The sequence below is a fragment of the Pseudoxanthomonas helianthi genome, from assembly GCF_017939625.1.
GTDB classification, from domain to species: Bacteria; Pseudomonadota; Gammaproteobacteria; order Xanthomonadales; family Xanthomonadaceae; genus Pseudoxanthomonas_A; species Pseudoxanthomonas_A helianthi.
Genome location: NZ_JAGKTC010000003.1, coordinates 346,030 through 569,636, shown reverse-complemented (window position 1 = coordinate 569,636; position 223,607 = coordinate 346,030). Strand labels below are relative to the sequence as shown.

Genomic DNA, 223,607 nt, shown 5'->3' with positions numbered 1-223,607 from the left:
CAGCAGTCGCTGGAAAAATACGGCCAGCGGCCGATCGCCCGGCTCGACCGGCTGGGCCTGGTCAACGATCGCCTGATCGCGGTGCACATGACCCAGCTGACCGAAGCGGAAATCCGCCTCGTCGCCGAACGCGGCGTCAGCGTGGTGCATTGCCCGGAGTCGAACCTGAAGCTGGCGTCGGGTTTCTGCCCGGCCTGCGCGTTGCAGCGTGCCGGCGTGAACCTGGCCATCGGCACCGACGGCTGCGCCAGCAACAACGATCTCGACATGTTCGGCGAGACCCGCACCGCGGCGTTCCTGGCCAAGGCCGTGGCCGAAGACGCCGCGGCGCTGGATGCCTTCGAGGCCTTGCGCGCGGCCACGCTGGGCGGCGCCAACGCGCTGGGTTTCGGCGACCGGATCGGTTCGATCGAACCGGGCAAGCAGGCCGACCTGGTCTGCGTCGACCTGGGTGCGGTGGAAACCCAACCGCTGCATCACGTCGTTTCGCAGCTGATCTACGCGACCGGCCGCCACCAGGTCAGCGACGTATGGATCGCCGGCAAGCCGAAGCTGCTGCAACGCGAGCTGGTCGACATGGACATGGCCGGCCTGATCGCCAACGCGAAGCAGTGGCGGACGCGGATCGCGGCGATCCGCACCCAGTGATCCCCGCCCGTCATTCCCGGCATGAGAGAATGACGCCATGACCCAGACCGCCTCCGCAGAAAACTTCAGCCAGGCCGAACTCGACAAGTTCGGTGCGCTGGCCAACCGCTGGTGGGACCCGGACGGCCCGCAGAAGGCGCTGCATGCGCTGAATCCGGTCCGACTCGACTACGTCGCCAAACGCGCGAAGCTGCGGGGCGCGAGCGTGCTGGACGTCGGTTGCGGCGGCGGCCTGCTCAGCGAAGCGCTGGCGAAGGCGGGCGCGCAGGTCACCGCGATCGATCTGGCGCCGGAACTGGTCAAGGTGGCCAAGCTGCATCGCCTCGAATCGCAGGTCGCGGTCGATTACCGCCTGCAGTCCGCCGAATCGCTGGCCGCAGAAATGCTTGACGAAGGCAGGCCCGGCGCCTTCGATGCGATCACCTGCATGGAAATGCTGGAGCATGTGCCGGACCCCGCCGCGATCATCGCCGCCTGCGCGGCGATGCTGAAGCCGGGCGGACGCCTGTTCCTGTCGACGCTGAATCGCACGCCGGCCGCGTTCGCGCTGGCCGTGGTTGGCGCCGAGTACGTCGCGCGCCTGCTGCCCAAAGGTACGCATCGCTACCAGGATTTCATCAAGCCGGCGGAACCCGCCGCGTGGTTGCGCGCCGCCGGCCTGCAATTGGAAGACGTCAGCGGCCTGATGTACGAGCCGTGGCGCAACGCCGCGCGGATCATCGGGCGTACCGACGTGAACTACCTCGCTTGCGCGGTGAAGCCGATCTAGGCCGCATAGGCGATGTGTCATTTCGTCACCGCCGTATTGCCTGCCGCCGCGGATCAGGCGGAACTAGATCGGCTCGCGCGTCTGCGAGGGAGACAGTTCCTGCCGCTGCACAATCCGACGGTAGAGGCCCGGCTGCGAACTGACGAACGCTACTTCCTCACTACGCTTGGCCATTGCGATTGCGGAACCCCGCTGGGCTCGCACGACCGGAAGGCGGCGCGTGCGCCGGATTGGGTCGCTGAAGAACAAAAATTGCTGAGAAGGGGCTGGAGTCAGGCAAAGGTCGCCAGAAGCCTGGAACAAAAGCGGGCGCATTGGGGCACGGGCAGGGATAACAACGCTCGGGTCGATGCCGAGGCGATGGCTTCGTGGTCAGGTTTGATCGAGACTGTCCTGGATTCAGGAGCGACACCATACCTGGGGCTACTGGTGCACTTTTACAGCGGCCATTTGGATGAGCAGATCGACTTGGTCGGGAGGGTGGATGTTCCGCGAGACGGATTGCGAGCCGAATATCTCGGTGGAATGAAGGAAGACACGTTGTATGTATTCCAGGGTTGAACAGGACGAGCATCAGTTAGCGATGGAAGAAATGACCGGATTCCCCAAGGTGGCATTGTTCGACCTCGACGGCACGCTGCTCGACAGCGCGCCGGACCTGCTGGCCGCGACCAACCGCGTACGCGAGCGCCGCGACATGCCGCCGATGCTGCTGGAAGAATTGCGTCCGCATGTGTCCAAGGGCTCGCGGGCGATGCTGGCGGCCGCGTTCCCGCATGTCGAGGCGGCGCAACGCGAAGCCTGGATTCCGGAATTCCTCGGGCTATACCAGCACGAAATCGGCAAACACAGCGTGTTGTTCGACGGCGTCGCAGAAATGCTGGCCGCGCTGGAAGCCGACGGCGCGCGCTGGGGCATCGTCACCAACAAGCCCGAATACCTGGCCCGCGACATCCTCCCGCACCTCGGCTGGACGGAACGCTGCGCGGTGCTGATCGGCGGCGACACGCTCGCGGAAAAAAAGCCGCATCCGCTGCCGTTGCAGGTGGCGGCGCGGCTGCTCGAGGCGGAAATCGCCGATTGCGTCTATGTCGGCGACGACGAGCGCGACATCCAGTCCGCGCGCGCGGCCGGGATGCGTTCCATCGCCGCGCTGTGGGGCTACCGTCCGCTGGAAGACGAGCCCAGCCTGTGGCAGGCCGACACGATGGTTGCAACCGCGCGCGAACTGGTCGATCCAACCGTCTGGCCCTGACGATGACGGCCTCGACCGCACTCGACAGCTTCCTCGATAAATGGCGCGAACGCTGGCCGGAATGGCCGGTCGCCGAGACCTTCGTGCCGCCCGCGCGACGCCAGCTCGCCGTCGCCTGGTTCGCCTTGCTGCAGGAATTCGAGGACGCGATGAACATCGCCGGCGATCCGTTGCCGGCCAACGCCAAGCTGGGCTGGTGGAGCGAGGAGTTGCGCGACTGGTCGCGGCGGCGTTCGCGCCATCCGCTCGGCCGCTTGCTGGAACCGCACGCCGCGCCCTGGGCCGAGCTGGCCGATGCCTTGCCGGTGCTGGGCATGTTGCGCGAACCGTGGCCGGACCTCGATGCCGCGTTCGTGCGCGTGCAGCCGTTGGCCAAAGCCATTGCCGCGGTCGAAGCGGCGCTGTTCGGGGGCCGCGCCGACGAAGCCGTTGCACAAGCCATCGGCGCGCAATGGCTGGCGGCGCGGATGTCGGGCGCGGGGCAGGGCGGCGACCTGCCGGGCTTGCTCGAACGCTGGCCGCCGCGGTTCGCGGCTTCTCTGCCGCGCCGCCTGTGGGCCCTGCTGGCCCGCGACCGCGTGCAGGCACGGGTGAGGTCGGGCGACGAACCTCGGCGGATTTCGCGCCTGCGCCTGCTGTGGCGGGCGTGGAACGCCGCGCGCGGCTGAGCTTCCGTCTGGCGAAAAGCCTTCGCGACTTACAGGCTGCGGCATGCGCAGCCACTCCCACGTCGGTAGAGAGATGCGATGTGGGAGCGATGTAAGTCGCGAACAGGCCGTTGCGCCGCCGGGAAACGCACCGTTCCGGCGACGTTCCCTCGTGCCGGGCTACAATGGCCCCAGTTTCACCGCGTTCCCCATCGCGTCCCTCTGCCATGTCTTCCGCCCCGCGCCCCGACCTGCCCGATGTCGCCCACCAGTCCGTGCCCCTGGCGCGCCCGCTGGATTGGGTCGGCATGGACAACATCGCCCTGCCGGTGCGGATTTCCGACGGTGCGGGCGGGCAGCTGCAGGTTGCGGCCAGTATTGACCTGGCGGTGAACCTGGGTCGTGCCGACGCGCGCGGCATCCACATGTCGCGCCTGTACCTGCAGTTGCAGGAAGGCCTGGCGCGCGAGGCGATCACCCCGGCCGGCCTGCGCCATCTGCTGCAGGACAGCGTCGAATCGCAGCAGGGGCTGGCCACCCAGGCACGCCTGCGCATCCGCTACGAGGCATTGCTGCAACGGCGTGCCTTGCAGAGCGGCTTCAGCGGCTGGAAGCGCTATCCAGTCGAAATCGAAGCCACGCTGCACGAAGGCCACCTGCACCTGGCGCTGGGTTTCGAAGTCGAATATTCCAGCACCTGTCCCGCATCGGCGGCGTTGTCGCGGCAGGCCAACGCCGAACGCTTCGCCGACGATTTCGCCGCCGCGCGCCCGCTGTCGGTGGGCGTGGTGCGCGACTGGCTGGCTTCCGAGCGCGGCATGGCGGCGACGCCGCATGCGCAGCGCAGCCGCGCGCAAGTGCGGGTCGAATTGAAGCCGCAGTTCGACGAGCTGCCGCTGGTCGCCCTGATCGATGCGCTGGAAGCGGCGCTGGCCACGCCGGTGCAGACCGCGGTGAAGCGCGAGGACGAACAGGCCTTCGCCCGCCTCAATGCCGAAAACCTGATGTTTTGCGAGGACGCTGCGCGCCGCGTGGCCTCGGTCCTCGCCGGCGACCCGCGCGTCGAACGCTACGATGCCACCGTCTCCCACTTCGAAAGCCTGCATCCGCACGACGCGGTGGCGCGGGTCAGCGGAACGAACCCATAACCGGGTAGGGCGGGTCATGACCCGCCCCGCGAAGTTCCGCGAGCCCGCCATGGCGGGTCGTGACCCGCCCTACCGGTTCCTATTTTCCTCGTTCCAGCACCAACAGCGGATCGATCCGCACGTCGAACCAGTTCATGCCCCAATGCAGGTGCGGTCCGGTCGCTCGGCCGGTGGCGCCGACCGCGCCGATGACCTGGCCTTGGGCGATGCGATCGCCGACCTTCACGTCGATGCGCGACAGGTGCAGGAAATTCGAGCTGACGCCGAAGCCGTGATCCAGCAACACGGTTCCGCCCGTCAGGTACAGATCCGGCGACGCGAACGTCACCACGCCTGCCGCCGGCGCCTTCACCGGCGTGCCATTCGGCGCGGCGATGTCCATGCCCGAGTGCCCCGCGCCGGGCTGGCCGTTGTACACGCGTGCGTTGCCGAAGCGGCCGCTGATGCGCCCTTGCACCGGCCAGATGAAGGGTTGGGCGAAATCGGGACGGTCGTCGTCGCGTTCGCGCGCGGCAGTGACCAGTGCCTGTTCGCGCTTGATCCGTTCGGCGATGTCCGGCGGCGGGTTCACCGTCTTCGGCGGCACGCCGTTGACGTTCTCCACCGGCCAATCGCGCGGGGTCACGGCGATGCTCGCGGATTCCGCGCTGCCGTCGGGACGCACGATTTCGACTTTCAACGGGCCTTGCTCGTCTCGGCCGACGCCGAATACCACGCTGCCATAACCGCTGACCCGCAGCGTGCGGTTGGCGTAGGTCACCTTGCTGCCGGGCGGCACCTTGCCGATGACCAGGGCGCCTTGCGAGACGCTGGCGGGGAAGACGATGCGGGTGTCGGTCGGGGTTTGCGCTGGCGCGGGCGTCGCGGTTGTTGCGGGAACGCTCGTTTGCGTCTGCGGAGAGGCGGCGGTCGCGCAGGCGGTCAGCGCGAACAGGAGGGTCGTCATCCCGGCGAAAGCCGGGATCCAATTTGCTGTTGCCTTTTCCTCAGAAAAGCAACGGCAAAGGCAAAATGGGTTCCAGCTTGCGCTGGAATGACGGCAACAGCTGGGTTCCGGCTTTCGCCGGGGTGACGAGCGGGGGCGAAGGCCGAAGCCCCTCACCGATCGAATTCCAGCCTCTGCCCGTTCGGCGTGCCCAGCAACTGCTCGCCGTTCCAGACCATGCGGCCATTGACCCAGGTCGCGGCGACGCGCGAGCGGAAGGTGGTGCCTTCGAACGGCGACCAGCCGCACTTCGACAGCACGTCCTCGCGACGCACGGTGAACGGCTCGTCTTCGACCAGCACCAGGTCGGCCCAATAGCCTTCGCGCAGGAAACCGCGCTGGCTGACGTCGAACAACTGTGCCGGCGCGTGGGCGAACTTCTTCACCACCTGCGCCCGCGACAGCTTGCCTTCGTGGACCAGCTCCAGTGCCGCGACCAGCGCGTACTGCACCAGCGGCAGGCCCGACGGCGCCTGCGCGTACGGCTTCATCTTTTCTTCCAGCGTATGCGGGGCGTGGTCGGTGGCGAGCACGTCGATGGTGCCGCCCTCGGCCAGCGCCTTGATCAGCGCTTCGCGGTCGCTGGCGTCCTTGATCGCCGGGTTGCACTTGATGAAGTTGCCCAGCCGCGCGTAGTCGCCACGATCGAAGCGCAGGAAATGGACGCAGGTTTCCGCGGTGATCCGCTTGCGCCGGCCATCGGCCTGGAACAGCGGGCCCGGATCGAACAGGGCCAGCTCGTCGGCGGTGGAGATGTGCAGCACGTGCAGGCGGGTGCCGTGCTTGCGCGCCAGGGAAATCGCCAGCCTGGTCGACTTGATGCAGGCCTCGCGCGAACGGATGTCCGGGTGCATCTCCGCGGTCAGCGCGTCGCCGTATTTGGCCTGGAACGCGGCGAGGTTGGCGTCGATGGTCGGCGTATCTTCGCAATGGGTGATGATCGGCGTCGGGGCCTCGCGGAAGATCGCGTCCAGGGTTTCCGGGTTGTCGACCAGCATGTTGCCGGTGGACGCGCCCATGAACACCTTGATGCCCGGCGCGGCCTTCGGGTCCAGCGCGCGGATAGCCTCGAGGTTGTCGTTGCTGGCGCCGTGGTAGAACCCGTAATTGCCCCATGCGCGACCCTTGGCCAGCGCGTACTTGGCTTCCAGCGCGGCCGAATCCAGCGTCGGCGGATTGGTGTTGGGCATGTCCATGAAGCTGGTCAGGCCGCCGGCCACCGCCGCGGCCGATTCGCTGGCGATGTCGCCCTTGTGAGTCAGGCCGGGCTCGCGGAAGTGCACCTGGTCGTCGATCATCCCCGGCAGCAGCCAGCGCCCGCCGGCTTCGATCACCCGGTCCTCGGGCCGGGCGGCGATCTGCGAGTCGATTTTGGCGATGCGACCGTCCTCGATGCGCAGGTCGGCGTCGAATTCGCGGCCTTCGTTGACCAGGCGGGCGTTGACGATCAGGGTCGAGGGCATCAGTGGGGTGTTCCTGTGTGGGAGTGGGAACGGGGCGGTACCGGGTCGTAACCGCCCGGATGCAGCGGGTGGCAGCGCCCGACCCGGCGCGCGGCCAGCCAACTGCCCCGCAACGGGCCGAAACGGGCGATGGCTTCCATCGCGTATTCCGAGCAACTGGGCGTGAACCGGCAGCGCGGCCCGAGCATCGGGCTGAGGAATCGCTTGTAAACCCGCAGCAGGGCTATCAGAACGCGGCCAACCATGCGCGGCATCATAACGAATGCCTGAATCTGTGGTTGCCGCCCCTGTCCCGGTAGGCTATAAAGTCGCGCTTTCCCGGGCCCCGGGAAGATAAAGGAAGCGCTGTTCGTGGCTGTGAAAAAACCTGCTAAGAAGGCCGCCAAGCCGGCCCCCAAGAAGGCTCCCGCCAAGAAGCCTGTGGCCAAGAAGGCCGCCCCGGCGAAAAAGCCGGCCGCAAAGAAACCGGTCGCCAAAAAGGCCGCCGCGCCGGCCAAGAAGCCTGCCCCGGCGAAAAAGCCGGCCGCCAAGCCCGCTGCCGTGGCAAAGAAGGCGCCGGCCAAGCCGGTTGCGGCCGCGAAGAAGCCGGTCGCCAAGCCCGCTCCCAGCAAGCCCGTGGCCAAGGCCGCCAGCCGGCCCGCGACCAAGCAGGCCGCTCCGGCCAAGCCGGCTGCGGTCCCCGCCGCGCCGGCGCCTGCGGCGCCCAAGCCGGCTGCCGCGAAGCCCGCGGCACCTGCGGCCGCGAAGCCCGCCCAGGCCAAACCGGCTCCCGCCAAGTCCGTTCCGGCAGTCGCGCCCGCGGCACCGGCGGTCAGCGCGCCGAAGCCGCGCCCGACCGGCAAGGTCGCCGTGGCGGTCGCTGCCCGGCCGGCCGCGCCCGCGCCGAAGGGCAAGGTCCGGGTGGTCGAATACAAGACCGACGAAGCCACCGGCCGTCCGATCCTGCCGCCCGGTTACAAGCCGGCCGCGGACGAGGAATACATGAGCGCATTGCAGCTCGAGTATTTCCGCCAGCGCCTGCTGCAGTGGCGCGCCGACCTGGTCGAGGAATCCAAGCAGACCATCGAGAACCTGAAGGACGAGGTCCGCGACATCGGCGACGAAGCCGAACGCGCCACCCGCGAAACCGAGAACTCGCTGGAACTGCGCACCCGCGACCGCTACCGCAAGCTGATCGGCAAGATCGACAGCACGCTGAAGCGGCTGGAAGCCGGCGACTACGGCTACTGCGTCGACACCGGCGAGGAAATCGGCCTGGAGCGCCTGGAAGCGCGCCTCACCGCCGAGCGCACGCTGGACGCGCAGGAGCGCTGGGAGCACCTGCAGAAGCAGCAGGGCGACTGAATCCGGCTGCCCGGAACGCAACCGCGAAACCCCGCCTTGGCGGGGTTTCGCATTTCGGAGGAATGGAAATGCAGGCAGAACGGTTCATGCGCCGCGCGGTCGAGCTGGCGCGCGGCAACATCGGGCAGGGCGGGCGCCCGTTCGGCGCCGTGCTGGTCCGCGACGGCCAGGTGCTGGCCGAGGCCGCCAACGGCATCCATCTCGACCACGACCCCTCCGCACACGCCGAGATGCTGGCGATCCGTCGCGCCAGCGCCGTGCTCGGCACGCCCCGGCTGGATGGCTGCACGATCTACGCCAGCGGCCACCCATGCCCGATGTGCCTGGCCGCGATGTACATCAGCGGCGTCGGCGAGGCGTGGTATGCCTATTCCAACGAAGACGGCGCGCCGTACGGCCTGTCCACCACAGCGGTGTACGAACGCTTGATGGCCGGCCCGGCCAGCCCCGGATCCGGTTTGCGGCAGCTGCGTCCCGAGGGCGAGGACGGCCTGTACCGGGAATGGGCGCAACGCTGCGGTTGATTCGCCGGGCGGTGGGAGCCAAAGGTCCGGCTTCAGGCGCCATCGGCCTGGAAACCGGCCTTGCGGTGCGAACCATCGCAGAACGGCTTGTTGGCGGAATGCCCGCAGCGGCACAGCCAGGTCCGGGTCACCCGATCGACGGTATGGCCGGTGCCGGTGACGATCTCGAGGTTGCCGTCGACCTGCAGCGGACCGTTCTTCTGCGGATCGATCGCCAACGCGCCGTCGCGCGCCGCCAGCGGCTGCGATTCGTTCGGCGCGCGTTCGCCGCTGGCGATGAAGCCGGCTTCGGCATGGCTGCCGTCGCAGAAGGGTTTGTTGTTCGACAGGCCGCAACGGCACAGCGTCGCCCGATAGCCTTCCTCGACACCGGCGATCCGCAGCGGCGCGTTGAACGCCAGTGGGCCGTTTTCGCGGGTCCGCACGGTGTTGACCACCGGCGCCGGTTCCACCTGGGTGCCGTCCACCGCTTCGTAGCGGATCGCGCCGGAGGGGCAGGCGCGCGCGGTCAGCGCGACTTCTTCCGGGGAAACGGCATCGGGATGGATCCATTCGCCGTCGACGTTGGGCACGAACACGTCGGGATGGGTCAGCACGCAGTTGCGCGAGTGTATGCAGCGCCGGCCGTCGAAGCGGACGACCACGCGCTTGCCGCGCACGGTTTCGATGGCCATCGGCGATCTCCGGCGGGACGGGCGTCCGAGTCTACGCCCGTCGCCACGGCGGTCAATGCAGGTCGCGCAGGTCCAGCTTGCGCAACTTCGGCGCCTTCCACGAAGTGACGCCGACCACGCCCAAGGTGACGAAGCCGCCCAGCACCACCGACGGCACCAGGCCGAGCAGGCGCGCCATCGCACCGGAATAGAACGCGCCGAGTTCATTCGACGAGCTGATGAAGATGCTGTTGACCGAGGACACGCGTCCGCGCATCTCGTCCGGCGTAGCCAGCTGCAGCACGGTCGAGCGCAGCACCACCGAAACTCCGTCGAACATGCCGGACAGCAGCAGGAAGAACGCCGACAGCCAGAACGCGGTGCTCAGGCCGAAACCGATCATGCACGCGCCGAAACCGGCGACCGCGCCGAGCATGATCCGCCCCGCGTTGGCCTGCAGCGGATGGCGCGACAGCCACAGTGCCACCGCCACCGAGCCCAGCGCCGGCGCACCGCGCAGGATGCCCAGCGCTTCCGGGCCGGCGTGCAGCACGTCCTTGATGAAGGCGGGCGCCAGCGAAATCGCGCCGCCGAACAGCACCGCGAACATGTCCAGCGCCAGCGCGCCCAGCAGGATCTGGTGGCCGAACACGAAGCGCAGGCCTTCGCCGATGCTGGCGAACACCGGGCCACGCTGTTGCTGCTGCGCCGGCTCGGTCACCGGCATGGTCAGCAGGGCCAGCGCCGCGGCCACGGCGAAAACCGCGGCCACCGCATAGGTCGTCGATTTGCCGACCGCGCCGATCAATACGCCGCCCACCGCGGGACCCAGCACCAGGCCGGTCTGGAACACCACGCTGCCCATGCTGGCGCCGCGCGCGAACTGTTCGCGCTTCAGCGCACGGGCGAACAGCGCGTTGTAGACCGGACCGAGGAACGAGCGGCCGATGCCGCCGACCGCGATGGCCAGGTAGATCGGCCACAGGCCATGCAGCGGCAGCAGGCCGGCGGCCAGCAGGGCCAGCAGGCCGGCGTTGATCGCCAGGCCGAGGCAGGCCGCCGCGCCCAGCTTGCGTCGCGGCAGGTGATCGACCAGGTAGCCGGAGAACGGCGCCACGCAGAAGAACGGAATCACCTCGGCCAGGCCGATCAAACCCAGCGACCACGGGTCGCGGGTGATCTCGTACACGTGCCAGCCGACCGCCACCGCCACGATCTGGTACGAGAACAGGGTGCAGATGCGGTACAGCATCAGCCAGCGGAAGCCGGCACCGCTCAGTGGGGAGGCGGGGACTTCGCTCATGCCGCGGCGCGCTGCGCGGTTTCGCGGATGAAGGCCAGCAACGAGGCCAGCCCGTTGCTGCGGGTCGGCGACAGGTGCTTGGCCAGGCCGATGTCGGCGATGTAATCCGGCGTGGTGGCGAGGATCTCCCGCGCACTGCGACCCGAATAGACGCGCAGGGCCAGGTAGATCAGGCCGGAGACGATGGTCGAGTCGCTGATCGCATGGAAATCGAGCTTCGTGGCGTCGCCTTCCGGCACGATCCAGACCATCGACTGGCAGCCGAGCAGGCGATGTTCCTCGGTCTTCCACTCATCCGGAAACGCCGGCAGCTTGCGGCCGAGGTCGATCAGGTACTGGTAACGCTCGGACCAGTCGCCGAAGAAGGCGAATTCGTCGCGGATGACCTGCTGCGCTTCGGCGGCGGTGGGTTCGAGGGGGAAGGGGGTTTCGGTCATCGGAAAAGTTTGCGGTTTCTGATCCTTCTCCCACCGGGAGAAGGTGGCGCGAAGCGCCGGATGAGGGCGGGAGAACGATGGGTCGAGGAACGTTCCATCCGCCTTCGGCACCCTCGACTAAAGCATTCGAGGGCAGGCTCTTCTCCCGGAGGGAGAAGGAAAAGCATCACGCCCGTTTCCACCTTACTCCCTGCGGTGTGTCTTCCAGCAAAACGCCTTCCGTCGCCAGCTGGTCGCGGATCGCGTCGGCACGGGCGAAATCGCGCGCCTTCTTCGCCGCATTGCGTTCGTCCACCAAGGCTTGTATGCGCGCATCGTCATCGGACGAGACGCCGCGCGCGAACCACGCAGCGGGATCCTGCTGCAGCAGGCCGAGCACCGAGCCCGCGCCAAGCAACTCCGCCTTCAGCCGCGATTTCTCTTCCGCCGATTCGGCCTTGCGCGCCTCCGCAGCGATGCGCGCGACTTCGGCCAGCGCCTGCGGCGTGTTGAGGTCGTCGTCGAGCACGTCCTCGATCACCGCCGGGATCGCCGCATCGGCTTCGATGTCGGCCAGGTCGCGCAGCGTGCCGTACAGCCGATCCAGCGTGCGCACGCTCTGTTCGATAAGCGCATCCGACCATTCCAGCGGCTGCCGGTAATGCGCGGAGAGCAGGGCGTAGCGCAGCGCTTCGGGCGGGTATTCGCGGACCAGGTCATGCACGCGCTGGATGTTGCCGACCGACTTGGCCATCTTGGCGCCGCCGAAGTTCAGCATGCCGTTGTGCAGCCACCAGCGGGCGAACACGCGGCCGCCATGCGCGCATTCGCTCTGCGCGACTTCGTTCTCGTGGTGCGGAAACTGCAGGTCGATGCCGCCGGCATGGATGTCGATGGTCTGGCCCAGGTGGGCCTCGGCCATCGCCGAGCATTCGATGTGCCAGCCGGGGCGGCCGCGGCCCCATGGCGAATCCCAGCCCGGCAGATCGTCCGAGGACGGCTTCCACAGCACGAAATCGCCGGGATCGCGCTTGTACGGCGCCACGTCGACGCGCGCGCCGGCCAGCATTTCCTCGGGGTCGCGGCGCGACAGCTTGCCGTAATCGGGGAAGCTGGCCACCGAGAACAGCACGTGGCCTTCGGCGGCGTAGGCGTGGCCGTCGGCGATCAGGCGTTCGCACATCGCGATCATCTGCGCGATGTGGCCGGTGGCGGTCGGCTCGATGTCGGGGGCGAAGTCGCCGGACACGCCGAGCGCGGCCATGTCTTCGCGGTAGGCGGCGGCGAAGCGGTCGGTGATCGCCGAAATCGGCACGCCCTGTTCCTTGGCCGCGGCGTTGATCTTGTCGTCCACGTCGGTGATGTTGCGCGCGTAGCGCAGGCCACCGTAGCGGCGGCGCAACAACGCGGCCAGCACGCCGAACACCACCGGCCCGCGGGCGTTGCCGATGTGCACGTAGTTGTAGACGGTGGGGCCGCAGACGTACATGGTCGGCCCGGCGGGATCGAGCGGCGCGAACGGCTCTACCTGCCGCGTGAGGGTGTTGTACAGGCGCAGGGGCATGGGCGAAGGGGAGGGGAAGGCCCTGCAATTCTAGCGGGTGAGGCCCCGGGTGGCCTGGTGTTCAGCCCCACGCCAGCCGCGCTGCCTACACTGGCAACGGTCGCCATCGCCCATCCGCCGCATGATTCGTGCCCTTTCGCTCCAGTCGTCCGCCTGCCTGCTGGCCTTGGCCATGCTGTCGGTGACGGGTGCTGGCAGGGCGCAAAGCGCGCCGGTGGCGCCGATGGCGGAGAACGTCCGCGTCGACTATGCGCGGGTGCTCAACGTCGAGCCGGTGTACGAAACCCTGCGCGCCACCCGCGCCGAGAAGGTCTGCGACCAGCCGGCGCCCCCGAAGCCGCAGCCCAAGGACGAAGAAGGCCGGCTCGCGCGGATGTGGGACTCGGTCAAGGGCGTGTTCACCGACAACGACAAGCCGAAGCAGGCTGCGCCCGCCGCACCGCGCTGCCGTACCGTGCCGGTGGCCAAGGAGTTCCAGCGGCCCATCGCCTACGACGTGGACTACATGTACAAGGGCATGAAATACCGCTCGCGCCTGCTCGAGGACCCCGGCACCCGCCTGCGCATCCGCATCTCGGTGATGCCTTACGAAGCCGCGCCGGTCGCGGTTCCCTAGCGCTTGTTGCACCGCGGCGACGGCCGTGCGACCATTCCGCGGATGAAAGCGAACGACCATGCCTACGCAAGCTCCGCCCGGATGGCCTCCGGGATGACCTCGCGTGCCCGCCGACCGGAACCCTGCGTTGCTGGGTAAGCGGAGACGTGCGTGTTCGTTCCGAAACCCAGCGTGAAGCTGGGTTTTTTCGTTTCTGGCCCGGCAAAAAGTTTCATCCGCAAGAAACCATCTTCCTGTAGAGCCCCGTCCCGAAGGACCCTCCGATGCCGCTGAAACACTTCTTGAACACCCAGGACTGGAGCCGCGCCGAACTCGATGCGCTGCTGGCGCAGGCCGCCGAATTCAAGCGCAGCAAGCTGGGCGACCAGCTCAAGGGCAAATCGATCGCCCTGGTGTTCTTCAACCCGTCGATGCGCACCCGCACCAGCTTCGAGCTGGGCGCGTTCCAGCTGGGCGGCCATGCCGTGGTGCTGCAGCCGGGCAAGGACGCGTGGCCGATCGAGTTCAACCTGGGCACGGTGATGGACGGCGACACCGAGGAGCACATCGCCGAGGTGGCCAGGGTGCTGGGCCGTTACGTCGACCTGATCGGCGTGCGCGCGTTCCCGAAGTTCGTCGACTGGCAGTACGACCGCGAGGACATCGTGCTGAAGTCGTTCGCCAGGTACTCGCCGGTGCCGGTGATCAACATGGAGACGATCACCCATCCGTGCCAGGAACTGGCCCACGCGCTGGCCCTGCAGGAACACTTCGGCACCACCGACCTGCGCGGCAAGAAGTACGTGCTGACCTGGACCTACCATCCGAAGCCGCTGAACACCGCCGTGGCCAACTCGGCGCTGACCATCGCCACCCGCCTGGGCATGGACGTGACCTTGTTGTGCCCGACCCCGGAATACGTCCTCGACGAGCGCTACATCGGCTGGGCCGAGCAGAACGTCGCCGAAAGCGGCGGCTCGTTCGCGGTCAGCCACGACATCGAAAGCGCCTATCGCGGCGCCGACGTGGTCTACGCCAAGAGCTGGGGCGCGCTGCCGTATTTCGGCCAGTGGGAGCCGGAGAAGCCGATCCGCGACCGCTTCAAGCACTTCATCGTCGACGAAGCGAAGATGGCGCTGACCAACAACGGCGTGTTCAGCCACTGCCTGCCGCTGCGCCGCAACGTCAAGGCCACCGACGCGGTGATGGATTCGCCGCAGTGCATCGCCATCGACGAGGCCGAGAACCGCCTGCACGTGCAGAAGGCCGTCATGGCCGCCTTGATCCGGTAGGGCGGGCTCAAGCCCGCCGACGACAACCAACCATGCAACGGTGGGCCAGGGCCCACCCCACGAGATCCTGAAATGACCACCCCCAACGAATCCCGCGACATCGTCCTCGCCTTTTCCGGCGGCCTCGACACCAGCTTCTGCGTGCCCTACCTGAAGGAGCGCGGCTGGAACGTGCACACCGTGTTCGCCGACACCGGCGGCGTCGATGCCGAAGAGCGTGCCTACATCGAGCAGCGCGCCGCGGAACTCGGCGTCGCGTCGCACGTCACCGTCGATGGCGGGCCGGCGATCTGGGAAGGCTTCGTCAAGCCGTTCGTGTGGGCGGGCGAGGGCTACCAGGGCCAGTATCCGCTGCTGGTGTCCGACCGCTACCTGATCGTCGACGCTTCGCTGAAGCGCGCCGCCGAACTGGGCACGAATGCCATCGCCCACGGCTGCACCGGCATGGGCAACGACCAGGTGCGCTTCGACCTGGCGGTGAAGGCCTCCGGCGACTACCGCATCATCGCGCCGATCCGCGAAATCCAGAAGGAACACACCCAGACCCGTGCCTACGAGCAGGCCTACCTGGAAGAGCGCGGCTTCGGCGTGCGTGCCAAGCAGAAGAGCTACACCATCAACGAAAACCTGCTGGGCGTGACCCTGTCCGGCGGCGAGATCGACAAGTGGGAAGCGCCGGGCGAAGGCGCGCGCGGCTGGTGCGCGCCGCGCAGCGAATGGCCGGAAGCGCCGCTGCGCGTGGCCATCGGCTTCAAGAACGGCGAAGCGGTGACGCTGGACGGCGAAGCGATGCAGGGCGCCAAGCTGCTGGCGAAATTGAATGCGCTGTTCGCGCCGTACGGCGTGGGCCGCGGCATGTATACCGGCGACACCACCATCGGCCTGAAGGGCCGCATCGTCTACGAAGCGCCGGGCCTGGTCTCGTTGCTGGCCGCGCACCGCGCGCTGGAGGAAGCGGTGCTGAGCAAGCAGCAGAACCGCTTCAAGCCGGAAGTGGCGCGCAAGTGGGTCGAAGTCGTGTACGAAGGCTTCTACCATGACCCGGTCAAGACCGACCTGGAGGCGTTCCTGAAGTCCTCGCAGGCCACGGTCAACGGCGAAGTGTTGCTGGAAACCCGCGGCGGTCGCGTCGATGCGGTGGCGGTGAAGTCGCCGCACATCCTCAATGCCAAGGGCGCGACCTATGCGCAGTCGGCGGACTGGGGCGTCGAGGAAGCCGAGGGCTTCATCAAGCTGTTCGGCATGAGCTCGACCCTGTGGGCCGAGATCAACCGTTGATGCGGACGCATCGATGAGCGAACTTCGCATCAGCACGGACAAGGCGGAACTGGACCTGCCGCTGATCCACCGCTTCCTCTCCGCCGAGGCCTACTGGAGCCAGGGCATCCCGGAGGAAACGGTGGCGCGTGCAATCGCCGGCTCGCTGTGCTTCGGCGGCTATGTCAAAGGCGCGGGGCAGGTGGCGTTCGCGCGGGTCGTTTCCGACTTCGCGACCTTCGCCTACCTGGCCGACGTGTTCGTGCTGCCGGAACATCGCGGTCGTGGCTACAGCAAGCAGCTGGTCGCCGAAATCATGGCGCACCCGCAGTTGCAGGGGCTGCGCCGGTTCATGCTGGCCACGTCCGATGCGCACGGGCTGTATGCGCAGTACGGCTTCGACGCGCCGGCCAGGCCGCAAACGCTGATGGAAGTGTTGCGTCCCGACATCTACGTGCAGGCACGAACCGCATGACCACGCTCGCAACCACGCTCAAGCACCTCGAAGCGCTGGTGTCCTTCGACACCCGCAACCCGCCGCGCGCGATCACCACCGGCGGCATCTTCGACTACATCCGCGCGCAGTTGCCGGACTTTAGGGTCGAAGTGACCGACCACGGCGCCGGCGCGGTGTCGCTGTTCGCCGTGCGCGGGCAGCCGAAGCGCGTGTTCAACGTGCACCTGGACACGGTGCCGTCATCGCCGGCATGGACCGCCGATCCGCTGAGGCTGCGCGTCACCGAAGACCGCGCCATCGGACTCGGCGCCTGCGACATCAAGGGCGCGGCGGCCGCGCTGATCGCCGCGGTACAGGCGCAACCGGGCGATGCCGCGCTGTTGTTCAGCAGCGACGAGGAAGCCAACGATCCGCGCTGCATCGCCGCGTTCCTAACTCGCGACCATGGCTTCGGCGAAGCGATCATCGCCGAGCCGACCTGCGGCGAAGCGGTGCTGGCCCATCGCGGCATCAGCGCGGTGCGCATGGCGTTCAAGGGCCAGGCCGGCCACGCCTCGGCCGAGAACGCCATGTCGCTGAGCGCGTTGCACCAGGCGATGCGCTGGGGCGCGTCGGCGCTGGACTACGTGGAAGCGCAGAAACACCTGCGCTTCGGCGGGCTGACCGGACTGCGCTTCAACGTCGGCAAGGTCGAAGGCGGGATCAAGGCGAACATCATCGCCCCGTCCGCCGAAGTGCGCTTCGGCTTCCGGCCGCTGCCCTCGCAGGATTTCGCCGAGCTGCACGCGACCTTCCGCGGCTTCGCCGACGCGGATGCGCTGGCCGAGTACGAAGAGACGTTCCGCGGCCCCTCGCTGCCGTCTGGCGACGTGGCCCGCGCGGAAGAACGCCGCCTCGCCGCGCGCGACCTGGCCGATGAACTCGGCCTGCCGGTCGGCAACGCGGTCGATTTCTGGACCGAAGCCTCGCTGTTCTCGCAAGCCGGTTTGACCGCGCTGGTCTACGGACCCGGCGACATCGCCCAGGCGCACACCGCCGACGAATGGGTTTCCCTCGAACAACTGCGGCATTACGCCGACACCGTGCAACAGATCTTCGCCAAATGAACATCGAATCGAACAAGCAGACCCGGCAGACCATCGTCAAGCTGCTGTCGAACCTGGGCAGCGCCAAGGAAATCGACCAATACCTGAAGCGGTTCTCGCAGATCGACGCCAAGCGTTTCGCTGTGGTCAAGGTCGGCGGCGCGGTGCTGCGCGAAGACATGGACGCGCTGGTGTCGTCGTTGGCGTTCCTGCAGCAGGTCGGCCTGACCCCGATCGTCATCCACGGCGCCGGTCCGCAGCTGGACGAAGAACTGACCGCCGCCGGCATTCCCAAGCAGGTCGTCGATGGCCTGCGGTTCACCGGCGATGAAGCGTTGGGCGTGGTGCGCAAGGTGATGCGCCGCGAAAACATGAACCTGGTCGACGAACTGCACGCGCAGGGCGTGCACGCCACCTCGCTGACCACCGGCGTGTTCGAGGCCGAATTCCTCGATCGGGAAAAGTACGGGCTGGTCGGCCGGGTCAGCCGGGTCGAGGTCGAAGGCATCGAAGCGGCGATCCGCCTCGGCGCGATCCCGGTGATCGCCAGCCTCGGCGTCACCGCCGGCGGCCAGTACCTCAACATCAACGCCGACTGGGCCGCGAACGAACTGGTCAAGACCCTGCAGCCGTACAAGATCGTGTTCCTGACCGGCACCGGCGGCCTGCTCGACGCCAACGGCAAGGTCATCGACTCGATCAACCTGTCGACCGAGTACGACGAGCTGATGCGGCAGCCGTGGATCAACGGCGGCATGAAGGTGAAGATCGAACAGATCAAGGACCTGCTCGACGTGTTGCCGCTGACTTCGTCGGTGTCGATCACCCGGCCGGACGAGCTGACCAAGGAACTGTTCACCCACAAGGGTTCGGGCACGTTGGTGCGCATGGGCGAGCGCGTGCTGCGCTTCGACTCGTGGCAGGGGGTGGACGTGGACCGGATGCGGGAACTGATCGAGTCCAGCTTCGGCCGCACGCTGCAGCCGGACTATTTCGAAAAGACCGTGCCGTTCCGGATCTACGTCAGCGAGAACTACCGCGCGGCGATGATCCTGACCCGGGAAGAAGGTTTCGCCTACCTCGACAAATTCGCCGTGCTCGACGAAGCGCAGGGCGAGGGCCTGGGCCGCGCGGTCTGGCACGTGGCCCGCGAGGAGAACCCGAAGATGTTCTGGCGCTCGCGCCACAACAACCAGGTCAACATCTTCTACTACGCCGAGTCCGACGGCTGCATCAAGCAGGAGAAGTGGAAGCTGTTCTGGTACGGCATCGACGACCTCGCCGACATCGCCCGCTGCGCGCAGCACACCGCGACGCGGCCGGCGAGCTGGATCGACTGATGGCCGCCGCGACGCCGACGCAGGCCTGGCGCGAAGTGCCCACCCTGAAGGGCCGGCACGTTTCGCTCGTGCCGCTTTCCGCGGATCACGTCGCCGGCTTGCGCCGGGCGCGCGACCATGAAGGCCTGGAGAACCTGTGGTTCACCAACACGCCGTCGGTCGAGGGCGTGGAAGGCTACGTCGCGGCCGCGCTGCAAGCGCAGGCAGAAGGCAAGGTGTTGCCGTTCGCGGCGCTCGATGCCGACGGTGAAGTGGTCGGGACCACCCGATTCTACGGTTTCGAGCCCGAGGTGCCGCGGCTCAGCATCGGCTACACCTGGTACGCGCCGCGCGTGCAGCGCAGCGGCGTGAACACCGAGGCCAAGCTGCTGTTGCTGCGGCATGCCTTCGAGACGCTCGGGTGCATCTGCGTCACGTTCGAGACCAGCTCGCACAACGCGCGTTCGCGCGCCGCCATCGCCCGGCTCGGCGCGAAGCAGGACGGCATCCTGCGCCACCACAAGCGCCACGCCGACGGCAGTCCGCGCGACACGGTGGTGTTTTCGATCATCGACAGCGAGTGGCCCGAGGTGCAACGCGGCCTGCTGGCGAAACTGCAATCGCACGAGGTTCCGGCATGAGCAAGACCACTATCGGCATCGTCGGCGCGCGCGGCCACACTGGCAGCGAGCTGATCAGGCTGATCGCCAACCATCCGCAATTCGCGCTGGCCTTCGTCTCGTCGCGCGAACTGGATGGCCAGCCAGTTCGCGAACACAATGCCGCCTATGCCGGCGAGCTGCGTTACGAGAACCTGTCGCCCGAAGCCGTCGCGGCGAAGGGCGTCGACGCCATCGTGCTGGCGCTGCCGAATGGCAAGGCCGCCGAATACGTGGCGGCGATCGACGCGGCGAAGGCGAATCCTGTCATCGTTGACCTGTCCGCCGACTATCGTTTCGATGATGGTTGGTACTACGGCCTGCCGGAACTGACCCGCGGCAAATACGCCGGGCAGAAGCGCGTCAGCAATCCGGGCTGCTACGCCACGGCGATGCAGCTGGCCATCGCCCCGTTGCTCGACCGGCTGGCCGGTCCGCCGCAATGCTTCGGCGTGTCCGGCTATTCCGGCGCCGGCACCACGCCGTCGGACAAGAACAATCCCGAGCTGCTGCGCGACAACCTGATGCCGTATGCGCTGGCCGACCACATGCACGAGCGCGAGGTCTCGCGCCAGCTCGGCGTGCCGGTCGAGTTCATGCCGCATGTCGCCCCGCATTTTCGCGGCATCACCATGACCGTGAACCTGTGGCTGCAGCAGCCGGTGAAGGTGGAGGAAGTGCGCGAGCTGTATCGCCAGCGCTACGCCGGCGAGCCGCTGGTGCGCGTGACCGACGACGCGCCCTGGGTCAGCCGCATCGCCGGCAAGCACGGCGTCGAGATCGGCGGCTTCACCGTGGCGCCGGGCGGCAAGCGCCTGGTCGTGGTCGCCACGCTGGACAACCTGCTGAAGGGCGCCGCGACGCAGGCGATGCAGAATTTGAACCTCGCGTTCGGTTTCGACGAATTGGCCAGCATTCCGCCGCAGGATTTCTTTTCAGCGTAGGGCGGGGCCCTGGCCCGCCGTTCGCGGATCGCGAAAAATTCCAAGGTGGGTCGCGGCCCACCCAACGAGGAAACCAAGATGTCTGACTTGTTGTGGCAAAAACCCGGCGTGGCGGTCGATGCGCAGATCCAGAAGTTCCTGGCCGGCGACGACGTGCTGCTGGACCGCGAGTTCTTCCTGCACGACATCGCCGCGAGCACCGCGCACGCGGAAGGCCTGCAGCGCATCGGCATCCTGACGGCCGACGAGCTGGCAGGGCTCAAGCGTGAACTCGCGACCTTGACCGAGGATTTCCGCAACGGCGATTTCGTCCTCGACGAACGCTACGAGGACGGCCATTCCGCCATCGAGTTCCGCCTGACCGAGCGCCTCGGCGACGCCGGCCGCAAGATCCACACCGGGCGCAGCCGCAACGACCAGATCCTGGTGGCGACGCGGCTGTGGCTCAAGGAAAAGCTGGCGCGTGTCGCCGGACTCTCGCGCGAGATCGCCAGGGTCGCGCTCGACCGCGCACAGGCCGAGAAGGACCTGCCGATCCCGGGTTACACCCATATCCAGCGCGCCGTGGTGTCGTCCGCCGGCATGTGGTGGGCCGGCTGGGCCGAGGCCTTCATCGACAATGCGATCCGCGCCGCCGATACCCTGGAACTGGTCGACGCCAATCCGCTGGGCACCGCCGCCGGCTACGGCGTCAACCTGAAGCTCGACCGCGCACACACCACCGAGGCGCTCGGCTTCGCGCGGATGCAGGTATCGCCGATCTACGCGCAGCTCTCGCGCGGCAAGTTCGAGCTGGCCGCGCTGGAAGCGCTCGGCAGCGCCACGCTCGACCTGCGCCGCATCGCCTGGGACCTGTCGCTGTTCACCAGCGCCGAGTTCGGCTTCGTAGCGCTGCCGGCGCAGTACACCACCGGCAGTTCGATCATGCCGAACAAGCGCAACCCCGACGTGATCGAGCTGATGCGCGCCACCCACGCTAGCGTCGCCGCGGCGCGCACCGAGATCGAACAGCTGCTGTCGCTGCCGTCCGGCTACCATCGCGACCTGCAGGCGTCGAAGGGCGCGATTTTCCACGGCTTCAGCCGCGGCCTGCCCGCGCTGGAGCTGCTGCCGGCGCTGCTGGCCAACCTCGAATGGCGCGAAGACCGGCTGCGTGCGGCGATCGATTCGGGCATGTACGCCACCGACGTCGCCGTTGAAGCCGCCATCGCCGGCGTGCCGTTCCGCGAGGCCTACAAGGCCGCCGCCGCGTCGGCCGATTCGGCGGGGCAGGGCCGCACGCCCGAATCCAGCCTGGCCGCGCGCGTTTCGCCCGGCGCCGCGGCCGACCTGCGCCTGGAAGAATTGAACGCGCGTTTCGCGGCGCTCGGGGCCTGAGCCATGGATCCCGTCAGCCACGCCTGCGCCGAACACTACACCTGGGGCCAGGGCTGCGATGGCTGGCATCTGCTCAAGGGCGACGACCTGAGCGTGATCGAAGAGCGCATGCCGCCCGGAACCGAGGAGCTGCGCCATCGGCATGCCCGTTCGCGCCAGTTTTTCTACGTGCTGGCGGGCGAAGCCGAACTGGAGCTGGAAGGGCAGGAACATCGGCTCGGCGCAGGCCAGGGCCTGCACGTGCCGCCGGGGCAGGCGCACCAGATGCGCAATCGTTCCGCCGCCGATGTCCGCTTCCTGGTGGTCTCCGCGCCGCGCGCGCATGGCGACCGTGAAGCCGCTCCCGCGACCGGAGGAATGCCGGCATGACCACCCGTTACCTGGTCCTGGCGATGCGGCGGCCCGATTTCGACGAATCGGTGATTGCACCGCACCAGGTCTTCCTCGACGAATTGCGCGCGACCGGCCAGTTGGAACTGACCGGTGGCTTCAGCGACAAATCCGGCGGCGCCTATCTGTTGCGCAACGTCGGTTCGCTGGAGCAAGCGCGGGCCATCGTTGCCCGCGATCCGCTGGCGATCCGCGGATCGTCGGAATTGACCGTCCACGAATGGAACGCACGCTGATCCGATGAACGCCGCCCGCGCCAGCTTCGCCGACCAGACCCTGCCGAACTGGCGGCGCGCGGTATTGAAGGTGGGCAGCAGCCTGCTGGCCGCCGAAGGCGAGGGGCTCAGTCCGCGCCATGCGCTGAACCTGGCCCAGTTCGTCGCCGCCAGCCAGGCCGAAGGCCGCGAAGTCGTGATCGTGTCGTCCGGCGCGGTCGCGGCCGGACGGGGCCTGCTGCATCGCCAGGCCACGGCGGGCGCGGCGATGGCGGAACGCCAGGCGCTCGCCGCGCTGGGCCAAGCGCAGCTGATCGGCCTGTGGCAACGCTTCTTCTCCCATCCGGTCGCCCAGGTGCTGCTGACCCACGACGACCTGCGCAACCGCCGGCGCTACCTCAATGCGCGGGCCACGCTGATGGAGTTGCTGCAACTTGGGGCGATCCCGGTCGTCAACGAGAACGACACGGTGTCGGTCGACGAACTGAAGCTCGGCGATAACGACAACCTCGCCGCGATCGTCGCGGCGCTGGTCGATGCCGACGCGCTGTTCATCGCCACCGACATCGACGGCTTCTATTCGGCCAACCCGCGCACCGATGCGGATGCGCAACCGATCGACGAGGTCGAGGCGCTGACGCCGGCGTTCTTCGCCATGGCCGGCGGCGCCGGCAGCGGCGTCGGCACCGGCGGCATGCGCACCAAGCTGGAAGCGGCGGCGAAGGCGGGCGCGGCGGGCATCGAAACCTTTTTGTTCAACGGCACCCGTGCGGACACGCTGGCCAGGCTGGCGCGCGGCACGCTCAACGGCACGCGCTTCCGCGCCGCGCAGAACCGCCTGGCCGCGCGCAAGTACTGGCTGAGCCACGTGCCGCTGGAACCGGGGCGCATCCTGGTCGATGCCGGCGCCGCGCGGGCGATGGGCGAGAAGGGCGCTTCGCTGCTGCCCGGCGGCGTGCTCGGCGCGGAAGGCGATTTCCGTCGCGGCGACATGGTCGAGGTGGTGGCGAAGGGCGAGGGTGGCGAGCGTCGCGTCGCGCGCGGGGTCAGCCAGTATTCGGCCGCCGACATCCGCCGCATCGCCGGGCGCCATTCACGCGACATCGAGGCGGTGCTGGGCTACAACTACGGCGAGAACGTGATCCACCGCGACGATCTCGTTCTTTTGTAACTGGAATCGGTGTGGGAGCGACGTAAGTCGCGAACGGCAATTGCGGGGCGCGAGAAAGAGCATTCGCGACTTACGTCGCTCCCACACCGAAGTCTCTATCGGAATCTGTATGAGCGATATCAAATCACTTGCACTGGCCTGCCGCGACGCCGCGCAAGCCGTCGCCCAGCTCTCCACCGAAGCCAAGAACGCCCTGCTGCAGGCGATGGCGCAGGCGTTGCTGGACGACGCCGATGCGATCCTCGCCGCCAATGCGCGGGACATCGCCGCCGCGGAAACCAAGGGCATCGGCAGCGCGATGGCCGACCGGCTGCGGCTGGACCCGCAGCGCCTGGGCGGCATCGCCGACGCGTTGCGCGAAGTCGCGTCCTTGCCCGATCCGGTCGGTCTGGTCACCCGTCGCGAAACACGGCCGAACCGCATCGTGGTCGAACGCGTGCGCGTGCCGCTGGGCGTGATCGCGATGATCTACGAGGCGCGGCCCAACGTCACCGCCGATGCCGCGGCGCTGTGCCTGAAGGCCGGCAACGGCGTGATCCTGCGCGGCGGCTCCGAGGCGATCCACTCCAACACCGCCATCGCCGCCTCGCTGAAGCGCGCCCTGCGCGAAGCCGGCCTGCCCGAAGCCGCGCTGACCCTGGTCGAGGACCTGCGCCGCGAGACCATCCTGGAGCTGCTGCAACTGACCGACATCGTCGATCTGGCCATCCCGCGAGGCGGCGAAGGCCTGATCCGTTTCGTCGCCGAACACGCGCGCGTGCCGGTGATCAAGCACTACAAGGGCGTCTGCCACCAGTACGTCGATGCGGGCGCCGACGAAGTCCTCGCGCTGCGCTTGTTGGTCGACGGCAAGGTATCGCGCCCCAGCGCGTGCAATTCGCTGGAAACGTTGCTGGTCCACCGCGACATCGCCGACGGCTTCCTGCCGAAGGCCGCGCAGGCCCTGCGGGAGCGCGGCGTGGAAATCCGCGCCGACGAACGCGCGGCTGCGCTGGTGGCGGATGCGAAGCCCGCGACCGAAGACGACTACGCCGCCGAATTCCTCGACCTGATCATCGCCGTGCGCGTGGTCGATTCGCTGGACGAGGCCATCGACCACATCCGCAGGTACGGCTCCGACCATACCGAAGTGATCGTCACCCGCGACGATGCTCATGCGCGCAAGTTCGTCGAATCGCTGCGTTCGGCAGTGGTGATGGTCAACGCCTCGTCGCGTTTCAGCGACGGCGGCGAACTCGGCCTGGGCGCGGAGATCGGCATCTCGACCACGCGCCTGCATTCCTACGGTCCGATGGGGCTGGAGGCGCTGACCGTCGAGCGTTTCGTCGTGCGCGGGGAAGGGCAGACGCGCAACATCCCCTGATCCGGGTTCCAGCGGAAGCGGGCTTGGTGGGAGCGGCTTTTGCTCCCACAACCTCCCACCAAAGCGATACTCAGCCGCGGTCTTCGAACAACTCGCGCCCGATCAGCATGCGGCGGATTTCGTTGGTGCCGGCGCCGATGGCGTAGAGCTTGGCGTCGCGCAGGATGCGGCCGGTCGGGTATTCGTTGATGTAGCCGTTGCCGCCCAGCGCCTGGATCGCCTCCAGCGCGACCTGCACGGCGGAATCGCTGGCATGCAGCAGGCATGAAGCGGCGTCGACCCGGCTCTTGTGCCCGGCGTCGAAGTCGCGCGCCACCTGGTAGGCGTAGGCGCGCGAGGACTGCAGCGCGGTGTACATGTCGGCGATCTTCGCTTGCATGATGCCGAAGGTGCCGATCGCCGCGTCGAACTGCTTGCGCTCGCGCACGTAGGGCAGGGCGATGTCCAGCGCCGCCTGCATCAGGCCGAGCGGGCCGCCGCTGAGTACCAGGCGTTCGGTGTTCAGCCCGGACATCAGCACCTTGACCCCGTGGTTCACCGCGCCCAGCACGTTCTCTGCCGGGATCTCGCAGTTCTCGAACACCAGCTCGCAGGTGTTGCTGCCGCGCATGCCCAGCTTGTCCAGCTTCTGCGCGGTGGAAAAGCCCGGCATGCCCTTCTCGACGATGAACGCGGTCATGCACTTGCTGCCCGCGTCCTTGCCGGCGGTGCGCATGTACACGATCAGCACGTCGGCTTCGGGGCCGTTGGTGATCCACATCTTGTTGCCGTTGGCGACCCATGCGTCGCCCTTCGGCTCGGCGCGGCACGACATCGAACCGACCACGTCCGAACCTGCGCCCGGCTCGCTCATCGCCAGCGCGCCCTTCCACTCGCCACTGCACAGCTTCGGCAGGTACTTGTTGCGCTGCGCCTCGTTGCCGTTGGCGTACAGGTTGTTGACGCACAGGTTGGAGTGCGCGCCGTAGCTCAGGCCGACCGAGCCGGAGGCGCGCGAAATCTCTTCCATCGCCACCAGGTGGGCGAGGTAGCCCATCTCGCTGCCGCCGTATTCGCCGGGCACGGTGATGCCGAGCAGGCCCAGTTCGCCGAGCTTCGGCCACAGGTCCTGGGGGAACCAGTTGTCGTGGTCGATCTGCGCCGCGCGCGGCGCGATTTCGGCTTCGGCGAAGCGGCGCACGGCATCGCGCAGGGCGTCGAGTTCCTCGCCCAGCGGAAAAGCGTTCGGTCGCATTAGGGCCTCCCTCCTGTTTGCGGCCAGCGGTGCGCGGCGTCAGTGTTCGCCGCGCAGGTGTCCCATGAAGCGCGGTGCGGTGCGGCCCAGCGGCAGCTTCAGCTTGCCGATCGACTCGATGCGCGCCTCGGCGATGCGGTCGGCGGCGTATTGCGGGGCGATGCCTTCCTTGTCGGCCAGGTCGAAGATCTTGCCGACCGTGTGGTAGATGTTGCGCATCAGGCGCATCGCGCGTTCCCGGTTGTAGCCATCGATCTCCAGCGACACGTTCATCACGCCGCCGGCGTTGACCGCGTAGTCGGGCGCGTACAGGATGCCGCGCTTCATCGCCTCCACGCCGGTGGCGTGCGACATCTGGTTGTTGGCGGTGCCGCAGACCACCTTGGCCTTCAGCCGCGGCAGGGTCTGTTCATTGATCGCGTATTCCAGCGCGCAGGGCGAGAACACGTCGGCGGCGACGTCGTAGATCTCGTCCGGCTTGACCGCCTCGGCGCCGTATTCGTCCACCGCGCGCTCGACCAGCGCCGGGTTCAGGTCGGCGACGAACAGCTTGGCGCCGCGTTCCTTCAGCAGTTTGACGAACTCCATGCCGATGTGGCCCAGGCCCTGCACGGCGTAGCTGTACCTGCCGATTTCCTCGTTGCCGAACTTGCGGTTCAGCGCGGCCATCAGGCCCTGCAGCGCGCCGTAGGCGGTGAACGGGGCCGGGTCGCCGGAGCCACCGTGCACCTGGTGCACGCCGACCACGTACTCGGTCTCGCGGTAGACCAGTTCCATGTCGTTGACGTCGGTGCCGACGTCCTCGGCGGTGATATAGCGGCCGCCCAGCGAATCGACGTAGCGGCCGAAGCTGCGGAACAGCGCTTCGGTCTTGTCCTTCGACGGCTCGCCGATCACCACCGCCTTGCCGCCGCCGACGTTCAGGCCGGCCAACGCGTTCTTGTAGGTCATGGTGCGGCTGAGCCGCAGGGCGTCGCGCAGCGCATCCTCGGTACCGGCGTAGTGGCGCATGCGCACGCCGCCCAGCGCGGGGCCCAGCACGGTGTTGTGGATGGCGATGATCGCCTTCAGCCCGGCATCGGGGTTGTGGCAGAACAGGACCTGTTCGTGCCCGGAGGTTTCCAGCGTTTCGAAAATCATGGGGAAGGGCTCCAATCTGCGCCGGTTCGGTGCCGGTGCAAGTACTGCGGGTTACGCCTAACCTGTTGACCTTAAAACAAAAAAGCGACGGTAACGGGCAGGTCCCCCGGCGTCGCGCGGGGCCAGTCTAATCCAATCGCCAGATGGCGGCACGGAAGCGCGGCCGCGATGGCCCGCTCGACCGGTGACCGAACACCCCCGCCGACGCCGTTTCCAGAGCGAATCGCAGTAGGGTAGGCGCCGCAACATTCCCACGGGAGGTCGTATGCAACGCTGGTTGAAGTACGCCGCACGGAATCTGTTCGCATCGATGCTGGTCCTGGCCCCGTTCGCGCCGGCCATGGCCGCGGAAACGGCCTCTGCCGCCGACCAGCCATCGGCCACGCCACGGGGCACCACCTTCGTCCTGCCTGCCGGCTGGGCCCGGCAGGTGCAGGGCGAGGCGATGGTCGTCACCCCGCCGGAGGCCGACGGCTCGCGCATCGCCATCGTCGACGCGGCCGCGGACACGCCCGACCAGGCGGTCGCTGAGGCTTGGAAACTGCTCGGCCTGTCGCCCAAGTCCCTGGTCGCCACCGACGCGGCGCCGAAGGACGGCTGGGAACAGCGGCGCTTCTACGACTACGACGTACCGCAGAACGCCAAGCGCGTGGTCTATGCCGGCGCCTATCGCAAGGGCAAGGCGTGGACGGTGATGGCGGTGGACCTGGACCAGGCCATCGCCGAGAAGCGCGCTTCGCAGACCGGCAAGATCGGCCAGCGACTGCAGCCGGCCGGCTACGTGCGCGAGACTTTCGCCGGACGCACCGCGCACAAGCTGGACGCGGCGCGCCTGCAGCAGGTCGCCGATTTCGTCGAACGCATGCGCCAGGACTTCGAAGTCCCCGGCGTCGCCATCGGCATCGTCCAGGACGGCAAGGTGGTGATGTCGCGCGGCTTCGGCGTGCGACAGCTCGGCAAGCCGGAACCGGTGGATGGCGACACCCGCTTCATGATCGCCTCCAACACCAAGGCGCTGACCACGCTGATGCTGGCCAAGCTGGTCGATGCCGGCAAGCTGGACTGGAACGCGCGCGCGGTCGACGTGTATCCCGCGTTCAAGCTGGGCAATGCCGACACCACCGGCAAGGTGTTGGTCAAGCACCTGATCTGCGCCTGCACCGGCGTGCCGCGCCAGGACTACGAGTGGCTGTTCGAAGGCGAGAAACAGACGCCGGAAACGGTGATGGCCACGCTCGGCACCATGCAGCCGACCAGCGCCTTCGGCGAGCTGTTCCAGTATTCCAACCCGATGGCCGCCGCCGCCGGCTACATCGGCGGCCAGGTTGCGAACCCGGGCAGCGAACTCGGCGCGGGCTACGATCGTGCGATGCAGGCGCTGGTGTTCGATCCGCTGGGCATGGCCAACACGACCTTCGATTACGCGAAGGCGCAGAGCGGCGATTACGCCGCGCCGCACGGCTACGACATCGACCACAAGGTCCAGGTCATGGGCATGGGCCTGAACGACACCATCATCGCCTCGCGCCCGGCCGGCGCCGCCTGGAGCACGGTCAACGACCTGCTCAAGTACGTGCAGATGGAAATCGACCGCGGCACGCTGGCGGACGGCAAGCGCTACATCGGCGAAGCCGCGCTGATGCAGCGCCGCGAGCCGCAGATCGCGCTGGGCGTGGACCGCAACTACGCGATGGCGCTGATGGTGGACAAGAGCGACGGCGTGACCGTGATCGACCACGGCGGCGACATGGGCGGCTTCCACTCCAACATGATGTGGTGGCCGGCGCAGAAGGTCGGCGCGGTGATCCTGACCAATGCCGACGAGGGCGTGATGCTGCGCGGTCCGTTCAAGCGCCGGCTGATGGAGCTGATGTTCGACGGCGAGCCGCAGGCCGAGGCCACCGCCGCCGCCAATGCCAAGGCCGACCGCGAGGCCTTCGAGGCGCAGCGCAAGCTGATCCAGTGGCCGGCCGACGACCAGGCCCTGGCCGGACTGGCGACGCGCTACCGCAACGCCGCGCTGGGCGACCTGCTGGTCAGCCACAAGGACGGCAAGACCTTCTTCGACGTCGGCAGCTTCGATTCGGTGGTGGCGACCATGCCCCAGCCCGACGGCAGCCTGGCCTTCATGACGGTCGATCCGCAGGCGTTCGGTTTCCCGTTCGTGCGGACCGACAAGGACGGCGTGCGGCGCCTGGTGGTGCGCGACGGCCAGCACGAATACGTGTTCGATGAAGTGAAGTGATCGCCGGATGCCCCGTCGCCGCAACGGCGGCGGGGCGGGGGCCGTGCCCGTGAACTGGCCGGGGTCGTAGCGGGGTTACAATTGAAACCGTTACGACCGCATGGCCCGACCGCATGAGCACGCCCGCCGCAAACGTCCCCCAGGCCCAGCCCGAACCCACCCCGCTGCGCTTCGTCACCGCGGCCAGCCTGTTCGACGGCCACGACGCCGCGATCAACATCATGCGCCGGCTGATCCAGGCGCAGGGTGCCGAGGTGATCCACCTGGGCCACAACCGCAGCGTCGAGGACGTGGTCCGCGCCGCGCTGCAGGAAGACGCCGACGCCATCGCCCTGTCCAGCTACCAGGGCGGCCACGTCGAGTACTTCAAGTACATGGTCGACATGCTGAAGGAGAAGGGCGCGGCCCACGTGCGCGTATTCGGCGGCGGCGGCGGCACCATCACCCCCGAGGAAATCCGCGAGCTCGAAGCCTACGGCGTCGAGCGCATCTACCACCCCAACGACGGCATGAAGATGGGGTTGGTCGAGATGATCGAGGACGTGGTCAAGCGCGCCGGCGACGCACGCGGTGGCTCGGAACGCGGGCGCGGCGAACACGCGCCGGGCATCGACGATGAAATCGGCATCGGCCGCGTGCTGTCGTCGCTCGAGGACGGCGAATACGCCGAAGCCGAGCTGTCGCGGCTGCGCAAGGAATGGCAGCTGGCCGGCGGCAAGACCCCGGTGGTCGGCATCACCGGCACCGGCGGCGCCGGCAAGTCCAGCGTCACCGACGAACTGCTGAACCGCTTCCTGTCCAGCTTCCCGCAGATGCGCATCGCCGTGGTCTCGGTCGACCCGACCCGCCGCCGCAGCGGCGGCGCGCTGCTCGGCGACCGCATCCGCATGAACTCGCTGCGCAGCCACCGCGTGTACATGCGCTCGATGGCCACGCGCCGGCAGAACGTGGCGACCAACGCGGTGCTGAAGGACTGCATTGGCTTCCTCAAGTCGCTGGCCTACGACCTGGTGATCGTCGAGACCGCGGGCATCGGCCAGTCGGATTCGGAGATCGTCGACCTGGTCGATTTCCCGATGTACGTGATGACCAGCGACTACGGCGCGGCCAGCCAGCTCGAGAAGATCGACATGCTCGACTACGCCGAGCTGATCGTGCTGAACAAGTACGACAAGCGCGGCGCCGAGGACGCGCTGCGCGACGTGCGCAAGCAGTGGAAGCGCAACCGCAACGCGTTCCAGACCGCGGACGCCGACGTGCCGGTGTACCCGACCATCGCCTCCCAGTTCAACGACCCCGGCATCAGCTGGATGTTCGCCAACCTGTGCCGGCTGCTGCGCGACAAGCTGCACCTGCCGGCGGAGAAGTGGACCCCGGCCATCGACACCTCGCTGAAGGAACCGCGCGCCACCGTGCTGATCCCGGGCGCGCGCGTGCGCTACCTGGCCGAGATCGCGGAGCAGGGCCGGGCGATCAACGCCGGCATCGAAAAGCAGGCCGAAGCCGCCGACCGCGCGCAGGCGTTCTGGCAGGCGCTTTCGGAAATCGGCGACGCGAAGCTGCCGAAGCAGCTCGAACTTTATCCAGCCGACGCTTTGCTCCTTCCCCCGCGTGCGGGGGAAGGCCGGGATGGGGGCAAGCCGGCAGCTGACGATGCTTCCGCAGTCGCGCACCCCCACCCCAACCCTCCCCCGCAAGCGGGGGAGGGGGTCGATCGTTCGTTGCTGACCCTGCGCCAGCGCTACAACGACGCCGTGCAGGCGCTGTCGTCCGAATCGCTGCGCCTGCTGCGCGAGTGGCCGGCGCGATTGAAGTCGATCACCGACGAGGTCAACGAATACGAGGTCCGCGGCAAGGCGATCAAGGTCGAGAACTACCGCGAATCGCTGAGCCACCAGCAGATCCCGAAGATCGCCGCGCCGACCTACAAGTCGTGGGGCGAGCTGCTGACCTTCCTCGGCAAGGAAAACCTGCCCGGTTCCTATCCGTACACCGGCGGCGTGTATCCGTACCGCCGCACCGGCGAGGATCCGATCCGCATGTTCGCCGGCGAAGGCACGCCGGAGCGCACCAACCGCCGCTTCCACTACCTCAGCGTCGGCCAGCCGGCCGCGCGCCTGTCGACCGCGTTCGACAGTGTGACCCTGTACGGCGAGGACCCGGCGCCGCGCCCGGACATCTACGGCAAGATCGGCAACTCGGGGGTCAACATCCCGACCCTGGACGACATGAAGAAGCTGTATTCCGGCTTCGACCTGTGCGCGCCGACCACCAGCGTGTCGATGACCATCAACGGCCCCGCGCCGATCATCCTGGCGATGTTCATGAACACCGCCATCGACCAGCAGGTCGAGAAGTACTTGAAGGAAGACCCGGCGCGCTGGGCGGAAGCCGAAGCGAAGATCGCGAAGTTCTTCGAAGGCCGCGAACGTCCGCGTTACCACGGCGACCTGCCGCCGACCAACAACGGCCTGGGCCTGGGCCTGCTCGGCGTCACCGGGGACCAGCTGGTCGATGCGCAGACCTACGCGCGGATCAAGGCCGAGACCCTGGCCAGCGTGCGCGGCACGGTGCAGGCCGACATCCTCAAGGAAGACCAGGCGCAGAACACCTGCATCTTCAGCACCGAGTTCGCCCTGCGCATGATGGGCGACATCCAGCAGTATTTCGTCGAGCAGAAGGTGCGCAACTTCTATTCGGTGTCGATCTCTGGCTACCACATCGCCGAGGCCGGGGCGAACCCGATTTCGCAGCTGGCGTTCACCCTTTCGAACGGTTTCACCATCGTCGAGTACTACCTGGCGCGCGGGATGAAGATCGACGACTTCGCGCCGAACCTGTCGTTCTTCTTCAGCAACGGCATGGATCCGGAATACACGGTGATCGGCCGGGTCGCGCGGCGCATCTGGGCGCGGGCGATGCGCGAGCGCTACGGCGGCAACGAACGCAGCCAGATGATGAAGTACCACATCCAGACGTCAGGCCGTTCGCTGCACGCGCAGGAAATCCAGTTCAACGACATCCGCACCACGCTGCAGGCGCTATACGCGCTGTTCGACAACTGCAACAGCCTGCACACCAATGCCTACGACGAGGCGATCACCACGCCGACCGAGGAGTCGGTGCGTCGGGCGGTGGCGATCCAGATGATCATCAACAAGGAGCTGGGGCTGAACTTCTGCGAGAACCCGTGGCAGGGCAGTTTCATCGTCGACAAGCTGACCGACATCGTCGAGGAAGCCGTCTACAAGGAGTTCGAGGCGATCAGCGAGCGCGGCGGCGTGCTCGGGGCGATGGACACGATGTACCAGCGCGGCAAGATCCAGGAAGAGAGCCTGTACTACGAGCACAAGAAGCACGACGGCAGCCTGCCGCTGGTCGGGGTCAACATGTTCCTGCCGAAGGAACATGGCGGGGAGATCGCGACCGAGATCGAGCTGATCCGTTCGACGGAAGGGGAAAAGGGCCAGCAGATCGCCAACGTGCAGGCGTGGCAGAAGTCACGCAATGGGCTGGCGCCGGCCGGGGAAACCGAGCACGGGCACGTGGTCGAGGATGCGGCCGCCGAGGGCGAGGTCCACGACGGGCATGGACTGGCGTATCTTCAGCGCACGGCGCGGGAACGGCGGAACGTGTTCGCCAGCCTGATCGAGGCGGTGAAGACGCATAGCCTGGGGCAGATCAGCCATGCGTTGTACGATGTGGGCGGGGAATACCGTCGCAACATGTAATGGACCTGCCCACCTTTGCGTCCGGCTCGCCGCGTCGCGATAGGTGGGTATGATAGGGGGAGGATCACCATGAAGGATGCATGGCGCAGCGTTGCGCTTTTGGTGGTGTGCGGAGCGTTGCTTGCGGGTTGTGGTAGCGCGGAAGACCGGATTGCCAAGGCCTTCCCGGTCGGCAAGGACGTCGAGGCCGCCAAGGCCGCATTCGACACGGCCATCCAGTCGCTTCCGGCGGAGCGCAGGCAGGCACTTGAGGCCAGCTATGGCGCGCAGCTGAAGTTGCGCGCATTGGAGTGCGGAAAGGGCTACCAGCCTTCCGTTTTCGAAAGCCAGGAATCAATTAAGAAAAGCATCGGCAACGACGACTGCTTCGTACAGGCGGATGCGGAGTTGCGGCAATGGCTCGGCATGCAGCGGGTCGGCTTGTTGGCCGGCATGCCGCCGTTGCGGACCGTCCCGGTCAAGGCCGCTTCCGCGCTCGTCGCCAGCGACACCATCATCGGTGCCGCGTTCGCGGACGCCGCGGGCGTCGCACTGCTGCAGACTCGATCGAAGGACGAACTGGTCGACCTGAACGACGGCAAGGTACTGCGCGTTGGCGACCGTGTCGGCGACAGTGTTGTCTCGGAGCTTTCATCAAACGGCCGGGTGCTGGCGCGGGCTCAGCCGGGCGGCGCCCTGTTGCAGGACGTGGAAACCGGCGAAGTGTTGGCCACGGTCAGTGAGGCTCCGCGCGTCTACTTCGCGGGAAGCCACGGTCTGGTTTATTCGATCAAGGGCAAGTCGACCTTCCATGATTTCGCATCGGGCAGCGACACGGTATTGCCGCTCCAGCAGCATGCACTCGCAGCTTTGATCCCGGTTCCCGGCAAGCCCACCGACTTCGTCCTGCTTGGAAACAATCGCGTCGCCCTGCTGTCCATCGCCTGCGAAGCCAGCGACTGCACGCCACGGCTACAGATGGAGGGCCAGATGCCCGGAGTCGGTGGTTGGTCGCCGCGCGTGGCGGTGATGGGCGAGTACGCCTACTTCGGGGGACGAAATCTCGTGCAGTTGCAGCTGGCCACGCTGCAGGCCCGCACCGTGGCTTTCGAACCCATGTTCCTGATGGACGTCATGCCCACGCGGATGCCGGACACTTTGTTGCTGCGTGTTGCGACGGGGCTACCGAGCGGTGGTCCTGGGCTCTACCTCTACGTGCCGGCAGCGGCCACGCTGGCGAAGGTGGATGCAGGACAATTGCCTTCGACCCGTCTGGTGCATGCCACGCCTTTGCGCAGCATCTTGGCGTTTGATGGCGCTCGGCTGGCACCCGTCGAACCAGCCGCCGCTGCACCAGAGGCGCTGTCCTCCGTATTGCGTGCTATGCAGTTCGACACGCAGGTGGCCAAGCTGGAGTTGATGGATCGGCTGCAGGCGATGCGTGCCGTGCAAGGTCTTCCGGCGGCTGCGATGCCCGCAGCCACGCCTGCGATGCGTGCGGTGGCGCCAGCAGCCAGTCGCAGCTTCTCGCCAGGCGAAGCTGGCCTGACCGAGGCTGTGCGGGCCGGAATGTTGCGGCCGGGCAACAGTGGTGACGTTAATGCTTGGAAGAGCGCGTACACCAGCAAGACCGGTCGGTCGGTCGGTCGCGAGTTCGACGACCGCGTGCGCATGATGCAGGTCTATGTCATCACCGGTGACCTGATCATTCCGTCGGGACTAACCGGTGCCCACGCTGTGGTGTTCGTGCGCAACCGCGGTACCCCGTATCCGCGTGGTAATGCCGGTCATTCAATTATCCTGGACGTGCAATCCGGCAGTTGTAGCGGGGCCACTTGCGGCATGGTCGTCCAATGAACCTGCGTAAGGCAGGCTTGAGTCCGCCCTACAGCGCTGAGTATGGAAGCATCGAGATGACGCTATTGATCAAAGCATTGCGGCTTACCGGCATCGCTGCGTTGTCAGTTGCACTGATCAGCTGTGGCGGGGGAGGCGGAGGGGGTTCAAGCAGTGGTTCCGCTTCTATTTCACCGCCACCACCACCACCACCACCTCCGCCTCCGCCTCCGCCTCCGCCTGCCGGGTTCAGCCTGACTGGCCCGACGGTGTATGCGATGCCGGTTTGGCCCAATACATGGCCTGATGTTGTCGCCGTGGCCGATATTGATGGCGATGGGAGGGATGACGCAATTGTCGCCACTACCCGCGCGGATCAAGGAAATAACCCCGGCAATGATTGGCGGTTGTATGTTTTCCACCAAACCGCTAATGGCTCGCTAATAGCCCCGTTGGTAATTCCCTACTCATCGTTGGTGGAAGAAACTTTCGCCAGCGGCGGCGTCCGCGGCAGAACGGCGATTGCGACGGCCGATCTGAATGCCGACGGCATAGCAGACATCGTGGTCGGTCGACGTACTGGGTTGTCCATTTTGTACGGGAGCCGAGATCGGGCGTATTCGATCAAGCGTATCGAAAACGCCGCCGGAGTGATATCGGGCGATTCCTTTGTGTTCGTCGATGCAGACCGTGATGGTCATCTGGACATCGCGTCCCAGAACCAAACTAGTGAACAGACGCAATGGGGTTTAACGCTGTATTTTGGCGATCAGGCCGGAAGCTACTCACGGCAACACTTGGAGCCAACTTCGAGCGATGGGGACGTCGAACTGGCACGTGGCGATCTCAATGGCGATGGCGTGTTGGATCTCGTGCTTGCCTTTGGGCAGGGACTTTCCGCGCGGGCCGAAATCTTGTTTGGCGACGGCGCAGGTCAATTCCCTATTAAATCTATCTTCCAAAAGCCTGCAGGTCTTCAGCGTCTGACGACTATTGCCGTCGGCGATTTCAGTGGATCTGACGGTCGCGACGATCTAGTCATGGCCGGAAACGATACTTCCTTCAGTGGAGGTAAGTACTACTTGTTCCGGCAAGTAAACGGCGTGCTGACCGCCACGCCGGAATTACTGCCTTCGACAGCGCCAACCGACACCGCGGATATCCCCGATACCATGATTGCAGCCGACCTAAATGGGGATGGGAAAAAGGACCTGATATCGCTGCGTAGCGGTGGCCTAATCGGCTATTTCGAACAACTCAATATGGCCTTGAGTCAAGAGAAGCTCTCCGCCGGTCCTTACGCAACTTGGGGCGGCATGACGCCAATAGCTGTTGGTGAGTTGTCGGGCGATGGCTGCAAGGATGTGGCAACAGCGAACTACAACCAAGGGCTGGTTATTTGGCGAGGTTCCGGTTGTACCCCGTAGTCAGAAGAGGCGAACAGGGAACCAACCCACATTTGGCGGGCTTGAACCCGCGTAGGGTGGGCTTGAGCCCGCCCTACGAAAGACCGCTGTTGTAGGGCGGGCCCTGGCCCGCCACCGGTGCGCGATGCCACCGCCACGATGCGGCATTTTCCGATACCGATCCGCGCTTTTTCCCGACGCCGCCGCATGGCACGTCTCGGCACGCTGCCGGCATGTCGAACTACCGTCGCGCCTGGGTCCCGGCGGCACCTACTTCTTCACCGTCAACCTGCTCGAACGGCGGCGCCGGCTGCTGCTGGAGCACATCGAATTGCTGGGCGACGCCTTCCGCACGGCCCAGGCGGCGCGGCCGTTCATCCTGCTGGCCTGGGTGATCCTGCCGGACCACCTGCATTGCGTGTGGAGATTGCCGGACGGCGACGCCGATAACGCCAATCGTTGGGCGCAGATCAAGGCGGGATTCTCGCGGCGGCTCCCCGCGACCGAACGCCGTTCCGCCTACCGCGTGTCGCGGCGCGAACGGGCCATCTGGCAACGGCGCTATTGGGAACACCTGATCCGCGATCCGAACGACCTGCGTCGCCATGTCGATTACATCCACTACAACCCGGTGAAGCATGGGCACGTCGCTCGCGTGTCCGATTGGCCGCATTCCTCGTTCCATGGGTGGGTGGAGCGGCGTGGGTATTCGCTGGATTGGGGTGGGGTGGTGGGCGACGTCGTGCGGGTTGGCGGAAGGCGGGCTTGAGCCCGCCCTACGGTGTCGAAGCGCCGGGTTTCCATTCGTCATGAAGGCGAGGGCGGCCATCATGGCTGCGCAGCCGAGGGAAACGACATGAGCGAGTACTTCATCTACTTCAACCAGCAGTGGGTCGGCGAGCATTCCGAGGAATGGTTCGGTACGCGCGGTCCGCTGGCGAAGGCGGTCGTGGACGAGATGAAGGCGGCGGGCGTCTACGTGTTCGCCGGTGGGCTGGAAGAGGATCCCGAGGATGCCTTCTGCGCCGATGCCACCAGCGGAACGTTGACCTTCCGCGACGGGCCGTATGTGCGCACGCCGCAGTTCGTGGGCGGATTCACCGTGATCGACGTGTCCGACGAACAGGCTGCGCGGTTCTGGGCCGGCAAGGTGGCCGAAGCCTGCGGCTGGCCGCAGGAGGTGCGCAGGTTCAAGGCATGGTCACGGCGCGATGCGCGATGAGGCTGCACCCGGGCGCTAACGGGGCGGCATTCCGCTAGCGCCCGGGCAGCCGGCGTGGGGCGGGTTGAGGGGAGGCCCCACGCCTTGACGCTTAGCGCCGGGTCGGCGCCGGTTGCGCGCGGCCGCTGGCGTAGGCTTCGTCGATCAGCTTGCGCACCTGCTTGTCGGCGATGTGGGCTTCGCGTTCGATGCGCGAACCCAGCGCACCCATTTCCTTGCCGATCGAATCCATCGGCTTGCCGGCGTCTTCCATTTCGCGGCCCAGCGCTTCCATCGGCGCGCGTTGCGCTTCCATCCGCTTGCTGGCGGCGTCGAGCACCGCGGCATTCCGATCCATCTGCTGGGACAGGGCCTCTTGCTGGCGGCTCAGTTGATCCTGTTCGCGTTGCAGGCGTTCCTGTTCCGCACCCGACGCCTTGATCGACTTCATCGCCAGCAGGGCCTGGCGCTGACCGAGTTCGCCCATCTTTTCGCCCAGCGATTGCATCTGCTCGCTGGCGGCGCGCACTTCCGGCGTAGCGAAGGCGTCGTCGACGTGCAGCGCTTCCATGCGCTTGCCCAGCGCCTCCATCCGGTCGCTGTGCGGCTGCATGCGCGTGCTCAGGCCTTCCATCTGCTTGCCCAGCGCATCGGTCGACGCCCAGGCCTGGCGCGCGCGGGCCACGGTGTCGGCGTCGCTGATCACCCAGGTCCTGCCGTCGCGGCGGAACCAGATGAAATCGCTGTCCATGCCCTTGCGCGCGACCTCGATGTCGTCCGCGTCGCTGCTGTTGCCGGTCATGCTGAAACCTTCCTCGCCCTTGCGCACGAGCGCATAGCCGTCCTGCGGACCGTGGAAGGCGACCTTGACCGGCTTGGACGGCGCCTTGGGCGCGGCGGCATCGGGCGCGGGCGGGGCCAGCGGCGCGGCGGGAGCCACCGGAGGCGCCGGAGGAGTGTCCGGAGCGGCAGGCGCCAGTCGCGCGGCCTGTGCCGGCGGCGCGGCGTCCGGCTGCACCGGGCTGAGTTGGGCGTGGGCGTAGAACGCGGCGCCGGCGACAGCCAGGCCGATCAGGGGCAGGGCCACCGCACTGCCGATGGCGCGGCGTTCGGGGCGGATGAGTTGGCGGATGCGGGACATCAGGTGACCTCCGTGCGCGGCCGGCGCGTAGTGGGTTGGGGGAGCGAGCGACCGGGCACCGGCGTGGCGGTCGAGTTCGGAAAGGGCCAGGGCGAGGCGGCGCGGTTCGCCCAGCGCGGCGGCGGCGAGGTCGTCGGCGACCAGCTCGCGTTCGATGCGGATGCGGTGCGACAGCCACCACACGACCGGGTGGTAGAACAGCAGCGTTTCCACTGCGCCCTGCAGCAGGTTGACCAGGTAATCGTGGCGGCGGACGTGGGCCAGTTCGTGCGCGATCAAGGCTTCGACCAGGTCGGCCGGCATGCGCGCGACGATCGCCGCCGGCAACACCACCACCGGTCGCCACCAGCCGGCGGTCAACGGACCTTCGCCGTCGGTGCCGATGCGCAACGCGACCTTGCGGACGATGCTCATGCGCGCGGCGAGGCGCTGCACACAGGCCTGCCATTGCGCATCGGCTTCGGCCTGCGCCTGGCGGCACAGACGCCGCACCCACAACAGTCCGCCGGCCATGCGCAGCGAGAGCAGGCACACGCCGGCTGCCCACAGCACGACGATCCATGGCTGCGGATCGAACGCGGGCAGCGGCAGCGCCGCATCGATACCGGTGGCCGATCCCTGCGTGGTTTGCGTGCCGTCGAGACCGACGCGAGCCAACGTGCTCGCGGCAGCGGCATCGCCCGCTTGCATCAGCGTTTGCAGCAGAGTGATCGCGGGCCATGCCACGCAGGCCAGCAAGGCGATGCAGGCGACGGCGTAACGCGCTTGCGGCCGCGCATTGCGCAGCAAGGCCAGCGCCAGTGCGGCGAACAGGCCGAGCACCACGCCCTGCCAGAGGAAATGCAGCAAGGCGCCGGCCAGCGCCGGCATCAGCAGCGACAGCGACTCATTCATCGCGGTTCTCCTCGAGGAAGCGCTGGATCTCTTCGCGTTCTGCCTCGCTGACCCGGTCGCTGCGCAACGCGGCCAGCACCAGGTCCTTGCCGGAACCGGCAAAGGCCTTGTGGATCAGTTCGTCCAGCAAACGCGTCTGCAGCGAGCCCTGCGCCTGCGCGGCGGCGTACACGTGCGAACGCTGGCTTTCATCGCGCTTCAGCAGGCCCTTGCCGTGCATGACCTGCATCAGCCGCAGCACGTTGGCATAGGCCAGGTCGGGGCGTTCGCGCTGCTGCGCTTCGTGCACCTGGCGCACCGAGGAGGGACCGAGCTGCCACAGCGTGCGCAGCAGTTCGAGTTCGGCGGGCGTGGGCTTGGGGGTACGCGGCTTGGCCATCGGGAAAGCGGGGTTCGGGGCGATGACGGCACGCTATCGCAACTAGACAGGCTTGTCTAGACATTTTTGTCTAGTTCGGAAGTCGGGGTGACGAATGGCAGGGAGGGCTACGGGTCCGGCTGTTCGGGCCGCGGGAATCCCGCGCCGCGGACTCCCTCTCCCCGCGTGCGGGGAGAGGGTGCCGAAGGCGGGTGAGGGGCAGCTCGGAGCTGATGTCCGTTCCGACGCAACATCGCATCGAGTGCGGGGAAACCGCGGCTCTCGCACTCGAATTTCAGTCTTCATCCCGAGTGCATCACCTCCGGGCGTGCCCCTCATCCGGCCTGTCGGCCACCTTCTCCCCGCATGCGGGGAGAAGGAGATGTGCACACGATTTCGGCGACCTGAAGTTTCAGCGGTAGGTTGCGGTAACACCGCCGACCGCGCCTTTGTGGGAGCGCCTTCAGGCGCGAATGCTCTCTGGCGGGAAAATCAAAAGCATTCGCGACTTACGTCGCTCCCACGGGGAGGGGTGGTGGCTACTTGTAGACGCCGGGCCCGCGCCAGACCAGTTCGCCGCGGCGGTACACGCGCTGCACGATGACCACTTCGCGCGCATCGCCGATCCTGGCCAGACCCGGGTCGTCCGGCTCGACCATGCGGCACGGGCCGGAGCCGCGCTTCAGCACGGTGCGCAGCGGGCAGACCATGAACTGGCGGCGGCCGGGCAACGGAAAGGACAGTTCGGTCATGCCCAGGTCGCGCCAGTCGCGCAGGCGGTTTTCGTTGAGCAGTTCGTAGACGATCTGGTGACCGTCCGCGGTCTGCATGGTCGGCTGGCCGGCGACGTCGGGTCCGGCGTTCGAGTAGTACGCCATGCCCTGGTCGGCGCCGTTGTCGGTCGGCGCGGTTTCCTGCTGCAGCATGCCGGGCGGCTGCCCCCACATCGCGGACCGGCGCATGCCCGGTGCACTGGCGGGGGCCTGGCTGGGGCGCGGTTGCCCGACGGCTTCTTCGACCGGCGGTTGCGGTTTTTCGTCGGGCGGCAGCGGGTTGTCGCTCTGCACGACAAGGGCGGCCTGCACCGGCGAAGTCCTGGGCTTGGGCGGTACGGGTTTGCGCGGTTGCTTGCGTTCGACCGGCTTGGTCGCGCCCGACGGCGGCGTGGGCGGGCGCTGGCTGTCCTGCTTGGCTTCGCCGATGAAATCGACCTTGACCCGGCCGCCGCTGCTGGCGCCCTGCGGCGGGGTCAGCACGGGCTTGGAGGCGTACAGCAGCAGGAACAGGAACAGCGCATGCAGCAGCGCGCTGCCGGTCGCGGCGATCCAGCGCTGCCGGCGTTCGGTCAGGGGGTCGGCGCGGCTCGCGGCGCGCGTCGTGGTGTCGCTCATGCCGTCCCGGGCGAGCGGAAGTCGCGTGTTTTCATCGGGGAAGACAAGGGGGAAGGGCGACGATCGAGGCGCCGAATGATGACCATTGCTTCGGCGCCTGCCAACCTTTCCGACCGCCGTGCCAGGGCAAAGTTCAGCGCTTGGCCGTTCCCGCCGCCTCAGGGCGTTGGGCAGCGTGCGACCTGCCGGGCAGGGGGCGACGGGTCGTGCCGTGCGGGTGTCCGCATGGCCACGTTCACCGTGGAGGTCCCCATGAAGCGTCTGTACGCAAGTGTGTTGTCGCTGTCGTTGGCCGCCGTCGCCGCTGTCGCGGGCGCACAGGAAAGGCCGTACACCGATGGTCCGGTCGCGGTGGTCAGTGCGGTCAAGGTCGTGGATGGCCAGTTCGAGAACTACATGGCTTTCTTGAACGACACCTGGCGCAAGACGATGGAGGCGTCGAAGCAGGCGGGCATCGTCACCGAGTACCACGTGTACGGGGCGCAGGCGCACAACCCGAACGAGGCCGACCTGTACCTGGTGACGACCTATCCGAACATGGCGGCGTTCGACGGCATGGACGCGAAGATGGATCCGATCCTGGCCAAGGTGACCAAGATGAACTACAAGCAGGCCGACGAGGCTTCGGGCAAGCGCATGGTGATGCGCACGTTGCTGGGTTCGGAGATGTTGCGGGAGCTGGTGTTCAAGTAGGGCCGCAAGCGGGCGTTGTCCGGGCGGGTGGGACGCTGGCAGAGAAGTTGTGGAAGGCTCCCGGCTGGCGGGCTTGCAGTGACCCGGTGCAATTCCGATCGAATCGGTGCGAACCGAGCGAATTCAGGAACTGGGAAACGGAGGGAATGGGATTGCCTCCGTCCCTTTGTCGCCCGGAAGCGGCGTGGGTCTCGAAAAATCGTCGGGAACCGGTTTTTCCAATCAAGCTAGCGGAACAGGAAGCGCAAGCCGCGATTGTAGAACTCGGGCTTCACGCCGGCATGGCCCTCTCCCTCGACGACGCGGGCGTCCCAATGCAAGCCGTTGTAGTTGCGCGCCGAGAAGGTCCGGACAAATCCGACGGCGGGCGTCACCAGTTCCTCGGCGCCACCGACTCCCATGAAGAGTCTCACCGGCAGGTTCTTGTGTTTCGTCGCGAAGTCCGCCTCCTGCTTCGCCAGGAAGCCGTTGTCCCAGGTAAAGTCGGGACTGCCCGCGAGGTATCCCCAGAACAACGGGGGTTCCGTGAACATCGCGTAGAGCGTGAAGAGCCCGCCGAAAGAATGCCCGCCGAGAATGCGACGGGTCGGGTCGCCGCGGTAATTCCCTTCCACGAACGGAATCAGTTCGGTCTTGATGAAGCCCAGGAACTTCGGGCCGTCGCCAGACCCCTCGCGATTGCCTGGCGTCGGGGTGTAGTCCCTCGCGCGGAGCGCGTTGTAGTCCGCGTCGTCGCCGGAATAGACGATGCCGACCACCACGATGTCCGGCATCTGCCTGTCGTAGACGAGACCGCCGACAACCGAGTCCAGGAGCTTGAAATCCCATTGGCCATCGAGCAGGTAGAGCACGGGGTATTTTTTGTCTTTGTTCTTGTCGAAGTCGGCCGGCTTGTGGATGTACAAGTCGTAGCTGCGCCCCGTGGAGGCGGACTTCATCGTTCGCACTTCGGAGTCGCGCACCGTAACGGACGGATACCCGGCCGATGGCGCCGAACGAACCTGCCCAGCGAAGCCAAGCGACAGGACCAAAAGACAAAGAGCTCCCGTGAGCGAGTTCATTGCGACTGCCTTCCTTAGGAAAAACGGTGTCCGGATGATAGCGCTACCAGCCAGCGTAGCCCGGGTACGACGAAAAGTTGTTGCGGGAGTCGGCGTTCAAGTAGGGCCGCAGGCCGGCGGGGTCCGGGCGGGGCGCAAGCGGGACCTTCGTGCAAGGCGCCAGGCCCGCGGTTTTGGCCTTGCCCGGGCCGCGTCCGGGCTTGGTATGCTCCGCCCAGGGGAAAGGAATGCGCCGGCGTCAGGGGCGTTGGGGGAGAAGGGAATGCGGTTGGGGAACCGGTGTTTCTGGGTCGTGGCCTTGTGGGCCGGCACGTTGGCGGTGCAGGCGGATGTGCCTGCGGGCGCCGTTCCGGCGTCGCCGCCTGTCGGTGATGTGCTGACCGCCGATCCGGTGGAAGGCCAGAGTCTGGGGGCGTGGACGGCGCAATGGTGGCGCTGGGTATTAGCGCAGCCGATGGAACCTTATCTCGATCCGGACGGGCGTTTCTGCGACTTGGGGCAGGACGGGCCGGTGTGGTTTCTCGCGGGCACCGATGGGTCATTCAAGCCGAAACGGCGTTGCGTGGTGCCGGAAGGCAAGTATCTGCTGTTGCCGGTGATCAACATGATCTACATGCAGAGCCGCGAGCTGAGCTCCGCGAGTTGCAAGGAATTGCAGTCCGACGTGGCGGTCAACAACGATCATCTGGCCAGCGCGGTGGTGTTGCTGGATGGCAAGCCGCTGGGGGATATCGCGATGCATCGGGTGCGTAGCGATGGGTGTTTCCGACTGGATCCGGACGATGCGTCGTCAACGCTGGCGGCGGCGGATGGGTATTGGTTGATGCTGAGGCCGTTGCCGCGGGGACGGCACACGATTTCGGTGGGGGCGAATTACGCGGCGCCGGGTAGTGCACATGGCGTGATGCAGCAGAGTTTCGAGTATGAGTTGGATGTGGGTGGGGAGGCGTTGTTGAGCTACGTAGTTAATGCACGTAACTCGCGCGGCTTGAGTAATCGGAGATGGTGATTAGCTCCGTATCGTAGGAGGATTAGAAAATGGTTGGAGAAGACGCTCCGTTTCATATTCTAGCGCTAACGGGCGGTGGCTTCCGTGGGCTGTATTCGGCGCGAGTTCTCCAGGAGATCGAACAAGCCGCTGGCCGCCCGATAGGTCAGTGTTTCGATCTAATTGCTGGGACATCCATTGGTGGAATTCTTGCTTTGGCTGTTGCCTTCGAGAAGCCAATGAGTGAAGTGGTAGAAGTGTTTTCTGAGGCGGGCCGGAAAATATTTCCGCAGAGAGGGGTACTCGCGGGGCTATTTTCAAGTAAGTATGATGCTGCGCCATTGCGTGACGTCATTGGTTCTATTCTTCCGGAAAATGCAACGCTGTCCGACGCCAGGCATGCACTTGTCATTCCAGCGCTGAATCTCACTGCCGGCAAGCAGCAAATATTCAAGACAAAACATAATGCAGAATGGACGCGTGATCTTAGATATCTGGCAAGGGATGTCGCGATCGCAACTGCTGCTGCGCCAATCTACTTTCCCATCGCGTCTCTCGACAATCAATTGTTTGCAGATGGTGGCCTGTTTGCGAATGCCCCCGATCTTGTGGCGCTGCATGAGGCTGGCAAATTCTTCGGCAAGTCTGAGTCGCAAGTGCGAATGTTGAGCGTTGGGACCCTGTCTAGTACCTACGCAGTGCCTGCATCAGCAAAGCGTAAACGCGGCGTCATTGATTGGCTGCGCCCTACTGAGTTCCCATTGATTCAAGTAATTTTGTCTGCACAGCAACAATTTTCAACGCAGATTGTTGAGCATCGGCTGGGTGATAGATACATGCGGATAGATGGGCAGCCCGCAGATGCGGTAATGCGTGATGTAGGGCTAGACAAAACGGGGGAGTCGTCTCGTCAAGTGCTGCTCGGGCTTGCTGCAAAGCACGTTACCGATGTGATTGGAACCGAGCCCTTTAAGCGGCTTCTGACGCATATTCCTGGCAATTGGCTTCATAAGGGAGAATAGGGATGGGTGCGGCCAAGGATATGTTTTATTCGAATGATGCGGAGCGAGAGACGCTTAACAAGCGGGTTCGCCCTAGCGATGGGCAGATGGATTTATTGCGTCAGCGGAAGGACGACTTGGAGGCTCATCTTAAACGCGACATCCCCGTGCGTTGTGGCGTTCAAGTATCGATGTGGCTTCAGGGTTCGTACAAATTACACACATTGATTAGGCCGCTTGAAAGGCAGGACTATGATGTTGATATGGGGGTCTATTTCGAATGGGGTCGCGCGTCTGAAGTAAAGTTGTCGCAAGATGAATTGCGTAGCGTTCTGCAGGATTCTCTTCAACATTTTGCGGAAGGCGACGAGTATGTGAAAAGCGTTGAGGTGCCGCCAAAAGAACGTTGTTCACGTGCTTACTACGAAAAGCATTTGCACATCGATTTGCCTGGTTATCATTACTCAATAGATACCGAGGAAACGCGGCTAGCTACGCTTTCTGGTGGCTGGGAAATGAGTGATCCGGAAAAAATGGTCGATTGGTTTCAGGAGCGTTTGGATGGTGATGCGCGAGCTCAAGCGCGGCGCGTGGTTCGATACCTGAAGGCATGGTCTGCGCTGAGATTTAGAGAGGATCGAAGTGCGCAGCCTAGTTCATTGATGCTGACTGTGTTAGCTGTGAATGCGTTCGTTGAGGTCGCGCAAGACGAGGGGCTAGATGATGATGATGCGTTAGGTGCGGTTATTGATGAGGTGTTTGATCGGTTGTCAGCTAGCTCTGTGGTCGAGAATCCAGTCGAATCTGATCAGGATAGAAATCTAAATCGTCTAGGTGATGCTGAGTTTCGGCGTTTCATGGACGCATTGGCTGAGCTAAGAGGCATCGCACGCAGCGCTACGCAAGCCGACGAAGAGGCGGATGCTGTGGCAATTTGGACTGATGCGTTCGATTATCTGATGCCGCTTCCCGACATCGAGGGAATGGTTGAAGTGGATTCGACAAATAGTATGGTTTTGGTTACAGCTCCCATTGTGAGAGTTGATGTGTCGGCGGAGCAGGGTGGGGTGCCGAGGCGAGTATTTCAGAACGGGCAGGTCGATCTGGCTTATAAAGGTGAGTGGCTGCGCTTTCGCCTAACCAACAGGCAATATTTGCCGAGAGATGCAGTGATACGGTGGGTGGTGCGCAATCTCGGACAAGATGCCTACGACGAGAACGATCTCGGGCATAGCAATCTAGATGATGGCACGTATCACGACGAACATGCGGAATACCATGGGCGGCACTTTATGGATTGTGAGGTGCGCGTAGATGGACGAATTCATGCTCTAACGCGAATTCCGGTGGCTATCACGCGAACGGAATTGCCGCCTCGTCACCCAGCAAATCGACCGGCATATACACGGCTACGCCAACGTCGGCGTTAAGGCGCTGGGCATAGTTCCGGAAGTCTAGCTGGTTCTTGTTTGTGTTACTTACTGCTTTGAATCGAACTCGGCGATTAACAGCGCTAATTGGTCGTCTTCGGCATAGAAGTATGCGGTGGGCAAGTGAAGTACTTCCGCTAGCAATTTCAGTGTTTGATAGTTTGGTTGATGGACACCTGTTTCGTAGCGATTGATGCGGGAGCTGGCCACGAATTCATCAATTCCAGCCTCGATGCCTAGGGTGCGCTGAGATATGCCCATGGCTTCCCTGGCTTGGCGTAGTCGGCGGCTGTAAACCGGAATGTCGCGTTTGGCCGACACGTGCGCTTTTGGGGATGCCTGCCCAAAAGCTTCCGAAGCCAACTGTGTCCGCGATACTACGGAAAACGTAGTAGACGAAAGCGATGGTTCGTTGGAGTGTGTCGGTGTACGCCGATATCAAGTGATGGATACGTTGATTGCGGCGAGTATCAATCACATTTTTCGGTACAAGGGACAATGGACTTTCCAGAGACAAGGATGACCCCACTGCTGGACGCAAACAGGGCTGATCAGGTTGAAGGCGAAACGCCACTGGCCCGGGTGCTCGAACTAATACAAGGCGAAGGCATCGCCCAGACCGACGCAGCCATCGCCCGGCTGCCACCCGAACAACTCGACCAACTGGCCACCGCAGCGCAACGCAAATGCGAGGCCAACCTCGACCTGCTGTGCTGCCTCGTGGACTGCGCCGACGTCATCCTCCTGCGCGAACCCGCCGAAGCCGCCCGCGACCGCCTCCTGCGCCTCAACGGCCACCTCGCCACCCTGCTGGGCGACCACGAACGCCTCACCGAGCTGCACGAAAACGCCGTCTACTACCGCGACCATCCCCAAGTGGCCGACCGGGTGGCCAACTACTGGCGGCGTAATTGGGCCTGAGCCCCCATCCGAGGCTCGACCCCGTTTATCCTGCGATCCAGGGACAGAGCGGGGGAGTGGGGATGGAAGAGCAACTGCGTAATCAGCAAGTATTCGCCGATCTAGAAGATCGACTTGCGCGGCTCGAGCCGAAGGATGTGGCGAACCTGAAGCGTGACCGTTGGCCGTTCGGCATCATGTTGGTCGGCATGGCGATGTCGATGCTAACGACCATTGGTCTGACGGGCGAAGTGGTCGCCTGGCTTACGGTTGTCGGGGTTGTGCTCGAGTTCTGCGGAGCCGGTGTATTTTTCTATCGCCAAGCTCGCGACGCCGTTCCTGACTTCATTGATAGCAAGCGTAAATTCTCGCTCGATCTTGACTCCAAGCTTCTTGCGCATGAGGAGACACTTGCCTGGCTCAGAACATTGCCATTGCAGGAGCGCAACCGCCGAATCACATACCTTGATTATCGATTGGAGGTTTTGGCACAGCGTTACCAAATTCTATTTGGAGCCGTGGACAAGCTCGGACTTCTCCCAATGCTTGTTGCGACCTTCGTGCAGAGTTTGGCAATCAATTCCGTTTCCTTTCCGACTGCCTTGTGCGCACTCGGACTCCTTGCGCTGTATGGGATGGCGATATGGTTAGCTCGCTTTCGCTTGCAGATGCAGAGATATGCGCGGCTGCTCAGGGAGGCAGGGGCAAACGACAAGCATGAGTCCATGTTGGCTGATGCCGAGGCTGTCTGACCCAAATTCGACCCTAGTCCGATCCCTCACGCGTAGCCCGCTCACTAACCACACCATTCTCGAACACCGCCAACGTCCGCGCCGCACCCTTCGCATCGCCCTCGAACTCAAACCGCAAATCCCGCTCCTTGGCGAAAAACCGCGTCTGCGTCTCCGGGTAAAGCGTGGCCACGAAATTCCCCGCCACCAGCTTGAGATGATCGCCCTCGACCGACACCACGATGTCCCCGATCCGCGCTGACCGATAACGCCCCGCATACCCCTGCAACGTCGACGCCGGCAGCGTCAACGTCACCGGCGGCGGCGTGTAAGCCACCGGCCCATGGTCGTAGCTCAACACACGATGCATGCGCCACTGCCCATCGACGAACTTCCACACACTGGTGAACTTGGCCTCGCCATCCAGATGCTCCGGCTTGCCCGCTTCCTGCACATAGAAACGGTGCCGGCCCGACAGGATCGCGTAACCGCCCTTCAGCGCATGGAACTCCAGGCTGGCCTCCACCGCCTCCCGCCGCAGATGCATCCCGGGATTCGCACACGGCCCCTTGCGCAACGACTCGACCAGCGCCTCGCGCGACACCGTCAACCCCGTCTTGTCGTGATAGAACTCCACGTCCGGCGTGAGCAACTCGCCCATCGTGCGCATGTCGCAGGCGTTGTACGCCTGCCAGAACCGGGCATCGGCCGCGCGGACCTGCCCATCCTCGTTTTCGGCCGCAGCCGATGCCGCCGCCACGGCGAAGAAAAGCGAAGCGGCTACCGCGAGTCTGGCGATCTTCATGTTTCCGTTCCGGCTGCAGGATGAAGCCGGTTGGGAAGAATCCGGGCGGGGGTGTCGCGGGTCATTGGTCACGGCTGGGGTGGGGCGGGGAGTCGAGGCGGGGGAAGGCGGGCTTGAGCCCGCCCTACGGAGTCGGTGCGCGGCGGGGCTTGGTCACGGTAGCCATCTGGTGACGTACTGCTGGCGATGGTGGCCGCTGTGCTGTCGAAAGCGCGTGGGCATGGGTGGGTGGGCGTGCTGCGCGCCGATCGCGCCCGAAGCGAGGCTCCCGGTACCCCGCCGAGGCAGTCCACCTTGGTCGGCCGCCGATGCCGTCCCTGAGCCCGGCAACGCCGTTGACATGATTGCGCACTCGACCGCGCTATTGTGCCCGCCCCCCACGGAGCCACCACCCAACGAAGTCTGCTTGCCGTCATCTGTCCCCTTGTCCTGGAGATACCAAGCATGAAACCGATTACGCTCCTTCCCGTCACCCTGCTGGCCGTCGGCATCGCCCTGGCCGTGCATGCCGCCGACGCCCCCCTGCGGCCCACCGACCTGACCACCCGCACCCTGCACGCCGCCGCCGGCCGCGCCTACACCTCACCCTCCAAAGCCGCCCCGGTCGACGTGGTCGCCGGCTACCTGCGCACGCATGGCCGCAGCGACGCCACCGTCAAATCGCTCCGCGTCCGCGGACAAGGCGTGCAGGCGCGCAAAGGCGTGCGCTTCCTGCGCCTGGGACAGGAAGTCGGCGGCCTGGCCGTCTACGACACCTACGCCAAGGCGGCGATCGACGCGAACGGACAACTGGTCAGCCTGGTCGAGAACCTGGTGCCGGCACCGTCGAAACTTACTCCTGCCTCGATCGACGAGGTCGCCGCCCTGAACGCCGCGATCCGCGCGCTCAACATCCCCACCCAGGCCACGCGCGTCCTGCTGCGCAGCGGCGCGACGACCCGCTTCGCCCGTGGCGACGTCTTCGTCGAAAGCCCGCTGGTCACCCGCGTCGCCGTGCCGATGAACGACGGCTCCATGCGGATCGGCTTCCTGGTGCAGACTTGGCGCACGTCCGGCAACCGGCTGGAGGAAACCCTGGTCGGCGGCGACGGCCGCGTGGTCGAAACCGTGGCGCGCACCAATACCGACAACTACAACGTGTTCGCGGTGGACCCGGAGAAATCCCCGCAAGCCATCGTCTCGGGCGCCGGCAACAACTGGCTGTTCGCCGGCCCGCACACCGCCCAGGACATCGCCGGCAACAACGTCCATGCCTACCTTGACGCGGTGAACGACGGCGCGCCCGACGGTGGCGGCACCCCGGTCGCCAATGGCGATTTCCTCTCCGCCTTCGACCCCGCGGTGGAACCGTCGACCGACACCAACCGCAATGTCGCCGTGCAGAACCTGTTCTACCTCAACAACGTCATCCACGACCGCCTGTATGCCGCCGGTTTCGACGAGGTCGCCGGCAACTTCCAGGAAAACAACGGCGGGCTCGGCGGGCGCGGCAGCGATTCGGTCAATGCCGAAGCGCAGGACGGCGGCGGCACCGACAACGCCAACTTCGCCACCCCGCGCGATGGCCAGAACCCGCGCATGCAGATGTACCTGTGGAGCGGCCTGTCGCCGCACAGCCTGACCACCAATCCGGGAGGCGCGAGCTACGAGAGCGGCGTGGCCGAGTTCGGTCCCCAGCAGTTCGATCTGAACGCCGGCCTGGCGGTCGCCGCACCCAACTACGCCTGCAGCGCCCTCACCAACGGCGCGGACGTCAGCGGCAAGATCGTCGTGGTCGATCGCTCCCTCGCCGACGATCCGAATGGCTGCACCTTCGTGGTCAAGGCCCAGAACGTCCAGGCCGCCGGCGGCATCGGCATGATCGTCGCCAATCGCGAAGCCGGGACCCTCAATATGGCCGGCACCGGCGCGACCCTGCCGCCCAGCCTGCTGGTCAGCCAGGCCGACGGCGCCGCGATCAAGCAACTGATCGCCGGCGGCGCGGCCACCGCCGCCATGTTCCGTGGCGCGCCGGATGTGATGCGCGATGGCGACCTGGATTCCGACATCGTCTGGCACGAATACGGCCACGGCCTGACCTGGCGCATGATTGGCCGCATGGACGGGCCGATGTCCGGCGCCATCGGCGAAGGCATGAGCGACGTGCTGTCGGTGATCGTCAACAACGACGACGCGGTCGGCGAATACTCGGTCACCAACACCGACGGCATCCGCTCGCAGCGCTACGCCAACTACACGCGGACCTATGCCGACGTGACCGGCAGCGAGGTGCACTTCGACGGCGAGGTCTACGGCGCGATCGGCTGGCGCGTCTGGAAGAACCTGCAGGGCCTCGGCGACAGCGCCGACGACGTGCTGGCGGTGCTGGTCGACGGCATGAACTACACGCCGGCGCATCCGAAGTTCGAGGACATGCGCGACGGCATCCTCGCCGGCCTGGCCGGCGACCAGGCGCGCCAGTGCCTGGTGTGGGAAGCCTTCGCCCATTACGGCGTGGGCGTGGGCGCCAAGGGCGCGGTGCGCGGCTCGAAGGTCAGCGTCACCGAGTCGATGGCGGTGCCGGCGCAGTGCCAATGATGGCTGGCGTTCCGGCTTGATGCGGTATGCGAAACGGCGGCCTTGGGCCGCCGTTTCGTTGGACGCCAATGCGCGCGGAAGGCGGGCTTGAGCCCGCCCTACGAGAAAACGCCGTGTAGGGCGGGCCCTGGCCCGCCGTCGACATGCGATGCCCCGTCACGACGCGGCATTTTCCGATGCGGACTCGCGTAAAGCGGACTTGAACTCGCGTAAAAGGCGGACTTGAGCCCGGCCTACGAAAACCCGCGTTAGGCGGGGAAGTCAGCTACTGTCGCCCCGGACCCGTTGCACGCGCTGGCGATAGGCACTCACGTTGTCGCCGTCGATGCGGCGCTCCTGCGTGCCCTTGATCTCGTCGACCTTGTGGTCCGACCCGGTCACCGGCTTGGCCATCACGTCCGTTTCCCGCTCGAACGCATGCGACTTGTCCGTGTTGCGGTAATACCGGTACAAGGCCCAATACAGCGCCGTCGCGCCGACCGGACCCACTGCCAACAACCACAGCCCGCTGTCGTCGCTCATGACGCATGCCCCACGATCCAGAGTGCGATGCCTTCCAGGAAAGTACCGACGGTGATCGCCGTGGTCAGCAACTTCCACTGCTGCACCGGCACGCTGCCCATCGTCTCGCCCGTGCGGCCATTGACCGCGATGTAATGCAGCATGCCGCCGTTGCGGCCCGGCTGGTGGTACGAATACAGCCACACCGGCAGGTACATCGACACCCAGCGCGTGCCGTGCACCTCCAGGCGTTCCCGTTCCCAGCGCACGCCACGGTCGTAGCGTTGCACCGAATCTTCGACCTGGGCGCGGGCGATGGACAGCAGCTGGTCCTCCAGCCGCGGGCGCAACTGCTCCACGTCGCTGTCGCGCTTCTCCGAAGTGAAACCCGACAGGTACGAGGCGTTCCACTTCACCGCGTTCTTGGTGTCGAACGGCAGGATCGTGTTGATGATGTTCTGCGTATTGATCCGCGTGTCCAGGTTGCCGCGCTCGCGCGAGGACTCCAGCGGCAGGTCGTCGACGGTGAAGTCCACGTGGCGTTCCACCTGGTACACGTCGGCGTCGTAGTAGGTCTTCTTGTTCTTGTCGGTACCGCGCGTGTAACGCCGCGTTTCGATCTCGCCATGGCCGGCCACGCTGGCGCTGGCATTGCCGTCGACGATCATGTACGGCAGGTACACGCCGACTACGTTCTCTGGCGTGAACTGCTCCTTGAACGCCTTCAGCGCGAAAAAACGCCGCTTGTCCACGAACTGGCGGATCCGCGCGACCGCATCGTCCTTCCTGATGTGGAAGGGCAGCACCGCGTCGGGCACCGCGCCGTTCGCTACCTGTTCGTTGACCCCGAACACGTGGCGGCACCAGTGGCAGCGCGCGGTCATCGCGTTCTCGGTGTTGACCGTCACCTCGGCGCCGCAGCCGCTGCACTTGAAGGTCATCAGGCTGGCCGCGTCCGCGTCGATGTCGCGCGCGCCGGAAGCGATGACCGTGCCACGCAGCTGGTCGATGCCTTCGCCCAGCCCGAATTCCTCTTCGACCCGCTGCCCGTGCCACTCGTTGCGGCAGTACAGGCAGACCAGCAGGTCGCTGCCGGGCTTCTGGCGGATATCGGTGGCACCGCATTTCGGACAGCGATTCAGGCCGTCCTTCAGCTCCTCGGCGGAGGTATCGATGGCGACCGGATCGGGCGCCAGCAATTCGTCGCGGATCGGCGGGGGCAGGGTGGCCGGGTCGACGCCCAGCTCGCCGGGCAAGGGCGGCACGTCCCGCGGCGATCCGGGACCGTTCGGAGCCGCCGGCGGGAGCGGCGGCGGCGTGGTGGTGTTCGACATGTACCTGCGGACCGCGTGGCTTACAGGCCCAGCGCCTTGGCCTTGAGCGCGTCGTAGTCGGCCTGGGTGATCAGGCCCAGCTCGAGCATCTCCTTGGCCTTCTTCAACTTCGCCACCGGATCCTCGGCTCCGTTGCCGGCCGGCGCCACCGGCTGCTGCAGGCCGGCGATGCCGCCGACCATGCCGGTGGCCATGCCCAGGCCCATGACGCCCGCCGCGCCGCCGTTTTCGCCGGCGGACTGGATGCCCTGGGCGACACTGGCCTGCAGGTTGGAATTGCCGCGCGCACCGGCCAGCGCGTCGGCGCGCTGCACGGTCTTCAGCAGTTCGCGGGTGTTCGCGTCGTATTCGATCGACACGATGGCGGTCTTGACGATGGCCAAGCCGCGGTCGGAACTCCACTTGTAGCCCTGCTCGACGGCGGCCGACAGGCTCTGGGCGAAGCCCAGCGAATCCTGCTGGATCCTGGTGATGCGATTGCCTTTGGACGGATCGTTGGTGTACAGGCTGAAGGCCGGCGCCAGCGAACCCACCACTTCGTTGAACAGCTGGGTGGCGGCGGCGTTGTCCATGTCGGTGAAGTCGAACACCTTGCCCGGCTGCAGGTACGCGGCCGGCACGAAGTTCTTCACGAACAGGATCGGGTCGACGATCTTCAGGGTGTACGAACCGCGAGTGATCGCGCCGACCTGGGTGTTGAGGAAGCCGTCGTCCCAGTAGATCTCCGACTGCGTGCCGAAGCGGTTGTCCGGCAGTTCCTTCAGCGAGACGAAGAAGGCGGCCTGCTGCGAGCCCGGCTGGCCGCCGAACTTGAAGCGTTCCCAGCTCTGGGTGATGAAGGTGGAGACGAGGCCGTCGCCGGCGAAGACCGACTTGGAGTTGACGTCGTCGGAGCGCCATTCGTAACCGCCCGGTTCGGCGGCGAAGCCGGTGATCTTGCCGTCCTGCATCAGCAGCAGGCCGTAGCCTTCGGGAACGACGATCTTCGAGCCGTTGCTGATGATGTTCGAGGAACCGTGCGTGTTGGAACCGCGCCCGGCATTGGTGCCGCGCGGCACCGCGGCGAACAGCGCCGCCGTCGCCGGCAGGCCTTCAGGCACCGTGTAGAAATCCTTCCACTGGTCGCCGAGCACGCCACCGACCGCACCCGCCACCGCTTGCACAAGACCCATGACATCTCTCCGTGATTCGTGGCCGGGTACCGCACCCGCCATGCGCGACCGAGTATAGCGTTCGATATGACGGTGCCATGTGCTTCAAGTCATCGAGCGCGGCCTGCTAATCTGACCCGATCCTCCCGATCGACAGGGCGCGACATGCACCGGCGACACTTCCTCGGCAACACCGCACTCGCAGCCCTGCTGCTGCCGCTCGCCCGCGGCACCGACGCCCGGGCCGCGCCGCGCGGACGCTTGCTGCCGCCGCCGCTCAACAAGGGCGACACCGTCGCGCTGGTCAGCCCGTCGTCGGCGATGGACGAACCCTTCGACCTGCAACTCGCTACGGAAGCGATGCAGGCGCTCGGCTTCAAGGTCAAGACCGGCGCACACTACGCCAATCGTTATGGCCACCTGGCCGGCAGTGACGCCGAACGCGCGGGCGACCTCAACGCGATGTTCGCCGACAGGGAAGTCAAGGCGATCATCTGCGCCCGCGGCGGCTCCGGCGCGGCGCGCCTGCTGCCGTTGCTCGACTACGAGCTGATCCGCCGCAATCCCAAGGTGCTGCTCGGCTACTCCGACATCACCGCCTTGCACAGCGCCATCCACGCGAAGACCGGCCTGGTCACCTTCCACGGCCCCATCGGCGCCGGCAGCTGGAACAGGTTCAACGTCGACCAGTTCAACCGCATGTTCTTCAATCGCGAACTGATCGAATACCGCAACATCGCCGATGCCGGCGACGAACTGGTCCAGCGCAAGAACCGCACCATCCCCATCACCGGCGGCAAGGCCCAGGGCGAACTGATCGGCGGCAACCTGACCGTGCTGACTGCGCTGGCCGGCTCGCCGTACCTGCCGGATTTCAGCGGCAAGATCCTGTTCCTGGAGGACGTTTCCGAAGCGCCTTACCGCATCGATCGCATGTTCAGCACGCTGAAGCTGATGGGCGCGCTGGACAGGATCGCCGGGCTGATCTTCGGCGAATGCAGCGAATGCGATCCTGGCGACGGCTACGGTTCGCTGAACCTCGCGCAGATCTTCGACGACCACATCAAACCGCTGAAGATCCCCGCATATCGCGGCGCGATGATCGGGCACATCCGCCAGCAGTTCATCGTGCCGGTCGGTGGGCGGGTGGAGATGGACGCGGACGCAGGCACGTTCCGCATGTTGGAGCCGGTGTTCCAGGCATAGCAGAGCAAATCCCCTTGCCCCCTTTTTCAATGGGGGAGAAGCAGCCGGCGAATGGTGAACAGATCGGCGCTTTTGCAGTTGCCCCCTTTGCAAAAGGGGGCAGGCGGCCGCGTAGCGGGCGACGGGGGATTTGCCTGGCGCGCAAGGCAAAAGCAAATCCCCCTTGGTCCCCCTTTTCCAAAGGGGGAAATCTTGTTTGGGGATCGTGCAGAGGTTTCAGGCCGTTGCGGATGATGCAATGCCGCAGGGCAAGCTGGCTGAAATCGTTTACATTCCCCGCGTTTCTCGTTTCCGGAACCCGAGGGAATCGCCCATGCGCTGTTGTCTGCCGGCATTGTTCGCACTCGGCCTGATCAGTGCACCGGGCCACGCTGCCGAGAACGCCAACTCCGCGGACGCCTTGGTCGGGCGCTGGGACATCGACCTGCACACGCCAAGTGGCGACCAGCCCTCGTGGCTGGAAATCCGCCGCTCCGGCCACAGCACCCTGGTCGGCCAGTTCGTCGGTACCGGCGGCAGCGCACGGCCGATCTCGCGGGTCGAATTCGATGGCGACGCCATGCACTTCGCGATTCCCCCGCAATGGGAAGGCGGCAACGGCGAGCTGGACGTGCGCGGACGACTGCGCGACGGCGCGCTGGCCGGCACGATGACCTTCCCCGACGGCAAGCAATACGCGTGGAACGCCAGGCGCGCGCCGTCGCTGCGCCGCAAGGCCGCGCCGCGCTGGGGCAAGCCGCTGCAGTTGTTCAACGGCAAGAACCTGGACGGCTGGCACGCACTGGCCGGCAAGTCGCAATGGACCGTCGAGAACGGCGTACTGCGCAACCTCGCCGCCGGCGCCAATCTGGTCGGCGAGCGCAAGTTCGACGATTTCAAGCTGCACGTCGAACTGCGCCTGCCCAAGGGCAGCAACAGCGGCGTGTACCTGCGCGGCCGCCACGAAGTTCAGATTGCCGACACCTTCGGCGAACCGGCCAGCGACACGCTCGGTGCCATCTACGGCTTCCTGGCGCCGAGCGAGGATGCCTCGCTGCCGCCGGACCAGTGGCAGTCGCTCGACATCACCCTGGTCGGCCGCCGGGTCAGCGTCGCGGTCAACGGCAAGACCATCATCTGCGACCGCGAAATCCCCGGCATCACCGGCGGCGCGCTGGACAGCGACGAAGGCGCGCCCGGCCCCCTGTACCTGCAGGGCGACCATGGTCCGGTCGAATTCCGCAATCTGATCCTGACTCCGGCATTGTGAGCATGGCCAACGACGCAAACATCTACGACGCTATCGTCATTGGTTCCGGCATCTCCGGCGGCTGGGCCGCCAAGGAACTGTGCGAGAAGGGCCTGAAGACCCTGGTGCTGGAACGCGGCCGCAACGTCGAGCACATCAAGGATTACCCGACCGCGCTGAAGGCGCCATGGGAACTGCCGCATCGCGGCGCGCTGACCCGCGAATACCGCGAACAGAACCCAGTCGCCTCGCGGATCGCCGCCGAGGACGTGACCCATTTCTTCATCAAGGACGGCGACCACCCCTACGTGCAGGAAAAGCCGTTCGACTGGATCCGCGGCTACCAGGTCGGCGGCAAGTCGATCATGTGGGGCCGCGCCTGCCAGCGCTGGAGCCGCTACGACTTCGAGGCGCCGGAACGCGACGGCTACGGCATCGGCTGGCCGATCGGCTACGACGACATCGCGCCGTGGTATTCGCATGTGGAGAAGTTCATCGGCGTGTGCGGCGCGCGCGACGGGATCGATTCGATGCCGGACGGGGAATTCCTGCCGCCGTTCGATTTCAACTGCGTCGAGAAGGCCTACAGCGAACGCATCCGCAAGCACTACGGCGACCGCTACGTGGTCCAAGGCCGCTGGGCGCAGCTGACCAAGCCCGAGCCGATCCACCTGGAGCAGGGGCGCAGCGCGTGCATGTCGCGCAACCTGTGCTGGCGCGGTTGTCCGTTCGGTGCGTACTTCAGTTCGAATTCGTCCACGCTGCCGTGGGCGGCGAAGACCGGCAACCTGACCCTGCGCCCGGACTCGGTGGTGCATTCGATCCTGTACGACGAGCGCAGCAACCGCGCGACCGGGGTGCGGGTGATCGATGCGCACACCCACGAGGTCACCGAGTACCGGGCGAAGATCGTGTTCCTCAACGCGTCGGCCCTGAATTCGGTGCTGGTGCTGATGAACTCGGTGTCGTCGCGCTTCCCGCACGGGCTGGGCAACGACAACGGCCTGCTCGGCACCCATGTTGCCTTCCAGAGCTACCGCGCCAACGGCGGCGGCACCATCGACGGCTTCGAGGACGGCTATTACTACGGGCGGCGGCCGTCGGAGTGCATCATCCCGAACTTCCGCAACCTGAAGCGGCACGAGATGGATTTCGTCGGCGGCTACACCACCTTCACCGGCGCCTACCGCGAACGCGGCGCGCCATCGCCCGGGCGCGTCGGCGGCGCGTACAAGGACGCGCAGGCGCAGCCGGGCCAGTGGAAGATCTACGTGTACATGCAGGGCGAAACCATCCCGAAGCAGAGCAACCACGTGCGCCTGCACGACACGCTGAAGGACCAATGGGGCATCCCGCAGCTGGTGACCTCGGTCGAATACGACGACAACGACGAACGCATGGTCCGCGACTGGCGCGCGCAGGCCAAGGAAATGCTGGAAGTGGCCGGCTGCCGCGACATCCAGACCGCCGACACCCAGTGGTATCCGGGGCGCGACATCCACGAGATGGGCGGTTGCCGCATGGGTCGCGATCCGGAGACCTCGCTGCTCAACCAATGGAACCAGCTGCATGCGTGCCCGAACGTGTTCGTCACCGACGGCGCGTGCATGACCTCGACCGGCAACCAGTCGCCGTCGCTGCTGTACATGGCGTTGACCGCGCGCGCGGTGAACCACGCGGTCGAGGAACTGAAGAGGCGCAACCTGTGAACGGACCGATTCGATCGCCGAGCCGCCGCGAGGCGTTGAAGACCGCGGGCCTGATCGGCGGCGCGCTGCTGGTGCCGGGCCTGCTGGCCGCCTGCAAGGGTGGCCAGGGCGATGCCACGGCCGCCGCGTCGGCGCAGGACGACACGATGCTGCTCGAGGACATCGCCGATACCTTGCTGCCGACCACCGCGGCTTCGCCGGGCGCGAAGGCGGCGGGCGTCGGTGCGACGATGGCGCTGTTGCTGGCCGATTGCGAAAGCGTGGACGTGCAAAAGCGCGTCGCCGCGGGGCTGCAGGCATTGCGCGAAACCTGCCGCCAGCGCGGCGGCGCTTTCGCCACGCTGGCCCAGGCCGAACGCGAGGGGCTGTTGCGCGAGCTGGACGAGGCGGCGCAGAAGGCGGGTGACACGCACTGGTTCTCCAGCGTGCGCTCGCTGGCGCTCAACGCCTATTTCAGTTCCGAAATCGGCGCGACCCGTGCCACCCGCTACGTCGCCGTGCCCGGACGCTACGAGGGATGCGTTCCGCTGCAGCCGGGGCAACCCGCATGGTGGTGATCGTGCGAGGCTAGGATCGAACGTGCGCGTGTCGACCCCGTGATCGGCTGGCTGTCCACTTCGGTCATGAGCGGCTGCCGAGCGCAGCTTCCGCCGTCCGGAATCTCGTCCGGTGCGTCCACGCCCATCCCGCGATGGCCAGGTTGACGCCGGCCATGCACATCCAGATCACCAACTGGTGCCGGTGAGGCGCTTCGGCGTTCTCGAAGACGGGTTGCCAGAGCGAACCCGTACCCGTTCGCAGCAGGGCGTCCTGGACCAGGTTGTTGGCGATATGGAAAGCCGCAACGAACGGCAGGCTGCGCGAGGCCAGCATCAGGCTGCCGTACAACAGGCTGCCGGAGCCCACCACCAGCAGGCCGGCCAGCCAGGGCATGCCGCCGCTCAGGTGGGCCAGCACGAACACCGCGCTCGGCGCCAGCACGCTGATGGCGGCGCCATACTGGACGTGCAGGCGCTCCAGTCCATAGCTGCGATAGCCCACTTCTTCGGCGACGCCCATTGCCACCGCGGCGAGCACGCCGGTCAGCAGCGCATCGATGCGCAAGGCGGGGTTGGATTGCCAATGAAACGGAGCCCATGCCCAGACGATCAGGGTCCACGACAGCGCCAGCAAGGCGCCGCCTGCCATGCCGGCGAAGCATGCCACCGCACTCCTGGCATCCGCTGACACGCCGTAGCGGGACCAGCGCAGACCGTCGCGCCGCAGATACAGCCACGTCACGCCGACCACCAGCGCCACGACCAGCGCACATCGCGCGAGCCAGGCCTGAGCCGGATCGGCGTTGCGTCCGGTCACGATCATCGCCAGAAACGCCGCGCCGAACGCGGCTATGGATACCAGCAACAAATATCCCCAGACATACCAAGCGGATCGCGGGGGCATGGGTGTCGCTCCGGCTGATTCATGCGCCTGTCGGCCGCAAGGCCGCCAGCCTGCGGATGCCGGCAGGCCCTGTCAATCGCCCGTTTTCCTGATGTGAGATCGCGGCGTCGACGGCCCGATCGTCGAAGTTCGGGTCATCGCTTCGGTGGCCGGCGTGTGCTTGAGCGTCTGCGCCGCTTGTGGAACCATCGCGCCCCGTGACCCGCGACCCTGCCACGGACACCCGCCTGCGCGACTTCGCGCGTCTGCGCCGCGTGCGCGACCGCATCGACCGCGAATACGCCAAACCGCTCAACGTGGACGAACTCGCCCGTGGCGTGCACATGTCCGCCGGCCACCTGAGCCGAGAATTCAAGGCCGCCTTCGGCGAATCCCCGTACAGCTACCTGATGACCCGGCGCATCGAGCGCGCGATGGCGCTGCTGCGGCGCGGCGACCTCAGCGTCACCGACGTGTGCTTCACGGTCGGTTGCGCATCGTTGGGCACCTTCAGCACGCGCTTCTCCGAACTGGTCGGCATGTCGCCCAACGCCTACCGCCAGCAGTGCGGCGAAGCCACCGCCGGCATGCCGGCCTGCGTGGCCCGGCAGGTGACGCGACCGGTCAGGAATCGAGAAGCGCCGGCCCGGGGGCCTCGCTAGGCTGACGGCTCCCACCACACCGAACGGAAACCCCATGGACATCAACATCCACGCCAGTTTTCTCCCGCACACCGATCCGGACGCCTCGCTGGCATTCTATCGGGATACCCTCGGCTTCGAGGTCCGCAACGACGTCGGCTACAACGGCATGCGCTGGATCACGGTCGGCCCGGCCGGCCAGCCGGGCACGTCGATCGTGCTGTTCCCGCCGGCGGCGAGCCCCGGCGTCACCGACGAGGAGAAGCGCACCATCGCCGACATGATGGCGAAGGGCACCTACGCCAGCATGCTGCTGGCGACGAAGGACCTGGATGCCGCGTTCGAGCGGATCCAGGCCAGCGGCGCGGAAATCGTGGAGGAGCCGACGATGCAGCCGTACGGCGTGCGCGACTGCGCCGTGCGCGATCCCGCAGGCAACCTTTTGCGCGTACAGGAGCGGTCATGAGCACGACGAAGAAGAGCGCGGCCAAGTCCGCGAAAAGCGCAGCCAAACCCGCCAAGCGCGCGGCCAAGGCCAGCAAGCCGTCCGAGGGCTTCAGTGCCGACGAGCGCGCCGCGATGAAGGCGCGTGCACAGGAACTGAAGGCGGAAGCGCGCGCGAACAAGAGCCGGGCGGAAGGCGAGCGCGCCGTGCTGGCGGCCATCGCCGGGATGAAGGAACCCGATCGCGCCATGGCCAAGCGCCTGCACGCCATCGTCACCGCGGCCGCGCCGGCGCTGATGCCGAAGACCTGGTACGGCATGCCCGCGTACGCGCAGGACGAGAAGGTCGTGTGCTTCTTCCGCGATGCGGGCAAGTTCGGCGACCGCTACGCGACGTTCGGTTTCAACGACAAGGCCATGCTCGACGACGGTGCGATGTGGCCGATCGCCTTCGCGCTGAAGGAACTGAACGCGACGGTGGAAGCGAAGATCGCCGCGCTGGTGAAGCGGGCCGCCGGGGCCTGATCGGGCCGGCGTTTCGCGCCGGTCAATGCTGCATGCGCCGCAGCGCGTCCAGCTTGGTCTGGTAGCGCGCCTGCTGGTCGCCGCTGCTGAGGTCGTGGGCGCGGACCAGTTCGTTGTCGGCCAAGCGCAACCGGCCGAGGCGCATATAGGCGCGGGCCAGGCCGAAATGGAACAGCTGTTCGTCGCGGTCCAGGGCGATGGCCTGGCGGAAATGGCGGACCGCTTCGGCGTAATTGCCGGCCTGTTCGCTTTGCAGGCCCCAGCTGAATTGCTGCACCGGGTCGCGGCGCAGCACGCGGTCGGCACGCTTCTTCCAGCGTTCCGCGCGAACGGTGTCGCCGTTGCGCTGGTACAGGGCCACCAGGTTGAACAACGAAGCGTTGTGGCGCGGGTTCTGCTTCAGCGCCCGCAGGAACAGGCGTTCCGCCGCCGGGCTGTCGCCCGTGCGCAGGCTGAGCACGCCGGCGTTGTTCCACAGCATCGGGTCCGCACCCAGCTTCAGCGCGGCGTCCAGCCAGGTGCGGGCCTGCTGCGCATGGCCATCGACCATCAACTGCATGGCATTGTTGTTGTAGAAAAGGGCGAGCAGGCGTTGGTCTTCGATCCGGCGCGGCGGGGTGATCGGCAACAGTTCGTCCGAAGCCACGTCGACGACGAGGCGTTCGCCATTGATCATCACCCCGGCGTTGGTATGCGTGTTCTGCATGACCACGCTGCCGGTCAGTTGCCAGGACAGTACGCGGTCTATTTCCTGCCCGAACACGGTCAGGCCCGCCTCGCGCCCCAGGGCCACCGTCATCAGGGTGAAGGCCAGGCAATTGGCCTTGCGCGTGCGGAACGACTCGGCGACGGTGGACGAAGCGTCGTACTGGTACTGCATGCCGAGGCCGGCCGGGTCGAACATGAAGTCGAGCAACAGGTCGAGCCGGCGCCTGCGGCTGTTGCCGGAAGGCTCGATGACCTGCCGCTGCAGCATCGTGCGCAATTCGTCCGGCACCGCCATCACCTGTTCCGGCGGCGGAGGCAATTCCACCGTCGGCGTCGGCGGAAATGCATTGGCCTGTACGGCCAGTGCGGTGGCCAGGAGCCAATTCAGCATCGCGGAATCTCCGGCGAAATACTGCGACTACGACGGCAGTGTAGGCCGCGGCAAGCCTTCGGAACATCCGTTCGTCGGCGGGTTCGCGACGTTCGCGATGTGCCGAAAGGCAGGGTGGCCGGATCGCGGCGGCGCTTCGATAATCGCGGTAACTCATCCTGGAGTTCGCTCGTGGACCGACGTGCTTTCCTGCAAGGTTCCCTTGGCGCCGCGCTCGCCGCCACAGCAGCGGACGCGGCCTTCGCCCAGACCGCGACTCCGCCCGCGTCACTGCAACCGCCGGCCTTCCCGCCGATCGACGCACGCAGCGTCTGGCTGGTGGGCGACAGCGCGCCGCCGGACCCGGTCGCGATGTCGGCGCGCCTGGCCGAACTGGTGCGTGCGAATCCCGACGTGCGCGACCGTTACCAGGAGAAGGGCGCCGTCGAAGCGCTGGAACATGCGTTCGCCAAGCTGCTGGGCAAGGAGGACTGCGCGTTCTTCCCGAGCGGCACGCTGGCCAACAACGTGGCCGTGCGCCTGCTGTGCGGCGACCAGCGTCGGGCGCTGGTGCAAGAGGAAAGCCATCTGTACCGCGACGAAAGCGACGCCGCGCAGCGCCTGTCCGGCATCAACCTGCTGCCGCTCGCGCCGGGCCGTGCCAGTCCGACGCTGGACGAAGTGCGCGCCGCGATCGACGCGTCGGAAAATGGCCCGTATCCGATGAAGATCGGCGCGGTATCCCTGGAAACCCCGGTGCGCCGCGCCGATGGCGAGATGGTGCCGCTGGCCGTGGTCCGCGACATCGCCAAGCTGGCCCGCGCGCATGGGGCGCGCCTGCACCTGGACGGCGCGCGGTTGCTGCTGGCGCCGCCGGCTTTCGACCTGGCGGCGTACGTGGCGGAATTCGATACCGTCTACGTCTCGCTCTACAAATACCTGGACGCGCCGTTCGGCGCGGTGCTGGCGGGATCGAAGCAGGACGTCGCCGAAGCGCGCGATCTGCGCCACGTATACGGCGGCGCGCTCTACCAGGGCTGGATGCCGGCCGTGCTGGCGCTGGACGCGTTGCCGAAGTTCGGCCCCGACATCGCCCAGGCCCACCAGCGCACGCGCCAGCTGGTGTCCGCGCTGGTCGCCAGCGGCAAAGTACGCGAGCGCAGTTCTCCGCAGGCCTCGAACGTGTTCTGGCTGGAAATGAAGCAGGCGCTGGCCGAGGCTGCGTTCGAACGCGGCCGCCAGGCCGGTATCCGCGTCGGCCGCTGGAAGGACGGGCGCATCCCGCTGTATGCCAACACCACGCTCCTGCGGCGACCGGTCGAGGAATACGTGGCGCTGTTCCTCGGCTAAAGTGGCGCATTGCGCCCGAGGGCGAACACGGAACAGGAACGACGGCATGACCACGATCGAAGCTTTCTATCCCATCGGCACCCCCGGCCAGCCGTGGGGCGCGGCCGAAAAGGCCGAATGGCGTTCGCGCCAGCGCAAGCTGCGCAGCTATGCGGACGACGTCGTCTCGAAGATCGATGCCTTGCGTGCGAGTTTCGATGTCGCCCAGTACGGCGAACTCGACTACGGACCGGACGGACGCTATCCGCTGTTCGCCTTGCGCTCGCGCGACTGGAACGAGGCCTTGCCGGTCGCCCTGGTCACCGGCGGCGTGCACGGCTACGAAACCAGCGGCGTGCACGGTGCGCTGCGTTTCGCCGAACGCGATGCGGCCGGTTATGCCGGCAGGCTCAACCTGCTGATCGCGCCCTGCGTCAGCCCTTGGGCCTACGAGCGCATCCATCGCTGGAATCCGGATGCGCTGGATCCGAACCGCAACTTCCGCGCCGACAGTCCCGCCGGCGAATCGGCGGCCTTGTGGAAGCTGGTGCAGCCGCTGCGCGGGCGCTTCCTGGTCCACATCGACCTGCACGAAACCACCGACACCGACGAATCCGAATTCCGCCCCGCGCTGGCCGCGCGCGACGGCAAACCGGACGAGCCGGAGACGATTCCCGACGGTTTCTACCTGGTCGACGACAGCGCCAATCCGCAGCCGGCGTTCCAGCGGGCGATCATCGAGGCGGTGGCGAAGGTCACCCACATCGCCCCGGCCGACCCGGACGGCACCATCATCGGATCGCCGGTGGTCGCGCCGGGCGTGATCGAATACGCGATGGTCGCGCTGGGCCTGTGCGCGGGCATCACCGGTGCGCGCTACACCACGACCACCGAGGTCTACCCCGATTCTCCGCGCGCCACGCCCGAGCAGTGCAACGAAGCGCAGGCGGTGGCGGTGCGCGCGGCGCTGGATTTCGCCCTGGCGCAGGGCTGAGCGCCGGGTCGGGCCGGCGGGGGCGACCAATGGCACAGGCCGGCCCGGGTGGGCGCGGCTAGTCTCCCGGGTTCCGCCAATCCGGGAACGAACCGATGAAGCTTTCCCCGTCGAGCCTGGGCCTCGCCTGTGCGCTGGGCCTCGCTGCCATTTCCGCGTCCGCCGCCGACACCGCCGGCAAGCCGCAACTGGGCGACTTCGGCGTCGACCTGTCCGCGCGCGATGCGTCGGCGAAGCCGGGCGACGATTTCAACCGCTACGCCAGCGGGCACTGGATCGACACCTACGTACTCAAGGACTACGAGTCCAACTACGGTTCCTTCAACGAATTGCGCGACCGCACCGAAGAACAGGTGCATGGGCTGATCGAAGGCCTGCAGGCGCAGAAGAGCCTCGCGCCCGGCAGCAACGGCCAGAAGGTGCGCGACTACTACGCCAGCTACATGGACCGCGCCGCGCGCGACGCCGCCGGGATCAAGCCGCTGCAGCCGGTGCTGGCGCGCATCGCCGCCATCGACAGCAAGGCCAAGCTGGTCGCCGCATTCGGCAACGACGACATCGACGGCAGCGACGCGCCGCTGGGCCTGTTCGTCGGCACCGATCGCAAGGATCCCGACCAGTACCTCGTGGGCCTCGGCGTGGGCGGGCTGGGTTTGCCGGACAAGGACTACTACCTCAACGCCGATGCCCGTTTCGTCAAGATCCGCGAGGCCTACGTCGCCCATATCCAACGCATGCTGGGCTATGCCGGCGTGAACGGCGCGGATGCGAAGGCGCGCGCGGAAGCGATCCTGGCGCTGGAAACCGCGCTGGCCAAGCCGCAATGGGACCGCGCCAAGCTGCGCGATCGCGACAAGACCTACAACGTCTTCACTTTCGCCGAACTGCAGCAGCGTTTCCCCGGCTATGACTGGGCCGCGCACCTGCGCGCGCAGGAAATGCCGCAGCCCGAACGCGTCAACATCGCCACGCCGGACGCGGTGCAGCCGGTCATCGACGTGATCGATGCGACGCCGCTGGCGACCTGGCGCGATTACCTGACCTTCCACGCCATCGACGGCAACGCCGGCCTGCTCAGCCGCGAAATCGACGAAGCCTCGTTCGCCTTCAACGGCAAGGTCCTGAACGGGCAGAAGGCCCAGCGCGAGGATTGGAAACGCGCGGTGGCGATGGTCGGCGCGCGCAACGGCCTGGGCGATGCGCTGGGCGAGCTGTACGTGGCGCGTTACTTCAAGCCCGAGTCCAAGGCGGCGATGGACCAGCTGGTGGAGAACCTGCGCGCCGCGCTGCGCCAGAACATCGAAAAGCTGGACTGGATGGGCGAGGCGACCAAGAAGGAAGCCTACCGCAAGCTTTCGACCTTCCGGCCGAAGATCGGCTATCCGTCGAAGTGGATCGATTATTCCAGCGTCGCCATCGCACCGAACGACCTGTTCGGCAATGCGGTGGCGCTGCGCAAGTTCAACCGCGCCGACCAGAACCGCCGCATCGGCCAGAAGACCGACCGCGAGGAATGGGGCATGACCCCGCAGACGGTCAACGCCTACTACAACTCGACCTTCAACGAGATCGTGTTCCCGGCGGCGATCCTGCAGCCGCCGTTCTTCGACGTGCACGCCGACCCGGCGGTGAACTACGGCGGCATCGGCGCGGTGATCGGCCACGAGATGGGCCACGGCTTCGACGACCAGGGCAGCAAGTCCGACGCCGACGGCATCCAGCGCAACTGGTGGACGGACGAGGATCGCGCCCGTTTCGAACAACGCACCAAGGCGCTGGGCGCGCAGTACGACGCCTATTGCCCGCTGCAGGGCCAGTGCGTGAACGGCGCGCTGACCATGGGCGAGAACATCGGCGACCTCGGCGGCCTGTCGATGGCCCACACCGCCTACCAGTTGAGCCTGGGCGGCAAGCCCGCGCCGGTGATCGACGGCCTGAGCGGCGACCAGCGTTTCTACCTGGCCTGGGCCCAGGTGTGGAAGGGCAAGTATCGCGACGAAGCGCTGCTCAACCTGATCAAGACCAATCCGCATTCGCCGGTGATGTATCGCGCCAACGGGCCGCTGCGCAACCTCGACGCCTGGTACCAGGCGTTCGACGTGAAGCCGGGCGATGCCATGTACCTGTCGCCGGAACAGCGCGTGCGGATCTGGTGACATGGCGCCGCGCGGGCGGGGGAGTGCCTCCGTCCGCGCGCAGCCGGGCAGGGCGGGCCTTGTGCCGCGGATTCGTGATGCGTACCGTGCGATGCCTCGCATCCCACCCCACACGGAGCTCCCAATGATCCAGCGCATCGACGCCGGCCCGCGCATGTCCGAAGCCGTCGTCCACAATGGCATCGTCCACCTCGCCGGCCAGGTGCCGGAAACCCTCGATGCCGACATCGAAACCCAGACCCGCGAGGTGCTGGCGGCGATCGACGACCTGCTGGCCCAGGCCGGCAGCGACAAGACCCGCATCCTGCGGGCGCAGATCTACCTGGCCGACATCGCCGACTTCCCGGGCATGAACCGTGCGTGGGACGCATGGGTCGTGCCGGGGCAGGGCCCCGCGCGCGCCACGGTCGAGGCGAAGCTGGCCAATCCGGCGTGGAAGGTCGAGATCGTGGTCACCGCGGCGGTTTGAACGCCGCGCGTCGACGTCGAAGGTTCCGCTCTTCTTCACCCCTTTTTTAAAAAGGGGGTCACGGAGATTTGCTCTGGCTGTTGTTTCGCAGCGAAAAGCACATCCCCCTCACTCCCCCTTCTGCGAAGGGGGAGGCAATCAATTCGCCTATTTCTTCGTCTTGAGCGCCTTCACCGCGTCCAGCATCGTCTTCACGTGCTGGCCCGGGTTCAGTTCGGAATGCACCGCCGCGATCGAGCCGTCGGGCGCGATGACGTAGGACGTGCGGTTCGACCATTCGGGTTTCTTGTCGAGAACCGCGTCGTAGCTGGCGGCGATCTTCGCGCCCTGGTCGGCGGCGACCGGGAATTTACCGCCGCAATGCTCGGTTTCCTTGGAGAAATCGGCGAGTTCCCCGGTGTTGCCCGCGGTGACGCCGATCACCGTGGCGCCCTCGGCCTTGAACTTGTCGATGGCTTCGGAGAACAGGTGCGCCTCGAGGTTGCAGCCCGGGGTATGCGCGGCGGGGAAGAAATAGACCACGACCGGGCCTTTTTTCAGCGCGTCGGCCAGCTTGAAGGTGAACGGCTTGCCGGCGAGGTAGGCGGGCGCGGTGAAGTCGGGCGCGTGGGCGCCAACCCCGAGCGCGGCGAATGCCGGCGCGGCGAAGGCGGCGATGCCGGCGGCAAGGGCGAGGGAAAGAATCGGGCGAGCCATGCAAGTCTCCGCGAGCGGTCGGGACGGCATTATGACCCTGCCTGTCCACGGGCTTCACGACTGCACCGCTGTGGTGTCTGCGCAATTACATCTGGCGCGGCCCGCGACCGCCGCATGGCGCTTGCGATTTCCTCGCCAACGGCCCGACGAACGATTGGCGGATTCGTGCGGGGCGTCACGCACGATGCGATGAACGCAGCTCCCTGCCCGACGAGTGGCCCCGCTTTCTTCACTGTTTTTTCACGCGAGCCAATCCCTCGTAAATCCTTCCGAAACGGCCTCTTGCGGCTGTCGCGGCTGCGGGTTCAGCATCCACGCGCCGCCGGTTTCCGGCGTTCGTATTCCCGCAACATTCCTGCAACGAGGATCGCCATGAACACGTCTCTCCGCCGCCTGCCGCTGTGCATCGCCCTGGCCGCGCTGTTTTCCGCCGCCGTGCCCGCCTTCGCGCAGGATGCGGGCGGCGACACCGAAATCGTCGCCGAAGCCACCGTGTCGCGCGATCGCCTGGTCGACCGCTATGCCGAAGCCGCCGGTTCCGAGGATCTCGCAGCCGGCCTGATCGACGGCCTGCGCAAGGGCGGCGAATTCACCGTGCAGGAAGCGGTGACCACCACCACGACGAATGCCGATGGCACCACGACCACCACGACCACGATGGTCGACCGCACCGTGGCCAACCCCGCCGGCCCGATGGGTTGGGGCGAAGTGAACATCAGCCTGTCGCTGGCCCAGGCGCTGGTCGACGCAGGCACCTACGCGAGCCTGTCCACCGCGCTGGCCGGCGTGCCGACCACGGTCACCAACGCCGACGGCACCACGACCACCACGGTCGAAGGCGGCGTGCTGGCGATGCGCGCGGACGGCATGGGCTGGGGCGCCATCGCCAAGGAACTGGGCTTCAACCTGGGCAGCCTGATCAGCGCTTCGAACAAGAGCGAACGCGCGGTCGCCGCGGCCGACAAGAAGGCCGAGCGCACCGCCAAGGCGGAAAAAGCCGAGAAGGCCGCGAAGCCCGAGAAGGCGGAACGCACCGCCAAGGCCGAGCGCCCCGACCGCGTGGCCAAGGTCGACCGTCCCGAGCGGCCGACCCGTCCGGAACGCATCGAACGTCCGCAGCGCCCCGAGCGTCCGGAACGCGGCGGCCGCCCGTAAGGCGGGCCTGCCTGCATCGAACGACCGTGGCCGGGTGCGACAGCGCCCGGCCACTTGGCACTGAACGATCAACACTGAACGAGGTATGGGGATGAAGCGGATCGCATTGGCGCTGGCCGTGGCCGGCGCGTTGGCCATGGAACAGGCGCAGGCGGCGGACGGGCTTTCGCTCGGCGTCGGCGTCGACTACAGCAGCGGCGACTACGGCACGGACACGACGACGGACATCCTGTCGGTGCCGTTCACCGCCAAGTACGTCAGCGGCCACTGGACCTGGAAGGCGACCTTGCCGTGGTTGCGGGTGAAGGGCGACCCGAACGTGATTCCGGGCATCGGCGGGGTGGTCAACACCAACCCCAACGGACGCGGCCGTGGCAACGGCAATGGAAACGGAGGCAGCGGCGCCACCACCACCGAAGACGGCAGTGCGTCCGGCATCGGCGACCTGCGCCTGGCCGCGACCTACAGTTTCGAAACCGGCGGGCCGCTGGGCGTGGACCTGACCGCCAACTTCAAGGTCGCCACCGCCGACGAAGACAAGGGCCTGGGCACCGGCGCCAACGACTATGGCCTGGCCGTGGACCTGTATCGCGCGTTCGGCGACACCACGGTATTCGGCGGCGTCGGTTACACCCTGCTCGGCGATTCGGACTACATCGACGTGGACGGCGTGGCCGGGGCGAATTTCGGCCTCAGCCACAAGGTGAGCTCGGGCAGCGTCGGCGCGATGTACGAATGGCGCCAGGCCGCGGCCGATGGTTTCGACGACCGCAGCGAGTTGACCGGCTTCTATACCTTCGGCACCGACCCGGCGAGCAAATTCCAGATCTACGCCACCGCCGGCTTGTCCGACGGCAGTCCGGAATGGGCCGGCGGCGTGACCTACAGCCACGGTTTCTGAGCCAGGGGTTATCCTCGGCCATTGATGAGTAATCGGTGAGGCAAGCCCCATGGCCACGGGTTGGGCCGGCGACGGCGCGGTGCAGGACCAGATCGATGCGACGGTGAAGGACGCGATCAAGCGCGCCCGCAGCCAGCTGCCGAGCGGTCCCAGCCTCGAGCGTTGCGAGGAATGCGATGCGCGCATTCCCGAGGCACGGCGCAAGGCCGTGCCCGGCGTGCGCCTGTGCGTGGCCTGCCAGGAAGCGCACGACCGCGAGCAGGTCGCCGCCAGCGGCTACAACCGGCGGGGCAGCAAGGACAGCCAGCTGCGTTGAACGAAGCAGAAAAAACGCCCGGGGAGACCCGGGCGTTTTTCGTGCGCGTTCCTTCCTGCGAGGTCAGTGCAGCAGTTGCAGGCCGAGGATCGCGCTCAGCACGGTGGCGAGGATGATGTAGTCGCCGTCGTCGCCATGCCGGCCATAGCGGTAGCGGCTGTAGTAACCGTCCTCGTAGCCGCGGCGGAAGCCCTGGCGGAAGTAGTACTGGTAGGCGCCCTGGTCGAGGTAATAGCCGTTGTAGCCATAGCCGGCGTCGAGGTAGGCGTAGCTGTTGCGGTAGTCGTAGCGCCAGCCGTCCTCGCGGTCGGCACGGCCCGCGCGCAGGCCTTCCTCGTAACCGTAGTTGACCGCCTGGCGCATCAGCGCGGCGCCGTAGCGGTTGGTCTGGTACCAGTTGTTGGCGTAGTAGTAGCGATAGATCGCGGGCGTGTAGTAGTAGGGGTCGCGGTAATAGTCGTAGTTGCGCGCGTACCAGCGGCGCTGCTGGTCGCGCAGGCGCTGGTAGTACTGCTGCTGGTAGCGGTACTGGGCGTAACGGCGCTGCTGCTCCAGGCTGCGGCTGTAACGGTCCGCCGAGACGATCTGCGACTCGCGGATGCGCTGGTAGGTCTCGGCGCGGTTGCGTTCCTCGCGGATGCGGCGTTCCTGCTCGCTGCGGGCGACACGCTGCGGGACGCCGTTTTCGCGCACTTGCTGGCGACGTTCGGCGTCCTCGAAGCGACGCTGTTCGCGTTCGTCTGCCCATTGTGCCTGGCGCTGTTCGCGTTGCCCGCGCAGGCGTTCGGCGTCCTGCGCCTGGCGTTCGCGTTGCGCCTGCTGGCGCTGCGCGGCCTGTTCGCGCCAGTCCCGTTGCGCCTCGGCGCGATCGCGGTCGGCCTGGTCGCGCTGCATTTCGGCGCGACGTGCCTGCGCGGCCTGGTCGCGCTGCATGCGTTCGCGTTGCGCCTGTTCGCGGAAATCGCGCTGGCGCGCTTCGTTGTCGCGCCTCGCCTGTTGGCGGCGTTCCTGGGCCTGCTCGCGGTCGGCCTGGTCGCGGCGCATTTCGGCCTGGCGCGCCTGCATCCGCTCGCGCTGCATGGACTCGCGCTGCATGGATTCGCGTTGCTGGGCCTGTTCACGGAAATCGCGCTGGCGGGCCTCGTTGTCGCGCATGGCCTGCTGGCGCCGTTCCTGGGCCTGCTCGCGCTGCTGCGCCTGACGCTGCTCGCGCTGTTCGGATTGCTGTCGGGCCTGCTCGCGCCGGGCGTCGGCCTGGTCGTGGGCTTGCTGTCGACGCTGTTCGCGTCGCTGCTGCGGGTCGTCGCGGTTGTCCTGCACGGCGGCGGAAGCGGCGCCGCTGCCGGCCGCCACCAGCAGGCCGAGCAGGGCAGCCTGCGGCCACGTCGCGAACGGGGAGTGGGTGCGTTTCATCTTGGAACCTCGGTTCAGTAGGGCCGGTCCCATCACCGTCCCCGCGGCTAGTTGGCGGCATCGCGTCTGAATGCAATCTGAGATCGCCAAGGGCCGTTCAGCCGGCGTCGGATGTAACCGGTTGCTTGGGGTCGAGGCTGGAAATACACGGGGCGAGTGGATGGCCATCCGGCAGCACGGTCGCCGTTCCTGAAGGCATGGCCTGGATCTCATGCCGTAGCGGAATTTCGTGGCTTCTGCTGGCTTGTTTATCTGCGCCGGTGGACGCGATGCCGGCGTCGACCGGCGAGCGCGTGCCGCTGGCGGTGGTCGGCGATTCGGACAGCCATTCCTACCAGGACCGGCTGTCGTTTCCCGAGGGGACCGCGAAGCGCGGGGGACGCTACCGATGGGCAACGCTGCAATGGGACGAAGTCCTGGCCCGGCTGCGCGGACGGCAACTCGACCTGGGCCCATGGGGCGAATACGGCACCTCCGCCCGTGTTGCTGGCCTCGGTTATCGGCTCGGGCTGCACCTGCGCGCGCCACGCAAGCAGGACTACCGCAACAATTTCGCCGTGTCCGGGCAGGGCTGCGGCGGCCTGATGGCCGGCTACCGCCAGGTGCCGGCGCTGATCGCGCTGATGGACGAAGACCCCACGGCATGGCGCAACGGCATCGTGGTGATCCGCATCGGCGTCAACGACTTCGGCATGGCCGGGCAACTCGACGCCTTGGCGCGCGATCCCGCGGCGCCGCAGGTGCAGGCGCTTGTCGCTGCCTGTGTCAGGGCGATCGGTGCATCGATCGCGGCGATCCACGCGCATCACCCGAAGACGCGCATCGTGCTGGTCGGCATCTTCGACAACGCGCACTGGCCACGCTACCTGGGTCGCTGGCATTCGCCCCGGCAACTGGCCAACATCGAACGGGGTCTGGATGCGTTCGATCACGCGTTGCTGCACATGGCCCGAGCCGATCCGCGCGTGGCGTTCTTCGACGACCGCGCCTGGTTCGCTGCGCGCTGGGGCGGACGCGGGCCGGACGGGCGTCCCGCCTATCGCGCGGTCACCCTGGGCCGCCTGCGTGTCGAAAACCGGGAAGGCGACACGCCCGACTACGCGGTGCTGGCCGACGGCCACGCGGGTCTGGCGTGGAATGCGCTGTGGGCTCAATCGTTGGTGGTGCTGCTGAACGCGCGTTTCCACCTGGGCATTGCGCCTGTCCGCAACGAGGAGATCGCGGCCCTGCTGCCGCCCGCGTATCGCTGACATAAATCCTTCATCGGCCTGAAATAGCATCGCGGGCATGGATATCCTGATGCTGTCCGACGTCTATTTCCCGCGCGTCAACGGCGTCTCCACTTCGATCCGCACCTTCGCCCAAAGCCTTTCGCGGCTCGGCCATCGGGTCACCCTGGTGGCGCCGGACTACGGCGAAGGACAGGGCGGTTTCGACTCGCAGGGCGAGTTCGAGGTGATCCGCCTGCCGGCGAAGGTCATCTTCTTCGACCCGGAAGACCGCCTGCTCACCGCACGGGCGTTGCGCGAGATCGAGCCCCGGCTCGCCGCGCGCCACTGGGACGTGATCCATATCCACACGCCGTTCCGCGCGCACCGCCTCGGTGTGCGCCTGGCCAAGCGCACCGGCGTGCCGACGGTCGAGACTTATCACACCTATTTCGAGGAATACATCGCCCATTACCTGCCATGGGCGCCGGCATCGTGGCTGCGTTTCCTCGCGCGCCGCCTGTCGCGTTTCCTCTGCCATGGCGTCGACCACCTGATCGTGCCCAGCCAGCAGATGGTCGAAGTGCTGGACGGCTACGGCGTGCGCACTCCTTCCACGGTGTTGCCGACCGGCATCGACCTGGACGAATTCCGCGGCGGCGACGGTGCCCGTTTCCGCGCGAAGCACGGCATCGCGGCCGACCGGCCCACCCTGGTCACGGTCAGCCGGCTGGCGGTCGAGAAGAACATCGCCTTCCTGCTGCGCGTCGCGCAGCGGCTGGTCGGCGAATTCCCCGACCTGCTGTTCATGATCGCCGGCGAAGGTCCCGACGCACCGCGCTTGAAGCAGCTCGCATCGACGCTGGGCCTGGACCGGAACGTACGCTTCTTCGGCAACCTCGACCGGCGCACCGAGCTGCTGGATGCGTACCGCGCCGGCGATGTATTCGTGTTCGCCTCGCCGACCGAAACCCAGGGCCTGGTGCTGACCGAAGCGATGGCGCTGGGCGTGCCGGTGGTGTCGACCGCGGTAATGGGCACGGCCATGGTGCTGCGCGGTACGCGCAGCGCGGCGATCAGTGGCGAAGACGAAGCCGAATTCGCCGCGCAGGTCGCCGGACTGTTGCGTGACCCGGCGCGCCGCGCGGAACTTTCCGGGTTCGGACCGCAGGATGCGCAGGCATGGAGCACGCAGGCATTGATGCAGCGCACGGTGGACTTGTACGCGCGGCTGGCGAAACCGGCAGCGGCGGTTCCCTTCCCGGTAAACGATGTCGCCGTTCATCGCGACGAGGCATGAGCGGCGCGCGCATTGTCATGTCGCGGACTTCATCCGCTAACCGAATTTCAACGCGACGCCGGCTAAGCTGATCCTACGTCCGCATTCGTCGTCGGCAGGAACCCCATCTTCCCGCCGCGGCCTGTGCGGACGACCATTTTCGAAAGGTCAGGGCGTCGCCGGTTTCGGCTGGCGCGTCCACACCTTGTTGGCGATCTTCCATTCGCCATCGACCTTGAGCAGTACGAAGTAGTCGGTGAAGGTGCCGGTCGGATAATCGAGGGTGACGCGCGCCATCGCGGCGTTGCCGCTGACATCAACCTCGTCGATGCGGCGCTTGCGCTGCGCCTCGTCCGCCGCGGGCGTGCCCTTGAACCCGGCCGCGTATTCGTCGACCGTCCACGACACGAACTTGCCGTCGCGGATGCCTTCGATATGCGCGGTCGGCAGGAAGGCCTTGCGCATGTAGGCGCCGTCGCCGGTGGCATGGCCCTTCAGGTACGACTCCAGCGGAACGCATGCTGCGGCCGCTTCGGCGGACTCGGACGCGAAGGCTTGCGTGGACAGCAGGCCGACCGCCAGGGCAGCGGGGATCAGGAACAGTCGCATCGTCGGACTCCGGGGAGGGGAAGGCCGCAGCCTAAGCCTTCGCGCGCGCCGGGTGATGTGACGTTAGGCAGGGTCGTTCGGAGTGCCGGTATGCGAAAGTTGGCTATTGTTCATCCGGGCCCTGCCATGTCTCCGAACCGTCGCCTGCTTGTCGTCGCGCTGTTGTCCGCCATGTCTTCGCAGGCGCTAGCCGCGAAGGCCACGAAGACCGAACAACCCGCGCTGACCCCGACCACGGCCGCGACCGGCTTGCCGCGTGCGCCGGAACAGGAAGCCGTGACCTTCGAGCTGGCCGACCTGTCGTTCAAGGTCGATCCGGCGCGCAAGCGCCTCGACGGCGATGCGAAGCTGACCTTCCTCGCCAACAAAGCCGTCGACAAGCTGGTTGTCGACCTCGATCGCAACTACAAGGTCGACCTGGTCGAGGTCGACGGCAAGCCGGTCGGCGCGGCGCACTGGCGCAATCCCGAAGGCCGCATGAGCGTGGACCTGCCGCAGCCGCTGGCCGCCGGCGCGCGGGCGACGCTGCGCGTCCGTTACGGCGGGCTTCCGCACGTGGCCAAGCGCGCGCCCTGGGACGGCGGCTTCGTCTGGTCCAAGGCGCCGACCGGCGAGCCATGGGTGGCCAGTGCGGTGCAGGGCGAAGGCTGCGACCTGTTCTGGCCGTGCATCGACCATCCGCTGAGCGAGCCGCTGCGCGTCGACCAGCACATCACCGTGCCTGCTCCGCTGGTCGCGGCCGGCAACGGCATCGCCCGCGGCATGGACGAGAAGGACGGCTGGCGCACCTACCACTGGAGCGCGAAGAACCCCAATACCTATGCCATCGCCCTGAACATCGGTCCGTACGAACTGCTGCAGGCCGATTACAAGTCGCGCTACGGCAACGTGATCCCGTTGCGCTACTGGTACCTCAGGAGCGACGACAAGGCGAAGGCGCAAGGCCTGTTCGACGGGTTCGCGCCGATGCTGGATTTCTTCGAGGAGAACATCGGCCCGTATCCGTTCGCGGACGAGAAGATGGGCGTGGTCGAAACGCCGCACCTGGGCATGGAACACCAGACCATCAACGCCTACGGCAACGACTACCGCAAGGACGAGAACGGCTACGACTGGCTGCTGCAGCACGAGTTCGCCCACGAATGGTTCGGCAACCAGCTGACCAACCAGGATTGGGACGACATGTGGCTGCACGAGGGCTTCGGCACCTACATGCAGCCGCTGTACCTGCAGTGGCTGCGCGGCGACATGGAATATTTCGCGGCACTGATGAAGCAGCGGGCGACGCTGGCCAACAAGTTCCCGGTGGTGTCGGGCGGACCGAAGTCGGAGAAGGAGGTCTACGACGGCGAACGCGGGCCGGGGCTGGACATCTACTACAAGGGTTCGCTGATCCTGCATACGCTGCGCGGGCTGATCGGCGACCGCGCCTTCTTCGCCGCGACGCGCGAACTGGTCTACGGCCGGCCGGATCCCGCGCCGGGCAATTTCAAGCCGCGTTACGGCACGACGCAGGATTTCATCGACGCTGTCAACCGCAATACCCGCGGCGACTATGGCTGGTTCTTCGACGTGTACCTGCGTTCTGCCGCATTGCCGCAACTGATCGCCACGCGCAACGCCGACAAGCTCGAGTTGCGCTGGAAGACCGCCGGCGACAAGCCCTTCCCGATGCCGGTGCAGGTGCGTGTCGGCGACAAGGTGGTGGATGTGCCGATGAAGAACGGGCAGGGCGGCATCGCGTTGCCGGCAGGCGCGAGCTATACGCTGGACCCGCATTCGAAGGTGCTGCGCGACCTGCCGCAGATCGTCGCGTTCCAGGCGGACAAGAAGGCGCGCGAGGCGGCGGGCAAGAGCACCGAGAAGCGGCCCGGTCAATAAGCCAGGAAGCGCGCACCACTCCGATGTGGGAGCGACGTCAGTCGCGATGCCTTCGCTTCTTTGTTGAACAACAGAAAAGCATCGCGACTGACGTCGCTCCCACGCCGGGAGTTCAATGCGTGGGGCGGGCCCTGGCCCGCCATGGGCTAGCGCAAATCTCCGGATGGCGGGCCAAGGCCCGCCCCACGGTGGTCGAGCCAACGCAGCACGCCACGTGCAGCGCGCAGGCCGCTGGCGAAGCTGGCCGTCAGCAGGTAACCGCCGGTCGGCGCTTCCCAGTCGAGCATTTCGCCGGCGCAGAACATGCCGGCTTTCGAGCGCAACATCAGGTGTTCGTCCAGCGCCTCCAGGCGCACCCCGCCGGCACTGCTGATGGCTTCCTCGATCGGACGTGGGCGCAGTAGCGGCAGCGGCAAGCGTTTCATGGTTTGCGCCAATATCGTTGGATCTTCCAATTGCGACTTGTCGAGCGCTTCACGCAACAACGCAGCCTTGACTCCTTCGATGCCGGCCTGCCGGCGCAGGAATTCGCTGAAGCTGCGGCCATTGCGCGGCTTGGACAGGTCTTTCAGCAAGCGATCCTGCTCGCGTCCCGGCACGAGGTCGAGGTGCAACAGCGCCGAGCCGCCGCGTTCGATCGCTTCGCGCAGATCGGCCGAAAGCGCATAGACCAGGCTGCCTTCGATGCCATGCGCGCTGACCACGCATTCGCCCTGCAGCGCATGTTCCTCGCCACGCGCATCACGCCAGTGGGCGATGACCGGCTTCAACGGCGCGCCGGCGAATTTCGTCGCGAAGAACTCGCTCCAGGCCACGTCGAAACCGCAGTTGGCGGGCTTCAGCGGGGCGACATCTACACCGATGCCCCGCAATGGCGCGATCCAATCGGCATTCCCACCCAGCTCGGGCCACGATGCGCCGCCGAGCGCGAATACGCTGGCATCGGCGCTGGTTTCGAGCTCGCTGCTGGGCGTGGCGAAGCGCAGCGCACCGTCATCGCTCCAGCCGATCCAGCGATGGTGCACATGGAAGCGCACGCCGGCCTCGCGCAGGCGCCGCACCCAGCCGCGCAGCAGCGGTGCGGCTTTCAGATCGGTCGGGAACACGCGCCCGGAACTGCCGACGAACGTCTCCACGCCCAACCCGCGCGCCCACTCGCGCAGGGCATTGGCGTCGAAATCGTCGAGCCAGCGGCCGACCTGCCCGGCGCGCTCGCGATAGCGCGCATCGAAGCCGGGACGCGGCTCGGAATGGGTCAGGTTCAAGCCGCCCTTGCCGGCGATCAGGAAGCGGCGCCCGACCGATCCCTGGGCCTCGTACAGGTCGACTTCCACGCCGGCAGCGCGCAGCGTTTCGGCCGCCATCAGTCCGGCCGGGCCGCCACCGACCACGGCGACGCGCGGGTATTTCGAAAAAGATTCCTGCATCGCGGGAATTATGCCGGCAATGACCGTCGGCACGGTGCCGGGGAGCGCGGATCGGCTATCGTCTGCGCCATCCAATCCGGGGAGTTCCCATGCGCGCACTGTTCCTGGCCACGGCCTTGCTGGTTCCCGTTTTCGCACCATCGCCGGTGTTGGCGCAGGACGCGGCACCCACCGACTTCGACGCCTACGTGGAGAACGTGCGCAAGACCTTCGACGTACCCGGCATCGCCGTGGCCATCGTCAAGGACGGCAAGGTGGTGCTGGCCAAGGGTTACGGTACGCGCGACATCGCCGGCGGCCAGCCGGTCGGCGCCGACACGCTGTTCGCCATCGCCTCCAACACCAAGGCCTTCACCGCGGCTTCGCTGGAGATGCTGGTCGACGACGGCAAGCTGAAGATGGACGACCGGGTCATCGACCACCTGCCGTGGTTCCAGATGTCCGACCCGTACGTGACCCGCGAGATGCGCATCCGCGACCTGCTGGCGCATCGCAGCGGCCTGAGCCTGGGCGCGGGCGACCTGCTGTACTGGCCGACCACCAATTACAGCAACCGCGAAGTCGCCGAACGCTTGCGCTACGTGCCGATCAAGGGCGGCTTCCGCGAGCAGTACGCCTACGACAACATCCTGTTCGGCGTGGCCCAGCTGGTGATCGAGCAGGCCAGCGGCATGCCGTACGAGCAGTTCCTGCGTACGCGCATCTTCGCGCCGCTGGGCATGGACCGCACGCGCTTCAACAGCGACCGGCTGGAGTCGGGCGACGATGTCGCCACCGGCTATGCGATGGCGGACTTCAGCAAGCTGCAGCCGGCACCGCGGATGACCTGGTCGAACGTCGCCGGCGCCGGCGGCATCTATTCCAGCGTCAACGACATGGCCAAGTGGGTGCGCGTGCAACTCGATGGCGGGGTGATTTCCGGCGAAGGCGAGCAGGCCAAACGCCTGTTCACCGAGGCGCGCCAGCGTTCGATGTGGACCATGCTGACGCCGATCCCGGTGTCGAAGCCCTCGGTGCCGGAACTGGCCGCGGCCGCGCCGAATTTCGCCGGCTACGGCGAGGGCTGGAGCCTGTCCGACTATCGCGGGCGCAAGCTGGTGTGGCATACCGGTGGCTGGCCGGGCATGGTCTCGCGCGTGACCCTGGTGCCGGAACAGAAGCTGGGCGTGATCGTGTTGACCAACCAGGAGGTCGGCGCCGCGTTCAATGCGGTGACGCTGCGCGCCCTGGACATGCAACTGGGCATCGCACCGACCGACTGGACGGCGGCTTACGCCAAGTCGCTGGCGAAGTCGAAGGGCAACGCCGACGAAAGCTGGAACAAGCACCTGGCCGCGCGCGACGCCAAGTCGAAGCCTTCGCTGCCGCTGTCCGCCTACGCCGGCACCTATCGCGATGCGTGGTATGGCGACGTCGGCATCGCGATGGAGCAGGGCAAGCCGGTGATGCGCTTTTCGCGCACCGCCGAGCTGGTCGGCGATCTGCAGCACTGGCAGCACGACACCTTCATCGTGCACTGGCGCCAGCGCTGGCTGAATGCCGATGCGTTCGTGAGCTTCGACCTGGACGAAGACGGCAAGATCGTCGCGGCGACGATGAAGCCGGTTTCGCCGCTGACCGACTTCAGTTTCGATTTCCAGGACTTGGATCTGCGCAGGGTCGAGACGACGAAGGACGACGCCAAATAGTTGCGTCGTATCGGATCGTCAGGAACGAAAATCCCGTCATCCCAGCAAAAGCTGGGATCCATTTTGCTGTTGCTCTTGCGATGCCGACCCAAAGGCAAAATCAAGATGGATCCCAGCTTTCGCTGGGATGACGGGCAGAAAGAGCGAGTGGTTCCGGGTTCCCGTTATTCGACCCCCAGCAACTCCACATCGAACACCAGCGACGCATTCGGCGGGATCACGCCGCCGGCACCGTCGCTGCCATAGCCGTCGGCAGCCGGAACCAGCAGCGTGCGTTTGCCCCCTACGCGCATGCCGGCCACGCCGTCGTCCCAGCCGCGGATGACCTGGCCTGCGCCCAGCACGAAGGTGAACGGCTCGTTGCGGTCGCGCGAACTGTCGAACTTCAGTCCGTGCTTGTCGGCAGCGTCCTGCTCGTACAGCCAGCCGGTGTAGTGCACGGTGACCCGGTGTCCCGCGCTGGCGACCGGGCCCTGGCCGACGACGCCGTCGATGCGCTGCAATGCGGCCACGTCGCCCCCGGGGTACGGCGCTGCGGGGGTGCAGGCGCCAAGCGAAAGGACGAGGGCGAACAGGCAGGCCGACAAACGCATGGGGAGTCCGGAAGGAGGAGAAGGGGCGACAGGGTAGCCGAAGCCGCGGCGCGGCCGCCGACGGGTAAAATGCGAGGATGATCCTCAACATCGCCGCCTACCACTTCGCCCGAATCGACGACCCGCAGGCGCTGGTCGCGAACTTGCGCGGGCGCGCCGAAGCGCTCGCGCTGCGCGGCACCGTGCTGGTTGCGGAAGAGGGCGTGAACCTGTTCCTGGCCGGCGGCGAGGCCGCGGTGCGCGCCTTCATCGCCGGGTTGCGCGAAGACGCGCGGTTCGCCGACATCGCGGTCAAGGAAAGCTGGAGCGATGCGGTGCCGTTCGCCCGGCTCAAGGTCAGGGCCAAGCCGGAAATCATCAGCTTCCGCCGAGCAGGCAGTTCGCCGCTGGCCGGGCGCGCACCGGCGGTCGATCCGGACACGCTGGCGCGCTGGTTGCGGCAGGGCCACGACGACGCTGGCAAGCGCGTGGTGATGCTGGATACCCGCAACGCGCAGGAAGCCGAGTTCGGCAGCTTCGCCGGCGCGGAAATCCTGCCGATCGTGAAGTTCACCGACCTGCCCGCCGAGGTCGAGGCGCGCAAGGCCGACTGGTCCGACGCCACCGTGGTCAGTTTCTGCACCGGCGGCATCCGCTGCGAAAAGGCCGCGCTGTGGATGCGCAACGAAGCCGGCATGGACAATGTGCTGCAGTTGGATGGCGGCATCCTCGGCTACTTCGAACGGGTCGGCGGCGAAGGCTACGAGGGCGCCTGTTTCGTGTTCGACGACCGCATCGCCCTGGACCCGGCGCTGCGCCCGCTGGCCGACGGCGAAGCGCTGGCCTAAGCTGCGCGCAACTTCGACGGAATCTTTCGCATGAGCTGGATCGGACTTGTCCTTGCCATCCTCGGCATCTGGCTGGCGCTGAAGGTCGCCGGCTTCTTCCTCAAGCTGCTGATGTGGGCGCTGGTGCTGTTCGGCGCGTATTGGTTCCTCGCGCCGCTGCTGGACCTGCCGCGGCCGTTCTGACTCCCGTAGGAGCGCACCTGGGCGCGACCCGGGATTTCCGCTTGCGCAGTTCTTCGCGCGGTACCGTTTTTTGCGGTCGCGCCCAGGTGCGCTCCTACAAGGACATGCCGGCGGCATGGCCGCTGGCCCAGGCCCACTGGAAGTTGTAGCCACCCAGCCAGCCGGTGACGTCCAGCACCTCGCCGACGAAATACAGGCCGGGCACGTGCCGGGACTGCATCGTGCTGGAAGACACGCCGTCGGTATCGACGCCGCCCAGGGTCACCTCCGCGGTCCGGTAGCCCTCGGTACCACTGGCGACCAGCGGCCACGACGCCAGCAGCCCAGCGATGTCGCGCAATTCCGGCGCGTTGTACTGGCGCAGCGGCTTGTTGCGCAGCCAGTGCTCGCACAGGCGCTGGGCGAAGCGTTTGGGCAGCACTTCGCCGAGCAGGGTCTTCAGTTCCGCGTCGCGACGGCTGCGTTGCCATTCGGCCAACAGGGCGGGAATGTCGTGGCCGGGCAGCAGGTCCAGGCGCAGATCGTCGCCCGGTTGCCAGTAGGAGGACACCTGCAGGATCGCCGGACCGCTGACGCCCCGGTGGGTCAGCAGCATGAAGTTGCGGAAGCCGATGCCGTTGCAGGTCGCCTCGACCGGCAGGGCGACGCCGCTGAGGTCCTGCAGCCGTTCCTGGTGCTTGCCGCTGAGGGTCAGCGGCACCAGGCCGGGGCGGGTCGGCAGCACGTCGTGGCCGAACTGCCGCGCCAGCTCGTAGCCGAAATCGCTGCCGCCGAGGCTGGGGATCGACAGCCCGCCGCTGGCGACGACCAGCGAATCGGCGGAAAACGCGCCCTGCAACGTATGCAGCCGGAAGCGGCCGTTGTCGGCATGCGCGACCCGCTCGATCTGGCATTCGGTGCGCAACTGCACGCCGGCGGCCGCGCATTCGTCCAGCAGCAGCTTGACGATCTGCTTCGACGACTCGTCGCAGAACAGCTGGCCGAGTTCCTTTTCGTGGTAGGCGATGCGGTGGCGTTCGACCAGTTCGATGAAGTCGGCCGGGGTGTAGCGGGCCAGCGCCGACTTGCAGAAATGCGGGTTCGCGGAAATGAAATTGCCCGGTCCGGCACCGGTGTTGGTGAAATTGCAGCGCCCGCCGCCGGACATCAGGATCTTCTTGCCGGGCTTGTTGGCCCGTTCCAGCACCACAACGCGCAGGCCCCGCTGGCCGGCGGTCAGCGCACACATCAGCCCCGCCGCACCGGCGCCGACCACGACCACGTCGAAGTCGCGACCGGTCGTGGGAGGCGGGTGGCTGGAAGGCATCGAACGGGCTGGGGCAGGGCGGGCCAGTTTAGGGGAATGGCCCCGAAACTGAACGAGTCCCGAAAAAAAAGTCGCAATTTGGTTAAAACGTGCGTATCGTTCGCGCCACTGTGCTTGCCGGAAACCCGTGGTCCTGGGCCCCGGATGCAGTAGATCCAGACGATCAGCTACATCTTTCCGCTTCAACCAACCTGCAAACCCAGTCTCGGCCCGGAATTCCCGTGCCGCGCACCCGTAGTTACTTTGTCAATTTGTTTCAGGAGTTAGAAAGATGTCTGAGCGTCAAACCGGTACCGTCAAGTGGTTCAACGATGCCAAGGGCTTCGGTTTCATCACCCCGCAGAGCGGCCCGGACCTGTTCGTGCACTTCCGTTCGATCGTCGGCAACGGCTTCAAGTCGCTGCAGGAAGGCCAGCAGGTCAGCTTCGTCGCCGTGCAGGGCCAGAAGGGCATGCAGGCCGACCAGGTGCAGCCGCTGTAAATCCAGCGTCTCACGGTTGATCCAGAAAACGCCGGGCTCGCCCGGCGTTTTTCTTTTCTCCGCTAGGAGCGTACCCGGGCGCGACCGTAAAAACGACTTCGTGCGGCAGATTCCGCAAGCTGGCAAACGGCGTCGCGCCCAGTGCGCTCCTGCATCGACGGTAAGATCTGGCGATGAGCGAATCCCTTTCCGACTACCTGCCGCTGGTCCGCGATGTCCCCGACTTCCCCAAGCCGGGCATCGTGTTCAAGGACATCACCCCGTTGCTGGCGAACGGCGATGCGTTCGCCGTCGCGATCCGGACCATGGCCGAACCGTGGCGCGACGCGGGGCTGGACGCGGTGGTCGGCATCGAATCGCGCGGTTTCATCCTGGGCGCGGCCCTGGCGCTGGAACTGGGCGTGGGTTTCGTGCCGGTGCGCAAGCCGGGCAAGCTGCCGGCTACCGTGCTGAGCGAAAGCTATGCGCTGGAATACGGCAGCGACAGCCTGCAAGTCCACGCCGACGCCTTGCCGCCGGGCGCGCGGGTGTTGCTGGTCGACGACGTGCTGGCCACCGGCGGCACCTTGCGCGCCGCGTCGAACCTGCTGCGCCGGCAAGGCGCGGAAGTGGCGGGGGCCGCGGTGCTGATCGAACTGGCGGCGCTGGAGGGCCGCGCCGGTTGGCCGCAGGACCTGCCGCTTCGGGCCGTGCTGAACTTCTGACTTGTGCGTCGTGAGAGCGGTCGTGGGCCGCGATGCCGTTGCCCTTGCTTTTGTAGAGTCGAGCTTGCTCGACTGCTCTTCGCCCGATCGAGGCGCGTAAGCGAAAGCAGTCGAGCAAGCTCGACTCTACAAGGGCCGGGGAAGGCATTCGCGACCAAGGTTGCTCCCACAGGTCGCAGGCGGGCTAGATTTTCCTGACCCGGAAGCTGCGGCCCTTGATTCGGCCTTCGTTAAGGCGTGCCAGCGCCTTGCCGGCCAGCGCGCGTTCGATGGCCACGTAGCTGCGCGTGGCGAAGATGGCGATCTTGCCGATCGCCGACGCGGGCAGGCCGGCATCGCCGGTCAGCGCGCCGAGGATGTCGCCGGGACGCAGTTTGTCGGTCTTGCCGGCGTCGATGCGCAGGGTGACCATCCTGGCCGGCGCCGCGGCATTCGCCTTCGGCGTGGCCGTGGGCGTACGCAGCCAGCGCAACGGTTGGCCCGCGCGTTCTTCGATGATCTTTGCGCGCGGCAGTTCGCGCGAAGACACCAGGCTGATCGCCAGGCCGCTGCGCCCCGCGCGGCCGGTGCGGCCGATGCGGTGCTGGTACACGTCGGGGTCGGAGGGCAGTTCGTAGTTCGCCACCAACGCCAGGTCCTCCACGTCGAGCCCGCGTGCGGCCACGTCGCTGGCTACCAGCACCTGACAGCTGCGGTTGGCGAAGCGCAGCAGGGCTTCCTCGCGGTCGCGCTGTTCCATGTCGCCGTGCAGCGCAAGCGCGGTGAAGCCGAAATGGCGCAGCGATTCGGCCACTTCGTCGGCGTCGCGTCGGGTGTTGCAGAACACCACGCAGGATTCGGCGGACAGCTCCAGCAGCAGCGCGGCCAGCGCCGGCTGCTTGCGCGCCGGGTCGACTTCGAAGAAACGCTGCTCGATCTCCGGCGCATGGGCGACGCCTTCGACGCCGACTTCCAGCGGATCGCGCAGCATCGCGGCGGCCATCGCGCGGATCGATTCGGGCCAGGTGGCGGAGAACAGCAGGGTCTGGCGCTCTTTCGGGGTCTTGCCGACGATCTCGCGGATCGGCTCTTCGAAGCCCATGTCGAGCATGCGGTCGGCTTCGTCGAGCACCACGGTGCGCACGCCGCCCAGGTGCAGGACCTTCTTGTGCAACAACTCCTGCACGCGACCGGGCGTACCGACCACGACCTGCGGGTCGTGGGCCTGCAGGGAGGCCAGCTGCGGCGCCAGCGGCGTGCCGCCGCACAGCACCGATACCTTCAGGTTGGGAATGGCGACGGCCAGCCGGCGGATATGCGCGCCGACCTGGTCGGCCAGCTCGCGGGTCGGGCACAGCACCAGCGCCTGCGCGCGGATCAGCGCCGGATCGAGCCGCTGCAGCAGGCCCAGCGCGAACGCGGCGGTCTTGCCGCTGCCGGTGGGCGCCTGGGCCAGCACGTCGCGGCCGGCGAGGATCGCCGGCAGGCTTTGCGCCTGGATCGGCGTGGGTTGCGCATAGCCGGCCGCTTCCACGCCCTGCTTCAGGGCGGCAGACAAGGGAAGGGTGGCGAAGTCGAGCGATGCGGGGGCGTCCATGCGCCATTTTCGCAGCATCGCGGCGGTTGCGCTTATTCCTGCGCTTCCATCTCGTCGAAGTCTTCCTCGTCCAGTGCCACGAACACCCAGAACGGCACCTCATGCTCGGCCCAGAAGGCGCGGGCTTCGTCCAGGATCGACAGCAGCGTATCGAAATCGTCGCCCTCGGCGCGATGCAGGTCGCTGGCGCCGTCCAGCAGCAGCGTGTAACCGGGGGCGGGCAGCCACGACAGGTCGCGCAGGCTGTCGCTGAGCGCATCCCAATTGCGGCCGCCGCTGGCGGGGAAATCCAGCGCCACGGCGAAGCGCAGCAGCAACATCGCCTTGCTCTCGCAACCGAGCAGATCGATGCGCCTTGCCAGCAGCCCGGCGTCGCGCGCAGCGGCATCGAGCGTGTCCAGGTCGTCGGTGGCGACGAAGAACACGCCGGCGCGGCCGGCGTCGTCCAGGCCGAGGTCGAAACCGGAGTCGCTCATCGGCGGGCCTCGTCGAGTGCGCAGTCGAATTCGCGGAACGACTCGTAATGGTCGTCGGTGTAGTAGCAGGTCTCGGGCGGTTGCCCGCCGGTGATGATGCGCCGGGCACCGCGATTGCCCGCGCCGGGCGTCTCCACGGTGAATTCGTGGTAATAGCCGCGCGGCCGGTCCGGCAGGCGACCTTCGCGGTTGCCGAACACGCTGCCGTCCTGGCGGTGCGGGTAAGGCCCCTTGCTGGCGATCAGGCGCAGGGTGTCGTGCGCTTCCGCCGGCAGGAAATCGGGCATGGATCGCGATGCCGGGCCGGGGGGGGTGTGCAGGGGCGGGGCGGATGTTTCGACCGGGGGCGGCGCGAAGGCCGGCTGCGCCGGACGCGAACCCCACCACCACATGGCGGCGACCAGCAACAGCAGGGCGATGATGGAAAGCTTGCGCAAGACCGCTCCGCGGTTCGGGTCGAGCACGCATCATAATGGCCGCGGATGCGGACCGGGTGAACATCCGCCGCAACGCGACGAGGCCGATGAGGAGCGTCCCAATGCCGAAACACGACCCGCGCATCGATGCCTATATCGAACGCGCCGCGCCGTTCGCGCAGCCGATCCTGGCGCGCGTTCGCGAATGGGTGCACGAGGCCTGCCCGCAGGTCGAGGAAACCATCAAATGGGGCATGCCGACCTTCGAGTACGCGGGCGGCATCCTCTGCGGCATGGCCGCGTTCAAGCAGCACGCCTCGTTCGGCTTCTGGAAACATGCGTTGGTGCTGGGCGAGGGCGAGCCGCGCGACGGCATGGGCAGCTACGGCAAGATGGCTTCGCTGCAGGACCTGCCGCCGAAGAAGACGCTCGTCGCCCACATCAGGAAAGCGATGAAGCTCAACGAGGATGGAGTGAAGGCGCCGACTACACGCAAAACGGCGCCGAAGCCGCCGCCCGAGGCGCCCGCCGACCTCGCGGCCGCGTTGAAGAAGAACAAGGCGGCGAAGGCGTCGTTCGACGCGTTTCCGCCCGGCGCGAAGCGCGAATACATCGAATGGATCGTCGAGGCCAAGCGCGAGGACACCCGGGCCAAGCGCCTGGCCCAGGCCGTCGAATGGATGGCCGAAGGCAAGCGCCGCAACTGGAAGTACGAGAACTGCTGAAACGTCGCGAGGCGCGCCTGTCCGAGAGGCGCCGTAGGAGCGCCCCTGGGCGCGACCGCAGACTTCACGCCCTACGGAATTCGCCCGCGCTGCGCCCGTCCTTCGGTCGCGGGCAGGCCCGCTCCTACAAGGCGGTATCGGTGCGCAGTACCGGATAGCGGAAGGCGTCGCGGTCCCAGGCCGGGTGGCGGCGATAGAAGAAGTCCAGCCGTGCGCCGGGGTTCCTGGCGAAGTCGGGATCGTCCTTGAGCTTCTTTTCGAACTCCGCCTTCAGCTTCGGATCGCGGGCCAGCATTTCGCGCGCCTGTTCCTCGGCGACGTAGCCTTCCATGTATTCCTTGCGCTCGAAGGCATTGTTGAACTCGCCCCACGCAGCCATCGAATCGGGCGCGGTCGGCTCGAGGATGTTCACCAGCAGCCGGGCTTCCGCCTGCGCCATCGGCACGTATAGGGTGCCGGCGCGGATGTCGGCCTCGTCGTCGCGCCAGCTTCCCTGCAGGTTCGCGCGTTGGTGGCCTTCGACCGAGGCGCCGCCGAACTCCACCTTGTCGGCGACGAAGGACTGCACCTTCATGTGCGAAGTGGCGTTGGTCAGCACCCGGTAGCGGATGCCGTGGCGCAGCAGCCAGCGCGATACCGCTGCGGCATGCTGCGGCGGCACCAGGTAGCCGCCCTTCGGCGCGACGACGACGGCGTCGGGCACGAGGGTGTTGCGCAGAGGCACCTTCCATACCTGCGGCTTGCTTTCGTCGTAGCGGGTCATCAGCGCGCCGGAAATGTCCGACGGCGTGCGCGTGTATGCGTAGCCGAGGAAGTCGATGGTGCGCACCGCGTCGGTAGCCTTGTAGCTGAGCGGCACCGGCTTGCCGCCGAGCTGCGCGGCGCGCTGGTCGGCTTCATGGGCCAGCTGCAGCCAGTGCGGGCCGTTCGCGGCGGTCAGTTCCAGCGCGTCGAGCACGGTGTTGTAGGTCGCCTTCACCCGTTCCGGGTAAGTACGCCACGAATGCGTTTCGACCAGGATGCCGAGGCGGTTGCGCAGCGGGAAATAGCCGTGCGAGAAGCGCGGCGGACTGACCCCGTCGACGAAGCCGGACGCCGGGTCGTCGTCCCTGGCGAAGCTGGGGTAGAAATCCACCGGCAGCGAGCCTTGCGTGGCCAGCTTGTCCACGATGCCGTGCAGCAGCGCCTTGCCGGCTTCGCGCAAGGCATCATCGCCGGAGTTGGTCGGCTCGCCGGTGATCGAAATGTCGTGCTGGAACTTGGCGCCGTCGGTGACGTGCAGGTCGAGCATCGCCAGCGGGTCCCAGCGTTGCACCAAGTCGAGCATCGCCTGCATTTCCGGGCTGTCGGCCTTCACGTAGTCGCGGTTGAGGTTGTAGCGCTGCGCGGTGACGCGGAAGCCCATCTCCTTCGGTCCGCGTTGGTTGGGGCGGTTCCAGGCGCGGAAATTCTCGTGGCCGTCGGCGTTGAACACCGGCACGAACAGCAACACCTGTTTGTCGAGCAGGCTCTGGCCGACCTTGCCTTCCAGCAGGTCGCGGACCAGCTTGAAGCCGGCGTCCTTGCCATCGATCTCGCCGGCGTGGATGCCGCCCTGCGCCAGCACCACCGGCAGGCCCTTCGCCTGCGCCGCCTTCGGATCCAGCGCTCCGCTGGTGGATACCGCCAGCGCCTTCATCGGCCGGCCCTGTGGCGTGGTGCCGAAATCGAAGCAGCGCACTGCCTGCGGCCAGGCCCTGGCGTAGCGGTCGCACAGTTCGACCACTTCGGCGTAACGGCCGGTTTCGGTGTAGCCGGAGCGTTCGGCGACGGTGCTCAGGTCGGCGTCGGCGGCGAAAGCGGGAACGGCTAAGGCGAGCAGGCTGAGGCAGGTCAGTCGGTTCATGTCGTGGGCGCGCGCGGAAAAACACCATGATGCGGCATGCCTGCGCCTCGCGCAGCCATGACCTGCGGGATTCGAAGCGCCGGCCCGGATCGGTTAGGCTTGCGCACTTTCGCGTGCGTGAGCGATGCAAGGAATCCGATGCAGACCCCGTTCTTCACCTACCTGTTGATCGCCGCCACTGCGCTGGTGTCGTGGCTGGCCTTCGGCAACCGCAAGCTGGCCGACCGGCTGATCCTGTGGCCGCCGGCGATCGACAAGCGCAAGCAGTACGACCGGCTGCTGACCTACGGCTTCATCCATGCCGATTTCTGGCACCTGTTCTTCAACATGTTCACCCTGTATTTCTTCGGTCGCGAGATCGAGGTGCTGATGACCCGACTGGTCGGTCCCTGGGTGTTCCCGCTGTTCTATCTGTCGGCGCTGGTGGTGTCGATCCTGCCGACCTACCTGAAGAACCAGCACAACCCGAATTACCTGAGCCTCGGCGCCTCGGGCGCGGTGTCCGCGGTGCTGTTCGCCTTCATCGTCGTGGCGCCCTGGGCCACGATCGGCGTGTTCTTCATTCCGATGCCGGCGATCGTTTTCGCCGTGCTATACGTGGCCTACAGCATCTGGATGGACCGCCGCGGCGGCGATCGCATCAACCACAGCGCGCACCTAGCCGGCGCCGCTTACGGGGTGATGTTCATGCTGATCATGCGCCCCGAAGTCCTGGGGCATTTCCTGACGGAGCTGTCGAACCCTTCGTTCGGCGGCTGAGCCGGTTCAGGCCGCCGCCCGCTGGTCGCTGCCGGGGTAGGTGGACAGCAGGCGCTTGTAGACGATCTCGTCCAGCCGGCTGAAATCGCCGTCGGCGGTCTGCCCGCGCACGGTCCTCTGGCAGAGGTCGAGCAGCAGGGCGAATTCCTTGGCGTCTTCGTTCTTTTCGGGTTCTTGCGTCATGGCATCCACGTCTAACGATCAAGGTCGTACCGGTAATGGGCATCAAGCGTGCCAATCCGGTATTGGGATGCGTGTCACGCCATTTTGGTTCGTGAACGAGTCTTCACATAACCAGGTGACGCAATGGGGCGAAAACTGCCGTACCAGCGTTTCGGGCACAATGTGCCGGTCAGTCGTGCAGGTGCCGCCCCCATGAGTTCCGAAATCCCGCTTTCGATCGTCCACGAAGCCGCGCAGCACCGGTTCCGTACCGAACTGGAAGGCCATGAGGCCGAACTGGTCTATCGCCTGCGCGATGGGCGCCTGACCATCGAACACACCGGCGTCCCCGAGGCCATCGGCGGCCGCGGCGTGGCTGGCGAACTGGTCCGGGCGGTACTGGAATACGCCCGCGCCGAGGGGCTGCGGGTGGTGCCGGCCTGTTCGTATTCGGCCGTGTATATTCGCCGCCACCCCGAATATGCCGACCTGGTGGCGTAGCGACCGCGGCGGGCTGTCGCCCTGCTGCGTCGCGAAATAAACTGTCGTTCCCCAAGCCTGCAAGGAGCCCGGCTGTGCGATCCGCCTTCAAATTCGTGGCCTTGTCGGCGTTGGCGCTGGCCGTGCTCGCCGCCTGCCGGCAGGAGTCGCCGACCGCCACGCCCGCTGCCGCGCCGGACGCCGCCGCGCCTACGGCACCCGCGGGGGCACCGGCCCAGCTGAAGGACGTCATCGAGCACAACGATCGGTACGTGGTCGGGGTCAGCTATCCGCCGAAATTGAACGCGTACCCCGGCCTGGCCCAGGCCGTCGCCGCCTACGTCAAGGCCGAGCAAGACGAGCTGATGGAAGCGGTGGAAGCCCTGGGCAACGACAAGCCGACCGCGCCCTACGAGTTGTCGCTGAGCTTCGAACAGGTGCTGGACACCCCGGACATCGTCGCGGTGGCCGGCGATGGCAGCCGCTACACCGGCGGCGCACACGGCGAACCGCTGGTGGCGCGCTTCGTCTGGTTGCCGAAGCAGAACAAGCTGCTGACGGCCGACGAATTGATTCCCGATGCGAAGGGCTGGCTGGCGGTCAGCGGTTACGCGCGCGAGCAACTGCGCACGGCCGTGTCGGTGCGCGCCGATGCCGACGAGATGCCGCCGGAAGAACGCCAGCAGTTCGTCGCCAACGCCGACAAGATGATCGACGCCGGCACCGAGCCGGATTCGGCGAACTTCCGCCAGTTCCAGCCGCTGGCCGACGCGCAGGGCAAGGTGACCGCGTTGCGCTTCGTGTTCCCGCCGTACCAGGTCGGGCCTTACGCCGACGGCACGCAATCGGTGGACGTGCCGATCGACGTGGTGCGGCCGTACCTGGCGCCGGAATACGTGGGGCTTTTCTCCCCCTAGCGCGGCATGGCTCCGGACCGCTTCCGCCACAGGCTCGAGGCGCTTCTGGGCGAAGCCGACGTACGCGTCGACGGCGAACGCCCGTGGGACTTGCAGGTGCACGACCCGCAACTGTTCTCCCGCCTGCTGGGCGAGGGTTCGCTGGGTCTGGGCGAAAGCTACATGGACGGCTGGTGGGACGCGGTTTCCGTGGACGGTTTCCTGTACAAGCTGCTGCAGGCGCGACTGGACCAGCGCGTGCACGGTTTCGGCGAAATCCGCGACGCATTGTTCGCGCGCCTGTTCAATCCGCAGACGCGCCGGCGCAGCCGCGAAGTTGGCGAGCGCCATTACGACCTCGGCAACGACCTGTACGCGGCGATGCTGGGCAGGCGGCTGGTCTACAGCTGCGGCTACTGGCGCAATGCGGACAATCTCGATGACGCGCAGGAAGCCAAGCTCGACCTGGTCTGCCGCAAGCTGCGCCTGCAACCCGGCATGCGCGTGCTGGACATCGGCTGCGGCTGGGGCGAGGCGCTGAAATTCGCTGCCGAGCGCTACGGCGTCAGCGGCGTCGGCGTGACCATCTCGAAGGAACAGGCCGAATATGCGCGCGAGCTGTGCGCGGGCCTGCCGGTCGAGATCCGCCTGCAGGACTACCGCGACATCGACGGTCGCTTCGATGCGGTGTATTCCATCGGCATGTTCGAGCATGTCGGGGTGAAGAACTACGAAGACTATTTCCAGACCGTGCGCCGGCTATTGCCCCACGACGGGTTGAGCCTGTTGCATACCATCGGCACCAACGTCTCGGCGACCCACACCGACCCCTGGATCGCGAAATACATCTTCCCCAACTCAATGCTGCCGTCGGCGCAGCAGATCGCGCGGGCCAGCGAAGGCCTGTTCGTGATCGAGGACTGGCACAACTTCGGCGCCGATTACGACACCACGCTGCAGGCCTGGTACCGCAACATCGAGGCTGCGTGGGACCGGCTCGACGCGCGCTACGACGAGCGCTTCCGCCGCATGTGGCGCTTCTACCTGTCCGCATCGATGGCGACTTTCCGTAGCCGCCGTTCGCAGCTGTGGCAGATCGTCATGTCGCCGGAAGGCGTGCCGGGCGGATACGTCGCGCCGCGGTGAAGGCGGCGTGAAAGCGTGCGTTGCAGCGTGCGCGTCAAACGCGGGTAACTTCGGGCTTCGAACATGCGCGGGCCGATCCGCGCGGTCGGCATTCCCCCGACCACCCGAGGTTCGACGACATGGACAAGCGTTCAAACAGATTCCTTCCGGCTTTGGCCGCCGGCTTGCTGCTCGTTTCCGCAGGCGCCGCCTTCGCCCAGAATGCGCAGGTGGACTTCCATTCCCGCAATGCCGACGCGGACCATCGCGGCCTGATCGTGATCGGCCATCGCGGCGCCAGCGGCTACCGTCCCGAACATACGCTGGAATCGTACCGACTGGCGATCCGGCAAGGCGCCGATTTCATCGAGCCCGACCTGGTCGCAACCAAGGACGGCGTGCTGATCGCGCGCCACGAGAACGAGATTTCCGGCACCACCGACGTCGCCGCGCATCCGGAGTTCGCCAACCGCAAGACCACCAAGGTGGTCGATGGCGTGCGCATGACCGGCTGGTTCACCGAGGACTTCACCCTGGCCGAAATCAAGACCCTGCGGGCGAAGGAGCGCATCCCGGCCATCCGCCCGGGCAATACCCGCTACGACGGCCTGTACACGGTGCCGACCTTCGCCGAAGTGATCGAACTGGCCAAGCGCGAAAGCCGCGGTACCCGCAAGGTCGGCATCTACCCGGAAACCAAGCATCCGACCTACTTCGCCAAGGAAGGGCGCCGCCTCGACGGCAGCCTCATCGCGACTTCATTGGGGCGCAAACTGGTTGAGACGCTGGTGAGCACGGGCTTCACCGATCCGAAGCGCGTGTACATCCAGAGCTTCGAATTCGAGAACCTGATCGAGCTGAAGAAGCAGGTCATGCCGCAAGCCGGCGTGGACCTGCCGCTGGTGCAGTTGTACGACGACTTCTACGAAGCCAAGCCTTACGACGTGGCCTACAACGCCGCCCACGGCGCCGATCTTGCCGGCGTCTATGGCGGACTGGCGGGCGAAGTGCAGGGCGGCCTGAACGCCGGCACCCCCTATGGCGCCTTTGCCACCGAGCCGATGCTGAACTGGATGAAGGCCAACTACGCGTCGGGCGTGGGTCCGTGGAAGGGCAGCCTGCTGCCGCGCGTGCCACTGGCGACCAAGCTCGACGTCAACGGCGATGGCAAGGCCGAGTTGGGCAGTCGCAACACCGGCCTGGTCCACCCGATGCTGGGCTGGGCGTTGAAGGCCGGCCTGCAGGTGCATCCGTACACGCTGCGGGCCGAGGAAAGCTACCTGGCGCAGACGCCCGGCGGCGTCGCGCAATCGGTCATCGCCGAAGCCGTGCAACTGTATGGCCTGGGCGTGCAGGGGTTCTTCATCGACCAGCCCGACCAGGGTGTGGCCGCACGCGACATCTTCCTCGAGTTGAGCAAACCCTAGCCGGTTCCGCCTGCAATGCGGCGGCGGCGCCCCAGGGCGTCGCCGCCGTTCCGGCGCCAGTTGCCCCCGCCCGAAGGTGCCGTCTCACTTCCTGCGACGCTGCGCGGCCATGCTGCAGCGGTGCACGCGCAGATCCGCCTGAATTTCAGCCCTTCCGTTCATCCGGCCGGGGACGGCCGGGCGGATAATCGGCGCATGTCCTCGCGACATCCCCAGCATCCGGCGCTCGTTGCCTTCCATCCCGCCGTCGCCACCTGGTTCGCGCGCAGCTTCCCCGCGCCGACCGAGGCGCAGGTCGCCGCGTGGCCGGCCATCGCCAGCGGCCGCGACACCCTGGTCGCGGCGCCGACCGGTTCGGGCAAGACGCTCACCGCGTTCTTCACCGCCATCGACGGACTGGTGCGCGAGGGCCTGTCCTACGGCCTGCCCGACGCGACCCTGGTGCTGTACGTCTCGCCGCTGAAGGCGCTGTCCAACGACATCCACGTCAACCTGGAAGCGCCGCTGCAAGGCATCCGCGACGAACTCGCCGCGCAGGGCCTGCCCGACGTGGACATCCGCACCGCGGTACGCACCGGCGACACCCCGCAGTCCGAACGCGCGGCCCTGCGCAGGCGTCCGCCGCACATCCTGGTCACCACGCCGGAATCGTTGTACGTGCTGCTGGGTTCCGAATCCGGCCGGGCGATGCTGTCGGCCGTGCGCACGGTGATCGTCGACGAAATCCATGCGCTGGTGCAGAGCAAGCGCGGCAGCCACCTCGCGCTGTCGCTGGAACGGCTCGACGCGCTGACCGGCCGGCGCGCGACCCGGGTCGGCTTGTCGGCCACCCAGAAGCCGATCGAAACGGTAGGGAAGTTCCTGGTCGGCGCGGGTGCAGCCGATCCGGCCATCGTCGATATCGGCCACGCGCGCAAGCGCGACCTCGCGCTGGAACTGCCGCCGGTGCCGCTGGAAGCGGTGATGTCGAACGCGCAGTGGGACCTGGTCTACGAACGCATCGCGCAGCTGGTCGAACAGCACGCAACCACGCTCGTCTTCGTCAATACCCGGCGCATGGCCGAACGCGCGGCGCGCCACCTCGGCGAATTGCTGGGCAAGGAACACGTCGCCGCGCACCACGGCTCTCTGGCCAAGGAATTGCGCCTGGACGCGGAGCAGAAACTCAAGCGAGGCGAGCTGAAGGTGCTGGTCGCCACCGCCTCGCTGGAGCTGGGCATCGATATCGGCGACGTGGACCTGGTGTGCCAGATCGGTTCGCCGCGCAGCATCGCTGCGTTCCTGCAGCGCGTGGGCCGTTCCGGCCACCATGTCGGCGGCGTTCCCAAGGGTCGATTGTTCCCGAGCTCGCGCGACGAATTGCTGGAAAGCGCGGCGCTGCTGGATGCCGTGCGTCGCGGCGAACTCGACGCGCTGATCATGCCGCCGGCGCCGCTGGACGTGCTGGCGCAGCAGATCGTCGCCGAAGTGGCCTGCCGCGAATGGGACGAGGACGAACTGTTCGAGGTCGTGCGTCGCGCGTGGCCGTACGCACAGCTCGATCGTAAGGGTTTCGACGAGGTGGTGCGGATGCTGGCCGACGGATTCAGCACCCGCTATGGCCAGCGCGCGGCCTACCTCCATCGCGACGCCGTGCACCGCAAGCTGCGCGGGCGCAAGGGCGCGCGCATGACCGCCACCCTATCGGGTGGGACCATTCCCGACACCGCCGATTACCAGGTGGTGCTGGAACCGCATGCCACGATGATCGGCACGATCAACGAGGACTTCGCCATCGAGAGCATCGCCGGCGACATCTTCCAGCTCGGCAACACGAGTTATCGCATCCTCCGTGTCGAGGCCGGCCGCGTGCGCGTCGAGGATGCCGAAGGCGCGCCGCCGAGCATCCCGTTCTGGCTGGGCGAGGCGCCGGGCCGCAGCATCGAACTGTCGGCCAGCGTGTCGCGCCTGCGCGAGGCGATGCAGGACCAGCTGGAGCGGGGCGGCGAGGCGGAGCTGAAAGCGTGGCTGCTGTCGGAACTGCGGTTGGGCGAATCCGCCGCCGCGCAGATCGCGGGCTACGCGGCCGCGCAGTTCGCCGGTTTCGGCCTGCTGCCTTCGCAATCGCGGATCGCGCTGGAGCGTTTCTTCGACGAATCCGGCGGCACCCAGCTGATCATCCATTCGCCCTACGGCAGCCGCATCAACAAGGCCTGGGGGCTGGCGCTGCGCAAGCGCTTCTGCCGCAAGTTCAATTTCGAACTGCAGGCGGCGGCGACCGAGGACGCCATCGTGCTTTCGCTGTCGACCAGCCATTCGTTCCCGCTGATCGAGGTGATGTCCTACCTGCATTCGTCCAGCGCCGAGCAGGTGCTGGTGCAGGCGCTGCTGGACGCGCCGCTGTTCCCGGCGCGCTTCCGCTGGAACGCGACTACGGCGCTGGCGCTGCCGCGCTTCGTCGGCGGCACCCGGGTCGCGCCGCAGCTGCAGCGGATGAAGTCCGAAGACCTGATGGCGACGGTCTTCCCGGACCAAGTGGCGTGCCTGGAGAACATCGTCGGCGAGCGCGAGGTGCCGGACCACCCCTTGGTCGCGCAGACCTTGCACGATTGCCTGCGCGAAGCGATGGACGTGGACGGTTGGCTCGCCTTGCTGCGCGCGCTGGAAGCCGGCGAGGTGCAGGTCGTCGCCCGCGACCTGACCGGGCCATCGCCCTTCGCCGCGGAAGTGTTGAGCGCGCGGCCCTACGCCTTCCTCGACGATGCGCCGTTAGAGGAACGCCGCACCCGCGCGGTGCAGACCCGCGGCTTGGGCGCGACGCAGGCGGAAGACCTGGGCCGGCTCGACCTCGGCGCGATCGAAGGCGCGCGCGAGGATGCCTGGCCACAGCCGCGCGATCAGGACGAGATGCATGAGGCATTGATGCAGCTCGGGACGGCGACCGCCGGCGAAGCGGAAGCTTCGGGCTGGAACGGATGGCTGGAGCGACTGGCGAAAGCGCGGCGCGCAACTCGGTTGATGCCGCATGCCCTCACCCCAACCGGTCTCCCGATGGGGGAGGGGCTGTGGGTTACGGCCGAACGTCTGCCGCAACTGCTGGCGCTGCATCCGCAAGCCGCATGCGAACCCTGCCTCGAAGTTCCGGCCGATTACGCGCGCGACTGGATGCATGAGGACGCGATGCGCGAGCTCGTCCGCGCCCGTCTGGGAGGAATGGCCGTGACCACGGCTGCCGCCATCGCCGATGCCTTGGCCGTGGAGCGCCGCGACGTCGATTTCGCCTTGCTGGCGCTGGAACAGGAAGGCTACGCGATGCGCGGGCGCTTCACGCCGGGCGCGAGCAGCGACGAATGGTGCGAACGCCACCTGCTGGCCCGTATCCACCGCAACACGCTGGGCCGTTTGCGCCGCGAGATCGAACCGGTCGAGGTGCGCGATTACGTGCGTTTCCTCTGCGACTGGCAGCGCGTTTCGCCGGCCACCCGCGTACAGGGGCCGGAAGCGCTGGCCGGCGTGCTGGCGCAACTGGAAGGTTTCGAAGCCGCGGCCGGCGCCTGGGAATCCGAATTGTTGCCAACGCGGGTCAAGGACTATTCCATCGCCTGGCTGGACGACCTGTGCTCCGCGGGACGCGTCGCCTGGACGCGGTTGCGCGCGGGCGGCGAATCGCTGGTGCGCGCCGCGCCCATCGTGCTGCTGCCGCGTCGCGAGTTGCCGCTGTGGACGCGGCTGGCCGCGACCCAGCAACCGTCCGACGAATCGCCGCTGTCTTCGCGTGCACGGAAGGTCGCCGACAGCCTGCGCGAACACGGCGCGCTGTTCTTCGACGAGCTGGCCGATGCCGCGCATTTGCTTGAAACCGAACTGGAGGATGCGCTCGCGGAACTGGTGGCGCGTGGCCGCGCCAGCTGCGACAGCTTCTCCGGCCTGCGCGCCTTGTTGCTGCCTGCCGCGAAGAAGCCGGCGAGTTTCGGCCGGCGTGGGCGCCGCGCGTCGCTGATGGGCATCGCCGATGCGGGGCGCTGGAGCCTGACCCGCAGGGCGGCCGATCTCGCCGGCGACCCGGCATCCATCGAGCCGGCGTCGATCGAACACATCGCCCGCGTGCTGCTGCGCCGCTATGGCGTGGTCTGCTGGCGCTTGCTGGAACGCGAGGCGCAATGGCTGCCGCCGTGGCGCGAATTGCTGCGCGAATACCAGCGGCTGGAAGCGCGCGGCGAGATCCGCGGCGGCCGCTTCATCGCCGGCGTGGTCGGCCAGCAGTTCGCCCTGCCGGAGGCGGTGGCGGCATTGCGTGGCGTGCGCAAGCGCGCGCGCGATGGCGCGATGATCGCGGTCTCGGCCGCCGATCCCTTGAACCTGATCGGCGGCATCGTCGCCGGCGACAAAGTGCCGCGCCAGCCGGGCGCGCGCCTGTTGTGGCGCGACGGTGTGCCCGTGGCCACGCTCGTCGCAGGCGAATTCACGCCGCTGCCGGGCCTGGCGCTGGCCAACGAACCGGCGGCGCAGATGGCGCTGCTCCGCGCACCGTCCGCGCCCGCGGGTTCCGCGCAGGGCTACGGCTCCCGGCCGATGGCCGATCCGCTCGGATTGCATTCCTGAAGGGAGATTGCGGGCGATCAGTTCGGCGCCGTGCCGTGGTTTTTCCGGCGAAGGCTCGATCCGTCGTTCCGCCAGTCGATCAGATGGCTTCCCACTGGCGGCCGATCCACGAGCCCTGGTAAAGCAGTGCCGCCACGGCGAAGCCGCCGTGGTAGAAACGGTTGCGCGTGGCGATCGCGATGAGGCAGCCGGTGATGTAGGCGACGTTGCGGAAGATGTATTCGCCACCGAAGCTGTGGAAATACGCCGGTCCCTTGATCCAGGTATCGATGAAGTCGACGGCGAAGGCCAGGGCCAGCAGGCCGAAGAACCAATGGCGGCGGTCGTTGAAATAATCCCTGTAGCCGCGGCCTTCTTCCAGGCTTTCCGGGAACACCAGCGCGCACAGCAGGTACAGCAACAACGCGTACAGGGTGATGAAGAGGTACAGGTTGAAACTCCAGCGCACCACGCCCGACAGGCGGAACTCCCACCACCAGAACAGCAGCAGGTAGGAGAACATGAAGACCGCCCACAGCAGGTGGACCCAGTACAGCCGTCGGTGACGCGGACGTTCGACGATGCGGGCGAAGTGGCGCAGCAGGTGGGTCAGGCTGAGGCCGACTACCATGCCGAGCAGCACGCGCACGTGCAGGTAGACGGTTTCCATCGAGGCAGGGTCGAGCGCGTGCGTCGAAACAGGCATGCGGCATGTCCGGCGGGGCGTTCGGCGGAGGCTAGCGCATCGTCCGGTGGCCCGCCAGTCGCCTGTCGACGCCGGGAAAAAACGAAAAACGCCGCCCGAAGGCGGCGTTCTCTCGCATCGTGGCGGCGGCTACGGGTTCGCGGTGGTCAGCCCGCGCTTTTCCAGCAACGGTTCGATCTTCGCTTCGTAGCCGGAGAAGTTCGGGAACAGCTTGCCGGCTTCGATCTCGCCGCCCGGCGCCAGCACGAACTTGCGCATGCGGTCGCCGTTGTCGCGCGACAGGCCGCCGTGCTGGCGGATGTACTGCTCGGTATTCGCACCCAGCACTTCGGACCAGATGTAGGCGTAGTAACCCGCCGCATAGCCGCCCATGATGTGGCTGAAGTAGGGCGTCCGGTAACGCGGCGGCACCGGCGCGTAGTCGATGCCGTCGGCCTTCAGTGCCTCGGCCTCGAAGGCCATCACGCCCGACGCGTCGGGGATCTTGTCCAGCGGCAATTGGTGCCAGCGCTGGTCCAGCATCGCCGCGCCCAGGTATTCGGTGGTGGCGAAGCCCTGGTTGAACTTCGACGCCGCGACAACCTTGTCCAGCAGTTCCTTCGGCATCGGCGCGCCGGTCTGGTAATGCTTGGCATAGTTGGCCAGCACTTCCGGCCAGTCGGCCCACATCTCGTTGACCTGCGACGGGTATTCGACGAAGTCGCGCGGCACGTTCATCGAGAAATACGGGTAGCGCACGTCCTGGAAGAAGCCGTGCAGGGCATGGCCGAACTCGTGGAACGCGGTGGTGACCTCGTCCCAGGTCATCAGCGTCGGCTTGCCTTCGGACGGCTTGGGAATGTTGAGGTGGTTGGCCACCACCGGCTTCTCGCCGAGCAGCGCGGACTGGCTGACGTAGGTGTTCATCCACGCGCCGCCGCGCTTGGAGTCGCGCGCGTATGGGTCGAAGATGAAGATCGCCAGGCGCTGGCCGTCCTTGTCGAACACGTCGTAGACCCAGGTGTCCGGATGGTACTTCGGCAGGTCGGGCCGGGCCTTGAAGCTGATCCCATACAGCTTGTTCGCGGCGAAGAACACGCCGTTCTCCAGCACGTTCTTCATTTCGAAGTAGGGCTTTAGCTGGGACTCGTCGAAGCTGTACTTGGCCTGGCGCACCTTCTCGCTGTAGTAGGACCAGTCCCACGGCGCCAGCTGGAAGGACGGCTGGCCCTTGGCCTTCTGCTCGGCGTCGATCATCGCCTGCAGGTCGCCGGCTTCGCGCTTGGCGTTGGCTACCGCGGCCGGCGCCAGTTGGCGCAGCATCCTGTTGACGTTGTCCTGGTTGGCGGCCGTTTCGTCGGCCAGCACGAAGTTGGCCGAGGTGTCGTAGCCCATCAGCTTCGCCCGTTCGGCGCGCAGCTTCAGCACCTGCGAGACGATCGCGGTGTTGTCCCACTGGTTGCCGCGGCTGCCGCGCGCGACCGAGGCCCGGTACAGGCGCTCGCGCAGGGCGCGGTTCTCCAGCTGCGCTTCGGCAGGCTGGCCGGTGGTGTTGAGCAGGGCGATCACGTACTTGCCTTCCAGCTTGCGCGCCTTGGCGGCTTCGGCGGCCGCGGCGATCTGTTCGTCGCTCATGCCCTTCAGTTCGTCGCGGCTATCCACGACGATGGCCGAATCGTTGACCTCGGCCAGCACGTTCTTGTTGAACTGCGTGCCCAGCTTCGACATCTCGGTGTTGATCTCGCGGATGCGCGCCTTCTGCGCCTCGCTCAGCGCGGCGCCGGCGCGGACGAAGTCCTCGTAGCGCTTTTCCAGCAGGCGGCGGTCGATGGCGTCCAGGCCCAGCGAGTCGCGCTGGTCGTACAACGCCTTGATCCGGGCGAACAGCTTCGGGTTCAGGGCGATGGCGTCGTTGTGCGCGGAGAACTTCGGCGCGTATTCGGTCTGCAGCTTGTCGCGGGCTTCGGTCTTGTCGGTGCCGACCAGGTTGCCGAACACGCTGCGCGCGCGGCCGAGCAGCTGGCCGCTCTTTTCCATCGCCACGATGGTGTTCTGGAAGGTGGGTTTTTCCGGGTTGTCGGCGATGGCGTCGATTTCGCGCAGCTCCTGCGCCATGCCGGCGTCGAAGGCGGGGGCGAAATCGCTGTCCTTGATCTTGTCGAACTGCGGATAGTTCAGGTCCAGCGGGCTTGGCGCGGCGAACGGACCGTTGTAGGCGGGGGAGGACATCTGCGGTTCCTTGGCGTTCTGGGCCACGGCCGGGGCGGACAGCGCTGTGGCGATTGCGAGCGCAAGCGCGCCGGCGAAGGTGGGCTTCATGTGGGTCTCGTCGGATGGGTGGACAGGGGCGCAAGCCTAGCCCAGCCGGAACGGCAAGGCCCGTGACGAATGGCATGGGCCAAAGCCGGTCCGTAGCGTAACGCCAAGCTTGGCCGCACCGCCACGTTTTGCGCGACAATCGCCGCTCCGACTTGCCGAGGCATGCGCATGGCCACCACCGCCTACGATTTCGAAGCGACCGCGCTGGACGGTTCGCCGCAGCCGTTGTCCGCATGGCGCGGCAAGGCCCTGCTGATCGTCAACGTGGCCAGCAAGTGCGGCTTCACCCCGCAATACGAGGGGCTGGAGAAGCTGTGGCGCGAATACGGCGACCAGGGACTGGTGGTGCTGGGTTTCCCCTGCGACCAGTTCGGCCATCAGGAGCCGGGCAATGCCGACGAAATCAGGAATTTCTGTTCGCTGACCTACGACGTGACCTTCCCGATGTTCGCCAAGATCGAGGTCAACGGCAGCGGGGCGCATCCGCTGTGGCAGTGGCTGAAGAAGCAGAAGGGCGGCCTGCTCGGCATCGGCGCGATCAAGTGGAACTTCACCAAGTTCCTGGTCGGCCGCGACGGCCAGGTGATCGCGCGCTATGCGCCGACCGACAAGCCGGAATCGCTTAAAAGCGATATCGAGACCGCGCTGGGATGATTCCCGCCTTCGGCGGTGTGCACGGCCGCCGATCAGGACGCAGCTGAGCGAGTGCGTCGCCGTTCCGCGTGCCACAGGACCAGCAGCGCTATCCCCATGATGCCCGCATAGACGGACAGCCCGGCCAGCTGATTGCCGCGTGTGGCCTCGCCTGTACGTTCAAGTATCCCCACGCCTCCCTTGCCGCCGCTAGCCCAGTCGATCATGTTCCAGGCGGCATGCAGCCCCAGCGGGAACGCGAGGCTGCGGCTGGCGATGGCCGCCATGCCGAAGACCAGGGCGGACAGCACCGAGCCGACGACGGCATTCAGGATCGAATAGCCGCCGAGCAGGTGTTCGACCGTGAACAGCGTCGCCATGAGCGCCAACGCCGGCCCGCGCCCCAGGCCGGTTTCGAGCGTTCGCAACAGATATCCACGGAACACGATCTCTTCGCGCAGGGCAAGCAGCACGAAGCCGAGCATCGACAATCCAAGCGTGGCGGGAGCAGGAGTCGCCGCGAACCGATACGTGACGATCCCGAAGCACCAGAGCAGGAGCGCAAATGCGGACGCGAGCAACGCGCCCGCGATCAGCCCGAACGCAAGGAGAGGCAGGGATTTCCGGTCGGCCGTCAGGCGGGCATCCGCCATGGGCAACCCATCCCGTCGACAGAACCAGAACGACAGGGCATAGGCGGCCGCGGATCCAACGGCACCGTTGACGACCGCCTGCAGAACCCACGACAGCGCATGAGTGGCGCCGGAAACCGCAACCAGGGCTGCCATCGTGGCGATCCAGAAAAGGATCGCGTGCACGCAGCTGCGCAAGGGGCGCGAATGCGCGCGTGTCACCGGTGCGTCGGCGGTCATGGATCGATCGTGCCGCGCGGCACAGGCGGATACATGGGCCATTCGTCGGGGGGCGGCCCGCGCATGGCGGCGCCGATGGCTTATTTCTCGACGAAGGCCCGCTCGAACACGTATTGCCCCGGCGTGCCGATGCGCGGCGCGGCGCTGAAGCCGCGGCCATCGAGCAGGGCGCGGAAGTCGGCCAGCATCTGCGGGCTGCCGCAGATCATCGCGCGATCGTGTTCGGCGTCCAGCGGTTCGATACCCAGGTGCTGCATCATCCGTCCGTCCGCCATCAGGTCGGTCAGGCGGCCATGCTGGTCGTGGCCGTTGAACTCGAACGGCTCGCGCGACACCGCCGGGTAGTACTTCAGCTTGGCGGCGATCGTCTCGCCGAGGAATTCGTGGTGCGGCAGTTCGTTGACGATGTAGTCGCGGTAGGCCAGGTCGGCCGCGCCGCGCACGCCGTGGCACAGCACGACCTTGTCGAAGCGCTCGTAGGTTTCCGGATCCTTGATCACCGACAGCCACGGCGCCAGGCCGGTGCCGGTGCCCAGCAGGTACAGGTTGCGGCCGGGGTGCAGGTCGGAGATCAGCAGGGTGCCGGTGGGCTTCTTGCCGACCAGGATGCTGTCGCCGGGCTTGATGTGCTGCAGGCGCGAGGTCAGCGGGCCGTTGGCCACCTTGATGCTGAAGAACTCGAGCTGCTCCTCCCAATTGGCGCTGGCGATGGAATACGCGCGCATCAGCGGCTTGCCTTCGGTTTCCAGGCCGATCATCACGAACTGGCCGTTGTCGAAGCGGAAGCCGTCGTCGCGGGTGGTGGTGAAACTGAAGTAGGCGTCCGTCCAGTGGCGGACGTCGAGCACCGTCTCGGTGCCGAAGGCGGAAGACATGGGGGAAGCTGGGTGAAAACGTCGATGCGCATTGTACCGGAGTGCGGCATTGGTGGCCTTATCGCCCCCTTTGAAAAAAGGGGGCAGGCGCCTGCGCGGCAGGCGACCGGGGATTTGCGGTTCGCGGCAGAAGCTCAAATCCCCCTCAGACCCCCTTTTTCAAAGGGGGAGGTGCTGTCGCTAGGTTCAGCGATAGCCGGCGGCCTGCAGCTCGAACAGCTCGGCGTAGCGCCCGCCCTGGGCCATCAGTTCGGCATGGGTACCGCTGGCCTCGACCTTGCCGTCGGCCAGCACCAGGATCCGGTCGGCCATGCGCACGCTGCTGAAGCGGTGGCTGATCAGCACCGCGGTCTTGCCGTCCGACAGTTCCTTGAAGCGTTCGAATACCTCGAACTCGCTGCGCGCGTCCAGCGCCGCGGTCGGTTCGTCGAGGATCATCACCTGCGCATCGCGCATGTAGGCGCGGGCTATGGCGATCTTCTGCCACTGGCCGCCGGACAGGTCCATGCCGTCCTTGAAACGGCGCCCGATCACCTGTTCGTAGCCCTTCGGCAGGGTGGCCACGACCTCGTCGGCCATGCCCTTATGCGCCGCGCGTTCGATCCGCGCGCGGTCGTCCATCGCGTCGATCTGGCCGACGCCGATGTTCTCCGCCGCGGTCAGGTGGTAGCGCACGAAATCCTGGAAGATCACCCCGATGTTGGCGCGCAGGTCGTCGAGGTCGTAGTCCCTGAGGTCGCGCCCGTCGAGCAGGATGCGGCCCTCGTCGGGGTCGTAGAGCCGCGCCAGCAACTTCACCAGCGTGGTCTTGCCGGCACCGTTCTCGCCAACCAGGGCCAGCACTTCGCCGGCATGCAGTTCGAACGACAGGCCGCGCAATGCCCAGCGTTCGGATCCCTCGTAGCGGAAACCGACGTTGTCGAACACGAAGCCCTCGCGGATCGGCGCCGGCACCGGCAATGCGTCCGGCTTGCTGCGGATCTCGGGTTCGATCTCGAAGAACGAGTACAGGTCGTCCAGGTACAGCGCCTGGCTGGCTACCTGCGAGAAGCCGGCGAGCAGGCTTTCCAGCAATTGGCGCAGGCGGCGGAAGCTGCCGGCGAGGAAAGTCAGGTCGCCGATGGAGAAATCGCCGCGCACGGTGCGCCAGGCGATGTAGGCGTAGGCGACGTAGTAGCCCAGTGTGCCCAGCGCGGCCAGCAGGGTGCCCCAGAACGCGCGCTTGCCGGCCAGCTTGCGGTTGGCCAGGTAGAACTTCTGCGACAGGGTGCGGAAGCGTTCGATGAAGAAGCGGTTGAGGTTGAAGATCTTGACCTCTTTCGCCGTCTCCACGCTGGCGCCCATCTGCCGCAGGTACTCCAGTTGCCGGCGTTCCGGCGTCCACTGGAAGTTCAGCGAGTAGTTCAGCGCGTTGAAGTGCGATTCGCCGACGAAGGCCGGCACCAGCGCGATGGCCAGCAGCACCATCAGCCACGGCGCGTAGGCCAGCAGGCCCGCGGCGAAGCTGACCACGGTGATCGCGTCCTGCGCCTGCCCGAACAACTGGCTGAGCAGGTTCATCCGGCCCATGGTCTGCCGGCGCGCACGCTCCAGCTTGTCCTGCAGGTCGGCGTCCTCGAAATCTTCCAGGTCCAGCGTTGCCGCGTGTTCCATCAGGCGGATGCTGGTGGCGTTGGTGAACTTCTCGGACAGCACCGCGTCGACGTAGCCGGTCAGGCGGCCGAGCAGGTCCGAGCCGATCGCCAGCGCGAATTCGATGCCCAGCAGCGCCAGCAGGTGGTCCATCTGCCCCGAATGCCAGGCTTCCGCCAGGTCGCGGGCGACGCCCAGGCCGATCAGGCGCACGGCTTCGTCGATGATCAGCTTGCCGATGTACAGCGTGGCGATCGGCAGGAAAGCGCGGATCAGGCGGATGCCGATGCTCGCCGCGGTCAGCGGTTTGCTGGTGCCCCAGATCTCGCGCAGGAACGGCGGGATGTTGCGCATCGCGCCGAAGCGCTGGCGCAGGTTGAGCTGGGCCTGGGGCAGGGGAGGTGGCATGGGGCCGCATTGTGCGGCCTGTGCCGGAGCGGCGGAAGCGGCGCGGATCGACGTCCGCGCCGCAGGTGGATCAGGGCAATTCGGGCTGCAGGCCCACGCCCAGGCGGTTCCAGGCATTGATGGTGGCGATGGCCATGGTCATCTCGGCGATTTCCTGTTCGTCGAAATGCGCCGTCAATGCATCGTAGGTCGCATCCGCGGGAGCGCCCGACGGCAGGTGGGTGAGGGCCTCGGCCCAGGCCAGCGCGGTGCGTTCGCGCTCGTCGAAAAAGCGGCTGTCGCGCCAGCCGGCGACGGTATCGAGCTTGCGCGGTTCCACGCCGGCCTTGCGCAGCGCGGTGCCGTGCATGTCCATGCAGAAAGCGCACCCGTTGATCTGCGACACGCGCAGGAACAGCAGTTCGAGGAACGGGGCCCCCAGTTTGCCCTTGTGCAGGCCCAGGCTGATCGCGGACAGGCCGCGGAAGGCTTCGGGGACGTAGCGGGGATATTCGACGCGATGGAACTTCATGGAGGGGATTTCCCGACGACCGGAATGGCCGCCTTCACTCCAAGGACGCGCCGGCGGGCGACGCCGTGACAATCGCGTGCAACTTGTCCGGATTCATCAGCGTCAGCACTTCGCTGATGCGTTCGCCATCGCTGACCGCCAGGGTCAGCGAATGCAGGCGGCCATCGGCGAAGCGCAGGATCGCCGGTTCGCCATTGACCCAGCCCAGTTGCGCGTCCACGACTGCGCCGCGCCGGGCGACCGCCCAGTACAGCCGGGCGATGCGTGCGGCCCCGATCAACGGACGCAGCGTGGCGGTGACCTTGCCGCCGCCATCGGAAACCAGGCGTGCGTCTTCGGTCAGCAAGGCGGTGATCGCGGCCTGGTCGCCGCGCTGGGACGCTTCCATGAAGCGCTGCAGCAGGCGGCGATGGCGTTCGGGCGGCACTTCGAAACGCGGCCGCCCGGCGCGCAGGCGCTCGCGGGCACGATGCACCAGCTGCCGGCAGTTGGCTTCGCTGTGGCCGAGCCATTCGCCGATGCGGGCGTAGTCGTAGTCGAAGGCTTCCTTCAGCAGGAACGCCGCGCGTTCGTCGGGATTGAGGCGCTCCAGCAGGGCCAGGAAGGCCAACGACACCTCGCTGGCGATTTCCTCGGCATGGGCGGGATCGGGCGCGGTGTCCACGCTCAGCGGTTCCGGCAGCCATGGGCCGACGTAGTCCGTGCGCGCGGCCTTGGCTGCACGCAGGCGATCCAGCCCCAACCGGGTCGCGGTCGTCACCAGCCACGCCTCCGCGTCGCGGATCGCCGTGCGGTCCGCGCCATGCCAGCGCAGCCACGCTTCCTGCACCACGTCTTCGGCGTCGGCGGGTGTGCCGAGCAGGCGATAGGCGAGGGAAAACAGGCGCGGGCGCTGGGCTTCGAAGGTCGGATCGGCGTTCATGTTCTCCAGGACGAAGCAAGGCGGGCCCGCGTGACAGCCAGGGCCGTGCTGGCGCTTTGGCCCGGCGCCGGATTTTCCTCTCGGCCGGCTTGGGGAACCAGCCGTGCTCCGTCCGGGCCCTTAACGGGCCAGCAGTTTCTTCAGATGGTAGGCGCCGTTCTGGTTGGTCGGGTCCAGCTCGAGCGATTTCCGGTAGTTGGCGATGGCTTGCGGTTTGTCGCCCAGCTTTTCGTAGGCCTCGGCCAGGCTGTCGAAGGCGTTCCAGCTTTGCGGCCATTGTTCCGCGTTGTAGCGGAACAGGCCGAGGGCCTGCTTCGGCTTGTCTTCGCGCAGCAGCCGGTATCCCCACAGGTTGATGTACTGCTCGGTCAAATGGAGTTCGGGGTGCTGGCGCCGCACTTCGGTCGCGATGCGGGTGACGTCCTGGTAATTGCCGGCCTGCAGTGCATTCTCGAATGCCGCCAGCGCGGGCGGCTTGCCCCAGATCTCCTCCATCGCGTGGGTCGCCAGTTCCTGCATTTCGTTCTGGGTCTCGCCAGGCCGGTTGGCCAGCAGCACGATGCCGTAGCCCAACTCCGGATACATTTCGATGTAGCTGGAACACCCGAACGTGCTGCCGGACATGCGCAGGCGCAACTTGCCGTCGACGGTCTTGTTCAAGTTCCAGTTGAGGCTGGTCGCGGCTTCGTCCGTATCGCCCCAGACAGGCTGCTGGCTCAAGCGGATGGCTGGATCGGTCGCGGCCAATTCTGCGCCCAGGAACTTCGCCATGTCCGTCGTGCTGTAGCGCAACCCGCCCGCCATCAGGAACGCACGCTCGTAGAGGCGCGGCATGGCTACCTGCCGCTTGTTGTAGCCGTTGACCTCGTCCGCGGCGCGGCTGCGGCCCGTGCCAGATGCCATGCCGAAGGGCTTTTCGACGTAGCGCGCGATCAACGCTTCATAAGGCTCTCCATACACTTTCTCGAGGATGCGTCCGAGCAGGTCCGCGGCGAGGTTCGAATGCTGCGGTTTCGTCCCGGGCTTGGCGCCGAGTTTGGCCGCCTTCAGTTCTTCGTAAACCTGGTCCGGCGCGAAGCCCTTCATGGCTTCCAGCGCGATGAAGGGCGCCTTGTCCGGATCGACCTTGCCCTGCGGGAAGGGATTGGGCAGGTTGTCGGGCAGGCCGGAAGTCGTGTTCGCCAGGTCGACGATGCGCACCGGCGTGCCTTCCCAGGCAAGATTGGGGTAATCGCCGGGCAGGTAGCGCCGGATATCGTCCTGCAGGCCGATCCTGCCTTCTTCCACCGCATGCGCCAGCACCAGCGAGGTGAAGATCTTGCTGATCGATCCGATCTCGTAGACCGACTTTTCGGTGGGCGGCTGCACCTTGCCGCGCGTGGTCGTCCCGAAGTTGTAGAAGTGCGCCTTGCCGTCCTTGACCACGGCGATGGACATGCCGTCGGTCCGCCCCTCTTGGATGAACTGGTTGCCCAGGCGCTCGAACGTGCGATCCATCCGCATTTGTTCGGTCCCCGGATCTTTCGATGACCCGGCGGCAAAAGCCGGGGCGACGGTGCAGAACAATGCCACCGTGGCGAGCAGGCGCAATTTCATGGCGATCCTCTGGTCTCCGGCTCAGGCCGGCATCGGCGTGAGATGCACGGTGCGGCCGAAAGGTTGCCCGGCCACGGTAAAATGGCGGCTTCAGCCCCCGCCAAGCCCACCCGTGACCACGAATCCGAGCCGCAGCATCCGCCAGGAAGACCTGATCCAGTCCGTCGCCGACGCCCTGCAGTACATCAGCTACTACCACCCGGTCGATTACATCAAGAACCTCGCCGCCGCCTACGAACGCGAGGAATCGCCGGCCGCGAAGGACGCCATCGCCCAGATCCTGATCAACTCGCGGATGTGCGCCGAAGGCCATCGCCCGATCTGCCAGGACACCGGCATCGTCACCGTGTTCCTCGAGATCGGCATGGACGTGCGTTGGGACGACGCCACGATGGGCGTCGAGGACATGGTCCACGAGGGCGTGCGCCGCGCCTACAACCATCCGGACAACAAGCTGCGCGCTTCGGTGCTGGCCGATCCGGCCGGCAAGCGCACGAACACGAAGGACAACACGCCGGGCGTGGTCAACGTCAAGGTCGTGCCGGGCAACACCGTCGACGTGATCGTGGCCGCGAAGGGCGGCGGTTCGGAAGCGAAGTCGAAGTTCGCGATGCTCAACCCGTCCGATTCCATCGTCGACTGGGTGCTGAAGACCGTGCCGACGATGGGCGCCGGCTGGTGCCCGCCGGGCATGCTCGGCATCGGCATCGGCGGCACCGCCGAGAAGGCGATGCTGCTGGCCAAGGAAGCGCTGATGGAGCCGATCGACATCGTCGAGCTGCAGGCGCGCGGACCGTCGAATCGCGCCGAGGAACTGCGCCTGGAGCTGTACGAAAAGGTCAACGCGCTCGGCATTGGCGCGCAGGGCCTGGGCGGCCTGACCACGGTGCTCGACATCAAGGTCAAGGATTACCCGACCCACGCCGCCAACCTGCCGGTGGCGATGATCCCGAACTGCGCCGCCACCCGCCACGCGCATTTCACCCTCGACGGCAGCGGCCCGGTGATGCTGGATCCGCCGTCGCTGGAGGACTGGCCGAAGCTGACCTATTCGCCGCAGAACGCGCGACGCGTCGATCTCGACACCGTGACGAAGGAAGCAGTCGCTTCGTGGAAGCCCGGCGAAGTGCTGCTGCTCAACGGCAAGCTGCTGACCGGTCGCGACGCCGCGCACAAGCGCATGGTCGACATGCTCAACAAGGGCGAGCCGCTGCCGGTCGACCTGAAGGGTCGCTTCATCTATTACGTCGGCCCGGTCGATCCGGTGCGCGATGAAGTGGTGGGCCCGGCAGGCCCGACCACCGCCACGCGCATGGACAAGTTCACCGAACAGGTGCTCGCCCAGACCGGCCTGATGGGCATGGTCGGCAAGGCCGAGCGCGGACCGGCAGCCATCGAAGCGATCAAGAAGCACCAGTCGGCCTACCTGATGGCGGTCGGCGGCGCGGCCTACCTGGTGTCGAAGGCGATCAAGGCGGCCAGGGTCGTCGGCTTCGCCGACCTGGGCATGGAGGCGATCTACGAATTCGAGGTCAAGGACATGCCGGTGACGGTCGCCGTGGATTCGCAGGGTACGTCCGTGCACAACACCGGCCCGAAGGAATGGCAGGCACGCATCGGCAAGATTCCGGTGGTGGTGGCGTAAGTATCGTTCGCTGTTCGGCGTCGTCCCGGCGCAAGCCGGGATCCAGCGCTTGCTTTAGCCCGTCATTCCCGCGCAGGCGGGAATCGCTCTTGCTCTTGCTTCTGCTCACAGCACGCAGGAACGAGGGCGGAAACGAAAGGCAGGAGTGATTCCCGCCTGCGCGGGAATGACGACTTCCCATATTTCGAGGAATCCGCATGTCCATCGTTCTGTACGGCTCCCAAAGCACCGCTTCCCTCGTGGTCCACTGGCTGCTGATCGAACTAGGCGTCGAGCACGAACTGCGCATGCTCGACTTCGACAAGCGCGAACAGAAGTCCCCCGAATACCTGAAGCTCAACCCGCAGGGCAGGGTGCCGACGTTGCTGATCGACGGGCAGGTATTGACCGAATCAGCCGCAATCGCCATGCACCTGGCCGACCTGTATCCGCAGGCCGGCCTCGCGCCCGCCATCGGTACGCCGGAACGCGCGGCCTATTACCGCTGGATGTTCTTCGGTGCGTACACGCTGATGCCGGCCTATCGCGGCTGGTTCTATCCCGACGAGCCGGCCGGTGCGGAAAACATCGACAAGGTGAAAGCTTCGTCGCGCGCCGGGCTCGAATCCGCGTGGCAGCAGGTCAGCGATCATCTCGAAGCCAATGGTCCCTACCTGCTCGGCGAGCGGCGTTCGGCCGCCGATTTCCTGTTCACCATGCTGATGCGCTGGTCGCGCAACATGCCGCGTCCCATCGACCGCTGGCCGGCGCTGCATGCGTACGCCGCGCGGATGAAGGCGCTGCCTTCGTTCCGCGAGGTGTATGCGCGCGAAGGACTGACCGACTGGACGTAAGCGGTCCAGAGCCGCCCCATACCCGGTATGGGGCAAGCCCTACGCGACGTAATCGTCGAACTTCTTGCCGCCCTGGAACGGCATCAGGTGCTGGCCGAGGATGCCGCGCGGCACGGTTTCCAGCTTCATCACGCCGTATTCCTCCGGCCATTCTTCCTGCTTCTTCGGCAGTTTGAAGGTGCCCATCAGCATGTCCACCAACGGCAGGTGGATCGCGTAGTTCACGTCCAGGTAGTCCTTGTGCCGTGCGTGATGCCAGTGGTGGTAGCGCGGCAGCACCAGCAGGTATTCCAGCCAGCCGAAGCGGATGCCCAGGTTGGCGTGGGCCAGCACGGCCTGCAGCCCGACCAGCACGACGTAGGCGTTGACCGCCGATGCGGAAAAACCCAGCACCAGCAACGGCAACAGCACAGCGCTGCGGGTCAGCACGATTTCGACGAAGTGCACGCGCGAACCGGCCAGCCAGTCCATCGCACGGCTGGAATGGTGCACCGCGTGGAAGCGCCACAGCCACGGAATGTTGTGGTACGCGCGGTGCAGCAGCGCCTGCGCGAGATCGGCGACGAAAACCGCGATCAGGAACTGCGCCCAGGTCGGCAACGACTGGATCGCCGCCTTCAACGAGGGAAACAGCGCAAGCCCGGCGATCGTCGAGGTCGACGCAGTGACCAGGATCAGGATGAACTGCACCAGCACGTGGCTCATGAAGAAATAGGCGAGATCAGTGCGCCAGCCCGGCCGCAGCGGGGAAAGCTCGCGCTTGCCGAGGAAGCGCTCCATCGGCACGAACACCAGGGCCGAGAAGAACAGCGAGATCACGAACCAGTCCAGGCCCAGCGAATACGGCGTCTTGCCGATCGAGTCGAACTGCACGTTGGTGCCGCCCAGCAGCACCGCCAGGGTCGCGGCGCCGACGCCGGTCAGCGCGACGCGCTTGTTGCGGTCGCGCAGGATGGCCAGCGTGCCCAGCACGAACGCCGCCACCAGTCCCACCAGCAACAGGTGGCGCGCGAACTGTTCGGTATAGACTTTGCGGAAGTCCTGGCTGGTCAGCAACTCCGGGAAGTGGAAGCAGAGCACGCCGAACAGGCTGAGCAGCCCGAGCAGGGCGGAGGCGTAAGCGGCGTACGAGCGGCGCGGACGAGGCTGGTCGGACATGCGTACCTTCGAAGGATCCCGGATCGATGGCCGAGTCTACGGAATGGCCGGCCCGCTGCGTAGCCTTGCCGCCGATCCGAATCGCCGTTCCCACAACCTCATGGAGCCGACCGTGCGTGGCCAGCTGCTGGAAGACTTCGACGCCATCGACCGCCTGCTGCAACGCACCCGGCGGATCGCCGTGCTCGGCATCAAGCCGGAAACGCGCGCCGAGCGGCCTGCCCACCAGATTCCGCTGTACCTGAGCAACGCCGGCTACGAAGTGCTGCCCGTGCCGGTCTACTACCCGGACGTCGACCGCATCCTCGGCAGGGCGGTGCACCGGAAAGTCGCGGACGTTCCCGGCCGCGTCGACGTGGTCGACGTGTTCCGCAAGCCGGAAGACCTGGAACCGCACCTGCCCGATCTGCTGGCGGCGAGGCCGCGCGTGGTGTGGCTGCAATCCGGGATCCGCCACGACGCGTTCGCGGGGAAACTGCTCGATGCCGGCATCGACGTGGTGCAGGACCGCTGCATGCGGGTCGAGCACCGTCGCTGGCGCAGCGGACGCGACTGATTTCAGGCCGCGGAAACGCGCCGGCCGTTCGCGTCGACCACCAGCTCGCCGTCTTCCTTGCGGAACTCGCCGCGTTGCGGCGCAGGCAGGATGTCGAGCACCTGCTCCGAGGGCCGGCACAGTTTCACGCCTCGCGAGGTCACCACGATCGGGCGGTTGATCAGCACCGGGTGCGCCAGCATCGCATCGACCAGTGCATCGTCGTCCGCGTCTTCCAGCCCGAGTTCCGCATACAGCGTTTCCTTGCTGCGCACCACGTCGCGCACCGGCACCCGCATGCGTCCGATCAGGTCCAGCAGGGTGGCGCGGTCGGGCGGCGATTGCAGGTATTCGATGACGCGCGGCTCGATGCCGGCGTTGCGGATCAGGCCCAGCGTGTTGCGCGAAGTGCCGCAGCGCGGGTTGTGGTAGATCGTGGTTTCTTCCATCAGTACCAATCCAGCAGGGAAATGCCCAGGCCGAAATAGGTGGCCTTGTGGTTGTAGTCGATCAGGCTTTCGCCGTAGCCGTGGAACAGCTGCATGTGCGCGCGGAACGAACGGTTGATCGGAAAGCCGTAGTCCACCTGTACCGCGCCGTGCGAATCTTCGCCGGTGCGCAGCGAATGCCGGCCCAGCACGGTGAACACGTGGCCGCCGCGCGTGTAGGTCAGCATCGCGTCCCCGCGGCCGACGTAATCCTCGATGTCCGGGTTGTCGTCGTCGTTGCCGTCCGGGATGCGCCACCACGGCCGCAGCACCAGCGCCCAGTTCTCGCGGTCCAGCCCGAAGCTGGCCACGACCCGGTTCCAGCTGCGCGACAACGGGTCGGGCCGGCCGTTCGACTGGTGGTTGATGCCGATGCCGGTCATCCGCCCCTTCCAGCCACCCAGGCTGTAGTTGTTGCGGAACACCAGCATCACTTCCGGTTCGTAGTTGGTTTCGCGGAACGGACGCGAGTCGTCGCCGTTGAAGACCTGCCAGCGCGAGCTTTGCGTGTACGCGCCCCACAGGTCGCCGTTGTCGCCGAACAGGTTCTCGGCGAACTTGGTCTTGAAGCTGAGCTGGAACTTCGCCTCGACGTCCTGCAGGTTCTGCGGCTCGGTCACGGTATTGCGCGGATTGGGCGAATACGGCGTCTCGTTGACCTGGCTGGTCCAGAACGCCGGCAACAGGTACACCGGTTTGTATGCGCGCATCTGGAACACGCCCAGCTTGGAGTCCTTGGCCAGTTCCCAGCGGCTGTCCAGCAGCGAGCCCTTGCCGGCGTTGGCGAGCGCATCGGCGGCGGCCGGATCGTCCACCGCGAACACCGCGCCGAGGCGATGGCGTGCGCGTTGCCCCAGCGGTGCGTCGGCCGGCGGCGCGCTTGCGGCCTTCAGTTGTTCCAGTTGCAGGCGCGCGGCATTGGCGTCGGCGTCGGCGGCATTCGTGTCCGACGGCCGTCGGCCCAGTGCATGGTCGTAACAGGCCAGGCGTTCGGCGTCGGTGGCGATCGCGGTGCAGGCGCCGGCCATCGTGGCCTTGTCCGTTTCCTGCGCCAGGGCCGGCGTCGAGAGGATGGCGAGGGTCAGCAGGGAAGTGCGGAAAGCGGAAGTCGTCATGGGCGCAATGGTTCGCAGGTCTTCGGACGGATCATCGCAAATCGCGCGTCAGAAGAACCACGCGAACACGAACAGTCCGAGCATCGCGAACGCCAATCCCAGCTTCAGCACGATGCCCAGCGCGATGCCCAGCCAGGTACCGAAGCCGACCTTCGCGGCCTTGCGCCATTTGCGGCCATGCCACAGTTCGCCGAGCAGGGCGCCGACGAAGGGGCCGACCAGCACGCCGATCGGCATGAAGAACAGGCCGGCGAAGGTGCCGATCACCGAACCCCACAGCGCCTTGGAACTGGCGCCGACCTTCTTCGCCCCGACCGTGGTGGAGAGGAAATCCACCGCCAGCGACAGCAGGGTCATCAGGCCCAGCACGACCAGCGCCACCCAGCCGATCCGCTGGAAGTCGCCGGCCCAGGCCGCCAGCAGCATGCCGGCGAACACCAGCGGCAGGCCGGGCAGCGCGGGCAGGACCACGCCGACGATGCCCACCACGATCATCAGTACCGCCAGGGCGTAGCAGATGGCTTGGGTGTCCACGAAAATTCCTTTATCGATCAATCGGTTGTAGTTGCCGAAACCCGGTCCGGCGGGGGTTTGCATTTTCACAAATGCCGCGCTACTGTGCAGGCGCTGTGCTTGCCGGATTCATCGTGGATTGTGGCTACGTGTAGTCGATCCTTGCAGGTCGCTTCATCGTTACGCGCTTCCTCCTTGCAACCAGCCGCCGCGACCCGGCGTTTCCACCACCTGTTTCAAGGAGCAAGTAAAGCGTATGTCCGAGCGTGAGAACGGAACCGTCAAGTGGTTCAACGATGCGAAGGGCTTCGGTTTCATCAGCCGCGAGAACGGCGAGGACGTGTTCGTGCACTTCCGCGCCATCCAGACCCAGGGCTTCAAGAGCTTGAAGGAAGGCCAGAAGGTCAGCTTCACCGTCGTCCAGGGCCAGAAGGGCCTGCAGGCCGACGCCGTGCAGCCGCTCTGAGGCAGGCCCGACAACATCGCCGGCCGAATGCGGCCGGTCGAACAAAAAACCCGGCTTGCGCCGGGTTTTTTGTTGCTGCTTGAAACGCCTCAGTTCTGCGCCGGATTGTTTTCGGCGAAGTATTCGTGGCTGTCGGCGTTGTTCAGCGCGCCATCCGGGTCGGTCAGGGCGAGGTTCTTCGCGCCCGCCTGGCCATAGACCACGTCGTCGGTGCCGGCGACCACGTTGAAGTGGCTGGTTTCGTGGATCAGCGTGCCGGCCTTGGAATCGGTGCCGGTCAGCGGTGCGTTCCAGAACGCGCGGCAGACGAAGATCTCGTACGGCCGGGTCGGGTAGACGTAGGCGTAGTAGCTCTGGTTGCAGCCGCAGTTGATCTTGACTTCGCCGTTGCTCTGGTCGAGCGCCGCGTCGATCGCGGTGAAATGCTGCTTGGCCGTGTTGGTGCGGGTCGAGGTCGGGGTGCCGAACCAGGTGGTGTAGCGCGGGCCCGGTGAAGTGAAGTTGTAGTTCTTCGCGTTTTCCGAGTAGCCGCGCGCGGCGATCACCGCGTCGCCGGCGGTGGCGATCTGGGTGGTCGAGCAACCGACGTAGCTGACGCCGTTGACCACGGTGCCGCCGCTGCCCGGCTTGCCCTTGCCGTTGGTTCCGGACTTGGCGGCGCCGAGCACGTCGTTGCCGTCGATCCAGACGCGCGCCTTGTCGCTGCGCAGGACCATCGGATTGCCGCGCGAATCGCGCAGCATGCGCCCGTCGGACAGCGAAGCGTGCTGCAACGGCGAAACCAGGCTGATTTCGTAGTTGCCGCTCTTGCTCAGGTCGTAGGAAGCGGAGAGGTCGACCACCGTCTTCAGGCTGCGACCTGGCGGCAGCACGACGAAGTCGGTCGCTTCCGGCAGTCCACGCTTGACCAGCATGCCTTCGTACGCGACCGGCTCGCCGTCCAGGGTGACCTTGAACAGCGAGGTTTCCGGGGAGTCCGAAGGCAGTTCCCACTTGGGCACGCGCACGGCGCGATTGCCGGTGTTGGTGATGGTGACTTCGATCGGGCCCTGTAGATCGCCCGCCTTGGAGGCGGCCGGCGCGATGCTGACCTGCAGCGGATTGAGATCGGCGTTCTTCGGCGCCGCGACCACGGCCGCGATCGACAGCGAAAGGAGAGTGGCGCCTACAGCAAGATGACCGGGTTTGAACTTCATGCTCGGCTTTTCCTTGGAGTTGGGTGGAATGCCCGCCGGGCGGCGGACAGGCCGAATGTAGCCGGGATGCGGGTGAACGCATCGCGATGCGTGGGCGGCCTCCGTGCTAGCCTCGTCGAATCGAAGGTTGAAAACGGATTCGGCCGTGGAAACGACGAAATTTCTGTCCCTGGGGGTGGTTGCCATGGTCGCGATGACGGTATCGGCTTGCGGCGGTGCAACGAATTCCAGCGCTGGCGAGCCGCCGGCATCGACGCCGGTGCCGGCGCAGCCGGTCGCGGCATCGTCGCCGGCCGCAGGGTTGGAACGTCTGCGCGGCGAAGCCGTGGTCGGCAAGGACGGCTACGGCGTTACGCCTTGCGGCAGCGACCGGCAGCGGATCGTCGAATTCGCGCCGGATGCGCAGGCTTTCATCGATCGTTTCCTGGAGCCGGGCGGGCGGCTCGCGTTCTTCTTCGATGGCTGGGTACGCGAACGCGAGGGCAAGTGGATCGTCGACTCGGTCGAACGCGTCCACACCGAGGGACCGCGTTGCGACGCGCCGCTGGAACAGGCGATGTTCGTTGCCCGCGGCACCGAACCGTTCTGGTCGCTGTCGTTGAGCGCGACGGGATGGGAACTGCAACGTCCCGGGCAGGAAGCGCTGCGGGTGCAGGCGCCGGCGACCAGGGCCGGCACGGCTTACGTCTGGGAATCTTCAGCGCCGGCGGCGAAGGTCGAAATCGTTCCCGGCTATTGCGCCGACGGCATGGCCGATGCGGCCTCGGGTTGGGAGGCGAAGCTGAGCCTGGACGGCAAGACGCTCAGCGGTTGCGCGCATCGGGGTGCGCTGGCCTTGCCCTGAACTGCCGGGGTACCGCTCCCGATCCCCAGTCGCTCTCTTGGGCCGGGACGCCCCGATTTCTGCCCGATCGGTTCGCCGGATTTGACCGAATTTGCCGCGCCCGGCCGGCCGACAATCTGTATTAGTAATGACAAAAACGTGATGAAAGGCCCGGATCGGGCCAAAAAATACCGCTTGTCGGGAAAAATGCTACTTTTATCCGCATTATCGGATGATGTGGGCGGGCAAGTCGGAGCGGCAGCCGATTGCCTGGCAGGGGGAATGCCGCAATCAGGGAAAACGGATGCGCTCGCTTCGCTGGGGAACTCGGCACGCTGGATTCATGGCTGCGGTGATTGCCGCGGCGGGGTTCCGTGCGTGTGCCAGCGGGGGGCGACAGCGAAGGCCAGCGTCCGGCGCTGTCGCGTACGTCGGTGTGCAGTCCGGCGTGACCCTGGTCGAACTGATGGTCGCGCTCGCCGTGGCCGCCATCCTGCTGGCCCTGGCCGTGCCTTCCATGCAGTCGCTGATCAACAGCAACCGGTTGCGCACCGCCACCAATGAGACGCTGGCGACGCTCCAGGCGGCAAGGATCGAAGCGATCCGGGCGAACCGTCGCATGGTCGCCTGCCTGACGGTCGACCCGAACGCCGATGCGCCGGTGTGCGATGGCAACGGCGCCAGTGGGTGGATCGTGTTCCAGGACGCGGACCGCAACGGCAAGTACGCGGCCACCGAACGCCTGGTCCGGCGGACTTCCGTTGCCGGCGAAGTGCGCCTGCTCGGCAGCACGGCATTGAACGGCCGGATCACCTTCAATGCAGACGGCATGGCAAGGGATGCGGCCGGCAACCTGCTCAACGCCGCCGTGAGCGCGTGCCTGCCGCTGACCGCTCCGCGGCAGAACCGAAGCGACATCAGCATCAGCGCAGGCAGCCGGTTCCGCGCGGAGCGCAAGGACGCCGGCGGAAAGTGCGAAACACCAGGAGACAAACCATGAGCGAGGTCGTTCGCATGCGGACGGGACGAGGATTCGCCGGTCCCCGGCGCGTCGCCGGCGTCGGCATGATCGAAGTGCTGATCGCGGTCGTGCTGCTCGCATTCGGTATGCTGGGCATCGCGGCGCTGCAGATGGCCGCATTGCGCAGCAGCCAGGGTTCGCTGCAGCGCAGCCAGGCCACGATCGCGACCTACGCGATCCTCGACGCAATGCGCGCGAATCGCGACGAGGCGCGCGTTGGCGCCTACAACCTGACCGCCAAGACCTGCGCCATACCGGATACCGGTTCTCTGGCCAAGAACGACCTGGCCGAATGGATGGGTTCCCTGAAGCAGGTCCTTGGCGATTCCGCGTGCGCGAAGATCGTTTGCGGCAACGACAAATGCGAGATCGAGGTCAGCTGGACCGATACGCGCGCGAAGGCTGGGGAGCCCACCCCGCCGGTCGTGACGGTCACGCGCCTATGAACGGTTCTTTCCACCAGGTCCCCCGGGTGCGCGGCTTCAGCCTCGTCGAGCTGATGGTCGCGCTGGCGGTCGGACTGATCGTCACCGGTGCAGCGATCACCGTGTTCCTGTCCACCAGCCGCACCTACGACGCCACCGAAAGCCTCGGCCGCGTGCAGGAGAATCTGCGCGTCGCCTTCGAACTGATGGCCCGCGACATCCGCGAGGCGGGGGGAAACCCGTGCGAACGCGGCTTGCCGGTCTACAACGTGCTCAATAATCCGCAGGGCAAGTGGTATACCGATGCGATCGGCATCCATGGATACGAAGGCACCGAGGCTTTCGAGGGCGAGCCTTTCGGTACCGGCGAAGGACAGCGCATCGCCGGCACCGACGCGATCGAAATCAAGAGCGCCGGGCCCGGCATGAGCATCGTCAGCCACGTGCCGACTTCCGCGCAATTCAAGCTGGGCACCGCCGATCACGGCCTGTCTCCGGGCGACATCGCAATGGCCTGCGATTTCGGTGAGGTCGCCGTATTCCAGGTGACCAACGCACAACCGGGAATCAACGTCACGGTGGTCCACAACCCGGGCACCGGCACGCCCGGCAACTGCAGCAAGGGACTGGGGTACAGCGCTCCGCCGAACTGCGATGGCGCCAACGGCAACCAGTACGCCTTCGGCTGCTACATGGGCAAGTTCTCCGGCGGCGGCTGCGACGGCGACGAGGATGGGACCAAGAACGAACCGGAAGACCTGTGGCCCGCCATCATCTCCCGGCTGCGCATGGAGCGTTGGTACATCGGCGCCAATGCACAGGGCGGCAGGTCGCTGTACCAAGCCAGCGTCCGCAACGACGGTGGCAAGCTCAAGGTCGACAACAACGAGATCGTCGACGGCGTGGAGGACATGAGCCTGAAGTACCTCCTCGTCGGTGCGACGGGCTATGTCGACGCCACCGCGGTGAGCGCCGCGGACTGGACCTCGGACAAGGTCGTCGCCGTCTCCATCGACATCGTATTGACAGGTGCCGGAACTCCGGGCGCGGACGGAAAGGACATCCGGCGCCACCTGAAGATGATCACGACCATCCGGAACCACACCGAATGACGACTCCCATGACCGCATCCCATTCCCGTCAGCGCGGCGCCGCGACGCTGCTCGTGGTGTTGATCCTGCTGCTGGTCGTCGCGCTGATCGGCTTGGCCAGCCTGCGCGGCACGCTGATGGAGGAACGCATGAGCGCCGGCGTGCGCGATCGCGGACTGGCCTTCCAGGCGGCCGAGGCTGCCTTGCGCGAGGGCGAACTGGTGGCTGCGGATCGGCCGGCGGTTCCGGCATCCGGCTGTACGAAGGGGTTGTGTGCGATTCCGGTGCCGGGTGCCGCACCGATATGGGAAGACCCCTCGGTATGGGCGGATGCGCCCGAGACCGTCGTGACCCTCGGCGACCAGACGGCGAAGCCGAAGTACATCGTCGAGCTGCTCGCCACCAACGTGCCGCCGCGGGGCAGTTGCACCACCAGCAAGGTGATCGGCGAAACCTCCTGCAGCGGCACCGAAAGACGCTACCGCATCACCGCGCTCAGCCGCGCCGACGGCAGGGCCGAGGTGATGCTGCAGTCCATCTACGCGGTTCCTTGAGATGAGCCAGGCCATGAACGCCATCCGTTCCGATTCCCGCCGTCATTCCCTGCGTGGCCGACTGACGGCCGTCGCCATCGCCTTCCTGGCCACCCTGGCCGCGGGGCCGGGGCACGCCGTCGACATCCCCAACGATCCGCTGCAATCGCAGGCGGCGTATCCGCCGGCGAACGTGCGTTTCATCCTCGACGATTCCGGCTCGATGAACCTGGTCTCGATGCCCGCTTCTTTGGCGGACCCGAAATACAGCGACGGCACGGGTGCGTCCGGCTACCTGGACGACACCAATATCCGCCACGCGTCTTACGGCCACAACACGATCTACTACAACCCGGCGACGACCTACCTTCCCTGGATCAAGGCCGACGGCACCCGTTCCACCGGCGGCACTTCCTACACGGCGGCATACCGCCACACCGCCTTGCTGAGCGATACGGTCAATCTTTCCACTGCGACGCGCACGTTCTTCGTGCCGAATTCCGACGCCGTGAAGACCAGCACCGATCCGGCCGATTTCCAGCGGTTCCAGATACTCAGGGTCAACGGCAATCTTCACGTCGTGCGCAGCACGTGGGGCAGGTTGCGAAGCAACAATCGAGGCGAGCCCGGTGCCGGTTGCGACGACGGCGCCAATCGGGACGACGGCTGGATGCAATGCGAGTTCGCGACCCCGCTGCTGCCGACCAGCCCCGCATCGAGGCGCAGCGAAGCGGACGAGATGACCAACTTCGCGATCTGGTATTCCTACCATCGCAGCCGGATGAAGGTCGCCAAGGCCGGTGCCAGCGAGGCCCTGAGCCGGGTGGGCGAGTACCTGCGCATCGGCCTGGACACGATCAACCGCAACACCACGGGCTTTCCCTACGATATCCCGGTGGGCGCTGACGGCGGCCTGTTCCGCGGCGCCAACAAGAGCACCTGGTTCGACCGCCTGCGGTCGGCGCAGGGCGATGGCAGCACTCCCTTGCATCGCGCATTGCAACGCGCCGGCGATTATTTTTCGCGTAGCGACGCGGCCGGGCCGTGGGATTCGGGAACCGGCGTCTCGCAAATCAGCTGCCGCCAGAATTTCGCTATCCTGACCACCGATGGCTACTGGAATTCGACCGACGGTTTCGCCAGCGTGGGCGATGCCGACGGCACCGCCGGTCCGGCCAACACCTGGACCGATGCGTCGGGCAATATCAGGAAGAGCTTCACCTACGCGCCGGGAAACCCTTACCAGGACAATTTCGTCGAGACCGCCACCAAATCGCGATCGAATACCCTTGCCGACGTCGCGATGTATTACTGGAAGCGCGACTTGCGCAACGATCTGGAAAACAATGTCCCCGAATCGCTGGCCGACGAGGCTTTCTGGCAGCACATGGTCACCTTCGGCGTTTCGATCGGCTTGAGGGGCAACCTGGACCCGTCGAGCGACCTGCCGTCGATCAGGAACGGCACCAAGCACTGGCCCGATCCGATCAATGGCGGCGAAAACAGGGATCGCATCGACGACCTGTGGCACGCCAGCGTCAACGGACGCGGCGATTTCCTCGTCGCCAGCAACAGCAAGGAATTCACCGACGGCCTGTTGGCGGCGTTTGCGGAAGTCGCCAAGCGCCTAGGCTCGGCCTCGAACGTGACCGCGAACAGCACTTCGTTCGTGACCAACGGACGCGTCTACCAGGCCAGCTATCTTTCCGGTGCATGGAGCGGGGAACTGGCGGCCTACGATGCTTCCACGGCCGACGTGAAGGACGACACTCCGGTCTGGAGGGCGTCGGCGCTGATTCCGACCTCGGGCCGCAACCTGCTGACCTGGGGCGGCAGGGGAGGCGCATCGTTTCCGACCAGTGCCCAGATCGCCCTGCTGGACCAGTCGTCGCGGGCCATCGCCCCGGTCAATGGAACGGACAACGCCGCCTACATCGCAGGCGATCGCAGCAAGGAAAAGCAGAACGGCGGGGAGCTGCGCGACCGCGGCACCGTGCTCGGCGACATCGCCAATTCATCGCCTGTATACGTGAAGGAATCCCAGACGATCTTCGTCGGCGCCAACGACGGCATGCTGCATGCCTTCGATGCGACCACCGGCGCGGAACTCTTCGCTTATGTACCGGGCGGCATCAACTTCACGAACCTGGCGAGCCTGAGCAATCCGCGTTACCTGCACCAATACTTCGTCGACGGCCCCCTGATGGTCTCGTCTCGCGCCGTCACCCCGGGCAAGAACTACCTGGTCGGCGCACTGGGCCGCGGCGGCAAGGGCATGTATGCGCTGGACGTCACCTCGCCGCAGACGTTCCGCGCCGCCGACGTGCTCTGGGAACTCAACAGCGGCGCCAACCTGGGCCAGGTCCTGGGCGAGCCGCTGATCAGCCACCTCGGCAACGGCACCGCGGTCGCCATCTTCGGCAACGGGATCAACAGCGCCAGCGGCAAGGCCGTGCTGTATGTCGTCGACCTGCTCACCGGCGCGGTGCTCAACGAGATCGACACCGGCGAGGCTGGCGACAACGGCTTGTTCTCGCCGCGCGGCTGGGACGAGAACGGGGACGGTAGCGTCGATTACGTTTTCGCCGGCGACCTGAAGGGTCATGTCTGGAAGTTCGACTTCACCGGCACGACTCCGTCGATCGGTTATGGCGGCAGGCCGATGTTCACCACCGCTTCCGGCCAGCCGGTTACCGCCGACCTCGCGCTGGCGCAGCATCCGAAGACGGGGCAGCGCTGGGTGTTCGCCGGTACCGGCAGCCTGCTGTCGAAACTCGACCTGACGGACAACACCGTGCAGTCGATGTATGCGTTGATCGACGAGGGACCGGACCCGATCGCGACATCCGAACTCCAAGCGCGGACCATCGCGGTGGTCGATGCGACCACCGGCAACCGTGCCTTCGAGGCGAGCGGTACCTTGCCGGCGGGCAAGCGCGGCTGGTACCTCAATCTGTCGAATCCGTCGCCCGGAGAGCGCGTGCTCAGCCGGCCCCTGGTCGACGGCTCGGCGCTGTTCTTCGCCAGCGTCGTCCCGCCGACCAGCAACGTCTGCGACGCCGGTGGCAACGGCTATCTCAACGCCATCGATGCCTTCACCGGTACCAGCCTGGCGGATCCGTTCTTCGACACCAACGGCGACAGGAAATTCGACCAAAACGACACGCTGGACGATGGCTCCGGGAAAAAGGTCGCGACGGGCTCCATCAACCCTGGCGTCGGCATGCCGACCAAGCCGATCATCATCCGCGGATCCGACGAATCCGTAGCCGTCGTCGGTGGCTCGGGCGGAGGCCTGGCCGATCCGCCGATCAATCCGCCAGGATCGGCGCCGCGGCGGGTTTCCTGGCGCGAGATCCTGCATGACTGAGTCCATGAGCCAGAGGCGGACAGGGCAGGGGTTCACCCTGATCGAACTGTTGATCGTGGTCGCGATCGTCGCCATCCTGACGGTGACGGCGATCGCCAGCTACGAATTCGCGATGGTCAAGGCGCGAACCAGCGCGGCCAAGGGTTGCCTGACCGATCACGCGCAGTACATGGAGCGCTACTACACGACCGCCATGACCTACGTGGGAGCGGCGGCCCCGACCTGCAGCGACGACGTATCCCCGTTCTACACGATCAGCTACGCCGAAGATCCGACTGCCTCCGCCTATACGTTGCAGATCGTGCCGCAAGGACGCCAAGCCGAAGCCGACGGCAAGTGCGGCACCATGACCATCGACCAGACCGGCAAGAAGACCGCGACCAAGGCCGATTGCTGGAAGTAGCGCTTGTGCCGGCGTGGCCTCAGCGCAGCACGACCTGGCCGTTGACCACGCGAACGTAGGCGTTTTCGCGGATGCCGCCCAGGTTGCGCTGGTTGATCACCACGGTACGGCCGTCGTCCATGCGCACGGTGATGTCGTAGCTGCCAGCGGTACGGTTCTGGATGGCATTGCCGGCCAGTGCGCCAGCGGCGGCGCCGGCCACGGTGGCGGTGTTCTTCTCGCCCTTGCTGCCGCCGGTGTGTTCGGAAATCTGCCGGCCGGCGACTGCGCCGACGATGCCGCCCAATACCGCGCCGGTGGCCGAAGGCGCGGTACGCCCCGAGGCGATGCTGTCGACGCGCACCACCACGCCGCAGTCGTAACAGGAACTGCGCGAATACGAACCCGCGCCGTTGTTGTAACCGCCGCCGTAGGAAGGCCCGTAGCCGGGCGAGGTGGCGCAACCGGCCAGCGCGGCGGTGGCGATGGCAGCGGCAAGCATCAGACGGGTATTCATCGGGTTCTCCTTGGCCTGCGTTCGTCATGCGCGATGCGTCGCATCGCTCGTGACGCATGGTTGGCGGCGGCCGATGAACCCTGCGTCAACCCGGCGGATTCGCCGGGTTGCGCGTCAGTGGCGATTCAGTGATCGCCGCGTGGATCAGTTGCGGAAATCCTGGTGGCAGGCCTTGCAGGCACCGCCGATCTGCTTGGCCATCGCGGTGGCGGCGGCGCAGTCGGTCGGCGGCGCGGCCAGCGCCGCGTCGAGCTTGCCGCGGAAGTCGCTGGCATGGGCAACAAAACGCTGGTCTTCGGCAAGACTGGGGAAGGCGATTTCCAGGTCGTTGCCCATCGCCCGCAGGGTGCGCGCATAGGGCACGGTATCGGTGGCGGCGCAGCGGTTGCTCTTCACCGTCGCATCCAGCAGGTCCATCTGCTTGCCCATCACGTGCATCACGCTGTGCGGGAACGGATCCTGCCGTGCCTGGATCGCTCGCATCGCGAACACGGTGCCCACCGCGCCGACCACCAGGCCGAGCAGGAACAGGAACAGATAGCGGGAAGCGTTCGACTTCTTGGCGGTGACGGGCGTTTCGCTGGCCATGCGGCGGGCTCCTTGTGTTGGAAGGCCCATGGTACGACGGCCGTCACGGTATCCGCCACGGGTACAATTCGCCGATGAAAAAAGAACTGCGCGAACGCTTCGCCGGCATCGATCGGCTGTACGGGCAGGGCGCCGTCGAGGGCTTCGCCGCCAAGCGCGTGGCGGTGGTCGGGCTGGGTGGCGTTGGCTCGTGGGTGGTCGAAGCCTTGGCGCGTTCGGGCGTGGGCCACTTGAGCCTGATCGACGCGGACGACCTGTGCGTGTCCAACACCAACCGGCAGTTGCCGGCGCTGGAGGGACAGTACGGGCGCAACAAGGCCGAAGCCGTCTCCGAGCGTTGCCGTGCGATCAATCCGCTGATCGAAGCAGAGGCGGTGCCCGCATTCGTCACCGCCGGCAACCTCGAGGAGATGCTGGGCCGCGGTTTCGACCTGGTGCTGGATGCCTGCGACAGTTTCCGCACCAAGGTCGAGATGATCGCCTGGTGCCGGCGGCGCAAGCTGCCGATCATCGTGTCGGGTTCGGCCGGCGGTCGCACCGACCCGACCCAGATCCGCATCCGCGACCTGTCGCGTACCGAGCACGACGCGTTGCTGGCGCTGGTGCGCAAGAAACTGCGCGGCGAATTCAACTTCCCGAAGAATCCGCAACGCTATTTCGGCGTGCCTGCGGTGTATTCGCTGGAGAACGTGCAATACCCGCAGGCCGACGGCAGCGTCTGCGGCCTGCGTCCGCAGCTGGGCGCCGACGCGGCGTTGAAGCTGGATTGCGGTGTCGGCCTTGGCGCGGCCACCCACATCACCGGCGCGTTCGCCTTCGCGATGGTCGGCAAGGCGTTGCAACTGCTGCGCAAGCCGTAACCGTCCGCCTGGATCCGGTATCCCTGTCGCTTTCATCGCGGGGTTTCGCAATGTCCGGATACCGCTTTTCCTTCGATCCGCGCAACCTTTCGGCGCTGGTCGCCTTGGGTTGGCTGGCTTCGTTCGCCCATGAGTTCACCCACCATGCGGCCGCGGCGCTGCTTTGCGGCGGTGTCGGCCGCATGAGCTTGAGCCTGTTCGTGACCGCCGACGGCTGTGGCGCTCGCTGGCCCTGGACCACCGCCGCCGGTCCGCTGTTGAGCTATGTGCTGATGTGGACAGGCATGGCGCTGTTGTTGCGCCGACGCGCGATCTGGTGGGGCTTCGCGCTGGTCATCTCGAACAAGCCGCTGATGCGCCTGGTTACCGCCGTGGCTGGCGGGGGCGACGAGAGAATGCTGTGGGACCTGGCTTCAGTAGGTTCCAGCCGCTGGCTGGCGACCGCCAGCGTGGCGTTGCTGTGCTTGCCGCCGCTGGCAGCCTGCTGGCGGGCCTTGGCGCCACCGCGTCGCGGTCCGGTGCTGGCCGGGGCCTTGATGTTGCCGATGTTGCCGCTCCTGGGCGTGCCTTTCCTCGATCATGCGTTCTACGGCGGGTGGATCAGTGGCGAACGCGTGCTGCCTGCGATGTTCGGCGTGCCATGGTCCGTCTGGGAAATAGAAGTGGGTGTGCTGATCCTGTTGCTGGCTTTGCACGGCGCGCTCGTCCGTCGTGGCCGTGCGTTGACCGCCTTCGGCGCAACATGATTCACTCACGGCCAGTCCGGGGAGGATACCGATGGCCATTTCCACACAGCGCGCGAAGCGGCCTGCAGGCGAAGGCCAAAGGCGGTCCAAGCGCGAAGCGATGTCGCGCGTCGATACCGCATGGCTGCGGATGGAGCGGCCGACCAACCCGATGATGATCACCGGCGTGCTGATGCTGGACGAGCCGATGACGCTGGAACGGCTGAAGCGGCTGATCCGCGAGCGCTTCCTCGCCTATCCGCGCTTCCGGCAGAAGGCGGTCGATACGCCGGCCGGCGCATCGTGGGTCGACGATGCGAATTTCGACCTCGACTGGCACGTACGCATTTCGGCATTGCCGGGGCGCAGCGATCCGCGTTCGGAAAAGCGTGCGCTGGAGCGTTTCGTCAGCCAGTTGGCGTCTTCGCCCCTGGACAAGACCAAGCCGCTCTGGCAATTCCACCTGGTCGAGAAATACGGCGGCGGCTCGGCGGTGGTCGCGCGCATCCACCACAGCTATGCGGATGGCATCGCCCTGGTGCAAGTGCTGCTGTCGCTGACCGACGTGCAGCGGAAGCCGGAAAAGCAGGCCGACCTGGGCAGTGCCTGGCTGAAGCAGGACGGCGCCGGCGTCGCGCGCCGGGTCGGTGCGATCGACCGCTACATGAAGCTGGGCGGCAAGGTGCTGGGCAAGGGCATGGAGATGGTCCAGGACCCGACCCTGGCCACGATGCTGGCGAAGGAGGGCGGCGAGATCGGCCGCGAACTGTTGGCTGCATTGGCCCTGTCCGACGACCCGCCGACCTTGTTGCGCGGCAAGCTGGGGGTCAGCAAGCGCGTCGCCTGGGCCGAGCCGCTGGATCTGGACGAGGTGAAGGCGGTCGGCCGCGCCTGCGATTGCACCGTCAACGACGTGCTGATGGCCGCTGCGGCCGGTGCGCTGCGCGACTACCTGCTGGAGCGGGGCGAAAACATCGACGGGGTGACTCTGCGCGCGACCGTGCCGGTCAACCTGCGTCCGCTGGAACACGCGCGCAAACTGGGCAACCACTTCGGTCTGGTCTTCCTCGAATTGCCGGTCGGCGAACCCAATCCGATACGCCGGGTCGAACGCGTCGCGGAATGCATGAATAACCTAAAGAATTCTCGCCAAGCCATTGTCGCATTTGGGCTTTTGGCGGCGCTCGGCATGGCCCCGGCAGCATTGCAGGGCGTGGCCCTGGAACTGTTCAGCCGCAAGGCCACGGCAGTGGCGACCAACGTGCCCGGCCCGCAGCAACCGCTGTACCTGGGCGGCAGCAAGCTGCGGGAACTGATGTTCTGGGTACCGCAGACCGGGTCGATCGGCCTGGGCATTTCGATCCTCAGCTACAACAACCGGGTCCATTTCGGCCTGATCGCCGACGCCAAGCTGGTGCCCGATCCGGATGCGGTCATCCGCCGTTTCGGCAGCGAGTTCGACAAGCTGCTGTACCTGGCGCTGATGGGCGATTGGGACCGCACCTTCGACGCCGAATCCGCATTGGCGCTGTTGCCCGCCGAAAGCTGAACGGCGCCGGGGGAGCGGTTCGCACCGGAATGGCGGCTTTTCATCGCGTTCATGTTCGTCTTGGCAGTCTTCGCGGCGAATGCTTCCCAGCTTCGGCGTTCCCTCGCGCCGGGCATCCACCCCAAGGAGTCGCACCATGAAGACCACGCTGAAGATCGGCTTGCTTGCCGCAGTGTCCGTCGCCACCCTCGGCGGCTGCGCCAGCTACACCGGCCAGACCAACGATCCGAACGATCCCAACCGAACCCGCACCGGTGCGCTGATCGGCGCCGGCATCGGCGCGGTGGCCGGCCTGCTCAGCGGCGGCAACGCCACCGAACGCCGCCAGCGCGCGATGGTCGGTGCGGGCATCGGCGGTCTGACCGGTGCCGGCATCGGCGCCTACCAGGACCGCCAGGAAGCCGAACTGCGCCGCCAGACCGCCGGTACCGGTATCGACGTCAGCCGCGAAGGCGACGTGATCAAGCTGAACCTGCCCGACGGCGTCACCTTCGACTTCGGCAAGTCCGAGCTGAAGCCGCAGTTCTATCCGGCGCTGAACAACGTGGCCAGCACCTTGCGCGAATACAACCAGACCATCGTGGAAGTGTCGGGCCATACCGACAGCGTGGGCAGCGATGCGGCCAACCAGGCTCTTTCCGAGCGCCGTGCCGCCTCGGTCGGCCATTACCTGGAAGGCCAGGGCGTGCAGAGCGCGCGCCTCGAGCTGGTCGGCTTCGGCGAAACCCGCCCGATCGCCAGCAACGACACCGACTCCGGCCGTGCGTTGAACCGCCGCGTCGAGATCCGCGTGGTACCGCTGCGCGCGCAGGGCTGATCCACGCGATCGCCGCAACGAAGAACGGGCCGCGAAAGCGGCCCGTTTTCTTCTGGTCGGCGGGAGAGCTGCCGGGTTCACAGCCAGTAGGCGACGCATCCCAGCCACGCGGCCATCGTCGGGATGACGAAAACGCCGAGTACCTGCTTGGTATTGCGGATTCGCGGCCCGAAAACGGCGTGCAGCAAAAGGCCGGGGCCGAGCAGCATCCCGATGTAGAACGCTCCGCCGCTCATGCCGGCCGAAGCCCCGGTGATCCAGATGGCCGCGGGCAGATGGACGGCCATGCGCGCTTTCCATATCGCGTCGTGACCGGCGCCATTGATCGAAGCCATGTCGATCATCGCATCGCAGAACAGCCACAGATAACCCGCGAATTTCAGTTCGACCCCGCCGGGCAGCAATTGCACCACCGGAACGAGGGCGAGGTGATACAGCAGTCCCATGCAGTCGCCGATGAAAAGGCTCCGGCGTTTCAGGGCGAACATGAACAGCCATCCGCACAGCGACAGCAGCGGAAGGAAGGCGACGTAGGGATTGGAATGGGTAAGCACGTTGGAACTCCTTGGACAATCGATGAGAGGAAGTGGCGCAACGCGCTCAATCCGCTCGAACGATGCCAAGAAGGCGGCAACGACGGGCAAGCACTGGCGCGTGCTTCCGTCGCGGTCCGCGGCCCATCACGGGCTGGAAAACCTGTTCGTCACGAACAGTGGCCGGGGCTCACCAAGATACCGGCCTGCCATTTTCGACGCCCGCATCATAAGTCGCGGCGCCGATGCTTGCCAGGCGCGCGGACATAGGGTGGGCAGATGATCGAAAAAATTCGGGCCGAGAGTGACCTCGGCCCGAACGGTTGATAGACAGGTGACTATCAGTTGGATGGTGGAGCTGGCGGGAGTCGAACCCGCGTCCGAAGGCACTCCATCCCCGGCACTACATGCTTAGCTCACCGTTGGATCTCGCCCCCCGACAGCACGGTGCGCAAAGCGCATCGGAGGACCAGCCTGTAAGTTCAGCCGGGGCAGACAGGCGGCCACCTCGGCTGTACCCCGTGATAATGACCCTACATCCACGAGCACGGGCACAAGTGGGTTCGGGGCTTACGCCTTAAGCGGCGAGAGCGTAGTTGTCGTCGTTGGCAACTAGATGTTTGCCGCTGGATTTACGAGGAAAGCTGCCCCCTCGGCATGCGCCAGGCAATTTCGCAACCCCCGTCGAAGCCAGTGCAGCCCCATGGGTGTCGTCATTGCTGACCCCGGCAGTGTAGGGGCGGGCGACCGCCGTCACAAGTTTGGAGACTGAACGGGGTTATCGTGGCTTCACCGTCATTCCGCGTGGCTGGCTCCGCGGCTGCCTTGCGTTTTGAGTGGGGAAAGGACGCCGGACCGCCGGCAACAAAGGGAGCAAACACGCATGGCAACCCGGAAACGCACCGTCGCGAAGACGACGAAGACAGCCAAGGCGGCGAAGAAGTCGACGAAGCCGAAAGCCCGCAAACGCGCCGCGGCCAGGCCGGCGGAAATGGAAGCGCTCGCCGCGACCGACTTCATGGCGATGGCGCAGGGCGAGGCCAAGACCGTGGTCTACATCCACGGCATCGGCAACAAGCCGCCCGCCGAGGTGTTGCGCGGGCAGTGGGACATGGCGTTGTTCGGCCGCAACATGGGCGAGCGCACGCGCATGGCCTACTGGGTCGACCGCGAACGCTATCCCACCCCCGAGCCCGGCACCCGCAACGATCGCGACCAGGGCCCGACCATCAACCTGGCCGAACAGCGGGTGATCAGCGCGCTGGGCGTGCATGCGCCGCGCAAGGAGCTGCGCCAGCTGGCCAGCGAAATCGCGCAGACGCCGCGCGAGGAACAGTTGCTGCAGGACATCCTGAAAGAGATGGGCGCCGACCGTCCGGCCGCCGGCGGCACGCGCAAGCGGGGTTTGCTGGACGAGATCAACGAAGCGCTGCTGCGCCTGGTATCGGCGGCGCTGCTCGAGGACGTGCACGACTTCTTCTTCGTGCCGGCGCGGCGCGAGGCGATGGAGCGCAGCCTGCGCGAGCGCCTGCTGGCCGGCGGCGGGCCGTTCGTGGTTGTAGCCCACAGCCAGGGCTCGATGATCGCCTACGAAGTGCTGCGCAAGATGGATCCCAAGGTCTGCGACGTGGCCCTGTTCGTCACCATCGGTTCGCCGCTGGGCCTGTTCGCCGTGCGCAGCATGTTCAAGCAGCGCCTGAAGAAAAAGAAGCTGCCGTTCCCGGCCTGCATTCGCCACTGGCACAACGTCGCCGACCGCGCGGACCCGGTCGCGCTGGACGGCGACCTGCGCGACGACATCGACATCAAGGCCGGCGACACGCGCTTCAGCAACGTGTGGCACGCCGGGGCCAACCTGGAAAGCCCGCGCACGCCGCATTCGGCGTCCGGATACCTGTCGAACCCGGCGCTGCGCGCACGCGTGCGGCAGGCGGTGGGAACGGGTTTCGACCAGCCGGTTTCCAATACCGTGTTGATCAAGGACCTGTCGGACCAGTTGGAGTCGCAAGGCCCCGACTATCGCCACGAAACCTTGATCGAGATGGACAAGCTGCATTCCGGCGAGCGCGACGTCGAGGCTTCGCGCACCGCGCTGCTGGCCAGGATCCGCGCGATGGCCGGCGCCAGCACCGGCCTGTCCGGCGAGCAACTGGACGACGCTATCTGCCTGGAAGACAGCCTGCAGCGTTACGTGTCGGCGCGGCTGACCCGGTTCGAGATCGAATCGCTGCGCAACGACTATCGCCAATACAGTTTCAAGCGGTTGTGGCGCGATGCCGGCAAGCGCGCACTGTTGAACCAGTCGCGCAGCGTGTTGCAGGCCGATGCCGCGCAGAATGCCTATCGCGCCGGCGGCAATCGCATCGGTTGGGCGGTGCTGGATACCGGCATCCGCGCCGACCATCCGCATTTCAACCAGCGCGACAAGCCGGCCACGGTCGAAGCGCAGTGGGACTGCACCCATCGCGGCGCGCCAAGGAAACTGACCCGTGCCGACGGCGACGCCTTCCACAAGCTGGACCACGACGGCCACGGCACCCACGTCGCCGGCATCATCGCCGGCAGTTGCCGCGCGCCGTTGCCGGGCGCGGACGGCACGCCGGAGGAGGTGGCGTTTTCGGGCGTCGCGCCGGAAGCGAAGCTGTACGGCTTCAAAGTGCTGAACGACGATGGCGAAGGCCGCGATTCGTGGGTGATCAAGGCCGTGCAACAGGTCGCCGAAATCAACGAGAAGGCGGGCGAGCTGGTGATCCATGGGGTCAACCTGAGCCTGGGCAGCGACTTCGACCCGGAAAGCTACGGTTGCGGCTTCACGCCGCTGTGCAACGAACTGCGCCGGCTGTGGCGCCAGGGCGTGGTCGTGGTGGTGGCGGCAGGCAACGAAGGCCTGGCCTACCTGGTGCAGGGCGACGGCGAGGCGTATCCGACCAACATGGACCTGAGCATCGGCGACCCGGCCAATCTGGAGGACGCCATCGCGGTCGGTTCGGTGCACAAGAGCAGTCCGCACAATTACGGCGTGTCGTATTTCTCCTCGCGCGGGCCGACCGCCGACGGCCGGCAGAAGCCGGACGTGGTCGCGCCGGGCGAGAAGATCGTCTCCGCGCACCATGGCTTCCATTTGGCCAAGCCGGAAACCTGGATGGTCGAGATGAGCGGCACCAGCATGGCCGCGCCGCACGTGTCCGGCGTGGTGGCCAGCTTCCTGTCGGCGCGACGCGAATTCATCGGCTTCCCCGACCGGGTCAAGCGCATCGTGCTGGACAACTGCACGGACCTGGGACGCGATGGCTACATGCAGGGCAAGGGACTGCCGAACCTGATGCGGATGCTCGGCTCGACCTGATTTGTTCCTGTGGAAGCGGCCTTGGTCGCGAACGCTTTTGTAGAGTCGAGCTTGCTCGACTGCTTTTTGTCCGGCAATCCTGAGAGGCAAGAGTAGTCGAGCAAGCTCGACTCTACGCAAGCCAAGCCCGGATGCGAGCTGGCCACTCATGTCAAGGCTCCACTTGCGCTGCGACGCTTGCGACAATCGGCCTTCCGCAACGACGAAAGCGCCACGCGAATACGCAATGCAGGACCGCAACCCGAAGCTCGACCAGCACATCGCCGCTACCATTGCCGCCGAAATCGGCGCGCAGACCGCGCAGGCCAAGGCCGCCATCGCCCTGCTCGATGAAGGTGCGACCGTTCCGTTCATCGCCCGCTACCGCAAGGAAGTCACCGGTGGCCTCGACGACACCCAGTTGCGCAACCTCGAGACACGGCTGACCTACCTGCGCGAACTGGAAGAACGCCGTGCCGCGGTGCTGGCCAGCATCGACGAGCAGGGCAAGCTGAGCGACGAGCTGCGGGCGGAGATCGAAGCGGCCGACAGCAAGTCGCGCCTCGAGGACCTGTACCTGCCGTACAAGCCCAAGCGCCGCACCAAGGCGCAGATCGCCCGCGAGGCCGGCCTGGAGCCGCTGGCCGACGGCCTGCTTGCCGACCCGACGCGGGTGCCGGAGGAATTCGCCGCGGCCTTCGTCGACGCCGAAAAGGGCGTGGCCGACGCCAAGGCCGCACTGGACGGCGCGCGCGCGATCCTGATGGAGCGCTGGGGCGAAGACGCCGCACTGGTCGGCGAGTTGCGCAACTGGATGAACGACGTCGGCGTGATCCGCGCGCGCGTCGCGCCAGGCAAGGAGGAAGCCGGGGCCAAGTACCGCGACTACTTCGACCATGCCGAGAACCTGGCGAAGATTCCCTCGCACCGGTTGCTGGCGCTGTTCCGCGCGCGCCGCGAGGAAGTGCTGTTCCTCGACCTGGAGCCGGGCAGCGACGCCGAAGCCGGCCACCTGCAGGCCGAAGGCCGCGTCGCCGCGCACGCCGGCGTCAAGGCGCAGGGCAGGGCGGCCGACAAGTGGTTGCTCGACAGCTGCCGCTTGGCGTGGAAGGCGAAGCTGCACCTGCACCTGATGCTCGACCTGTTCGCGCAGGCGCGCGAGAAAGCCGAGGCCGAGGCCATCGCGGTGTTCGGCGACAACCTCAAGGATCTGTTGTTGGCCGCACCGGCCGGGCCGAAAGCGGTGCTCGGCCTCGATCCGGGCCTGCGCACCGGGGTGAAGGTGGCCGTGGTGGATGCGACCGGCAAGCTGGTCGATACCGCGACGATCTATCCGCACGAGCCCAAGCGCCAGTGGGACCCGTCGCTGCACGTCTTGCGTGCGCTGTGCCTGAAACACCAGGTGCAGCTGGTTTCCATCGGCAACGGCACTGCCAGCCGCGAGACCGACAAGCTGGCCGGCGACCTGCTCAAGCTCGTTCCCGAGCTGAAGATGCAGAAGATCGTGGTCAGCGAAGCCGGCGCGTCGGTGTACTCGGCTTCCGAATTCGCGGCGAAGGAATTCCCCGGCCTCGACGTGTCCCTGCGCGGCGCGGTTTCCATCGCACGCAGGCTGCAGGATCCGCTGGCCGAACTGGTCAAGATCGAACCGAAGGCGATCGGCGTCGGCCAGTACCAGCACGACGTCGACCAGTACCGCCTGGCCAAGGCGCTGGACGCGAAGGTCGAGGACTGCGTCAACGCGGTCGGCGTGTACGTGAACACCGCGTCGGCGGCGCTGTTGTCGCGCGTTTCCGGCCTGTCCTCGGCAGTGGCCGAGAACATCGTCGTGCACCGCGACGCCAACGGTCCGTTCAAGAAGCGCAAGGACCTGCTGAAGGTACCGCGCCTCGGCGAAAAGACCTTCGAGCAGTGCGCTGGCTTCCTGCGCATCGCCGACGGCGACGAGCCGCTGGACGCGTCGTCGGTGCATCCGGAAGCCTATCCGGTGGTCGAACGCATCCTCGCCGCCGGTGGGCGGCAGGTGAAGCAGATCATCGGCGACAGCGCGTTCCTGCGTTCGCTGAAGGCCGAGCAGTTCACCGACGAGAAGTTCGGCGTGCCGACCGTGCGCGACATCCTCAAGGAACTGGAAAAGCCCGGCCGCGACCCGCGTCCGGAATTCAAGGCGGCGAAGTTCGCCGACGGCGTCGAGGACATCAAGGACCTGCACGAGGGCATGATCCTCGAAGGCGTGGTCAGCAACGTCGCCGCGTTCGGCGCGTTCGTCGATATCGGCGTACACCAGGATGGGTTGATCCACATCTCGGCGCTGAGCGACAAGTTCGTCAAGGATCCCCGCGAAGTGGTCAAGGCCGGCGATATCGTCAAGGTGCGCGTGCTGGAAGTGGACGTGGCGCGCAAGCGGATCGCATTGACCCGGCGCTTGGAGGATGTGCCTGCGCCAGCGAAGCGCGAGGAACGCAACGATGCTTCCCGCGATCGCGGTGGCCCGCGCGGGCAGGGCGGCAAGCCGTTCGCGCAGAAGCAACCGCCGGCAAACAATGCGCTCGCCGCGGCCTTCGCCCGGGCGCGCAGCAGCGATTGAAGAAGGTAGGGTGGGCACGTTTTTCGTGCCCACCATTGCGGCGACGGTGAAGGTGGGCACCAAAAGCGTGCCCACCCTACGACACTGGAAAAGCAGAAGCATTCGCGACCAAGGTCGCTCCCGCGAGTTAGGTCACGCGTCGCGGTTGTGCCGGCGCATGGCCCGCTGTTTCTCGCGCTGCCAGTCGCGTTCCTTGCTGGCTTCGCGCTTGTCGTGGGCCTGCTTGCCCTTGGCCAGCGCCAGTTCGGCCTTCACTTTGCTGCCTTTCCAGTACAGCGCGGTCGGGATCAGGGTGTAGCCGTCGCGTTCCACCTTGCCGATCAGGGTATCGATCTCGCGCTTGTGCAGCAGCAGCTTGCGGGTGCGGCGGTCGTCGGCGACGACATGGGTCGAGGCCTGGATCAGCGGGGTAATCTGCGCGCCGAACAGGAAGATCTCGCCCTTGCGCACCACCGCATAGCTTTCGCCGATGTTGGCGCGGCCGGCGCGGATCGCCTTCAGCTCCCAGCCCTGCAGGGCCATGCCCGCCTCGTAGCGCTGCTCGAGGTGGTAATCGTGGCGCGCGCGTTTGTTCAGCGCGATCGTCCCGGTGCCGTTTGTTTTATCCTTGTCCGACTTCTTGGCCATGTGGGCATTGTCGCATAGCAGGCAGGCGCCCCCGGAAGCCGCGAACCCGGCACACAGCAAGAAATCCCGCATGCAATCCATCCGCCGCAGCGCCCTGGTCGAACACTCCGCCACGCGCATGTTCGATCTGGTCAACGACGTGGCCGCGTACCCGCGCCGCTTCGACTGGTGCGAAAGCGCGGAGATCGTCGAATCGTCGGAAGACCGGCTGGTCGCACGGCTGGACCTGGGCCTGGGCTCGCTGCGGACCTGGTTCACCACCGAAAACCGGTTGGAACGCCCGCATCGCATCGAGATGAACCTACGCGACGGCCCGTTCCGCAAGCTGCACGGACGCTGGGATTTCCACGCGCTGGACGAGTCGGCGTGCAAGGTCACCCTGACCCTGGAATTCGAACCGACCAATCGCTTGCTGGGGCCGGCCTTCGCCCTGGGTTTCCAGGGCCTGGCCGACCGCATGGTCGACGACTTCGTCCGCGTCGCCGACGGCGGGCACCGTTGAAGGTCGAAGTGATCCAGGCGTGGCCGGGGCGGTTCGAGGCCCGAACGGTCGAACTCCCCGAAGGGGCGAGAATCGCCGACGCGGTTGCCGCGGCAAGGCTGGCCGCGGGGGAAGCGATCGCCGGTTATGCGGTGTTCGGCGTGTCAGCCGAGGCGGCGACGCCGTTGCGCGACGGCGACCGCGTGGAATTGCTGCGCGCCTTGCAGGTGGATCCGAAGGAAGCGCGTCGGCGGCGGGCCGGAAAAAACTAAGGCGGGCATTGCCCGCCTTGCGGAAAGCGCGCTCAGCGGCCGCGCTTGTTCTTGTCTTTGTCTTTCGCCAGGTTGTTGCCAAAACGGCGATTGGCGTTCGATGCCAGTTCCAGGTCCTGTTCCGGGAAGTACTCGCCTTCCCACTTCACCACCGCGTCGTTCTCGAAGTACACGGTCAGGTTCTTGACCTCGGTCTTGCCGACCCGCTTGACCCGCTCGCTGGCGGTGTAGTCCCAGCGCTGCGCGTGGAAGGGGTCGGCGATGGAGGGCGAACCCAGCAGTGCCAGCACCTGCTGTTTGCTCTGGCCCACCGCGAGCTGGTCGACCGCGCTCTTCTCGATCAGGTTGCCCTGGTAGATCGGCTGCCGGTACAGGATGCCGCAGCCGGCGGTGGCGAAGGCGACGATGGAGACCAGCAGGGCATTGCGCAGGATCGGGTGCATGCGGAGGACAGGGGTGAAAGACCCCGCGATGATACACTCCCGGCCTTCGCCGCAACCCCGTACAGGCAGCTGGCGCTAAACCGCCAATGAACGGAGCAGACGATGGAATCTCAGGAGCTACGCAAGGCAGGGTTGAAGGTCACGCACCCGCGGATGCGCATCCTGGAACTGCTGGAAAACAGCAAGCCGCGACACATGACCGCCGAGGACATCTACCGGCACCTGCTCGATCACGGCGACGAGATCGGCCTGGCCACGGTGTACCGGGTGCTGACCCAGTTCGAGGCCGCGGGGCTGGTGCTGAAGCACAACTTCGAGGGCGGCCAGGCGGTGTACGAACTGGACCGCGGCGAACACCACGACCACATGGTCGATATCGACACCGGCAAGGTGATCGAGTTCTCCAGCGACGAAATCGAGGCCCTGCAGCGCAAGATCGCCGCGCAGCACGGCTACGAGATCGAGGAGCACGCGCTGGTGCTGTACGTGCGCAAGAAGCGCTGACCTGTGGGAGCGACGTAAGTCGCGATTTCGAAGCGACGGACTGCGGGCTGCCGCGACACACGGGGGGGCGAAGCTTCGGGATTCTGCCGTGGCTCCGTGAAGGTCATTGACTCCGGGTTCGCGACTTACGTCGCTCCCACAATGTGGGTCAGCCCGCGTCGGCCAGCAGGCGCTTCGCCGCCGCACGCGCTTCGCGGCTGACCTCCACGCCGCCCAGCATCCGCGCCAGTTCCTCTTCGCGCTGCTTCGGCGACAGCGCTTCGACCGCGCTCTGGGTCATGCCTTCGACCGGCGCCTTGCTGACCCGGTAATGCGCATGGCCTTGCGCCGCGACTTGCGGCAGGTGGGTCACGCACAGCACCTGTCGCTGCGAACCCAGCGCCCGCAATTTCTGCCCGACGATCTCGGCGACCGCGCCGCCGATGCCGGAATCGACTTCGTCGAACACCATCGTCGCCACCGCGTCCGAGCCCAGCGCGGCGACTTCGATCGCCAGCGACACGCGCGACAGCTCTCCGCCGGAAGCGACCTTGCGCAGTGCGCGCGGCGGCTGGCCGACGTTGGCGGCAACGAGGAATTCGACCCGTTCGGCGCCCTGCGGGTCGGGGCGCTCGGTTTCGTTCGGCTCGATCTCCACCTCGAACGTTCCCCCGCCCATGCCCAGCTCGCCGATCAGGGCGCTGGTGGCCGTGGACAGCGCTTTCGCTGCGGCCTTGCGGCGCTTGCCCAGCGCCGCGGCGGCCTCGCGCCAGGCGCTGCGTGCGGCATCGATTTCGCCGTCGAGTTTGCGCAGGCGTTCGCCGGCACCGCGCAACGCGTCGAGTTCGCTGGAAATCGCGTCGCGTTGCTCGCCCAGTTGTTCCGGGGCGATCCGGTGCTTGCGGGCCAGGTCGTGCAGGCGGCCGAGGCGGCGTTCCATCTGTTCGAACTTCACCGGGTCGGCGTCGAGGTCGTCGCGGATGCGGTCGAGCTGGGCCAGCGCTTCGTCCAACTGCACCTGCGCGCCTTCGAGCAGCCCGTCGACCTCGCGCAGGCGCGGCTCGTGTTCCAGCACCCGCACCAATGCCGCGCGGACCTGCTGCAGCGCCTGCCCGGGGGAAGCCTCGTCGTCGCCGGACAGGCGGGCGAATGCGGCGTTGCAGGCGTCGATCAGGCCGGCGGCATGGGCCTGGCGGCGGTGGTCGGCGTTCAACGCGGCGATCGAATCGGGCGCGAGGTCTTCGCGTTCCAGTTCCGCCAACTGGTGCTCGAGGTAGGGAATGCGCTCGGAAGCGTCGCCCTGTTGCGACAGCGCCTCGCGTTCGCCCAGCAACCGGCTCCAGTGCGCGGCGGCGGCGGCCACGGCGTCGCGTTCGGCCTGGTTGGCGGCGAAGTTGTCGAGCAGGGCCAGCTGGCTGGCGCGGGAGAGCAGGGCCTGGTGTTCGTGCTGGCCGTGGATTTCGACCAGCAGCGCGGCCAGTTCGGTCAGCTGCGCTAGGGTCACGGTGCGGCCGTTGATCCACGCCCGCGAACCGCCGTCGGCGCGGATCACCCGGCGCAGCAGGGCTTCGTTGTCCTCGTCCAGTTCGTTGTCGCGCAGCCAGGCCAACGCCGGAGCGCCTTCGTCCAGGGCGAATTCGGCCGACAGCTCCGCGCGTTCGGCGCCGTGGCGGACCACGCCGCTGTCGGCGCGCAAGCCGGAAAGGAAACCCAGGGCATCGACCAGCAACGACTTGCCGGCCCCGGTTTCCCCGGAAATGACGGTCATGCCGGGGCCGAATTCGAGTTCGGCCGCGCGGACCACGGCGAAATCCTGCAAGGTCAGGCGTTTGAGCATGGGGCGGCATTGTAGCGGCGCGGGTCGCAAAAACCGGGACGGGCGAGCAGCGCTTTTGCCTTGCCCCCTTTTGAAAAGGGGGCTACGGGGGATTTGCTCTTGCTTTTGCTTCACCGCCAAAAAGCAAATCCCCCTCAATCCCCCTTTTGCAAAGGGGGAAGAAGAACGAGCCGGCCCTCTGCGTCGGCTTGCAAACCCCGCCGGCCGGGGCTATCTATCCGCCATGAATTCGCCTTCGCCCGGCCAGAACCTCCGCCTCGACCCGCGCGCGCGCCAGCTGCTGCGCACGCTGATCGCCCGCTACATCCGCGAGGGCGAGCCGGTCGGCTCGCAGACCCTGGCCCGCCACGCGGGGTTGGATGTCAGCCCGGCGACGATCCGCAACATCCTCGCCGACCTCGAGGACATCGGCCTGTTGACCTCGCCGCATACCTCGGCCGGCCGCGTGCCCACCGCACAGGGCTACCGGGTGTTCGTCGATTCGCTGGTGCAGATGCAGCCGCTGGGCGAAAGCGAGGTGGCACGGCTGCGTTCCGAGCTGCCTGCCGGTTCGGGCACCCAGGCGCTGCTGGGCAACGCCTCGGAACTGCTGTCGGCGATGACCCATTTCGTCGGCGTGGTCAGCGCGCCCAAGCGCGAGCAGTTCGCCTTCCGCCACATCGACTTCGTGCAACTCGACAACCGCCGCGTGCTGGCGATCCTGGTGTTCGCCGACAACGACGTGCAGAACCGGGTCATCGAGCCGCGCCGCGCCTACGAGCCGGGCGAACTGGAGCGGGTCGCCAACTACCTGAACCAGCATTTCGCCGGCCGCCCGCTGGCCGAGATCCGTACCACCCTGCTGCGCGAGCTGCGCGCGGCCCGGACCGAGATGGAAGGCCTGCTGGCGCATACCTTGGAGCTGGCCGAGCACGTGCTGGTCCCGCCCGGCGACGACATGGTCCTGGCCGGGCAGACCAAGCTGATGGGCGTGCAGGACCTGTCGGACCTGGACCGGCTGCGCGAGCTGTTCGAGGCCTTCGCCCGCAAGCGCGAGATCCTGCAGTTGCTGGAGCGCACGATCAGTGCGCCCGGCGTGCGCATCTTCATCGGCGAGGAAACCGGGTTGGCCCCGCTGGGTGGCTTGTCGGTGGTCACCGCGCCGTATGTGTCCGGCGAGCAAGTGCTGGGCGTGCTGGGCGTGATCGGCCCCTCACGGATGGCCTACGACCGGGTCATCCCGGTGGTGCAGGCCGCGGCCGACGCGCTCGGGGCCGCCTTGAATCCGGAACGATAGACCCCATCCGTTCCCGGTCTGGCGGCATGGGAGCCGCCCAGGAAGCCTGAATGAGCCACCAAGAACCACACCCGGAAGCGCCGGGCATCGACACCCCCGAAAACCAGGAAAACGCCCTCCACGCCGAGCTGGAAAGCCTGCGCGGCGAACTGGAGCAGATGCGCGCCGAGCGCCTGCTGGAACGCGCTGACCTGGAGAACCAGCGCAAGCGCCTGGCCCGCGACATCGACCAGGCCCGCAAGTTCGCCAACGAACGCCTGCTGGGCGAACTGCTGCCACTGTTCGACAGTCTCGAGGCCGGCCTGGCCGCGGCACCGGCCGACGACCCGCTGCGCGCCGGGCTGGAGCTGACCCTGAAGCAGTTGCACAAGATCGCCGAGAACAACGGCCTCAGCGAAATCGCGCCGGCCGCCGGCGACAGTTTCGACGCCGAACGCCACCACGCGGTCAGTGCCGTGCCCAACGCCGACGTGCCGCCGGGCGCGGTCGTGCAGGTGTTCCAGAAGGGCTACGTGCTCAACGATCGCCTGCTGCGCCCCGCGCTGGTGGTGGTCGCGCAGCAGGACTGAACGGCGTCGCGGGCGCCGGCTTGAATGTTCCACGCCGGGCCCCACATTGAACCCATTCCCGGCCCGCGCCGGTACAAATTCCAGAGGGAGCAAGCAACATGGGCAAGATCATCGGCATCGACCTCGGCACGACCAACTCGTGCGTGGCGATCATGGACGGGGGTAAGGCCCGCGTCATCGAAAATTCCGAAGGCGACCGCACCACGCCTTCCATCGTCGCCTACAGCAAGGACGGCGAAGTACTGGTCGGCGCCAGCGCCAAGCGCCAGGCGGTGACCAACCCGAAGAACACCTTCTACGCGGTGAAGCGCCTGATCGGCCGCAAGTTCACCGACGCCGAAGTGCAGAAGGACATCGGCCTGGTGCCGTACGCGATCGTCGCGCACGACAACGGCGACGCCTGGGTGGCCACCTCCGACGGCAAGAAGCTGTCGGCGCAGGAAATCTCCGCTCGCGTGCTGGAGAAGATGAAGAAGACCGCCGAAGCCTTCCTCGGCGAGACCGTGACCGAAGCGGTGATCACCGTGCCGGCCTACTTCAACGACAGCCAGCGCCAGGCGACCAAGGACGCCGGCCGCATCGCCGGCCTCGACGTCAAGCGCATCATCAACGAACCGACCGCGGCCGCGCTGGCCTACGGCCTGGACAAGGGCGAAGGCAGCGGCGACCGCAAGATCGCCGTGTACGACCTCGGCGGCGGCACCTTCGACGTGTCGATCATCGAGATCGCCTCGGTCGACGGCGAGAAGCAGTTCGAAGTGCTGGCCACCAACGGCGACACCTTCCTCGGCGGCGAAGATTTCGACAAGCGCGTCATCGACTACCTCGTCGAGGAATTCCAGAAGGAGCAGGGCATCGACCTGCGCAAGGATCCGCTGGCCCTGCAGCGCCTGAAGGACGCGGCCGAGCGCGCCAAGATCGAGCTGTCCAGCTCGCAGCAGACCGAAGTCAACCTGCCGTACGTCACCGCCGACGCCAGCGGCCCGAAGCACCTCAACATCAAGCTGACCCGCGCCAAACTTGAGGCGCTGGTCGACGATCTGATCAAGAAGAGCATCGAGCCCTGCCGCATCGCCCTGAACGACGCCGGCCTGCGTGCCAGCGACATCAGCGAGGTGATCCTGGTCGGCGGCCAGACCCGCATGCCGAAGGTCCAGCAGGCGGTGGCCGAGTTCTTCGGCAAGGAACCGCGCAAGGACGTCAATCCCGACGAGGCCGTGGCGCTGGGCGCCGCGATCCAGGGCGGCGTGCTGGCCGGCGACGTCAAGGACGTGCTGCTGCTCGACGTGACCCCGCTGTCGCTGGGCATCGAGACCCTGGGCGGCGTGTTCACCAAGATCATCGAGAAGAACACCACCATCCCGACCAAGGCCTCGCAGACCTTCAGCACCGCCGAGGACAACCAGTCCGCGGTGACCGTGCACGTGCTGCAGGGCGAGCGCGAACAGGCCCGCTACAACAAGTCGCTGGCCAAGTTCGACCTGACCGGCATCGAGCCGGCGCCGCGCGGCATGCCGCAGGTTGAGGTGTCGTTCGATATCGACGCCAACGGCATCCTGCACGTCAGCGCCAAGGACAAGAAGACCAACAAGGAACAGAAGGTCGAGATCAAGGCCGGTTCGGGCCTGTCCGACGAGGAAATCCAGCGCATGGTGCAGGACGCGGAAGCGCACCGCGACGAGGACAAGAAGTTCCACGAGCTGGTGCAGGCCCGCAACCAGGCCGACGCGCTGATCCACGCCACCCGCAGCGCGGTCACCGAACACGGCAGCAAGGTGCCGGGCGACGTGATCGGCCGCGTCGAAGGCGCCATCGCCGAGCTGGAGACCGCGATCAAGTCCGACGACAAGGGCCAGATCGAGGCCAAGACCAAGGCGCTGGAAGAGGCCGGCCAGTCGCTGTACGCCGCGGCCGCGGCCGGTTCGCAGCCGGGTGCCGACGCCGGCCAGCCGGGCGGTGCTTCGACGGGCGGCGACGACGTGGTCGATGCCGAGTTCACCGAAGTCAAGGACGACAAGAAGTCCTGAGGTCCGTGATCGGGCGATGAGTAACCACGACGGGCAGGCCAGAACCTGCCCGTCGGTGTTTGGCAGTACCGGGGAACGACGGCGACAACGATGAGCAAGCGCGACTACTACGAAGTGCTGGGCGTGGCCCGCAACGCCAGCGAGGAAGAGCTGAAGAAGGCCTACCGTCGCTGCGCGATGAAATTCCACCCCGACCGCAACCCGGGCGACAAGGCCGCGGAAATCGCGTTCAAGGAATGCAAGGAAGCCTACGAAGTGCTGTCCGACGGCGGCAAGCGCCGCATGTACGACCAGCACGGGCACGCCGCATTCGAGCACGGCATGGGCGGCGGCGGACCGGGTCCGGCCGACATGGGCGACATCTTCGGCGACATCTTCGGCAACATCTTCGGCGGTGGCGCGCGCCAGGCGCGGCGCGGCGCCGACGTCGGCTACGTGATGGAACTCGACCTGGAGGAAGCCGTTTCCGGCGTCGAGAAGCGCATCGAGATCCCGACCCTGGTCGCCTGCGCGCCATGCCACGGCAGCGGTTCGGAAGACGGCAAGACCGAAACCTGCAGCACCTGCGGCGGCCGCGGCCAGGTACGCATGCAGCGCGGCATTTTCGCCATGCAGCAGACCTGCCCGCATTGCCATGGCAGCGGCAAGATCATCCGGAATCCCTGCAAGACCTGCCACGGCGCCGGCCGCGTCGAGGAAGAGAAAGCCTTGTCGGTGAAGATCCCCGCCGGCGTCGACAACGGCGACCGCATCCGCCTGCAGGGCGAAGGCGAGGCCGGACCCCCGGGCACGCCACCGGGCGACCTGTACGTGGAAGTGCGCGTGCGCGAGCACGAGATCTTCCAGCGCGACGGCGACGACCTGCACTGCGAAGTGCCGATCCGCATTTCCCAGGCCGCCTTGGGCGACACCGTGCGCGTGCCTACGCTGGGCGGCGAGGCCGAGATCCGCATTCCGGCCGAAACCCAGACCGGCAAGCTGTTCCGCCTGCGCGGCAAGGGCGTGAAGTCGGTGCGCAGCCGCAGCGAAGGCGACCTGTTCTGCCGCGTCGTGGTGGAAACCCCGGTCAACCTGACCGCCGAGCAGCGCGAGCTGCTGGAGAAGTTCGAAGCCACCTTCGTTGGCGACGAAGCGCGCAAGCACTCGCCGAAATCGGCGACCTTCCTCGACGGGGTCAAGGGTTTCTGGGATCGGATGACTTCCTGAGCCGGCATGGCCGGCCCTTGTGTACGATGGCGTCGGGCCCGCAACGGGTCCGAAGGACATCGGGGACACACAGGAGGTTTTGCCGTGGGCATTGTTCCGAGCAAGCGGGCGTTGGCGCCCGTCTTCGCGCTGGCGTTCGCGTTCATGGGCGTCGCCCATGCGGCCGCGGACGACCGGCCCTACCAGATCGAATATACGCGCATCGACTACACCGTCGATGCGGACGGGCGCTATGTCGAATCGCGTGAAACGGCCACGAAGGTATTGAAGGAATCCGCTTTGTCCTATCTCAAGGACGCATCGGTTTCCTACAGCACCAGCGTGCAGAAGGCGGAAGTGGCCGAGGCCTATACGCTGAAGCCCGATGGTCGCAAGGTGCCGGCGCCGCCGGGGAACTTCCAGGTCAGCGCCCAATCCGGCCAGTCCGGGGATTCGCCGGTGTATTCGGACCAAAGCACGCTGACGGTGGTGTTCCCCGAACTGGCGGTCGGCGATACGGTGGTATTCCGCTATCGCCTGACCGCTTCGCAGCCTATGTTCGAAAAGCACTTCTCGGTGCTGGAGAACTTCAGCCCGGCCACGTACTACGGCGATGTTCGCGTCACCGTGGACGCGCCGGCGACGCTGGTTTCGCGGTTCCAGGGCTGGAAGATGGCGCAGGGCGAGGCGACTCGCGGAGACAGGCGGGTGGTGACCTGGACCTGGCGCAACCGCGAGCCGGTCGATCCGGAAAGCCTGCGCGACAGCGTCTTCGACCCGACGCGCTATCCCGGCTACGCTTATTCGACCTTTTCGGATTACGGGCAGATCGCAGCGGCCTATGGCGCCAAGGCCGATCCGAAGGCCGAGCCTACACCGCGCATCCGCAAGCTGGCGGACGAACTGGCCGGCGATGCCGGCGACCCACGCGAGATCGCCAAGCGCCTGTACGAATGGGTGGCGCGCAACATCACCTATGCGGGCAACTGCATCGGGCTTGGGGCGGTGGTGCCGCGCGACCTGGATGTCGTACTGAACAACAAGATGGGCGACTGCAAGGACCACGCCACCTTGTTGCAGGCGCTGCTCAAGGCCAAGGGCATCGACAGCACCCAGGCGCTGGTCAACGCCGGCGACACCTACGTTTTGCCTGACATTCCCGTGGCCTCGATGGTCAATCACGTGCTCAATTACGTGCCGTCGCTGGACATGTACCTGGATTCGACTGCGTCGACCGTGCCTTTCGGCAGCCTGCCTCCTGCTGACGCCGGCAAGCGGGTGCTCCTCGTGCATGGTTACGGCGAGGACACGAAGACACCGGCGCATACCGCCGGCCGGGACACCCAGCGGCTGACGACCCGGGTGAAGATCCTCGCGGACGGCTCGGTTAAGGGCTCGCAGCAGCTGGCATTGACCGGACGTTTGGCGGTTGCCATGCGAGAGCAGTTCCGAAACATGGGCGAGAGCGATTCCAAGCAACTGGTAAAGCGCTATTTCCAGGGCAGGGGTCTGGCTGCCACAGGCGCGGTCCGCTACGCGGACCCGGTGTCGACTTCCGAGGATTTCACCCTGGAAGCCGACTTCGATGTCGCGCAGCTTTTGGCCATGCCGGGCGGCATGCAGGTGCAGCCCTGGTTCGTCAGCCTGGCGCCGATTACCTCGGTAGTGGCCGGCAACTCCGGCGTTGCCGACGCACCTGCAGGCGAAAGCAATTGCGGCAGCCTGATCAGCGAGGAAAGCTACGAGCTCGAGTTTCCGCCGGGTTTTCGCATCGCCGCCACTCCGAAGGACGTGGCCTTGCAGCGGGACAACGTGACCTACACCGCGAAGTACCAGCGTGACGGAAACCGCCTGAGCGTGCAGCGCAACCTGCGGGATCTGACGCCGGGCCCGACCTGCACCGCCGAGTACAACACCGGATATCGCGCGCTGATGCGGGAAATCCTGCGCGACCTGCGCTCGCAGGTGGTGTATCTGCCCGAATGACGGTTCCTGACACCTGAAACCAATTCCGTTTCCTAGAATGACGCCCGGAGTTTCCGGGCGTTTTTCTTTTCGGGCACAGGTCTTTTGAGCGAATACAAACCCGTCATCGGCATCGTCGGCAGCGAAGGCGCGTACGGACGCTGGCTGGCGCAGTTCTTCCGCGAGCGCATGGGCCTGCAGGTGCTGGGGCGCGATCCGGCCGCCGCGGATTCGCCGGGCGAACGCGAGTTGATCGAGCGCAGCGACGTGCTGGTGTTTTCCGCCCCGATCCGCCGCACGCCGGCGCTGATCGCCGAATACGTGCGCATCGCCGACGGCACCGAGCGCGGCAAGCTGTGGCTGGACGTCACTTCGATCAAGTCGCCGGCGGTCGCGGCGATGCTGCAGTCGCGGGCCGAGGTGGTCGGCCTGCATCCGATGACCGCGCCGCCGAAATCGCCGACGCTGAAGGGCCGGGTGATGGTGGCCTGCGAAGCGCGGCTGGGTGCGTGGCGCGGCTGGTTCGAACACTTCGTCGCCGCGACCGAAGCGCAATGCGTGCCGGCCACGCCCGAGCAACATGACCGGGTCATGGCCCTGGTGCAGGCGATGGTGCATGCCGCGCACCTGGCCCAGGCCGGGGTGATCCGCGAATACGCGGACGAATTGGGTGGCCTGGAAGGCCTGCTGCCGTTCCGCACCGCGGCCTTCGAGATGGACGCGGCGATCCTGTCGCGGATCCTGTCGCTGAACCCGGCGATCTACGAGGACATCCAATTCGGCAATCCCTACGTCGTCGGCATGCTCGACAGGTTGGTCGAACAACTTTCGCGACTGCGCGACGCGGTCGGGCAGGGCGACGAAGCGGCGCGCACGGATTTCCGCGAAGGTTTCTTTGCCGGCAACCGCGCTGCGCTGGGGGAGCGCGCTTTGGCTGATGGCAATTACAACTACGAACGCCTGGGCTACCTGCTCGCCGACCTCGCCGACACACAGGCGCTGAGTATCCACCTGCCGGAAGACCGGCCCGGCTCGTTGCGCGTGCTGCTGCACGTGTTCGAACGGCATGGGATCAGCATCGCGTCGCTGCACTCCTCGCGCACGCCGGCGGGCGAGGTGCATTTCCGCTTCGGCTTCGACAGCCATACCGAAACCGGCGCGCTGCTGGCCGCGGCGATTGAGGTGGACGGCAGCGGCATCGGCCGCGTGCTGCCGTCGGATAAATAATCCGCAGATACCGGGCTTGCCTGGCAGGAAGCCACGACGTGGGAGCGACGTCAGTCGCGAACATCGAAGCCATGGCACCGACACGCCGGTTGTCAACCAACAAAGCGAACGGTAGGTTCCCCAGCTTCGGCATTCGCGACTGACGTCGCTCCCACACCGGTTTGTGTCGGAGGGGTCAGCCTGAGGACGGTTGGACAAAGTGGTGTTTCCGGCTGCGAAAACCGGCGTTCCGCTGCATGTGCCCGGCCTTTTGCAGGGTGAAGCGACCGTGGCGCGGCGATAAACTATGCCGATGAACGCCAACATCACCCTGTCCAAGCGCGCCCAGGCCCTGACCAGCTCGGCGATCCGCGAAATCCTCAAGGTCACCGAGCGCCCCGAAGTGATTTCCTTCGCCGGTGGGTTGCCGTCGCCGGCGACCTTCCCGGTCGAGCGCATGCGCGAAGCCACCGACAAGGTGCTGCGCGATGCGCCGCAAGCCGCGCTGCAATACGGGCCGACCGAAGGTTTCACGCCGTTGCGCGAATGGGTAGCGCAACGCATGGCGAAACTCGGCGCGCCGGTCAGCCCCGGCCGCGTGTTGATCGTCACCGGCTCGCAGCAAGGCCTGGACCTGTTGGGCAAGACCCTGGTCGACGAGGGCAGCAAGGTGCTGGTGGAAACGCCGAGCTACCTCGGCGCGCTGCAGTCGTTTTCGCTGTTCCAGCCGAAGTTCGCCTCGATGCCGTCGGACGGGCAGGGCATCGACACCGATGCACTGACGCCGGAACTGCTGGCCGGCGCGCGCTTCATGTACTGCCTGCCGAATTTCCAGAACCCGACCGGCCGCCGCTTGCCGCTGGAGCGGCGCAAGGCGCTGGTGGAAAAGGCCGCGGCCGCGGGCGTGCCGTTGGTCGAGGATGATCCCTACGGCGAACTGTCGTACGACGGCGAGCACCTGCCCGGCCTGCTGTCGCTGAACCCGGAGCAGGGCATCTACATGGGCTCGTTCTCCAAGGTGCTGGCCCCGGGCCTGCGCCTCGGCTACGTGGTCGCGCCGGAACCGCTGTTCTCCAAGCTGGTGCAGGCCAAGCAGGCCGCCGACCTGCACACGCCGTCGTTCAGCCAGCGCATCGTCCACGAAACGATCAAGGACGGCTTCCTCGACACGCATATCCCGAGCATCCGCGACCTGTACGGCCGCCAGTGCCATTACATGCTCGACGCGCTGGAACGGCATTTCCCCACCGAAGCGCAGTGGACGCGACCGGAAGGCGGCATGTTCATCTGGGTCACCCTGCCGAAGGGCGTCGACACGACCCGGTTGCTGGCCAAGGCGATCGAGCAGAACGTCGCCTTCGTGCCCGGCGCGCCGTTCTTCGCCAACGATCCGCAGGCCAATACCCTGCGCCTGTCCTTCGTCACCGTGCCGGCGGAAAAGATCGAGGCCGGCATGCAGAAGCTGGGCGCGCTGGTGAAGGCGGAAATCGCCGGGTTGGCGCAGGCGGCCTAAGCAACCCTCGTGGGAGCGGCCTTGGCCGCGCGAACGCTCTTGCCGTAGAGCGGGGCTTGCCCCGCTACTGCTCGGGATCTGCCACAAGGGCCAGAAGTAGCGGGGGAAGCCCCGCTCTACCAAAGCCAAGCGAGATCATTCGCCGCCGGGGCCGCTCCCACGTATCCTGTCGGACATGACTTCCCCCGTCCGAATCCTCATCCACGGCGCCAGCGGACGCATGGGCCAGGCCTTGCTGCGACTGGCCGCCGCGCAGCCCGAGACCTTCGAGGTGGTCGGCGCGGTGTCGCGCAAGCCGGCTCAGCGGGTGATCGACGGAGTGCCGCAGTTCGCCGCCAGCGAATTGAACGGCGCGCCAGCGTTCGACGTGCTGGTCGATTTCAGCCTGCCCGAAGCCTTCGATCCCGTGCTGGCGCTATGCGTGCAGCGCGATACGGCGCTGGTGTCCGGCACCACCGGCCTGTCCGAAGCGCAACTCGCCGCGATGCGGAGTGCGGCGCAGAAGATCCCGCTGCTGTGGGCGTCGAACTTCAGCCTCGGCGTCGCGGTGCTGGCCGAGCTGGTCGAGCGTGCGGCGAGCGCATTGCCGGGTTGGGATTGCGACATCGTCGAAGCGCACCACACGCAGAAAAAGGATGCGCCTTCCGGCACCGCCCTGACCCTCGGGCAGGCGGCCGAATCCGCGGGCGCAGCCGTGCATTACGCCAGCCTGCGCGCCGGCGACATCGTCGGCGAACACCTGGTGCAATTCACCGGGCTGGGCGAACGCATCGAACTGGTCCACCGCGCGACCAACCGCGACATCTTCGCCCGCGGCGCGCTGCACGTCGCCGCGCGGCTGGCGGGCAAGCCGCCCGGCAGCTACCGGGTGCGCGACCTGCTGGATTGAGGCGTCGGCGACCGGATCGGTGCGATCCCACGGCCGCGGCTTCACAGTGGTATGGATGAGGTACGGCGACGTCGTTCCGAGTGTAGCCAAAGCTGGCGCGCGGCCGGCCTTGCCGGTACAATTCCCGCTCGCCTGTTACCCGCCACCACGGACCGGAGAAATACCGAGTCCGCGGTTTCTTGCAGCCGCAAACCGGCGGGACAGGGTTCCTCCACCCCAAGGCGAGCCCCGTGACCCATCCCGCAATCCTCGTGCTCGAAGACGGCAGCGTATTCGAGGGCGAATCCGTAGGCGCGACCGGACTTTCGGTCGGCGAAGTGGTGTTCAACACCGCGATGACCGGTTATCAGGAAATCCTGACCGACCCGTCGTACGCCCGCCAGCTGGTCACCCTGACCTATCCCCACATCGGCAACACCGGTTGCACCGACCAGGACGACGAAGCGGCCCAGGTCTGGTGCGCCGGCCTGATCGTGCGCGACGTGCCGCGCCGGCCCAGCAACTGGCGCAGCCAGGTGTCGCTGCCGGAATGGCTGCTGGCCCGCGGCATCGTCGCCATCGCCGGCATCGATACCCGCAAGCTGACCCGCATCCTGCGCGACAAGGGTGCGCAGAATGGCGCGCTGATGGCCGGCCCCGACATCGATGTCGACAAGGCGCTGGAAGCCGCGCGCAAGTTCCCCGGCCTGAAGGGCATGGACCTGGCCAAGGTCGTCTCCACGAGCCAGGCTTACCCGTGGCGGGAAGGGCAGCTCGACCTGGACAAGGGCGAGTTCGCCCGCGCCGAACCGAAGTTCAAGGTCGTCGCCTACGACTACGGCGTGAAGGCCAACATCCTGCGCATGCTGGCCGAGCGCGGCTGCGACGTGACCGTGGTGCCGGCGCAGACCCCGGCCGCCGAAGCGCTGGCGATGAATCCGCACGGCGTGTTCCTGTCCAACGGCCCCGGCGACCCGGAACCGTGCGACTACGCCATCGCGGCGATCAAGGAATTCGTCGCGAAGAAGATCCCGACCTTCGGCATCTGCCTCGGCCACCAGTTGCTGAGCCTGGCCAGCGGTGCGCAGACCATGAAGATGCCGCACGGCCACCATGGCGCCAACCATCCGGTCATCGACCTCGATAGCGGGCGGGTGCTGATCACTTCGCAGAACCACGGTTTCGCGGTCGACGAGGCCACGCTGCCGGCCAACGTGCGCGTGACCCATCGTTCGCTGTTCGACGGCACCAACCAGGGCATCGAACTGACCGATGCGCCGGCGTTCTCGTTCCAGGGCCACCCGGAAGCGAGCCCCGGCCCGCACGACATGGCGCCGCTGTTCGACCGTTTCGTCGAGTCGATGCGTCGCGCGGGATGAGCCGGTCGCCCGCCAGGTCGGTGTTCAGGCGCTGGATGCCGCGCCTGTTGGCCGTTGGCGTGCTGCTAGGCGCGTACCCGGCGTTCGTGCTGGTTTCGGTCTACGCCTACTGGTTCGGCTGCGGCCTGCCGGGCGGACGCAACGGTCCGGCCGACGCCTACCGGCATTCGCTGGCCAGCGCCATCGTCGCGTACACCAGTTCGCCGCGCTGCGTCGACTGGGTCACGCGGGTGATGGAACGCGACGGCGAAGGCAACCCGAGCCGCGCGATGGATGCGCACAACAACCGGATCGGCGCGCGGATAGGCGCGTCGGCCGATAGCTGGAAATCGATGCAGCAGGCGGTACGCACTGCAGTGGAACAGGGGTCGGTCGACGCCACGTCACCCGACCGGATCACCTGGCTCGCGCCCGACGCGTGGCAGGAACGCATTTACTGAGGAAGACGATGCCCAAGCGCACCGACATAAAAACCATCCTGATCATCGGCGCCGGCCCGATCGTGATCGGCCAGGCCTGCGAATTCGACTACTCCGGCGCGCAGGCGTGCAAGGCGCTGCGCGAAGAGGGCTACCGCGTGGTGCTGGTCAACAGCAACCCGGCGACGATCATGACCGACCCGGAGATGGCCGACGCCGTCTACATCGAGCCGATCAACTGGCAGACGGTCGAGAAGATCATCGCCAAGGAAAAGCCCGATGCGTTGCTGCCGACCATGGGCGGGCAGACCGCGCTGAACTGCGCGCTGGACCTGGCCGACCACGGCGTGCTGGAGAAGTACGGCGTCGAGCTGATCGGCGCCAAGCGCGAGGCCATCCGCATGGCCGAGGACCGCGAGCTGTTCCGCGTGGCGATGCAGGAAATCGGCCTGGAATGCCCGAAGGCCGAAGTCGCGCACACGCTGGAGGAAGCGCTCGATATCCAGACCCGCGTCGGCTACCCGACCATCATCCGTCCCAGCTTCACCCTGGGCGGCAGCGGCGGCGGCATCGCCTACAACCGCGAGGAACTGGTCGAGATCGTCAACCGCGGCCTGGAACTGTCGCCGACCACCGAAGTGCTGGTCGAGGAGTCGGTGCTGGGCTGGAAGGAGTTCGAGATGGAAGTGGTCCGCGACACCGCGGACAACTGCATCATCGTCTGCTCCATCGAGAACCTCGACCCGATGGGCGTGCACACCGGCGACAGCATCACCGTCGCCCCGGCGCAGACCCTGACCGACAAGGAATACCAGCGCCTGCGCGACGCCTCCATCGCGGTGCTGCGCAAGATTGGCGTGGACACCGGCGGTTCCAACGTGCAGTTCGGCATCAACGCGCAGACCGGCCGCGTGGTGGTGATCGAGATGAACCCGCGCGTGTCGCGTTCGTCGGCGCTGGCCTCGAAGGCGACCGGCTTCCCGATCGCCAAGGTCGCGGCCAAGCTCGCCGTCGGCTACACGCTGGATGAGTTGAAGAACGAGATCACCGGCGGCAAGACCCCGGCTTCGTTCGAGCCGAGCATCGACTACGTCGTCACCAAGATCCCGCGTTTCGCCTTCGAGAAATTCCCGCAGGCCGACGCGCGCCTGACCACGCAGATGAAGTCGGTCGGCGAAGTGATGGCGATGGGCCGCACCTTCCAGGAATCGATGCAGAAGGCCCTGCGCGGACTGGAAACCGGCAAGGTCGGCCTGGACCCGACCGGGCTGGACCTGGCCGACGAGAACGACCTGGCCACGCTGCGCCGTGAACTGAAGGCACCGGGCCCCGAACGCCTGTTCTACGTCGGCGATGCGTTCCGCGCCGGCATGAGCGTCGAGCAGGTATTCGAACTGTCGTTCATCGATCCGTGGTTCCTCGACCAGATCGAGGAAATCATCGCCGCCGAGAAGCAACTGGCCGCCGACGGCCTCGGTTCGCTGGACAAGCCCCGCCTGCGCAAGCTGAAGCGCGCCGGTTTCTCCGACGCGCGCCTGGCCCAGCTGGCCGGCACCGATGAAGCGGCGATCCGCGTGCTGCGCAACGCGCTGGGCGTGAAGCCGGTGTACAAGCGCGTCGACTCCTGCGCGGCCGAGTTCGCCACCAGCACCGCCTACCTGTATTCGACCTACGAGGACGAATGCGAGGCGCAGCCGAGCAATCGCGACAAGATCATGATCCTCGGCGGCGGCCCCAACCGCATCGGCCAGGGCATCGAATTCGACTACTGCTGCGTGCATGCGGCGTTGGCGCTGCGCGAGGACGGGTTCGAGACCATCATGGTCAACTGCAACCCGGAAACCGTGTCCACCGACTACGACACCTCCGATCGCCTGTATTTCGAACCGCTGACCCTGGAAGACGTGCTGGCCATCGTCGACGTCGAGAAGCCGAAGGGCGTGATCGTGCAGTACGGCGGGCAGACCCCGCTGAAGCTGGCGCGCGCGCTGGAAGCCAACGGCGTGCCGATCATCGGCACTTCGCCCGACAGCATCGACCTGGCCGAAGACCGCGAGCGCTTCCAGAAGCTGGTCAACGACCTGGGCCTGCTGCAGCCGCCGAACCGCACCGCGCGCAGCGCCGAGGAAGCGCTGTTGCTGGCCAAGGAAATCGGCTATCCGTTGGTCGTGCGCCCAAGCTACGTGCTCGGCGGCCGCGCGATGGAAGTGGTGCATGCCGACGCCGACCTGACCCGTTACATGCGCGACGCGGTCAAGGTTTCCAACGATTCGCCGGTGCTGCTGGACCGTTTCCTCGACAACGCCGTGGAAGCCGACGTCGACATCATCGCCGACCCCGACGGCAACATCCTGATCGGTGGCGTGATGGAGCACATCGAGGAGGCCGGCGTGCATTCCGGCGACTCATCGTGCTCGCTGCCGCCGTATTCGCTGTCGGAGCAGACCCAGCAGGAACTGCGCCGGCAGGTGGTGGAGCTGGCCCGCGCGCTGAACGTGGTCGGCCTGATGAACACCCAGTTCGCGATCCAGTCCGACAACGGCAACGACACCGTGTACCTGCTGGAAGTGAACCCGCGCGCTTCGCGTACGGTGCCTTTCGTGTCCAAGGCCACCGGCGTGGCGCTGGCCAAGATCGCCGCGCGCTGCATGGCGGGCAAAACCCTGGCCGAGCAGGGCGCGACCAAGGAAGTCGTGCCCGAGTACTACTCGGTCAAGGAAGCGATCTTCCCGTTCGCCAAATTCCAGGGCGTCGATCCGATCCTCGGACCGGAGATGCGTTCCACCGGTGAGGTCATGGGCGTCGGCCGCAACTTCGGCGCGGCGATGGCGCGCGCGCAGGAAGCCGGCGGGATCAAGGCGCCGCAGGCGGGCAAGGCCTTCGTCTCGGTGCGCGATCCGGACAAGCCGCGCGTGTTGCCGGTCGCGCAGGCGTTGATCGAGCGGGGCTTCTCGCTGGTCGCCACCCGCGGAACCGCCGAATGGCTGCGCAGCAACGGCCTGGACTGCGAAGTGGTCAACAAGGTCATCGAAGGCCGGCCGCACGTCGTCGACCTGATCAAGAACGGCGAAATCGTGTATATCGTCAACACCACGGAAGGGCGGCAGGCCATCGCCGACTCCTTCTCCATCCGCCGCGAGGCCCTGCAACACCGCGTCACCTATTCCACGACCGTCGCCGGCGCCCGTGCGCTGGTGCATTCGCTGGAATTCCGTGGCACCGGTCCGGTGCTGGCCCTGCAGGAACTGCACAAGGAATTGCGCGCATGAGAGCGCCGATGACACTGAAAGGCGCACAACGGCTGCGCGACGAACTGGACAACCTGAAGACGGTGAAGCGGCCGGAAGTGGTCGCCGCCATCGCCGAGGCGCGCGCGCACGGCGACCTGAAGGAGAACGCCGAATACCACGCCGCGCGCGAGCAGCAGGGCTTCATCGAAGGCCGCATCAAGCAGCTCGAAGGCGAACTGTCGCACGCCGAGGTCATCGACGTGGCCAAGCTCAACGCCGGTTCGCGCATCGTGTTCGGCGCGACCGTGACGCTGGCCGACGTCGAGACCGACGAGGAGAAGCGTTACCAGATCGTCGGCGACCTCGAGGCGGACATCAAGCTGGGCATGATCGCGATCTCCTCGCCGGTGGCGCGTGCGCTGATCGGCAAGCACGAGGGCGATGCAATCACCATCGACGCCCCGGCCGGCCAGCGCGAGTACGAAATCGTCGGCGTCGAATACCTCGGCTGAGCCGATGGCCTCGGCCACGCTGCTGCTGCCCGCGCGTTCCCGCCTCACCGGAGCGTTGCCGGTGGCCATCGGCCAGGCTTTGGCGCGTGCCGATGCCGGCCATGGCGAAGCGGGCGAACGCGCGCAATTACGCCGGCATTTCCAGCTGGTGCCCGACCACTGGCCGGTGGCCGCGCTGACCCGTTCGCTGGATGCCGGCGATGCCGCGTTGTCGTCTTGGCTGCGCGCCGATCCGGCCTACATCGTGCCGGACATCAACGGTGCGCGGTTGATGGCGTATGGCGAAGCGTTGGCGCTGGCCGAAGAGGACGCCAGGCAATTGCTGCCCGCGTTGCAGCCGTTGTTCGGCGACTTCGGTTGCCCGATCGATGCGCCGCATCCGTGGCGCTGGTACCTGCGTTTGCCGAAGGACGCGCGCCTGCCCGAATTCGCCGAACCCGAAACCGCACTCGGCGATGACCTGGCGGATCATCTGCCCGAAGGCGACGTCGGCCGGCGCTGGCGCGCCCTGCTGACCGAGGCGCAGGTGATCCTGCACCAGCATCCGTGGAACGCGCAGCGCGTCGCGCAAGGCAAGCCGGCGATCAACTCGTTGTGGTTCTGGGGCGCGGGCGCGGCGCCCGGCAGCGTGCGCACGTCGCATCGCCAGGTGAAGAGCCACGATCCGCTGCTGCAGGCCCTGTCCAAGGCGGCCGGCGTCGAATCCCGGGACGGCGATGCCGTCGATGCCCTGGTGGACCTGCGCCACCTGCGCTCGCTGCAAACGTTGGTCGGTGAAGTACTGCCGCCGTTGCTGGACGAGATCCGCAGCCGCCAGCTCGGGACACTGGATCTCGACTTCGAAGATGGCGCCCTGTACACGTTGCGCCGCGGCCAGCGCTGGCGCTTGTGGCGTCGCCCCTTGCCCGTGCTGGCCGCATGACCCCGCGACCGCGCATCCGCCGCCGCGAAATCGCCGAGATCGGCGAATGGCCGGCGCAAGTCCCGCGCCTGCTGCAGCGCATTTACGCGGCGCGCGGCGCGACCAGCCCGGACCAGGCCCAACCGAAGCTGGCCGGCCTGCATTCGCCCGGTTCGCTGGGCGGCATCGACGCCGCGACGGTCTTGCTTGCCGAAGCCATCGCAGCGGACAGGCACATCGTCGTGGTCGGCGATTTCGATTGCGACGGCGCCACCGCCTGTGCGCTGGCCGTGCGCGGGCTGCGCCTGCTCGGCGCGAAGCGGGTCACGCCGGCGGTGCCGAATCGCATGGTTCACGGCTACGGGTTGTCGCCGAGCCTGGTCGAAGAGCTTGTCGGGCTCGAGCCCGACCTGCTGGTTACCGTCGATCACGGCATCGCCTGCCATGCCGGCATCGCCCTGGCGAAGAAGAAGGGCTGGCGGGTGCTGGTCACCGATCATCATCTGCCGGCGGAAACCTTGCCGCCGGCCGACGCCATCGTCGATCCGAACCTGCGCGGCGACGCTTTCCCCAGCAAGATGCTGGCCGGCGTCGGCGTGATGTTCTACGTGCTGCTCGCGCTGCGCCAGCGCCTGCGCACGGATGGACGCTTGCCTTCGCCGGAGCCCGATCTGTCCGCGCTGCTCGACCTGGTCGCGGTCGGCACCGTCGCCGACCTGGTGCCGCTGGACGCGAACAACCGTGCGCTGGTCGGCGCCGGCCTGCGCCGTTTGCGCGCGGGGCAGGGCATCGCCGGCTTGCACGCACTGATCGAAGTGTCCGGACGCGAAGCGGGGAAGCTCAGCGCCGCCGACATCGGCTTCGCCCTCGCACCGCGCATCAATGCGGCGGGGCGATTGGAGGACATGAGCCTGGGCATCGAATGCCTGCTGACCGACGACCGATCGCGGGCACGCGAGCTGGCGGAAATCCTGCACGGGATCAATGCCGAGCGCCGCGGCGTGCAGGAGCAGATGACCGCCGAGGCAGAAGCCGCGGTCGCCAGGGCGGTGATCGACGGCGGCGACATGCCGCTCGCCGTGTGCCTGCACGATGCCGAATGGCATCCGGGCGTGGTCGGCCTGGTCGCATCGAAGATCAAGGATCGCCTGCATCGCCCGACCATCGCCTTCGCGCCATCGGAACCCGGAAGCACGAGCCTGCGCGGTTCGGCGCGTTCGATCCGCGGCTTCCACATCCGCGACGCGCTGGCCGCGATCGATGCCGCGCACCCGGGCCTGATCGGCAAGTTCGGCGGCCACGCGATGGCCGCCGGGCTTTCGCTCGATGAAACCGCCTTGCCGGCTTTCCGCGAAGCTTTCTCCGCGTACGCCGCCGCGCAACTCGGCCCCGAGCAGTTGCAGGCGGAAATCCTCAGCGACGGCGAACTGCTGCCGCAGGAATTCGACCGTTTCCACGCCGAGGCGATCCGCGATGGCGGGCCGTGGGGGCAGGGCTTCGCCGAGCCGCTGTTCGACGGCGAATTCGACGTGCTCGACTGGCGCGTGGTCGGCGAGCGCCACCTGAAGCTCAACCTGCGCCTCGCCGGCCGCCGCGAAGCGCTGAGCGCGATCCAGTTCGGCGGCTGGAACAACGAAGCGCCCGCGTCGCGGCTGCGCCTCGCATACCGTTTGGCGCCGGACGACTACCGCGGCGGGGCCGCTATCCAGCTGCTGGTCGAGCATCGGGAACCGGCGCCTTAGCCGCAGCCTTTCCCTTCAACCCGAACAGCGGCCGCAGCAGCGGCACGCGGCGGACGAGTTCGTAACCGCCGAAGCAGACGGCGAACGTCAGCAGCACCAGCAGCGGCCCTTCCAGCAATGGCGGCAGGTCCAGCGGCTTGGCGCCATGGGCCAGCGCCACGATGACGGTCTGGTGCAGGATGTAGACCGGAAACACCGCCGGGGCCAGGTAGCGCAGCGCGGCGCTGTCGGTATTGCGGAAACGGTAGGCGAAACCGAATGCGGCGGCGATGGCGCACCACTGGTCGACGGCCCAGGCCACCCGCAGCGCCATCCGCAATGCATCCGGCGGCGGGTTGGCGTCGCCGTAGCCCGCGCAATACCAGACGCCGACCACCGATGCATAACCGGCAACGGCGGCGGCCAGTGCCGCCCAGCGCAATCGCTGCAGCGATTCCCAGAAGCCGGTCGAGAACGCCAGCAGGTAGCCCAGCAGGAACATCGGCAGGTACTGCGCATGGTTGTACCAGTCGTCGACCAAGTCGTGGGTCGATTCGAAGCGCTCCGCAAGCAACAACCGCGCCAGCGCCAGCCACGCGACCGGCCACAGCAGCGCGCCCACGCCCGACAACCCGCGCCCGAGCCACGCACCGAAGCCCTGCATCGCCTTCGGCGCCAGCGTCAGCAGCAGCAACAGGACGACGGTGTACACCCACAGGTAGGCGAGGAACCACAGGTGGTTCCAGGTAGGGCTGTCCACGCAGTCGCCCGGCGCCGCGCAGTAGAAATCGCCGGCGCGCAGGTAGGTGCCCATGAAGGCGAGGTAGTCCGCGTGGTAGCCGCCCGGAACTTTTTCCGCCAGTTCCAGGTAGACCTGCGGCGGCACCACCACGTACATGCCGAACAGCAAGGGCAGCAGCAGCCGCCACGAACGCGGGCCCAGGAAGCGGGCCCCTTCCCGGCGCGCCCGGCCCAGCAGGAAGGCGGTGGCGACGCCGGATATCACGAACAGCAGCGACATCCGCCATGGGCTGGTCGACAGCATCAGGGGTTCCAGGGCGGGGCCTGCGTGCGGGCTTTTGACGTGCCAGTCCCAGCTCACGTAGTACATGCCGACGTGGTAGAAAACCAGCAGGCCGAAGGCGCAGATGCGCACCCAGTCGATGTCGTGGCGGCGGTGCATGGCGGGCTCCTAATCGGAAGGGATTGCGCGCAGGTTCGGCACCGCGCGGGGCAGGGACCAGCCGGAAGTGACCGTCCGCGGGAGGTCTGGGACGGGGCGAGGGCGCGCGGGGACGAGCCGGGACGGATCGGATCCGCGTCGCTCGTAGAATGCGCGGATGAATCCAGCCGCCCCGACCGCCTACGAACGCTTCCAGCCATGGCGGCGCAGTTTCGAGGTCGGCTTCTGGGTGGCCCAGTACCTGGTCAGCGCCATCGGCAACAGCATCACCGTGGGCATGGACGTGCGCCGGCTGCACCTGCAGTTCGCCGCCTGGCAGCCGGCGGTCTGGGAAGCCAGCAGTTCGGTGGTCGCGCTGGCCTTGGTACCGGCGGTGGTCTGGTTCACCCGGCGCTGGCCGCTGCACCTGGACAACTGGCGGCGGATGCTCCCGCTGCACCTGTTCGGCAGCCTGGTCTGGTCGGCCCTGCATGTCGCCGGCATGGTGGCGATCCGCAAGGCGATCTATGCCGGCCAGGGACTGCACTACGATTTCAGTCCGTGGTGGTGGGAATTCGGCTACGAATACCTGAAGGACGTGCGCTCCTATGCCGGCATCGTGTTGGCCATCGAAGGCTACCGCCTGCTGCTGCGCCGGTTGCAGGGCGAAGCCAGCCTGCTGGGCGTGCCGGACGAAGGCCCGCCGATGGAAGCGGTCGAGCGGCCCGAGCGCTTCCTGGTGCGCAAGCTGGGGCGCGAGTTCCTGGTCGCCGCCAACGATGTCGAATGGCTGCAGGCCGCCGGCAACTACGTCAACCTGCGCGTGCGCGGCCACGACTATCCCCTGCGCAGCACCATCGCCGGCATCGAGGGCAAGCTGGATCCGGCGCGTTTCGTGCGCATCCACCGCAGCTACATCGTCAACCTCGACCAGGTCGCCTCGATCGAGCCGCTGGATACCGGCGACGCGCGCGTGCACCTGAAGGACGGCACCTCGCTGCCGGGCAGCCGCACCTACCGCGGCGGCCTGCGCGAACGCATCGGCGAGGGCGCCTGAAGCGGGCAGGGCTGCTAGAATCTGCGGCCGTTTTCCCGATATTTTCCCCCGTCATGATCGAACTGAACCCCATCCGCCAGCGCATCGCCGATCTGCAGCAAAGGTTGGCCTCGCTCCGGGGGTATCTTTGACTACGATGCCAAGCGCGAGCGCCTGGAAGAAGTAAGCCGCGAGCTGGAAAGCCCGGACATCTGGAACAACCCCGAATACGCCCAGCAGCTCGGCCGCGAGCGTTCGCTGCTGGACAAGACCGTCAACGGCATCCGCGACCTTGACGAAGGCCTGTCCGGCGCCGAAGAACTGCTAGAGCTGGCCGAGATGGAAAGCGACGAGGAAACCGCGCTGGCCGTGCAGGCCGACGTCGAGCGCTATGCCGGCGGCGTGGACAAGCTGGAATTCCAGCGCATGTTCTCCGGCGAGATGGACAGCGCCAACGCCTTCGTCGACATCCAGGCCGGCGCCGGCGGCACCGAGGCGCAGGACTGGGCGGAAATCCTGCTGCGCATGTACCTGCGCTGGGCCGAATCGCGCGGCTGGAAGGTCGAGCTGATGGAAGCCTCGGCCGGCGAAGTCGCGGGCATCAAGTCGGCGACCTTCCGCGTCGAAGGCGACTACGCCTACGGCTGGCTGAAGACCGAGATCGGCGTGCACCGGCTGGTGCGCAAGTCGCCGTTCGATTCGGACAACCGCCGCCACACCAGTTTCACCAGCGTGTTCGTTTCGCCGGAAGTCGACGACAACATCGACATCGAGATCAACCCGGCCGACCTGAAGACCGACGTGTACCGCTCGTCCGGCGCCGGCGGCCAGCACGTCAACAAGACCGAGTCCGCGGTGCGCATCACCCACGTGCCCAGCGGCGTGGTCGTGGCCTGCCAGACCGAGCGCAGCCAGCACGCCAACCGCGACCGCGCGATGAAGATGCTGAAGGCCAAGCTGTACGAGATCGAGATCCAGAAGCGCAATGCCGAGAAGAACGCACTGGAAGCGACCAAGTCCGACATCGGCTGGGGCAGCCAGATCCGCAACTACGTGCTCGACCAGTCGCGGATTAAGGACCTTCGCACCGGCATCGAACGCAGCGACACGCAGAAGGTGCTGGACGGCGACCTCGACGAGTTCCTCGAAGGCAGCCTGAAGGCCGGCCTGGATGCCGGCGCCAAGCGCATCGACGCGTAATCGGCGATGATCCATCCGGCGGGAGCGACGTAAGTCGCGATGCCTTTCCGGCCATCGTCGCGCTCCCGCAACCAAGAACACATCTCCCCGCGAACCAACATGACCGAACCCACCGCCCAGCCCGCCGTCGACGAAAACAGCCTCATCGCCGAACGCCGCGGCAAATTGACCGCACTGCGCGGGCAGGGCATCGCGTTCCCCAACGACTTCCGCCGCGAACACTACGCAGGCGACCTGCAGGCCGAATTCGCCGACGCGGAGCAGTGGACCGCCGAAGCGCTGGAAGCCGCCAACCGCACGGTGAAGCTGGCCGGGCGCCTGCTGGCCAAGCGGGTGATGGGCAAGGCCAGCTTCGCCCAGGTCCAGGACGAATCCGGACGCATCCAGCTGTTCCTGCAATCGAACACGCTGGGCCCGGCCTATGACGCGTTCAAGGGCTGGGACGTCGGCGACATCGTCGCGGTGGAGGGCGGCCTGACCCGCACCAAGACCGGCGAGTTGTCGGTCAAGGCGACCAGCCTGCGCCTGCTGACCAAGTCGCTGCGCCCGCTGCCGGACAAGTGGCATGGCCTGAGCGACGTCGAACAGCGCTACCGCCAGCGCTACGTCGACCTGATCGTCACCCCCGAGGCGCGCGAAGTCTTCATCAAGCGCTCGAAGATCATCCGCGCCATCCGCGAATGGCTGGACGCGCGGCGCTTCCTCGAAGTGGAAACGCCGATGATGCATTACATCCCCGGCGGCGCCACCGCCAAGCCGTTCACCACCCACCACAACGCATTGGGCCTGGACCTGTACCTGCGCGTCGCGCCGGAGCTGTACCTGAAGCGCCTGGTCGTCGGCGGGCTGGAACGGGTGTACGAGATCAACCGCAACTTCCGCAACGAAGGCGTCAGCACCCGGCATAACCCCGAATTCACCATGCTCGAACTGTACGAGGCGTATGCCACGTACCACGAGGTGATGGATCTGACCGAAAACGTCATTCGCGATACCGCGCAGAAGGTGCTGGGCACCACCCAGGTGGAATGGGACGGGGCGGAGATCGACCTGGGCCCGAAATTCCGCCGCTGGCGCATGGACGAGGCGGTACGCCACCACAACCCGGAAATCTCCGCCGCCGACTGCACCGACCGCGAGGCGCTGCTGCGCCATTGCGAGCGGCTGAAGATCAGGGTCAAGCCGTCCTACGGCTGGGGCAAGCTGCTGCTGGAGATCTTCGAGGCCACGGTCGAGCACACCCTGGTGCAGCCGACCTTCATCACCGACCACCCGGTCGAGGTCTCGCCGCTGGCCCGGGCCAGCGACACCGAACCGGGCTATACCGACCGCTTCGAGCTGTTCATCAACGGCAAGGAACTGGCCAACGGCTTCTCCGAACTCAACGATCCCGAGGACCAGGCGGCGCGCTTCCGGGCCCAGGTCGAAGCGAAGGAGGGCGGCGACGACGAGGCCATGCATTTCGATGCCGACTACATCCGGGCGCTGGAGTACGGCATGGCCCCCACCGGCGGCCTGGGCATCGGCATCGACCGCCTGGTCATGCTGCTGACTGGTTCGGCTTCCATCCGTGACGTACTGCTCTTTCCGTACATGCGGCCCGAAAACCAGGGCTGAAACGGCCGCGGGCGGCGCCGATTTGCATAACCTTGGCATGTTTCATGCGTGATTTGCGTATGGCTTGTCAGGACCTCGAACAATTAGTGTCCGTATTGGACACGTCGGATTATCCTCAGGCTTTCGGCGGGCCGTGGTCCGCCGAGGGGAGACAACGTTTGGACATCGTCATCGTCGATGATCAGGTTTCGGCCCGCAGCATGCTGCGCCACATCATCGAAGACATCGCCAGCGAATTGGCCGTGCACGACTTCGGCGATCCGCAGGCAGCCCTGGACTGGTGCACCCAGCACCACGCCGACCTGTTGCTGCTGGATTACCGGATGCCGGGCATGGACGGGCTGGAGTTCGCCCGGCGCTTCCGCCGGTTGCCGGCCCACCGCGACATCCCGATCATCCTGGTGACCGTGGTCGGCGACGAGCCGATCCGCCAGGCGGCGCTGGACGCCGGGGTCATCGACTTCCTGGTCAAGCCGGTGCGTCCGCGCGAACTGCGCGCCCGCTGCCGCAACCTGCTGCAGCTCCGGCAGCAGTCGGAAACCGTCAAGCAGCGCGCCCTGTCGCTGGAACAGCGCCTGCTGTCGAGCATGCACGAGGTGGAGGAACGAGAACGCGAGACCCTGTTCCGCCTGGCCCGTGCCATCGAATACCGCGACGCGGGCACCAGCGCCTACCTGGAACGCATGGCCCATGTCGCCGGCCTGATCGCCGAACAGCTCGGCCTGTCCGAAGACGAAGCGCGGATGATCGAACTGGCCGCGCCGCTGCACGACCTGGGCAAGATCGCGATTCCCGACGCCGTGCTGATGAAGCCGGGCCCGCTGGTCCAGTCCGAGATCGAGATCATGCGCCGGCACCCGAAGCTTGGCTTCGAACTGCTCAGCGGTAGCCACAACCGCTTCATCCAGGCCGGCGCGGCGATCGCCCTGCGCCACCACGAGCGCTACGACGGCAGCGGCTATCCCGACGGGCTGGCCGGCGAGGAGATTCCGCTGGAGGCGCGCATCGTGGCCGTCGCCGACGTGTTCGATGCGCTGATCTCGCCGCGGCCGTACAAGCCGGCCTGGAGCATCGAGGCCGCGCTCGACTACCTGCGCGAGCAGCGCGGCCGCCTGTTCGACCCGGCCTGCGTCGATGCGCTGACCCGCGACATGGACCGGCTGGAAGACATCTGCGCCCGGTTCTCCACCGCACAGACCCGTCCGGGCGCGGCCTAGCCGGATGAACCGCCTGCTGCCACGGCTGAAGCTCCGGCTGTCGCAACGGCCCGACAGCGAGCATGGGCAGGCGATCGTGCGGTTGGCCATCGCCTGCCTGATCCTGGCCTACCTGTGGTTCATCGGGCGGTATCGCAGCGACGACGGCAACCTCGGCGCGATGGTGCTGATCATGGCCGTCGAAGCCGCGGTCGGCATGGGCCTGATCGTCGCGATCCTGGTCAATCCGGGCGTGTCGCACACGCGGCGCACGCTGGGCATGCTGGCCGACTACACCACGCTGGCCGCGCTGATGTCGCTCAACCCGGCGGCGCTGGCGCCGCTGTACGTGATCATCATGTGGGTCACGATCGGCAACGGCATGCGCTACGGCACGGCCTATCTGTATTCGGCGATAGCGCTGGCGGTCAGCGCCTTCACCGTGGCGGTGGCGAACAGCGATTACTGGCAGCGGCAACCTTACCTCGCCGTCGGCCTGTGGTGCGGGTTGATAGCGATTCCCGGATACCTGTCGTCGCTGATGAAGACCCTGCATCGCGCGACCGAGGAAGCGCGCCGCGCCAACGCGGCCAAGAGCCGGTTCCTGGCCACCATGAGCCACGAGTTCCGCTCGCCGCTCAACGGCATCATCGGCATGGCCGAACTGATGCGCGGCACGCGTCTCGAGCCGGAACAGAAGGAATACGCGGAAGTCATCCACACCTCGGCGCAGACCCTGCTGCTGCTGGTCGAGGACGTGCTGGACATCTCCGCGATCGAGGCCGGCAAGGTCCAGCGCAAGGATGCGGATTTCGACCTGTCGCAGCAGATCCGCCGCCTGCAGACCATGCTGCAGCCGCTGGCCGCGGGCAAGGGCCTGCAGCTTACCGCATCGATCGACAAGGACGTGCCGCTGCTGTTGCACGGCGACGGCGCACACCTGACCCAGGTCCTGCTCAACCTGATGCACAACGCGATCAAGTTCACCGAGCGCGGCGGCGTCGCGCTGACCGTGAATGCGCTGAAGCGCGAGGGCGACCGGGTGCAGTTGCAGTTCTCGGTGCGCGACACGGGCATCGGCGTGCCCGCGCAATCCAAGGAGCGCATCTTCGGCGCGTTCGAGCAGGTGGATACCGGGCCGTCGCGCCGCTTCGACGGCATCGGCCTGGGCACGACCATCGCCAAGACCCTGGTCGCGCTGATGGAAGGCGAGATCGGGCTGGAGGACAACGCAGGCGGCGGCAGCCATTTCTGGGTCCGCGTGCCGATGCGGATGCGCGAGGCGGACGGGCGTGGCGAAGCCGGCAACGTGGTGTCCTTCGACAATGCCTTCGTCCGCCACAAGGCGAAGGTGCGGCCGCTGCGCGTCGTGATCGCCGACGACCAGATGGCCAACCGGGTCGTGTTGACCCGCATCCTGGAGCGCGCCGGGCACCGCGTGCAGGCGGCGAACGACGGCGAACAGGCGCTGGACCTGCTTGCGGACGGCAACATCGACCTGGCGGTGATCGACATGCACATGCCGCGGATCAGCGGCCTGGACGTGGTCCGCGAACTGCGTTTCATGCAGGCCGGGCGCGAACGCACGCCGGTCATCGTGCTCAGCGCCGATGCCACGCCGCAGGCCGTGCGCGAAGCGCAGGAGGCCGGCGCGAGGGCGTTTCTGACCAAGCCGGTGGTGGTCGGCCGGTTGCTCGACACCATCGCCGACGTGATCGGGCAACGCCAGGTGCCCGCGGTGCGGCCCGTCGGCAACAGCGAGCCGAAGGCGATCGAGCCGTCGATCCTGAAAGAGTTGGCCGAGATGGGCCTGGGCGGGAACTTCCTGCGCGATTTCGTCGAGCAGTGCCTGAAGGACGCCTCCGGATGCCTGCAGGACATGGAGCGCCATGGCGGCGCGTCGCGCTGGGCCGAGTACCGCGATGCCGCGCACGCCTTCAAGGGCGTGGCCGAGAACCTCGGCGCGCAGCGCATCGCCGAGGATTGCTCGCGCATCCTCAAGGCGGCCGACGATGTACTGGCCCGCGACCGGCAGCGGCAGGTCGAGGCGCTGTCCAAGCAACTGGCCGTGGTTTCCCGGCAGGTGCGCGACGAAGTGGCCCGCCTGTTGCGCGCCACGCCGACCGCACCGGAATCGTCATCGCCCAAGGGCCACGACGCTTCCTGATTCGGGCGTTTCCCCCTGCCCATGCCGGGCTTCCCTACGATTCCCCCGTCTGGCGGCCTCCCAGTCGCCGCCAGCTTCTTCCCCCGCTGATCAGGCCGAGATGGCCTGCGGCGTGGTTTCGGCACGACGCTGCTGCGCGCGGACCAGGCGTTCCATGGTGCGCAGGGCGCGTTCGTTGAGGCGCATCGCCGCATCGACCCATTCGGTGGTCACCGCCAGCAGTTCGTCCAGCGTCACCGGCTTGCTGGCCTGGCGCACCGAATTCATCGAACGCAACGCGTTGCCCATGCGCTTGTGCCTGCGGATCAGTTCGCGCGCGAACTGCTGGCCTTCGCCCTTCGGCACGACGTAGTCGACCACGCCCATTTCCAGCAATTCCTCGACCGGATAGGTGCGCGCGTCCAGCATCATGCGTTCGGCCTTCGCGGCCGGCACCCGGCGGGTCAGGAAGGTGTACGCGCCCATGCCCGGGAACAGGTCGAACAGGACTTCGGGGAAACCCATGCCGGCGCCTTCCTCGGCGATGATCGTGTGGCAGCACAGCGCCGCTTCGAAGCCGCCGCCGAGCGCGTCGCCCTGGATCACCGCGATGCTGTGCACGCGGTCTTCGTACAGGCGCGAGAAGTTGTACGCCACTTCCACGCACAGGCGTGCGTACTCGAGCAGGCGACCGCGGTTGCCGCTGCGGATCAGCTTGAGGAACAGCGAAAGGTCGCCGCCGAGGTTGAACACGTTGGGATCGTCCGAAGCCAGCACCAGGTGGTGGATGCCGGCCTGCGGATCGGTATCGGCGGACAGGCGGCGGCGCAACACGTCCTGGCTGTGCTTCATTTCGTTCAGCAGCTGCTCGGAGAAGCACGGGTGGTAGATGTCCGGCGGACTGGAGTGCATGAAGCACCAGTCGGTCTGGTTGGCGGCGTCGACCTGGTGGCGGATCAACGAGGGGGCGGGGACGACGGGGATGTTTTCGAACAGGGACATGGCAAGGCTCCGGATAGGACATGGCAGGGTCGACGAAACCGTTTGCACGGTCGCGCGACGATGCTATACCTGCCGGGCGCCGCTAGCAGCCGCCGGCCCGCTTGTCGAGGGGCGTCTGGCGAAAAGCGTGACCTGCGTAGCAAATACGCGCCCGGCGGCCGGGCGCGGGGGCCGGACGCCGCCCACGAAAAAGGCCGGCTTGCGCCGGCCTTTGCCCACCGCCGCGGCCCGGCTCAGCCAGCCTTGGCGGGGACCTCGCGCAGTTCCTTGCGCAGGATCTTGCCGACATTGGTCTTCGGCAGTTCGGTGCGGAATTCGACGAATTTGGGCTGTTTGTAACCGGTCAGGTTTTCGCGGCAATAGGCCTTCACGTCCTCGGCCGTGAGCGCGGGGTTCTTCTTCACGATGAATACCTTGACCGCCTCGCCGGACTTCTCGTCGGGCACGCCGACCGCAGCGACTTCGAGCACGCCGTCCAGGCCCGCGATCACGTCTTCGACCTCGTTCGGATACACATTGAAGCCGGAGACCAGGATCATGTCCTTCTTGCGGTCGACGATGTAGAAGTAGCCGTTCGCATCCATCTTGGCCACGTCGCCGGTGTGCAGCCAACCGTCGGCGTCGATGACCTTGGCGGTTTCCTCGGGGCGCTGCCAGTAACCCTTCATCACCTGCGGGCCCTTGATGCACAGTTCGCCGACTTCGCCCATGCCCAAGATGTTGCCGTCGTCGTCCTTGACGCAGGCGTCGGTGGACGGGATCGGCAGGCCGATCGAACCGTTGTAGTCCTTCAGGGTCAACGGATTGATGCACGCGGCCGGCGAGGTTTCGGTCAGGCCGTAGGCCTCGACCAGGGTCACGCCGGTGACTTTCTTCCAGCGCTCGGCCACCGCGCGCTGCACGGCCATGCCGCCGCCCAAGGTCATCTTCAGGCTGGAGAAATCGACCTGGTCGAAGCCGGGCGTGTTGAGCAGGCCATTGAACAGCGTGTTGACGCCGGTGATGGCGGTGAAGCGGATCTTGCGCAGCTCCTTGACGAAACCGGGCATGTCGCGCGGGTTGCTGATCAGGTAGTTCAACCCGCCGAGCTTGATGAAGACCAGGCAGTTCGCCGTCAACGCGAAGATGTGGTACAGCGGCAGCGCGGTGACGATGGCTTCCTGGCCGTATTCGAGCTCGTGGCCCAGCCAGGCCGAAGCCTGCTGCAGGTTGGCGACCAGGTTGCGGTGGGTCAGCATCGCGCCCTTGGCCACGCCGGTGGTGCCGCCGGTGTATTGCAGGAAGGCGATGTCCTCGGCGGCAACGTCGACCTGCGGCAGCGCATGCAGCGCGCCCAGCGACAACGCATCGTTGAAGCGTCGAGCACCCGGCAGGTCGTAGTCGGGCACCAGCTTCTTCACGTACTTCAGCACGAAGTTGATCAGCGCGCCCTTGGGGAAGCCGAGCAGGTCGCCCATGCCGGTGGTGACCACGTGGCGGACCGGGGTCTGGGCGATCACTTCCTGCACCGTGGCGCCGAAGTTGTCGATCACCACCAACGCAGCGGCACCGGCGTCGACCAGCTGATGCTTCAGTTCGCGCGGCGTGTACAGCGGGTTGACGTTGACCACGGTCAGGCCCGCGCGCAGCACGCCGAACACCGCGATGGGGTACTGCAGGCAGTTGGGCATCATGATGGCGACGCGGTCGCCTTTCTTGAGCTTCAGCTCGTTGAGCAGGTACGAGGCGAACTGCTGGCTCAGCCGGTCGAGTTCGGCATAACTGATGCGCTTGCCGAAGTTGCTGAAGGCGGGGAGGTCGCGGAAGCGGGCGACCGCGGTTTCGAACACGTCGACGACCGAACGGTATTCGTCCATGTCGATCTCGTGCGGCACTCCCTGCGGGTAGCTCCCGTACCAAGGCCGATCTGCAACCATGCTCGCTTCCTCCCCAGGCTAGTAGGCCGCGCGCGTCGAATGCACGCAGCCCATGCAGCATACCGTCACGAATGGAGGAATCGGAAGCCGATCGACGGGGAATTTGCTGTTGCGACGCAGCATCCGCGCGGCGCCTCTTCGATACCGACCCGTGTCCGAACTCAATATCGGTAGCAGGCACCCAATGCGGTGCGACTGGCTTGGGTGGAGCCTTGCAACGACAGGTCGCCTTGCGGCGTACCGTTCAGCGCCACGGCGGCCTTGCCGGATTGGCTGGCCAGCAACTTCGGCAACGGTGAAGCGCGCAGATCGCTGTACCAGATGTTGCCGCGGTCGGGACTGCGGGTCAGCGGCAGGTCGACGCGCATCACGCCGAAATTGATCGCCAGTTGCGCGGGCTGGCTGGTCGGTTGGCCGGGTTTCAATACCAGGGCGATCACCGGCGCACCGTCGCGGCACATCAGGCTGACGGTTTGCAGCGCGCCCGGACCTGCCACCAGGGCGACCGAGGATTTGCCGGCCGAACGCGCTTCCCAGCGCGAAGTCGGCGGCTTGTTGCCGGCCGCGTGTACCGAACCGGCCGCAACCAGCGCGGGGAGCAATGCGAGGGAAACGATCAGGGACTTCATCTGCGGAGCCGGGGTGGAGACCCGCCGATCCTAGCGATGCGCGCCTGTCCCGCAGCTGGATGGCCTGCGGGCGCTCAGTTCGCGCTGCGCCACGCTTCAGTTTCCTCAACGAAGTGGTGCACATCGATGAACCGGTTGTACAGCGGTGCCGGCGAAATGCGGATCACGTCCGGTTCGCGCCAGTCGCCGAGCACGCCGGCGGCCGCCAGCGCTTCGAACAACGCCCGCCCGCACTGCCGGCCACCGGCCACGCGCAACGACAACTGCGCGCCGCGGCGTTCGGTTTCGCGCGGGGTGACGATTTCCAGCGTATCCGCCAGGCGCGCGCGGATCAGCGTTTCCAGATAGCTGGTCAGCGCTTCGGACTTCGCCCGCAACGCCGGCATGCCGGCCTGGTCGAACAGTTCCAGCGAAGCCAGCAGCGGCGCCAGACCGAGGATCGGTGGATTGCTCAGCTGCCAGCCATCGGCACCCGGCGTGGGCACGAATTCCGGTCCCATGCGGAAGCGGGTCGTCGCGTCATGGCCCCACCAGCCGGCGAAACGCGGACGGTCGGCGCGTGCGTGGCGCTCGTGGACGAAACAGCCGGCGACCGCGCCGGGCCCGGAGTTCATGTACTTGTAATGGCACCACACCGCGAAGTCGGCGCCGCAATCGTGCAATCGCAACGGCAGGTTGCCCGCGGCGTGGGCCAGGTCGAAGCCGACCATCGCGCCTTGCGCGTGGCCGAGTCGCGTGATTTCGGCAAGGTCGAACGCCTGGCCGGTGCGGTACTGCACGCCCGGCCACAACACCAGCGCCAGGCGCGGACCGTGCTCGGCGATCGCGCGTTCGATCGCTTCCATCGAGAACAGGCCATCCGCGTCGGGCTCGAGTTCGATCAGGTCGGTGGCCGGATCGAAGCCGTGGAAACGCACCTGCGATTCCAGCGCGTAACGATCGGATGGAAACGCGCCGGCCTCCATCAGGATCGCCGGCCGTTCGCGGGTGGGGCGATAGAAGCTGACCAGCATGAAGTGCAGGTTCGCGGTCAGCGAATTCATCGCCACCACCTCGGCCGGCTGCGCGCCGACCACGCGCGCCAGCGGCTCGCGCGCCAGCTCGTGGTAGTCCATCCACTGCGCGTTGCCGGTGAAATGGCCTTCGACCGCTTCGTTCGCCCACTTGTCCAGCACTTCCTCGACCCTTGCCCGCGCACCGCGCGGCTGCAGGCCCAGCGAATTGCCGACGAAATAGGTTTGTTCGCCCTCGCCATGGCGAGGGAACAGGAACTCGTCGCGGAAACGCCGTAGCGGGTGGGCGGCGTCGAGGGCGAGGGCGTACTCGCGCGAAAGCGGGTCGGTCATGCGTATTCCAGGATCCAGGAGTTCAAGCGAAGCGCGACGGCGACAGGCCCAACCACTCCAGCGCCGTGCCGTGGTACAGGCGGGCCTGTTCGGTTTCGGAAAGTCCGAGCGCGGCGATGCCGGCGCCAGGCTCCTGTTCGCCCAGCGGGAACGGATAGTCGGTGCCCAGCATCACCCGGTCCACGCCGGTGGTGTCCAGCAGGTAGCGCAAGGCGCGCGGATCGGCAACCCACGAATCGAAGTACAACTGCTTCAGGTAATCGCGCGGATTGCCGGGGTTGTCGGTCGCGACCAGGTCCGGGCGCATGTTGAAGCCGTGTTCGATGCGGCCGATGGTGTAGGGGAAACTGCCGCCGCCATGGGCCAGGCAGATCTTCAGCTTCGGCAGGCGCTCGAGCACGCCGCCGAACACCAGGCAGCAGGCGGCGCGCGATTGTTCGGCGGGCATGCCGACCAGCCATGGCAGCCAGTACTTCGGCATGCTTTCGCTGCCCATCATGTCCCACGGGTGCACCAGGATCGCAGCGCCGAGGTCGCTGGCGGCCTCGAAGAATTCGAACAGTTCCGGCGCGTCCAGATTCCATACGCCGATATGCGAACCGATCTGCACGCCCTGCAGCCCAAGCTGGTCCATGCAGCGTTCCAGCTCCTGCACCGCCAGTCGCGGCGACTGCAGCGGTACCGTGCCGATGCCGGCGTAATTGCGGGGATATTCGCGGCAGGCCTCGGCCATGTGGTCGTTCAGTGCGGCATGCAATTCCAGGGCCTGGTTCGGCTTGGCCCAATAACTGAACATCACCGGCACGGTGCTGATCACCTGTACCTGCACGCCGAAGCGCGCGTAGTCGGCGATGCGCACCTGCGGGTCCCAGGTTTTCGGCCAGATCTCGCGGAAGAACTTGCCGTCCTTGTAGATGCGCGCGCGACCGTCGTCGCCGTGGTGGATCACCGGAAAACGCTCGTCGCCGTACTTGCGCGCCAGGTCCGGCCAGTCGCGCGGCAGGTAATGGGCGTGGGTGTCGATCTTCAGCATCAGGTGTCGGCGAATTCGTAACGCGACGGCGCCGGGTTCAGGTGCCCGCATTGCTTGCAGGTGCGGTGTTCGCGCGAGGCGTAGAAGCGGTCGAACACCGGCGGGAAATCCTTCTCGATGTCGTGCAGGTGGAAGTATTCCTCGTACAGCTTGTGGTTGCAGCGTTCGCAGAACCACAGCAGGCCGTCGTCTTCATGCGGCAAGCGCCTGCGTTCGATGACCAGGCCGACCGAGTCGGGCATGCGCTGCGGCGAATGCGGTACGCGCGGCGGCAGCAGGAAGACTTCCCGGGCCTTGATCGGGATATCGCGCACGGCGCCGTCTTCCTGGATGCGCAGCACCATCTCGCCCTCGAGCTGGTAGAACCATTCCGGACCTTCATCCCAGTGGTAATCGGTGCGCTGGTTCGGCCCGCCGACGACCATCACGATGAAGTCGCCGGCGTAGATCACCTTGTTGCCGACCGGCGGCTTCAGCAGGTGGCGATGCTCGTCGATCCAGGCTTGCAGGTTGATCGGGTTCGGAAGCATGGCTTCACTCCTTGACGACAGCGACGCACTTCAGTTCTATCGAGATCGGCGTCGGCAACGCCGTGATTCCCAACGTGGTGCGGCACGGCGCGATCGACGGGTCGGGGAAGAATTCGGCCCAGACCGCGTTGTATGCCTTGAAGTCCCCGGCCATGTCGGTCAGGTACACGGTCACGTCGACCAGGTCTTCCCAGCGGGCGCCACTGGCATCGAGTACGGCGCGCACGTTGGCGAACACCGCGCGGGTCTGCGCCTCGATGCCGGCGGGAATGGCGTCGGTCGCGGGGTCGCGTGGGCCGATGCCGGACAGGAACAGCAGATCGCCGACGCGGCGGGCATGCGGGTAATGCCCGACCGGCGCAGGGGCGGCACCGGCGTGCACGCCGTCATTCATCGCGCTTGCCCTTGACCGGCACACCGGCCAGCGCGGACCGGTAGGTGGCGTGCAGCTTGTCCGGCGCGTCCACGTCCATACCCAGTTCGCGCACACGGCCGTCGAACAGGCTGTAGACCCAACCGTGCACGGCCAGCTTCTGGCCGCGCGCCCAGGCGTCTTCGACCACCGTGGTCTGGCAGACGTTGAACACCTGTTCGATCACGTTCAGTTCGCACAGGCGGGCATGGCGCAACGATTCGGTTTCGACCTGCTCCAGCATTGCGGCGTGCTTGGTCGCCACGTCGCCGACGTGGCGCAACCAGTTGTCGGCCAGGCCGACCCGCGCGCCGGTCAGGGCCGCGTGCACGCCGCCGCAGCCATAGTGCCCGACCAGCAGGATGTGTTCGACCTTGAGGATGTCGACGGCGAACTGGATCACCGACAGCGCATTGAGGTCGCCATGCGACATCACGTTGGCGATGTTGCGGTGGACGAACACCTCACCCGGATCGAGGCCCAGGATCTGGTTGGCCGGCACCCGCGAATCGGAGCAGCCGATCCACAGGTACTTGGGCGATTGCTGCTGCGACAGGCGCTTGAAGAAGCCGGGGTCTTCCTTGCGGATGCGCTCGGCCCATTCGCGGTTGTTCTGCAGCAGATCGTCGAGGTCGGTCATGCGTCGATTATCCCAGAGACAGGCAAACGTTTTTCGCTTCGGTGAAGAAGCGCATCGCTTCGGCGCCGCCTTCGCGGCCCAGACCGGATTGGCCCACGCCGCCGAATGGCGTGCGCAGATCGCGCATCAGCCAGGTATTGATCCAGACGATGCCGATGCGCAGCCCGGCGGCGACACGGTGCGCGCGTTGCAGGTCCCGCGTCCATATCGAGGCGGCCAGGCCGTAGTCGGACGCGTTGGCGAGCGCCAGCGCTTCTTCGTCGCTGTCGAAGGCTTGCAGTGTGGCGACCGGGCCGAAGATTTCTTCCTGATTGGTCGCCGTGTCGGGACCGAGGCCTTCGATCAGCGTGGGGTCCACGTACCAGCCGCCCAGGGTCGAAGCCTTGCCGCCCAACAGGAAGCGGCCTCCCTCGGCGCGAGCGCGTTCGACGCAGGCAGTCACCTTGTCGAAGTGCCCTTGCGAAACCAGCGGGCCAAGATCGGTCGCCGCATCGGTCGGGTCGCCAAGGCGCAACGCTTTCGTGCGTTCGACGAAGGCGTCGCGGAATTCGTCGTAGATGGCGCGTTCGACCAGGATGCGCGAACCGCACAGGCAGATCTGTCCGGAATTCTGGAAAGCCGAACGCGCCAGCGTGTCCAGGTTCGCCCGCCAGTCGCTGTCGGCGAATACCAGCGTCGGGTTCTTGCCGCCGAGTTCCAGCGACACCTTCTTCAACTGCGGGCTGGCGAGGGCGGCGATACGTTGGCCAACGCGAGTGCTGCCGGTGAACGACACGGCCTTGACGACGGGATGCGCCACCAAGGGTTCGCCTACGTTCGGACCGATGCCGTGGACGATGTTCAGCACGCCGCGCGGGAAACCGATCTCGCCGCACAACTCGCCCAGCAACGTCGCGGTCAACGGCGTCACCTCCGAAGGCTTGGCCACCACCGTGTTGCCGGCGGCCAGTGCGGGCGCGATCTTCCACGTGAACAGGTACAACGGCAGGTTCCATGGGCTGATGCAGCCGACCACGCCCAGCGGCTGGCGCAAGGTGTAGTTCAGTCCCGCCTCGCCGTGGTGCGATTCGCTGGAAAACTGCACGGCGGCCTGGGCGAAGAAGCGCAGGTTGGCTATCGCGCGCGGGATTTCCACTTCGCGCGCCAACCGGACAGGTTTGCCGCCATCGAGCGATTCGGCGCGGGCGAAGTCCTCGATGCGCGCTTCCAGCGCGACGGCCAGCCTTTCCAGCCAGGCCGCGCGTTCCGAATTGCGCAGCGACGACCAGGCGGGAAATGCCGCCGCAGCGGCGGCGACCGCGGCTTCGACGTCGTGTGCGTTGCCGTCGGCGGCCTGCGCGTGGACCTGGCGAGTCGCGGGAGCGAAGACATCCAGCCAGCCACCGTCGCGCGCAGGCCGGGCTTCGCCGTTTATCCAATGGGTCAGTTGGCGCATGCGCGGAAGTCTAAAGCTTTTCCTTCTCCCCCCGGGAGAGCGTCAGATCGACTGCATCCGCCCGCCATCGACGGCCAAGCTGACGCCATTGACGTAGGCCGCGGCCGGACTGGCGAGGAAGGCAATGGCCGCGGCGATCTCGGCGGCTTCGGCGAAACGTCCGACCGGCACCGAAGCCAACATGGTTTCTCCGATCTGTTCACGAGTCTTGCCGGTCGCGGCAACGCGATCGTCGAGGATCTGTTCGAGACGCTGCGTGCGTGTGTAGCCCGGCAGCACGTTGTTGACGGTGATGCCGGACGGGCCCAGTTCGCGCGACAGCGTTTTCGCCCAGCTGGCGACGGCGCCGCGCACGGTATTGGAGACGCCGAGGTTGGCGATGGGTTCCTTCACGGAAGTCGAGATCACGTTGACGATGCGTCCCCAATGCGCGGCCTGCATGCCGGGAAGCACGGCGGCGACCAGGGCCTGGTTGGCCAGCAGATGGCGGCGGAATGCGTCGAGGTAGGCTTCCGCATCGGCGTCGACCGCACGGCCACCCGGCGGACCGCCGGTGTTGTTGACCAGGATGTGCACCGGGCGTTCCGAGGCCAGCGCTTGTATTTGCGAGCCCAGTCCCTGCGTATCGGAAACATCGGCGGCGATGAATCCATGCGGTTGTCCGCCGATGCCGCGCGGCAACTCCGCCACGACCCGTTCCAGCTTGTCCGCGCTGCGCGCCAACACGGTGACGCTGGCGCCGAGCAGGGCGAGTTCCTGCGCGGCGGCACGGCCGATGCCGACCGAGGCGCCGCAGACCAGCGCGTGTTTGCCGGCGAGGTTCAGGTCCACGTCAATCTCCGTTCGGTTCGCGCGACATGCGTTCGCGCATCAGTCCGGCGACGGCCTTGCTGGCTTCGCGCGATTGCGCCTGCAACTGCGCGGAGACCGCTTCGCGGTTCGCCATCGGATGGTTCTGGCTGAGTTTGAACTTCAATTCGATGCGTTCGGCGACGAAGCGGAAACCGACGATGCCGCGCAGTTGCCGGCGATGGTCGTCGCGTTCGGGTTCGAAACGCCAGTCGCTGCCGACGGCGGCTTCATGGAAACGGCTCAGGCCGTCGACGACCTCGATCAGCGCGGTGTCGTCGTCGAACGCGTGCAGGGTTCCGTGCAGATGGGCGACGGCGTAGTTCCAGGTCGGCACGCGCGCCGCGGCTTCCTTGTCGGGATACCAGCTGGGCGACACGTAGGCGTGCGGGCCGTGGAAGATCGCCAGCGCCGCGCCTTCATGTCCGGCCTGCGGATTGGGCCGGGCCCAGTGGCCGATCAGCTCGACGCGCTCGCCGTCGCGGCGGTAAAGCACCGGCAGATGGCTCAATTCGGGCGAACCGTCGCGTACGGTCAGCAGGGTGATGAAGCTGTCGGCGGCGGCGAGCCTGTCCAGCGCGTCCAGATCGGTCTCGGCGAAGGCGCGCGGCAGGTACATGGCGATCTCAGTGCCGCGATGGCAGTTGCTGCACCATCTGCGCCCGCAGCGATTCGTCGTCGGTCGCACGCGGCGGAGCCAGTTCGCCCAGCACGAAGCCGCGTTCCGCTGCGTCGTCCTCGTCCAGCCCGTCGAATGCGACGAATTCGGCGTCCAGCAGCGCTGAGCGGGCGTCGTCCTCGCTCGGATAGGCCTGGATGCGGCCATCGCTGTCGAACACCTCGGCGGTGCCGGCCTCGAGCACCCGCAGCCGCGCCCACACCAGCGTGCGGCCAAGACTGGCCAGCCACCACTGTTCGAAACCGGAATCGCTCATGACACCACCAGGGAAAACAGCCACAACAGGCCGGCCATCGCCAGCGCGCCGAAGATCGTCCACAACGACACCAGCGCCGGCGTGGCCAGCCCGGTCAACGAAGCATCGCCGGTCTGCCGATAGCGCCGGCTCAGCAACCAGCCCAGCGCTTCCGGCTTGAGGAACGCGCCACTGCCAAGTTGGGTGGCGATCGCCTCGTGGCGGTCGCGCACGTGCACCAGTGTCAGCGGCCAGAAGATCACGAAGGCGCAGAACCCCGCGATGGCGACGCCGACGAAACACAGGGCGAAGAACAGGATCATTCGGAAGTCCGCATCAAAACTCCGCGTTGCCCGGCGCACGCGGGTAGGGGATCGCATCGCGGATGTTCGACAGCCCACACACGTACACCACCAGCCGCTCGAAACCGAGGCCGAAGCCCGCGTGCGGGATCGTGCCGTAGCGGCGGAAGTCGCGATACCAGCCGTAATGCGCCGGATCCAGACCGAACTGGGCCATGCGCGCATCGAGCACGTCGAGGCGCTCCTCGCGCTGTGAGCCGCCGATGATCTCGCCGATGCCCGGGGCCAGCACGTCCATCGCGGCGACGGTCTTGCCGTCGTCGTTCAGGCGCATGTAGAAGGCCTTGATGTGCTCGGGGTAGTTGGTCACCACCACCGGGCGTCCGACGTGCTGTTCGGTCAGCCAGCGCTCGTGCTCGGTCTGCAGGTCCAGGCCCCATTCGACCGGAAAGTCGAACTTCTGCCCGGACTTCTGCAGCAACGCCACCGCATCGGTGTATTCGATGCGCTCGAACGGCGCGTTGACGAAGGCCTCCAGCTTGGCGATGGCGTTCTTGTCCACGCGTTCGGCGATGAAGGCCATGTCGTCGGCGCGTTCGTCGAGCACCGCCCGGAACAGGTACTTGAGGAACTCCTCGGCGACGCGCGCGTCCTCGGCCAGGTCGGCGAAGGCGATCTCCGGTTCGACCATCCAGAACTCGGCCAGGTGGCGCGTGGTGTTGCTGTTCTCGGCACGGAAGGTGGGACCGAAGGTGTAGACCTTGCTCAGGCTGAGGCAGTAGGCCTCGACGTTGAGCTGGCCGGACACGGTCAGGAAGGTTTCCTTGCCGAAGAAGTCGCGGGAGAAATCGACTTCGCCGTTGGCGTCGCGCGGCAGGTTGGCCAGGTCCAGCGTGGACACGCGGAACATCTGCCCGGCGCCCTCGGCATCGGAAGTGGTGATGATCGGCGTGCTGATCCAGCAATAGCCGCGCTCGTGGAAGAAGCGGTGCACCGCCTGGGCCAGGCAGTTGCGGATGCGGGTGACCGCGCCGAACAGGTTGGTGCGCGGGCGCAGATGGGCGAATTCGCGCAGGTATTCCAGCGAGTGCTGCTTGGGCTGCATCGGGTAGGTGAGGGGATCCTCGACCCAGCCGACCACTTCCACCTTGCTGGCCTGGATCTCGTAGCTCTGGCCTTGGCCCTGGGAGGCGACCAGTGTGCCAGTGGCGACCACCGCGCAGCCGGTGCTGAGGTGCTTCACTTCGGATTCGTAGTTGTCCAGCGTGGCCGGGGCGACCACCTGTATCGGCGCGAAACAGGAGCCGTCGCTGACATTGACGAAGGACAGGCCTGCCTTGGAGTCGCGCCGCGTGCGCACCCAGCCGCGCACCGTGACTTCGCCGCCGGCCGGAATCTTGCCCGCCAACGCATGTTCGACGCTCACCACCGTCATGACTTGAATCCTTGCCGATCAGCTCAATCTATGGAACGCGGAGTTTACCGTAGCCGCCGCAAGTGCCGGCGCCTGCGGCGTATGATGTCCGCAAGAGGAGCGTATCCATGGCCGTGACCCTGACCCCCGTTGCCTTCGAACGCGTGCAGCGTTTCGTCCGCCAGACCCCGGGCGCGCTGGGCCTGCGTTTCGGCGTGACCCGCACCGGCTGTTCCGGCTGGGGCCACGTGGCCGACCTGGCCCGCGACGAGCGCCCGGGCGACACCGTGTTCGAACAGGACGGCGTGAAGATCTACGTGGATGCCGACAGCCTGGCGCTGGTCGACGGCACCGAGATCGATTTCGCCAAGCAGGGCCTGGGCGAGACCTTCGTCTTCAGGAACCCGAACGCCACCGCCGAATGCGGTTGCGGCGAAAGCTTCACCACCCAGGCCGACGCCGCCTGATTCCTCCGCGCCGCGGAAACGCATATTTGCGCGCAACCCATTGAACTGCCATAATTTCCGGCTCCCGCTCGCCGGGAGACCTTGCCCTACCGCGGCCAATTCCGGCTGGCGGGGGGCTTTCGGAACAGGCCCTTCATCGGCTCTGGCTCGATATCCTTAAGGAAATCAACAACATGCGTCATTACGAAATCGTGTTCCTGGTCCATCCGGACCAGAGCGAACAGGTGCCGGCGATGATCGAGCGCTACAAGGCGCTGGTCGAGAACGGCAACGGCAAGATCCACCGCCTGGAAGACTGGGGCCGCCGCCAGCTGGCCTACCCGATCCAGAACCTGGTCAAGGCCCACTACGTCCTGCTCAACATCGAGGCCGACCAGTCAGTGCTCGCCGAGCTGACCGAAGGCTTCCGCTTCAACGACGCCATCCTGCGCCACCTGGTGATCAAGCGCGACGGCGCCGACACCGAAATGTCCCTGATCATGAAGAGCAAGGACGAGAAGGGCGACAAGCCCGAGCGTCGTCGTCGCGATGACGAAGAAGGCGTCGGCACGGCCGATTCCGAAACCGCCGAAGCCGCCTGACCACGCTTTCTAGGAGCAGCCCGACATGTCCAAGTTCTTCCGCCGCCGCAAGTTCTGCAAGTTCACCGCCGAGGGCGTGAAAGAGATCGACTACAAGGATCTCAACACCCTGCGCCAGTACCTGACCGAAACCGGCAAGATCGTCCCGAGCCGCGTGACCGGCACCAAGTCGCGCTACCAGCGCCAGCTGCAGACCGCGGTCAAGCGCGCGCGCTTCCTGGCCCTGCTGCCGTACACCGACAACCACGACGTGTAATCCGGAACCTCCCCGCACGGGGAGGTTCTTCAATCCACTGTCATTCGGACAGCCAACCGCTGCAGGCGCTGCCTGCTAACGAATACGGAGCAATACGATGGAACTGATTCTTCTGCAGAAAGTGACCAACCTCGGCGTCCTGGGCGACAAGGTCAAGGTCAAGCCGGGCTACGGCCGCAACTACCTGGTGCCGCAGGGCAAGGCCGTGCCGGCCACCGAGGCCAACATCGCCGCGTTCGAAGCCAAGCGCGCCGAGTACGAAGCCAAGGCCAAGGCCGCGCACGACGAAGCCGAAGCCCGCAAGGCCAAGCTGGAAGGCGCCAGCGTGACCATCAAGGCCAACGCCTCGACCGAAGGCAAGCTGTTCGGCTCGGTCGGCCCGCGCGATATCGCCGAGGCCTTCACCGCCGCCGGCCTGCCGCTGGAAAAGAGCGAAGTGGTGCTGGGCGAAGGCGCGTTCCGCAACGTCGGCGAATACGAAGTCATCGCCAAGCTGCACGCCGACGTGGAAACCACGCTGAAGGTGGTCGTCGAAGCCGAAGCCTGATCGCAGGCCTTCGCCTTCCACGCGATGAACGGGCGCCGCAAGGCGCCCGTTCTGTTTCACGGATCGGCGCGTCGCGGCCGGTGAGATTCCCACCGGTTATCCACATGGTTATCTGCAACGCTCGCAAGGCAGAGCCTCTACCATGGCCGACCCGATTCCCCTCCGTTGGCAGGAAACCGCACCTCCCATGTCCGCACGCCCAGGTTTCCGCAACGATCCCTCCGATGCCCGCATCGAGCAACTGCGCGTGCCGCCGCATTCGATCGAGGCCGAACAGGCGGTGCTCGGCGGCCTGATGCTGGCGCCGGAGTCGTTCGACCGGGTTGGCGACAAGCTGACCGCGGACGATTTCTACCGCCGCGACCACCAGCTGATCTGGCGTGCGATTGCCGACCTGGTGGAGAGGGACCGTCCCTGCGATGCGGTGACCCTGGGCGAGTGGTTCGACTCGCAGGGGCTGTCCGAACAGGTCGCCGGCGGCGCCTACCTGATCGAGTTGGCCAGCAACACGCCCTCGGCGGCGAACATCACGGCTTACGCCGAGATCGTCCGCGACAAGGCGGTGATGCGCAAGCTGATCGAAGTCGGCACCCAGATCGTCAACGACGGCTTCCAGCCCGATGGCCGCGAGACCACCGAACTCCTGGCCACCGCCGAGCAGAAGGTGTTCGCCATCGCCGAATCCGGCGCGCGTGGGCGCACCGATTTCACCGCGGTCAATACCGCGTTGAAGGACGCGTTCGACGTGCTGCAGGACCGCTTCAACAACGGCGGCAGCATCACCGGCCTGCCGACGGGTTACCACGAGTTCGACGACATGACGGCCGGCCTGCAGCCGACCGACCTGATCATCCTCGCGGCGCGCCCGGCGATGGGCAAGACCACCTTCGCGCTGAACATCGCCGAATACGCGGCGATCAAGTCGAAGAAGGCGGTGGCGGTGTTTTCGATGGAAATGTCGGCTGCGCAATTGGCGCTGCGCCTGATTTCATCGAACGGCCGGGTCAACGCCCAGCGCCTGCGCACCGGCCAGCTGGAGGACGAAGACTGGAGCCGCGTCACCAGCGCGATCCGCATGCTCAAGGAAACCAAGATCTTCATCGACGATACCCCGGCGCTGTCGCCGGACGTGCTGCGCGCCAAGTCGCGCCGCCTGCATCGCGAGAACAACGGCCTGGGGCTGATCGTCATCGACTACCTGCAGCTGATGGCTGTACCGGGCAACAGCGAGAACCGCGCCACCGAGATCTCCGAGATTTCGCGTTCGCTGAAGGCGCTGGCCAAGGAACTGAAGGTACCGGTGATCGCCTTGTCGCAGCTCAACCGCTCGCTGGAAACGCGCACCGACAAGCGTCCGGTGATGGCCGACCTGCGCGAATCCGGCGCCATCGAGCAGGATGCAGACATCATCGTGTTCATCTACCGCGACGAGTACTACCACAAGGATTCGGCCGACAAGGGTTTGGCCGAGATCATCATCGGCAAGCAGCGTAGCGGCCCGACCGGTGCATTGAAGCTGAAATTCTTCGGCGAATACACCCGCTTCGACAATCTCGCCCACGATTCGGTGGGCAGCTTCGAATAAACCTGCGGCTCAGGCCGGCGGCAGGGCGAACAGCCGGCGCGCGTTGTCGGCCGTCGCCCGGGCGATGTCCCGCGGCTCCACACCGCGCAGCGCCGCAATGGTTTCGCAGACGAAGGGCAGGCGCGACGGTTCGTTGCGTTCGCCGCGGTGGCGCGAATCCGGCTGGTCCGGCGCGTCGGTTTCCAGCAGCAACGAGTCCAGCGGTACGTTTGCGGCGAGCTGGCGCAGGCGGTTGGCGCGTTCGTAGGTAACCGGGCCGCCGAGGCCGATCAGCAAGCCGAGGTCGAACAGCTGGCGCGCCTGTTCTGCGCTACCCGAGTAGCTGTGCACGACGCCACGCAGCTTGCCGACGCGTTTGACCGCGGCGATCACCGCGTCGACCGCGCGGCGCGCATGCACGATCGCCGGCAGGTCGAATTCGCGCGCCAGCTTCAATTGCCCCTCGAAATAGAAACGCTGCGCGTCGGTATCGAGGCCTTCGACGAAGAAATCCAGCCCGCATTCGCCGACCGCAACCGGGCGTTCGCGTTCGATCCAGTCGCGCAACTCGTCGAGGTGCGCCGGCTGGTGTTCGCGCAGATACATCGGATGCAGGCCGTAGGCGGGAAACAGGCCGGCATCGGCCGCGCAGACCTCGCGCAATTTGGGCCAACCTGCGGCGTCGACCGCGGGAACGACCTGCTGCAGCACGCCGGACGCCCGGGCGCGCGACACCACCGCCGCGCGATCGGAATCGAACTCGGCTGCGTCGAGGTGGCAGTGGCTGTCGACCAGCACGCCGGTCAGCGTGGCGGCTCGGTCGGCGTCGGCGCCTGGTCGATGGCGTTCGGCGCCTTACGGTTCTTCCAGTTCGCCAACAGCAGCGTGCCCAGCCCGAGCAGGATTTCGTCGGCGAAGGGAATGAAATCGGGAATGAACATGTCCACGACGAACAACGCCGCGACCAGCTTGAACAGGGTGGGGTAGCGCAGCTTCTGCGCCCAGCCCAACAAGGGAGCGAGCAGGGGAGTGGCCATCGTTCGGTGCTCCGAGATGTTGCGATGGCATCACGCTAGCATGGAGTGTGACCGGGTGCAGCGATTCATGTTCCAGCCGGGTTGCGCCATTTCGGTCGGCGTCCCGTTCAGCCTTCTCATGCTGGAATTACGCCATCATCACAGCGCGGGAACCACCCGCCCGGAGGCTGACATGAAAAGCACCACTACTACTGCTCTCGTTGCGGTTGGCGCCCTGCTTGTCGGCGGCGTGGCGACCGCGGCCTACATGAACAATCGCTCGTCGCAGCCGTCCGCGCCCGTCGCCGGTACCGAGGCGCCGATGGCCGTCGGCGCGACTGCGCTGGACGATGCCGCCCAGGCCAACGCCCAGATCCCGGGCAACGCCCTGCAATACGCCGACGTGCTCAAGGTGACGCCGGTGACCAGCCGCGAGAAGGTGTACGCCACCGTGATCGGCAGCGAGGCGGTGCGCGAGACCACCACTACGACCACGCCGCGCGAAGTGTGCAACGACGTGGTCGTGCAGGATCGCCTGCCCGAGCGCGACGGCAACGTCGGCGGCACGGTCGCCGGCGCGGTGATCGGTGGCCTGATCGGCAACCAGGTCGGCAAGGGCGACGGCCGCAAGCTGGCTACGGTGGCCGGTGCGGTGGGCGGGGGTTTCGCCGGCCGCGAGATCGACCGTCGCCATGTCGGCGGCAAGGTCGTCAGCCGCACCGAGCGCCAGTGCCACACCGAGCAGGCTTCGTCGCAGAGCTCGCGCGTGACCGGCTACAACGTGACCTACCGCAATCCGGACGGCACCACCGGTACGATGCGCGTCGACAGCAAGCCGGGCAACCGGATCGCGATGGGCAGCGAAGACGTGGTCAAGGGTTACGACGTGACCTATCGCTACGAGGGCCAGGAAAAGACCATCCGCATGGACGAAAAGCCGGTTTCGGACCGCCTGCCGGTCATCGACGGCCAGGTCGTGACCCAGACCGCTTCCGCGGCTGGCAGCAACGATCACGGTTGATCGCTGCGCTCTTCGATCGAACATGGAAAGGCCGGCTCGATGCCGGCCTTTTCCTTGCCCGGTCCGCCAGTGCGCGGCAGGCGCTGGCATTTTCACGGCCCACGCGGCAAAACCCGCGCAAATCGCCGAAATCCCCTTGGCGTCCCGAAGCTTACGGCCGTCTCGGCGGGGCGCATACAATGACGGGCTTCCCAAACCGGCCACGGCGATGCCCGCTCTGAACCCCTACGACCTGTTCGATGTCCGTTCCCTGCTGAGCGAGGAAGAGCGCGCGGTGCAGGACACCGTGGCCCGTTTCACCGACGAGCGCGTGCGCCCGATCATCGGCGAGGCTTTCGACCAGGGCCGCTTCCCGAAGGAACTGGTCCCGGAAATCGCCGAGCTGGGCCTGCTCGGTTCGTCGCTGCCGGAACAGTACGGTTGCGCCGGCCTCAACGGCGTCAGCTACGGCCTGATCTGCCAGGAACTGGAACGCGGCGACAGCGGCATCCGCAGCTTCGTCAGCGTGCAGAGCTCGTTGTGCATGTACCCGATCTACGCCTACGGCAGCGAGGAACAGCGCATGCGCTGGCTGCCGGACATGGCCGCCGGCAAGGTGATCGGCTGCTTCGGCCTTACCGAACCGCACGGCGGTTCCGACCCGGCCAACATGAAGACCCGCGCGGTCCGAGACGGCGGCGACTGGGTGATCAACGGTTCCAAGATGTGGATCACCAACGGCAACCTGGCCGACATCGCCATCGTCTGGGCGCAGACCGATGACGGCATCCAGGGCTTCGTGCTGGAGAAGGGCATGCCCGGTTTCACCGCGCAGGAGATCAAGCACAAGATGTCGCTGCGCGCGTCGGTCACCAGCGCGCTGTTCTTCGACAACGTGCGCGTGCCGGATGCGAACCGCCTGCCGAACGTGAAGGGCCTGAAGGGGCCGCTGGGCTGCCTGACCCAGGCCCGCTATGGCATCACCTGGGGCCCGATCGGCGCGGCCATCGCCTGCCTCGACGAAGTGCTGGGCTACACCAAGGAACGCATCCTGTTCGACCGCCCGGTGGCGGCCACGCAGTCGGCGCAGATCAAGATGGCCGACATGGCCCGTCGCATCACCTTGGCGCAATTGCTGGTGCTGCAGCTCGGCCGGCTGAAGGATGCCGGCACCATGCAGCCGCAGCAGGTGTCGCTCGCGAAGTGGAACAACTGCCGCATGGCGATCGACATCGCCCGCGAATGCCGCGACCTGCTTGGGGGCGCCGGCATCACCACCGAACACGCCGCGATCCGCCATGCGCTGAACCTCGAATCGGTCATTACCTACGAAGGCACCGAAACCGTGCACCAGCTGGTGATCGGCCGCGAGCTGACCGGCATCAACGCTTTCTGACCTGGAGTCCGCCATGCAGTCCGGTCCGATACTGGAAACCGAACGCCTGCTCCTGCGGCCGCCGCAGGCCACCGACTTCGACGGCTTCGCGGAAATGCAGGGCGATGCGAATGCGTCCCGCTTCATCGGCGGACACGTGACCCGGGCCGAAGCGTGGCGGCGTTTCCTGTGGCAACCCGGCGCATGGTTCGTGCAGGGCTTCGGCATGTTCGGCGTGATCGAGAAGGCCAGCGGACTGTGGATGGGCCAGATCGGGCCGTGGAAGCCGGAAGGCTGGCCGGGCAACGAAATCGGTTACGCCTTCCATCCGCGCGCGTGGGGCAAGGGCTATGCGACCGAAGCGGGCACCGCCGCGATCGACTGGGCCTTCGCCAACCTCGGCTGGAACGACATCATCCATTGCATCGATCCCGGCAACGTCCCCTCGCAGAAGGTGGCACAGCGCCTGGGCTCGACGAAGAAGGGGCCGGGCAAGCTGCCGGCGCCGTTCGAACACGTCGTGGTCGATGTGTGGGGCCAGACCCGCGAGCAATGGTTCGCGCGCAAGGGCCAGGCCGCATGATCACCGTCCATGGCTTTTCGCCTTCAGGCAACTGCCACAAGGTGAAGCTGCTGCTGGAGCAACTTGGCCGCGAATATGCGTGGGTCGAAACCGACAGCGCACGCGGCGCGACCCGCACGCCGGAATACCTGGCGAGGAATCCGAACGGCAAGGTGCCGATGCTCGAACTCGACGACGGCCGCGTGCTGGTCGAATCGAACGCGATCCTGTGCTGGCTGGCCGACGGGACGAAATTCCTGCCGTCCGATCCTTGGCAGAAGGCGCAGGCGCTGAGCTGGATGTTCTTCGAGCAGTACAGCCATGAACCCTACGTCGCCGTGGCGCGCTTCATCTGCGGCTGGACGCCGGCCGATTCGCCGCGCCGAGCCGACCTGCCGAAACTGCGCGAACGCGGCCATGCGGCACTTGCGGTGATGGAAAAGCATCTCGCTTCGAACCCGTGGTTCAGCGGCGACGCCTACGGCATCGCCGATATCGCGCTGTACGCCTACACCTGCGTCGCCCCGCATGGCGGCATCGCGCTGGATGCGTATCCCGCGCTGCGCGGTTGGCTGGCGCGCGTCGAAGCCACGCCGGGCTTCGTGCCGTTGCCCGCACCCGATGCGCAGGCGCAGGCCCTGATCGACCAATCCACGTAGGGTGGGCTCAAGCCCACCATCCTTCGAATGACATGGCGGGCCGCGGCCCGCCCTACGAGATACCAAATGTTCGCCACCGTTCCGAATCCGATCCCGGCCCGCATGAAGGGGCTCAACCGCGCCGAAATCTGCGACCGCAACTTCGTCGAATTCGTGCAGGCGTGGAACGGACCGGTCGGCGCCAGGCCGGCGGACAACGCCGCGGTGCTCACCGGCAGCGCGCTGGACGCGCGCGGCTTCGCCGAGCTGCTGGAATCGCAGCTGGTCTCGCGCCACCTCGACCTGATGGCGCGCGTGCTGCGCGTGCAGAACAAGGTCTTCTACACCATCGGTTCCTCGGGCCACGAAGGCAACGCGATGGTCGCGCGGCTGACCCGCCATACCGACCCGGCCTTCCTGCATTACCGTAGCGGCGGCTTCATGGCCGAGCGCTTCCGCAAGCTGCCCGGCATGGATCCGGTGATGGATTCGGCGTTGTCGTTCGCGGCCAGCGCGGAAGATCCGGCTTCCGGTGGTCGCCACAAGGTCTGGGGCAGCAAGCCGTTGTGGGTGCTGCCGCAGACTTCGACCATCGCCTCGCACCTGCCCAAGGCGCTGGGCACGGCCGTCGCCATCGAGCAGGCGCGGCGCATAGGCCATGCCTTGCCTATCCCCGAAGACAGCATCGCGATCTGTTCGTTCGGCGACGCGTCCAGCAACCACGCCACCGCGCAGACTGCGTTCAACACCGCGGCATGGACGGCTTACCAGAAGCTGCCCGCGCCGGTGTTGTTCGTCTGCGAAGACAATGGCATCGGCATCTCGGTGAAGACGCCGGATGGCTGGATCGGGCGCAATTTCCGCGACCGCGCCGACCTGGACTATTTCCATGCCGATGGTCTCGACCTGGCCAATGGCTACGGCCAGGTACAGGCGGCGGTGGAACACTGCCGCCGCACGCGCCGGCCGACCTTCCTGCACCTGCGCACGACCCGGATCATGGGCCACGCCGGCACCGACTTCGAGATCGAATGGCGCTCCATCGAGGAACTGTGCGCGGTCGAAGCCGGCGACCCGCTGCTGCGCAGCGCGGCCATCGCGCTGGAGTCGGGCCTGTATTCGAAGGAAGAGCTGCTGGCGCTGTACGAAGGCATCCGCAAACGCTGCTTCGCCGCTGCCGAGGAAGCCGACCGCCGGCCGAAGATCGCCACGCTGGACGAGGTGATGGCGCCGCTGGCGCCGTATTCGCCGAAGGAAGTGGCGAAGGAAGCCGCACGCGCGCCGGAGCACGACAAGCGCGTCGCCGCGTTCGGTGGCGAGGACAAACTGCCCGAGAAACAGGCGCCGCGCCATCTGGCCATCCAGATCAACAACGCGCTGCACGACCTGTTCTGCAAGTACCCGGAGACGCTGCTGTTCGGCGAGGACGTGGCGCAGAAGGGTGGCGTGTACACCGTGACCAAGGGCTTGCATAAAGCGTTCAAGGGCAGCCGCGTGTTCAACACGTTGCTGGACGAGACGATGATCCTCGGGCTGGCCCAGGGCTACGCCAACATGGGCATGCTGCCGCTGCCGGAAATCCAGTACCTCGCGTATTTCCACAACGCCTGCGACCAGATCCGCGGCGAAGCGGCCAGCCTGCAGTTCTTCAGCAACAACCAGTACCGCAACCCGATGGTCGTGCGCATCGCCGGCCTGGGCTACCAGCGCGGTTTCGGTGGACATTTCCACAACGACAACTCGATCACCGCGCTGCGCGACATCCCGGGACTGGTCGTGGGCTGTCCGTCGCGCGGGGACGATGCGGCGACGATGCTGCGCACGCTGGCCGCGCTGGCCAAGGTCGACGGGCGCGTCACCGCGTTCCTCGAACCGATCGCGCTGTACATGACCAAGGACCTGTACGAAGCGGGCGATGGCCAGTGGTTGACCGAATACCCTGCGCCGGACGAGGCAATGCCATTGGGGGAGGGGCGGATCTACAACGAAGGGGCCGACGACCTGGTCGTCTTCACCTATGGCAACGGCGTGCCGATGAGCTTGCGCGCAGCCCGCACCATCGAAGCGAAGCATGGCTGGAAAGTGCGTGTGGTCGATCTGCGCTGGCTGGTGCCGTTGAACGAAAAGTTCATCGTCGAACAGGCGAAATCGGCCAAACGCATCCTGATCGTCGACGAAGGCCGCCATTCGGCCGGCGTGGGCGAGGGCGTGATCACCGCTATCGCCGAGGGCGGCTATGCGGCGCGCCCGTTCCGGCGCGTGGTCGGCGCCGATACCTACACGCCGCTGGCCGGCGCTGCGTTCCTGGTATTGCCGGGCGACGAGGACATCGTCGCGGCGGCCGACAACCTGGCCTGAACCCGCCATCGAAGGCAGGAGCGCACTTCAGTGCGCGCCTGCGGCTGCTATGCTCGAAGGCCATCGCATTCGAGAAGGGCAAAGCCATGAGCAAACCCAAGATCGCAGTCGTCATCGGCAGCCTGCGCAAGGATTCGTTCAACCGACAGCTCGCGGGCGCGGTGGAAAAACTGGCCGGAGATCGTTTCGAATTCACCGAAGCCGGTATCGGCGGACTCCCGCTGTACAACCAGGACCAGGATGCGGATTTCCCGGCTGCCGGTCTGGCTTTCAAGCAGCAGATCGAAGCGGCGGACGCATTGCTGATCGTCACGCCCGAATACAACCGCTCGGTTCCGGGTGTGCTGAAGAACGCCATCGACACCGGCTCGCGGCCGGCCGGGAAGAACTCGTTCGCCGGCAAGTACGCAGCGGTGATCGGTACTTCCCAGGGCGCGCACGGCACGGTTTCCGCGCAGCAGCACCTGCGCAACGTGCTGTCGGCGGTCAACGTGGCCGTATTGCCGCAGCCCGAAATCGCGCTGCAGTTCAAGGAAGGGCTGATCGACGCCGAGGGCAACATCGCGGACGAGCGCACCCGCAAGTTCCTGCAGGGTTTCCTCGATCGCTTCGAGGCCTGGATACGCAGGCCAGCCTGACGCTCAGCGCGTCAGGCCGTCGCGCAGGCCGATGTCGTTCAAACCGAGCCCGGCGGCGCCAAGCGCGCCAGCCGCGTGCTCCAGCGGCAACACCGCCAGCGCGAGGTACGGTTCGCCCGGTGAAGCGGCCACGATCTTGCCGATGGGCGAACCGTCGAGTTCGATTTCCGCATCGGTGGGAATCGGCGCGGCAGCACCCAACGCCACCAGCCCGCGCTTGGCCTTGCCGAGGAAGTGGGTGCGGGCGACGATTTCCTGGCCCGGATAACAGCCTTTCTTCACGCTGAAGGCCGGCAGCCGTTCCAGCGACAGCTGTTGCGGGGTCCATTGCTCGCGCTGCGATTCCGGCAGGCGCGGCAGGCCATGAAGCAGGTCGAAGGCGAACCAGCGCGCTTGTGCCTGCGCGTCTTCGGCGGCCCGCGTCGTGTCGATGCGCAACGTGCGCGGGCCGCCGTCGGCGCCGAAATCCAGCTCGAGCGATTCGCCGTCGGATGCCGCCTGCGCGCCGCGTGCCGCCATGGGCCTGGAGAAACTGCCGCTGACATGCAGGTCGGGGCGGGCGGCGATCTTCAACTTTCGTCTGAAGACGAAGCGCGCCAGCTGCGCCGCCAGCACCTCGGCGGGGTAATCCGGCGCCAGCAGCAGGAAGTCGTCGTCGGCGCGCCTGAGCAGTGCGAACAGTGCGATCACCCGGCCCTTGGGCGTCAGCCACGCGTTCCATTGCCACTGGCCGCTGGCGAGTTGCGAGACATCGTTGGCGAATTGCGCCTGGGCGAAAGCCGCGGCTTCCGTGCCGTGCAGGCCGACCAGCGTATGGTCGGGCAGGGCGAAAAAAGCGGGTTCCGGCAGGGGCAGGTTGTCAGCCACGGGGGCGGGGATTAAAATTTTGTGCGTTGCGAGATCATCATGATAGGCGAAACACCTCCCGTCTCCGAGCATTCCGTCGACGCCGTTCCTGCAACGCAGAAGCCCGTCGAAGGCGATGTGCCGAAGGAAACGTGCCTGCCCAGGGAGCTGGGCGGACGCGACGGCCCCGAGCCGACGCGTTACGGCGATTGGGAAAAGAACGGACGCTGCATCGACTTCTGAGCAGCGTCACCCAGCCACGCGAGGCAGGCAGAAGCATTCGGCCTGACCCGCACAGCCGAGACAACGAGCAGCGCATGGCGAGCCGTCCACGTCCGCTTTCCCCGCACATGCAGGTGTACCGCTGGCAGGCCCAGATGGTCACCTCCATCATCCACCGCGCGACCGGGATCATCCTCTCCGTCGGCGCCTTGCTGATCGCCGCCGCATTGCTGGCGATGGTCACCGGCCCGGAGGCCTGGGACTGCGTGCGGGCCTGCGCGGGATCGTGGCTGGGCCGGATCGTGCTGATCGGCTGGACCTGGTCCTTCGCATACCACCTGGTCAACGGCATCCGCCACCTGCTGCAGGACGCCGGCTACGGCTTCAGCATCCCGGCCTTCGTCCGCAACAGCTGGATTTCGATCATCGGCAGCGTGGTGCTGACCGCCATCATCTGGGGCGCGGTCGCCGCGCAGGGAGGCCTGTCGTGAGCGCCAACAACGACAAGTTCCGCACTCCGCTGAAGGTCGCGCGCGGCCTGGGTTCGGCCAAGACCGGCGTGCACCATTTCGCCGTGCAGCGGATCACCGCGATCGCGCTGGTCTTCCTCTCTTGCTGGTTCGTCTGGTTCGTCGTCGGCCTGATGCAGGCCGATTACCTCACCGCCAGCGATGCGGTGGCCCGGCCATGGAACGCGACCCTGCTGATCGCCTTCCTGGCGGCGATGTTCTGGCACGCCCAGCTGGGCCTGCAGGTGATCATCGAAGATTACGTGCACAGCGCGGGCCTGGCCGTGCTGGCCCAGATCGCCGTGCGTTTCGTCTGCATCCTCGGCGCGCTGGCCAGCGTGTTCGCCGTGGTCATCATTGCGTTGGGGAACTGATCCGATGTCGGCATACAAGATCACCGAACACAAGTACGACATGGTCGTGGTCGGCGCCGGCGGCGCGGGCCTGCGCGCGACCTTCGGCCTGGCGGCCAAGGGCCTGCAGACCGTGTGCCTGACCAAGGTGTTCCCGACCCGCTCGCATACCGTGGCGGCGCAGGGCGGCATCTCGGCTGCGCTGGGCAACATGGGCAAGGACGACTGGCGCTTCCACTTCTTCGACACCATCAAGGGTTCGGACTGGCTGGGCGACCAGGACGCGATCGAATACATGTGCCGCGAAGCGATCCCGGCGATCATCGAGCTCGAGCACTACGGCGTGCCGTTCTCGCGCACCGAGGAAGGCAAGATCTACCAGCGCCCGTTCGGCGGCATGACCACCGAATACGGCGAGGGCCCGCCGGCGCAACGCACCTGCGCCGCCGCCGACCGCACCGGCCACGCGATGCTGCACACGCTGTACCAGCAATCGCTCAAGCACGACGCGCGCTTCATGATCGAGTACTTCGCGCTCGACCTGATCTTCGACGAAGAAGGCGTGTGCCGCGGCGTGCTGGCCCTGGACATGGCCGAAGGCACGCTGCACCTGTTCCGCGCCCAGGGCGTGGTGCTGGCCACCGGCGGCTACGGCCGCGCGTACTTCTCCGCGACTTCCGCCCACACCTGCACCGGCGACGGTGGCGGCCTGGTGATGCGCGCCGGCCTGCCGATGCAGGACATGGAATTCGTGCAGTTCCATCCGACCGGCATCTACGGCGCCGGCTGCCTGATCACCGAAGGCGTGCGCGGCGAAGGCGGCATCCTGCGCAACAGCAACGGCGAGCGCTTCATGGAGCGCTACGCCCCGCACTACAAGGACCTGGCTTCGCGCGACGTGGTGTCGCGTTCGATGACCATCGAGATCCGCGAAGGCCGTGGCGTCGGCGAGCACAAGGACCACATCCTGCTCGACCTGACCCACCTCGGCCCGGAAGTGATCCACGAGAAGCTGCCGGGCATCGCCGAAAGCGCGCGCATCTTCGCCGGCGTCGACGTGACCAAGCAGCCGATCCCGGTGCTGCCGACCGTGCACTACAACATGGGCGGCATCCCCACCAACTACCACGGCGAAGTGGTGCGCAAGGTCGGCGACGACCCGGATGCGGTGGTGCCGGGCCTGTACGCGATCGGCGAGGCCGCCTGCGTGTCGGTGCACGGCGCCAATCGCCTGGGCTCGAACTCGCTGCTCGACCTGGTCGTGTTCGGCCGCGCGGTGGCCAACCGCTGCGCCGAGACGATCAAGCCGAACGCGCCGCACAAGCCGTTGGCGGCCGATGCCTGCGACAAGGCGCTGGGCCTGCTGGACAAGCTGCGCAATGCCAACGGCGGCACGCCGACCGCGGTGATCCGCGACCGCATGCAGCGCACCATGCAATCCGACGCGGCGGTGTTCCGCACCGAGAAATCGCTGCAGGAAGGCTGCACGAAGATGGCCGACATCTTCGCCAGCTTCGAGGACGTCAAGGTCTCCGATCGTTCGCTGGTGTGGAACTCGGACCTGATCGAAACCTACGAGCTGAACAACCTGCTGCTCAACGCGGTGGCGACGATCAACTCCGCCGAACAGCGCCACGAAAGCCGCGGCGCCCACGCGCGCGAGGATTACCCCGACCGCGACGATGCCAACTGGCAGAAACACACCCTGGTCAGCGTCGACGACAAGGGCACTTGCAGCTTCGACTACCGCCCGGTGCACATGTACACGCTCACCGACGACGTGGCCGTGGTGCCGCCGAAGCCGCGCGTCTACTGATCCGGGAGAGAACCGACCATGGCCGAATTCACCCTCCCGAAGAACTCGAAGGTCCAGCCGGGCAAGCATTTCCCGGCGAAGGGCGCGACCAAGGTGCGCACCTTCAAGGTGTACCGCTGGAGCCCCGACGACGACCAGAACCCGCGCACCGACACTTACGAGATCGACCTCGACAAGTGCGGCCCGATGGTCCTGGACGCGCTGATCAAGATCAAGAACGAGATCGACCCCACGCTGACCTTTCGTCGCTCGTGCCGCGAAGGCATCTGCGGTTCGTGCGCGATGAACATCGATGGCACCAACACGCTGGCCTGCACCAAGGCGATCGACGACTGCAAGAAGGCCGAGGTACCGATCTATCCGCTGCCGCACATGGAAGTGGTCAAGGACCTGGTGCCGGACCTGACCCATTTCTACGCGCAGTACGCGTCGATCAAGCCGTGGATCCGCACCCAGACCCCGCCGCCGCCAGACCGCGAACGCCTGCAGTCGCCGGAAGACCGCAAGAAGATCGACGGCCTGTACGAGTGCATCCTGTGCGCGTGCTGCTCGACTTCGTGCCCCAGCTACTGGTGGAACGGCGAACGCTACCTGGGCCCGGCGATCCTGCTGCAGGCCTACCGCTGGATCGTCGATTCGCGCGACGAGGACACCGGTGCGCGCCTGGACGACCTGGAAGATCCGTTCAAGCTGTACCGCTGCCACACCATCATGAACTGCGCGCGGACCTGCCCGAAGGGTTTGAACCCCGCGCTGGCCATCGCCGAGATCAAGAAGCTGATGCTGGCGCGCACGGCCTGATCATCGGTTCGCACGCAACGAAGAAGCCCGGCAATGCCGGGCTTTTTTGTTTATCCAAGCGAGAAAATTCGTCGTGGGAGCGACGTAAGTCGCGAGGCTTTTGGTGACGGAAATGCAAAAGCTTCGCGACTTACGTCGCTCCCACATGGGTGGTCCTGGCTATTTGATCCGCTGCTTGTCCAGCTTGCGGGCAAGCGTCCGTCGATGCATGCCCAACCGCCGCGCGGTCTCGGAGATATTGAAGCCGGTTTCGGCCAAAGTCTCGTGGATGCGTTCCCACTCCAGCGTCTTGATCGAAGTCTTGCGCTCGGTCAGGCCGACTTCTGCATCGCCCTCGTTGCGCTTGAACGCTTCCTCGATGTCGTCGCTGTTCGAAGGCTTGGCCAAGTAATGGCGCGCGCCGAGCTTGATCGCCTCGACCGCGGTGGCGATGCTGGCGTAGCCGGTCAGCACCACGATGCGCATCTGCGGGTCGTGCGCGTGCAGCGCCTTGACGCAGGCCAGTCCAGAATCGCCGCCGGCCAGCTTCAAGTCGACGACGGCGTGGGTGGGTGGGAATTCGTCGAGCAAGGACTGCAGGGCCTCCAGCCCGTCGGCTTGGCGAACCGCGTAGCCCCGGCGCTCGAACGAGCGCGCCAGCGTGCGGGCGAAGGCGGCATCGTCCTCGACGATCAACAGCCGCTTGTCGCCATCATTCGGCATCGTCCGCATCCTCTTCTTCGCCGTCGAGCGTCAGCGCCGACAACGGCAAGGTCACTGTCACCACGGCGCCCTGCGTGGCATTGCGCGCGGTCAAGGTGCCGCCCAGGCTGCGGGCGACGTTGACCGACAGAAACAGGCCCAGCCCGTGGCCGGGTTCGTCCTTGCTGGACTGGTAGGGCTTGCCCAGTTGGGCCAGCATCGCCGGCGCGAAACCGGGGCCGTGGTCGGCGACTTCGACCACGACGTCGCCCTCGGCCAGCGCAACGTTCATCGCCACGCGTTTCGGCGAGGCTTCCAGCGCATTGTCCAGCACGTTGGCGATCATCTGCTTCAGTCCCGCATCGGAGACGATCAGCGGATTTTCCGCGCATTGGTTCGCATAGTCGAATCGCTGCACCGGACGCGTGTTCAGCCATTCCTCGGCCAGCTCGTCGAAGAAATCGCGCAGGCGCACCTGTTCCGGCGCTTCGCCGCGGGTTTCGCCGGCCGATTGCAGGATGCCGGTGACGATCGCCTTGCAACGCAGCACCTGCGCCTGCATCTCCACCACGTCCTGCAGCAGTTCGGGATCGGAGGCGAAGTGGGGCAGGTGCTGCCAGTCGCCGAGGATCACCGCCAGCGTCGAAAGCGGCGTGCCCAGTTCATGCGCTGCGCCCGAGGCGAGCAAACCCATGCGCACGATGTGTTCTTCTTCGGCGGCGCGCTGGCGCATGGCCGCGAGGCGGGCGTCGCGCTCGCGCAGGATCCGGCCGATGCGGGTGATGAACACCACCAGCAGTACCGCGACCAGCGCGAAGCAGATTACCAGGCCTTGCACGTACAGCGAGTCGAGCCCCTGCGACAAGTCGGTCGCAACGGTGACCGGCCCCGGATACAGCGCCAGCCACAACAGGCAACCCGTGGTCGCGGCGGCGACGACCCAGCTCGCCGCCGTGCGCAGCAGCACCGCGCCCAGCACCACATGCAACAGGAACAGGAACACGAACGGGTTGGTCAGCCCACCGCTGTAGTGCAGTTGCGCGGTCAGCGTGGCCACGTCGACCAGCAGTGCGAGCAGCAGGGCGCGGTTGGCGACCCGCTTGCGCCGCTTCAGCACGAACTGGCTGGCGACGTTATAGGCGACCAGCGCAGCCAGCACCCACAGCATCGGCTCCAGCGGCAGGGCGATGCGCAGGCCGAAATGGACGAAGGCGATGGCCAACACCTGGCCGACCACGGCGATCCAGCGCAACTGGATCAGCTGCTGCAGGTTGCGCAGACCCGCACTCGACCAGCGATCAGGCTGTTGGGAACCGCGCGACGGCGGGAGATCAGGATGGGCGGCGGGGGAAAGCGGCATCGGCCAGGGCGATCATTCGCGGAAGCCGCCATGGTGCCGCAAACGTCGCCCGGACGAAAACACGCGCCAACCGCCGTAAAGCGACAGCAGGGCCAAGGCAAACCAGGTCAGCGCGTATTGCAGGTGCTGGTTGCGGAAGCGCACCACGGTCATGCCGCCGGCGGGCCACTCCGGGCCGGAGGCATCGCGTTCGGCGTCGACGAAGAAGGGCGCCACTTCGCCCAGTCCCCGCGCTCGGGCGATCGCCGCCACGTCGCGCGAATACCAGCGATCCCGCGCCGGATCGTTGCGGCGCAGGAAGCCGCCGCGCGGTTCGCTCAATCGCAAGAGGCCGATGACGCGCGCGCGGTCGCCGGCGGGCGTGGCATCGCCGCGCCAGTCGTTCGGCACGAAACCCCGATTGACCAGCACCACCTCGCCCGCATCGGTGCGCAACGGAGTCAGCAGCCACCACCCGGGGCCGCGCTCGGTGACGGCCTGCACGCGGGCGTCGTGGGCGGGCAGGTAACGGCCTTCGACGGCCACGCGCCGGTATTCGTCGCGCGGCGCGGAAACGTTCGGCCAATCGGCCTTCGGCGGTATGGGAACAGGCGGGGCGTGGATGCGCGCATCCACGCGCTCGATCAGTTCGCGCTTCCATTGCAGGCGCTGCACCTGCCAGGCGCCGAGCGAGCAGAATCCGACGAACGCCAGCGCCAGCAAGGAGAGGAAAACGACGGTACGCACGCCCCATTCCTCTCCGTTCGACCTCGGTCTCAAGGCATGTTGCGCATGTCGTGCGCCGAGGCCGGCATCATGTTGCTGTTCATGTGGTGCATGACCCACATCGAACCGGCCAGGGTGATGACCACCAGCACCAGGGTGAAGATCAGCGCCAGCATGTTCCAGCCGCCTTCCGACTTGGTGTTCATGTGCAGGAAATAGATCATGTGCACGACGATCTGCACCGCGGCGAAGGCCAGGATCACCGCGGCCGCCATGCCCGGATTGGCGATGACCTTGCCCATGATCAGCCAGAACGGGATCGCCGTCAGCACCACCGAAAGCAGGAAGCCGGTGACGTAGCCGCGCAGGGTCACGTGGGCGTGGCCGCCTTCCTCGTGGTGGGCGTCGTGGTCGTGGTTGTGGTCGTGGTGGGATTCGCTCATGGCAGCACGCCCATCAGGTAGACGAAGGTGAAGACGCCGATCCAGACGACGTCGAGGAAGTGCCAGAACATCGACAGGCACAGCAGGCGGCGCTGGTTGGCCGCGGTCAGCCCGGTCTTCGCCACCTGGGTCATCAGCACGACCAGCCAGACGATGCCGAAGGTCACGTGCAGGCCATGGGTGCCGACCAGGGCGAAGAACGACGACAGGAACCCGCTGCGCTGCGGACCGGCGCCTTCATGGATCAGGTGGTTGAATTCGTACAGTTCCACGCCGAGGAAGCCGGCACCGAACAGCCCGGTGATCGCCAGCCAGGCCAGCACCGCGCGCGGCTGCCGGTTCTGCATGGCGATCATCGCGAAGCCGTAGGTGATCGACGAGAACAGCAGCAGCGCGGTGTTGACCGCGACCAGCGGCAGGTCGAACAGCTCGGCGCCGGTGGGGCCGGCGGCGTAGTTGCGGCCGAGCACGCCGTAGGTCGCGAACAGGCAGGCGAAGATGAGGCAGTCGCTCATCAGGTACAGCCAGAACCCGAGCAGGGTGCCGTTCTGCGGATGGTGGCGCGCCTCGGTATCCAGGAACACCGGCTTGCCGTCGGGCAGGGTGGTGGCGATGGCGTCAGACATGGGCGTTCAGCAGCTCCGTGCGCGCGTTTTCGGTGCGGACCACTTCATCGGCGGGAATGTGGTAATCGCGGTCGTAGTTGAAGGTATGGACGATGGCGGCCACCAGCAGCGCGGCGAACGCCACTGCCGCCAGCCACCAGATGTGCCAGATCAGGGCGAAGCCGATGGCCGTGCTCAACCCGGCCAGGACGATGCCGGCGGCGGTGTTCTTCGGCATGTGGATGGCCTTGAAACCCTGCAGCGGACGACGGAAGCCGCGCTGCTTCATGTCCCACCACGCATCGTTGTCGTGCACCACCGGGGTGAACGCGAAGTTGTAGTCCGGCGGCGGCGACGAGGTCGACCATTCCAGCGAACGCGCATCCCACGGGTCGCCGCTGGCGTCGCGCAGCGCATGGCGGCGGCGGAAGCTGACGAAGATGTCGATCAGGAAGCAGGCGATGCCGATGGCGATCAGCACGGCGCCGAACGCCGCGATGACGAACCAGATCCGCAGCGAGGGATCGTCGAAGTGGCTCAGGCGGCGAGTCACGCCCATCAGGCCCAGCACGTACAGCGGGGTGAACGCGAACCAGTAGCCCGCGAACCAGAACCAGAACGACATCCTTCCCCAGAACGGGTCCAGCTTGAAGCCGAACGCCTTCGGGAACCAGAAGGTCATGCCCGCGAACAGGCCGAACACCACGCCGCCGATGATCACGTTGTGGAAGTGCGCGATCAGGAACAGGCTGTTGTGCAGCACGAAGTCCGCCGGGGGCACCGCCAGCAGCACGCCGGTCATGCCGCCGACCACGAAGGTGACCATGAAACCCAGCGTCCACAGCATCGGCACTTCCAGGCGGATGCGACCACGGTACATGGTGAACAGCCAGTTGAAGATCTTCGCCCCGGTCGGGATCGAGATGATCATCGTGGTGATGCCGAAGAACGAGTTGACGCTGGCGCCGGAACCCATGGTGAAGAAGTGGTGCAGCCATACCAGGTACGACAGGATGGTGATGCACACCGTCGCGTAGACCATCGAGCTGTAGCCGAACAGGCGCTTGCCGCAGAACGTCGCCACCACTTCGGAATAGATGCCGAAGCAGGGCAGGATCAGGATGTACACCTCCGGGTGGCCCCAGATCCAGATCAGGTTCACGTACATCATGGCGTTGCCGCCAAGATCGTTGGTAAAGAAGTGCGTGCCCAGGTAGCGGTCCAGGGTCAGCAGGGCCAGCACCGCGGTCAGCACCGGGAACGACACCACGATCAGCACGTTGGTGCACAGTGCAGTCCAGGTGAAGATCGGCATCTTCATCAGGTCCATGCCCGGCGCGCGCATCTTGACGATGGTCGCGATCAGGTTGATGCCCGACAACGTCGTGCCGACGCCTGCCACCTGCAGTCCCCAGATGTAGTAATCGACGCCGACCCCGGGACTGTATTCGATGCCCGACAGCGGCACGTAGGCCAGCCAGCCCGCGGTGGAGAACTCGCCCACGAACAGCGACAGCATCACCAGCGCCGCGCCGCCCACGGTCATCCAGAAGCTGAAATTGTTGAGGAACGGGAAGGCCACGTCGCGCGCGCCGATCTGCAGCGGCACCAGGTAGTTCATCAGGCCGGTGACCAGCGGCATCGCCACGAAGAAGATCATGATCACGCCATGGGCGGTGAAGATCTGGTCGTAGTGGTGCGGCGGCAGGTAGCCGAGGTTGTCGCCGAAAGCCATCGCCTGCTGCAGGCGCATCATCAGCGCGTCGGAGAAGCCGCGCAGCAGCATCACCAGGCCCAGCACCATGTACATGATGCCGATCTTCTTGTGGTCGATGCTGGTGAACCAGTCGCGCCACAGCGTGCCCCACAGCTTGTACTTGGTGATCACGGCCAGCAGCGCCAGGCCGCCGACGGCGACGCCGGCGAAGGTGGCGACCAGGATCGGCTCGTGGTAGGGGATCGCGTCCAGGCTCAGGCGACCGAGCAGGGCGGAGGATTCGGGGGCTTTGGCGGCTTGTTCCAACATGTCCGGTTCCGGAATCAGGGTGCCAGGTCGGGGCGCGTCGCGCTGGCGACGCGCGTGGTGGCGGGCCGCTCGGTGGCGAGCAGCGGCTTGGAATCGACCTCGCACATCGGCGAAGGCACGAACGGCTGGCCATCGGCGGCCGTGCGCAGTGCGACCCTCTGGCGTGCAGGCGTCTGCCGCGCGTCGACCGCCATCATTTCGCTCATGCACATGCGGTTGGCGTCGGCACAGCGGTTGACGATGGCTTCGAACAGGCCGGCGTCCACGCTGGCGTAGCGGCGCACGGGTTCGCGTTCGCTGGGCTTGGCCAGGCGCAGGTATTCATCGCGTTGCAATGCGCCGCCGCCGCCTTTCGCCCCGGCGACCCAGCTTTCGAAGCCAGCCTCGTCGGTGGCACGGAAGCCGAAGCGCATGTGCGAGAACCCGGCGCCGCTATAGTTCGACGAGAAGCCTTCGTACTGGCCTTGCTTGTCGATCACCGCGTGCAGCTTGGTCTCCATGCCGGGCATGGTGTAGATCATCCCGGCCAGCGCGGGCACGTAGAACGCGTTCATCACGTTCGACGAAGTCAGGTGGAACTCGATCGGCCGATCCACCGGCGCGACCAGTTCGTTGACCGTGGCGACGCCTTGTTCCGGGTAGATGAACAACCACTTCCAGTCCAGCGACACCACTTCCACGACCAACGGCTTGGTTTCCGCCGGCACCGGCTTGCCCGGGGCGAGGCGGGCCAGCGGACGATACGGGTCCAGCGTATGCGTGGTGATCCAGGTCACCGCGCCCAGGGCGATGATGATCAGCAGAGGCGCGGCCCAGATCAGCAGTTCGAGCTGGGTCGAATGGTCCCAGTCGGGCTTGTAGGTGGCCTGGGCGTTGGAAGCGCGGTAACGCCAAGCGAAGAACAGGGTCAGCGCGATCACCGGGACGATGATCAGCAGCATCAGCACGGTGGCGACGACGATCAGGTTGCCCTGTTGCGCGGCCACATCGCCGGGCGCATTCAGCACGACGGTGTTGCAGCCGGCCAGCGACAGGGCGGCCACTGCCGCAGCCGTGCGCTGGATCAAGGTTTTCGCTCTGTTCATCGCGGGGCGCCTGGGAACGTGCCTTAAAGAGATGCCGTAAGACCGCAGCAGCGGTCGTATGGGTGTACTTTAGTCCGCAGGGGCGGGCGGGACGATTGGACGTTTTGTCCTATGGTCCGCTGCCGCCGATGGTGGGAAGCTAGCATGGTCGGCAGCCCGCCCCGTGCATCGCCGTCCCATTCTGGCCCAAACGGTCCTTCCGATGTCCGCGAATCCTTCGCCCGTGAACACTGTGTCAACGACTACGCTGCACGACCATGGTGCGAAAAGCCACCACGAAGTCGCCCCGGGCGAGATCGCCGTCGGCGTGGTGGTCGGCCGCACCTCAGAATATTTCGACTTCTTCGTCTATGGCATCGCCTCGGCGTTGGTATTCCCGTCGGTGTTCTTCCCGTTCGCGTCGACCAGGCTCGAGGCCACGCTGCTGTCGTTCGCGGTGTTCGCGCTGGCTTTCGTCGCGCGTCCGTTCGGCACCATGCTGTTCCTGTGGATCCAGCGCCGCTGGGGCCGCGGCACCAAGCTGACCGCCGCACTGTTCCTGCTGGGCACGTGCACGGCGGGCATCGCCTTCCTGCCGGGCTACGGCAAGATCGGCATGCTGTCGGTCGTGCTGCTGTCGGTGTTCCGTTTCTTCCAGGGCATCGCGCTGGGCGGCTCGTGGGACGGCCTGCCGTCGCTGCTTGCGCTCAACGCGCCCAAGCGGCGCCGCGGCTGGTACGCGATGCTCGGCCAGCTCGGCGCCCCGGCAGGCTTCATCGTTGCCGCCGGTCTGTTCGCCTATCTCTACGCCAGCCTGCCGCTGGAAGAAGTGCTGGACTGGGGCTGGCGCTATCCGTTCTTCGCCGCCTTCGCGATCAACGTGGTGGCGCTGTTCGCGCGGCTGCGCCTGGTGGTGACAGAGGAATACTCGCAGAAGATGGACGAACAGGAGCTCGAGCCGCTGCGCGTGACCGAGCTGCTGCGCGCGCGCGGCCCCTACGTGGCCATCGCCGCGTTCAGCGCGCTGGCCAGCTATGCGCTGTTCCATATCGTCACCATCTTCCCGCTGTCGTGGATCGCGTTGTTCTCCGACCAGTCGGTGCCGCAATTCCTGGTGGTGCAGATCCTCGGCGGCTTCCTCGCGATGGGCGGCATCGTCGCTTCCGGCTACATCGCCGACCGCCTGACCCGCCGGCGCACGCTCGGCGCGCTGGCCGTGGGCATCGCTGCGTTCAGCGGCTTCGCGCCGACCCTGCTCGGCGCGGGCACGGTGGGGCAGGACGTGTTCATCCTGGTCGGCTTCGCCCTGCTGGGCCTGTCCTACGGGCAGGCGGCGGGCGCGCTGAACGCCAATTTCGGCGACCGCTACCGCTACACCGGCGCGGCCTTCAGCAACGACATCGCCTGGCTGATCGGCGCGGCCTTCGCCCCGCTGGTGGCGCTGGGCCTGTGCGCGCACTTCGGCCTGGCCTATGTCGGCGCCTACCTGCTGTCCGGCGCACTGGCCACGCTGGCCGCGCTCGGCGTCAACCGCTGGCTGCGAATGAAGCGCGAAGCCGCGAAGTGAGCGGGGCAGGCGAAGACGTCGAACTCAAGCGCGTGCGCTGGCGCAGCCGGCGCGGCATGCGCGAACTCGACCGGCTGTTCGATCGATACCTCGATCGCGAATGGGCGCAATCTTCCGACGCGCAACGCGGGGTTTTCCTACAACTGCTGGAATGCGAAGACGATAGGCTCTGGCGCTGGTTCATGGGCTACGAGGCCTGTCCCGATGCCGCACTCCAGCCGCTGGTCGAACACATCCGCACCCTGCAGGATTGAGTGGCGTCCCTCGCGCGCCTTGGCGGGCGCGATCCTTGGCCTTGCCGTTCTGGCCGCGTTTTCCGTACAGGCTTCCGAAATGCCGCGACCGCTGGCTTGGCCCGTGGCCTTGTTCGTCCTGGCCTGGGGCGGATGGCGCGCCCGGCGCGAGTTGCGGCGGGCGCGTCGCGAGTGGGTCTTTCCCGGCAGCGATGCGCCGGTATTGCTTGATGGCGAGCCAGTGGCGGCCGTGCAGCTGGAATGGCGCGGCCCCTTGGCTTTCGTTCGCTGGCGCGCACGCAGCGGCAGGGTCGGGCGGCTGTCCTGGTGGCCGGATACTTTGCCGGCCGCGCGGCGACGTGAACTGCGTCTGGCCGCGCTGCCGGGCAAGGCTACGCGTTCGCGGCCGGCGATGGCACCATACGCGGGATAGCCCGAAGGCGCTCACGTCCTGATGTTCAAACCCATCCCTGTCGCCATCGGCCTGCGCTACCTGCGGGCCAAGCGCCGCAACGGCTTCATCTCCTTCATCTCGCTGGCCTCGATCATCGGCATCGCCCTGGGCGTGGCAGTGCTCATCACCACGCTGTCGGTGATGAGCGGCTTCCAGCGCGAGATCCGCGACCGCTTGCTGCAGATGACCGCCCACGCGACCATCAGCGGCGCCGACGAACCGCTGCACGACTGGCCGCACGTGGTGAAGGTGGCGATGGCCGACCCGCGCGTCGCCGGTGCGGCGCCCTTCGTCGACGTGCAGGGCATGATCAGCGGCAACCGCGACCCGCAGGGCGCGATGATCCGCGGCATCCTGCCGGCCCAGGAAAAGAAGGTGTCGGTGATCGCCGACAAGATGAAGCAGGGCAACCTGGATTCGCTGCGACCCGGTTCATTCAACATCTTGCTTGGGCAGGAACTGGCGTTGTGGCTGGGCGTCGGCGTCGGCGACGACGTCGCGGTCATGACCAGCGACACCCTCAGCACGCCGATCGGGGCGATACCGAAGACCAAGCGCTTCCACGTCAGCGGCATCTTCGCCGTGGGCCACAATGAAGTCGACCGCAACCTGGCCCTGGCCGACATGACCGATCTGCAGCGCGTGCTGCGCCTCGGCGACGACGTCACCGGCGTGCGCCTGAAGATGCACGACATGGACCTGGCTCAGGAAACCGCCATCGACCTGGCCCGCAGCCTGCGGCATGTCTATCGGGTCAGCGACTGGCGCAGCGAGAACGCCAACCTGTACCAATCGCTGAAGATGGAAAAGACGGTGATGGGCATCCTGTTGTCACTGATCATCCTGATGGGTGCCTTCACCCTGGTCAATTCGCAGGTGATGCTGGTCATCGACAAGCAGGCCGACATCGCCATCCTGCGCACGCTGGGGCTTAGTCCGAACGGGGTGATGGGCATCTTCATGGTCCAGGGCCTGCTGATCGGCGTGATTGGTACGCTGTCCGGCGTGATCGGCGGCATCCTGCTGACCATCAACCTGGAACGCATCCTGGAACTGATCGAAGCGGTATTCCACGTGACCCTGTTGCCCTCGGACGTGTACTACATCACCGGGTTGCCGTACGACCTCGAAAGCAGCGACGTGGTGACGATCGCCTGCGTCGCGCTGGCCATGGCCTTCCTCGCCACGCTGTACCCGGCCTGGCGCGCCGCACGCACGCAACCGGCGGAGGCGCTTCGCTATGAATAAGCCCGGGGAAGCGATCCGCGCCGAGGCGCTGGCCAAGACCTACGCCGAAGGCAAGCTGCGCACGCCGGTGTTCGACGGCCTCGACCTCTGCGTCCAGGCTGGCGAAACCGTCGCGATAGTCGGGGCCTCCGGCGCCGGCAAGAGCACGCTGCTGCATCTGCTCGGCGGGCTGGATACGCCGACGGCGGGCGAGGTATACGTGGCAGGGCAGAAAATGTCGGCGCTCTCGAATGCTGCGCGCGGCGCGTTGCGCAACAAGTCACTGGGCTTCGTCTACCAGTTCCACCACCTTCTGCCGGAATTCACCGCACTGGAAAACGTGATGATGCCGGTGTTGTTGGGCGGCGCCGGCGTGCCTGAGGCGACGCAGCGGGCGCAAGTGCTGCTGGAGCAGGTCGGCCTCGGCCATCGGCTCGCGCACAAGCCGGGCGAACTGTCCGGCGGCGAACGCCAGCGCGCGGCCGTGGCGCGTGCGCTGGTCAACAAGCCGGCCTGCGTGCTCGGCGACGAACCGACCGGCAACCTCGATGAAAAGACCGCGGCGACGGTGTTCGAACTGATGCTGGAACTCAATCGCGCCCAGCGCACCAGCCTGGTGCTGGTGACCCATGACCGGCGCCTGGCGCGCAAGCTGGATCGGGTGCTGGAGCTGTACCAGGGCAAGCTGCGGGAGCTGGCGGCTTCGGAAGTCTGAGCAAGCCGCCGGGTAGCAGGCAAAGAAAAAACCGCCCGAAGGCGGTTTTTCTGGAATCTGCAGCGGCTGGCCGCTTAGCGCTGGCGCGCCTTGAAACGCGGGTTCGACTTGCAGATCACGAAGACCTTGCCACGACGACGGACCACCTTGCAGTCGCGGTGACGGGCCTTCGCCGACTTCAGGGAGGACAGGACTTTCATGACAAAACCTCTAGAAGGATGGGCTGGAGCACGGTTAAGCCCGTCATTCTAGCCCGACTTTCCTTGATGGTTCAAGCGGTTGTGTGGCGGAAGCGAGCGGGGCGGCTACACTTACCCGACCACCCACGCCAACTTTCCCCATGACCGACCCCGCCGCGCCCGTACTGACCATCGATGGCCCCTCGGGCGCCGGCAAGGGCACCGTCAGCCGGATCGCGGCCTCGCGGCTGGGCTGGCACTACCTGGACTCGGGGGCGCTGTACCGGGCGGTCGGGGTGGCGGCCAGCTGGGCCAACCTGGACCTTTCGGACGGCGCCGCCCTGGTCCGCTGCACCTTCGACACCGCGATCGGGTTCCGCGAACAACCGGAAGGCGACCTCCGGGTCATCGTCAACGACGTGGACGCCACCGACGAACTGAGGCTGGAAACCACCGGCGCCGTGGCCTCGGCCATCGCCGCGATCCCCGAGGTACGTGCCGCCCTGAAGGACCGGCAGCGCGCCTTCCGCCAGCCCCCCGGACTGGTGGCCGACGGCCGCGACATGGGCACGGTGATCTTCCCCGACGCCCCATTCAAGGTATTTTTGACCGCCAGCGCCGAGGAACGTGCCGAAAGGCGCTATAAGCAGTTGAAAGACAAAGGGGTTTCCGTCACAATAGACGGTCTGCTGCGCGAGATTCTCGCCCGCGACGCCCGTGATGCACAGCGTACGGTGGCGCCGCTGCGGCCGGCCGACGACGCCGTCCTCATCGACACCACCGGGCTGTCCATCGACGCCGTCGTGGATCGGGTACTGGCCCTGGTGCGATAAGCGCCGCGGCCGGATCGCGCAGCGGGCGCCCGCAAGGGCAGGGTCCGCTTCCGTCGTCGCCAGGCGATGCCTGCGGTTTTCAAACCTCAACACTCACGGCCATACGCAATCCCGCGCAGGCCGATAACGGGTGGACCGCCGCGTACGCGCGCCGGTCTGGACATCAACCGAGCATTTACCAATGACTGAATCTTTCGCAGAACTGTTTGAACAGAGCCAGACCCAGCTGGCCAAGCTGAAGCCGGGTGCCATCGTCGTCGGCACCGTCGTCGACGTGCGCAACGACGTCGTCGTGATCAACGCCGGCCTCAAGTCCGAAGGCATCGTGCCGATCGAACAGTTCCGCAACGACGCGGGCGAAATCGACGTGGGCATCGGCGACCAGGTCAAGGTCGCGCTGGACTCCATCGAGAACGGTTTCGGCGAAACCGTGCTGTCCCGCGAGAAGGCCAAGCGATCCATGGTGTGGGACGAGCTGGAAGAAGCGCTGGAGAAGAACGAAACCATCACCGGCCGCATTTCCGGCAAGGTCAAGGGCGGCTTCACCGTCGACATCAAGGACGTCCGCGCGTTCCTGCCGGGCTCGCTGGTCGACGTGCGCCCGGTCCGCGACCCGGCCTACCTGGAAGGCAAGGAACTCGAGTTCAAGCTGATCAAGCTGGACCGCAAGCGCAACAACGTCGTCGTCTCCCGCCGCGCGGTGGTCGAGAGCGAGCACTCGGAAGAGCGCGAAGCGCTGATGGACAAGTTGCAGGAAGGCGTGGTGCTGAAGGGCGTGGTCAAGAACCTCACCGATTACGGCGCGTTCGTCGACCTGGGCGGCATCGACGGCCTGCTGCACATCACCGACATGGCCTGGAAGCGCGTGCGCCATCCGTCCGAAGTGGTCGAAGTCGGCCAGGAACTGGACGTCCGCGTGCTGAAGTACGACCGCGAGCGCAACCGCGTTTCGCTGGGCCTGAAGCAGCTGGGCGAGGATCCGTGGGACAACATCGCCCGCCGCTACCCGGCCAACAGCCGCGTGTTCGGCAAGGTCTCCAACGTCACCGATTACGGCGCGTTCGTCGAGATCGAGCCGGGCGTCGAAGGCCTGGTCCACGTTTCGGAAATGGACTGGACCAACAAGAACGTCAATCCGTCCAAGGTCGTGCAGGTCGGCGACGAAGTCGAAGTGATGGTGCTGGACGTCGACGAAGAGCGTCGCCGCATCTCGCTGGGCATGAAGCAGGTCGCCGCCAATCCGTGGGAAACCTTCGCCGCCATCCACAAGAAGGGCGACAAGGTGTCCGGCCAGATCAAGTCGATCACCGACTTCGGCATCTTCATCGGCCTGGACGGCGGCATCGACGGCCTGATCCACCTGAGCGACATCAGCTGGAACTCCACCGGCGAAGACCTGGCCCGCAACTTCAAGAAGGGCGACACGCTGGACGCCGTCGTGCTGGCGGTCGATCCGGAGCGCGAGCGCATCAGCCTGGGCGTGAAGCAGATGGAGCAGGATCCGTTCGCCCAGTACATGGCCGAGCATCCGAAGGGTTCGAAGGTCGAAGGCACGGTCAAGGAAGTCGACGCCAAGGGCGCCACGATCGAACTGGCCGACGGCATCGAAGGCTACGTGTCGGCGCGCGACATCAGCGTCGAGCGCGTGGACGACGCCAGCCAGCACCTGAAGGTGGGCGACAAGATCGAAGCCAAGTTCGTGGGCATGGACCGCAAGGGCCGCACCCTGCAGCTGTCGATCAAGGCCAAGGACGACGCCGAAACCGCCGAAGCGCTGGCCGAGTACAACAAGTCCTCCGCCGAAGCGGCCGCCGGTACCACCAGCCTGGGCGCGCTGCTGCGTGCGCAGCTGGACGGCAACAAGTCCGAGTAACACCGCCCTCGGCAAACGCCGCGCCGGCCCGGTCCATGGGCCGGCGCCGGCAGCCGTCCTCCGACGCGACCTGCGATGACCAAGTCCGAACTCATCGAAATCCTGTCCCGCCGCCAGCCTCACCTGAAGGCCGAAGACGTCGACCTCGCGGTGAAGTCGTTGCTGGAGATGATGGGCGGCGCCCTGTCCCAGGGCGACCGCATCGAGATCCGCGGCTTCGGCAGTTTTTCGTTGCACTACCGTCCGCCGCGCCTCGGCCGCAATCCGAAGACCGGCGATTCGGTCGCGCTGCCGGCCAAGCACGTGCCGCATTTCAAGCCGGGCAAGGAACTGCGCGAACGCGTCAGCGGCGTGATTCCGATCGAAGAAGCCGGCGGCGAATGAAGCTCCCGACCCCTCCCTCGCGGAGGGGTTTTTGTTTCTCCGCGCGATGCCGGGCGCACGCGGTCTCGGCTAAGCTAGCCGCCACGAAATCCTGACTGCGCGCCTCGCCGCAGCGGAACCCAAGGCCTTTCGCCCATGCAATTCCTCAACGAGTGGTTCTGGTTCTTCCTGTTCCTGCCGCTGGCCGCGCTGAGCGGCTGGGTAGTGGGGCGGCGTGGCGGACAGCGCCACGGCGACACCCAGGTCAGTCGCCTGTCCAGCACCTATTTCCGCGGTTTGAATTACCTGTTGAACGAGCAGCCCGACAAGGCCATCGAGCTGTTCCTGCACATCGCCGAGCTGGACAAGGAAACCTTCGAAACCCAGGTCGCGCTGGGCCATCTGTTCCGCCGTCGCGGCGAAGTCGACCGCGCGATCCGGCTGCATCAGGGCTTGGTCCAGCGCAATGACCTGAGCGACCAGCAAAAGGTGCAGGCGTTACTGGCGCTGGGCGAAGACTACATGAAATCCGGCTTGCTTGATCGCGCCGAGACCGTGTTCACCGACCTAGCCAAGATCGACCAGCGCGCGCCCCAGGCGTTGAAGCACCTGATCGGCATCTACCAAGCCGAACGCGATTGGCAAAAGGCCATCGACAATGCCACCCGCTATGAAGAGGTAACCGGCGAACCGATGGGCAAGCTGGTGGCGCAATTCCATTGCGAGCTGGCCGAACGCCTGCGTACCGCCAACGACACTGCCGCGGCGCGCGAGCACATCGCCAAGGCCTACCAGGCCGATGCGGGGGGCGTGCGCGCGGGCATCCTCGAAGGACGCATCGAATCGGATGCCGGCAATGCGGCCGAAGCGGTACGTGCATTCGAGCGTGCGGCACGCAATGATCCCGAGTACCTGCCCGTGATCCTGCCGGACCTATTCGCCAATTACGAAAAGACCGGCGACCAAGCGGGTGCGCGCGCGTTCCTGTCGGAAATGACCGAACACTATAGGGGCATTTCCCCGGTGCTGGCCCTGACCAAGCTGGTCGAGCAACAGGACGGCATCGCCGCCGCGCGCGCTTATCTCGCACGACAGCTGAAGGACCGGCCCTCGGTGCGCGGCGAAGCTGCGCTGATCGACCTGACCCTGGCCGAAGGCGCCGACCCGGTGGCTACGCTCGGCGACCTGAAGCACATCACCGATCAGCTGCTGGTGCGCAATCCCAGCTATCGCTGCACGCATTGCGGTTTCGGCGCGCGTACCCACCATTGGCTGTGCCCGAGCTGCAAGGAGTGGGGCACGGTGAAACCGCTGTTGAACTACGCGGTCGTCTGATGCCGGCTTGGCCGATCTGGCTGCTGTCGTGTTTCGGTATCGCGTTGGCGATCACGGCATGGGCACGTGGTTATGCGCTGCGCCGAAACCTGCTCGACCAGCCGGGGGAGCGCCGCAGTCACGCCAGCGCCACCCCGCGCGGCGGCGGAATTTCGATAGTGATGGTCCTGTTGCTGGCAAGCGCCTGGCTGGCATGGCGGTTTCCCGGGCAGCGCGAGTGGTTCGGGCTCTTCGGTGCCGGTTTGGTGCTGGTCGCCGGCATAGGCTGGGTGGATGACCATCGGCCGCTTTCGCCCTGGTTGCGGTTACTGATCCATGGGCTGGCCGCCGGCACGCTGGCCATGGGTTTCTGGCTTGAGGGGACTGGCCCCTGGCCGGCGATGGCGGCCTTCGTTCTGGCGCTGGGATTGACCAACGCGTGGAATTTCATGGACGGCATCGATGGATTGGCGGCCAGCCAAGCCGGCCTCGTGTCGCTTGGTTTATGGATCGTGCTGCCATCTCCCTGGAACTGGCTGGCAATAGGGCTGGCGGCGGCGGCCGCGGGCTTTTTGCCCTTTAATTTCCCCAAGGCCCGAATTTTCCTGGGCGATGTCGGCAGCGGAGCCCTCGGCTTCGCCTTGGCGGCGTTGCTGGCCGCTGGCTTGAGCAAAGGGGATCCCTCGATCACTTGGTTACTGTGGGTCCTGCCCGTAGCGGCATTCGTTGTGGACACGGCCTTCACATTGGCTTGGCGCATCCTGAACGGCGAACCTTGGTGGACCCCGCATGTCCAGCATGCCTATCAGCGTTGGGCGAGGCAGATCGGACATAGACGGGTTACCGTTTTTTTTGCGCTTTTTACTACAGGAACCGTCGGTATCTGGCTGATCGGCAGGGGCGCTCAGCCGCCGTTTGTAATCTTGGTGTTTATAATTTGTTATACGCTCGCTGGGTGCCTGTGGGGATCTTCTCGCAGGCTCAAGGACTAGGGCGAAACGCACAAGGACCAGGTACCAATGGAATCATGGCGGGCGAAAGCGACCGCATGGCTGCCGAGATTTGCGGTAGTCGCCCACGACCTGTTCATGGTCTGGCTGTGCTGGCAGGGCTTGCACCAGTTGCGTTACGCCATGCTCGTGGCGCCCCCCGAATATCCCTTGTGGTCGGTTGAAATAGCCATCGTCCTGGCGGCCCAGGGCCTGGTGTTCTGGCAAATCGGCCTGTACCGGGGCTTGTGGCGCTTCGCCAGCGTTCCCGACCTGTGGAACATCCTGAAAGCTTGCGCCATCGGGTTGGTGGCCATCGGCTTGGGATTGTTCGCTTACAACCGCCTGGACGGCGTGCCGCGTGCCGTGCTCGGGTTGTATCCCTTCGCCTTGGCCGCCTTGCTGGGCCTGCCGCGCCTGGCTTACCGCGCCTGGAAGGATAACCAGCAGGCCGAATTCCGCGAAGGCGCCGCCATCCGGGTACTGGTGATGGGTGCGGGCCGAGCGGGCGAAGCTTTGCTGCGCGACCTGCACCGCAGCGGCGGCTATGTGCCCGTCGGCCTGCTCGACGACGCGGCCAATTTGCGTGGTACTCGACTTCATGGCGTGACCGTCCTTGGCACGCTGGACGAAGCCCCGACCGTCGCCCGCGAAACCGGCGCCAAGTTGATCGTGATCGCGATGCCGACGCTGGAAGCCGCCGCGATGCAGCGCGTGGTGGCCATCTGCGAAAGCACCGGATTGCCCTTCCGTACCGTGCCGCGGCTGGTCGACGTGCTGGAAGGGCGCTCGTTGCCGGGCGAGCTGAAAGAGGTCGCCATCGACGACCTGCTGGGCCGCAAACCGGTGACGCCGGACTGGAAATTGATCCGCGGCTGGTTGGGCGGACGCACCGTCCTGGTCACTGGCGCGGGCGGTTCCATCGGTTCGGAACTATGCCGCCAGTGCGCTCGCCACGGGGCCCAGCGCATCGCCTTGCTGGAAATCGACGAGCTGGCGCTGATCACCACCGAAGCCGACCTGCGTCGCGCCTTTCCCGACCTGGAGGTGATTTCGGTACTCGGCAACTGCGGCGATCCGGCAGTGATCGCCCATGCCCTTCGCATCGCCGAGCCGGACGCGGTATTCCACGCCGCGGCCTACAAGCAGGTGCCGCTGCTCGAGCAGCAACTGCGCGAGGCGGTGCGCAACAACGTGCTGGCCACCGAAACGGTGGCCAAGGCCTGTCGGGACGCGGGCGTGGCCAGCTTTGTGTTGATCTCGACCGACAAGGCCGTCGATCCGGCCAACGTGCTGGGGGCGACCAAACGACTGGCGGAAATGATCTGCCAGAACCTCGACGACCGCAAAGGCACTTGCTTCATCACCGTGCGCTTCGGCAACGTGCTCGATTCGGCAGGTAGCGTCGTGCCGCTGTTCCGCGAACAGATCCGCCAGGGCGGCCCGGTGACGGTGACCGACCCTGAAGTATCGCGTTACTTCATGACCATTCCCGAAGCCTGCCAGTTGATCGTGCAGGCGGCCGCCGGCGCATCGCATGCGTCGATCTACACGCTGGACATGGGCGAACCGGTCCTGATCCGCACGCTCGCCGAGCAGATGATCCGCTTGGCCGGAAAGCGGATCGGCAAGGACATCGCCATTGCCTATACCGGCCTGCGCCCAGGGGAAAAACTGCACGAAACCCTGTTCCACGCCGACGAGAACTACCGGCCGACCTCGCATTCGAAAATCCTTGAAGCGCGGGCGCGGGAAGTGCCGGCCGAACTGGTCGCCTGGGCATTGCAGCAGCTGCGCGCCGCCTGCAACGACTACGATCTGGAAGAGATGTCGCGCGTGCTGCGCAGCGCGGTACCCGAATTCAGTCCGGTGGAAGCCGTGGAACAGGCGGGTGCTAACATCGTGTTGTTCCCCGCACGCGACTCCCGACGTCCACGATGAATCCCCGAATCAAGAAAGCCGTGTTCCCGGTCGCAGGACTGGGCACGCGATTCCTGCCCGCAACCAAGACCGTCCCCAAGGAAATGCTGCCGATCATCGATCGGCCGCTGATCCAGTACGCGGTGGACGAGGCGATCGAGGCGGGTTGCGACACCCTGGTGTTCGTCACCAACCGCTACAAGCATGCGGTGGCCGACTATTTCGACAAGGCCTACGAACTCGAACAGAAGCTGGAGAAGTCGGGCAAGCTCGAGCAACTGGAACTGGTACGCAACGTGTTGCCGTCGCATGTGCGAGCGGTGTTCGTGACCCAGGCCGAAGCACTGGGCTTGGGGCACGCGGTGCTGTGCGCGAAGCCGATCATCGGCAACGAGCCATTCGCGGTGATCCTGCCGGACGACCTGATCTGGAACCGCGGCAACGGCGCCTTGAAGCAGATGGCCGACGCCGCGCAGGCCACCGGCGCCAGCATGATCGCGGTGCAGGACGTGCCGCGCGAGCAGACCGGCAGCTACGGCATCGTGGCGACCGAAGCGTTCGCCGGTCGGTCGGGGCGAATCAACGCCATCGTCGAGAAGCCCAAGCCTGAAGTCGCCCCCAGCAACCTTGCCGTGGTCGGCCGCTACGTGCTCGATGGCCGCATCTTCGATCTCCTGGAGAACACCACGCCAGGCGCCGGAGGCGAGATCCAGCTCACCGATGCCATTGCCATGCTGCTGGCCGAGAAGCCGGTCCATGCGTACCGCTTCCAGGGCACGCGCTTCGACTGTGGCACGCATATCGGACTGATCGAAGCGACCATCCGTTATGCGCTGGACCATGAAAAGCTCAGCGATGCCGCCCGCGACATGATGCAGGATGCGTTGAGGGAAATGGGCGTCCACGAGCTGGATTGACGGTCGACGACTGTTTCGACGGGAACGGAACGGCGATGCGCCCATGAGAAACGAAGGCGAAAGCCTCGACTACTACGCCGCAAGCCTTGGCGAGGCCCCGATTTGGCCCCTCCTGACGGGTAGTGTTGACGCCGAGGTCTGCATCGTCGGCGGCGGCTTCGCCGGATTGAACACTGCGCTCGGGCTGGCGGAACGCGGCAAGTCCGACGTCGTGCTGCTCGAAGCCCGAACTCCCGGCTTCGGCGCGTCAGGACGCAATGGCGGATTCGTTTTCGGCGGTTTTTCGCGCGGCGAAGAGGCCTTGCTGCGCGACCTGGGACCGGTCCGCGCTTCCATGCTGTACCGCGGTACCACCGACGCCGTGGAGCTGATCCGGCAGCGGATCGCCCGCCATGCCATCGCTTGCGACGACACGCAGGCGGGTGTGCTGTGGGCGAACTGGTTCGCCGATCCCTCCGTATTGCTCGAGCGCCAGCAACTCCTGCGCGAGCGCTTCGACGTGGAATGGACGTGGTTGCCGCGCGAGGAACTGGGCAAGCAGGTGCTCTCCCGTCGTTATCACGATGCGCTGCATGAGCCGCAGGGCTTCCATTTCCACCCGTTGAAATACGCGCAAGGCGTCGCACGTGCTGCGGCGGATCGCGGCGTTGCCGTACACGCCGGGTCGCCTGCGATTTCGTTGCAGCGAAGCGGGCAGGGGTGGACAGTCGCGACGCCGCAGGGAAAGGTGCAAGCCCGGCATGTCGTGTTGGCCTGCGGCGGCTACTTGTCCGGCTTGGACCGGCGCGTGGACGCGGGCGTCATGCCCATCGCCACCTATGTGATGGTCACCGAACCGCTGGGCGCGCGCATGGACGAGATCATGCGCACGCGCGCGGCGATCTACGACACCCGTTTCGCCTTCGACTACTACCGGCCGTTGCCGGACTCGCGCCTGCTGTGGGGCGGACGCATCTCGGTGCGCGACCGCTCGCCGTCGGCCGTCCGCGACCTGCTGCGTGGCGATCTGCTCAAGGTATTTCCGCAATTGGACGGCATCCGGATCGACTATGCGTGGTCCGGCCTGATGAGCTATGCCCGGCACCAGATGCCGCAAATCGGCCAGGCCGAGCCCGGACTTTGGTACGCGCAGGCTTTCGGCGGCCATGGGGTGGCGCCGACAACCTTCGCCGGCGAAGTGGTGGCTTCCGCCATCGCGGGCGGCGACACCCGGTGGCGCGAGTTCGCCGATTACGGCCTGGTATCGGCGATGAAGCCCGTCGGCTATGCCGCGGCGCAACTGAGTTATTGGTGGGCGGGATTCAAGGATGCGTGGAGGGACTGGATGGAGGGCAGGGCGCGTGGGGACTGATGCGGCTCCCATCGATTGGAGCGACTTCGAAAAGGTGCTGCTGTGCGCCGGTACCGTATTGCGCGTCGAGCCGTTCCCGGAAGCGCGCAAGCCGGCATGGAAGCTGTGGGTGGATTTCGGCCCGCATGGGGTGAAGAAGACCAGCGCGCAAATCGCCGCGCTGTACTCCGCCGAGGAGCTGGTCGGCCGGCAGATCGTCGGCGTGATCAACTTTCCGCCGAAGCAGATCGGGCCGTTCGTGTCCGAATTCCTGCTGACCGGGTTTCATACCGGTGATGGCGTGGTCATTACCACCGTCGAGCGCACGGTACCCAATGGTGTGCGGATGGCCTGATTTCCTTTGCCGCCGAAAAACCGGAACGGCGCCTTTCGGCGCCGTTCCTGTCGGATCCGCTTGCCGGATCAGAGCGCCTCGAAAATCCCCGCCGCGCCCATCCCGGTGCCGATGCACATGGTCACCATGCCGTACTTCTGCTGGCGGCGACGCAGGCCATGCACAATTGTTGCCGTGCGCACCGCACCCGTTGCACCCAGCGGATGGCCCAACGCAATCGCACCGCCGAGCGGGTTGACCTTGGACGGATCGAGTTCGCTGTCCCGGATCACCGCCAGCGCCTGCGCGGCGAAGGCTTCGTTGAGTTCGATCCAGTCCAGCTGGTCCTTGGTCAGGCCGGCCTGCTTCAGCGCCTTCGGGATCGCCGCGATCGGGCCGATGCCCATCACTTCCGGACGCACGCCGGCGACCGAGAAGCTGACGAAGCGGGCCAGCGGCGTCAGTCCGTAATCCTTGATCGCCTGTTCCGAAGCCAGCAGCACCGCGCCGGCGCCGTCGCTCATCTGCGAGCTGTTGCCGGCGGTGACGCTGCCGCCGAACTGCTGGTTGCGGAACACCGTACGCAGCTTGGCCAGGCCTTCCAGCGTGGTATCGGGACGCGGGCCTTCGTCGGTGTCGACCAGCTTCTTCCTCAACTGGATCGTGTTGCCGACCAGGTCGGGCATGTGCGACAGCACTTCGTACGGGCTGATTTCCTGCTTGAACTCGCCGGCCTGGATCGCCGCGATGGCCTTCTGGTGCGAGGCGAGGGCGAACGCATCCTGGTCTTCGCGCGACACCTTCCATTCCTCGGCGACCTTTTCGGCGGTGATGCCCATGCCGTAGGCGATGGCGATGTTCTCGTTCTTCGCGAACACCTCCGGCGACAGCGCGACCTTGTTGCCCATCATCGGCACCATCGACATCGACTCGGTGCCGCCAGCCAGCATCAGGTCGGCATTGCCCAGGCGGATCTGGTCCGCGGCCAGCGCCACGGCCTGCAGGCCCGATGAACAGAAACGGTTGATCGTCTGTGCGGCGACGGTATTCGGCAGGCCGGCCAGCAGCACGCCGATGCGCGCCACGTTCATGCCTTGCTCGCCCTCGGGCATGGCGCAGCCGATGATCGCGTCGTCGATGCGGCCGACGTCGATGCCCGGCGCCTGCGCGACGACCGACTTCAGCACATGCGCGAGCATGTCGTCGGGACGGGTGTTGCGGAACACGCCCTTCGGCGCCTTGCCCACCGGGGTGCGGGTGGCGGCAACGATGTAGGCTTCTTGTACTTGCTTGCTCATGTCTGTGGGTCCTGTTCGTTGCTCAGTTGCGCAGCGGCTTGCCGGTTTTCAGCATGTGCTCGATGCGGGCCTGGGTCTTGGGCTGTTGCGCCAGTTCGACGAAGTGCTTGCGTTCCAACTTCAACAGCCATTCCTCGTCGACCAGCGAGCCGCGGTCGATTTCGCCGCCGCACAGCACGGTGGCGATGCGCGTGGCGATTTCGTAGTCGTACGGACTGATGAAGCGGCCTTCCAGCATATTGACCAGCAGCATCCTGAAGGTGGCGATGCCGACGTCGCCGGCGACCTGGATGCGTCGCGCCGGCAGCGGTGGCCGGTAGCCGGATTCGGCCAGCGCCAGCGCTTCCTGCCTGGCGATGTACAGGGTTTCGAAGGCGTTGAACGCGACCTTGTCGCCAGCGCGCAGCAGGCCCAGTTCTTTCGCTTCCAGCGCGGAGGCCGACACCTTGGCCATCGCCACGGTTTCGAAGGTCTTCTTCAGCTCGGCGAACACGTCGCCGCCCGGACCGGCCGCCTGCGAGGCGCGCACCGCCAGTTCCTTCAGGCCGCCGCCGGCCGGCAGCAGGCCGACGCCGGCTTCGACCAGGCCGATGTAGCTTTCCAGGTGGGCCACGGTCCTGGCGGAATGCATCTGGAATTCGCAGCCGCCGCCCAGGGCCAGTCCGCGCACCGCCGCGACCACCGGTACCAGCGAGTACTTGATGCGCTGGCTGGTGGCCTGGAAGTTGGCGACCATCGCCTCGAACTCGGCGAGCTTGCCCACCTGCAGGGCGCCCAGCGCACCGGACAGGTCGGCGCCGGCCGAGAACGGCTCCTTGTGCTGCCACAACACCAGGCCCCTGAACTTGCGCTCGGCGATGCCGATGGCTTCCTGCAGGCCGTCGAGCACCGCGTCTGACACGGTGTTCATCTTGGTCTTGAACGAGACCACGCCGATGTCGTCGCCATCGGTCCACAGGCGCACGCCGTCGTTCTCGAACACGGTCTCGCCCTGCGGGAACGCCTCGCCCAGCAGCGGGTCGGGGAAGCGCTGGCGCTTGTACACGTCCAGCGAGCTGCGCGGCAGCTTGGCGTTCTTGGCCGGGCTGTAACTGCCTTCGGCGGTATGCACGCCATCGCGGCCGTCGAATACCCAGTTCGGCAGCGGCGCGCTGCTCATCGCCTTGCCGGCGACGATGTCGTCGGCGATCCATTGCGCCACTTGCTTCCAGCCGGCGGCCTGCCAGGTTTCGAACGGGCCGAGCGACCAGCCGTAGCCCCAGCGGATCGCCAGGTCGACATCGCGCGCGGTGTCGGCGATGTCGGCCAAGTGATAGGCGCTGTAGTGGAACAGGTCGCGGAACACCGCCCACAGGAATTGCGCCTGCGGGTGCTGGCTCTCGCGCAGTTTGGCGAACTTCTCGGCCGGGTTCTTGATCTTCAGGATCTCGACCACTTCCGGCGCGGCGGCGCGATCGGCGGGGCGGTAGTCCTGCTTCTCCAGATCCAGCACGGCGATGTCCTTGCCGACCTTGCGGAAGATGCCGGCGCCGGTCTTCTGGCCCAGCGCGCCCTTGGCGATCAGCGCCTCCAGCCACTTGGGCGACTTGAAATAGGCGTGCCAAGGGTCGTCGGGCAGGGTATCGGCCATGGTCTTGATGACATGGGCCATGGTGTCCAGGCCGACCACGTCGGAGGTGCGATAGGTCGCCGATTTCGGCCGACCGATCAGGGGGCCGGTGACGGCGTCCACCTCGTCGAAGCCCAGCTTGAACTCACCGGTATGGTGGGCGGTGGCTAGGATCGAGAACACGCCGATGCGGTTGCCGATGAAGTTCGGCGTGTCCTTCGCATAGACCACGCCCTTGCCGAGCTGGGTGGTCAGGAAGGTTTCCAGGCCTTCCAGCACGGCCGGGTCGGTGCTGCGGGCCGGAATGAGCTCGGCCAAGTGCATGTATCGCGGCGGGTTGAAGAAGTGCACGCCGCAGAACCGATGGCGAAGTTGTTCGGGAAGAACTTCCGCCAACTTGTTGATTCCCAAGCCAGATGTATTGCTGGCCAGCACCGCTTGATCAGCCACGAACGGGGCGATCTTCCTGTACAGGTCCTGCTTCCAGTCCATCCGTTCCGCGATGGCCTCGATGATCAGGTCGCAGCCCTTCAGCGCCTCCAGCCCGGTGTCGTAATTCGCCGGCGCGATCGCCTCGGCCAGCGCCTTGCTGGCCAGAGGGGCGGGACTGAGCTTGCCCAGGTTGGCGATGGCCTTCAGCACCACGCCATCGACCGGGCCTTCCTTTGCAGCCAGGTCGAACAGCACGGTGTCGACCCCGGCATTGGTCAGGTGGGCGGCGATCTGCGCGCCCATCACGCCCGCGCCCAGCACCGCGGCACGGCGTACCAGCAATTTATTAGACATGTCGTTCAACCTTTTGTTATTCAACGAAATTCGAATCTCAGGGAAAACTTCAACTATTGAAGCCTGCCGCCGCAAAACGGATCAGCTCCCGGGCACCACGCTCACGATGGGCCGTCTCGGTGACGCCTTCGGGTCGCTTGATCAGGCCGAAGTCGGCCATCGCGTAGGTCAGCGCGCCGCCGAGGAAATCGAGCCGCCAATACAGCTCTTCCTTGCTCAGGCCCGGCAGGCAGGCGCCGATGGCGCGACCGAAATCGCGCTGTACATGGCCGTAGTGGTCGGAAAGGAACTTGCGCAGGCCATCGTTCTTTTCCGCGTAGGCACGGGCGATGACGCGGACGAAGGCACCGCCGCCATGGCGGTCCTGGGCCATGGCCAGCGCGGGTTCGACGAAGGCGGCAAGGATCGGCTCCAGTTCGCCGGGGTGCCGTTCCTGCGCCAGCTTGAGCCGGGCCATGCGCTGCGCGCTCATCTCGTCCATGCGCCGGCGGAAGACTTCGTTGACCAGGTTTTCCTTGCTGCCGAAGTGGTAGTTGACCGCAGCGATGTTGACGTCGGCACGGCTGGTCACCTGGCGCAACGAGGTGCCGGCGAAGCCGTGCTGGGCGAACAATTCTTCCGCCGCGCCGAGGATGCGGTCCTTGGTCGAGAAGTGGGTGCCGTTGGCCACGCTGCCCTCCGCTGCAAGCCAGTCATTCAAACGATTGTTTGATTGTGCGGCGAGCCACCGCCGCTGTCATGCTGCTAAGCAACAAAACCGGGCCGCCCCGCTTGGTTCCGAATGCCGGCTTCGGCTACAATTCGCCTACGCAGTTTCGCCTAAGCCCGCGTTTCGACGCGGGTTTTTTCATGCTAACCTCGGGCCGCCGCTTCCAGGAAAGGGAGTGCAAGGCCCGCCCAACGGAGACAACCCAATGGCGCTGGAGCGCACCCTGTCGATCGTCAAGCCCGATGCCGTCGCCAAGAACGTCATCGGCGAAATCTACGCCCGTTTCGAAAAGGCCGGTCTGAAGATCGTCGCCGCCAAGATGAAGCACCTGTCGCGCCGCGAAGCCGAAGGCTTCTACGCCGTGCACCGCGAACGTCCGTTCTTCAACGCGCTGGTCGAGTTCATGATCTCCGGCCCGGTCGCGATCCAGGTGTTGGAAGGCGAGAACGCCGTGCTCAAGCACCGCGAGATCCTCGGCGCCACCAACCCGAAGGAAGCCGCGCCGGGCACGATCCGCGCCGACTTCGCCGACAGCATCGATGCCAACGCCGCGCACGGTTCGGATTCGGTCGAGAACGCGAACAACGAGATCGCGTATTTCTTCGCCGCGACCGAAGTGTTCTCGCGCTGAGATCGAAATGAGCAGCCACGGCGAACACACCGACTTCGCGCCGATTCCGCTGAAACTTGCGGAACAGGCGCAAGGCGCCGCCGTGGCTGTTGTTTCGACGAAGCAGAATCTCCTCGACCTCGATCGCGAGGGCATGGAGAAGTTCTTCGTGGAAACCCTGGGCGAACAGAAGTTCCGCGCCCACCAGGTGATGAAGTGGATCCACCACCGCTACGTCACCGACTTCGAACAGATGACCGACCTCGGCAAGAACCTGCGCGCGAAGCTGCAGGAACACGCCGAAGTCGTCGTCCCCAACGTGGTCTTCGACAAGCCCTCCGCCGATGGCACCCACAAGTGGCTGCTGGGCATGGGCGTGGACGGGAAGAACGCGGTGGAAACCGTATACATCCCGGACAAGGGCCGCGGCACGCTGTGCGTTTCCTCGCAGGTCGGATGCGGATTGAACTGCTCGTTCTGCTCCACCGCCACGCAGGGCTTCAACCGCAACCTGACCACCGCCGAGATCATCGGCCAGGTCTGGATCACCGCGCGCCACCTGGGCAACGTTCCGGCGCAGATCCGGCGCCTGACCAACGTGGTGATGATGGGCATGGGCGAGCCCTTGCTGAACTTCGACAACGTCGTTCGTGCGATGAACATCATGCGCGACGACCTGGGTTACGGCCTGGCCAGCAAGCGGGTGACGCTGTCGACCTCCGGCCTGGTGCCGATGATCGACCGGCTGTCCACGGAAACCGACGTGGCCCTGGCCATTTCGCTGCACGCGCCCAACGACGAGTTGCGCGGGCAGCTGATCCCGCTCAACCGGAAATATCCGGTCGCCGAACTGATGGCCTCCTGCGTGCGCTACCTGCGCGCGAACAAGAAGCGCGACTCGGTGACCTTCGAATACACCCTGATGAAGGGCGTCAACGACCAGCCCGAGCACGCGCGCCAGCTCGCGCAGCTGATGCGCAAGTTCGACAACGCCGCGCAGCTGAAGAACGCCGGCAAGGTCAACCTGATCCCGTTCAACCCGTTCCCCGGTACCGGCTACGAGCGTTCGCCGGAGGAAGACATCCGTGCCTTCCAGAAGCTGCTGCTGGATTCGGGCGTGCTGACCATGGTCCGGCGTACCCGTGGCGATGACATCGACGCGGCCTGCGGCCAGTTGAAGGGGCAGGTGATGGACCGCACGCGCCGCCAGGCCGAATTCAAGCGCAAGCTGCAGGCACGGGGAGTGGGCGATGCGGCTGCGTGAAATGGCCTGTCTGGTGCTGCTGGGAGCCCTCGCGGGGACCGGCTGTTCGCGCCTGACCTTCGTCAAGCCCGACATGCAACGCAAGGGTTTCGAACAGGTCGCTCCCGAGTACCACGTGCGCGAGGACAAGGCCGCCAAGCAGCGGCTGATGGCCAGCGAGCGGCTGGCACTGGCCGGACAGCGCTATAGCGTCGGCGCCTATGCCGAGGCCGCGGCCGAAGCGCGCAAGGTCCTGAAGGTCGATCCGGCCTCGGCCGACGCCTACACGCTGCTGGGCCTGGTGGCGGACGCGCAGGGGCAGAAACAGCAGGCGGGCCAGCAGTTTCGCAAGGCAGCCGAGCTGGCTCCGGCCAAGGGCACGGTCCTCAACAACTACGGTGCCTGGCTGTGCGCAAACGGCCAGCCGGCCGAGGGCCTGGTGTGGATCGATCGCGCCTTGAGCGATCCGGCCTATCCCACGCCGGGCGCGGCGCTGGCCAACGC

General features: G+C 66.4%; 216 protein-coding genes and 1 other RNA gene (2 of these 217 only partly in view). 137 read left to right on the top strand and 80 right to left on the bottom strand.

Translation table 11 applies throughout. From position 1 onward, the window contains the following. The 6 genes from J5837_RS14470 to folE2 form a co-directional block, all read left to right on the top strand. Nucleotides 1-648, top strand: the 3' end of a protein-coding gene (locus tag J5837_RS14470) for a TRZ/ATZ family hydrolase (RefSeq protein WP_210537465.1). The gene continues 690 nt to the left of window position 1, outside the view; only the last 648 of its 1,338 coding nucleotides appear in the window; its start codon lies beyond the left edge, outside the window; its stop codon occupies nt 646-648. Between the two features lie 37 nt (nt 649-685). Continuing rightward, nucleotides 686-1,417 carry a bifunctional 2-polyprenyl-6-hydroxyphenol methylase/3-demethylubiquinol 3-O-methyltransferase UbiG gene (gene ubiG / locus J5837_RS14465; RefSeq protein WP_210537464.1) on the top strand — a complete coding sequence of 244 codons (732 nt, stop codon included), beginning with the start codon at nt 686-688 and terminating at the stop codon, nt 1,415-1,417. Between the two features lie 12 nt (nt 1,418-1,429). Continuing rightward, nucleotides 1,430-1,978, top strand: a complete 549-nt coding sequence (locus J5837_RS14460; protein ID WP_210537463.1) for a hypothetical protein — start codon at nt 1,430-1,432, stop codon at nt 1,976-1,978. Between the two features lie 22 nt (nt 1,979-2,000). After that, a complete protein-coding gene (gene gph / locus J5837_RS14455; RefSeq protein WP_210537462.1) occupies nt 2,001-2,672 on the top strand; it encodes a phosphoglycolate phosphatase in 672 nt (223 codons plus the stop codon). 2 nt (nt 2,673-2,674) lie between these two features. Then, on the top strand, nt 2,675-3,340 hold the full coding sequence (locus J5837_RS14450; protein WP_210537461.1) for a phytoene/squalene synthase family protein: 666 nt from the start codon (nt 2,675-2,677) through the stop codon (nt 3,338-3,340). Nucleotides 3,341-3,546: 206 nt separating this feature from the next. Then, nucleotides 3,547-4,467, top strand: coding sequence for a GTP cyclohydrolase FolE2 (folE2, locus tag J5837_RS14445; protein ID WP_210537460.1), 921 nt, complete (start codon nt 3,547-3,549; stop codon nt 4,465-4,467). A 79-nt stretch (nt 4,468-4,546) separates the two neighbouring features. On the opposite strand, the gene J5837_RS14440 is transcribed toward folE2, so the two are convergent. The 3 genes from J5837_RS14440 to yidD all read right to left on the bottom strand — a co-directional run bounded on the left by J5837_RS14440 (nt 4,547) and on the right by yidD (nt 7,160). Beyond that, complete coding sequence (locus tag J5837_RS14440) at nt 4,547-5,413, bottom strand: M23 family metallopeptidase (protein WP_210537459.1); 867 nt, start codon at nt 5,411-5,413, stop codon at nt 4,547-4,549. A gap of 152 nt (nt 5,414-5,565) precedes the next feature. Then, complete coding sequence (locus J5837_RS14435; protein WP_210537458.1) at nt 5,566-6,915, bottom strand: dihydroorotase; 1,350 nt, start codon at nt 6,913-6,915, stop codon at nt 5,566-5,568. Then, the gene (yidD, locus tag J5837_RS14430) at nt 6,915-7,160 is read right to left on the bottom strand and encodes a membrane protein insertion efficiency factor YidD (protein WP_210537586.1); all 246 of its coding nucleotides are present in this window, start codon (nt 7,158-7,160) and stop codon (nt 6,915-6,917) included. Before yidD ends, J5837_RS14435 begins: the two co-directional genes overlap by 1 nt. A gap of 106 nt (nt 7,161-7,266) precedes the next feature. On the opposite strand from yidD, the gene dksA reads away from it, so the two are divergent. Then, a complete protein-coding gene (dksA, locus tag J5837_RS14425) occupies nt 7,267-8,259 on the top strand; it encodes an RNA polymerase-binding protein DksA (protein WP_210537457.1) in 993 nt (330 codons plus the stop codon). Between the two features lie 68 nt (nt 8,260-8,327). Continuing rightward, on the top strand, nt 8,328-8,783 hold the full coding sequence (locus tag J5837_RS14420) for a nucleoside deaminase (RefSeq protein WP_210537456.1): 456 nt from the start codon (nt 8,328-8,330) through the stop codon (nt 8,781-8,783). A 32-nt stretch (nt 8,784-8,815) separates the two neighbouring features. Here J5837_RS14420 and J5837_RS14415 read toward each other — a convergent pair whose 3' ends face one another. From J5837_RS14415 to cysS, 4 genes are all read right to left on the bottom strand, one after another. Beyond that, nucleotides 8,816-9,457: a CDGSH iron-sulfur domain-containing protein gene (locus J5837_RS14415; RefSeq protein WP_210537455.1), complete on the bottom strand. Its 642-nt coding sequence runs from the start codon at nt 9,455-9,457 to the stop codon at nt 8,816-8,818. A 52-nt stretch (nt 9,458-9,509) separates the two neighbouring features. After that, nucleotides 9,510-10,739, bottom strand: coding sequence for an MFS transporter (locus tag J5837_RS14410; RefSeq protein ID WP_210537454.1), 1,230 nt, complete (start codon nt 10,737-10,739; stop codon nt 9,510-9,512). Next, nucleotides 10,736-11,176, bottom strand: a complete 441-nt coding sequence (locus J5837_RS14405; protein ID WP_210537453.1) for a SufE family protein — start codon at nt 11,174-11,176, stop codon at nt 10,736-10,738. Before J5837_RS14405 ends, J5837_RS14410 begins: the two co-directional genes overlap by 4 nt. A gap of 166 nt (nt 11,177-11,342) precedes the next feature. Beyond that, nucleotides 11,343-12,719 (bottom strand): cysteine--tRNA ligase, encoded by a 1,377-nt coding sequence (gene cysS, locus J5837_RS14400; protein ID WP_210537452.1) that lies wholly within the window; start codon nt 12,717-12,719, stop codon nt 11,343-11,345. Nucleotides 12,720-12,891: 172 nt separating this feature from the next. On the opposite strand from cysS, the gene J5837_RS14395 reads away from it, so the two are divergent. The 13 genes from J5837_RS14395 to J5837_RS14335 all read left to right on the top strand — a co-directional run bounded on the left by J5837_RS14395 (nt 12,892) and on the right by J5837_RS14335 (nt 24,843). After that, nucleotides 12,892-13,335 carry a hypothetical protein gene (locus J5837_RS14395; RefSeq protein ID WP_244756009.1) on the top strand — a complete coding sequence of 148 codons (444 nt, stop codon included), beginning with the start codon at nt 12,892-12,894 and terminating at the stop codon, nt 13,333-13,335. Nucleotides 13,336-13,598: 263 nt separating this feature from the next. Next, nucleotides 13,599-14,606, top strand: coding sequence for an N-acetylornithine carbamoyltransferase (locus J5837_RS14390; RefSeq protein WP_210537450.1), 1,008 nt, complete (start codon nt 13,599-13,601; stop codon nt 14,604-14,606). Nucleotides 14,607-14,678: 72 nt separating this feature from the next. Further along, a complete protein-coding gene (locus J5837_RS14385; protein ID WP_210537449.1) occupies nt 14,679-15,884 on the top strand; it encodes an argininosuccinate synthase in 1,206 nt (401 codons plus the stop codon). A 13-nt stretch (nt 15,885-15,897) separates the two neighbouring features. After that, nucleotides 15,898-16,338, top strand: a complete 441-nt coding sequence (locus tag J5837_RS14380) for a GNAT family N-acetyltransferase (RefSeq protein WP_210537448.1) — start codon at nt 15,898-15,900, stop codon at nt 16,336-16,338. Next, the gene (locus J5837_RS14375; protein ID WP_210537447.1) at nt 16,335-17,426 is read left to right on the top strand and encodes an acetylornithine deacetylase; all 1,092 of its coding nucleotides are present in this window, start codon (nt 16,335-16,337) and stop codon (nt 17,424-17,426) included. The genes J5837_RS14380 and J5837_RS14375 overlap by 4 nt, the downstream gene beginning before the upstream one ends. After that, nucleotides 17,423-18,745: an acetylglutamate kinase gene (locus J5837_RS14370; RefSeq protein ID WP_210537446.1), complete on the top strand. Its 1,323-nt coding sequence runs from the start codon at nt 17,423-17,425 to the stop codon at nt 18,743-18,745. Before J5837_RS14375 ends, J5837_RS14370 begins: the two co-directional genes overlap by 4 nt. Then, complete coding sequence (locus tag J5837_RS14365) at nt 18,745-19,365, top strand: GNAT family N-acetyltransferase (protein ID WP_210537445.1); 621 nt, start codon at nt 18,745-18,747, stop codon at nt 19,363-19,365. The genes J5837_RS14370 and J5837_RS14365 overlap by 1 nt, the downstream gene beginning before the upstream one ends. Next, nucleotides 19,362-20,327, top strand: a complete 966-nt coding sequence (gene argC, locus J5837_RS14360; RefSeq protein ID WP_210537444.1) for an N-acetyl-gamma-glutamyl-phosphate reductase — start codon at nt 19,362-19,364, stop codon at nt 20,325-20,327. The genes J5837_RS14365 and argC overlap by 4 nt, the downstream gene beginning before the upstream one ends. Before the next feature lie 78 nt (nt 20,328-20,405). Further along, complete coding sequence (argH, locus tag J5837_RS14355) at nt 20,406-21,704, top strand: argininosuccinate lyase (RefSeq protein ID WP_210537443.1); 1,299 nt, start codon at nt 20,406-20,408, stop codon at nt 21,702-21,704. 3 nt (nt 21,705-21,707) lie between these two features. Beyond that, complete coding sequence (locus J5837_RS14350) at nt 21,708-22,073, top strand: cupin domain-containing protein (RefSeq protein WP_210537442.1); 366 nt, start codon at nt 21,708-21,710, stop codon at nt 22,071-22,073. After that, a complete protein-coding gene (locus J5837_RS14345) occupies nt 22,070-22,330 on the top strand; it encodes a YciI family protein (protein ID WP_210537441.1) in 261 nt (86 codons plus the stop codon). Before J5837_RS14350 ends, J5837_RS14345 begins: the two co-directional genes overlap by 4 nt. Before the next feature lie 4 nt (nt 22,331-22,334). Then, nucleotides 22,335-23,480, top strand: a complete 1,146-nt coding sequence (gene proB, locus J5837_RS14340; protein WP_210537440.1) for a glutamate 5-kinase — start codon at nt 22,335-22,337, stop codon at nt 23,478-23,480. 109 nt (nt 23,481-23,589) lie between these two features. Next, on the top strand, nt 23,590-24,843 hold the full coding sequence (locus J5837_RS14335; protein WP_210537439.1) for a glutamate-5-semialdehyde dehydrogenase: 1,254 nt from the start codon (nt 23,590-23,592) through the stop codon (nt 24,841-24,843). Between the two features lie 70 nt (nt 24,844-24,913). Here the strand turns inward: J5837_RS14335 and J5837_RS14330 are convergent, their stop codons facing one another. Together J5837_RS14330 and J5837_RS14325 are read right to left on the bottom strand one after the other, a co-directional pair. Beyond that, a complete protein-coding gene (locus tag J5837_RS14330) occupies nt 24,914-26,077 on the bottom strand; it encodes an isovaleryl-CoA dehydrogenase (protein WP_210537438.1) in 1,164 nt (387 codons plus the stop codon). Between the two features lie 39 nt (nt 26,078-26,116). Further along, nucleotides 26,117-27,217 carry a Glu/Leu/Phe/Val dehydrogenase gene (locus J5837_RS14325; protein WP_210537437.1) on the bottom strand — a complete coding sequence of 367 codons (1,101 nt, stop codon included), beginning with the start codon at nt 27,215-27,217 and terminating at the stop codon, nt 26,117-26,119. Between the two features lie 265 nt (nt 27,218-27,482). On the opposite strand from J5837_RS14325, the gene J5837_RS14320 reads away from it, so the two are divergent. The 6 genes from J5837_RS14320 (at nt 27,483) to J5837_RS14295 (ending at nt 37,636) form a co-directional block, all read left to right on the top strand. Then, nucleotides 27,483-29,462 carry a serine hydrolase domain-containing protein gene (locus tag J5837_RS14320; protein ID WP_244755967.1) on the top strand — a complete coding sequence of 660 codons (1,980 nt, stop codon included), beginning with the start codon at nt 27,483-27,485 and terminating at the stop codon, nt 29,460-29,462. 113 nt (nt 29,463-29,575) lie between these two features. Beyond that, nucleotides 29,576-33,193, top strand: coding sequence for a methylmalonyl-CoA mutase family protein (locus J5837_RS14315; RefSeq protein WP_210537436.1), 3,618 nt, complete (start codon nt 29,576-29,578; stop codon nt 33,191-33,193). Between the two features lie 69 nt (nt 33,194-33,262). Beyond that, nucleotides 33,263-35,029: a hypothetical protein gene (locus J5837_RS14310; RefSeq protein WP_210537435.1), complete on the top strand. Its 1,767-nt coding sequence runs from the start codon at nt 33,263-33,265 to the stop codon at nt 35,027-35,029. A 257-nt stretch (nt 35,030-35,286) separates the two neighbouring features. After that, nucleotides 35,287-36,435 (top strand): FG-GAP repeat domain-containing protein, encoded by a 1,149-nt coding sequence (locus J5837_RS14305; RefSeq protein ID WP_210537434.1) that lies wholly within the window; start codon nt 35,287-35,289, stop codon nt 36,433-36,435. A gap of 124 nt (nt 36,436-36,559) precedes the next feature. Beyond that, nucleotides 36,560-37,183 (top strand): REP-associated tyrosine transposase, encoded by a 624-nt coding sequence (locus tag J5837_RS14300; RefSeq protein ID WP_244755966.1) that lies wholly within the window; start codon nt 36,560-36,562, stop codon nt 37,181-37,183. Between the two features lie 87 nt (nt 37,184-37,270). Next, nucleotides 37,271-37,636 (top strand): YciI family protein, encoded by a 366-nt coding sequence (locus tag J5837_RS14295; protein WP_210537433.1) that lies wholly within the window; start codon nt 37,271-37,273, stop codon nt 37,634-37,636. 91 nt (nt 37,637-37,727) lie between these two features. Here J5837_RS14295 and J5837_RS14290 read toward each other — a convergent pair whose 3' ends face one another. The 3 genes from J5837_RS14290 to J5837_RS14280 all read right to left on the bottom strand — a co-directional run bounded on the left by J5837_RS14290 (nt 37,728) and on the right by J5837_RS14280 (nt 41,399). Beyond that, nucleotides 37,728-39,650, bottom strand: a complete 1,923-nt coding sequence (locus J5837_RS14290) for a M56 family metallopeptidase (RefSeq protein WP_210537432.1) — start codon at nt 39,648-39,650, stop codon at nt 37,728-37,730. After that, a complete protein-coding gene (locus J5837_RS14285; RefSeq protein WP_210537431.1) occupies nt 39,643-40,029 on the bottom strand; it encodes a BlaI/MecI/CopY family transcriptional regulator in 387 nt (128 codons plus the stop codon). Before J5837_RS14285 ends, J5837_RS14290 begins: the two co-directional genes overlap by 8 nt. 518 nt (nt 40,030-40,547) lie before the next feature. Next, complete coding sequence (locus tag J5837_RS14280) at nt 40,548-41,399, bottom strand: type II toxin-antitoxin system RelE/ParE family toxin (protein ID WP_210537430.1); 852 nt, start codon at nt 41,397-41,399, stop codon at nt 40,548-40,550. A gap of 252 nt (nt 41,400-41,651) precedes the next feature. Between J5837_RS14280 and J5837_RS14275 the strand changes: the two genes are divergently transcribed. After that, a complete protein-coding gene (locus tag J5837_RS14275; protein WP_210537429.1) occupies nt 41,652-42,092 on the top strand; it encodes a hypothetical protein in 441 nt (146 codons plus the stop codon). A 227-nt stretch (nt 42,093-42,319) separates the two neighbouring features. On the opposite strand, the gene J5837_RS14270 is transcribed toward J5837_RS14275, so the two are convergent. Further along, the gene (locus tag J5837_RS14270; protein ID WP_210537428.1) at nt 42,320-43,153 is read right to left on the bottom strand and encodes an alpha/beta hydrolase; all 834 of its coding nucleotides are present in this window, start codon (nt 43,151-43,153) and stop codon (nt 42,320-42,322) included. A 262-nt stretch (nt 43,154-43,415) separates the two neighbouring features. On the opposite strand from J5837_RS14270, the gene J5837_RS14265 reads away from it, so the two are divergent. From J5837_RS14265 to J5837_RS14255, 3 genes are read left to right on the top strand one after another with little or no spacing between them, the layout of a single operon-like run. After that, the gene (locus J5837_RS14265; RefSeq protein WP_244755965.1) at nt 43,416-44,162 is read left to right on the top strand and encodes a hypothetical protein; all 747 of its coding nucleotides are present in this window, start codon (nt 43,416-43,418) and stop codon (nt 44,160-44,162) included. A gap of 29 nt (nt 44,163-44,191) precedes the next feature. Then, nucleotides 44,192-45,163, top strand: a complete 972-nt coding sequence (locus tag J5837_RS14260) for a CBASS cGAMP-activated phospholipase (RefSeq protein ID WP_210537427.1) — start codon at nt 44,192-44,194, stop codon at nt 45,161-45,163. A 2-nt stretch (nt 45,164-45,165) separates the two neighbouring features. Then, nucleotides 45,166-46,572 (top strand): CBASS cGAMP synthase, encoded by a 1,407-nt coding sequence (locus J5837_RS14255; protein ID WP_210537426.1) that lies wholly within the window; start codon nt 45,166-45,168, stop codon nt 46,570-46,572. Nucleotides 46,573-46,620: 48 nt separating this feature from the next. Here the strand turns inward: J5837_RS14255 and J5837_RS14250 are convergent, their stop codons facing one another. Next, nucleotides 46,621-46,893 (bottom strand): helix-turn-helix domain-containing protein, encoded by a 273-nt coding sequence (locus tag J5837_RS14250; RefSeq protein ID WP_210537425.1) that lies wholly within the window; start codon nt 46,891-46,893, stop codon nt 46,621-46,623. Between the two features lie 198 nt (nt 46,894-47,091). Between J5837_RS14250 and J5837_RS14245 the strand changes: the two genes are divergently transcribed. Beyond that, nucleotides 47,092-47,493, top strand: coding sequence for a hypothetical protein (locus J5837_RS14245; protein ID WP_210537424.1), 402 nt, complete (start codon nt 47,092-47,094; stop codon nt 47,491-47,493). 62 nt (nt 47,494-47,555) lie between these two features. Next, nucleotides 47,556-48,224 carry a hypothetical protein gene (locus J5837_RS14240; protein WP_210537423.1) on the top strand — a complete coding sequence of 223 codons (669 nt, stop codon included), beginning with the start codon at nt 47,556-47,558 and terminating at the stop codon, nt 48,222-48,224. Between the two features lie 13 nt (nt 48,225-48,237). Here J5837_RS14240 and J5837_RS14235 read toward each other — a convergent pair whose 3' ends face one another. After that, nucleotides 48,238-49,008: a DUF4440 domain-containing protein gene (locus J5837_RS14235; RefSeq protein WP_210537422.1), complete on the bottom strand. Its 771-nt coding sequence runs from the start codon at nt 49,006-49,008 to the stop codon at nt 48,238-48,240. A gap of 444 nt (nt 49,009-49,452) precedes the next feature. On the opposite strand from J5837_RS14235, the gene J5837_RS14230 reads away from it, so the two are divergent. Beyond that, nucleotides 49,453-51,585, top strand: coding sequence for a M36 family metallopeptidase (locus tag J5837_RS14230; RefSeq protein WP_210537421.1), 2,133 nt, complete (start codon nt 49,453-49,455; stop codon nt 51,583-51,585). A gap of 261 nt (nt 51,586-51,846) precedes the next feature. Here the strand turns inward: J5837_RS14230 and J5837_RS14225 are convergent, their stop codons facing one another. Genes J5837_RS14225 through J5837_RS14215 form a run of 3 tightly spaced genes read right to left on the bottom strand, consistent with a single transcriptional unit; the run spans nt 51,847 to nt 54,592 of the window. Next, nucleotides 51,847-52,107 (bottom strand): hypothetical protein, encoded by a 261-nt coding sequence (locus J5837_RS14225; protein WP_210537420.1) that lies wholly within the window; start codon nt 52,105-52,107, stop codon nt 51,847-51,849. Beyond that, nucleotides 52,104-53,420 (bottom strand): TFIIB-type zinc ribbon-containing protein, encoded by a 1,317-nt coding sequence (locus tag J5837_RS14220; RefSeq protein ID WP_210537419.1) that lies wholly within the window; start codon nt 53,418-53,420, stop codon nt 52,104-52,106. Before J5837_RS14220 ends, J5837_RS14225 begins: the two co-directional genes overlap by 4 nt. Before the next feature lie 20 nt (nt 53,421-53,440). After that, nucleotides 53,441-54,592: an SPFH domain-containing protein gene (locus J5837_RS14215; RefSeq protein WP_210537418.1), complete on the bottom strand. Its 1,152-nt coding sequence runs from the start codon at nt 54,590-54,592 to the stop codon at nt 53,441-53,443. A 144-nt stretch (nt 54,593-54,736) separates the two neighbouring features. On the opposite strand from J5837_RS14215, the gene J5837_RS14210 reads away from it, so the two are divergent. The 4 genes from J5837_RS14210 to J5837_RS14195 all read left to right on the top strand — a co-directional run bounded on the left by J5837_RS14210 (nt 54,737) and on the right by J5837_RS14195 (nt 59,271). Continuing rightward, nucleotides 54,737-55,777 carry a S66 peptidase family protein gene (locus tag J5837_RS14210; RefSeq protein WP_210537417.1) on the top strand — a complete coding sequence of 347 codons (1,041 nt, stop codon included), beginning with the start codon at nt 54,737-54,739 and terminating at the stop codon, nt 55,775-55,777. Between the two features lie 313 nt (nt 55,778-56,090). Beyond that, on the top strand, nt 56,091-57,026 hold the full coding sequence (locus J5837_RS14205; protein ID WP_210537416.1) for a 3-keto-disaccharide hydrolase: 936 nt from the start codon (nt 56,091-56,093) through the stop codon (nt 57,024-57,026). Between the two features lie 2 nt (nt 57,027-57,028). Further along, nucleotides 57,029-58,714 carry a GMC oxidoreductase gene (locus J5837_RS14200; RefSeq protein ID WP_210537415.1) on the top strand — a complete coding sequence of 562 codons (1,686 nt, stop codon included), beginning with the start codon at nt 57,029-57,031 and terminating at the stop codon, nt 58,712-58,714. Continuing rightward, the gene (locus J5837_RS14195) at nt 58,711-59,271 is read left to right on the top strand and encodes a gluconate 2-dehydrogenase subunit 3 family protein (RefSeq protein WP_210537414.1); all 561 of its coding nucleotides are present in this window, start codon (nt 58,711-58,713) and stop codon (nt 59,269-59,271) included. The genes J5837_RS14200 and J5837_RS14195 overlap by 4 nt, the downstream gene beginning before the upstream one ends. Nucleotides 59,272-59,335: 64 nt before the next feature. On the opposite strand, the gene J5837_RS14190 is transcribed toward J5837_RS14195, so the two are convergent. Beyond that, nucleotides 59,336-60,157, bottom strand: a complete 822-nt coding sequence (locus tag J5837_RS14190) for a CPBP family intramembrane glutamic endopeptidase (protein ID WP_210537413.1) — start codon at nt 60,155-60,157, stop codon at nt 59,336-59,338. Nucleotides 60,158-60,354: 197 nt separating this feature from the next. On the opposite strand from J5837_RS14190, the gene J5837_RS14185 reads away from it, so the two are divergent. Genes J5837_RS14185 through J5837_RS14175 form a run of 3 tightly spaced genes read left to right on the top strand, consistent with a single transcriptional unit; the run spans nt 60,355 to nt 61,746 of the window. Continuing rightward, complete coding sequence (locus J5837_RS14185) at nt 60,355-60,798, top strand: helix-turn-helix transcriptional regulator (RefSeq protein WP_210537412.1); 444 nt, start codon at nt 60,355-60,357, stop codon at nt 60,796-60,798. Nucleotides 60,799-60,832: 34 nt separating this feature from the next. After that, nucleotides 60,833-61,243 carry a VOC family protein gene (locus J5837_RS14180; protein WP_210537411.1) on the top strand — a complete coding sequence of 137 codons (411 nt, stop codon included), beginning with the start codon at nt 60,833-60,835 and terminating at the stop codon, nt 61,241-61,243. Next, nucleotides 61,240-61,746: an iron chaperone gene (locus J5837_RS14175; protein ID WP_244755964.1), complete on the top strand. Its 507-nt coding sequence runs from the start codon at nt 61,240-61,242 to the stop codon at nt 61,744-61,746. Before J5837_RS14180 ends, J5837_RS14175 begins: the two co-directional genes overlap by 4 nt. A gap of 22 nt (nt 61,747-61,768) precedes the next feature. On the opposite strand, the gene J5837_RS14170 is transcribed toward J5837_RS14175, so the two are convergent. Then, the gene (locus J5837_RS14170; protein ID WP_210537410.1) at nt 61,769-62,845 is read right to left on the bottom strand and encodes a tetratricopeptide repeat protein; all 1,077 of its coding nucleotides are present in this window, start codon (nt 62,843-62,845) and stop codon (nt 61,769-61,771) included. Nucleotides 62,846-63,016: 171 nt separating this feature from the next. Between J5837_RS14170 and J5837_RS14165 the strand changes: the two genes are divergently transcribed. From J5837_RS14165 to J5837_RS14150, 4 genes are all read left to right on the top strand, one after another. Beyond that, nucleotides 63,017-64,174 (top strand): threonine aldolase family protein, encoded by a 1,158-nt coding sequence (locus tag J5837_RS14165; protein ID WP_210537409.1) that lies wholly within the window; start codon nt 63,017-63,019, stop codon nt 64,172-64,174. A 46-nt stretch (nt 64,175-64,220) separates the two neighbouring features. After that, nucleotides 64,221-65,147: a M14 family metallopeptidase gene (locus J5837_RS14160; RefSeq protein ID WP_210537408.1), complete on the top strand. Its 927-nt coding sequence runs from the start codon at nt 64,221-64,223 to the stop codon at nt 65,145-65,147. Nucleotides 65,148-65,242: 95 nt separating this feature from the next. After that, a complete protein-coding gene (locus tag J5837_RS14155) occupies nt 65,243-67,303 on the top strand; it encodes a M13 family metallopeptidase (RefSeq protein ID WP_210537407.1) in 2,061 nt (686 codons plus the stop codon). Between the two features lie 124 nt (nt 67,304-67,427). Further along, nucleotides 67,428-67,772, top strand: coding sequence for a RidA family protein (locus tag J5837_RS14150; RefSeq protein WP_210537406.1), 345 nt, complete (start codon nt 67,428-67,430; stop codon nt 67,770-67,772). A gap of 147 nt (nt 67,773-67,919) precedes the next feature. On the opposite strand, the gene J5837_RS14145 is transcribed toward J5837_RS14150, so the two are convergent. Then, a complete protein-coding gene (locus J5837_RS14145) occupies nt 67,920-68,468 on the bottom strand; it encodes a peroxiredoxin (protein ID WP_210537405.1) in 549 nt (182 codons plus the stop codon). Nucleotides 68,469-68,840: 372 nt separating this feature from the next. Here J5837_RS14145 and J5837_RS14140 point away from each other — a divergent pair, with 372 nt between their 5' ends. The 3 genes from J5837_RS14140 (at nt 68,841) to J5837_RS14130 (ending at nt 70,840) form a co-directional block, all read left to right on the top strand. Continuing rightward, complete coding sequence (locus J5837_RS14140) at nt 68,841-69,623, top strand: DUF2059 domain-containing protein (protein WP_210537404.1); 783 nt, start codon at nt 68,841-68,843, stop codon at nt 69,621-69,623. A gap of 91 nt (nt 69,624-69,714) precedes the next feature. Beyond that, entirely contained in the window at nt 69,715-70,524 is an 810-nt protein-coding gene (locus J5837_RS14135; RefSeq protein WP_244755963.1) for a transporter, read from the top strand. 49 nt (nt 70,525-70,573) lie between these two features. Continuing rightward, the gene (locus J5837_RS14130; protein WP_210537402.1) at nt 70,574-70,840 is read left to right on the top strand and encodes a DksA/TraR family C4-type zinc finger protein; all 267 of its coding nucleotides are present in this window, start codon (nt 70,574-70,576) and stop codon (nt 70,838-70,840) included. Nucleotides 70,841-70,903: 63 nt separating this feature from the next. On the opposite strand, the gene J5837_RS14125 is transcribed toward J5837_RS14130, so the two are convergent. Further along, nucleotides 70,904-71,884, bottom strand: coding sequence for a hypothetical protein (locus J5837_RS14125; RefSeq protein ID WP_210537401.1), 981 nt, complete (start codon nt 71,882-71,884; stop codon nt 70,904-70,906). Between J5837_RS14125 and J5837_RS14120 the strand changes: the two genes are divergently transcribed. The 3 genes from J5837_RS14120 (at nt 71,837) to J5837_RS14110 (ending at nt 74,761) form a co-directional block, all read left to right on the top strand. Next, nucleotides 71,837-72,274: a hypothetical protein gene (locus J5837_RS14120; RefSeq protein WP_210537400.1), complete on the top strand. Its 438-nt coding sequence runs from the start codon at nt 71,837-71,839 to the stop codon at nt 72,272-72,274. The two genes, J5837_RS14125 and J5837_RS14120, sit on opposite strands and share 48 nt — an antisense overlap. A 248-nt stretch (nt 72,275-72,522) precedes the next feature. Then, the gene (locus J5837_RS14115) at nt 72,523-73,503 is read left to right on the top strand and encodes an SGNH/GDSL hydrolase family protein (RefSeq protein WP_210537399.1); all 981 of its coding nucleotides are present in this window, start codon (nt 72,523-72,525) and stop codon (nt 73,501-73,503) included. A gap of 37 nt (nt 73,504-73,540) precedes the next feature. Then, the gene (locus J5837_RS14110; protein ID WP_210537398.1) at nt 73,541-74,761 is read left to right on the top strand and encodes a glycosyltransferase; all 1,221 of its coding nucleotides are present in this window, start codon (nt 73,541-73,543) and stop codon (nt 74,759-74,761) included. 147 nt (nt 74,762-74,908) lie between these two features. On the opposite strand, the gene J5837_RS14105 is transcribed toward J5837_RS14110, so the two are convergent. Beyond that, nucleotides 74,909-75,349, bottom strand: a complete 441-nt coding sequence (locus tag J5837_RS14105) for a nuclear transport factor 2 family protein (protein WP_210537397.1) — start codon at nt 75,347-75,349, stop codon at nt 74,909-74,911. Between the two features lie 126 nt (nt 75,350-75,475). Between J5837_RS14105 and J5837_RS14100 the strand changes: the two genes are divergently transcribed. After that, nucleotides 75,476-77,230 carry a M1 family metallopeptidase gene (locus J5837_RS14100; protein WP_210537396.1) on the top strand — a complete coding sequence of 585 codons (1,755 nt, stop codon included), beginning with the start codon at nt 75,476-75,478 and terminating at the stop codon, nt 77,228-77,230. Between the two features lie 146 nt (nt 77,231-77,376). Here J5837_RS14100 and J5837_RS14095 read toward each other — a convergent pair whose 3' ends face one another. Continuing rightward, nucleotides 77,377-78,657 carry a TIGR03862 family flavoprotein gene (locus J5837_RS14095; RefSeq protein ID WP_210537395.1) on the bottom strand — a complete coding sequence of 427 codons (1,281 nt, stop codon included), beginning with the start codon at nt 78,655-78,657 and terminating at the stop codon, nt 77,377-77,379. 89 nt (nt 78,658-78,746) lie between these two features. Between J5837_RS14095 and J5837_RS14090 the strand changes: the two genes are divergently transcribed. Continuing rightward, nucleotides 78,747-80,345: a serine hydrolase gene (locus tag J5837_RS14090; RefSeq protein ID WP_210537394.1), complete on the top strand. Its 1,599-nt coding sequence runs from the start codon at nt 78,747-78,749 to the stop codon at nt 80,343-80,345. Nucleotides 80,346-80,509: 164 nt separating this feature from the next. Here the strand turns inward: J5837_RS14090 and J5837_RS14085 are convergent, their stop codons facing one another. Then, nucleotides 80,510-80,938: an FKBP-type peptidyl-prolyl cis-trans isomerase gene (locus J5837_RS14085; protein ID WP_210537393.1), complete on the bottom strand. Its 429-nt coding sequence runs from the start codon at nt 80,936-80,938 to the stop codon at nt 80,510-80,512. 77 nt (nt 80,939-81,015) lie between these two features. Here J5837_RS14085 and J5837_RS14080 point away from each other — a divergent pair, with 77 nt between their 5' ends. Beyond that, entirely contained in the window at nt 81,016-81,765 is a 750-nt protein-coding gene (locus tag J5837_RS14080) for a sulfurtransferase (RefSeq protein ID WP_210537392.1), read from the top strand. A 30-nt stretch (nt 81,766-81,795) separates the two neighbouring features. Next, the gene (locus J5837_RS14075; protein ID WP_210537391.1) at nt 81,796-81,948 is read left to right on the top strand and encodes a hypothetical protein; all 153 of its coding nucleotides are present in this window, start codon (nt 81,796-81,798) and stop codon (nt 81,946-81,948) included. Nucleotides 81,949-82,042: 94 nt separating this feature from the next. On the opposite strand, the gene J5837_RS14070 is transcribed toward J5837_RS14075, so the two are convergent. After that, on the bottom strand, nt 82,043-83,254 hold the full coding sequence (locus J5837_RS14070; RefSeq protein WP_210537390.1) for a BaiN/RdsA family NAD(P)/FAD-dependent oxidoreductase: 1,212 nt from the start codon (nt 83,252-83,254) through the stop codon (nt 82,043-82,045). Between the two features lie 271 nt (nt 83,255-83,525). Here J5837_RS14070 and J5837_RS14065 point away from each other — a divergent pair, with 271 nt between their 5' ends. Both J5837_RS14065 and J5837_RS14060 read left to right on the top strand, forming a co-directional pair. Then, the gene (locus J5837_RS14065; RefSeq protein WP_210537389.1) at nt 83,526-83,735 is read left to right on the top strand and encodes a cold-shock protein; all 210 of its coding nucleotides are present in this window, start codon (nt 83,526-83,528) and stop codon (nt 83,733-83,735) included. A gap of 173 nt (nt 83,736-83,908) precedes the next feature. Further along, a complete protein-coding gene (locus J5837_RS14060; protein WP_210537388.1) occupies nt 83,909-84,439 on the top strand; it encodes an adenine phosphoribosyltransferase in 531 nt (176 codons plus the stop codon). A 184-nt stretch (nt 84,440-84,623) separates the two neighbouring features. On the opposite strand, the gene dbpA is transcribed toward J5837_RS14060, so the two are convergent. From dbpA to J5837_RS14045, 3 genes are read right to left on the bottom strand one after another with little or no spacing between them, the layout of a single operon-like run. Next, on the bottom strand, nt 84,624-86,015 hold the full coding sequence (gene dbpA, locus J5837_RS14055; protein ID WP_210537387.1) for an ATP-dependent RNA helicase DbpA: 1,392 nt from the start codon (nt 86,013-86,015) through the stop codon (nt 84,624-84,626). 32 nt (nt 86,016-86,047) lie between these two features. Continuing rightward, entirely contained in the window at nt 86,048-86,491 is a 444-nt protein-coding gene (locus J5837_RS14050) for a barstar family protein (protein WP_210537386.1), read from the bottom strand. Then, complete coding sequence (locus J5837_RS14045; protein ID WP_210537385.1) at nt 86,488-86,928, bottom strand: guanyl-specific ribonuclease; 441 nt, start codon at nt 86,926-86,928, stop codon at nt 86,488-86,490. Before J5837_RS14045 ends, J5837_RS14050 begins: the two co-directional genes overlap by 4 nt. 101 nt (nt 86,929-87,029) lie before the next feature. On the opposite strand from J5837_RS14045, the gene J5837_RS14040 reads away from it, so the two are divergent. Continuing rightward, nucleotides 87,030-87,632: a YdeI/OmpD-associated family protein gene (locus J5837_RS14040; RefSeq protein ID WP_210537384.1), complete on the top strand. Its 603-nt coding sequence runs from the start codon at nt 87,030-87,032 to the stop codon at nt 87,630-87,632. 124 nt (nt 87,633-87,756) lie between these two features. Here J5837_RS14040 and J5837_RS14035 read toward each other — a convergent pair whose 3' ends face one another. Next, the gene (locus tag J5837_RS14035) at nt 87,757-89,517 is read right to left on the bottom strand and encodes a M14 family metallopeptidase (protein WP_210537383.1); all 1,761 of its coding nucleotides are present in this window, start codon (nt 89,515-89,517) and stop codon (nt 87,757-87,759) included. Nucleotides 89,518-89,655: 138 nt separating this feature from the next. On the opposite strand from J5837_RS14035, the gene J5837_RS14030 reads away from it, so the two are divergent. Next, complete coding sequence (locus J5837_RS14030) at nt 89,656-90,276, top strand: rhomboid family intramembrane serine protease (RefSeq protein ID WP_210537382.1); 621 nt, start codon at nt 89,656-89,658, stop codon at nt 90,274-90,276. Between the two features lie 6 nt (nt 90,277-90,282). Here the strand turns inward: J5837_RS14030 and J5837_RS14025 are convergent, their stop codons facing one another. Continuing rightward, nucleotides 90,283-90,459 (bottom strand): hypothetical protein, encoded by a 177-nt coding sequence (locus J5837_RS14025; protein ID WP_210537381.1) that lies wholly within the window; start codon nt 90,457-90,459, stop codon nt 90,283-90,285. 192 nt (nt 90,460-90,651) lie between these two features. On the opposite strand from J5837_RS14025, the gene J5837_RS14020 reads away from it, so the two are divergent. The 5 genes from J5837_RS14020 (at nt 90,652) to J5837_RS14000 (ending at nt 98,947) form a co-directional block, all read left to right on the top strand. Then, nucleotides 90,652-90,939, top strand: a complete 288-nt coding sequence (locus J5837_RS14020) for a GNAT family N-acetyltransferase (RefSeq protein ID WP_210537380.1) — start codon at nt 90,652-90,654, stop codon at nt 90,937-90,939. A gap of 74 nt (nt 90,940-91,013) precedes the next feature. Then, nucleotides 91,014-91,835: a DUF3298 and DUF4163 domain-containing protein gene (locus J5837_RS14015; protein ID WP_210537379.1), complete on the top strand. Its 822-nt coding sequence runs from the start codon at nt 91,014-91,016 to the stop codon at nt 91,833-91,835. Nucleotides 91,836-91,841: 6 nt separating this feature from the next. Continuing rightward, on the top strand, nt 91,842-92,960 hold the full coding sequence (gene cfa / locus J5837_RS14010) for a cyclopropane fatty acyl phospholipid synthase (protein ID WP_210537378.1): 1,119 nt from the start codon (nt 91,842-91,844) through the stop codon (nt 92,958-92,960). A 209-nt stretch (nt 92,961-93,169) separates the two neighbouring features. Next, nucleotides 93,170-94,366, top strand: a complete 1,197-nt coding sequence (locus J5837_RS14005) for a glycerophosphodiester phosphodiesterase family protein (RefSeq protein WP_210537377.1) — start codon at nt 93,170-93,172, stop codon at nt 94,364-94,366. Between the two features lie 195 nt (nt 94,367-94,561). Further along, entirely contained in the window at nt 94,562-98,947 is a 4,386-nt protein-coding gene (locus tag J5837_RS14000; RefSeq protein ID WP_210537376.1) for a DEAD/DEAH box helicase, read from the top strand. A gap of 79 nt (nt 98,948-99,026) precedes the next feature. Here J5837_RS14000 and J5837_RS13995 read toward each other — a convergent pair whose 3' ends face one another. After that, nucleotides 99,027-99,632 (bottom strand): hypothetical protein, encoded by a 606-nt coding sequence (locus J5837_RS13995; RefSeq protein WP_210537375.1) that lies wholly within the window; start codon nt 99,630-99,632, stop codon nt 99,027-99,029. 129 nt (nt 99,633-99,761) lie between these two features. Continuing rightward, nucleotides 99,762-101,930 (bottom strand): M3 family metallopeptidase, encoded by a 2,169-nt coding sequence (locus tag J5837_RS13990; protein ID WP_210537374.1) that lies wholly within the window; start codon nt 101,928-101,930, stop codon nt 99,762-99,764. Nucleotides 101,931-102,092: 162 nt separating this feature from the next. On the opposite strand from J5837_RS13990, the gene J5837_RS13985 reads away from it, so the two are divergent. Then, complete coding sequence (locus J5837_RS13985; RefSeq protein ID WP_210537373.1) at nt 102,093-102,584, top strand: glutathione peroxidase; 492 nt, start codon at nt 102,093-102,095, stop codon at nt 102,582-102,584. Nucleotides 102,585-102,616: 32 nt separating this feature from the next. Here the strand turns inward: J5837_RS13985 and J5837_RS13980 are convergent, their stop codons facing one another. The 6 genes from J5837_RS13980 to J5837_RS13955 all read right to left on the bottom strand — a co-directional run bounded on the left by J5837_RS13980 (nt 102,617) and on the right by J5837_RS13955 (nt 109,379). After that, on the bottom strand, nt 102,617-103,435 hold the full coding sequence (locus J5837_RS13980) for a CPBP family intramembrane glutamic endopeptidase (RefSeq protein WP_210537372.1): 819 nt from the start codon (nt 103,433-103,435) through the stop codon (nt 102,617-102,619). Nucleotides 103,436-103,515: 80 nt separating this feature from the next. Continuing rightward, nucleotides 103,516-104,310, bottom strand: coding sequence for a ferredoxin--NADP reductase (locus J5837_RS13975; protein WP_210537371.1), 795 nt, complete (start codon nt 104,308-104,310; stop codon nt 103,516-103,518). A 186-nt stretch (nt 104,311-104,496) separates the two neighbouring features. Then, on the bottom strand, nt 104,497-106,350 hold the full coding sequence (locus J5837_RS13970; protein WP_210537370.1) for an ABC transporter ATP-binding protein: 1,854 nt from the start codon (nt 106,348-106,350) through the stop codon (nt 104,497-104,499). A 70-nt stretch (nt 106,351-106,420) separates the two neighbouring features. Continuing rightward, nucleotides 106,421-106,861 (bottom strand): carboxymuconolactone decarboxylase family protein, encoded by a 441-nt coding sequence (locus J5837_RS13965; protein ID WP_210537369.1) that lies wholly within the window; start codon nt 106,859-106,861, stop codon nt 106,421-106,423. Nucleotides 106,862-106,895: 34 nt separating this feature from the next. Next, nucleotides 106,896-107,783, bottom strand: a complete 888-nt coding sequence (locus J5837_RS13960; RefSeq protein WP_210537368.1) for an RNA polymerase sigma-70 factor — start codon at nt 107,781-107,783, stop codon at nt 106,896-106,898. Nucleotides 107,784-107,903: 120 nt separating this feature from the next. After that, nucleotides 107,904-109,379 carry a serine hydrolase gene (locus J5837_RS13955; protein WP_210537367.1) on the bottom strand — a complete coding sequence of 492 codons (1,476 nt, stop codon included), beginning with the start codon at nt 109,377-109,379 and terminating at the stop codon, nt 107,904-107,906. A 112-nt stretch (nt 109,380-109,491) separates the two neighbouring features. Here J5837_RS13955 and J5837_RS13950 point away from each other — a divergent pair, with 112 nt between their 5' ends. Next, entirely contained in the window at nt 109,492-111,024 is a 1,533-nt protein-coding gene (locus tag J5837_RS13950; RefSeq protein WP_210537366.1) for a fumarate hydratase, read from the top strand. Nucleotides 111,025-111,221: 197 nt separating this feature from the next. Beyond that, a complete protein-coding gene (locus tag J5837_RS13945) occupies nt 111,222-111,857 on the top strand; it encodes a glutathione S-transferase family protein (RefSeq protein WP_210537365.1) in 636 nt (211 codons plus the stop codon). Between the two features lie 39 nt (nt 111,858-111,896). Here the strand turns inward: J5837_RS13945 and J5837_RS13940 are convergent, their stop codons facing one another. Then, nucleotides 111,897-113,015: a sterol desaturase family protein gene (locus J5837_RS13940; RefSeq protein WP_210537364.1), complete on the bottom strand. Its 1,119-nt coding sequence runs from the start codon at nt 113,013-113,015 to the stop codon at nt 111,897-111,899. 100 nt (nt 113,016-113,115) lie between these two features. Between J5837_RS13940 and J5837_RS13935 the strand changes: the two genes are divergently transcribed. Beyond that, nucleotides 113,116-113,571, top strand: coding sequence for a CoA-binding protein (locus J5837_RS13935; protein WP_210537363.1), 456 nt, complete (start codon nt 113,116-113,118; stop codon nt 113,569-113,571). A 2-nt stretch (nt 113,572-113,573) separates the two neighbouring features. Here J5837_RS13935 and arsC read toward each other — a convergent pair whose 3' ends face one another. Genes arsC through J5837_RS13920 form a run of 3 tightly spaced genes read right to left on the bottom strand, consistent with a single transcriptional unit; the run spans nt 113,574 to nt 115,687 of the window. Beyond that, nucleotides 113,574-113,999 carry an arsenate reductase (glutaredoxin) gene (arsC, locus tag J5837_RS13930; RefSeq protein WP_210537362.1) on the bottom strand — a complete coding sequence of 142 codons (426 nt, stop codon included), beginning with the start codon at nt 113,997-113,999 and terminating at the stop codon, nt 113,574-113,576. Next, nucleotides 113,999-115,153, bottom strand: coding sequence for a phospholipase A (locus J5837_RS13925; RefSeq protein WP_210537361.1), 1,155 nt, complete (start codon nt 115,151-115,153; stop codon nt 113,999-114,001). Before J5837_RS13925 ends, arsC begins: the two co-directional genes overlap by 1 nt. A 48-nt stretch (nt 115,154-115,201) precedes the next feature. Further along, the gene (locus tag J5837_RS13920) at nt 115,202-115,687 is read right to left on the bottom strand and encodes a DUF456 domain-containing protein (protein ID WP_210537360.1); all 486 of its coding nucleotides are present in this window, start codon (nt 115,685-115,687) and stop codon (nt 115,202-115,204) included. 235 nt (nt 115,688-115,922) lie between these two features. On the opposite strand from J5837_RS13920, the gene J5837_RS13915 reads away from it, so the two are divergent. Then, nucleotides 115,923-116,132 (top strand): cold-shock protein, encoded by a 210-nt coding sequence (locus J5837_RS13915; protein ID WP_162373916.1) that lies wholly within the window; start codon nt 115,923-115,925, stop codon nt 116,130-116,132. Nucleotides 116,133-116,221: 89 nt separating this feature from the next. Here J5837_RS13915 and J5837_RS13910 read toward each other — a convergent pair whose 3' ends face one another. Beyond that, a complete protein-coding gene (locus tag J5837_RS13910; protein ID WP_210537359.1) occupies nt 116,222-117,328 on the bottom strand; it encodes a M35 family metalloendopeptidase in 1,107 nt (368 codons plus the stop codon). 145 nt (nt 117,329-117,473) lie between these two features. Here J5837_RS13910 and J5837_RS13905 point away from each other — a divergent pair, with 145 nt between their 5' ends. The 7 genes from J5837_RS13905 to J5837_RS13875 all read left to right on the top strand — a co-directional run bounded on the left by J5837_RS13905 (nt 117,474) and on the right by J5837_RS13875 (nt 124,994). Next, nucleotides 117,474-118,172, top strand: coding sequence for a hypothetical protein (locus J5837_RS13905; RefSeq protein WP_210537358.1), 699 nt, complete (start codon nt 117,474-117,476; stop codon nt 118,170-118,172). A 322-nt stretch (nt 118,173-118,494) separates the two neighbouring features. Next, nucleotides 118,495-119,151: a GspH/FimT family pseudopilin gene (locus tag J5837_RS13900; protein ID WP_210537357.1), complete on the top strand. Its 657-nt coding sequence runs from the start codon at nt 118,495-118,497 to the stop codon at nt 119,149-119,151. Beyond that, nucleotides 119,148-119,618, top strand: coding sequence for a type IV pilus modification protein PilV (gene pilV / locus J5837_RS13895; protein WP_244755961.1), 471 nt, complete (start codon nt 119,148-119,150; stop codon nt 119,616-119,618). Before J5837_RS13900 ends, pilV begins: the two co-directional genes overlap by 4 nt. Then, nucleotides 119,615-120,709 (top strand): prepilin-type N-terminal cleavage/methylation domain-containing protein, encoded by a 1,095-nt coding sequence (locus tag J5837_RS13890; RefSeq protein ID WP_210537581.1) that lies wholly within the window; start codon nt 119,615-119,617, stop codon nt 120,707-120,709. Before pilV ends, J5837_RS13890 begins: the two co-directional genes overlap by 4 nt. Before the next feature lie 8 nt (nt 120,710-120,717). Next, entirely contained in the window at nt 120,718-121,242 is a 525-nt protein-coding gene (locus J5837_RS13885) for a pilus assembly PilX family protein (RefSeq protein WP_210537356.1), read from the top strand. 13 nt (nt 121,243-121,255) lie between these two features. Further along, complete coding sequence (locus J5837_RS13880) at nt 121,256-124,591, top strand: pilus assembly protein (protein ID WP_244755960.1); 3,336 nt, start codon at nt 121,256-121,258, stop codon at nt 124,589-124,591. 4 nt (nt 124,592-124,595) lie between these two features. Beyond that, entirely contained in the window at nt 124,596-124,994 is a 399-nt protein-coding gene (locus J5837_RS13875) for a type IV pilin protein (RefSeq protein ID WP_244755959.1), read from the top strand. Nucleotides 124,995-125,013: 19 nt separating this feature from the next. Here J5837_RS13875 and J5837_RS13870 read toward each other — a convergent pair whose 3' ends face one another. Continuing rightward, nucleotides 125,014-125,490 carry a glycine zipper 2TM domain-containing protein gene (locus J5837_RS13870; RefSeq protein ID WP_210537354.1) on the bottom strand — a complete coding sequence of 159 codons (477 nt, stop codon included), beginning with the start codon at nt 125,488-125,490 and terminating at the stop codon, nt 125,014-125,016. A 144-nt stretch (nt 125,491-125,634) separates the two neighbouring features. Continuing rightward, entirely contained in the window at nt 125,635-126,078 is a 444-nt protein-coding gene (locus J5837_RS13865) for a cytochrome c (protein ID WP_210537353.1), read from the bottom strand. 74 nt (nt 126,079-126,152) lie between these two features. On the opposite strand from J5837_RS13865, the gene J5837_RS13860 reads away from it, so the two are divergent. The 4 genes from J5837_RS13860 to J5837_RS13845 all read left to right on the top strand — a co-directional run bounded on the left by J5837_RS13860 (nt 126,153) and on the right by J5837_RS13845 (nt 130,029). Next, nucleotides 126,153-126,938 (top strand): tRNA threonylcarbamoyladenosine dehydratase, encoded by a 786-nt coding sequence (locus J5837_RS13860; protein ID WP_210537352.1) that lies wholly within the window; start codon nt 126,153-126,155, stop codon nt 126,936-126,938. A 50-nt stretch (nt 126,939-126,988) separates the two neighbouring features. Further along, nucleotides 126,989-127,684: a hypothetical protein gene (locus J5837_RS13855; protein ID WP_210537351.1), complete on the top strand. Its 696-nt coding sequence runs from the start codon at nt 126,989-126,991 to the stop codon at nt 127,682-127,684. Between the two features lie 31 nt (nt 127,685-127,715). Further along, on the top strand, nt 127,716-129,212 hold the full coding sequence (locus J5837_RS13850; RefSeq protein ID WP_210537350.1) for a WS/DGAT/MGAT family O-acyltransferase: 1,497 nt from the start codon (nt 127,716-127,718) through the stop codon (nt 129,210-129,212). 136 nt (nt 129,213-129,348) lie between these two features. After that, the gene (locus tag J5837_RS13845; protein ID WP_210537349.1) at nt 129,349-130,029 is read left to right on the top strand and encodes a YiaD family glycine zipper/OmpA-like lipoprotein; all 681 of its coding nucleotides are present in this window, start codon (nt 129,349-129,351) and stop codon (nt 130,027-130,029) included. A 77-nt stretch (nt 130,030-130,106) separates the two neighbouring features. Here J5837_RS13845 and J5837_RS13840 read toward each other — a convergent pair whose 3' ends face one another. After that, nucleotides 130,107-130,673: a hypothetical protein gene (locus J5837_RS13840; protein ID WP_210537348.1), complete on the bottom strand. Its 567-nt coding sequence runs from the start codon at nt 130,671-130,673 to the stop codon at nt 130,107-130,109. A 239-nt stretch (nt 130,674-130,912) separates the two neighbouring features. Continuing rightward, nucleotides 130,913-131,265: a transfer-messenger RNA gene (gene ssrA / locus J5837_RS13835) on the bottom strand. A 180-nt stretch (nt 131,266-131,445) separates the two neighbouring features. Between ssrA and J5837_RS13830 the strand changes: the two genes are divergently transcribed. After that, nucleotides 131,446-133,908: a S8 family peptidase gene (locus J5837_RS13830; protein WP_210537347.1), complete on the top strand. Its 2,463-nt coding sequence runs from the start codon at nt 131,446-131,448 to the stop codon at nt 133,906-133,908. 226 nt (nt 133,909-134,134) lie between these two features. Then, the gene (locus J5837_RS13825) at nt 134,135-136,474 is read left to right on the top strand and encodes a Tex family protein (RefSeq protein ID WP_210537346.1); all 2,340 of its coding nucleotides are present in this window, start codon (nt 134,135-134,137) and stop codon (nt 136,472-136,474) included. A 132-nt stretch (nt 136,475-136,606) separates the two neighbouring features. Here the strand turns inward: J5837_RS13825 and smpB are convergent, their stop codons facing one another. Beyond that, nucleotides 136,607-137,101, bottom strand: coding sequence for an SsrA-binding protein SmpB (gene smpB, locus J5837_RS13820; protein WP_210537345.1), 495 nt, complete (start codon nt 137,099-137,101; stop codon nt 136,607-136,609). 70 nt (nt 137,102-137,171) lie between these two features. Between smpB and J5837_RS13815 the strand changes: the two genes are divergently transcribed. Next, complete coding sequence (locus tag J5837_RS13815; RefSeq protein ID WP_210537344.1) at nt 137,172-137,603, top strand: type II toxin-antitoxin system RatA family toxin; 432 nt, start codon at nt 137,172-137,174, stop codon at nt 137,601-137,603. After that, the gene (locus J5837_RS13810) at nt 137,600-137,854 is read left to right on the top strand and encodes an RnfH family protein (RefSeq protein ID WP_210537343.1); all 255 of its coding nucleotides are present in this window, start codon (nt 137,600-137,602) and stop codon (nt 137,852-137,854) included. Before J5837_RS13815 ends, J5837_RS13810 begins: the two co-directional genes overlap by 4 nt. A 32-nt stretch (nt 137,855-137,886) precedes the next feature. Here the strand turns inward: J5837_RS13810 and J5837_RS13805 are convergent, their stop codons facing one another. Beyond that, nucleotides 137,887-138,285: an outer membrane protein assembly factor BamE gene (locus tag J5837_RS13805; RefSeq protein WP_210537579.1), complete on the bottom strand. Its 399-nt coding sequence runs from the start codon at nt 138,283-138,285 to the stop codon at nt 137,887-137,889. A gap of 114 nt (nt 138,286-138,399) precedes the next feature. On the opposite strand from J5837_RS13805, the gene fur reads away from it, so the two are divergent. Continuing rightward, nucleotides 138,400-138,801 carry a ferric iron uptake transcriptional regulator gene (fur, locus tag J5837_RS13800; protein ID WP_210537342.1) on the top strand — a complete coding sequence of 134 codons (402 nt, stop codon included), beginning with the start codon at nt 138,400-138,402 and terminating at the stop codon, nt 138,799-138,801. Nucleotides 138,802-138,949: 148 nt separating this feature from the next. Here fur and recN read toward each other — a convergent pair whose 3' ends face one another. After that, a complete protein-coding gene (recN, locus tag J5837_RS13795; RefSeq protein ID WP_210537341.1) occupies nt 138,950-140,617 on the bottom strand; it encodes a DNA repair protein RecN in 1,668 nt (555 codons plus the stop codon). A gap of 223 nt (nt 140,618-140,840) precedes the next feature. On the opposite strand from recN, the gene hrcA reads away from it, so the two are divergent. The 14 genes from hrcA (at nt 140,841) to recJ (ending at nt 159,409) form a co-directional block, all read left to right on the top strand. Further along, entirely contained in the window at nt 140,841-141,893 is a 1,053-nt protein-coding gene (hrcA, locus tag J5837_RS13790; RefSeq protein ID WP_210537340.1) for a heat-inducible transcriptional repressor HrcA, read from the top strand. Between the two features lie 50 nt (nt 141,894-141,943). Continuing rightward, on the top strand, nt 141,944-142,462 hold the full coding sequence (gene grpE / locus J5837_RS13785) for a nucleotide exchange factor GrpE (protein ID WP_210537339.1): 519 nt from the start codon (nt 141,944-141,946) through the stop codon (nt 142,460-142,462). 98 nt (nt 142,463-142,560) lie between these two features. Beyond that, a complete protein-coding gene (gene dnaK, locus J5837_RS13780) occupies nt 142,561-144,489 on the top strand; it encodes a molecular chaperone DnaK (RefSeq protein ID WP_210537338.1) in 1,929 nt (642 codons plus the stop codon). Nucleotides 144,490-144,579: 90 nt separating this feature from the next. Then, nucleotides 144,580-145,695, top strand: coding sequence for a molecular chaperone DnaJ (gene dnaJ / locus J5837_RS13775; protein WP_210537337.1), 1,116 nt, complete (start codon nt 144,580-144,582; stop codon nt 145,693-145,695). 84 nt (nt 145,696-145,779) lie between these two features. After that, entirely contained in the window at nt 145,780-147,660 is a 1,881-nt protein-coding gene (locus J5837_RS13770; protein WP_210537336.1) for a DUF3857 domain-containing protein, read from the top strand. Nucleotides 147,661-147,744: 84 nt separating this feature from the next. Then, the gene (locus tag J5837_RS13765) at nt 147,745-148,866 is read left to right on the top strand and encodes a prephenate dehydrogenase (protein ID WP_210537335.1); all 1,122 of its coding nucleotides are present in this window, start codon (nt 147,745-147,747) and stop codon (nt 148,864-148,866) included. Nucleotides 148,867-149,158: 292 nt separating this feature from the next. Next, nucleotides 149,159-150,358 (top strand): aminotransferase-like domain-containing protein, encoded by a 1,200-nt coding sequence (locus J5837_RS13760; protein ID WP_210537334.1) that lies wholly within the window; start codon nt 149,159-149,161, stop codon nt 150,356-150,358. A 175-nt stretch (nt 150,359-150,533) separates the two neighbouring features. Next, complete coding sequence (gene dapB, locus J5837_RS13755; RefSeq protein ID WP_210537333.1) at nt 150,534-151,247, top strand: 4-hydroxy-tetrahydrodipicolinate reductase; 714 nt, start codon at nt 150,534-150,536, stop codon at nt 151,245-151,247. A gap of 230 nt (nt 151,248-151,477) precedes the next feature. Then, nucleotides 151,478-152,605 carry a glutamine-hydrolyzing carbamoyl-phosphate synthase small subunit gene (gene carA / locus J5837_RS13750; protein ID WP_210537332.1) on the top strand — a complete coding sequence of 376 codons (1,128 nt, stop codon included), beginning with the start codon at nt 151,478-151,480 and terminating at the stop codon, nt 152,603-152,605. A gap of 35 nt (nt 152,606-152,640) precedes the next feature. Then, nucleotides 152,641-153,045: a DUF6973 domain-containing protein gene (locus J5837_RS13745; RefSeq protein ID WP_425504848.1), complete on the top strand. Its 405-nt coding sequence runs from the start codon at nt 152,641-152,643 to the stop codon at nt 153,043-153,045. Nucleotides 153,046-153,053: 8 nt separating this feature from the next. Continuing rightward, nucleotides 153,054-156,293 carry a carbamoyl-phosphate synthase large subunit gene (gene carB / locus J5837_RS13740; protein WP_210537330.1) on the top strand — a complete coding sequence of 1,080 codons (3,240 nt, stop codon included), beginning with the start codon at nt 153,054-153,056 and terminating at the stop codon, nt 156,291-156,293. Further along, nucleotides 156,290-156,766 (top strand): transcription elongation factor GreA, encoded by a 477-nt coding sequence (gene greA, locus J5837_RS13735; protein ID WP_210537329.1) that lies wholly within the window; start codon nt 156,290-156,292, stop codon nt 156,764-156,766. Before carB ends, greA begins: the two co-directional genes overlap by 4 nt. Nucleotides 156,767-156,770: 4 nt before the next feature. Next, on the top strand, nt 156,771-157,688 hold the full coding sequence (locus J5837_RS13730) for a phosphoglycerate mutase (protein WP_210537328.1): 918 nt from the start codon (nt 156,771-156,773) through the stop codon (nt 157,686-157,688). Further along, a complete protein-coding gene (gene recJ, locus J5837_RS13725; protein ID WP_210537327.1) occupies nt 157,685-159,409 on the top strand; it encodes a single-stranded-DNA-specific exonuclease RecJ in 1,725 nt (574 codons plus the stop codon). Before J5837_RS13730 ends, recJ begins: the two co-directional genes overlap by 4 nt. Here recJ and J5837_RS13720 read toward each other — a convergent pair. Beyond that, on the bottom strand, nt 159,369-160,571 hold the full coding sequence (locus J5837_RS13720; protein ID WP_210537326.1) for an acyltransferase family protein: 1,203 nt from the start codon (nt 160,569-160,571) through the stop codon (nt 159,369-159,371). The two genes, recJ and J5837_RS13720, sit on opposite strands and share 41 nt — an antisense overlap. 157 nt (nt 160,572-160,728) lie before the next feature. Here J5837_RS13720 and J5837_RS13715 point away from each other — a divergent pair, with 157 nt between their 5' ends. From J5837_RS13715 to J5837_RS13695, 5 genes are all read left to right on the top strand, one after another. Continuing rightward, nucleotides 160,729-161,607 carry a LytTR family DNA-binding domain-containing protein gene (locus J5837_RS13715; protein WP_210537325.1) on the top strand — a complete coding sequence of 293 codons (879 nt, stop codon included), beginning with the start codon at nt 160,729-160,731 and terminating at the stop codon, nt 161,605-161,607. A gap of 53 nt (nt 161,608-161,660) precedes the next feature. Next, nucleotides 161,661-162,786, top strand: a protein-coding gene (gene prfB / locus J5837_RS13710; RefSeq protein WP_210537324.1) for a peptide chain release factor 2 whose coding sequence is annotated in 2 segments (ribosomal slippage) — nt 161,661-161,735 and nt 161,737-162,786 — 1,125 coding nt in all. Because the reading frame shifts where the segments join, the coding sequence is not laid out codon by codon here. Between the two features lie 99 nt (nt 162,787-162,885). Then, nucleotides 162,886-164,403 carry a lysine--tRNA ligase gene (lysS, locus tag J5837_RS13705; RefSeq protein WP_210537323.1) on the top strand — a complete coding sequence of 506 codons (1,518 nt, stop codon included), beginning with the start codon at nt 162,886-162,888 and terminating at the stop codon, nt 164,401-164,403. Nucleotides 164,404-164,462: 59 nt separating this feature from the next. Next, nucleotides 164,463-165,620 carry an HD domain-containing phosphohydrolase gene (locus J5837_RS13700; protein ID WP_210537578.1) on the top strand — a complete coding sequence of 386 codons (1,158 nt, stop codon included), beginning with the start codon at nt 164,463-164,465 and terminating at the stop codon, nt 165,618-165,620. A 4-nt stretch (nt 165,621-165,624) separates the two neighbouring features. Continuing rightward, on the top strand, nt 165,625-167,766 hold the full coding sequence (locus J5837_RS13695) for a response regulator (RefSeq protein ID WP_210537322.1): 2,142 nt from the start codon (nt 165,625-165,627) through the stop codon (nt 167,764-167,766). A 90-nt stretch (nt 167,767-167,856) separates the two neighbouring features. On the opposite strand, the gene J5837_RS13690 is transcribed toward J5837_RS13695, so the two are convergent. From J5837_RS13690 to asnS, 14 genes are all read right to left on the bottom strand, one after another. Continuing rightward, nucleotides 167,857-168,747 (bottom strand): crotonase/enoyl-CoA hydratase family protein, encoded by an 891-nt coding sequence (locus tag J5837_RS13690; RefSeq protein WP_210537321.1) that lies wholly within the window; start codon nt 168,745-168,747, stop codon nt 167,857-167,859. Between the two features lie 233 nt (nt 168,748-168,980). After that, on the bottom strand, nt 168,981-170,663 hold the full coding sequence (locus J5837_RS13685) for a long-chain fatty acid--CoA ligase (protein WP_210537320.1): 1,683 nt from the start codon (nt 170,661-170,663) through the stop codon (nt 168,981-168,983). A 161-nt stretch (nt 170,664-170,824) separates the two neighbouring features. Further along, nucleotides 170,825-171,292: a hypothetical protein gene (locus J5837_RS13680; RefSeq protein WP_210537319.1), complete on the bottom strand. Its 468-nt coding sequence runs from the start codon at nt 171,290-171,292 to the stop codon at nt 170,825-170,827. A 74-nt stretch (nt 171,293-171,366) separates the two neighbouring features. Beyond that, complete coding sequence (gene kynU, locus J5837_RS13675; protein WP_210537318.1) at nt 171,367-172,638, bottom strand: kynureninase; 1,272 nt, start codon at nt 172,636-172,638, stop codon at nt 171,367-171,369. 22 nt (nt 172,639-172,660) lie between these two features. After that, a complete protein-coding gene (locus J5837_RS13670) occupies nt 172,661-173,671 on the bottom strand; it encodes an amidohydrolase family protein (RefSeq protein ID WP_210537317.1) in 1,011 nt (336 codons plus the stop codon). Next, nucleotides 173,671-174,201 (bottom strand): 3-hydroxyanthranilate 3,4-dioxygenase, encoded by a 531-nt coding sequence (locus J5837_RS13665; RefSeq protein ID WP_210537316.1) that lies wholly within the window; start codon nt 174,199-174,201, stop codon nt 173,671-173,673. Before J5837_RS13665 ends, J5837_RS13670 begins: the two co-directional genes overlap by 1 nt. Nucleotides 174,202-174,205: 4 nt before the next feature. Then, nucleotides 174,206-174,595 (bottom strand): RidA family protein, encoded by a 390-nt coding sequence (locus tag J5837_RS13660; RefSeq protein WP_210537315.1) that lies wholly within the window; start codon nt 174,593-174,595, stop codon nt 174,206-174,208. Beyond that, nucleotides 174,588-175,253, bottom strand: coding sequence for a carbonate dehydratase (gene can / locus J5837_RS13655; RefSeq protein WP_210537314.1), 666 nt, complete (start codon nt 175,251-175,253; stop codon nt 174,588-174,590). The genes J5837_RS13660 and can overlap by 8 nt, the downstream gene beginning before the upstream one ends. Nucleotides 175,254-175,260: 7 nt before the next feature. After that, nucleotides 175,261-176,688 (bottom strand): aldehyde dehydrogenase, encoded by a 1,428-nt coding sequence (locus J5837_RS13650; RefSeq protein WP_210537313.1) that lies wholly within the window; start codon nt 176,686-176,688, stop codon nt 175,261-175,263. A gap of 42 nt (nt 176,689-176,730) precedes the next feature. Then, complete coding sequence (locus tag J5837_RS13645) at nt 176,731-177,519, bottom strand: SDR family oxidoreductase (protein ID WP_210537312.1); 789 nt, start codon at nt 177,517-177,519, stop codon at nt 176,731-176,733. Between the two features lies 1 nt (nt 177,520). Next, nucleotides 177,521-178,156, bottom strand: a complete 636-nt coding sequence (locus tag J5837_RS13640; protein WP_210537311.1) for an FMN-binding negative transcriptional regulator — start codon at nt 178,154-178,156, stop codon at nt 177,521-177,523. Nucleotides 178,157-178,163: 7 nt separating this feature from the next. After that, entirely contained in the window at nt 178,164-178,472 is a 309-nt protein-coding gene (locus J5837_RS13635; RefSeq protein ID WP_210537310.1) for a hypothetical protein, read from the bottom strand. Further along, a complete protein-coding gene (locus tag J5837_RS13630) occupies nt 178,469-178,774 on the bottom strand; it encodes a hypothetical protein (RefSeq protein ID WP_210537309.1) in 306 nt (101 codons plus the stop codon). Before J5837_RS13630 ends, J5837_RS13635 begins: the two co-directional genes overlap by 4 nt. A gap of 13 nt (nt 178,775-178,787) precedes the next feature. Next, nucleotides 178,788-180,188 carry an asparagine--tRNA ligase gene (gene asnS / locus J5837_RS13625; RefSeq protein WP_210537308.1) on the bottom strand — a complete coding sequence of 467 codons (1,401 nt, stop codon included), beginning with the start codon at nt 180,186-180,188 and terminating at the stop codon, nt 178,788-178,790. A 107-nt stretch (nt 180,189-180,295) separates the two neighbouring features. Between asnS and J5837_RS13620 the strand changes: the two genes are divergently transcribed. From J5837_RS13620 to J5837_RS13600, 5 genes are all read left to right on the top strand, one after another. Next, nucleotides 180,296-180,634, top strand: a complete 339-nt coding sequence (locus J5837_RS13620) for a HesB/IscA family protein (protein ID WP_210537307.1) — start codon at nt 180,296-180,298, stop codon at nt 180,632-180,634. Between the two features lie 173 nt (nt 180,635-180,807). Further along, a complete protein-coding gene (rpsF, locus tag J5837_RS13615; protein WP_210537306.1) occupies nt 180,808-181,215 on the top strand; it encodes a 30S ribosomal protein S6 in 408 nt (135 codons plus the stop codon). A gap of 25 nt (nt 181,216-181,240) precedes the next feature. Continuing rightward, nucleotides 181,241-181,471, top strand: a complete 231-nt coding sequence (rpsR, locus tag J5837_RS13610) for a 30S ribosomal protein S18 (protein ID WP_210537305.1) — start codon at nt 181,241-181,243, stop codon at nt 181,469-181,471. 97 nt (nt 181,472-181,568) lie between these two features. Then, nucleotides 181,569-182,018 (top strand): 50S ribosomal protein L9, encoded by a 450-nt coding sequence (gene rplI, locus J5837_RS13605; RefSeq protein WP_210537304.1) that lies wholly within the window; start codon nt 181,569-181,571, stop codon nt 182,016-182,018. Between the two features lie 187 nt (nt 182,019-182,205). Beyond that, nucleotides 182,206-183,603, top strand: coding sequence for a replicative DNA helicase (locus J5837_RS13600; RefSeq protein ID WP_210537303.1), 1,398 nt, complete (start codon nt 182,206-182,208; stop codon nt 183,601-183,603). Between the two features lie 9 nt (nt 183,604-183,612). Here J5837_RS13600 and J5837_RS13595 read toward each other — a convergent pair whose 3' ends face one another. Continuing rightward, nucleotides 183,613-184,380 carry a TatD family hydrolase gene (locus tag J5837_RS13595; protein WP_342345553.1) on the bottom strand — a complete coding sequence of 256 codons (768 nt, stop codon included), beginning with the start codon at nt 184,378-184,380 and terminating at the stop codon, nt 183,613-183,615. A gap of 5 nt (nt 184,381-184,385) precedes the next feature. Next, entirely contained in the window at nt 184,386-184,619 is a 234-nt protein-coding gene (locus J5837_RS13590; protein ID WP_210537302.1) for a DUF6116 family protein, read from the bottom strand. A gap of 172 nt (nt 184,620-184,791) precedes the next feature. Here J5837_RS13590 and J5837_RS13585 point away from each other — a divergent pair, with 172 nt between their 5' ends. The 6 genes from J5837_RS13585 (at nt 184,792) to J5837_RS13560 (ending at nt 191,169) form a co-directional block, all read left to right on the top strand. After that, nucleotides 184,792-185,619 carry a glycine zipper 2TM domain-containing protein gene (locus J5837_RS13585; RefSeq protein ID WP_210537301.1) on the top strand — a complete coding sequence of 276 codons (828 nt, stop codon included), beginning with the start codon at nt 184,792-184,794 and terminating at the stop codon, nt 185,617-185,619. Nucleotides 185,620-185,827: 208 nt separating this feature from the next. Further along, nucleotides 185,828-186,994 carry an acyl-CoA dehydrogenase family protein gene (locus J5837_RS13580; RefSeq protein WP_210537300.1) on the top strand — a complete coding sequence of 389 codons (1,167 nt, stop codon included), beginning with the start codon at nt 185,828-185,830 and terminating at the stop codon, nt 186,992-186,994. Nucleotides 186,995-187,007: 13 nt separating this feature from the next. After that, nucleotides 187,008-187,556, top strand: a complete 549-nt coding sequence (locus J5837_RS13575) for a GNAT family N-acetyltransferase (RefSeq protein WP_210537299.1) — start codon at nt 187,008-187,010, stop codon at nt 187,554-187,556. Then, complete coding sequence (locus J5837_RS13570) at nt 187,553-188,194, top strand: glutathione S-transferase family protein (protein WP_244755957.1); 642 nt, start codon at nt 187,553-187,555, stop codon at nt 188,192-188,194. The genes J5837_RS13575 and J5837_RS13570 overlap by 4 nt, the downstream gene beginning before the upstream one ends. 66 nt (nt 188,195-188,260) lie before the next feature. Then, nucleotides 188,261-190,531 (top strand): thiamine pyrophosphate-dependent enzyme, encoded by a 2,271-nt coding sequence (locus J5837_RS13565; RefSeq protein WP_210537297.1) that lies wholly within the window; start codon nt 188,261-188,263, stop codon nt 190,529-190,531. 86 nt (nt 190,532-190,617) lie between these two features. Continuing rightward, the gene (locus J5837_RS13560; RefSeq protein WP_210537296.1) at nt 190,618-191,169 is read left to right on the top strand and encodes an NADPH-dependent FMN reductase; all 552 of its coding nucleotides are present in this window, start codon (nt 190,618-190,620) and stop codon (nt 191,167-191,169) included. Between the two features lie 3 nt (nt 191,170-191,172). Here the strand turns inward: J5837_RS13560 and ygfZ are convergent, their stop codons facing one another. Beyond that, nucleotides 191,173-192,036 (bottom strand): CAF17-like 4Fe-4S cluster assembly/insertion protein YgfZ, encoded by an 864-nt coding sequence (gene ygfZ, locus J5837_RS13555; protein ID WP_342345552.1) that lies wholly within the window; start codon nt 192,034-192,036, stop codon nt 191,173-191,175. 21 nt (nt 192,037-192,057) lie between these two features. On the opposite strand from ygfZ, the gene J5837_RS13550 reads away from it, so the two are divergent. The 5 genes from J5837_RS13550 to J5837_RS13530 all read left to right on the top strand — a co-directional run bounded on the left by J5837_RS13550 (nt 192,058) and on the right by J5837_RS13530 (nt 195,716). After that, a complete protein-coding gene (locus J5837_RS13550; protein ID WP_342345551.1) occupies nt 192,058-192,258 on the top strand; it encodes a DUF1674 domain-containing protein in 201 nt (66 codons plus the stop codon). 74 nt (nt 192,259-192,332) lie between these two features. Beyond that, nucleotides 192,333-192,728, top strand: coding sequence for a succinate dehydrogenase, cytochrome b556 subunit (sdhC, locus tag J5837_RS13545; protein WP_210537293.1), 396 nt, complete (start codon nt 192,333-192,335; stop codon nt 192,726-192,728). Continuing rightward, entirely contained in the window at nt 192,725-193,120 is a 396-nt protein-coding gene (gene sdhD, locus J5837_RS13540; protein ID WP_210537292.1) for a succinate dehydrogenase, hydrophobic membrane anchor protein, read from the top strand. The genes sdhC and sdhD overlap by 4 nt, the downstream gene beginning before the upstream one ends. Before the next feature lie 4 nt (nt 193,121-193,124). Beyond that, nucleotides 193,125-194,915: a succinate dehydrogenase flavoprotein subunit gene (sdhA, locus tag J5837_RS13535; RefSeq protein ID WP_210537291.1), complete on the top strand. Its 1,791-nt coding sequence runs from the start codon at nt 193,125-193,127 to the stop codon at nt 194,913-194,915. An 18-nt stretch (nt 194,916-194,933) separates the two neighbouring features. After that, nucleotides 194,934-195,716, top strand: coding sequence for a succinate dehydrogenase iron-sulfur subunit (locus J5837_RS13530; RefSeq protein ID WP_210537290.1), 783 nt, complete (start codon nt 194,934-194,936; stop codon nt 195,714-195,716). 159 nt (nt 195,717-195,875) lie between these two features. Here J5837_RS13530 and J5837_RS13525 read toward each other — a convergent pair whose 3' ends face one another. The 7 genes from J5837_RS13525 to cyoA are packed head-to-tail and all read right to left on the bottom strand — an operon-like array spanning nt 195,876 to nt 202,621. Then, complete coding sequence (locus tag J5837_RS13525; protein WP_244755956.1) at nt 195,876-196,418, bottom strand: response regulator transcription factor; 543 nt, start codon at nt 196,416-196,418, stop codon at nt 195,876-195,878. Next, nucleotides 196,408-197,757 (bottom strand): ATP-binding protein, encoded by a 1,350-nt coding sequence (locus tag J5837_RS13520; RefSeq protein ID WP_210537288.1) that lies wholly within the window; start codon nt 197,755-197,757, stop codon nt 196,408-196,410. Before J5837_RS13520 ends, J5837_RS13525 begins: the two co-directional genes overlap by 11 nt. A gap of 12 nt (nt 197,758-197,769) precedes the next feature. Next, entirely contained in the window at nt 197,770-198,483 is a 714-nt protein-coding gene (locus J5837_RS13515) for an SURF1 family protein (protein ID WP_342345550.1), read from the bottom strand. Between the two features lie 29 nt (nt 198,484-198,512). Beyond that, nucleotides 198,513-198,905 carry a cytochrome o ubiquinol oxidase subunit IV gene (cyoD, locus tag J5837_RS13510; RefSeq protein ID WP_210537286.1) on the bottom strand — a complete coding sequence of 131 codons (393 nt, stop codon included), beginning with the start codon at nt 198,903-198,905 and terminating at the stop codon, nt 198,513-198,515. Continuing rightward, nucleotides 198,902-199,531, bottom strand: coding sequence for a cytochrome o ubiquinol oxidase subunit III (gene cyoC / locus J5837_RS13505; RefSeq protein WP_210537285.1), 630 nt, complete (start codon nt 199,529-199,531; stop codon nt 198,902-198,904). Before cyoC ends, cyoD begins: the two co-directional genes overlap by 4 nt. Next, the gene (gene cyoB, locus J5837_RS13500; RefSeq protein WP_210537576.1) at nt 199,524-201,497 is read right to left on the bottom strand and encodes a cytochrome o ubiquinol oxidase subunit I; all 1,974 of its coding nucleotides are present in this window, start codon (nt 201,495-201,497) and stop codon (nt 199,524-199,526) included. Before cyoB ends, cyoC begins: the two co-directional genes overlap by 8 nt. Before the next feature lie 53 nt (nt 201,498-201,550). Then, complete coding sequence (gene cyoA, locus J5837_RS13495; protein ID WP_210537284.1) at nt 201,551-202,621, bottom strand: ubiquinol oxidase subunit II; 1,071 nt, start codon at nt 202,619-202,621, stop codon at nt 201,551-201,553. 223 nt (nt 202,622-202,844) lie between these two features. Here cyoA and J5837_RS13490 point away from each other — a divergent pair, with 223 nt between their 5' ends. From J5837_RS13490 to lolD, 5 genes are all read left to right on the top strand, one after another. Continuing rightward, a complete protein-coding gene (locus J5837_RS13490; protein ID WP_342345549.1) occupies nt 202,845-204,167 on the top strand; it encodes an MFS transporter in 1,323 nt (440 codons plus the stop codon). A 56-nt stretch (nt 204,168-204,223) separates the two neighbouring features. Continuing rightward, on the top strand, nt 204,224-204,421 hold the full coding sequence (locus tag J5837_RS13485) for an FAD assembly factor SdhE (protein WP_210537575.1): 198 nt from the start codon (nt 204,224-204,226) through the stop codon (nt 204,419-204,421). 79 nt (nt 204,422-204,500) lie between these two features. Continuing rightward, on the top strand, nt 204,501-204,833 hold the full coding sequence (locus J5837_RS13480) for a hypothetical protein (RefSeq protein WP_244755955.1): 333 nt from the start codon (nt 204,501-204,503) through the stop codon (nt 204,831-204,833). Between the two features lie 21 nt (nt 204,834-204,854). Further along, on the top strand, nt 204,855-206,102 hold the full coding sequence (locus J5837_RS13475; protein ID WP_210537281.1) for a lipoprotein-releasing ABC transporter permease subunit: 1,248 nt from the start codon (nt 204,855-204,857) through the stop codon (nt 206,100-206,102). After that, complete coding sequence (lolD, locus tag J5837_RS13470; protein WP_210537280.1) at nt 206,095-206,796, top strand: lipoprotein-releasing ABC transporter ATP-binding protein LolD; 702 nt, start codon at nt 206,095-206,097, stop codon at nt 206,794-206,796. Before J5837_RS13475 ends, lolD begins: the two co-directional genes overlap by 8 nt. A gap of 74 nt (nt 206,797-206,870) precedes the next feature. On the opposite strand, the gene ykgO is transcribed toward lolD, so the two are convergent. Next, nucleotides 206,871-206,996, bottom strand: a complete 126-nt coding sequence (ykgO, locus tag J5837_RS13465) for a type B 50S ribosomal protein L36 (protein WP_010342887.1) — start codon at nt 206,994-206,996, stop codon at nt 206,871-206,873. 140 nt (nt 206,997-207,136) lie between these two features. On the opposite strand from ykgO, the gene cmk reads away from it, so the two are divergent. The 9 genes from cmk to J5837_RS13420 all read left to right on the top strand — a co-directional run bounded on the left by cmk (nt 207,137) and on the right by J5837_RS13420 (nt 216,869). Then, on the top strand, nt 207,137-207,808 hold the full coding sequence (cmk, locus tag J5837_RS13460) for a (d)CMP kinase (protein WP_210537279.1): 672 nt from the start codon (nt 207,137-207,139) through the stop codon (nt 207,806-207,808). 181 nt (nt 207,809-207,989) lie between these two features. Continuing rightward, the gene (rpsA, locus tag J5837_RS13455; RefSeq protein WP_210537278.1) at nt 207,990-209,681 is read left to right on the top strand and encodes a 30S ribosomal protein S1; all 1,692 of its coding nucleotides are present in this window, start codon (nt 207,990-207,992) and stop codon (nt 209,679-209,681) included. Nucleotides 209,682-209,756: 75 nt separating this feature from the next. Beyond that, the gene (locus J5837_RS13450) at nt 209,757-210,065 is read left to right on the top strand and encodes an integration host factor subunit beta (RefSeq protein WP_210537277.1); all 309 of its coding nucleotides are present in this window, start codon (nt 209,757-209,759) and stop codon (nt 210,063-210,065) included. Between the two features lie 135 nt (nt 210,066-210,200). Next, nucleotides 210,201-211,379, top strand: coding sequence for a lipopolysaccharide assembly protein LapB (gene lapB / locus J5837_RS13445; protein WP_210537276.1), 1,179 nt, complete (start codon nt 210,201-210,203; stop codon nt 211,377-211,379). After that, nucleotides 211,379-212,350, top strand: coding sequence for an MraY family glycosyltransferase (locus J5837_RS13440; protein ID WP_210537275.1), 972 nt, complete (start codon nt 211,379-211,381; stop codon nt 212,348-212,350). The genes lapB and J5837_RS13440 overlap by 1 nt, the downstream gene beginning before the upstream one ends. Nucleotides 212,351-212,377: 27 nt before the next feature. Further along, the gene (locus J5837_RS13435) at nt 212,378-214,288 is read left to right on the top strand and encodes a polysaccharide biosynthesis protein (protein WP_210537274.1); all 1,911 of its coding nucleotides are present in this window, start codon (nt 212,378-212,380) and stop codon (nt 214,286-214,288) included. Beyond that, on the top strand, nt 214,285-215,184 hold the full coding sequence (galU, locus tag J5837_RS13430; protein WP_210537273.1) for a UTP--glucose-1-phosphate uridylyltransferase GalU: 900 nt from the start codon (nt 214,285-214,287) through the stop codon (nt 215,182-215,184). Before J5837_RS13435 ends, galU begins: the two co-directional genes overlap by 4 nt. Before the next feature lie 43 nt (nt 215,185-215,227). After that, nucleotides 215,228-216,535, top strand: coding sequence for an NAD(P)/FAD-dependent oxidoreductase (locus tag J5837_RS13425; RefSeq protein ID WP_210537272.1), 1,308 nt, complete (start codon nt 215,228-215,230; stop codon nt 216,533-216,535). Beyond that, on the top strand, nt 216,525-216,869 hold the full coding sequence (locus J5837_RS13420) for a tRNA-binding protein (protein ID WP_342345548.1): 345 nt from the start codon (nt 216,525-216,527) through the stop codon (nt 216,867-216,869). Before J5837_RS13425 ends, J5837_RS13420 begins: the two co-directional genes overlap by 11 nt. 68 nt (nt 216,870-216,937) lie before the next feature. On the opposite strand, the gene J5837_RS13415 is transcribed toward J5837_RS13420, so the two are convergent. The 3 genes from J5837_RS13415 to J5837_RS13405 are packed head-to-tail and all read right to left on the bottom strand — an operon-like array spanning nt 216,938 to nt 221,211. Further along, on the bottom strand, nt 216,938-218,146 hold the full coding sequence (locus J5837_RS13415) for an acetyl-CoA C-acyltransferase (protein ID WP_210537270.1): 1,209 nt from the start codon (nt 218,144-218,146) through the stop codon (nt 216,938-216,940). Nucleotides 218,147-218,168: 22 nt separating this feature from the next. Further along, a complete protein-coding gene (locus J5837_RS13410) occupies nt 218,169-220,541 on the bottom strand; it encodes a 3-hydroxyacyl-CoA dehydrogenase/enoyl-CoA hydratase family protein (protein WP_210537269.1) in 2,373 nt (790 codons plus the stop codon). A gap of 49 nt (nt 220,542-220,590) precedes the next feature. Then, nucleotides 220,591-221,211 (bottom strand): TetR/AcrR family transcriptional regulator, encoded by a 621-nt coding sequence (locus J5837_RS13405; RefSeq protein WP_210537268.1) that lies wholly within the window; start codon nt 221,209-221,211, stop codon nt 220,591-220,593. A 244-nt stretch (nt 221,212-221,455) separates the two neighbouring features. Here J5837_RS13405 and ndk point away from each other — a divergent pair, with 244 nt between their 5' ends. The 3 genes in view from ndk to pilW are tightly spaced (at most 7 nt apart) and all read left to right on the top strand, a layout consistent with a single transcriptional unit that may run on beyond the window. Continuing rightward, the gene (gene ndk, locus J5837_RS13400; RefSeq protein WP_210537267.1) at nt 221,456-221,881 is read left to right on the top strand and encodes a nucleoside-diphosphate kinase; all 426 of its coding nucleotides are present in this window, start codon (nt 221,456-221,458) and stop codon (nt 221,879-221,881) included. A 7-nt stretch (nt 221,882-221,888) separates the two neighbouring features. Then, complete coding sequence (rlmN, locus tag J5837_RS13395) at nt 221,889-223,124, top strand: dual-specificity RNA methyltransferase RlmN (RefSeq protein WP_210537266.1); 1,236 nt, start codon at nt 221,889-221,891, stop codon at nt 223,122-223,124. 1 nt (nt 223,125) lies between these two features. Next, on the top strand, nt 223,126-223,607 hold the 5' portion of the coding sequence (gene pilW, locus J5837_RS13390) for a type IV pilus biogenesis/stability protein PilW (RefSeq protein WP_210537574.1). 322 nt of this gene lie beyond the right edge of the window; the window shows 482 of its 804 coding nt (coding positions 1-482); its start codon is at nt 223,126-223,128; its stop codon lies beyond the right edge, outside the window.

What these genes read in the sequence shown, in the direction of transcription:
- ubiG (WP_210537464.1), top strand. Translation starts at nt 686, where the DNA reads ATGACCCAGACCGCCTCCGCAGAAAACTTCAGCCAGGCCGAACTCGAC.
- J5837_RS14460 (WP_210537463.1), top strand. Translation starts at nt 1,430, where the DNA reads ATGTGTCATTTCGTCACCGCCGTATTGCCTGCCGCCGCGGATCAGGCG.
- gph (WP_210537462.1), top strand. Translation starts at nt 2,001, where the DNA reads ATGGAAGAAATGACCGGATTCCCCAAGGTGGCATTGTTCGACCTCGAC.
- J5837_RS14450 (WP_210537461.1), top strand. Translation starts at nt 2,675, where the DNA reads ATGACGGCCTCGACCGCACTCGACAGCTTCCTCGATAAATGGCGCGAA.
- folE2 (WP_210537460.1), top strand. Translation starts at nt 3,547, where the DNA reads ATGTCTTCCGCCCCGCGCCCCGACCTGCCCGATGTCGCCCACCAGTCC.
- J5837_RS14440 (WP_210537459.1), bottom strand. Translation starts at nt 5,413, where the DNA reads ATGACGACCCTCCTGTTCGCGCTGACCGCCTGCGCGACCGCCGCCTCT.
- J5837_RS14435 (WP_210537458.1), bottom strand. Translation starts at nt 6,915, where the DNA reads ATGCCCTCGACCCTGATCGTCAACGCCCGCCTGGTCAACGAAGGCCGC.
- yidD (WP_210537586.1), bottom strand. Translation starts at nt 7,160, where the DNA reads ATGGTTGGCCGCGTTCTGATAGCCCTGCTGCGGGTTTACAAGCGATTC.
- J5837_RS14420 (WP_210537456.1), top strand. Translation starts at nt 8,328, where the DNA reads ATGCAGGCAGAACGGTTCATGCGCCGCGCGGTCGAGCTGGCGCGCGGC.
- J5837_RS14415 (WP_210537455.1), bottom strand. Translation starts at nt 9,457, where the DNA reads ATGGCCATCGAAACCGTGCGCGGCAAGCGCGTGGTCGTCCGCTTCGAC.
- J5837_RS14410 (WP_210537454.1), bottom strand. Translation starts at nt 10,739, where the DNA reads ATGAGCGAAGTCCCCGCCTCCCCACTGAGCGGTGCCGGCTTCCGCTGG.
- J5837_RS14405 (WP_210537453.1), bottom strand. Translation starts at nt 11,176, where the DNA reads ATGACCGAAACCCCCTTCCCCCTCGAACCCACCGCCGCCGAAGCGCAG.
- cysS (WP_210537452.1), bottom strand. Translation starts at nt 12,719, where the DNA reads ATGCCCCTGCGCCTGTACAACACCCTCACGCGGCAGGTAGAGCCGTTC.
- J5837_RS14395 (WP_244756009.1), top strand. Translation starts at nt 12,892, where the DNA reads ATGCTGTCGGTGACGGGTGCTGGCAGGGCGCAAAGCGCGCCGGTGGCG.
- J5837_RS14390 (WP_210537450.1), top strand. Translation starts at nt 13,599, where the DNA reads ATGCCGCTGAAACACTTCTTGAACACCCAGGACTGGAGCCGCGCCGAA.
- J5837_RS14385 (WP_210537449.1), top strand. Translation starts at nt 14,679, where the DNA reads ATGACCACCCCCAACGAATCCCGCGACATCGTCCTCGCCTTTTCCGGC.
- J5837_RS14380 (WP_210537448.1), top strand. Translation starts at nt 15,898, where the DNA reads ATGAGCGAACTTCGCATCAGCACGGACAAGGCGGAACTGGACCTGCCG.
- J5837_RS14375 (WP_210537447.1), top strand. Translation starts at nt 16,335, where the DNA reads ATGACCACGCTCGCAACCACGCTCAAGCACCTCGAAGCGCTGGTGTCC.
- J5837_RS14370 (WP_210537446.1), top strand. Translation starts at nt 17,423, where the DNA reads ATGAACATCGAATCGAACAAGCAGACCCGGCAGACCATCGTCAAGCTG.
- J5837_RS14365 (WP_210537445.1), top strand. Translation starts at nt 18,745, where the DNA reads ATGGCCGCCGCGACGCCGACGCAGGCCTGGCGCGAAGTGCCCACCCTG.
- argC (WP_210537444.1), top strand. Translation starts at nt 19,362, where the DNA reads ATGAGCAAGACCACTATCGGCATCGTCGGCGCGCGCGGCCACACTGGC.
- argH (WP_210537443.1), top strand. Translation starts at nt 20,406, where the DNA reads ATGTCTGACTTGTTGTGGCAAAAACCCGGCGTGGCGGTCGATGCGCAG.
- J5837_RS14350 (WP_210537442.1), top strand. Translation starts at nt 21,708, where the DNA reads ATGGATCCCGTCAGCCACGCCTGCGCCGAACACTACACCTGGGGCCAG.
- J5837_RS14345 (WP_210537441.1), top strand. Translation starts at nt 22,070, where the DNA reads ATGACCACCCGTTACCTGGTCCTGGCGATGCGGCGGCCCGATTTCGAC.
- proB (WP_210537440.1), top strand. Translation starts at nt 22,335, where the DNA reads ATGAACGCCGCCCGCGCCAGCTTCGCCGACCAGACCCTGCCGAACTGG.
- J5837_RS14335 (WP_210537439.1), top strand. Translation starts at nt 23,590, where the DNA reads ATGAGCGATATCAAATCACTTGCACTGGCCTGCCGCGACGCCGCGCAA.
- J5837_RS14330 (WP_210537438.1), bottom strand. Translation starts at nt 26,077, where the DNA reads ATGCGACCGAACGCTTTTCCGCTGGGCGAGGAACTCGACGCCCTGCGC.
- J5837_RS14325 (WP_210537437.1), bottom strand. Translation starts at nt 27,217, where the DNA reads ATGATTTTCGAAACGCTGGAAACCTCCGGGCACGAACAGGTCCTGTTC.
- J5837_RS14320 (WP_244755967.1), top strand. Translation starts at nt 27,483, where the DNA reads ATGCAACGCTGGTTGAAGTACGCCGCACGGAATCTGTTCGCATCGATG.
- J5837_RS14315 (WP_210537436.1), top strand. Translation starts at nt 29,576, where the DNA reads ATGAGCACGCCCGCCGCAAACGTCCCCCAGGCCCAGCCCGAACCCACC.
- J5837_RS14310 (WP_210537435.1), top strand. Translation starts at nt 33,263, where the DNA reads ATGAAGGATGCATGGCGCAGCGTTGCGCTTTTGGTGGTGTGCGGAGCG.
- J5837_RS14305 (WP_210537434.1), top strand. Translation starts at nt 35,287, where the DNA reads ATGCCGGTTTGGCCCAATACATGGCCTGATGTTGTCGCCGTGGCCGAT.
- J5837_RS14300 (WP_244755966.1), top strand. Translation starts at nt 36,560, where the DNA reads ATGCCACCGCCACGATGCGGCATTTTCCGATACCGATCCGCGCTTTTT.
- J5837_RS14295 (WP_210537433.1), top strand. Translation starts at nt 37,271, where the DNA reads ATGAGCGAGTACTTCATCTACTTCAACCAGCAGTGGGTCGGCGAGCAT.
- J5837_RS14290 (WP_210537432.1), bottom strand. Translation starts at nt 39,650, where the DNA reads ATGAATGAGTCGCTGTCGCTGCTGATGCCGGCGCTGGCCGGCGCCTTG.
- J5837_RS14285 (WP_210537431.1), bottom strand. Translation starts at nt 40,029, where the DNA reads ATGGCCAAGCCGCGTACCCCCAAGCCCACGCCCGCCGAACTCGAACTG.
- J5837_RS14280 (WP_210537430.1), bottom strand. Translation starts at nt 41,399, where the DNA reads ATGAGCGACACCACGACGCGCGCCGCGAGCCGCGCCGACCCCCTGACC.
- J5837_RS14275 (WP_210537429.1), top strand. Translation starts at nt 41,652, where the DNA reads ATGAAGCGTCTGTACGCAAGTGTGTTGTCGCTGTCGTTGGCCGCCGTC.
- J5837_RS14270 (WP_210537428.1), bottom strand. Translation starts at nt 43,153, where the DNA reads ATGAACTCGCTCACGGGAGCTCTTTGTCTTTTGGTCCTGTCGCTTGGC.
- J5837_RS14265 (WP_244755965.1), top strand. Translation starts at nt 43,416, where the DNA reads ATGCGGTTGGGGAACCGGTGTTTCTGGGTCGTGGCCTTGTGGGCCGGC.
- J5837_RS14260 (WP_210537427.1), top strand. Translation starts at nt 44,192, where the DNA reads ATGGTTGGAGAAGACGCTCCGTTTCATATTCTAGCGCTAACGGGCGGT.
- J5837_RS14255 (WP_210537426.1), top strand. Translation starts at nt 45,166, where the DNA reads ATGGGTGCGGCCAAGGATATGTTTTATTCGAATGATGCGGAGCGAGAG.
- J5837_RS14245 (WP_210537424.1), top strand. Translation starts at nt 47,092, where the DNA reads ATGACCCCACTGCTGGACGCAAACAGGGCTGATCAGGTTGAAGGCGAA.
- J5837_RS14240 (WP_210537423.1), top strand. Translation starts at nt 47,556, where the DNA reads ATGGAAGAGCAACTGCGTAATCAGCAAGTATTCGCCGATCTAGAAGAT.
- J5837_RS14235 (WP_210537422.1), bottom strand. Translation starts at nt 49,008, where the DNA reads ATGAAGATCGCCAGACTCGCGGTAGCCGCTTCGCTTTTCTTCGCCGTG.
- J5837_RS14230 (WP_210537421.1), top strand. Translation starts at nt 49,453, where the DNA reads ATGAAACCGATTACGCTCCTTCCCGTCACCCTGCTGGCCGTCGGCATC.
- J5837_RS14225 (WP_210537420.1), bottom strand. Translation starts at nt 52,107, where the DNA reads ATGAGCGACGACAGCGGGCTGTGGTTGTTGGCAGTGGGTCCGGTCGGC.
- J5837_RS14220 (WP_210537419.1), bottom strand. Translation starts at nt 53,420, where the DNA reads ATGTCGAACACCACCACGCCGCCGCCGCTCCCGCCGGCGGCTCCGAAC.
- J5837_RS14215 (WP_210537418.1), bottom strand. Translation starts at nt 54,592, where the DNA reads ATGGGTCTTGTGCAAGCGGTGGCGGGTGCGGTCGGTGGCGTGCTCGGC.
- J5837_RS14210 (WP_210537417.1), top strand. Translation starts at nt 54,737, where the DNA reads ATGCACCGGCGACACTTCCTCGGCAACACCGCACTCGCAGCCCTGCTG.
- J5837_RS14205 (WP_210537416.1), top strand. Translation starts at nt 56,091, where the DNA reads ATGCGCTGTTGTCTGCCGGCATTGTTCGCACTCGGCCTGATCAGTGCA.
- J5837_RS14200 (WP_210537415.1), top strand. Translation starts at nt 57,029, where the DNA reads ATGGCCAACGACGCAAACATCTACGACGCTATCGTCATTGGTTCCGGC.
- J5837_RS14190 (WP_210537413.1), bottom strand. Translation starts at nt 60,157, where the DNA reads ATGCCCCCGCGATCCGCTTGGTATGTCTGGGGATATTTGTTGCTGGTA.
- J5837_RS14180 (WP_210537411.1), top strand. Translation starts at nt 60,833, where the DNA reads ATGGACATCAACATCCACGCCAGTTTTCTCCCGCACACCGATCCGGAC.
- J5837_RS14175 (WP_244755964.1), top strand. Translation starts at nt 61,240, where the DNA reads ATGAGCACGACGAAGAAGAGCGCGGCCAAGTCCGCGAAAAGCGCAGCC.
- J5837_RS14170 (WP_210537410.1), bottom strand. Translation starts at nt 62,845, where the DNA reads ATGCTGAATTGGCTCCTGGCCACCGCACTGGCCGTACAGGCCAATGCA.
- J5837_RS14160 (WP_210537408.1), top strand. Translation starts at nt 64,221, where the DNA reads ATGACCACGATCGAAGCTTTCTATCCCATCGGCACCCCCGGCCAGCCG.
- J5837_RS14155 (WP_210537407.1), top strand. Translation starts at nt 65,243, where the DNA reads ATGAAGCTTTCCCCGTCGAGCCTGGGCCTCGCCTGTGCGCTGGGCCTC.
- J5837_RS14150 (WP_210537406.1), top strand. Translation starts at nt 67,428, where the DNA reads ATGATCCAGCGCATCGACGCCGGCCCGCGCATGTCCGAAGCCGTCGTC.
- J5837_RS14145 (WP_210537405.1), bottom strand. Translation starts at nt 68,468, where the DNA reads ATGGCTCGCCCGATTCTTTCCCTCGCCCTTGCCGCCGGCATCGCCGCC.
- J5837_RS14140 (WP_210537404.1), top strand. Translation starts at nt 68,841, where the DNA reads ATGAACACGTCTCTCCGCCGCCTGCCGCTGTGCATCGCCCTGGCCGCG.
- J5837_RS14135 (WP_244755963.1), top strand. Translation starts at nt 69,715, where the DNA reads ATGAAGCGGATCGCATTGGCGCTGGCCGTGGCCGGCGCGTTGGCCATG.
- J5837_RS14130 (WP_210537402.1), top strand. Translation starts at nt 70,574, where the DNA reads ATGGCCACGGGTTGGGCCGGCGACGGCGCGGTGCAGGACCAGATCGAT.
- J5837_RS14125 (WP_210537401.1), bottom strand. Translation starts at nt 71,884, where the DNA reads ATGCGCCGCGACCAGGCCGACCGCGAGCAGGCCCAGGAACGCCGCCAA.
- J5837_RS14115 (WP_210537399.1), top strand. Translation starts at nt 72,523, where the DNA reads ATGCCGGCGTCGACCGGCGAGCGCGTGCCGCTGGCGGTGGTCGGCGAT.
- J5837_RS14110 (WP_210537398.1), top strand. Translation starts at nt 73,541, where the DNA reads ATGGATATCCTGATGCTGTCCGACGTCTATTTCCCGCGCGTCAACGGC.
- J5837_RS14105 (WP_210537397.1), bottom strand. Translation starts at nt 75,349, where the DNA reads ATGCGACTGTTCCTGATCCCCGCTGCCCTGGCGGTCGGCCTGCTGTCC.
- J5837_RS14100 (WP_210537396.1), top strand. Translation starts at nt 75,476, where the DNA reads ATGTCTCCGAACCGTCGCCTGCTTGTCGTCGCGCTGTTGTCCGCCATG.
- J5837_RS14095 (WP_210537395.1), bottom strand. Translation starts at nt 78,657, where the DNA reads ATGCAGGAATCTTTTTCGAAATACCCGCGCGTCGCCGTGGTCGGTGGC.
- J5837_RS14090 (WP_210537394.1), top strand. Translation starts at nt 78,747, where the DNA reads ATGCGCGCACTGTTCCTGGCCACGGCCTTGCTGGTTCCCGTTTTCGCA.
- J5837_RS14085 (WP_210537393.1), bottom strand. Translation starts at nt 80,938, where the DNA reads ATGCGTTTGTCGGCCTGCCTGTTCGCCCTCGTCCTTTCGCTTGGCGCC.
- J5837_RS14080 (WP_210537392.1), top strand. Translation starts at nt 81,016, where the DNA reads ATGATCCTCAACATCGCCGCCTACCACTTCGCCCGAATCGACGACCCG.
- J5837_RS14075 (WP_210537391.1), top strand. Translation starts at nt 81,796, where the DNA reads ATGAGCTGGATCGGACTTGTCCTTGCCATCCTCGGCATCTGGCTGGCG.
- J5837_RS14070 (WP_210537390.1), bottom strand. Translation starts at nt 83,254, where the DNA reads ATGCCTTCCAGCCACCCGCCTCCCACGACCGGTCGCGACTTCGACGTG.
- J5837_RS14065 (WP_210537389.1), top strand. Translation starts at nt 83,526, where the DNA reads ATGTCTGAGCGTCAAACCGGTACCGTCAAGTGGTTCAACGATGCCAAG.
- J5837_RS14060 (WP_210537388.1), top strand. Translation starts at nt 83,909, where the DNA reads ATGAGCGAATCCCTTTCCGACTACCTGCCGCTGGTCCGCGATGTCCCC.
- dbpA (WP_210537387.1), bottom strand. Translation starts at nt 86,015, where the DNA reads ATGGACGCCCCCGCATCGCTCGACTTCGCCACCCTTCCCTTGTCTGCC.
- J5837_RS14050 (WP_210537386.1), bottom strand. Translation starts at nt 86,491, where the DNA reads ATGAGCGACTCCGGTTTCGACCTCGGCCTGGACGACGCCGGCCGCGCC.
- J5837_RS14040 (WP_210537384.1), top strand. Translation starts at nt 87,030, where the DNA reads ATGCCGAAACACGACCCGCGCATCGATGCCTATATCGAACGCGCCGCG.
- J5837_RS14035 (WP_210537383.1), bottom strand. Translation starts at nt 89,517, where the DNA reads ATGAACCGACTGACCTGCCTCAGCCTGCTCGCCTTAGCCGTTCCCGCT.
- J5837_RS14030 (WP_210537382.1), top strand. Translation starts at nt 89,656, where the DNA reads ATGCAGACCCCGTTCTTCACCTACCTGTTGATCGCCGCCACTGCGCTG.
- J5837_RS14025 (WP_210537381.1), bottom strand. Translation starts at nt 90,459, where the DNA reads ATGACGCAAGAACCCGAAAAGAACGAAGACGCCAAGGAATTCGCCCTG.
- J5837_RS14020 (WP_210537380.1), top strand. Translation starts at nt 90,652, where the DNA reads ATGAGTTCCGAAATCCCGCTTTCGATCGTCCACGAAGCCGCGCAGCAC.
- cfa (WP_210537378.1), top strand. Translation starts at nt 91,842, where the DNA reads ATGGCTCCGGACCGCTTCCGCCACAGGCTCGAGGCGCTTCTGGGCGAA.
- J5837_RS14000 (WP_210537376.1), top strand. Translation starts at nt 94,562, where the DNA reads ATGTCCTCGCGACATCCCCAGCATCCGGCGCTCGTTGCCTTCCATCCC.
- J5837_RS13995 (WP_210537375.1), bottom strand. Translation starts at nt 99,632, where the DNA reads ATGCCTGTTTCGACGCACGCGCTCGACCCTGCCTCGATGGAAACCGTC.
- J5837_RS13990 (WP_210537374.1), bottom strand. Translation starts at nt 101,930, where the DNA reads ATGAAGCCCACCTTCGCCGGCGCGCTTGCGCTCGCAATCGCCACAGCG.
- J5837_RS13985 (WP_210537373.1), top strand. Translation starts at nt 102,093, where the DNA reads ATGCGCATGGCCACCACCGCCTACGATTTCGAAGCGACCGCGCTGGAC.
- J5837_RS13980 (WP_210537372.1), bottom strand. Translation starts at nt 103,435, where the DNA reads ATGACCGCCGACGCACCGGTGACACGCGCGCATTCGCGCCCCTTGCGC.
- J5837_RS13975 (WP_210537371.1), bottom strand. Translation starts at nt 104,310, where the DNA reads ATGTCTTCCGCCTTCGGCACCGAGACGGTGCTCGACGTCCGCCACTGG.
- J5837_RS13970 (WP_210537370.1), bottom strand. Translation starts at nt 106,350, where the DNA reads ATGCCACCTCCCCTGCCCCAGGCCCAGCTCAACCTGCGCCAGCGCTTC.
- J5837_RS13965 (WP_210537369.1), bottom strand. Translation starts at nt 106,861, where the DNA reads ATGAAGTTCCATCGCGTCGAATATCCCCGCTACGTCCCCGAAGCCTTC.
- J5837_RS13960 (WP_210537368.1), bottom strand. Translation starts at nt 107,783, where the DNA reads ATGAACGCCGATCCGACCTTCGAAGCCCAGCGCCCGCGCCTGTTTTCC.
- J5837_RS13955 (WP_210537367.1), bottom strand. Translation starts at nt 109,379, where the DNA reads ATGAAATTGCGCCTGCTCGCCACGGTGGCATTGTTCTGCACCGTCGCC.
- J5837_RS13945 (WP_210537365.1), top strand. Translation starts at nt 111,222, where the DNA reads ATGTCCATCGTTCTGTACGGCTCCCAAAGCACCGCTTCCCTCGTGGTC.
- J5837_RS13940 (WP_210537364.1), bottom strand. Translation starts at nt 113,015, where the DNA reads ATGTCCGACCAGCCTCGTCCGCGCCGCTCGTACGCCGCTTACGCCTCC.
- J5837_RS13935 (WP_210537363.1), top strand. Translation starts at nt 113,116, where the DNA reads ATGGAGCCGACCGTGCGTGGCCAGCTGCTGGAAGACTTCGACGCCATC.
- arsC (WP_210537362.1), bottom strand. Translation starts at nt 113,999, where the DNA reads ATGGAAGAAACCACGATCTACCACAACCCGCGCTGCGGCACTTCGCGC.
- J5837_RS13925 (WP_210537361.1), bottom strand. Translation starts at nt 115,153, where the DNA reads ATGACGACTTCCGCTTTCCGCACTTCCCTGCTGACCCTCGCCATCCTC.
- J5837_RS13915 (WP_162373916.1), top strand. Translation starts at nt 115,923, where the DNA reads ATGTCCGAGCGTGAGAACGGAACCGTCAAGTGGTTCAACGATGCGAAG.
- J5837_RS13910 (WP_210537359.1), bottom strand. Translation starts at nt 117,328, where the DNA reads ATGAAGTTCAAACCCGGTCATCTTGCTGTAGGCGCCACTCTCCTTTCG.
- J5837_RS13900 (WP_210537357.1), top strand. Translation starts at nt 118,495, where the DNA reads ATGGCTGCGGTGATTGCCGCGGCGGGGTTCCGTGCGTGTGCCAGCGGG.
- pilV (WP_244755961.1), top strand. Translation starts at nt 119,148, where the DNA reads ATGAGCGAGGTCGTTCGCATGCGGACGGGACGAGGATTCGCCGGTCCC.
- J5837_RS13890 (WP_210537581.1), top strand. Translation starts at nt 119,615, where the DNA reads ATGAACGGTTCTTTCCACCAGGTCCCCCGGGTGCGCGGCTTCAGCCTC.
- J5837_RS13885 (WP_210537356.1), top strand. Translation starts at nt 120,718, where the DNA reads ATGACCGCATCCCATTCCCGTCAGCGCGGCGCCGCGACGCTGCTCGTG.
- J5837_RS13880 (WP_244755960.1), top strand. Translation starts at nt 121,256, where the DNA reads ATGAACGCCATCCGTTCCGATTCCCGCCGTCATTCCCTGCGTGGCCGA.
- J5837_RS13875 (WP_244755959.1), top strand. Translation starts at nt 124,596, where the DNA reads ATGAGCCAGAGGCGGACAGGGCAGGGGTTCACCCTGATCGAACTGTTG.
- J5837_RS13870 (WP_210537354.1), bottom strand. Translation starts at nt 125,490, where the DNA reads ATGAATACCCGTCTGATGCTTGCCGCTGCCATCGCCACCGCCGCGCTG.
- J5837_RS13865 (WP_210537353.1), bottom strand. Translation starts at nt 126,078, where the DNA reads ATGGCCAGCGAAACGCCCGTCACCGCCAAGAAGTCGAACGCTTCCCGC.
- J5837_RS13860 (WP_210537352.1), top strand. Translation starts at nt 126,153, where the DNA reads ATGAAAAAAGAACTGCGCGAACGCTTCGCCGGCATCGATCGGCTGTAC.
- J5837_RS13855 (WP_210537351.1), top strand. Translation starts at nt 126,989, where the DNA reads ATGTCCGGATACCGCTTTTCCTTCGATCCGCGCAACCTTTCGGCGCTG.
- J5837_RS13850 (WP_210537350.1), top strand. Translation starts at nt 127,716, where the DNA reads ATGGCCATTTCCACACAGCGCGCGAAGCGGCCTGCAGGCGAAGGCCAA.
- J5837_RS13845 (WP_210537349.1), top strand. Translation starts at nt 129,349, where the DNA reads ATGAAGACCACGCTGAAGATCGGCTTGCTTGCCGCAGTGTCCGTCGCC.
- J5837_RS13830 (WP_210537347.1), top strand. Translation starts at nt 131,446, where the DNA reads ATGGCAACCCGGAAACGCACCGTCGCGAAGACGACGAAGACAGCCAAG.
- J5837_RS13825 (WP_210537346.1), top strand. Translation starts at nt 134,135, where the DNA reads ATGCAGGACCGCAACCCGAAGCTCGACCAGCACATCGCCGCTACCATT.
- smpB (WP_210537345.1), bottom strand. Translation starts at nt 137,101, where the DNA reads ATGGCCAAGAAGTCGGACAAGGATAAAACAAACGGCACCGGGACGATC.
- J5837_RS13815 (WP_210537344.1), top strand. Translation starts at nt 137,172, where the DNA reads ATGCAATCCATCCGCCGCAGCGCCCTGGTCGAACACTCCGCCACGCGC.
- fur (WP_210537342.1), top strand. Translation starts at nt 138,400, where the DNA reads ATGGAATCTCAGGAGCTACGCAAGGCAGGGTTGAAGGTCACGCACCCG.
- recN (WP_210537341.1), bottom strand. Translation starts at nt 140,617, where the DNA reads ATGCTCAAACGCCTGACCTTGCAGGATTTCGCCGTGGTCCGCGCGGCC.
- hrcA (WP_210537340.1), top strand. Translation starts at nt 140,841, where the DNA reads ATGAATTCGCCTTCGCCCGGCCAGAACCTCCGCCTCGACCCGCGCGCG.
- grpE (WP_210537339.1), top strand. Translation starts at nt 141,944, where the DNA reads ATGAGCCACCAAGAACCACACCCGGAAGCGCCGGGCATCGACACCCCC.
- dnaK (WP_210537338.1), top strand. Translation starts at nt 142,561, where the DNA reads ATGGGCAAGATCATCGGCATCGACCTCGGCACGACCAACTCGTGCGTG.
- dnaJ (WP_210537337.1), top strand. Translation starts at nt 144,580, where the DNA reads ATGAGCAAGCGCGACTACTACGAAGTGCTGGGCGTGGCCCGCAACGCC.
- J5837_RS13760 (WP_210537334.1), top strand. Translation starts at nt 149,159, where the DNA reads ATGAACGCCAACATCACCCTGTCCAAGCGCGCCCAGGCCCTGACCAGC.
- dapB (WP_210537333.1), top strand. Translation starts at nt 150,534, where the DNA reads ATGACTTCCCCCGTCCGAATCCTCATCCACGGCGCCAGCGGACGCATG.
- J5837_RS13745 (WP_425504848.1), top strand. Translation starts at nt 152,641, where the DNA reads ATGCCGCGCCTGTTGGCCGTTGGCGTGCTGCTAGGCGCGTACCCGGCG.
- carB (WP_210537330.1), top strand. Translation starts at nt 153,054, where the DNA reads ATGCCCAAGCGCACCGACATAAAAACCATCCTGATCATCGGCGCCGGC.
- greA (WP_210537329.1), top strand. Translation starts at nt 156,290, where the DNA reads ATGAGAGCGCCGATGACACTGAAAGGCGCACAACGGCTGCGCGACGAA.
- J5837_RS13730 (WP_210537328.1), top strand. Translation starts at nt 156,771, where the DNA reads ATGGCCTCGGCCACGCTGCTGCTGCCCGCGCGTTCCCGCCTCACCGGA.
- recJ (WP_210537327.1), top strand. Translation starts at nt 157,685, where the DNA reads ATGACCCCGCGACCGCGCATCCGCCGCCGCGAAATCGCCGAGATCGGC.
- J5837_RS13720 (WP_210537326.1), bottom strand. Translation starts at nt 160,571, where the DNA reads ATGCACCGCCGCCACGACATCGACTGGGTGCGCATCTGCGCCTTCGGC.
- J5837_RS13715 (WP_210537325.1), top strand. Translation starts at nt 160,729, where the DNA reads ATGAATCCAGCCGCCCCGACCGCCTACGAACGCTTCCAGCCATGGCGG.
- lysS (WP_210537323.1), top strand. Translation starts at nt 162,886, where the DNA reads ATGACCGAACCCACCGCCCAGCCCGCCGTCGACGAAAACAGCCTCATC.
- J5837_RS13700 (WP_210537578.1), top strand. Translation starts at nt 164,463, where the DNA reads ATGGCTTGTCAGGACCTCGAACAATTAGTGTCCGTATTGGACACGTCG.
- J5837_RS13695 (WP_210537322.1), top strand. Translation starts at nt 165,625, where the DNA reads ATGAACCGCCTGCTGCCACGGCTGAAGCTCCGGCTGTCGCAACGGCCC.
- J5837_RS13690 (WP_210537321.1), bottom strand. Translation starts at nt 168,747, where the DNA reads ATGTCCCTGTTCGAAAACATCCCCGTCGTCCCCGCCCCCTCGTTGATC.
- J5837_RS13685 (WP_210537320.1), bottom strand. Translation starts at nt 170,663, where the DNA reads ATGGTTGCAGATCGGCCTTGGTACGGGAGCTACCCGCAGGGAGTGCCG.
- J5837_RS13680 (WP_210537319.1), bottom strand. Translation starts at nt 171,292, where the DNA reads ATGAAGTCCCTGATCGTTTCCCTCGCATTGCTCCCCGCGCTGGTTGCG.
- kynU (WP_210537318.1), bottom strand. Translation starts at nt 172,638, where the DNA reads ATGACCGACCCGCTTTCGCGCGAGTACGCCCTCGCCCTCGACGCCGCC.
- J5837_RS13670 (WP_210537317.1), bottom strand. Translation starts at nt 173,671, where the DNA reads ATGCTGAAGATCGACACCCACGCCCATTACCTGCCGCGCGACTGGCCG.
- J5837_RS13665 (WP_210537316.1), bottom strand. Translation starts at nt 174,201, where the DNA reads ATGCTTCCGAACCCGATCAACCTGCAAGCCTGGATCGACGAGCATCGC.
- J5837_RS13660 (WP_210537315.1), bottom strand. Translation starts at nt 174,595, where the DNA reads ATGAATGACGGCGTGCACGCCGGTGCCGCCCCTGCGCCGGTCGGGCAT.
- can (WP_210537314.1), bottom strand. Translation starts at nt 175,253, where the DNA reads ATGACCGACCTCGACGATCTGCTGCAGAACAACCGCGAATGGGCCGAG.
- J5837_RS13650 (WP_210537313.1), bottom strand. Translation starts at nt 176,688, where the DNA reads ATGCGCCAACTGACCCATTGGATAAACGGCGAAGCCCGGCCTGCGCGC.
- J5837_RS13640 (WP_210537311.1), bottom strand. Translation starts at nt 178,156, where the DNA reads ATGTACCTGCCGCGCGCCTTCGCCGAGACCGATCTGGACGCGCTGGAC.
- J5837_RS13635 (WP_210537310.1), bottom strand. Translation starts at nt 178,472, where the DNA reads ATGAGCGATTCCGGTTTCGAACAGTGGTGGCTGGCCAGTCTTGGCCGC.
- J5837_RS13630 (WP_210537309.1), bottom strand. Translation starts at nt 178,774, where the DNA reads ATGATCCTGTTCTTCGCCCTGTGTTTCGTCGGCGTCGCCATCGCGGGG.
- asnS (WP_210537308.1), bottom strand. Translation starts at nt 180,188, where the DNA reads ATGACGGTGGTGAGCGTCGAACATGCGTTGGCGGGCAAGATTCCGGCC.
- J5837_RS13620 (WP_210537307.1), top strand. Translation starts at nt 180,296, where the DNA reads ATGGCCGTGACCCTGACCCCCGTTGCCTTCGAACGCGTGCAGCGTTTC.
- rpsF (WP_210537306.1), top strand. Translation starts at nt 180,808, where the DNA reads ATGCGTCATTACGAAATCGTGTTCCTGGTCCATCCGGACCAGAGCGAA.
- rpsR (WP_210537305.1), top strand. Translation starts at nt 181,241, where the DNA reads ATGTCCAAGTTCTTCCGCCGCCGCAAGTTCTGCAAGTTCACCGCCGAG.
- rplI (WP_210537304.1), top strand. Translation starts at nt 181,569, where the DNA reads ATGGAACTGATTCTTCTGCAGAAAGTGACCAACCTCGGCGTCCTGGGC.
- J5837_RS13600 (WP_210537303.1), top strand. Translation starts at nt 182,206, where the DNA reads ATGTCCGCACGCCCAGGTTTCCGCAACGATCCCTCCGATGCCCGCATC.
- J5837_RS13590 (WP_210537302.1), bottom strand. Translation starts at nt 184,619, where the DNA reads ATGGCCACTCCCCTGCTCGCTCCCTTGTTGGGCTGGGCGCAGAAGCTG.
- J5837_RS13585 (WP_210537301.1), top strand. Translation starts at nt 184,792, where the DNA reads ATGAAAAGCACCACTACTACTGCTCTCGTTGCGGTTGGCGCCCTGCTT.
- J5837_RS13580 (WP_210537300.1), top strand. Translation starts at nt 185,828, where the DNA reads ATGCCCGCTCTGAACCCCTACGACCTGTTCGATGTCCGTTCCCTGCTG.
- J5837_RS13575 (WP_210537299.1), top strand. Translation starts at nt 187,008, where the DNA reads ATGCAGTCCGGTCCGATACTGGAAACCGAACGCCTGCTCCTGCGGCCG.
- J5837_RS13570 (WP_244755957.1), top strand. Translation starts at nt 187,553, where the DNA reads ATGATCACCGTCCATGGCTTTTCGCCTTCAGGCAACTGCCACAAGGTG.
- J5837_RS13565 (WP_210537297.1), top strand. Translation starts at nt 188,261, where the DNA reads ATGTTCGCCACCGTTCCGAATCCGATCCCGGCCCGCATGAAGGGGCTC.
- J5837_RS13560 (WP_210537296.1), top strand. Translation starts at nt 190,618, where the DNA reads ATGAGCAAACCCAAGATCGCAGTCGTCATCGGCAGCCTGCGCAAGGAT.
- sdhC (WP_210537293.1), top strand. Translation starts at nt 192,333, where the DNA reads ATGGCGAGCCGTCCACGTCCGCTTTCCCCGCACATGCAGGTGTACCGC.
- sdhA (WP_210537291.1), top strand. Translation starts at nt 193,125, where the DNA reads ATGTCGGCATACAAGATCACCGAACACAAGTACGACATGGTCGTGGTC.
- J5837_RS13530 (WP_210537290.1), top strand. Translation starts at nt 194,934, where the DNA reads ATGGCCGAATTCACCCTCCCGAAGAACTCGAAGGTCCAGCCGGGCAAG.
- J5837_RS13525 (WP_244755956.1), bottom strand. Translation starts at nt 196,418, where the DNA reads ATGCCGAATGATGGCGACAAGCGGCTGTTGATCGTCGAGGACGATGCC.
- J5837_RS13520 (WP_210537288.1), bottom strand. Translation starts at nt 197,757, where the DNA reads ATGCCGCTTTCCCCCGCCGCCCATCCTGATCTCCCGCCGTCGCGCGGT.
- cyoD (WP_210537286.1), bottom strand. Translation starts at nt 198,905, where the DNA reads ATGAGCGAATCCCACCACGACCACAACCACGACCACGACGCCCACCAC.
- cyoC (WP_210537285.1), bottom strand. Translation starts at nt 199,531, where the DNA reads ATGTCTGACGCCATCGCCACCACCCTGCCCGACGGCAAGCCGGTGTTC.
- cyoA (WP_210537284.1), bottom strand. Translation starts at nt 202,621, where the DNA reads ATGAACAGAGCGAAAACCTTGATCCAGCGCACGGCTGCGGCAGTGGCC.
- J5837_RS13485 (WP_210537575.1), top strand. Translation starts at nt 204,224, where the DNA reads ATGCGCGAACTCGACCGGCTGTTCGATCGATACCTCGATCGCGAATGG.
- J5837_RS13480 (WP_244755955.1), top strand. Translation starts at nt 204,501, where the DNA reads ATGCCGCGACCGCTGGCTTGGCCCGTGGCCTTGTTCGTCCTGGCCTGG.
- J5837_RS13475 (WP_210537281.1), top strand. Translation starts at nt 204,855, where the DNA reads ATGTTCAAACCCATCCCTGTCGCCATCGGCCTGCGCTACCTGCGGGCC.
- lolD (WP_210537280.1), top strand. Translation starts at nt 206,095, where the DNA reads ATGAATAAGCCCGGGGAAGCGATCCGCGCCGAGGCGCTGGCCAAGACC.
- ykgO (WP_010342887.1), bottom strand. Translation starts at nt 206,996, where the DNA reads ATGAAAGTCCTGTCCTCCCTGAAGTCGGCGAAGGCCCGTCACCGCGAC.
- cmk (WP_210537279.1), top strand. Translation starts at nt 207,137, where the DNA reads ATGACCGACCCCGCCGCGCCCGTACTGACCATCGATGGCCCCTCGGGC.
- rpsA (WP_210537278.1), top strand. Translation starts at nt 207,990, where the DNA reads ATGACTGAATCTTTCGCAGAACTGTTTGAACAGAGCCAGACCCAGCTG.
- J5837_RS13450 (WP_210537277.1), top strand. Translation starts at nt 209,757, where the DNA reads ATGACCAAGTCCGAACTCATCGAAATCCTGTCCCGCCGCCAGCCTCAC.
- lapB (WP_210537276.1), top strand. Translation starts at nt 210,201, where the DNA reads ATGCAATTCCTCAACGAGTGGTTCTGGTTCTTCCTGTTCCTGCCGCTG.
- J5837_RS13440 (WP_210537275.1), top strand. Translation starts at nt 211,379, where the DNA reads ATGCCGGCTTGGCCGATCTGGCTGCTGTCGTGTTTCGGTATCGCGTTG.
- J5837_RS13435 (WP_210537274.1), top strand. Translation starts at nt 212,378, where the DNA reads ATGGAATCATGGCGGGCGAAAGCGACCGCATGGCTGCCGAGATTTGCG.
- galU (WP_210537273.1), top strand. Translation starts at nt 214,285, where the DNA reads ATGAATCCCCGAATCAAGAAAGCCGTGTTCCCGGTCGCAGGACTGGGC.
- J5837_RS13425 (WP_210537272.1), top strand. Translation starts at nt 215,228, where the DNA reads ATGAGAAACGAAGGCGAAAGCCTCGACTACTACGCCGCAAGCCTTGGC.
- J5837_RS13415 (WP_210537270.1), bottom strand. Translation starts at nt 218,146, where the DNA reads ATGAGCAAGCAAGTACAAGAAGCCTACATCGTTGCCGCCACCCGCACC.
- J5837_RS13410 (WP_210537269.1), bottom strand. Translation starts at nt 220,541, where the DNA reads ATGTCTAATAAATTGCTGGTACGCCGTGCCGCGGTGCTGGGCGCGGGC.
- ndk (WP_210537267.1), top strand. Translation starts at nt 221,456, where the DNA reads ATGGCGCTGGAGCGCACCCTGTCGATCGTCAAGCCCGATGCCGTCGCC.
- rlmN (WP_210537266.1), top strand. Translation starts at nt 221,889, where the DNA reads ATGAGCAGCCACGGCGAACACACCGACTTCGCGCCGATTCCGCTGAAA.